Here is a 230,686-nt window from a genome sequence, read left to right as displayed (position 1 = left end):
AATCCATGGTCTCCTTGTTGTCAGTAACATGAGGTTAACAACCTCGCTTTAAATCCATACTGACACCAAAATGGATCGGCATCAACGGAAAATTATCACCAATTTAAACTTCAATGCTTTACCGAGATTGCCCCCTGTATATGACGTTAAGATGACAGTTTTTGACCACTTAATTACAACTGCTCAATTTGTAATCTACTCGTCAAGCAATTAGGCTTTAAAGGTCGTTTAGGGCGGGTTTTGTGTTCGACATCACCGCCTTGATTGGATAACATACGCGCCCTTTCTAGCCCAGTAGTGAGAATTTAGTAATGCCCTTTTCTTTAGGTCAACGTTGGATCAGTGATACCGAATCAGAGCTTGGTTTAGGTACCGTTGTCGGATTAGAAGGCCGCATGGTGACTTTGATGTTTCCTGCCACCGATGAAAACCGTATGTTTTCCCGCGCCGACGCGCCATTGACCCGAGTGATTTATAACCCAGGCGATACTATTGAAAGTCACGAAGGCTGGAGCCTCACCGTCAGCGAGCTAGAAGAAAAAGACGGCCTGGTTATCTACCACGGTATCCACAGTGAAACCGAACAACAGGTTAGCCTCAGAGAAACCCTGCTCAATCACAATATCCGTTTTAACAAACCTCAAGACCGATTGTTTGCGGGACAGATTGACCGTCTCGACCGTTTTGGTGTGCGTTATCAATGTCAGTTATTAAGACATAAACTGGCGACATCAGATCTATTGGGACTACAAGGTCCGAGAGTTGGCTTGATCCCGCATCAACAATGGATCGCCCATGAGGTGGGTCAACGTTTTGCTCCAAGAGTGCTACTTGCCGATGAAGTGGGTTTAGGTAAAACCATCGAAGCGGGCTTAATCATCCACCAACAACTGCTTACCGGACGCGCCGAACGTATCTTGGTGATCGTTCCTGATACCTTGCGTCATCAGTGGTTGGTTGAAATGCTGCGTCGCTTTAATTTGCGTTTTTCGGTATTCGATGAAGACCGCTGTGTCGAAGCCTATGCCGATAACGACAATCCGTTCTATACAGAGCAGCTCGTCATCTGCTCTTTAGAACTGCTACGCAAGAAGAAACGCCTAGAGCAAGCCTTAGATGCCGATTGGGATCTGATGGTTGTCGATGAAGCGCATCATCTTGAGTGGAGTGAAGAGGCACCAAGTCGTGCTTACAGTGTCGTTGAAGCCTTAAGCCAAGTCGTCCCAGGCGTGTTGCTATTAACCGCCACCCCAGATCAGCTAGGACACCAGAGTCACTTTGCCCGTTTGCGCTTACTCGACCCCGATCGTTTCTACGACTATCAAGCCTTCCTGAAAGAGGAAGAAAGCTACAAAGAAGTGGCCAGCGCAGCCGATGCCTTAGCCAAAGGCAGTAAGTTACCCGATAGCGCTGTTGTCAGCCTCACCGAACTGCTTAATGAAAAAGATATCACGCCGGCGCTACGTCTGATTGAAGATGAATCCGTCGATGTGGATTTGCGCAACGAGGCTCGCGATGAACTATTGCAAGAGCTATTAGACCGCCACGGTACGGGTCGCGTGCTGTATCGTAACAGTCGCGCCTCAGTAAAAGGGTTCCCTAAGCGTCTGTTCCATGCTCACCCGCAGACGATGCCCGCCCAATATGTGACCGCCGCCAGAGTGGCAGCCATGATGGACGGCAGTAAAGATATCGATGCCAAGGTAAAACAGGCATTAAGCCCAGAAAAACTCTATCAAGCCTTCGAGAGCGATAGCGCCAGTTGGTGGAAATTCGATCCTCGAGTCGATTGGTTAATCGACTTCTTAAAGACTCATCGCAGCAAGAAGGTGTTGATCATCGCCAGCCGCGCCGAAACCGCGCTGAGTCTAGAAGAAGCCTTGCGTACCCGTGAAGGTATTCAGGCAACGGTATTCCATGAAGGCATGTCGATTATCGAGCGCGATAAGGCCGGGGCTTATTTTGCCCAAGAAACCGGTGGCGCGCAGGCATTGATCTGTAGCGAAATTGGCTCTGAAGGACGTAACTTCCAGTTTGCCAGTCATTTAGTCTTGTTCGATCTGCCGCTTAATCCCGATCTGCTTGAGCAGCGTATCGGTCGTCTCGATCGAATCGGTCAGGCAAACGATGTCGAGATCCATCTGCCTTATCTCGCCGATACGGCGCAAGAACGTTTAATGCAGTGGTATAACCAAGGCCTAAATGCCTTCGAGCAGACCTGCCCTATTGGCCATATTCTGTTTAATGAGTTTTCCCAAGAGCTGCTAACTCAGCTGTTAGAACAAGATGAAACTCATTTCACTCAGCTGCTTAATCACACTCAGACTCGCTATAAAGCATTGAAAAAGGCGATGGAACAAGGCCGCGATAAGCTGCTGGAGATTAACTCTCACGGCGGCGACAAGGCCAATAAACTGGTCGCCAGTCTTGCGGCGCGAGATCAAGATACTCAGCTGATTGGTTCGGTTATCCGCCTGTGGGACATCATAGGTGTCGAGCAGGAAGACAGCGGTGAAAACGCCATCGTGCTTCACCCAAGTGAGCACATGATGTTCCCAACCTATCCAGGGCTGCCGGAAGATGGCTTAACCGTCACCTTCGATCGTGAAATGGCACTGTCTCGTGACGATATTGCGCTGATCACCCAAGAGCATCCTTTGGTACAAACCGGATTGGATTTAATCACCTCGTCAGAAACCGGCACCACCAGCGTAGCCGTATTGAAGAATAAGGCGCTACCTGCAGGAACAATTTTCCTTGAGCTTATTTATATGGCCGATGCATCTGCACCTAAGTCGAGCCAACTGTATCGCTATATGCCACCGACACCTGTGCGGATCTTGCTAGACAAAAATGGCAATAACTTGTCAGATAATGTGAGTTACGAAAGTTTCGATAAGCAGCTCAGCGCGGTTAATCGTCATATCGCCAGCAAATTGGTTAACGCCTCGCAAACCCTGCTGCATCCGCTGTTTGCCAAGGCTGAAACTTATGCACAGGTCGAACTGCAACAACTTACCGAGAGCGCTCGCGCTAAGATGACCAGCCAACTCACCAACGAGCTAGCACGTTTAGAGGCGCTTAAAGCGGTTAACCCCAATATTCGTGACGAAGAGTTAACCCACCTTAAAGAGCAGATGAGCGAACTGAATCAGTACCTTGACGGTTGCCTGTTACAACTCGATGCTGTGCGCCTAGTGCTCGTCAGCCACGCATAATGTGTCTCTGCGATACCTAAAGTCAGCAATGCGGCAGTTTAGACTGCCGCATTGCTGTTTATCACCGCACTGCACTGCACTGCACTATATTGGCAGCAGATCTGAAAACGGGCATACTGTTAGGCTCAACAAGCCAATAGAATGACCTTAGCTTCATGAAACCGCTATTACTCATCACCTTGCTCATCAGCCTTGTCGCCAGCAGCGGTTTTACCCTAGCAAAATATGACTACGTACCGACTGATGAGATTGCCGAGATCCAAATTAACGGCAGTCCAAGTCAAGTCTTAGTCCGCCCTTGGCAAGGCCAACATCAAATGGGCGCCGCCATCTTAATCGGAGATTTAGGCACTCATGCTGATCCTGTCGGTATCATCAGTTATTTACGACGTCATCTGAATCAGCAGGGCTGGGCCACCATTAGCCTACCCGCTCCCGATGCAGCGGCTCAGGTCAATTTTGAAACGAAAGCGGGCGAGATCCCCAAAGCGGGAGAAAAACAGCTAGAGCCACAAACCGATACAGCCCAGTCTATGTATACTCAATCTCAGTGGCGTGAGATCCGAGACAGCCAAAACCAGCAGCTGATCCAAACCATTAATCAGATTGACCCGCTAGGCCAACCCTATGCAGGTAAGCGTATGTTGATTGTAGAGGCTCGTGGAGCAGGCATTGTTATCGACCAACTGTTTCACGGCCGTTTAGCCACGCCGGATATTTTAGTGGTGATAAACCCCTATTCGCCACACAGTGAAGAAAACCGCCAATTGCCACAACAACTGGGAAAACTGAATCTTGCCGTGCTGGATATTCAGTCTCCCGATGCCACAGCAGAAGCCTTGGCGACCGCCGAGCAAAGGCTGCAATTAGCACCGCAAAATAAACCGTTACGCTATGAACAGCAGCGACTGGCACTGAACCTGGATCAGCCGAGTACTTGGCTTGAAGTGTTGAAGATGATTGATGGATTTGCCAGACGGATAGACAAGGCCTATCCGTAGCATTAGTAGACTATTTTTTATCTTTGCTCAGCATTAATGCCAGTGCGACCAACACCACGATAATGCCCATATACAGCAGTTCCAACATGGAAGCGGGTTTCATCTCAGTAAAGTAAGAAAACACCTTAATGATTAACATCATTAAGATCACTTTACCTAGCTTACTTTTGAGCGAATCGATGCTACTGATCACCAAGATTTTACCACCGGCCTCACTGTCTTCTGCCGCCTGTAAGTTGCTAATAAATAGTTCATAAAGCCCAAAAGCGAAGATGAGTAATACCGAGCCCAATAGGAAAGTATCGAGTATCTCAACCACCACCATGACCAGTTCATTACGCACTTGATGGCTCCCCGTCATTAGGTAATCCCAGATCAGCGCCGTCATATGCACCACATCTTTAATTCCCATAATGAACACGACGAAGGCGGCCACGATACAGGCAAACACACCCACCATAACCGAGAGGCGACTACTCCACAGAAAACGTTCAAACAGTTCACGCATGTATTCTTTCCTATTGTTGTTATGACTTAATACTGATTGGCATAAGATCCTAATCGTCTGTTGCACTAAGATCTCAACAATCTAAATAGAGTGTGATTAAGCTCATGTTTATCGACTACCACCACGGCTGACGTTGACCATAACGACGCTGTGGATCTTTCGTCTGTCGTAGCGCGGCGATCGCCCGATTCTTGCCCAACAATAGTCGAATTTGACTCCAGGTCTCGCGGCGCAGCAAGCTGGACTCACAGGCTCGCCAACTTCGATTGATATTATGCTTAATGGCAGCACTGGCATCGGGAGAAGTATTGAGTAACTGTTTAGCTAAGGTCTTAGCATGTGCTAGCGGATGTTCACTTATCTGTGTCACTAGACCATATTGCTGCGCTTGTTGTGCATCGATAATATCCGCACTTAAGGTGAGCAACATGGCAATGTCTTTAGTCACTAGCTCTCTTAAACCTACGAAGCCGGCCATGTCCGGCACTAGCCCCCATTTAGCCTCCATGATCGACAAACGACAATCTGGGCTGGCCACACGGATATCGGCACCTAACGCAATTTGCATCCCGCCACCATAACAAATGCCTTCCAAGGCACAAATAACCGGTACAGGTAAACGTCGCCAACCTATAGAGACTTGCTGGGCCAAATTAGCCTGACCCGGCAACCACTTAAATAACAGCTTTAACGCCTGTAGCGGCGAACTCATAACACTACCAACATCGAGGCCAGAACAGAAATTGCCGCCACTACCAGTTAAGATCACGACACGAATATCTCGATCTTTCGCCAGACGTTTTTGCACCCTGCGTATCTCAGTAAACATCTCATAATTCAGGGCATTGTATTTTTCAGGACGCTGTAACTCGACGATGGCAATTTGTGATTCAAGGGTCAATTTAACACAGGGGTGGAACATGGTTTTTCCCTCCTTCGAAACCAACAAGTCTGTCCATAACCTTGGATGTTAACACATTTGTTAAATCCAGCTAAAACATGTAACATCCGCCCAATTTCTGACAGCCGTCAATAAAATGTCACCCACTATTTTACCTAGCGAGTTTAATTTGATACTTATAATGAAACGAAAGGTTTACTCTCATTTAACTGGCTGTAGATAAATTTACAGAATAAAGCTGGGAGCTTTTGTTAATTTGCAGTGTCTTAGTAAATTAACCACGAATTATCTAGCATAGTTATGAATGTTGGAATTTTAGAAATTACAAAAGTTGGTCGTCAATAGCAGCTTAACAAGCTATTTACAGACCAAATTAGGACCGAATAACAGGATGTCACTCCCAATACTGATCTGCGATGACTCTGCACTAGCAAGAAAGCAGATGGCACGAATACTTCCTAAGGATTGGGATATCGAACTCACCTTCGCCACTAACGGCGCAGAGGGACTCGAAGCCATTAGAAATGGCAAAGGCGAGGTGGTTTTTCTTGATCTCAATATGCCCGTCATGGATGGTTATGATGTGTTGCAAGCCATACATGATGAAGATCTCCCAGCCATGGTGATCGTCGTTTCTGGCGATATTCAGCCTCAAGCTCATGCTAAGGTGAAATCCTTAGGTGCCCTCGACTTTATCCAAAAGCCAATCAGCACTAATGGCATCAGTCATATCTTGCAAGCTTACGGCATTCTTAATACAGGCTCAGATCAAAACAACACGCCAGCAATGATTGAGGTCGATTTTCGCGATGCCTGTCAAGAAGTGGCTAATATCGCCATGGGACGTGCGGCGGATCTGTTGGCTAAATTGCTCAATGTCTATGTGTTACTGCCCATCCCCAGCGTGAATGTGCTCGAAGTCAGCGAACTCACCATGACGCTCAAAGCCACCGAACAATACAGCAGTATTTCGGCGCTATGCCAAGGCTTTATCGGTGCTGGCGTTGCAGGTGAAGCCTTGTTGCTGTTCCATGATTCCTCTTTTAAAGATATGGCCAAATTAATGGGATTTGAAAACCCAGAAGACAGCAATACTGAAATTGAGGTGATGATAGATACAGGTAATGTACTGATTGGTGCCTTCCTCAGCGGAATATCAGAACAACTGCACATGCAATTTAGTCAGAGTCATCCTGTGGTATTGGGCAGACATTGTAGCGTCAACGACTTAGTGCAGGAAAACGCCAGCAAGTGGTCTCGCACCTTAGCGATGGAGATTAACTATCGAATCGAAGGCCACAACATTCAATGCGACTTGTTGCTACTGTTTACTGAAGACTCATTGCCGACGCTCAACAACAAGCTTAACTATATGCTCGATTAATCTGGATATCACATGACACAAAAGCAAAGCCCGATTAATGAATTACACTGGCTTATCGATATGGTGCAAACCATCGAAGTCGGCTTAGTGGTGCTCGATCGTCATTACGATGTGCAGTTATGGAATGGTTTTATGGAAAACCACAGTGGTATATCCCCTAGCAGCATCAGAGGGAAAAACCTATTCGACAAGCTGGACTATCTACCTGCGGCATGGTTAAAGCAGAAAATGGAGTCAGTATTCCTGCTCAAAAATCGAGCCTTTATCAGCTGGGAACAACGTCCTTACATATTTAAATTCGGTAATTATCGTCCCATTACCGGACGAGCCGATTTCATGTATCAAAATGTCACCCTGTTGCCCATTTCATCGCCAACAGGAGAAATTACTCACATCAGCTTGATTATCTATGATGTGACCGACGTGGCCATTAACCGTTTACAGCTCAAGTCGGCAAATGAACGTTTAGAACACCTGAGCCAAACCGATGAACTGACGCAACTACATAATCGGCGCCATTGGCAAGTCAGTATGCAGCACGAGTTTGATCGTTATAATCGCTATGGTGAACCCACCACTTTAGTGATGTTCGATATCGATCATTTCAAAAAAATCAATGACACCTATGGCCATGTGGCTGGTGATAAGGTGATCCAGCATGTGGCGACAATATTAAAGCAATCGCTGCGTGATACCGATTATGCAGGCCGCTATGGTGGGGAAGAGTTTTCAGTATTGCTACCCAGTACGGTGGCAGAACAAGGGTTGCATTTTGCCCAACGATTACGAGAGAAAATTGCCGCCACCGAGATGCATTATGAAGGCTTCAATATGAGTGTCACCATCAGCATTGGTATTTGTGGCCTCGACCCTAGCATCACCAGTAGCGCCCAATGGCTGGCCCAGGCTGATAAGGCTTTATATAGCGCCAAAGATGCTGGACGTAACTGTTGCAAGGTTTACCAGCAGCAATAGCGACGGCTGTAAAATGGCTGGTTATAAAAAAGCTCATCAATCGATGAGCTTTTTTATAATTAATGGAATCGAGCCTGCTGTTCGTCTAGCTCATCTTCTTCATCGGCCTGATCACCAATAAAATAGGTGCCCCAACCGTCATAATCCACTTTCTGTTTGGCCGCTAACTGGATCAAATCTTCACAGGCTTTATCCAACAGAGCCACATCTAGTTTGTGATAAGCAATGGCATCGAAACAATAGATCACCGAACCATCGTCTAGCTCCATCTCTTCGGCATCGTTGACTTCGAATCCCATTTTAAAGGCTTCAACTGCAGCCTTCTCTAAACGATCAAAGTTAGTTGCTGAAAAATGGTGCTCAATAGTGTATTCAGCATCGGGCTCAGAACCATCGGCAAGGATCGCATCGACAATCTCTTGATTCTCTTGTTTCTGTTCCTGTAACTGACGTTGTGTAGACATGGATCACTCCAACTTAAACAAATAAAATAATGAGTTAAACGGCCTTTTGCGCCATTAACACTTTGGCTTCCTGATTTAACTGCGCTAACTTTTCGGCCATCATGGCATGAATGTGCGCCGAAAGCTCTTTAACTTGGTTTTTCGCCAAACCTTTGGTTTCTATCGGTTCCATCATCTCAATGATAACCACACCATTGTTCCAACGATTAAGCTTAATATGCTCTTGGTTAGAAGCCAATACTGGCACCATAGCGACCCCGGCTTCGATCGCAGTATGGAATGCTCCGGCCTTAAAAGGTAACAAGCCCTTACCTCGAGAACGAGTGCCTTCAGGGAAAATCCAAATAGACAAACATTTGTCTTTAATCTTCTTGGCTGTCTGTGCCATGGTTTCAAAGGCGCGATTACGATTCTTACGGTCGATCAGGATATTACCCGATAACCAATAGATCTGCCCAAACACAGGGATCCAAGCCAAACTCTTTTTCCCCAAGCTTACAGTCCCTTTGGGCACCACTGCGGTATGAGTAAACAAATCAAAGTTATTTTGATGATTGGCAAGATAAATACAAGGCTCTTTTAAGTCGACTTTGGCCTTACGCACGACCACTTTCACCCCTAATACAGGCGCAGCCCAAGAGAAGATTCTAGCAAAAAAGTGAACATTATCACGGTGACGAGGTCGCAGTAGACAATAGAGTCCACCAAAAACAAAAGCCAGTAATAACATGGTGGCCAAGATCAATGACCTGAGAATTAACAGCACAATAAACCCTCGTGATTTAAGAGGCGCCATTATATCAGTAAGAAAAATGACTTACACCTGTATGCTGAAGATTTCATCAACCGTTCATTTTCGGGTGAATCCTTATCATCCCATACTTACAAGTCTTTTATTTTAAACAAAAAAATAAGCTGACTTTGCCAAGCCAGCTTACTTATCATTATGTAGAAAGACACACGGTTATCGGTTTTCCAAATGACTTTTAGCCAATTAAATCGTTTTTCCCTTAATTACCAGTGCGCTCAAATAACGAAAAACGACCGCACTCAGGGCCAAGGTCGCCACAATCGCCGCGCCACTGGGCAAGTCGAAGGTCGCCGATAAAATCAACCCCACGGCATAACCCATAATCCCGACCAGGTAAGCCATCGCCCACTTAGATTTGCCCAGATACTTATTTACCGCCAACGCTGGCAAAATCAGCGAACTAAACACCAAGTAGACCCCTACCAGTTCCACTGACAAGGTGATCACTAAGGCAAAAATCAGATAAAAAGCCACGCCATCCAACAGCTGCGGTCTTAAGGCGATGGCCACTAAAACCAGGGCAGACACAATCGCAGGTACCCAAAGTTGAGACCAATTGACCCATAATATTTGACCAGACATCAACTGTTTGAGCATCTCAGCACCATGAGGATCATTGGACAATAACAACATGGCTGCCACTGCCGATAACACATAGAAACAACCAATAATGGCTTCCAACTCATCGGCCATGCGCTTAGATAACCAAGCAATAAATCCGGCTCCCATTAAGGCAAACAGCGCTGGCATCCAAAGATGTGCGTAAGCAATATGCTCAATATCATGATTGGTGTGGGCAATAATCGCCCCCAAGGCCGCCACTTGAGCGATGGCCAAATCGATGAAAATAATACCGCGCTTTAACACTTGGCTACCTAGCAACACGTGGGTTGATAACACGAGTATCCCAGCAGCAAAGGCAGGTAATAAAATAGACAGTAGGTCTAAATCCAACATGATGTGTACCTATCGATTAATCACGATAGCGTCTCATTAACGAGACGCTATCTTGAAACCACTACTTTTGACTAGTTTTCAGCAATAAAGTAATGACACTTTGGTAGAGCGAGAACAAGTCTTGACTATCGTCGTTGCCACCTACTGACATAGGTAACATCTGCACAGGAAGATCGGTACGTTCCCCCAACCAATCGGCACCACGCTCATCTTGATAAGATGCCACGATAATCGCCATGACATCCCCTTGTTTGGCACGACTCTGCAAGCTGGCCAAATGACTTGTGCTCGGCGGTAGTCCAGGCTTAGGCTCTAAGTCACCCACTTGTTCCATACCCAACCAGTTAAACAGGTAACGGAAGCTGGTGTGGTAAGCGATCACTTTCTTGCCTTTAAGCGGCGCCGCGAGCGTTTGCCACTTTACTGTTGCCGCTTGCCAACGAGTAGAGAAATCGGTGAAAGCCGCGTCATACTGCGGCTTTGCATCGGGATCTAATTGAACCAACTTCAGGTTAAGCGCCTGAGCTACTTGCAATAAACGCTCAGGATCGAAATGCAGATGCGGATTACCTTGGGCATGAACATCACCCATGCTGCGATCGACTTTATCGAGCTTATCCAATGTTTGAATATGCTCAGCGGCATAGAACAGACCATTGTCGGTCGAACGCACCTTGGCGTTAGCCGATTTCATCTGCAGCATAGGTAACCAACCCACCTCTAATCCGGCACCAGCACAGATGGCTAAATCCGCCTGGCGCAGCTTAGCGATAAGGCTTGGTCTGGCCTGCACTTGATGCGGATCTTGCATCGCTGTGGTCGCCGAATAAATGTTGGCATCAGGAGCCAACGCTTTTGCCAGCGCAGCATACTCAGGTTCACAGGCAAAAATATTCAGTTCAGCCTGTGCAGTATTAACAAACGAGAGTGCAAGTGCCGCGCAGCTTGCTTTGATAAATTTAGAATTGATGCGCACCGTGAGCCCCCAAAGCCATAACATATTGAAGTGTGATGACATGGTCATCTTCGATACCATCGAAGTTAGTGCCATCCTGATGAGTATATTGCAAACGAACGGTAGAGAAATGACTGTTATGCCAAGCCAAACTCACTTCAGTTTCTTTCAGCTTCTGCGCGTCAAAATGATCGTCATGCAGTTCATGGGTATCAAGCTGGCCATAACGCAATCCCGCTGACCAATTGGGTGTAAATTGATACACAGAGCTGACGTACCAACCCGTGTGATCACCCGGAGCATCATCATGTGCATGGGTAGCGGCATGATCTTCTGCTGGTGCATAATCGGTGACGCGGAAAAACTCACCGCTTAAGGTCAAGTGTTGATACTTATAGTTACCATTGGGCGCCCACTTATAGACAAAGTCAGCGATATAAGTGTTTTCACCTGTGTACATAGCACCGTGGCTATGGTCATGGTCATGGTCATGATCATCGACCGCTGCAGTCCCTGAGGATAAAGGTTCTGACAGACGTCCATTTTCATTGCGCAGGTAACTTAGGCCCATCATCCATGAACTACTAACCCCAATATCACCACCAAATTTAGTGAAGGCGGTATAGACCCCTAAGTTTTTAAACTCACGATCTCCGACTTCATCTTCGGCGCGCATGCTATCGCCTTTAAAGGCTTCAACACCTAAGGTCCAATAGAGATCCGTCGGGGCGACATAAGCCAGACGTAAACCATCATCGAAATAATGGCTGCCTAAGAAAGCACGGTAAGCGGCTGGTCTGTCGGTAAAAGCATCAACATGCACATGTTGATTATTCATGTAACCGACATCAGACAAGAAACGTCCGGCGCGAACCGAGAAGCCTGCAGGCATAGACAAAGTCTGAATAAAGGCTTCTTCCAAACCTATCTCAGTCTCGCCGTCATTCGTTTCTACCACAGTGGTTAACTTGCCATAAAACATATCATCGATATTGGCACTTAACGCTAATTCGGTATGGCCTAAACCAAACCCTTCGCTACGTTCCGCCATCGGTCGCTCGGTGTTTTGATAATAACCATCAAGAATCGCACTGATAGCAGGATTAGTGAGTGTCGCATCTTCGGCTAGCACACTGTTTGAAACTAAGGCACAGGCGACAGCCGCCACAGATGAACGGATAATAAAGCGAGTCATAAAATCTCCAAATATAAGCAAGTTTCTCTCTTGTCAAAGACAATAAGAGATAAAAATTTAAATTTTAAAAAATGGCTTATAGGAGAACGGGAGGGGCACGACTGTGAAAATAGCTAACGTGACGGCTCTGGGTCGAGAACGCGGCCTCGACTTGAGGTGCACAATTTTGCTGGGGAAGAGTAAAACTGAAATCGCCACAAGGGAGTAGCGTATTGAAATGTGCCTTATGAATACACAAGGTACAGTGATTTTGCGCCGCATCATCAAAATGTTCCAGACTATGGGCAGGCGCAGCAACAGACAAGCAGAACAGTATGGCACTGAGCCACATTGCTACGCTTTTTGCTAACCTTGGATGGATAAATGCCATAGTGCTAAACAGTAATAATTAAACAATTGCGACCTTGTCTTGAGCGAGGAGTGTTATAGATCACATCTTTGAAGTCAAGCAACAATCGCGACATCACATGTTAGCTTTGTAACAAAAACTATCGACGAACGAACTGTAAGTCCAATGCTAAAGCATGAGCCAGGTCACCTCAACTAGCGATTAAATTAAGTCTGTCTTAAGTAATAGTGACTAAAATGTAGCTTAAATAATTGATACCAGATATCTACGATTCAGATACTAGGAATAACAGTATGAAAGAATTTTTCCGTGAAAATTTAAAAATGATATTTTGGACAACCATCTTCTTTGTTGCCATATTAGGCGGCATCTATTACGTTGAAGCGGCGCTAGAAGCACAAGTTCAGGTTGTCGACTAACAGCCAACTGAGCCACAAGGTGAGTCATCAAACTCACCTTTTTGTTAAATAGCATACAATGGGCTTGGGGCTCTCAACGATATTTACGTCTGTGTTCACTGTCATCCACTTGCTTAACTTCTGGTGCTTCAGTCACCTTGAGATGATCCATCAAGTGACACACCAACAGGGTCATTACCGCTAAAATCCCCACGGGTATCGTTAAAAAACGCAGTTCTGAGTCAAAATACCCATACACTAACGCCGCAGCGCCAATATAAAACCCCAACATCTTTAATAGGCTCAGCAACGGACTTTTCCCTAACCAAGCCTGACAATGAGGACATTGGATCTGCGCATTAAGCCCTTTTCCTCGTTGCGCCTTTACGCTATCGACACCAAAAGATTTACTACAGTGAGTACACAACACAATACAAGCCCCCATAATTTGGCGCACAGTTTAACAGATGAAGCTAACTTTTCGCAGTTGTCATTTTACAGCTATACAAAGAGGGTTTATGATTCAAATCTCTACATATAAAAGGATCTTAGCTATGTTGCGCGCCCTTACATTTGTGTTGCTGACCCTCTTGGCAACGGGTCTTTCCCCCTCTTACGCCGAAACTTCTACTGCAGACTCTGTGACAACACCGCCAATAGCGGAACTCAGACAGATTCAAGCAACGATTAGTGCCGATGTAGAAAAACTGCCTGGTAGCAGTGGTGAAATGAAGCAGTTTATTGAGTACCGAGTCAAAGAGCATGCAACTCAGTTTCACAATAAAATCAAACTATTAATGACAGACAAAGACAGCGACAAAACCGACTTAGTACCATTAATACAAGAACACTTAACTTTTATTAATCAGGTCGGAAAATATTTTGCCAACGATATTGAATTATTTAAGTCTCAACTTGGCAAAAATAATGACACCCATGTGATGTTCAATTTAGCCACCAGAGAGAGTGAGCGTGACGACTTTTTAAAGGCTAAATTGGAAACCCTAAACTGGCTTGAAAGCTTAAATCAAGATGTTAGCGAACAGAAAACGCAGCTTACGACTCAGTTATTACAGCGCTCAGATATTCTTAACAGCCTAGTGCAATTTACCCAAGCTAAGCTCAAGACTGCCGTCGAAGATGCTGCCACAGCAGGCGCAGATGTCAGTAGCGAACAAACGACCTTGGTGACTAGACTTAAAGAGCGCCTATCTTTAACCAGTGGTAGCCTATCGGTCGCAATCAACTTACTAGATCAACTAGACAAAGACACCTCTAACCTTAAACAGACCCTTTTTAGTATTTCTGGGGATATTACTCAGGATGTACTTAATATCGATGTTGCTGGCGATCTTGTCAGCCAGTGGTGGAATACGGCCAAAAACCAAGCCATGGATAATGGTCCAGGAATCGTCTTTAAAGTATTTATTTTCTTGCTAATTTTATTCCTTGCCAGCCTAGCGGGCAAAGCAACTCAACGCGTGGTAAGAAAAGCGGTTAATACCTCTAAATTTAAATTTAGCCAGTTATTACAAGACTTCTTTGTGTCTTTGTCTGGCAAGGTGGTATTTGCCATAGGTTTGATGATTGCCCTTTCTCAACTTGGCTTTGAATTAGGCCCACTACTGGCCGGTTTCGGTGTCGCGGGTGTGATTATCGGTTTCGCCTTGCAAGATACCTTGTCGAACTTCGCATCAGGAATGATGATCTTAATCTACCGTCCTTATGACGTCGGCGACCTGATCAATGCCGCCGGAGTGACGGGTAAAGTCAGCCAAATGAGCTTAGTATCAACCACCATTAAGACCTTAGATAACCAACGTCTTATCATCCCCAACAACAAAATTTGGGGTGATACCATTAATAACATTACCGCCGAGCATGTTCGCCGCGTTGATATGACTTTTGGGATTGGTTATGGCGATGATATTCCTAAGACTGAGAAAGTGCTGACCGAAATTGTCAGCAGTCATGAGAAAGTCATGAAAACCCCAGAGCCGACGGTCAAGTTGCATCTGCTCAACGAGTCTTCTGTGGACTTTATTGTGCGCCCTTGGGTGAAACCCGAAGATTACTGGGAAGTGTATTGGGATATAACCCGTGCAGTGAAGATGCGTTTCGATCAAGAAAACATCACTATTCCTTTCCCACAGCGCGATCTACATATCTATCAGACCCAAGCGGATTAGGGTTAAACCACAAGGGGCGTTATCGCCCCTTGTCACTTTTAGTTATTACTCATTATAAAATCAGTAACGCTTGGCACTTCTCACACAAACTGCCACCATACTGCATTATTTATCGCCCTTTTCTGGAGCCTAAAATGAGCCCTAAAGCCTTGACGCTTTCACCTTTTATCGCCGGCTTTTGGCGTCTCGCAAGTTGGCAACAAACTGCCCAACAAACCTTAGGCTTGATTGAACATTATCTCGAGTTAGGGGTCACTAGCATGGATCACGCCGATATCTATGGTGAATATCAATGTGAAACGTTGTTCGGTAAGGCATTAAACTTGGCTCCTTCGCTGCGAGAGCAGATGCAAATCGTCACTAAATGTGGCATCAAACCCGCATTTGCCTCGACACCCGCACGCTATGTAAACCATTATGATGCTAGTTATGAGCACATCATTCACAGCGCTGAAAACTCACTTAAAGCATTGAATATCGATTGTATCGATCTGCTACTTATCCATCGCCCGGATCCTTTGATGAATGCCGATGAAGTCGCCCGCGCCTTCGAGCAGTTGTATCAAACCGGTAAGGTGAAGCATTTTGGGGTATCAAACTTCAGTCCCAGCCAGTTCGAGCTATTACAATCTCGTCTGGATCAGCCTCTGGTGACCAATCAACTCGAAATATCTCCTATGCAGTTAGCTAGCCTTAATGATGGCAGCCTAGATCAGTGTCAGCAATATCGCTGCTCACCTATGGCCTGGTCTTGTCTAGGTGGCGGTGACATTTTTAGCGGCAATTCAGACAAACTAGTCCGCCTGCGCCATACGTTAAATGAAATTGCTACGCAGCACGGCATCAAGGATATCAGCCAAGTTATCTACGCTTGGGTGCGAGCCTTGCCCTGTCAGCCCAAACCCATTATCGGCAGTGGCCAGTTAGATAGGATCAGCGCCGCGGTTGCATCGCAACAACTCCAATTAGACCGGCAGCAATGGTTTAGTATTCTACAGGCTGCCAATGGCCACAGTGTTGCCTAATGCATTAAATGAGCAACAGGCATCACCCACAAAAAAGCCAGCATAATTGCTGGCTGTTTTATCGCTGCTTCATCGCTGTTTTATCGACAGAGACTAGTCGTGAAATTTAACGCTGCCAGTTAAATGAGGTCGACGCCCCTTGATATCTCTTAGCTCAAATGCCAAACCCGACTCTTGGGCGGCATCAATACCGAAACTTACTTGCGCTGGCATTAATAACGGCAGTTTAAAGGCCACTTCCACAGTACAAGGTTTGTCGCCAATATTAGGCATCAACTCGGCAATACTGCGTGCTTTTGACCACATTCCATGGGCCAACACTCGATCGAAACCAAAACGCTTAGACAACACGGGATGCAAGTGGATCAGGTTATAATCACCCGAAGCCTTTGCATAACGTCGGCCTAAATCTTCACTAAGTTCCCAAATTGCAGGCTCGTTCCATTCCATGGTACTGGCTTTAGGTGGACGAACACGACGACCAGCACTTTCGATACGATAAAGGTAAGTCGATAGCGATTCCCACACTAACTCATCACCCACAAATGCCTTTGAGACCAATTCAAACTCTAAGCCCGAATCTGTGGTCTGACTGCTGGTTAATTCACATTCAATATTAAAGCTGTCATTCACTGTGACCTGACGATATTGGCTGATGCTGTTCTTTAGATGAATCATCCCAAGCAGCGGAAAAGTGACCGCCTGATGGGTAAAGATGGTAGCGTGCAGGCGAAACGCCAACACATAAAGATAGGTGATAGGTAACACCTTGCCATTGAAATCAAAACCACACACATTGGCATATTGCTGCACATTTTCACCGCTAACACTCACGTTAGGACAAGACACACGAATATGCGGCAATGGTTGTTGATCCCACCCGGGTTTACGACCAAAAAAAATCTTGCGGTAAAGCGATAACAGAGACGGCATCGCCTTCAATTCAACACAAATTTCTTTATTCACGCTAACTAAACCCTTCAATATTTAACGAATCTAAAAAATGGCAAGCGTCCAAGTATACCTCAAAAATCGCTTTTGATACCGAAATCTTACCCTGGCAGATGCGAACCCAACCTCCCTGTGGCAAAATAGCCCATCGAATTTATCTCCGATCCACTGTCATTAGAGCAACATCAGTGCAAGACAAAAACTTTGATCAACTGGCAGGCAAGTTTGCCAAAAACATTTACGGCACCCCTAAGGGTGAAGTGCGCGCCGTCGTGATTTGGCGCGACCTGAGCCAAGTTTTAACTCAATTTGGCGACAGCAAACTACGGATTTTAGATGCTGGCGGTGGCTTTGGTTTTTTCAGCCAAAAGCTAGCTAAGTTGGGGCATAGTGTGACCTTGTGCGATATCTCAAGCGAGATGTTAGCACTGGCAAAACACCAAATTGAAACTTATCAAAACGAACATCAAACCCAACTGGATATTGAGCTACTTCATGCGCCGATCCAGGCTCTGAATCCAACAGAACATGGCCAATACGATATCGTGTTATGTCATGCGGTCGCTGAGTGGCTCACAGATGCTAAAACCACATTGGCGCAGCTAACGCAACTCGTCAAGCCCAATGGGCTGTTTTCTTTAATGTTCTATAACAAAGAAGCGATGCGTTTTCACAGTTTGATCTCGGGAAACTTCGATTATGTGGCCGCCGATTTCAAGGTAAAAAAGAAAGTCGGTCTGACCCCAACTCATCCATTGTATATCGATGAAGTTAGACACTGGCTGAATGAATGGCAGATGGTCTTAGTGAGTCAGTCCGGCGTCAGGGTGATCCATGATTACCTTAAAACCCACCAGCCACCAAACTCAGACTTTCAGCAGTTGATCGCGATGGAACTGCAGTATTCTCAGCATCCAGCCTATATTGGACTCGGGCGATATGTGCATTTTATCTGCCGTTGGTGTGACAGTTAAATATAGAATTGTACTAGTGCAGCCCTCAAAAGTGGCTTAATCAACACACTTTTGCTGCCAACAATTTTGAATGCTGGCTTGGTAGAGGGATTTCATTTTAATCGGGATCCCTTTATCGCCAACCACATGTCCGGCGCCAACCACGATAAATAAGGGCTCGTCAGAGTCTTGCTTAGTCATTAACTTAGCAATCTTATGGCTCATATCGATATTACGTTGCCAGAGTATTTTATCGAGCATCTCAATATCATCACCGTGCTGTAATTGTCCTACCATCAACTGATCGATAGCGACTTCGTCACCACTGCGCCATGCGTTGATTAGCGCCATCATCTCCTCGTCGGAGACTTCAATCGCCTCTAACACCATGTCCCATTGATCTTCACCGCCGAAAGAAGAGAGTAATTGAAATTGAAACTCGGCGTTCTCTAACTCAATTATCGGCCTTGAACGGTTTTTGCCAATCAACACCTGATCGACTCCCCAATGTGGCTGATAACCCAGCAGTCCAAAACGCATCACGCTTAATTGGGTTGCTTGTAGCCAAGGTGAATAACCTGCTAAGGCGTTACAGACGGTAATGTTATTTTGGCAATAGCCTTCCAAGCGTTTGGCCGTGAGCTGATCTTGGGCTTCAGTCTTAGCAATAGGTGTTTTGCCATAGCGGTTGATCAATTTGCCTACATCTGCATTTTCAATATCCGCTTCAATGACCAAGGCCGAGGCATTATCGAAGGCGGTTTCAATTTGTGGTGCCATGGGATAAAAATCTTCGCTGCCCACATGAATTGAGCCCAATAGGTAGGCACTCTTCCCTTGATAACTTATCTTATAAAATGGCGGTTTATCACTTACTGCAGCCATCACCTTGGTGATCGCAAACAGGCTCAGTAAGCCAATCAATACCAGTAAACTGAAATGCCGACTTGTTGCCATCAGCCTAGCCCCTTATAATTTGCCTAAATTTTTATGATCGAGCCAGTTATGCCACATTCGCAACTGACGCAACAATTGAAAGAAACCCTGCAACTTGCTTATCGCCAGGCTATCGATGCCGACAATAAGCTCGACGAACTCAAGAAGGCAGGTCACGGTAAGTTTAGTACTATCTTCACACAAGAAGAGGGTTTCGATGCCCGTAGCAATCGTTTTAGTCCTTATGTACAAGAACTTGCCCAAGAGATGACTCAACTTCCCAGCGAAGGTGAAGCCCTAGCGCCAGCACTAGAAAAGTTAGTGCGTAAGCTTGGCGTATTGCTGCAAACCTTGCAAACCTTCAAGTCACAGACCAAATAATGATTTTGGTCTGAAGACGCCATAATGCTGTCATCTATTGGTCATAAAATCGCTGCCATTGTTCAGCGTAATGAACCAAGATGACAAACTTTGATATTAACCTAGGGTTCAACAGGATAATAGAACAAGTAGCCATTACGGTCTGATCCAACTTAATTTTTAATATTGCCACAATGCAACTCGAGGCATAAAAAACAGGCTAAAACCGCCGTTAACGCTTTTAGCCTGCTTCAACATCTGAGTGACGGGTAACCTCTCGGCTACCCGGCCTATAAAATAACTTAAAGTTGTGGTGCGATTTTCTTCTTCACCCACTCATCTAACATCTTGGCTTCATAACGTAACGGCTGATTACTGGTCACACCGGTTGTTTGTAAAAAGCCCATATCTTTTAGCTTTTCATCGCCAACCATGATCACTTTTTCATCTTCAAGTACCTGATAACTAAAGGTCAAACGCGGTGGATACAGATCGGTGATCAGACGAATATCATGACTTGCGGTTGCACCAAAAGTAGGTCTGACGTCACCGGCTAAATCCACATCGGTGACTTGCATTTTCAGTGTCTGATTAGCCTTAAACACTTTGCTAACCGACTTGTTAAGCTGCTTAGTGATTACATCGAAGACGCGCTGCTCATAACGGGACTGAATCTCGCTAACGGCTTTAATATCTCGATATTTATCTACACCTTGCCAAGTAATGTTAACCATCCCCTCTTGGGTGACTGGATCGGGGGTAACTTCTTCAGCACAAACATTCAAAGACAGCAACACTGCCGCCATCATCAGCACTTTAAGCTTCATATTCGCCTCCGGAATTTGGCTAACAAATTCAGCCATTAGCATGCTAGGGTACAAAAACTAACCTGAATATCGGCTAAATGCAAAACGATAAAAAATGCCGAAATAATCAGTCAAACAGTGTTCCCCCTCTCGCATCATCGCTTCTGCCACTGAATAATATGCAACTAAGGGGGTAAGTCATCAAAAACTATCGCAAAAATCTAAATCAAATCGCGATGATGAGCGACAAAATTAGCGATAAAGTTAATCCATAACTATCAGTATCACTTTGTATCGGTTAGCGATTAATCTAAAGTATAGTGCTATCAAATGGCGCTATATAAGATCACTATGAAAAAGTATCTCCCGCTCGTTTTTACCCTGTTACTGTTTGTCGCCGCAGGGCTTGCACTATTTAGCATTAATCAACAGCAAGCTAGTGATCAGCCAGAAACTTGGTCAGCCTTCGTCTATGCCAATGGCTACGCTTCTGGCGCATATAAGAAAACCGATGATTTTAACGATTACCCCAGCTGCAAAGCGTTCGCCGAGCAGCAAGCTCATGAGCTGGGCGATGTAGTTTGGGAGTGTGGCCTAAGCTGCTGGTTTGATTCCAGCCGCCAGGGCTTCCAATGTGAGACCATGCAAAATAATTAACCCGATGCTGCACTAAAATGCTGAATCTACTATATATTTCATTTTTAAAACGGAAAACGCTGGAATAGCTTCGGGTAAGTCGCCTTTAGCTGTTTCTTCTTATTAGAGAATTGTTTACCTTGTGGCGTAGCTCGACCGGATGGCACAAATGGCAACTCCTCATTGGTTCGCAGTTCAAATATCTGCCCAGCGATCAGATCATATTCATCGACAAAGGGATATGCATAACCATCTTTCTCAGGCCATTGCGGCAACAAGCCCAAAACATCGGGTTCGGCTAACACCTTCTCGAACCATTCCTGACCTAAAGAGATCAAGAAACAACGAAACTCGGCAAATTCATACTCGCTATCACAACCAGTGACAATATATGCCGCCCCCCACAATGACCATTGATAACATAGGCGCATCTTTTGCGAAAACAACTTATCGAAGGCGGCAAGCTCATCATTGGTCAAGGCATCCAGCTTAGACTTCAAATTCTCGGCCAAACTGTGCTGATCTTGTTCCAATGAGCTGCGTGTGACCAATTGCCAAAATTGCTCTTCAGTTAGTGCTTGTATTTGAGTCGGCTTCTCGTGTTGGCTAGGTGTCGATGCTTGTGTCATTGCAGAAAAATCTATTGAGCTAAAATGATGGCTTATATTAACGCAATTCACGCCTAAGGTAATTAACTGACTGGAATATGCACTGGGGAGCTGAAACACTATGGCAAAACGACTCGGTAAACCATTGGACTATTAGAGTGGTTTTTTCTACACTCGCTGACAATTTTTACGACATGTTTGGCACGTATACCGAAACATGCCAGCCAACTAAAACGTCAATTTAAGAAATGAACCAATTTGCATTATGACTCGACCTCAACCAGCACTATTACTGCTTATCTGTTTGTACTTTATTATCGCCATACTGGCTGTATTGCGTACATTAGAGACTCATAACCTCGACCTATTTACTGCAGGGGTTATTCCTGTTTTGATAGGGATTCTCTGGCGTACCCCATGGGCTAATTTGGTGCTTAAAATCTACATCGCCATCCAAACCTTGGGTTTTGTCGCGCTGGGAGCCACTGGCATTATCGCTTATCAAATCACCCCAGAAGACGTCAAAGTGGTACTGTTTGGGCGCAATATTCCTATGTCTGTTATCAGCATCGTCGTTATTGTGTTCATGCTGTTTCAGTGGTGGGTGGCATTTCGACCATCAACTAAGCACTATCTCAGTTCATCTGAAGTTAAACAGGCTTAATCCCTTCAAGATTAGCCTTAGTTAACCTGCTATAGAAACCGAATCAGAGCTTCTTAAACCCAATTGACCGCTAGCCTAGCTAGGGCGCGGTTTTCAGCTTTAGTGCACAAAAACGAAACTATTTACGCTAAAAATTTAACATTTTTGTAAAAATTGGCTAAATCCAGCGTTTATCGGCATAAAACCACTTTCATTATCGAAATGCTTGTGGCATGTTTAGTTCAGCAATTGCAAGTATCTAATGTAATTGGTAATACCTAATCTACGGAAAGAAGAGACTATCCAAATGAATAAAACTGAACTTGTTGCAAAAATGGCGGAAAGCGCTGAACTCACTAAAGCTGAAGCTGCTCGCGCATTAAAATCTTTTGAAGAAACAGTAGCGGAAGCGATGAAGAACGGCGAGAAAATCTCTATTGTAGGTTTTGGTTCTTTTGAAACAACAAGCCGTGCCGCTCGTACTGGCCGTAACCCACAAACAGGTAAAGAGATCCAAATCCCTGCTGCGACAGTACCTAAGTTTAAAGCTGGTAAAACGCTTAAAGACAGCGTTAACTAAGCATTACTCTTAAGCTATTGAAAAACCTCCTATATGGAGGTTTTTTTATGCACCAAATTTGTGCGCCACTGCCTCATTTATAATCAATAGCGTCATCCACTTGCGAGCAAAACTTGTTAAGTGTTTGAAAGAAATAAGTTAAATAATTGGCACGCTCTTCGCTACAAGATTAAGGCAACCTAACAATACTTAAAACAATAACGCTAGGCTGCTCCCATATACCAACAAAAGGAATGAGTATGAAACAAGCACTTCGGAACCTTAGCATCCTAGTGGGAACTATGATGATTGCATTGCCAGCAAGCGCTAGTGTAACCGGCAATGTGGGCGCAACCTCGAACTACTTATGGCGCGGAGTGACCCAAACGGGTGACGCTACCGCAATTCAAGGTGGTATCGATTACGAACATGATAGTGGTTTTTACTTAGGCACATGGGCATCTAATGTCGACTTTGGCGATGATACATCATACGAACTCGATGTTTATGGTGGCTACTCAGGTAGCATCGGTGAAGATTTCGGCTACGACGTTAGCTACCTTTACTACGCCTATCCTGATAGTGACGGCGAAATAGACTTTGGTGAAGTCAGTGTTGGTGTCAGTTGGAAATGGTTGAGCCTTAGCTACTCTACCATACTCAATGCCGGTGATGACGTTGCTAGCTCGCCATTAGATAATGAAGATATGAGCTATATCAATGCAGGCGTAAGCTTCCCATTGTCAGACAGTTTATCAATCTCGGCGCATTATGGTTACTCTACTGGTGATGTGGTTACCTCGTGGTTTGGTGAAGATAATTACGCTGACTATTCAGTATCACTCGATAAAGAAACTGAGTACGGTAGCTTCTCATTTATGGTGAGCGATACCGATTTAGAAGACGACGATCCTAAAGTGATTATTGGCTATAGCTATAGTTTCGATATGTGATCTTTGTCTAAATGAGTTGCCACTAAATTAGAGTGGCAACCCATTTTAAACCTAATATATTCAACAAATTAAAATCTATTTTTATCTAAAATCCGCTTTAAAAAGTTAACGTCAATTATGTTAACTCAGTCTCAAAATCTTTTTTAACTCCCTGCTATTTTTCTTATTAGCGATGACTAATGTGAAACTAATTCCTTGAGCTAATAGTTAAAGCATTATCACGTATCATCACTTTAGCCTTGTCGCATCCAGGGTGATCAAAGCAGAAGTGATCAGCTGCACCATTAAGGTGCTTTCGATTGATGATTTTGAGTTATTAAGGAGTCCACTATGGCTCAATTACTTGATGTTATTCCTAACGATGCCGAAATCGAAGCCATCACCATGCCTAAAAATCCCAAGGCAGCTTGTGAGTTGCAACATCGACGCGAAGTGAAAAAACGCTTAGAGGAGATACTCGAACAGGCAGCCTTGAAACGTGCCATGGGCGGCGATTTTTATTAATCATTGCTACACCATTCGGGGCGAATCATATCGCCCCATCAGTTCTGCAATCATCAATATTGCGCAATAATTATCGCCCGATAACCCGCCGCGATTAATCACAATTTAGCCCAATAAAAAATAGTGCTAAGCTTAACTAACACATTGATTTTTCCTGATGCAAGCGGCAAATATGAGGCTAAAATGAATCGCTCAATCAACAGTGTACTGCTGTTTTTCGTCTGCACTCTGAGTATCAGCGCCTGCCAACCTGAAGTAACTAATCAAGCTTTAGGCACACTGGAACGAGATCGCGTATTGCTGCGGGCTACTGCGGGTGAATTAATCACCCAACTTCCCAAGAAAGAGGGTAGCCATGTGGAACAAGGCGAACTGCTGCTACAACTCGATAACCGTAAACAAAGCAGTAGAGTCGCCATTGCAAAGGCCGATCTGGCTCAAGCTCAAGCCTACTTACTGCGTTTGACCAATGGTGAAAGACCCGAGGACATCGCCAGCGCCCAAGCCAATGTGCAGCGCTCAACGGCAGCCATGGTGCAAGCAGAGAAAGCCTACCAACGTATTAACAGTCTAAAAAAACAAAACCTTGTTAGTCAGTCGGACCTCGATGATGCAATCGCCAATCGCGACCGCACCATTGCAGAGCATAATGCCGCCAACGAGTCTCTAGCTAAACTGATCGTCGGCGTACGGCAAGAAGATATAACTCAAGCCCAAGCATCCCTCGATGCCGCCAAGGCAAAATTAGCACTCGAACAACAAACCCTAGACGACTTAAGCATCATAGCGACTCGCAGCGGTCGGCTCGACAGCCTGCCATTTAACTTGGGAGAGCGTGTTCCCACCAATGCCGTGGTAGTCGTAATTCAGGCCGATAACGCCCCTTATGCTCGGGTCTATATCCCTGAACCCTACGTAGCAAAACTGGCCATAGGTCAACAACTTAAAGTCTATGTCGATGGTGTCGATAAGGCTTTTGTTGGCCAGCTAAGATGGTTAAGCAAAGAGCCTGCATTTACCCCATATTACGCCCTCAATCAGCAAGACAGGTCACGCCTAGTGTATTTAGCCGAGTTCGACCTCGAGAAAGGCGCGGCACAGTTAGCCACAGGCCTCCCCGCCCAAGTGGAGTTGCCCCAGTGACCGCGCCAGAATTGGTTGTCGATGTGCGTGGCATCAGTAAGGTCTTCGATCACCTTACCGCGGTGGCCAACCTCGACTTGCAGATTACTAAGGGGGAAATTTACGGCTTTCTCGGCCCTAATGGCTGCGGTAAATCCACCACTATACGTATGCTTACCGGCTTAATGTTACCCACTCAAGGGACGATTCAGGTTCTCGGACTCTCTATCCCACGTCAGGCGGAAATCCTGCGCAGCCGTATCGGCTATATGACGCAAAAATTCTCCCTCTATGAAGATTTAACCGTAACCGAGAACCTTAAATTTATCGCCGATATTTATGGTTTAAGCGCCAATACCAGCAAGCAAAAGCTCAGTGAACTCTTGTCAACTTATCATCTACAATCTCAAGAAAATCAATTAGCTGGCACATTAAGTGGCGGCCAAAAACAACGACTCGCCTTAGCCTGCGCCTGTGTTAACTCACCCGAGCTGCTGTTTCTCGACGAACCCACTTCGGCGGTAGACCCTCAGAATCGGCGGGACTTTTGGGAACAATTATTCGATCTATCAGAGCAAGGCACCAGCATCTTAGTCACCACTCACTACATGGATGAAGCCGAGCGTTGTCACAAACTGGCAATCATGGAACAAGGCCATATTCGGGCCGATGGGAAGCCTAAGGCACTATTACAACAGATGGGCGTTAATGTGGTTGAGGTCACGGCTAGCAATCTAAGAAACCTAAAAGCACAGCTTATTCAATTGCCGCAAGTGCGGTCAGCGGCGCAATTAGGCGAGCGGCTAAGGGTATTAATCGATAATCAAATCGACCAACCCATTACTTGGCTTAAACAAACGCCTATCGACTTTAGCCAGGCTCAGCTACATCAAGTACCAGCCAGTATCGAAGATCTGTTTGTCACCGTCACAGGGAAAAATCGCCAACGCTTGGAGGCTACAGATGTCACTGGTGGCTAGCCTTAAACGCATCAAGTCGATCACCCTCAAAGAGCTAAGACAGCTAAAGCGCGACCGTATCACCTTTGGCATGGTGGTTATGATCCCGCTGATCCAGTTATTGCTATTTGGTTACGCCATCAATACCGATGTACGTAATGTGCCCATAGTGGTTGTCGATCAGAGCAACTCCGCTGCCGGGCGCTGGATAGTCGAGGCGATAAAAGTGACCCAAGTGGTATCGATTAAGCAGCATTATGCCAGTACCAAAGAGGCACAGGCGGCCATTACACGAGGCGAAGTCCGTGCAGCCTTAGTGTTGCCGCCCAATCTCACCGAAAAATTAGCCCATGGCGAAACCTTAGGCCAATGGATTGTCGATGGCTCAGATACCATGGTCGCCGCTGCCATTAGCCAATTAAGATCTATGCCGCTGGATCAGATAACAGGCCAAGAGCCCAGCCACTCACCCACCTTCGAAGTGGCGCTGTTTTATAATCCTGAGCAGCGTTCAGCAGTCAATATTGTGCCGGGATTGATTGCAGTCATTCTCACCATGACCATGATCCTATTTACCTCGGCAGCCATCGTTCGTGAGCGGGAGAAAGGCAATCTAGAACTGTTGATCACGACCCCCATCAAACCTCTAGAGCTGATGTTAGGCAAAATTGTGCCTTATATCTTGGTGGGACTCATTCAGATGACCATTATCTTAAGCTTAGGGCATTACATTTTCGATGTGCCCATCAACGGTGCTATTGCCCAATTACTTATGGGAACACTGTTGTTTATTGCCGCCAGTCTCACCTTAGGCTTGATCATCTCCACCATTGCGAAGTCTCAACTTCAGGCAATGCAGATGACCATTTTTATCATTCTTCCTACCATCTTATTGTCGGGTTTTATGTTTCCCTTCGAGGCCATGCCCAAACCCGCTCAATGGATTGCCGAACTGCTACCAGCCACTCACTTTATGCGGATTATCCGCGCCATCGTCTTACGAGGTGGTGAGCTGGCCGATATGCGCTTCGATGCACTATGGCTAGTTGGCTTTACCTTATTGGGCATTTTTGTTGCTTCAAAACGATTCACTAAGCGTTTGGATTAGTGGCATATACCAACAAAAAAAGCGCCTACAGGCGCTTTTTCTCCGACAACTTTTTAGCTAATCCATTAGGCTTTAGCTTCTTGCTGACGCTTCTTAATAAAGTAATCACGAGTCAAACCAAATACCACAGGGCTTAGTAAAGCCAGCGCAGTAAGGTTCGGGATTGCCATCATGGCGTTTAGGGTATCGGCCAGTAACCAGATAAAGTCTAATGAACTCACCGCCCCTAATGGCACCACTAAGATCCAGATAAAACGGAACGGTTTTACCGCGCGAACACCAAACAGATACTGCACACATTTTTCACTATAAACACTCCAGCCTAAGATGGTGGTAAATGCGAATACCGACAGTGCGATAGCCACAATATAGTTACCCAGAGGTAGAGCCTGAGAGAAAGCAAAAGAGGTTAATGCCGCACCATTTTCACCGGAAGTCCAAGCACCAGAGACCACAATCGCCAAACCTGTAATTGAACAAACAATTAAAGTATCGATAAAGGTACCCAACATCGCCACTAGGCCTTGAGCAACTGGATTATTGGTTTGCGCCGCCGCATGAGCAATTGGAGCACTACCTAAACCGGCTTCGTTAGAGAACACACCACGGGCTACACCAAAACGAATCGCCGCCCATACCGCTGCACCAGCAAAACCGCCTTGCGCGGCAACTGGATTAAAGGCACTGTGAACAATCAATTCGATAGCTGCCGGAATTTCACTCGCGTTCACCACCAACACAGCTAAACCTGCTGTGATATAAAATACCGTCATTAATGGCACCAGCTTACCAGCAACATCGGCAATACGCTTGATACCACCCACTAATACCGCACCCACTAACAGCATTAAGATCACGCCAGTGACCCAAGTCGGTACTCCAAAGTTGCTGCTCAATGCATCGGCAACTGAGTTTGCCTGCACCGTATTGCCAATACCGAAGCCCGCAAACGATCCAAACAAAGCAAAGGCAGTACCTAACCAAGCCCATTTGCTGCCAAGACCATTTTTGATGTAATACATAGGACCACCAATATGGTTGCCGTTATCATCAACTTCACGATATTTAACCGCTAACACAGCTTCAGAAAACTTAGTCGCCATACCCACTAATGCGGTACACCACATCCAAAACAGGGCGCCAGGGCCACCAATGAAAATAGCCGTGGCAACCCCGGCAATATTACCTGTACCTATGGTGGCTGACAGAGATGTCATTAATGCATTGAAAGGGCTAATCTCCCCTTTCATATTTTTATCTTTATCGGGAATACGGCCAGACCATAGCAACTTAAAGCCTGTACCTAGTTTTAAGATGGGCATCAGTTTCAAACCGAAGGACAGAAATAGCCCTACCCCCAAGATCATCACCAGCATGGGAGTACCCCACACAAAACCGTTGATCATACTGACAAACTCAGTAATTCCTTCCATTAAAACCTCGTCATTTTTATCGTTATTCAGGTGATCTTTGCCACACTTATTGCTTGCTCCTCAGAGTACAACGAAACCGACTACAAATGAAGGTTAGATGTTAATGAATTGCAACATAAATGCTATGACTTAGCTGCCATGAATGCACGTCAACAAATGCTAACAATATCGGGGCTTGAATATTGTTCGCAGATAAAACAAGATTTGATGAACAAACAGTCATCTCCCAATAAAGCTAATAACAATAATGGTGTTGCGATGAACAAAAATGACAAACTTGCCTCTCAGTTGGGCATGAATAAACCCATCACTCGACGCGATTTTATCAATGGCACATTAGCCACCAGCGCTGTGATGTTATGTGGTTTATCGGCACCCTCTTTTGCAGAAAAAGCGGATTCCACTCCAAGCCGTCCACAATGGAACCCATGGACAGGTTATGGCGGTGTGGGGGATTACAGCGAAGCCAATGGCAACACCTATAATGTTGTCTCTTCCGCCCACCGTATTCGAGACAATACCTGGTCACAACTACCCAGTAGTGACGATGTCGAGCATTTTGATTTGGTCATTGTCGGTGGCGGACCGGCAGGTATGTTGGCAGCCTACGAATTTCAAAAACTGACTCAAGGAAGGAAGCGCTGCTTGTTACTAGATAATCATGCCATATTCGGCGGTGCCTCTAAGCAAAATGATTTTATGGTCGATGGTGTGCGTTTAACGGGCCCTCAGGCCGCTAACGATTTTGCGGTTCCCGCACCAGGTTCAGGCACCCAAATGGATAAACTATTCACTGAGCTTGAACTGCCGCGCCAATATGATTTTGTACAGCCTAGCGAACCCTTTCAGCACATTCGTTTATCGACCGATAATTACACCAATATGGATGGTATAGGTGAGAATCTAGTAGATGTGGGCTATTACTTCAGCAAAACTGAAGGCGCGCCTCGCCCCTATTTCAGCAATAACATTTGGGCCGATAAACTCAAAAAGACTCCCTTTAGCGCAACCGCAAAACGTGACTTGTTAGCTTGGCGACAAAACCAAGGCGGCAATGAAGGCTTAACAGACTTTGCCCTAGATAACATGAGCTACAGTCATTTTCTCAGTCAAATCAAAGGCTATGACAAAACCGTACTCGACATGGCTCGCCCTTTAGTCGGCCTACTTACCGGACTGTCACCAGAAAATGCCTCTGCCAAAGAGGCTAGCCACTTTGTGATGAACCTGAAACGCTCAATTCCCTCCTTTCCTGGTGGTAACAGCGCCTTTACCCGTGCCTTAGCACGCAAAATCAACCCTCACGCCATTAGTGGCGATAACAGCTTTAGTAATATGCTATTCGGCTCTGTCAATTTCGCAGCCTTGGACAGCCCTGAACAAGCTACTCGTATGCGCTTATCTGCAACGGCAGTTAAAGTTGAGCACCAACACCAAGATCATCAAAGTGATAAGGTGGAAATAACCTACGAACAAGCTGGCACTCTACACAAGTTAACTGCGGGACAAGTGATCATGGCCAGCGGTGGCTGGGTCAATCGTCATATTCTGACCGATATGCCCAAAGTGACAGCAAATGCCTATGAAGAGTTTATTCACGCACCAGCACTGGTGATCAACGTCGCCCTCAGCAACTGGAAGTTCCTCGCCAAACTCGGCGTTGGCGCTGTACGTTGGTTCGATGATGAGCATCAATTAGGTTTCTGCGGCAATCTGCGTGCACCGATGCAAGTCGATGGCCATACGCCGCCAATGGATCCCAATAAACCTGCGATTTTTACTCTATATATGGGGCTTTACGACACCGCTGAAACCGATGCTAAACGACAAACAATGGCGGGTCGTATTCGTATGTTCAGCACTCAATATGCCGACTACGAACTAATGCTTCGCCGCCAGATGACCCGCATGTTTAGCAAATATGGTTTCGATGCAAAACGCGATATCGCCGGGATTGTACTGAATCGTTGGGGGCATGCTCGCCTAGCCCGGCCAGCCGGTTTTATGATGCGTAGCGATGGTTCTCAAAATCCGCTGGAGATCGTCAAACAAGGATATGGCCGCATCATCATTGCTCACTCAGAGCTCAATGGTGCCCAAAATGCTAATGGCGCGTTCCAACATGGTGCCCGCGCAGCCAAACTCGCCGCCGAGCGAATATAGCGAAAACCTTGTTGAGAATGAGCGCTAATAGCAATCGAAAAAATGAGTGGAGGTATGAGTATTAAAAGAGGGTCACAATTGGCAGACCCCTTTGCTTAGACTAAATCAACCTGAGCTCTGCCTAACCATAGCTCGCTATGGTGTACGACAGAGCGCCTTGATATGCCCAAAAATCTGCGCATTCAGTCAGGAAATAGACTTTCTTTTTCGAACTAATCCTTTATAGCATTGAATTAGCTTGTTAAATTTAGACTTTCCGACACTCGTTTTCCCGAGTTCAGGTTAATCAGAATATAATTAGATTCTGCACTCTTGATCCAGATACTCCCAAGTATCGGCGCCATCCAAATACTTGATGGTCAACTGTGCAATCAACTCTCGGGGAAACATATTGTAGTTCACCGCGAATCGGTCTCCATTATCCAACCCCTGTTCCAAGGCCAGCTTTTTATAGCGTTCGCTACAGGTGTAATGAGTCACGCAGCCACAATGCTTACAACGTTTAACACTGAGAAATTTATCCCCTTGCTCGTAACTGTCGAGGCCCAACTCGCCAACCGTTACGCTAACTTCACTCTCAGAAAAATAACCCCACACGCCGGCATAACGCTGACAGATAGAACAATTGCAACGAGTTGCCGTTTCCGTTAGCCGATTGATACTGAGCTTTACGTTGCCGCAGTGGCATTGTCCTTGATACATAACGGTCCTTTTAAACCTGTTTGCATACAAGTTAACAAGTTTGTTATCGCTCCGCGAGCCTTTGAGCTTAGTGAAACACGCTATTAAATCCTTTCATTGCTGCGTCTGGGTAACCAAATACTGATCACCACAGTCAGTCCCAATAGTGCCGCTGAGATCCACAGACAGGCAATAAGCCCGTAAACTTGATAAACCCAGCCAGATAAGATGGTTCCTAGCAGCCGTCCTAATGCGTTAGCCATGTAATAGAAACCAACATCGAGGGAAACGCCATCATCACTGGCATAACTGACTATCAAATAACTGTGTAGCGAGGAGTTAACCGCAAAAACGACACCAAACAACAATAAACCGATTAACAGTGTCGCCTCGGCACTGGCCGCGCCAGTTGTTGAGTCACCGTTAAAGTATTGCATCATCAGTGCTATCACGGCAGGAATAAGAGTCAGTAATCCGGCCCAAAACAACGCCGAGCGGCCATCGGGCACCTTACCGGCTTTCTTACCGGTGAGCGATGGCGCAATACTCTGCACCGCACCATAACCTATGACCCACAGTGCGAGAAAGCCGCCCACCGCAGTGTGATCCCAGCCAAATTGACTCGCTAGATATACCGGCAATGCCACCACAAACCAAACATCACGAGCCGAAAATAGACACATTCGCGCGGCAGATAGAATATTGATGGCTCGGCTTTTTGAGAACATTTCGCTAAATTTAGGCTTGTTCTTGGCCTTACCTAAATCCTGTTTCAGCTTGATAATACTCAGCAGCCAAACCAAGCATAACAGCCCTGCCATCAAGGCAATCGCGCCTTGAAAACCAAGCAATGCCAACAGCGCACCACCGAGGAAGAAGCCCGCTCCTTTCAGTGCATTTTTCGAGCCTGTCAGCATAGCGATATATTTATAAAGCCGGCCTTCTTCGCCCTTAGCTACCAGCATTTTTACACTGCTTTTGGCACTCATCTTATTGAGATCTTTAGCGATGCCAGACACGGCCTGCGCCGCCATAACCCAAGCCACAGTCAGCCAAGCGCTGGGAAAGAGTAACATTCCCAAGGCCACAACTTGCAGCCCCAGACCGATATTCATGGTGCGATTGAGCCCTAATCGCGCCCCAAGATAACCGCCGACTAAGTTGGTTACCACGCCAAAAAACTCATAGAAGATAAACAGCATGGCAATCGACAGTGGCGAATACCCCAACTGATGAAAATGCAGCACCACCAGCATGCGCAGCGCACCATCGGTCAAGGTAAATGCCCAATAGTTACCCGTCACTATCAGGTATTGTTTTATCTCGGCAGGCAGCGCACGCAAGCTAGCGAACATCCACAATTCCTCTTAATTCAGACTAGGCTTTATCCATACGGCCAACCATACGTGCCAATTCGGCGGTACGGTTTGCATAACCCCATTCATTGTCATACCAGACATATAGCTTGAGCTGGGTTTCATTGATCACCATGGTCGACAGCGCATCTATAATACTTGAGCGCGGATCTGTCTTATAATCTACCGATACCAATGGACGCTCTTCGTAACCTAGAATATCTTTAAGCTCACCCTCTGCCGCCAGCTTAAACAACCCATTAACTTCAGCCTCGGTGACCGGACGTTGCATCTCAAATACACAATCGGTGATCGAAGCATTGGCCAAAGGTACGCGTACCGCATGACCATTTAATTTGCCTTTTAGCTCAGGGAAAATATGGGTGATCGCCGTTGCCGACCCTGTCGTTGTTGGGATCAAAGATTGACCGCAGGCACGAGCACGGCGCAGATCTTTATGGGGGGCGTCTAAAATCGTTTGCGTATTGGTAATATCATGAATGGTAGTCATCGAGCCATGCTTGATACCAATTTGCTCATGTAGCACTTTAACCACAGGCGCCAGACAATTGGTGGTACAAGAGGCTGCGGTCACTATCGGATGCTTGTCTTTATCGTAGAGCTGATGATTCACACCCATCACGATATTCAATACGCCTTCTTCTTTCACTGGAGCGGTGACGACAACACGCTTAACACCTTGATCTAAATAGGCTTGCAGCAGAGTTTTCGACTTCATCACCCCAGATGCCTCAATCACCAGATCGCAGCCCGACCAGTCGGTATCGCCGATATTGCTGTTGCGACTAGTATTGATGCGCTGATCACCAATAACAATTTGAGACGCTTCGGCCACGGCCTGATGCTGCCATTTTCCATGCACAGAATCGAAGCTCAATAGGTGCGCTAAAGTGGTCGCGTCCCCCGCAGGATCGTTAATATGTACAAACTCTACATCGTCCCATGCCCACGCGGCTCTTAACGCGAGTCTCCCCATGCGGCCAAAGCCATTAATACCAATTTTAATCGTCATGTCGTTTTCCTGAAATTACCACTTAAATAAAAACTTAATCACTCACTTAGATGACTTACTCAGTTTGGCTGGTCTCACCGACCGCTGCCGGATATTTCCCTCTACCGTATTTAACAGCAGGACTTAGCTCTTGCAGGACGTTGTCCCATCCGTTGCAAACGCGCTATCGCAGGCTCAACTAGCGCACTATTACCGGCAAAGGTTTGCTCGATAATATTTGCCGACCATTGTGGCAACGCTGGATTGATACGATAAAATACCCATTGTCCCTGACGTCTGTCGCTCAATAGCTCTGCTTTTCGAAGCTGCGCCAGATGGCGTGACACCTTAGGTTGGCTTTCATCGAGTGCGTGCATCAGTTCACAGACGCACAACTCCCCTTGGGAGTGAATCAACAATAGACTCAATAAACGGGTTTCTTCGGAAAGCGCTTTAAACAGAGAAGTCGCCATTTGGCCTCCACAGCATTTGATATATGAAAAATCATATATATGGATTTTCATATATTCAAGTTAAACTTTTATGGCATGATTTTTCGAGTCAAAATATCCTGAAAACAAGCATAAAAAAACGAGCAACCTGTGCTCGTTTTCATCATTAATGGCAGCAGCCATGTTTTTTAGTTACCCGCGATTTTCATCTCGTCGAGTAAGATACCGCCGGTACGTACCGATGAGCGCAGGTCTCTATCTTTACTCACGGCTATAATATTACGGTACATATCTTTAAGGTTTCCGGCGATGGTGATCTCTTCGACGGGATATTGGATCTCACCGTTTTCAACGTAAAAACCAGCCGCACCACGTGAATAATCACCGGTGACACCATTAACGCCTTGTCCCATAACTTCGGTAACAATCAGTCCTGTGCCCATCTGTTTCACTAGCTCGTCGAAGGTTTGACCACTATGAGACAGAGTCCAGTTATAAATACCACCAGCATGGCCTGTATTGGTCAATCCCAGCTTACGCGCCGAATAACTGGTTAACAGATAAGTCGATAAAACCCCACTGTCGATAATATCGCGATCGATTGTCGCTACCCCTTCGCTGTCATACCAAGCACTGGCAAAGGCACCTTTCAGATGAGGCTGTTCGGCGATGCTGAACCACTCAGGGAAAATCTGGGTATCGATAGCATCTTGTAAGAAGCTGGATTGGCGGTACAAACTGCTACCGCTAATCGCACTCACCAGATGGCCAATCAAGCCAGTTGCCACATCGGGAGCAAACAAAATAGGTAACTTAGTCGTGGCAATTTTACGCGCGCCGAGTCGATCTACGGTTTTTTGTGCCGCTTTGTTGCCCACGGTTTCAGGTGTCCACAGGTCGCAAAATTTACGTGCCACTGTGTAATCATAATCACGTTGCATATGGCCATCTTGCTCACCAATCACGACACAGCTCAAGCTGTAACGAGAACTGACATAACCATTTAAGAACCCGTGACTATTACCATAAACCTTTGCTCCAGTATGAGCATTGGCGCTGGCACCGTCGGAGTTTTTAATGCGGCTATCGTAACTCAATGCGGCTTCTTCGGCGCGGGCGGCAAGCTGTTCTAGCTCTGCCGGAGGGGTATCTTGTGGATAATACAGCTCAAGATCGTCAATGTGCTTAGCCATTAGCTCGGCATCAGCCAGGCCATTGAAAGGATCTTCTGAAGTGAATTTAGCGATATCATCCGCCGCTTTCACCGCTCGACGAATCGCCTCTGGACTTAAATCTGAAGTGGATGAACTGCCTTTGCAACCGTCTCTAAACAAGGTGATGCCTAAGGCACCATCTTTATTAAACTCAACGGTTTCAACCTCTTTTAATCGAGTCGATACCGATAACCCTTGCTGTTTACTAATGGCAACTTCAGCACCTGATGTGCCTAAGGTTGCGGCATATTCTAATGCCATAGAAACGGCGTCTTTTAGTGAATCCAGTTCAGTGTCGATGCTAGGTGAAGGCACAAATCTACTCTTTAATTATCTCGGATTTCTGTAGCATAACAAACCCGACTTGGTTTCACATTAAATAACTTCTCCACTAAATAACTGCTTCTCTCAATAGGCGATATAGCAAGGAAATGTTATTATTAACAAAGTTATTATCAGAGTCTGTTTATCTTTCAAAGTGAGATGACTCCTTCGGCCAACGTATTGGGTATCAACCATGATATCCAGACACAAGTTCAGCCTATTGGCACTCTAAAAAGCAGACACAGATACAGAATAGAAAGGGTCAACGGACCCGCGAGATAGTTGATTATGAAAATTGTTGGTGATTCAGAACATTTTAAACAGCCCTTCGACCACGACGATGAGTACGTCAGTCGCGCCGAAGCTAAGCGTGAAATCGCTGTTTATCAAGACCTTGGCATTAAACTGGTGGCATTAAGCAAAAGCCAGTTAGACAAACTTGAACTCGACGAATCTCTGTATGACAACATACTTAAAGCCAAAACGATTCGTATCAATACCGAAGCCTATCGTCGTCACTTACAGTACATAGGTAAGTTGATGCGTCATATCGATATTGAAGAATTACAAGCAGCATTGAAAAATGTACTCAATCAAAACCGCAACGAAAGCTCAAAGCAAAATGTGGCTGAAAAGACCAAAGATCTGTTACTCAGTGGCGGTGATGATGCAATTCAAGCACTGATTGAGCAATATCCAGCGCTGGAAAGACAGAAGCTAAGACAACTTGTACGTCAGGCTAATAAAGAGCTGACTAAGAAGCCGGAAGCCACCTCAAAGTCGGCCACCGAACTGGTGAAATATATCAAAGCCGAAATAACAGAATAATTTCCAAATATCATTACCCTTCACGCCCTCGCCTCGCCATGAAGCGGGGCTTGCACCAATTTGGACATTGATTGCTGAAGAAAATACGCGCATTGGCCTAAACCGTTATAACGCCTTGAAATAAAAAATGTTAATAACTGGCCTAGGCCTTGCTTTACAGAAAGATTCGTTACACAACTTAAGAGTATGACATGCTACCTTTGCATACCTCACTTCGAGGCTTACGTTGTTTTTGTGTCGCCGCTGAATGTTTAAGTTTTAAAGAAACGGCTAAAAAGCTGTTTCTTACTCCTTCTGCTGTTAGTCATCAAATCAAACAGCTAGAAGAGAACCTACAGCAAACGCTGTTTATCCGTCAGACTCGCTCTATCTCGCTCACTGAAACGGGCGCGCGCTTCTACGAGCAGATAGAACCGCTCATGCAGCAGTTAACCACCACAGTGAATGAATTTAGTCATATCGATCAGATGCTGGAAGTGAGCATCTCTATGCCTGAGTTTTTTGCCAGCGAATTGTTTGTACCGCAATTGGTGGGTTGGTCGACACAATACCCCAATATCAACCTTAAGCTAGAAACCGTAAAAACTCGCTCCGAGCAGCAAACCCATACCGATCTTTCTATCGTGCTATCAGGTAACAGACCCCAAACCGATCATAACTTCGATCTGTTTCCGCTGACCTATGTGCCAGCCTGTAATAAAGCCCTCTATAAGCAGATTGCTGCCAAAGGATATGCAGCCCTTACCGATACTCCATTAATCCTGCATCAGGCACGTCCACACGCCTGGCATCAATGGGCTGACAACATAGGTTTCGATGATTTTGAGCCGAAACAGATCATCCAGCTCGACAGTATGTTTAGTGTGGCAAGAGCCGCCGAACAGGGCATAGGCGTCGCTTTGGTTCCCCTGCCAATCAGTCAAGCTTGGTTTGACAGTGGAAATTTGATCCAACTTTTCCCACCCGCACTGACCAGCCATGACCGCTATTTTTTGATCCATCATGGTAAAGAACAACCTAAAAAAGAAGTTAAGTTGTTGATTGATTGGGTTGTGAAACGCTTTACTTACTCAAACGATATCTAGCAATAACATCAGTTTAATTAGGCTGTAACCCTATGAGTGAAAAAAATTAACCCATCGAAGCAGTTTTTCTCGTTTGTCATTCGCCTGCGATCTCTCTAAATTTAGCCCTGTAGCGAGGGGCTACTACTCACAAAGGGATAGACGAAATGAAAACATTAGAATTAATTGCCGCAGGTATTCTACTTACCATTTCTAGCACTGCTTTTGCTGATTTCGAAAAAAGTCAGTACAAAATGGTAGTCATTGAAGATACTCCTGGCGTTGAAGCACTGCAATCTGGCGATGTGGCTCATGGCGTACAAATGACCCAGTCAGCCGAGGCAGATGAATTAGATACTTACACTCGTAACCTAAACCTATGCGTAGGTTACACTAAGTTAGCTCAGTTTAATGAAGCAGAGAAAGCCTGCAGCGCAGCAGTAGACGGCGCACTCCACACCTCACTCGCAGCAAGCAAAGAGATTCGCGCTTATGCCTTCAACAACCGCGGTGTGATGAAACTGATGAAAAACGATAACTTAGGTGCACTAGCTGACTTTAAACGTGCAGTAGAAGCCAAAGAAAACAGCATCTACAAGCACAACCTGACTCGCTTAGAAACAGCACTAAACAGTATCCAAACTGCAGGTCTATAATTTGCAACACGCTCTAAGGTTTCACCTCAAAGCGTCGCTGACAAATAGATTTACCGAGTTACACCGTCAAGGGATTCAAACCCGCCTGAATCGGCAACAGACACGTGACTCGCAGGGATCAGAATCAAAATAATAGGCATTTAAGTTAACTTAAATGCCTATTTTTATATCCACAATTATCTCGATTTCACCCACCACTTAACTCTTAGATAAACGGTATTTCACACCGAAATAAGCCAACAACAGATACAGCGCAACTAATCCCCATAATTGTCCCCACAGAGGAGCGATACTCTGCCAGCTTGCGCCCATTTGATTCAGTTGTAACATCCCTTGAATAGAGAGCACCGCCGGAACCAATTGCGATAGCCAAATTAAGGGGGATGGGATCAATTCAAGCGGCCATATAAAACCTGAGACAAACAAGATTGGCATAGAGACCAGTAAAAACACTTGGGTAGGTTGATCGCGACGGCTAAACAAACAGCTCAAGGCAACACTCGCCAATGCGGTCGATAAAATAAATGGCGTTAAAAATAGCACTACTTGCAATAATTCAGCCTGCACTGAGACTCGATACCAGTAATAGCAAAAGCCAAAATAGAAGCTGGTAAACAAGCTGTATATCAGCCCCAATGTCGCCACTCGCGCCATGATCAGCGGCAACACGCCGACACTATTCCAATAACCCGCTTGCCGCCACTGGCCTGCCCCCAGAATCCCACCACCAATCAATAACGTTTGATGCAACACCAACAGCAGAACGCCCGGCACTACGTAAGAGGTATAACCTAAACTGGGGTTGAACGCGGGAACACTGTTCAAGGTGACTGGATTAAGATCCCGTTGTACCTTTTTCGCCGCCTGACCTTTTGCCAATAAACCTAACTCTTGTATCTGAGTTGTGCTATCGAGCCCCACGGACATCAGCCCTTCGATAATCGCCGAATAGATAAGAAAATAATTAGCATCACCGCCATAGGCTAATGTTACTCCCTGCTGACGAAGTAAATCTCGGCGGAATCCCTCGGGAATCACTAACAAGCCATGAGCATCACCCTTGGCGATCATTTTTTGTGCCTGAGTTATATCTTGCACTTCAGCCACCAGCTGTAACTTGGGGCTGGCATTCGCATGACGGATAAATTCTCGACTTAGACTGGAATGATCCTTGTCAATCACCACAATCTGCTGCTGGGTTGGCACTTCATGCAGATAAGGCAAGGGATACAAAAAAGAGTAAAACACCACCCCACCAAACAAGGTAATGGCAATCGCTTTGTCGCTGATGATTTCCTTAAACTCGGCCAGCATAAGTTGCCAAAAAGTCATCTCAATGCTCCTTGGCCATGTTGTTAGCTTGCGAGTCAGCTGAAGACTCCCCTTTAAGACCACGGTTAATCAACAAGCCAATCAGCGGAATTAATACGGCAAAGCCCCAATAGCTAGTCAATTGCTGGGCAAGGGTCAAATAGTCTTGGCCATAACTCACCACGCCGATATGAGTTTCAATATAATGACTCGATGGCATGATCTGCCGCCACCACTGGGCAATCAATGGCATCTCTTGAGTCGGAAATGTCACTCCCATAAAAGCAAAAGCTGGCGCAAATAACGCGGTGCAGAAGCTGATCACCCGGGCGCTCTCCTGCAGCATAAAGAAGATGGTTAACACGATAAGCCACACCGCCATCAGCATCACAAATTGTGCGATTAGTAACTGCAAAGGATCGCCCGCCAACGGCAAACCAAGCACCCCATATAACAAGCTGAAGATCAACGCCCCGTGAAGTAAAAGCAACAGCGTATTAACCATCAGCTTGGCGACGATGACTCGGTAAATCCCTGCATCGAAACATAATTTGAGGCTGCTGCAGTTCAACTCTCGATTGAGTGAGTTAGCAAACACTAACATTGCCAGAATCTGCACCAATGCCAACAACACTGGCGGTAATAGAAATACCACATAGTTGGTATTGGCGTTATATAACGGGCTGATTTGGGTTTCAATGAGGTGAAGGTTCACCTCTGCTTGTACCTTAGGCACCCCGGCAGCCAGTTGCTTCAACAACGCTTTATCTTTAAGCCCAGCGGCCAGACTCAACTGCAACTGGCTCGATAACAGCTTGCCGACTAACAAGTATTGGCTGTTATAACGAATATCGATACTCGGCTGATGTCCGGTTAACAGATCATGCTGCAATTGATGTGGTAACTGCACCATGGCATAAACCGTGGAACTTTCCATCGCCGCTTTAGCGCTGGCAACGTCTTGATAATGTAACGTTGAGATCACTGAATTAGCTTGCAGGTTACGAGTCAACATGCGACTCATTTGGCTATTATCATGATCGACAATCGCCACGGGCAGTTGCTGCGGATGACCGGCACTGAATAACCACCACAAGCCTAAAATTCCCAAGATGGGAATATAACTCACCAACGCCAGTTGCCATGGGTCATGCCACAACGCAAGCAATTCACGTTTAATCAATCCCCAAATAGAGTCAGGCGTCGACGCTTGTATTGCAATAAGCATCGACTTTGATTGCGACTCTAGTTTCGAATTGGGTTTCGACTTTGATTTAAAATCAGGGCTCGAGCTGAGCATCAGTTTAACCGTTATTGCGCTAACAAAGTGGTCATACCGACTCGCAGATCTGCAATCGGCTGACTAGGACGAAGCTCCATTTCGAAGGTTCGCATATCGAAGTCATGGCCAGTTTCGGTGGCGCGCCAAGTAGCGAAATGTCCCATCACGCTAATATGCGCGATGGTAAAACGATAACTGTTACCCAAAGCAGGGATCTCCACTTGCACTTGTTGGCCAACTTTATAGGCCTTGAGTCTGTCTTCTCGTACTTGAAACAATGCCCATGCGTCGCTCATATCGATAAGGCTGACGACAGGAAAACCGCTAGGAGCAAGCTCACCACCCCGTAATAGCACTTCGCTCACTTCGCCAGATTTTGGCGCGCGCATCTGACTATCGGCCATGATGGCACTGACTTCATTTACCGCACCTTCGGCTCTGCGAGCATTGCCCGCGGCCGCCGCTTTGGTTTCATCACGCGCGCCTTCATCGGCCATCTGGTACATGGCATAAGCCGCCTGCTCTGTGTATTTCGCCGCCTGCCATTGAGTAAAGGCTTCGTCGCGTTTCTGTCTGGCCAACACACCTTCGTTAAATAATACTTCGACTCGTTGATAAGTGGTCTCGGCGAGCGTCGCGGCGGCTTTTGCCTTAAGCCACTGTTCTTTAGCGGCGGTGACTTGCTGTTTACGCGCGCCATTATCTGCCTCAAGTTGCATCGCTTTGGCTGCATCTCGGCCACCCTGTGCCTGCATTAATTTGGCATCCAGCTCAGGGCTATCGATGGCAAACAACAGATCGCCTTCGGCAACTTTATCTCCTCGGCGTACTAGAACCTGAGAGACTCGGCCCGGTACTTTTGACGATACGTTATATTCCCGCGCCTCAATCTGTCCCTGCAAGCGCTCAACTTTTGGGGTGTACGCCAACTTGATGCCATAGGCTAAAATAACCACTAATACTAAGAGTGCGGCAACAGCGAGTATCCGATTAGTGCGCATCTTATCCCTCTCCTTCGCCGCGGGCGCGACCAATAAATTCATCTAACTGACCACTGACAGCCATTAACTTGGCATAAGCTAATACATAACGATACCGAGCCGCCAACTGTTTGGTCTGTACGGCACTCAACTTTAATTCGGCATCCACCTTCTCGATAGAGGTCGACAACCCTTGGCTAAAGGCGAGATCTCGCAGACGTTTATTTTCTTCGGCTAACTCCAGAGACAAGTCGAGTGACTCCACCTCCTCTTGTGCCTGTTGTAATTGGCGATAACTTTGATCGACCAGCAAGCTAAGGTCTTGCTGAGTTTGCGCCTTGGTATAACGAGCCTGTAGTAACGCACTCTTGGCGGCATCCACTTTACCGCTGCGGCCATCACGACTAAGCAGCGGAATTTTCACGCCAACACCCACCATCCAATCAGGCTCGAGCTTGGCTAATAGACTGTCATCCTCATAGAGGGTGTAATTTCCATAGAGAAATACTGTCGGATGATAACTGCCTTGCTCGACTTCGATTAACCCTTGAGCCTGCACTTCTTTAGCTTCAAGCAATTTCAGCGCCGGATGCTGAGCAAGGGTCAACTGATTCAGCTTTGATAGTGATGGGGCATCACGCAAGATAAATAGTGGCGAGTCGGTATCGATCCGCTGTTCATGTAACATGCGCGACAGAGCAATTTGGGTCATTTCTAATTGGCGACGAGCACTAGCAGCATCGACCTTGGCATTTTCCAGTGCAACCTGAGCATTAAGGCGTTCAACCTTAGCGATTTGTCCCTGTTGCTCTAGCTTCATCGCATGCTCGGCATGCTCGGTTAACGAAGCCACTAATTGTAGTTTGGTATCGGCTAAGGAATGGCTCACAGACACGGCATAATAACGCTCCACCAGCTGCACAAATAGGTCGCGCATCGATAGTTGATATTGCTGCTGTTTCTCAACCACTTGGGCTGCATGAATGCCTTGAGCTGCACTTATTCGCCCACCAGTATAGATAGGCCACATCGCTTGTAAGCTGGAGCGGAAAATATCTTGCTCGGTAAAGGGAGTCACAAACATCGAGCTGGGAATGGCACCTAATGCGCCTCCCAATGCGGGGGGAAGTGTGGCTGGATCGATACTGGCTAAGGGATTGAGATCCCGCAAGTCCAGCTCCATCGGCTTATCTAAACGGGTATAACTACCATTCAGCGACAGTGAAGGCAGATTAAGATCGTCTCCCGCTTCCTGCTCGGCTGTCGAGCGGTTGACCTCTTCGGCGCTGGCTTGCAGCTTGTCGCTCACCTTTAGCAGTTGCTGCCAAGCATCGGCAAAAGCGATCTGTTTCGCTTCAGCGCTCGGCAGACTTAATAGGCTGGCCAGCAGTAACACGACATGTGAATATTTCATTAACACCCTCTAGAGTTACAACTCTAATTCCTTGGTGAAGATTAACACCCATTAACCGCGAAAAGAAACTGTGTTGAAAGATAAATATAAAGCAATATCAAAGTAATAACGCTTTATACCAAGGTTTACGCCGTACCACCCACGGTTAAACGATCCAGCTTCAAACTAGGCTGACCGACACCGACAGGTACGCTCTGGCCATCTTTACCACAAACCCCTACACCTTGGTCTAAGGCTAAATCATTACCCACCATGGAGATCTGCCCCATGGCTTCTGGGCCATTACCAATTAAGGTCGCTCCTTTGATCGCTTGGGTGATCTCACCTTTCTCAATCAAATAAGCTTCAGAGGCTGAGAACACAAATTTGCCCGAGGTAATATCCACCTGCCCACCACCGAAGTTAGGCGCATAAATGCCTTTCTCAACCGACTTAATAATATCTGCGGGATCTGACTCACCCGCTTCCATATAGGTGTTGGTCATACGAGGCATCGGCATGTGAGCATAAGACTCACGGCGACCATTACCCGTAGATTGCTGCCCCATTAAACGCGCATTGAGCTTATCTTGCATATAGCCTTTGAGAATGCCGTCCTCGATTAATACCGTCTTCTGACTGACAACGCCTTCATCATCAATACTTAAAGAACCACGGCGATTAGCCATAGTGCCGTCATCGACAACTGTCACTAGGCTCGATGCCACTTGTTGACCGACTAAGCCGCTAAAGGCGCTACTACCTTTACGGTTAAAGTCACCTTCTAAACCATGACCGACCGCCTCATGCAGTAATACACCTGGCCAACCCGCACCCAATACCACAGGCATTTCACCCGCAGGCGCATCGATTGCGGTTAAGTTCACTGAGGCTTGACGTACCGCCTCGCGAGCAAAAGCAAAACAGTACGGCAAACCCGTTTCATCATTATCGAACAATACTTGATAATCATGGCGTCCACCGCCACCACTAGCACCGCGTTCACGCTTGCCATCTTGCTCTAAGATCACGCTGCAGTTAAAACGAACCAGAGGGCGAATATCGGCGGCCAAAGTGCCATCGCTGGCGGCGACTAAGATCTCTTCATGTACACCCGACAGACTGATCACCACTTGGATAATGCGACTGTCTAAACTACGAACATAGGCATCGGCCTGTTTTAACAGGGCGATTTTTTTCACCTCTTCCATGGCAGCGATAGGGTCAGCACTTTGATAAAGCGGATTAACACTCTGTTTTTTCCATGCCTGAACTTTGCCTTGCTCACCCGCAGCCGAGATCCCTCTAGCAGCTTCAACCGCCGCATTTAATGCATTAGGGTTTATTTCATCGGCATAGGCAAAACCGGTTTTCTCACCGGTAATTGCTCGCACCCCCACACCCCGTTCGATATGAAAACTGCCATCTTTAACTATGCCATCTTCTAAAACCCAAGATTCATGGCGGCTAGCTTGAAAATAGAGGTCGGAAAAATCGACCTGATGTTGATGAATACGATTCAGGTAGCCCTGTAATTGATCCAGCGACAAGCCGTCTTGCAGTAAGCTCTGTTCTACTTGGGTTAAAAATGGCATTAATTCTCTCTCTTTGGCTCATCTTCGGTCGGTTGCTTCAGATGAGTAATTTTATCTATTTATTTCATGTAGCTAGGGTTAACGCAGCATAGGTTAACAAAGCTTGAATTAACTTAATTTGGGATCACTAAAACGATTATGTTCTACGACTGGGATCCCTTTGCGTATCTCAACTGTTTCGCTGATATCGATACTACTGGTTAACCAACCACACTGTTCAGGTTTTTGCGCTATCACTTCCCCCCAAGGACCTATGATACTGCTATGTCCCCATGTTTCACGGCGCCCCTCATTGTGTATACCCCACTGTGCGGCCGCTAACACAAAACACTGATTCTCAATAGCTCTGGCCTGTAACAGGGGTTGCCAATGGGCTTTTCCCGTCACTCGGGTAAACGCGGCGGGCAACACAATAATATCGGCGCCTTGTAGCCTCATGGCTCGAAACAGATCAGCAAACCTAAGGTCGTAGCATATCGCCATACCGACTTTACCGAAAGGAGTATCGACAACACTCACCCGTTCGCCGGGACAAAAGGTATCGCTTTCACGATAACTCTTGGTGCTATCTTTAATATCCACATCAAACAGGTGTAGCTTGTCATAATGACCTAAGGTTTGTCCCTGATCGTCAAACAGGTAGCTGCGACTATAGATTCGGCCGTCTCCCGCCAAAATTGGGATGGTGCCCGCCACCAGGTAGATACCGAACGCTGCGGCCATAGCGGCTAACTCTTGTTTTAACTCGCTATGTTCGTCGGTACAGGCATAAGCCAACTGCTGGCTTTCATGGCCGCCAAATAACAGACAACATTCGGGTAAAACCACCAGATGAGGCCGAGTCGTGACCTTTAGCTGATTAAGCTGCTCGTTGATAAAGTTGAGGTTGGCTCTGACATCTTGACCACTCTGACATTGTAATAAGCTTACCTGCATCTCCCTGCTCCTCGTTATCACGACCATTATTACTGCCAGAGTCGTCCTTGTTTAACTCATCCTGATTCTGAGTCGGTTGAGCTTGTTTTTTTACCTGTGTTGCTTGCTGTAACGGTTTCACTGATTCATTAAACTGCATCGGTGTTTCAACTACAGTGTTAGGCAGCTCGACGCCAGCGGCATTCACTTCGCCCAGAGGTTGATCAACCTTGGTTTTCTTCACTTCTGCTTGCTGCACTTCAACTTGGCTAACTTCAGCTTGAACAACAGGCTCAACCTGAGTCGTCGATTTAGCAGCGCCACTGTTTGTTTGTGGCTGATTCTCAGGCATAGGAGTCGCTTCAGGCACCGCTTTGGGCTTACGTAAATGCTCAGGCAAAGCAGACTCAGGGATCTCAATTTCCTTACTCTTACGTTCTAACTCTTCGAGCTTAGGTTCAGACATGGTGCCCGTTAACCTAAAACGGATCTCCGAGATCACTTCGATAACCGGCTCTAATACCTTAGTTAAGGCAAATGCGCCCAAACCTAAGGTCCAACCGCCGGTACTCAATAACACCACAGTCGGCACACTCGAAGCCAACTTAGGCACGAAACGGATATCATAGTTAAGGCTTTCCGTGGTCAAGTCGGTGTATCCTCTGACCTTCATGTTGCCCGCTACAGCTTGCATCTCTGAGTTGGTGGTCTTCATCACACCGTTATCGACATTTAAGGTACCATCAAAAGAGTCGAAATAAAGCCCCTTACCAAACACATCGGAAAAATCTAACGACAACTTACGCAGTAATGAATCTAAACTGAACAGCGAAAAAATCCGCGCACCTTTATCACTCACTTCCGACAGATGACCTTTACCTAACTTGTAGTCAATCTTGCCATTTAACGTGTCGAGGGCAAAATCATAAGGTGCACCGCTCCAAGATAGATTGGCCTGCAGATCCAGCGGCGCTTCTCTTAAGCCTGAGCCTAAACCGAGTCGCTCGGAGATTTCATCGAAGTTTTTGACCTTAAGATCCAATTCTAGCTCGGTGAGATTCTGGCCATCATTGTTGAACCAAGCCCCTTTACCATTTAGGCGTGAATCCTGTGTATCCAGCGATACGGTTTGAATATGATAATCACCATCGACAGGTGTACCTTGCAGCACCAAATGACCCAAGGCTTTACCTTCAACACTAAATTCATCTACATCTACAGCCAAAGGCGGTAAGTTGCTGAGCACAGTATCGCTAGAAAACTTGGCTTCGTCAGAAGCTTTAAACTGAGGCGAAAACGCCAGACGCTTAGCCACGATTTTAATCCCTTGAGTCGACCAGTTTGGGTAAAGATCCACTCGACCATCGAACTCTTGCGCTTGCCCCTCAAACCGCCAACCATGATCTGTAGGATAAGCATGCAGATTCAGCTGATTCATAGGTAAGCCCAAAATCATCAACTGCTGAAACTGACCATCGATAGTAACTAAAGGCGGAAAATATCCCTGCTGTGTCGTCGCTACAGTAGCTTCATCCTCAGAAATAGAAAGCGTAACTGAATCATCACTTTCACTGTTAGCTTGGGCCGATTCCACTGCTGATTCATGTTGCTGCAAGACGGCATCGCTGCTAGGAATATCATCAATAAATCCAGTGATAATCGGCAGCCACTCGGCTAAATCAGTAGCAGGTAGGTCTAACTGTAAATGGCCTTTATCACGTTGCAACTCATCACCAGGCTTAAAAGTTCGCCCAAGCAAGAGATCATAATGGGCTATCTTGCCTTCAGATTGCTCATTAAAGCCGCCCCAAAACTCAAATTGATCGCCCAGTTTGGCACCGAGAGAAGATTGTTTATTATCGCCAATTAACTCTATTGATAAGTCGCGTTTACTGTCGGCGGCCTTAGCAAATGCGCCAGGTAAGGTTAGTGACACCCCAGCCAAATCACTATGAACCTGTGCCTGAATACGATAACCAATGGGATCAAAAATCAGTGACAATGCCCCCTGCCAATCGGCTGTACCTTGATAATAGCCTTTCAAGGGATTATCTAAACTCTCAGGTAATGTGTCCAGTTGCCATTGACCTTCAAGGTCGACATTCAGGCCATAATTTTTATTCAACTTGCCAGTATCGAAGCTCAGCTTAATCGGCTGCTCAAACAATTTGGCTTCAATCGCCTCACCAGTGACCACATCATTAACGAAATAAACTTGGCCATTAACCTTGGTCAGCTGCACTCCCGGTTCGCTAATATACACAGGCGTATCGCTAAATTTAACACTGCCGCGGATCTGCTCCTCTCCCCCCTCATAGAGTGGGATGGTTAAGTCTAATTTTCCATCGACCTCACCTTGAACCTGAACCACCTGCAAAGTTGCTCCAACGCTGTCTTTTAGAGGCGAATCGAGCAATACCGTTTTAGCGGCCGCACCAGCAGTATGTAGATCGGCTTTCACCTCAAGTTCACTGTGTAAACTCATCTCTGGAATGCCCACATAAGCCCCATCGGCAGCGACATCCATCAACTGGCCTTTATCGACCCAAATCCCCATAGAAGCATTTTCAAACAGGGCCTTGAGGCTCAAGTCTGTTACCTCAGGCCAATCGGGTTGAAAACGATAGCGCGCCTGTTTGAGTGAGAATCCCGCCTGAAATACGCCACTGTTATCGGCATAAGGGAAATCGGCCAATGCGCCATTCCACACCACTTTGGCGTCATCACTCTCACCGGCTTTAATCGCGCCAGTTAAGTAGGCGACTAACTCTTCGCTCATGGCGTGTTTAGGAAAATACAGATAGGCATTGGCAGCATTTTTGACATCAACATCGGCGGCTAAGCTGAGATAAGTCTCATCAGCAAACTGCATTTTCATCGCGGCATCGAGTTTAAGGTCGTTATTTTCAAGTCTGACTTTAGGAGCAATTAACTCGGCAGTATCGAGCGCATATTTAACACTAAAAGCCTGCCCAGAAAGATGAATCGGTGCCTCAAAACCAGTATCGAAATCGATGTTATATTGCTGTTCAGGCAAGCTGATATATAGCTTGTTATCACTTAAACCGAGCTGCAGGTCGATTGCAGTACTTCCAGGGATCCCTTCCGCAAACTGCCACGCCAGTTGTTTGCCCTCAGCCGAGAAAAGCACCTTCCCATCGGGTTGATAATCCAGACGCAGATCTTTTATCTGGCCCGTTGGCGACATCGCCTGCCAATGGTTCAAGCCTTCCAAACTCATACCAGGAAATAGTGGCAACAGTGGTAGTAATACACTGGTATCTAATTCATTTAGGCTGGCACGAAGATGCCCATCGGACTGAGTCGCCAATAGATTAAACTCAGGCCAATCATTACCATTGGTCGCGAAGGCTAAATCATGACTCATTAACTGCCAGCCTTTCGCTGTTGGCGATAAATCGATAAGGCCAGATTTAAGCTCGAACTTCTGCTGTGCACCATTAAGCTGCCACTGTAGCCAACTCGGGTGAAAAGCAACATTCGCCGCCGTGATCTGCCGATTTGCAAAGGCAAGCCAAGCCTCTAAATTCACCACACCTTCTAAAGGTAAGGCTTGTTTTTTGTTATAAGGGTTGACCTGTCTAGAAGCCCATTCACCTAAATCCAACGATTTTGCCGCTAAATAGATCTGTCCACTAAGGCTGTCAGGACGATTACCATTACCGCTCACATCAACATGTAACGAAAGGCTTTCGACTTCCGAAGCGGCTTTATCAAGATACAATTGCCCCTGACCTCGATGAGATTCGCCACGATTACGCCAACGCAGATTATTGATATGAATAGGACGATATTGATGCCCCGACTGACTGTTGAGCTGCACTGTCACATCGGTAATAGAGAAGCGTTCCAGTTGTTCTAACAAGAGTCGATATACCCAATCGACATTTGTTGCCTGAGGCGCTGCATCGACGTCGGTATCGCTGTTAGATTCGCTGGTACTTTGATTAAGCTTATCCATGTCGAGCGCCACATTGACACCCTCAAAAATCACATTTTCAATTTGTGGTGAACGCGACAACAAACTTTGCCAGAAATCCAACTTCACATGCACATTGTCGACGATCATCGTAATGGGCAAATTTTCTTGTGGCGGCAACACCAGATGCCTCACCGTTAACGCGGGACCAAAAGCCTGCCACTCAGCGGCCAACTCTTTAACATACACTTTAACTTGATACTGCTGCTCCACATAATCTGCCAGATCATGACGCACCTGGTCGAGCTTCGGCAGCAAACCGCGAAACAAGCTCACGCTTAAAGCAAAAACCACTAAGATGATAGCGACTGACTGCCAACAAAGACGGCCGATATTGCGAAGGCTGAATAGACGTGGCACTACATTATCACCACATCAAATTTATTCTGAGCATACATAGGCTCATTTTGGACACGCACCCGTTTACCGATATAGGCACCTAACTCGGCCAACAGATGGCTCTCTTCGCCGGTGAGACTGCTATGCACCGCGGGGGCGCAATAGACTAAAAACTCATCGGCATCATAACCACGATCGAGGCGAATGATTTCTCTAAAAATCTCATAAGAAACGGTCTCAACCGTTTTTAAAGTCCCTTTTCCTAGACAGACCGGGCACTCGCCGCAGAGCACATGTTCAAGGCTTTCTCGAGTACGCTTGCGCGTCATCTCCACCAAGCCTAAACCAGAGAAACCGCTAACATTGGTTTTCACTCTATCGTTGGCCAGCGCCGCTTCTAATGTCGATAACACCCGCTTTTTATGGTCTTCATTAAGCATATCGATAAAATCGATAATGATAATACCACCCAAATTACGCAACCTGAGCTGACGGGCAATCGCATGTGTCGCCTCAAGATTGGTATTAAAAATAGTTTCTTCGAGATTACGATGGCCCACAAAGGCGCCGGTATTAATATCGACCGTGGTCATGGCTTCGGTCTGATCGATGATCAGATAACCGCCAGATTTAAGTTCAACTTTACGCCCCAATGCCCGCTGGACTTCGTTTTCGACATCATAAAGATCAAAAATGGGCACGCGACCCGAGTAATGCTCAATTTTATCGGCAATCTCAGGCATAAACTCTTGAGTAAATTGCAGTAATTCTTCATAGGTTTGACGTGAATCGACTTGAATTTGATCCAGTTCAGTTCCAACAAAATCACGCACTATGCGCACGGGCAAGGCCAAGTCTTGATAAAGCAAAGCCACGCCAGGGCGCTTACGGCGCTCGCTGACTTTAGCCCAGACTCGACGTAAAAATGCCGCATCTTGTACCAACTCTTGTTCACCCGCATTTTCCGCTGCGGTGCGAATAATAAAGCCGCCATCTTCGTCAACAAAAGGTTCGGTTAACCCTTTTAGTCTGGCGCGAATTTCTTCTGATTCAATACGTTGAGATACGCCGATATGGCTTGATCCCGGCATAAACACCAAGTAACGAGAAGGCAATGTAATATCGGTCGTGAGGCGGGCGCCTTTGGTTCCCAAGGGGTCTTTGACCACTTGCACCATGATATCCTGACCTTGGCGCACCAATTCGCCAATATCACGCACCACGAAATTGCCTTTTTCGACATCGGCAACACATTCGGTATGAGGCACGATATCGGAAGCGTGCAGAAAGGCCGCTTTATCTAAGCCAATATCGACAAATGCCGCCTGCATTCCAGGAAGTACGCGGCTAACTTTACCTTTATAGATATTGCCCACTAAGCCCCGTTTCATGCGACGTTCAATATGCACCTCTTGCAAGATGCCATATTCTACCAGCGCCACCCGCGCTTCGGTCGGCGTCACATTGATCAATAACTCAGACCCAATCTTTCGCTGTACTCTGTTTTTGACTTGGTGACTCATGAATACCTACTCAATATTACTAAGGAGATAACTCAATCAATATTGCGGATCGCCTAAATCACTTATTTAAAATTGATTTTTACGACACAGTGTTGATGAATTTATAAAATCTGCATTTGAGCTAATAACATCTTAGTCTCGACCAAAGGCAAACCAACCACGGCAGAATAGCTACCTTCGATGCGCTGCACAAAACATCCGCCAAGACCCTGAATACCGTAGGCTCCCGCCTTATCCATAGGCTCAGCCGTAGCGATATAGTTGAAGATATCTTGCTCGCTTAATTGGCAAAACTGCACTTGAGTCTCAACCAAAGTCGACAATGTTTGTTGTCCATCGGTCAGCGCGACTGCGGTCATGACACTATGCTGACGATGAGATAATTGCCGCAGCATATGATGTGCATCCGCTTCATCTTTAGGCTTACCTAAAATCTGCCCATCGAGGACCACTATCGTATCTGAGCCTAGCACAACCGCCTCTCGCTTTCCGTAGAGCGTCAAACCAGCTTGTGCCTTTTCTATGGCAAGACGAACAACATAATCAGCAGCTTGCTCACCTTGTTGATGGGTTTCATCAATATCTGCCGATAACACATCAAAACTAAACTGTGTGTTTCCCAAGCCCAATTGCGCCAGTAACTCTTTACGACGCGGCGATGCCGAGGCTAACACTAATGATCTTGATTCTACCTTATCCCGCTGCATCATCTTACCTTGTAAACCCGACGCACTCGTCTGAGGATCAAAAATACCCAAGGCCAAAGCAAGACACTCGACACAACAGGTAAAAACAGGCTGGTATCAAAGCTGGCGACATTAACCACAAACTGCAACCAAAATACCAGTAAATGATGCAAACATACTAAGCCAGCCATCATCAAAGTTTGTTGCCACATGGAGAAATTACGTAGCCGCTGGAAGTGTAGAACCACTACATAGATAACCAAAGACATGGATAATGCACGGATCCCAAGATGCGCTCCCAGCATGATATCCAGCAGCACACCTAACAGCCAGGCAGATAAAATATTGTAGCGATGCGGCAATGCCATAGCCCAATAAAACATCACTAATAGCAGCCAATCGGGACGCCAGTCCTCAACAAGACTGGGTAGCGGCATGATCTGTAGCAGCATGGCCACTAAAAAGCTGAGCCACACCACCCAGCGCCCATGCGGCACGTGCATACTCATTGGCTCACCTCTGTTTCTGCAGGCGGCTCAACATCTGATTCATCGCTTTTAAGTTCATCTTCCGATTTTGGATTGTCTTTTGGCGTTAGGCCATCAGGCCAGATCAATAACAGATAACGAATACGGTCGAGTGCTGCCAGTGGCTGAGCAATGACCTTGGCATAACTTTGGCCATCGTCTTTTTCAACACTTAAAATACGCGCCACAGGGTAACCTTCAGGGAAGCGTTTTCCTAGACCCGATGACACTAATAAGTCGCCCACTCGCAGGTCGGTACTCTTGGCCACATGACGTATCTCTAACTCATCGAGTTCACCTGTACCTTGAGCAATAAGGCGCACATCATTTCGGGTCACACGCACCGGAATGGCATGGGTCACATCAGAGATTAACAACACGCGACTGGTTAAGGCATTTACTTCAACCACTTGGCCAACAACACCACGGGCATCCACCACAGGTTGACCCACATACACGCCACTGCGTTCACCATGATCTAACACCACAAAATGACGGAAAGGATCGCTAGCCACTTCCATCACCTCGGCAACCACTTTCTTGGCATCCATGTGTACCGGTGAACCTAATAAGGCTCTTAAGCGATCATTCTCTTGTCTTAGATGCTCAAAACGCTGTAAACGCTCACTCATCAACAACTGTTGTCTCAACAGTTCTTTATTCTGCTTTTGCAGCATATTACGAGTAGCAATGCTTTCAGCCGACCAGTCCAGAATGGCACCAGGAATGTTAGCCACATACTGTAGAGGGCTTAAAATTGAAGAGATAGAGAGTCGAACAGGCTCAAGCCTGTCATTAGATACCAGTAAGATCACCGACAAAAAAATTGCCAATGTCAGCCTGAATTGATTTGAGATACCGCGCGCAAAAATGGGTTTCATAAAACACTTAAGGCAGCTAGATGTGGCGACCGAATAAACCCATGCACTAGAACAAAGGTTTGATTAAATGGGTAAAGATACATAATACCTCCCATCGAATCTGGTGCCAGCATTTCGCTGCCCGTATTAAGCTGAATTAATTTTCGTCAGAGAATAGATCGCCGCCATGCATATCGATCATCTCTAACGCCTTGCCACCACCACGGGCAACACAGGTTAGCGGATCGTCGGCTACCATCACTGGAATGCCAGTTTCTTGCATTAACAAACGGTCAAGATCACGTAGTAATGCACCACCACCGGTTAACACCATACCGCGCTCTGAAATATCTGATGCCAGTTCTGGAGGAGACTGCTCAAGGGCCACCATCACCGCACTCACGATACCAGATAAAGGCTCTTGCAAAGCTTCTAAGATCTCGTTGCTATTTAGCGTAAAGCTACGAGGTACGCCTTCGGCTAAGTTACGGCCACGTACTTCGATTTCGAGCACTTCATCACCAGGATAAGCAGTACCAATAGTGTGCTTAATGCGTTCAGCCGTGGCTTCACCAATCAAACTACCATAGTTACGACGTACATAATTGATAATGGCATCATCAAATTTGTCACCACCGATACGCACTGATGACGAATAAACCACACCGTTTAGCGAGATGATTGCCACTTCAGTAGTACCACCACCGATATCAACAACCATAGAACCGGTTGCTTCAGAAACTGGCAGACCAGCACCGATTGCCGCCGCCATTGGCTCTTCGATAAGATAAACTTCACGTGCACCCGCCCCCATTGCTGACTCGCGGATTGCACGGCGTTCAACTTGAGTCGCCCCTACTGGCACACATACCAGTACACGTGGGCTTGGACGGAAAACGCTGTTGTTATGCACTTGCTTGATAAAGTGCTGCAACATTTTTTCGGTCACATAAAAGTCTGCAATCACGCCATCTTTCATTGGGCGAATTGCTTGAATATTTCCCGGCGTACGACCGAGCATCTGTTTCGCTTCTGTTCCAACAGCAGCAACAGATTTTTGCCCGTTACTACCGCGCTCGCCTCGAATGGCAACTACTGAAGGCTCGTTTAATACAATGCCCTCTTCGCGAACGTAAATTAAGGTGTTAGCCGTACCCAAATCGATCGAAAGATCGTTAGAAAAAATGCCACGCAGCTTCTTGAACATGTAACTTAGCCTGTCTCAGTGGAGTCGGAAGAATAAAGATCAGGTAACTTTATCAATCACCCCCCGATTCCACAAGGAGATTATGCAGATCCCATGATAAATATATGTTCATCTTCAATGGTTAGTGATCCAAGCAAGTTAGCGGAGTCGCGCGAAGCAATCGAGATCAAAAAATACCGCGATTAATTCACTTCTCGCCAGAAGATCACCTTGTCATGACCACGATAAGTTCCGAAATAAGCGGTCGCTCTTGGATCGTAAAGCGTGCTTGGTGTGGCTGCATCAAAATTCCAAAACCATTTCAACCAAGGTTGTACATGCTGTTTAAGTGGCACTTCTCCGGCGCTATTGGGCACAGAGAAAAACAGATAACCTAGCCCACCCGTTACAATGCCAGATTGAGAAGTCAAACGACTGTCGTTATAGGCTGACAAAGAAGCAATACTCACAGGCAGGCTCATATAAAGCCCGCTAATCGCAGTTTCTCCCGCATCACTCGAACTCGGCGTTTGATACACAGAGCAATAATCTTCAATGTTGGTTTGCCACACCGCCTCACCGCTTGTCGTCAGGCTGGCGACATATTGGGCTTCAATCGGTAAGCGCAAGCTTTCAGACTCAGGCCCATACCCATTATCTAACAGCATTCGGCCATATCGCAGTGGCATACTCTGAGATTCACCAATATTGTCAAACCGATAGCTCAAACAGCTACCCACGGCATCAGCTTGATAGCAGACACCATCTTCATCGCTGACATCATTAACCGATAAAACGAGATCAAATTTAGCGTCAAATGGGGCTAGCGGATCTGTGCTGCGCTGATATTGTACTTCAGCACCAATCAATTCGGCGCTGTTGGGCGAAGCTTGATAAACCACTGTGCCACTGACACCCGTTTCGGCGCCATCGACAATGGTCGCCAAGCTAGTCACATCTTGATATTGGCGCTCAAGCCATTGATTCTGCTCAGCCGCCGTCTGATGTTTATAACGCCACCAATCGCCGATTTGATAATTCTGGGTTTCACTGTTTGCCGCATTAAAGCCCAATACCGTAAGTTGCGGCTCCGCCCCAGCAGTAAAACTAAAAGGCTGATCTAAATAGGTAAAACTACCACAACTTGGCGTGATTTCCGGAACATTGCCAATAACCTTGAGATAAGCAGGCGTAAAGCGTCCGAACCGTTCGCTGCTGCTATTGGCTTTTGAAATCGTCATCCCTTCATAGCTCACATCGTTAGCTAATTGTACCGTCATGGTACCCACTTCATCCCAGCTTTGATTACTGATCTGCTGTGCCATTTCGCCACTGGCTAAACTAAATCCGCTACTGCTCACTCCAAGGCTACCCGAACTGCCTGTACTGGGCTGCGCCACTTGAGACTGCATCGACAAATTGCTGTGTTGGAAGTTTTGTAGCGCCATATTATCGCTAAAGTCGCTATCGCTATCACTTTGCCAACCCGCAGCGATAATCTGCATAGCAAAACCTTCGCCTGCTTTGGCCAGCACCTGACAATTGGCATCAAAAGGATCGCTGCTATCACAACGTGGGTTAGTGCTCACATTGGCAAAATGAAACCCTGCTGGCGCAGCGGTAAAGTTATCGCTATGAGTGAGACTTAAAGTCTCACTACTACCGTCTGGTAGCGCCACGGAATACAAAAATTCGCCACTCACAGAGACCACTCCAGCCTCGGGATAATTCACATTGAGCGTCGCGACTCCGTTTGCATCAAATTGCACATTTAAACTTTGGCTAGTACCAGCATCTATCTGAGTCGACACACTCGGGGCATTAACACTGGTCACGGCTAATGACGCCGCATTGTTCACCACAGATGGGCGTAGATAATCGAAATTGAAGTTAATCGCTTGAGTTTGATTGCTAAACAGCGGCTGGCATTGCTGAGTTTGCGTATCTTTAGTCACCGCAAACAGCGAAAAGTTACTGCTGGTTTTACTTGAGGTCGTATTCGGCACATCGAAATACAACCCTGTATCTTCATAGGTCAATAAACACTGGCTGTTAGCCACTAATACGCCATCAATATAGCAGCGATAAGGCAGCGCAGGAGCAACCCCACCAAGCCCTAATAATACAGTTCCACCACTGGGATGCCAGACAGAGGTTTGCGTATGACCGACAAAGCTGACATCGCTATACTTTACCCCTCCCTTAGTCAGCACAACACTGGCAGCGGTATTCGACTCAGTTGAGCAATCATCATTCGCGCAACTACGTAACTGAATGGTTTTCGCCATGCAGGTCAGCGCGCCCGAGGTCAATTCGAGCCTGAAGTGATCTTCGCCAAGTTGCTCTTTACTACAGATATCATTCAGGTCGGCATTTTCGATCACCGAAAGATCGATATCGATAGAGGTATTACTGTAAATATCGAGTTCACCACCAGCAGCAAAAGCACCATCAATACTGGTTTGGGGTTTAATATCCATGTCGCCTGCAACATAGATGATGCCATTAATATAGTTATGACCAGAAAGGGTAAATGTGCCTCTGACATAAATAAAAAGATCTTCAGCCTTGCCATACTGATTGAGGCTGGAATTATTGAGTTCTAAATTATCGAAATAGAGTCTTGTGGTGGTGCCATTGGTGTCTATAAAACGATTATGACTAAAGCTGCCATCCCTAAAGTTATAGTCACCTGGAGTAAAATAATCGCTTCGATTACACCCTTTATTATTACATGACAAATCACCCAATTTAGGGCCTATATCATCAGGTGGTACCAACTTTTCATCGGGTTTTGGCACATTGCCAGATGGCGGATCGGTAAACACACCCGAACACTGCGGCAAGGCATACAGATAACCAGGAAATAGTATTGCTATCAGCAGCAACAGTCTTAATCCCTTAATCACGCGCCTGTACCTCCACCTTACGATTGACTCGGATACAAGAGTCGCCATCACAATTCGCTGCACCACAAGTGGCTTCGCTGGAGATAGCATACAGCGTCTCTCCAGCAAACGTCGTTGAACTACAAGTTAAATTAACACTACAGCCTCGAAAGCCAACGATGTCGGGAGGAGTCCAACTACTGCTCGCCAAACAAACACTATCGGCAGCTAAACCACTTAGAGGAAACAGTCGTGCTAACGCCACTTCCGCGCCACTATTTGCGGCGGCAAATGCTCTCGTTCCCAACACCTCTAAATTCACTTGCTCATCGGCATCACGCAATATATTCACCAAAGCCGCCGCCATCAGAAACATCACAGTGATAATGAACACGCCGACGACCAAGGCACTGCCTCGTTGATGACGGAGTCTGCGCGGTTGCGCCTGATCAAATTTAAGGAACATTGATCACCTGCACTTGATGCTGATATTGAAATGCTTGGCCGTTAACTTCAAATTTAGGACTCAATTGCACCACGGCATTATTGATTAAGGTACCGGGAGTAAAGCTAATTGGTGGCTGAATTGATAGATCATCGACTAGATTTTCTGCCATTAACACACCTGAGCCCAAGGTCGCAGGCGTCGGTTGTAGCGACTGTAATCCGTAATGGCTATAACGCCTAACCTCACCAGAAGATAAGAAACAGTAACTCAGCGCATCTGACACCACAAAATAACGTTTTTGTGGCGATGCCTGGCTAAACTGCACTTCACGTTCAAATTCAATGGCATTACCAGCGAGGGAGCTGATATTAAACACTCGCCCACTGGTTCCCGCGGGGTTAGTTCCGTAGATCTGACTCGGAGTTAATGGGTAAACTACTATTTTATCAGTACTATTTATCGCAATTGGCACGGGCATCACACTGCCGTTATCGGCTGCAACAGCGGGCGCTATCGGCAAGTCGACGTAGCTTGAGCTGGTTACAATAGGCACAAATTCCAAACATTGATAATTGGTCGCCGAGGTAACCCGTAAACTGTTAGGTAAGGCATTACGTAATTCACGAGTCATACGCTCAACCACAAATCGACTCTGACTCAATACCTGATCGACCGAGGTTGATTCCACAAAAATACGCGTGCCTAAAACCACAAAGCTACTAACGCCGACCACTAAGACACCTAAGATCACGATAACCGTCACCATCTCGACCAAGGTGAAACCTCTGCTTGCTCTCATATTCGAAGGCATTTTAGACTGTACTTGAGAAGAACATCGACCCTTAATCAAAAGTTACTCCTCAAGGCGTGGTAAGTGATAACTTCGCCATTGGGCGTGGTCACATCTATGGCAATCAGCTTGCTATTTTTATTACTGTTTGGATAGGTCACAGTGACTAACAGCTGATAATTAACATACTCTTGAGCATAAGTTTTGCTGGAGTTGAGCATCAGACTATTTTGATTGAGGCCTTGGTAATCGTCGACATCACGATAAGCATTTCGGCTTAAGCCATTTGCACCGAAATCGACTGCATCGGTGCAAGCCTCTCCAGCGGGTAAACCTAATTCGGGCTTAGCGGCCGCACCACAAGCTGGAACCCCGCCATTAGCGTTGGTGTGTTGGTCATAACGCTTACCCCATATTTCATTAAGAATAGAGTGAGCCAACTCGGCCGAGCGCACTCGGTGTAATGTCTCGGCGGCACGATCTGCTTGAGGAAATAACAGGCTGGTTAATAACACTAGGGCGATACCCAGCACGAGCATTCCCACCACCAATTCAATCAGAGTAAACCCCTGACTCAAACAATAACGACGGCCTTGACTATAACGCCAACCGAAACAATTGCTCTGCAAGTGAGGAGAGGAATTAACCTTAGCGCCCATGGATATAGCCCTGACTTTCGATAGTGAGATCTAAACTTTCATCCGCCACAACCTTGATAATACAGCCCGAGCTACAAGTAGGCGCAATCACCCCATGACGATCAAACAATAAGGCAAAATCGTTACTGCCATTGAGGGTTAATGAGCTTTGACTTGGCAGTGTTTGAGGGTTGCCACTGACAATCACACTAGTGCAATCGGTTTGATAAGCCATCATGCGGTAATCATTAGCACTGACCTCGACTCCATAACAGCGATCTTGATTATTCATCGCCATCATCTGTACCCGTCGCAGCTCACTAATAAACTCATCTCTAAGGGTGTAAGCACTGAAACTGGAACTGTTAAAAAAGCGCGGCAATACCACCACAGCAAGAATGGCAATCAAGGTAATGGTGGTGACTAACTCGACAAGGCTAAAACCTTGCTGCTTTTGCATAGATACACTATCCATAATATTGGCCAATAGCTTCTGCTACTCAGGGCAATGGTTCGAGTCCTTATGAGCAAACGCTACAGAAACCCTAAACTATAAACTTTCAGGCTTAAAACTTTTAGTCTTAAAAGCAGTGATAATCAGCTTAACAACAAGAAAAAATAATAAAAAGAGATAAAAAAGGCCTGCATTGCAGGCCTTTAGGAAACACGCTTAATTAGCAGCCAGAGACATCTTTGTCGATAGTGACAACACCAGCAGCATTTGCGTAACTCACGTAGCAAGTGCCTGTAGGTGGAGTAGCTTGTCCTTGAGGATAAAAATATATGGTATCGCTAGCTTCAACATACAACCACTCTGCGGTTGAATCTGTAACAGTAGATTCATCAGCATCGATATCTAACATATTTGCTAGACTAAACTCCCACTGTGGTACTGCATGCCCTACATCAAGTGCTACCTGAGCACCGGCAGAATCAACTGTCACAAATGGTTCGTTATCGACTCCAATAGTTGCTGCGACGGATTGAGTATTATTACCTTTAATCAGCGACTTAGACACGATCAAGCTATCCGCACCTTTAAGCGCTGCTTCTAGGCCACTCACGGTTGACGCACGCGCATCTGTCTGTAGATTGATAAACTTAGGCGCTGCAGTTACCGCTAAAATACCTAAGATAATGATCACGACAACCAATTCGATTAGCGTAAAACCACTTTGTTTATTCATCTTCATTTCCATTTATCCAATTAACTTAATTAAACTTAACATATTAAAATTAAAAATCTTTACAGAAAATCACCGCTTAACGGCCATGATTAATTGATAAAGCTTTCAACACGCCCCGTACCTGGGTTATATAAGATCCCTTTGGCACCTGTTGTTGATAAATCTGGCGCGGGATTAGCCACACCAGTAGTTTGATCTATGGCCAGTGAAGACACTTGGTGATACACGCACAGATCTAAATTAGTCACAGCGGTACCATCTACAGTATTTCCTGAACCACCAGCACCGTCTAACATTCGAACGCTATAACGCGCCGAACGAGCATCTTGGTTAAACAACACGTTACGTGGTGCGCTCTGTAAAATGTTATCGAAAACCTCTTTACAGGCATTATTCGTCATCGCCGTCGCACTGGTTAGCGTTAAGCCGGTAGGAAAGCCAAAACGTGTATCAACATTGATAGTGGTGCCATCTAGCATCACACTGCTATTGTTACGACCCGACACTTCCCACTGAGAACGAACAAAACTTACTGCCGTTGCTAAACCACCCGCTACGCCATCAACACTAGCATCTTCAGCATCGTCGGTAACATTAAGAAAACGCGGAATAGCCGTTGCAGCTAAGATACCCAAGATCACTATCACTATGACTAATTCAATCAGTGAAAATCCTTGTTGCCTACTTTTAGTCATACAATTACCTTAAATTAATGATGAAATTTTTCTGTGTACTTTAGTGTTATCTTATATCTCAGATAGGCTGAATATTCTATCAGCTTCCCCTATTTAAAACGCGATGAACGTCAATAATTTAGTTGTACGTCAATAAAATAACCTCTCCAGAGGACAATTTGTAGCGAATTTGATCACCATTTCGACTGCTATACAGGCATATATCACTGCCGAGCCCTTGTGCCATTATCGATGCTTCAAAACGGCTATCGCTTCCCATTAGCTGCTGCCATAATATTTTGCAACTGTTTTCATCGACATGAGCTAGAGTTGGCCAGCCTAATTCATTGATTAATATACTTGTGTCTTGTTCATTTTCTGGAAGCAGCCAATTTAATTTCATCTGCTGCGGCCGTCCCTGCGCTAGCCATTGGCCACGGATCATAGCCAACACATTGAGTAATCGAGATTGCTCCACGCGTAAATTCTGCGCAGAAGTTTGCTCAATGGCGTTGAAATAGCGAAATCCAAACACCGTTAAAATCACCAATAACACACATAACGCCACTAACCTGCCATAAACCTGCAATAAGTGATTATCACTTTGCTGCTGACTTTGCATGTTTATCACCGTGCTTTCAAAGGCATGGCGTTATCCGCCCTTAACCACATTGAGCATATCCCACATGGGAAGATATATGCCCAGTGCTAAAATCAGTACGATAACCGCTACGATTCCGATCAGAATCGGCTCCAATTTAGCGGTTAGGTTCTTCAAGTCGTAGTCGACCTCACCCTCATAAAAATCGGCAGCGTCATTGAGTAGCTGATCGATCTGACCCGTTTCTTCACCCACGGCCACCATTTGCAATACCAGCGGGGTAAACAACTTGCTTTGGTTCGACACCCTCAACATGGAATCACCAGACTCTATGCCACGGCGCATTCCGACAATGCGATCATGCATAAATGCGTTATCCACCGCATCGGCCACTAGGCTCAACGCCTGAGTCATAGGCACGCCCGCGCTGAGCATCATGGCGAAACTACGGCAATAACGTGACAAGGTTGAACGTTCGATGATACTGCCAACGGCGGGCAGTTTTAACTTCCACTCATCCCACTGTTTTTCGCCTTTGTCGGTATTATGCCAATAGCGAATGCCGATAAATCCCGAGATGGTAGCCACTACCAACAAATACCAGTAGTTGACGAAGAAGTTAGAGGTGTTGATCAGTAACTTAGTCGCCCAAGGGAGATCGGCCCCAAAGCGCGAAAACATATCCGAAAACTTGGGGATCACCATGATATTCAGCACCACTAAGGCTAGCGCTACAGCAATCAACACAAACGTTGGGTAACGCATCGCCGCCTTTATGCGACGTCGGGTTTCCTGCTCGCGTTCGATATAACCCGATAACTGAATAAAGGCATCTTCCAACTTACCTGTGTTTTCACCAACATGGATCATCGACACAAACAACGCATCGAATACATCGGGATGATGGTTCATTGCCGATGACAAGGGACGTCCCGAGGTTAATTGCTCTGAAATATCATGCAGCGCCTGTTTCATTCGCTTCGAATGAGTGCTTTCAGCCAGTCCGGCAATCGCCCGCAAAATGGGAATACCGGCACGGGTTAACGAATACATCTGCCGAGTAAAAATCTGCAGTTCATCTAGGCTGACCTTGCCTTTAAACAGCGTATCTAAAGTAAACGCCCTGCTGAGCTTGGCTTCCATGACAGATAACGGAATCACCGCTCGAGACAATAACTGATCGGCAGCAGCGCTTTCCGAAGCCGCGTCAACGCGTCCCGTCACCACTTTGCCCTGAGCATCCCGTCCTCTGTATTCGTAGATAGGCATAGTTATCGCTCAGTCGCAGCAGATTGCGTCATTTCAGCCGACAATGGCACCTGATTATCAAAGCCATCTTCAATAACCTTGGCCACTTCTTCGATTGTCGTCACCCCTTGCGCTAAATACTCCAGCGCTGACTCTGCCAATGGAGTAAAACTTGGACTCTTGTATGCCGCACTGGCAAAGTCTTGTGGATTGCCCGTGCGCATGGCTTCAATCATGGCTTCATCAAGCTCCAAGATCTCAAACACCCCCACTCGTCCACGATAGCCGCTGCCATTACAGCTTTGACAACCCGTGCCGATTTTAAAAACCGCCTGAGAAAAATCTTTCTTGGATACTGAATTAAGCCAAGCCATATCTTGCGGTGTCACATCATAAGACTGCGCACAGTTTTTACACACGCGTCGAACCAGACGCTGAGCAATAATCACCCTCAGGGCACTGGCAACCAGATAACTTGCCGCGCCCATATCGAGTAATCGCAAGGCACTGGTTATCGCATCATTGGTATGCAGTGTCGATAATACAAAGTGACCGGTTAACGCGCCTCGCAGACCAATCTCCACCGTTTCCTGATCACGCATCTCACCCACCATAATGATGTCTGGATCTTGACGCAAAGTGGTACGCAACACATTAGAGAAGTCGAGGCCAATTTTGTGGTTAACTTGCACTTGGTTGATACGAGGCAGTTGATATTCCACCGGATCTTCGACGGTAATAATTTTTCTATCTGCAGTATTTAACTCACTTAGTACGCCATAAAGGGTGGTCGTTTTACCGCTACCTGTTGGTCCTGTCACCAGTAGCATGCCATGAGGCCGCTTAATGTGTTTGCGCACACGGTTTAACATGGCCGCAGGCATACCGGTTTCGTTCAAGGTCAACAGACCCGCTGACTGATCCAGCAGACGCATTACCACAGATTCACCGTGATAAATCGGCATGGTCGACATACGCACGTCAATCTTGTGTCCTTTGATTTCCATATGAAAACGGCCATCTTGTGGCAGTCGTTTTTCAGAGATATCTAAGCCTGCCATCAACTTGAGCCGCAATACCAAAGCCGAGGCAATATTCACTTCTTGCAGGGTATTTTCCTGCAATTGACCATCGATACGTTGTCTGATCCGCAGGACTTTTTCCCCCGGCTCGATATGAATATCCGAGGCGCGCATCTGTACCGCATCTTCAAAAATCGACTGCAACAATTTAACCACTGTGGTTTCATTATCGCTGTCGGCATCGGTGATGCTGGCTAAATCAAACTGATCATCGGCGGCATATTCTTCTTCCAACTTACCCGCAATTTGGGCAATTTCACCAGTGCGGCGATAGAGGTTATCGAAAGCATCGAGTAGCTGCCTCTCAGTCACAACCGCAATGGTCAGATTCTTTGGCGCTAAAAGCACCTCGATATTATCCATCGCCTGCAAATCAGCGGGGTCGCTCATGGCAACAACAACATAATCGCCTAAATCTTCGACCACTAGCGCACGATAACGACGAGCCTGTACTTCGGGTAATAAGTTCACCACCTCAGGAGAAATTGCTCGGCGACTGATATCTAAAAAAGGAATATTGAGCTGTTGTGCTAAAAAGTGCAGTAGCTGCTCTTCGGTAATACAGGCGAGATCGATAAGGGTTCGCCCCAGTTTTTTACCACTGTTTCGCTGTTCAACTAAGGCCTGAGTCAGTTGCTCTTCGGTGATGATCTGCTCTTGTACTAATAGATCACCTAAACGCATCTTTAACTTAGGTTTCATTCGATATCTCCTAACTGCGTTAATCTTTCTTCGATAAACGCACTGGCTTGGCTAGACAAGCCTTTTTGCATTAATGCCTGCTGATAGGCCTGTTTGGCCGCAGAATATTTACTTTGAGAGTCTAGTGCATAGGCCAATCCCATCCACCATTTAGCCTGTTCTGGTTCGACACGTGCCAACTGGCGATAACTCTGTTCTGCTAAGCTAAACTGCTGAGTTTGCTGAGCAAGATAACTCTCCATGGTCCACTTTTGCACTGCCAACCTGTGAGTGTCGGGGATCAATTTGAGGCTTTGCAGCGCTTTATCATTTAACCCCGCCGACTGGTATACCCGAGCCAGCAGTAAAGCATAATCGTATTCTTGAGGATAAAGTGTCAGTCCTTGGCTCAATAGCGACTCGGCTTGGCTCAACATCTGTTGCCCGTAGTACAAGGCTGCAAGATGCTGCCTCGCCTGATGCAGAGCGGGATTCAACTTAATGGCAGCTGTAAAACTTTGCTGTGCTTGCTGCATTTGACCTTCAGCTTGTAGCGCTTTACCCGCATCGAAGCGCTTTTGCGCCAACGCTTCATTGGACAGCTTCACCTCAGTCACCGCCATCGCCCCCGTGTTCGCCTTGGAGTTCTGCTGATTATTAACATCAGCCTTGCTTGTTAAACTGGAACGGGCGCTCACAGTGCTATGCGAAACTTCACTATCAGGCTGGCTCTGTTTAACTTGCTGTGCAACGGACTCAACTTGATGCTTTTTCTGAGATTGTGGCTGAGACTGTTTTTTTATCAAAGGCTTAGGCGAAATAACTGTCTCATCACTTTTATCCTCAGTGGCGACAGTAAGATGCTCAGCCGAGGCTGCAGTGGCTAGCGTTTGTATTTCTACTTGCTGTGGTGCAGGATCTACTATTGCTTCAGTCGTGGTCGCACTCTGGTTTTCGTCTGATGCTGTCGATTTCAAAGCTCGCTCACTGGCTTGCGACACATCTTGCGCTAAACTCTGGGCAAATTGTTGACTCATCTGTTGATTATCTTGTTGCAGTAAGGTCAATTTTCGCCAACCAAAAAAGCCACCTAACAACAGCACGCCTAAGGCAAATATCAATAATATCCAAGGCAATTTGCTGGCAGACACCTGCTGATATTGCAACTCTGGAACAGGTAATTCATCGGCCACACTCGTCTGCTGACGACGATCGAGATCTTTGAGCATAGTGTTAATGACACTCATATCAGCGCTCCGACGAACCAATGCCATACCATTGCACTCAGCACTGCGACACTCGTTAATGCTGCCAACCACCAGCGCTTCATGGTGACAGGCGTAGCATCTTCGGTATCGGCTATCGCCGCATTGATATGGCCGCGACACACCTGTTGTCGTCCCTCTCCAAAAGCAACTAACAAAGCCTTATGAGCTAAAACATTGATCAATCTAGGGATCCCTCTAGCCGCCTTGGCAATACGCTGACTATCGGAAATAGAGAAAAGCGCCTTGCCCTGACCTCCGGCAATTTGCAGTCGATGAGATAAATACGCCGTGGTTTCCTGGCGCGTTAACGGCCTTAATCGATAACTAAAGGTGATACGCTGTCGCAACTGACGAAACTGTTTCAATTGCAGGCGCTCATCTAATTCGGGTTGAGCAAACAGCACCACTTGCAGCAATTTTCGGCTTTCAGTCTCTAAATTAGTAAACAGACGCAATGCTTCTAAGCTTTCATCAGGCAAGGCCTGCGCCTCGTCGAGCACTAACACGATGGAGTGACCATGAGCCGATAACGCCACCAATTGCTGTTGGATTAAGCTGGTCAGTTGCTGCTGATCAATCTGAGGAGAATATTTAAGACCCAATTCTGCCGCCAGCGCCCAACGTAATTCATCAGGCTTTAAATAAGGATTGGGCAGGTAGGCACAATGAAAACGCTGTGGAATATCGTTAAGCAGTTTTCTGCAGATAAGCGTCTTACCAGTCCCCACTTCACCGGTGACCTTAATAAAACCTTCACCAGTTTGTAACGCCGTTTGTAGCACCTGCAGAGCCTCAACATGAGGCGCTAAACCAAAAAAGAATTCGGTGTTAGGCGTCAGGGAAAATGGCGCTTCCGCTAATCCAAAATGCTGCAGATACAAGCGCGATTACTCCTTGCTTTCTTCTGGGTACCAGCGATCCAATAAGGCCTTCGAACGTTCAAGCTCACTCTTCCAGGTTTCAGCACCGACAACCGTCGGTTTAAGTAAGATCACCAACTCTGTCTTCTTTAATGAATTAGAACGATTGGTAAAGGCTTCACCTAAGAAGGGAATATCCCCCAGTAAAGGCACCTTAGACACTTGCTGAACATTCTCGCTCTTCATCAAACCGCCAATCACCACCACATCGCCATTACGCGCTTTGATGACAGTATCTGACTCACGGATCTCGCTTTGCGCCAGCGGCAGCTCAAGGGTGCTGTCTGCAATCTGAATCGATTTATTTTGCTCTTTAATATCGATGACCGAAGGATGCACATGTAACAGCACATTGCCCTCTTCATCAATTTGAGGCGTCACATCTAAAGCAATACCAGAGAAGAAGGGCGTTAATTCGACTTCGGGTGAGGTCACCGGCGTGGTTCCCGCTACCGTCGTTGAAGATACGTCGGTAACAAAGTACTCATCACGACCCACCTTAATTACCGCTTTTTGGTTATTCGAGGCGGTAACTCTAGGGCTAGATAGCACATCGACATCGCCTTGAGTGTCGAGCAAGTTGATCATGGCACCAAAATCTGAGCCTTGAAGGCTTAAAGAGGTTACGCCCCCCAAAGAGGCTGTAATTTGATCGCCATAGCTGCCCGCAGAGGTACCAAAATTAATTTTAGTATTACCATTACCGAAGGCACTACCAAGCACATTATCCCATTGAATTCCCTGCTGATAACCATCAGAAAGAGTCACCTCTAAAATTTTAGCTTCGAGGATCACTTGACGCTGCAGATGGCTCTCGGCTTTCTGCAGAAAGCGCTTCACCTGACGTAATTCACTCGGATAGGCACGAATCGTTACCAGCCCCGCCTGAGGCGAAACCACCACTTGGCGTCCACCACCGGTATCACCCACTATCGATACCAGCGTGTCTTTTAATTCGCCCCAAAAATCGGTTTTGGTTTTGGAACGGATAAAGGTACCGTTAGTGGTGTCATTGCTACTGTTACTCGAGTTACCGCTGGCATCACTATTGTTACTGTTGCCGTTGTTATTGTTGCCGTTGTTATTGTTGCCGTTGTTATTGTTATTACTGTTATTGTTGTTATTACTGTCTGAAATACGGCCAGAGTTAACTGAGGTCAGCGATAGCCCCTGACGCTCCATATAGAGATAATTTAACGGAAAGGTTTCGGTGCGCATCCCAGCAGGGAATACCCGTAAAATACGCCCATCACGGCTCACTTCATATCCATAAATATCTTCGACCACCTTAAGCGCTTCACTCAAGGTAACCCCTTTCAATGACAGTGAAATAGTGCCAGTCACATTGGGATGCACTGCAACACTCAGCGGCGTACCTTGCACTAAGCTAGGAAAGAATACCCTTGCATCAACATCATTTGCCGACACATCAAAACGACGTTCAGTAGGCTGATTAGCTGGCATATCACTTAATAGTGAAGAGTTTGATAGCTCCTGCTGCACTGAACTTGGCATCTGCGCGGCAGGCGGAACCGTTTTTGGGCTTTGCTGTTGTAGAGAATGTGATAAAGCCTGCTTCGATTCTACTGGCTGAGGACGATCCGTCGTCTGACATGCCGTAAGCAGTAACGCAATCAGTGGCGTAATTGTTTTTATCGATGTCATTATTGTCCCTTAGTCTCAGTCACGGCTTGATATAGAGTGAATTGGCGGCCATCTGCCAGCCAAACGCCGTTGTTATTAATGCGCACTATTTTCACACCTTGGACCTTGTCGCCAACGGTGAACAGTTGATTATTGAAAACTGCTGTCGCACTGCTACCCGATAGCAATACACTGTTTAATTTTAATTTTTGTTGCTGCTGTGGGCTTTTCTCCACCACTGCACCGACTCCAGGACGAGTCGGATCTCTTAGCGGCTGAGCGTTCACAGGCAAGCAGTTACCCACTAGCGTCAATATCAGCAGCGCAAACGCTGTTACTTTAGTTAGCAACACTGATAAAATCCTTATTGATACTTAAGCTGTACAATTCTAAAACCACATTGGCTTTGGGATATTGAGTGACAGCATAATCAAGTTGTTTCCAATAGAGTTTATTGGGCATATTTTCTACCGCTTGAATAAAGCTTAAGGTAGAAAAATAATCGCCTTCTAATGTCAGCTTCATACCGTGGCTGTAGACATTCAGTTTGTCTTGTTCACCGACGCTCAACAGCGGCGTTGGTGCAATAGTGTCAAACCCCAGTAACTTAACCCCTTTAATCCGCCCTAATAACTCACTCAGCATGGCCGGCATATGTTTCGCTGGCACCATATCAACCATTTCGAACGCTAACTGTTTATCTATCGCTGCCATCTGCTGATTCAAACGAGCCTGACGCGAGCGATATTCCTCATCAGGATCTTGTGCCAGCGTCTGCTTGTATAAGGCGATTTGTGCTACTGCGGTGTTGTTCTCATCGGTAATGGATTTCACTTGCTGTTGCAGCTGTTGATGCTCAACCAGTTGAGCTTCCAGCGGTAGGTATAGTAATAACCCCACGACAGCCACGACCGCGATAGAAACCATGCCTCTTTCCCGTGGAGATAACTGATTGAATCGTTCTGCGGCTAAACTCCATCTACGCTTCATTGGGTCGCCTCCTCATCGCTTCTGCTACGCAGCACGAATGACAAAGGCTCACCTTCACCACGACTCATGGTCAAGGTACTAAAATGCTGTCCTTTCAAGGTTTTTACCTGCTGTAAGCGATCAACCCATAGCGGCACACTCAGCGGGTCGCTACTGAATCCTTCAAACTCGAAACGACCATCAACCACATAGATGCGATTTAGCCAAATTTTGTTATCGGCCACCGTCGCTAAATCAGTTAATAACGAGGAGTAACCTAGGCTAGTCATCTTCTGTACATTGCCTAATTCGCCCAATAAACGCCGCTTAAGCTCAAGCTGTTGGGTCAGCAAGTCCACCTCGGCCACTAAGACAGACGAGGCCTTACGATTGATCACTTGCTGTTCCAGTTGGTTCTTAATGCGATTGTGCTCTTTATTTTGAATCGACAATTGGGCTTTTTGCTGTGTTAGATCGCTAACGAAAACATAACTCACTAAGTTGGCAGACAACATCACTATCAGCAATAACAAGGCTCCCTGGCATAATCTAGCAAAAGAGAGTCTTAACTTGGCTGGTAGCAGAGATTCACTAAAAAGGTTAACGCGCAGTTTGGTCGCCATCTATGCTACCTCTTGCTGTGAATAGCTGAATTCGGCATAAGCCAATTCGGCCAATTTATCAGCCACTCGAGTACAAGCGATGCTGGTCACCTGTTGGTCAAAATTATTCGATAACAGCTGAGCTAACTCTTCGCTGGCACCTTCCATCAAAACCTTAATTGAAGTGATGGGCGCCTGACGCAACTGGCTCTCGAAATAATCCATAGAACGCTGTAATTCCAAACTGAGGTTATCGGCCACGCCTAGGCTTAAATCTTGTGCTGAAATGCTATGTAGCTGATTAAACCCTCTGACACTGCGTTGCATAAATAGCTGACCTTGCTTGATCACCGCCAGTTTTAGTTCTTGGTTTGGTTCGTGGCACAACACAAGTTGGGCTTGGCTTGCATCACCCAAGACATGGCTGATCGCCATCTCGGGAATCGTGATCCCTTCAATAACAATGCCGCAGTTCTGGGCAGCGACAGCCATATTACTCAGTAGCTGACGCTCGACCACCACCACAGTTAACTTATTACTGTTGGATTGAGGTGACTCAAAATAGTCAAAATGCACTTCACTCAATGGTTTGGCTAACATATCTTTTATCGACCAAGGCAGAGCTTGGCTGATTTCCGACTCTTCCACCACAGGCTTATCGACAATTAATAGCTGGTAATAAGCCGCATTGAGCACCAGTTGCAGGTGCGCACCGGGAGTCCGTTTAGCGAGGGTTTCGAAAGCCTCATGCCAATTGTGATCGGTCAGAGGAATAGGACGTAACGCAGCATCAGCTTGATAGACAGTCAACGCATCTGGAGTAACGTGCACGCCGAGATCGACTCGTTCATGCTTTTTTTGCCAGAACGCAAATTTGCTCAACAATTTTTCCATCAAAGCTATCCATTATCCTAATTGCGCAATATTAATTTATCTTCCCAATAGATATTCAACTATTGATCTTAAAACCATAAAAACTGAGAGGTGCGTCAAATATTTAAGCCACCTAGCGTCAAAAAAATCTTCGTCATCCTAATGTTGAAGTGGCTAATTTTAAAAATAAACACCACTAAGCAAACCATAAACCAGATTTCATGCTGAAATTAACTTTAAATTAACAAACACCTTTTCACTTATTCAAGCAATAAACGCATTAACCTTGCTCAACCGGTTCGCTAAACAGGCTGCCCTGCCCGGCACTAACACCTAAGATTTTTAGGGTCTGCCACTCCTCAAAGGACTCGATACCTTCGGCAAAAAACTGTACATCGGAGCGATATAAGCCACCAATTAAGCTACGGATAAACAACTGGTTCTCTTGGCGCAGATTGATCTGTCTGACGATAGAGCGATGCAGTTTAATAATTTCTATCTTGCAGTTCTGGATGTAATCCATACTGACAACTTGCTGACCCACTCGGTCAACACACAGGCTTGCCCCCATCTTAGTGATCATATCCAGATGAGGTTTAAGACTCACGATATTGTTCACCAACACATCTTCATTGACCTCGAAGATTAACTGGGGCACCAAATGGCGATATTCCAATAAGGTGGTTTTTAACCAGCGCGTAAATGCCCGACTGCGCAAGGTATCCAAACTCAGGTTAATACTGTACTTCACCTCGGTATTATCCTTGGCACTTAATAAGTCGGAAATCACCGCTTCAATCACTTGTCGCTCAATTTGAGGCGTTAAGCCACATTTGGTCGCCATAGGCAGAAATAGCGTCGCCCTCACTAAACCGCCAGCGTTATCTCTCAGTCGACAAGAGATCTCGCGGTGATGCTCAATACCATCACTGTCGACCACGGGCTGCGAGAATGTCACCACACGTTTATTGGCTAGCGCATATTCTAAGAAGCTACGCCAACGCACCGAACCGCGGGCGAATTCTTCATCCACGGCGCCTTTGTCATACATAAACCAGCCGCTACCACCTTGAAATTGCGCCGCGCGCAATGCCATTTCGGCTTCTTCAAACAACTGGTCTTTGCTCTCACCAACCTTGAAATAGGCAACCCCGATATGGAAGAAATCTGCTCTGTCTTCAAGCCAATCCAACGGCTGGGCCAGACACACTTTTAATAACTTAGCCGCTAACTTCTCCACATCCACCAAGGAGATCTGCGGCACCACAATGGCAAATTGGTTGAAGGAGCGCCTCGAAAAAATACTATTGGCCTGGGTGTCTAATACCTGATCGATACCGCTAACGGTCTGAGTTAAAAACTCGCGCAACACCTCAGGGTCTGACTCTTGCTGCAACAGATCTAAGTCTTCTAACTCGATCAACAACAGGGCACCCGGAGCCATCATCCCCGCATCATTGCTTAAGGCATCGAGACGGTTTTTCAAAAACAGTAAGTTACCGATGCCGGTTTCTGAATCGAGGAAGGTATTAGAACGAATAAATTGGTCGAAGCGGGCCCGCTGCTTTTGCGCATCATCCAGCTCAAGTAACATCTGGGTTAAGGCACGATTGATCAGTCGTGGGCGACCATCGGCACTTTCGGCCAAGGCCTTATCGTAATCGCCAGATAAAATCAGATGACTGCGCTTGGCCAAATCTTCAATCCCTGACATCTGCTGCTTTAACCAACGGTTACCCCAGCGTACCAATAACCATAACGACAAGGCTCCCAACACAAAAATCAATACACTGTGCCAGCTTAAGTTATCTAACACTAAGGGCTGGGGCACCTTGATATGAAATTGTAGATCTAAATTGTCATCAAGTACTCGGTCATAACTCAGAACTGCCACACTTGGATTGGGATGATCATATTGATATAGCACCTCGCCCTTCCTAGTTAACTGAAAGTGCTGCGCTCGGTAAACCGAAAGGATTTGCGGTAACCATAAGTCGAGATTTTGTAGCTGATGTTTTTGCTGCTGAGTCAATATGGTTTCTAGCTCAACCATCTGATGCTGCTGAAACCGGTAGGTTAATTGCACAAAACTGACTAAGGCGGTAAGCAAAAAGATAAATGCCACAGCTGCAAGTGAAAGCAGCCAGAAAGCAGATAATTTTTTGGTAAGAATTTCAGTCAGTTTCATTTCCGCTTCCTGCAGGATTATTATTTTTATTTAACCTGAACTCGGGATAACGAGTGTCGGAAAATCTAAATTTAACAAGCTAATTCAATGTTATAAAGGATTACTTCGAAAAGGAAAGTCTATTTCCTGACTGAATGCGCAGATTTTTGGGCATATCCAGGCGCTCTGTCGTACACCATAGCGAGCTATGGTTAGGCAGAGCAACGCAGAGAGGCACGCAAAGATGCCTATTCAGCGGCTCTGCTTATCCAGAGTTCAGGTTATTTAATGCCACAACATCAGAACGGACTCATAGCCCGAGTAAAGATCATTATATCTGGCTAATCTAAGCTTAATAAATAAGCTTAAAGAATCACCATACAAATAAACCCGATTAGGCACAATAAAAAAGGGCCATAAATGGCCCTTTCTTACTCACCTTTAGGCATTATCTTAAATAATGCTCAGGTAAGCTGTTAATCGCTGCCACACCCGAGTCGATTGCTGCTTGTGCCACCGCTTTGGCCACATTCGACAATAAGCGAGGATCCATTGGCTTAGGGATCACATATTCAGGACCAAACTTGAGTTCAGTAACATCTGGATATGCCGCTAATACTTCAGCAGGTACAGGCTCTTTAGCCAGATCAGCAATGGCGTGTACCGCAGCAATTTTCATTTCATCATTGATCTGTGCGGCACGAACGTCCAATGCACCTCGGAAAATGAACGGGAAGCAAAGCACGTTATTCACTTGGTTAGGGTAATCACTACGGCCTGTTCCCATGATCAAATCTTTACGAGCACTGTGTGCCAATGCCGGTTTAATCTCAGGATCAGGATTAGAACAAGCGAAGATCACTGGGTTTTCAGCCATTAGCTGTACATCTTCCGCTTCCAGCACATCAGCACCAGAAAGCCCTAAGAAAGCATCGGCACCTTTAATCACATCTTGTAGCGTACGCTTGTCGGTGTTGTTGGCAAACAGCGATTTATATTCATTGATATCTTCGCGACGAGTATGAATAACCCCTTTACGGTCAAGCATATATACGTTTTCACGCTGAACTCCACACTTTACCAACATGGTCATACAAGCGATGGCTGCCGCGCCAGCACCCATACAAACAAACACTGATTCTTCTAGCTTTTTACCCTGGATCTCTAATGCGTTGATCATACCTGCTGCAGTCACAATCGCTGTGCCGTGTTGATCATCGTGAAACACAGGGACATTACAACGCTCGATTAAGGCCTTCTCTATTTCAAAACATTCAGGCGCCTTAATATCTTCTAAGTTGATACCACCGAAAGTATCGGCAATCGCCTCTACAGTATTGATAAACTCTTCCGCTGTGCGATGCTTTACTTCAATATCGGTAGCATCAATATTGGCAAAGTGTTTGAATAATAATGCCTTACCTTCCATTACAGGCTTAGAAGCCAGAGGGCCCAAGTTACCTAGACCAAGAATAGCGGTACCATTAGATATCACCGCGACCGTATTCCCCTTTGCGGTATAACGGTAAGCGTCATCAGGATTAGCAGCAATTTCACGTACTGGCTCAGCCACTCCAGGGCTATATGCGAGTGCCAGATCCATGCTGGTCTCTGCGGGCTTTGTTAGGCTAACTGCGGTTTTTCCTGGAATAGGAAATTCATGATAGTCGAGTGCTTGTTGACGGAAATCGGCCATTTTAATAATCCTGCAAAAATGCGACAAAGTAACTGTTCGAGTAAGGTCTTGGTTTTTATTGCTGCTTAACAAAATCTAACAGGTCTTAAGCAGCTGAATATTTTAGACGCTAAGATACTCGAAATAAGTCATTTTTTAAACTAAAGATTATAAAATTTAGACTTATCATTGAAAAAATTATGCTAAGGCTTATTTTGCAAACTTATCTGTGACGGATGATGACTAATTAACTGCCATTTTTTGTAGGAATAATACAACTCACCACGGACAATAACGGGGGTTTCAAGCATGTTCAGGGGCAAAATGTTGCTAAAATTACCAAATTCCTCACTAGGCACATCCACATAAAGCTTTTTGTCGATTATTAACCAGAAATCCTGACCTTTTCTTTCAAAACCCGTGATAACTCCTCTGACCTCCCGCCAATGGTTCAAGTCCTCTCGAGAAAGCTGTTCAACCGTCATAGGTTGATAGGCAGATTCGGCCCATAATCCGATGTGGTTTTCTCTTGCCTGCTGTTCAACTTGCGCTAAGCATCGCCAAAAATAGTCATTTTGATAGACACGCGCCTTAGCATAACCATGGCTTAATAATAGCTCCTGTAGATGAAGTCCGGCTTCGGTATACACATAAGCTAAGGTGCGACCTTGGGGATCGAGACGCTTCATGTCAAAAGCCAGATGCAATGTCTGCCCCGCTTGCACATTGTGAAGCAAAAATTGTCTGACTTGCGCGGCAAACGGCTCTGATAGTTCAGGGTAAGCCTGATCGAACTCTGGCGCATCGATACCAATCAAACGCACCACACGGCCATCATCAAGTTTAATAGTATCGCCATCGATAACTTGACTTAATGTGACAGTTTCATCGAAATGGGTAGGAACACAACGGCTGGGCTCAGCTTGAACTAGCCAAGGATAAAAACTCAAACATAAAACCAGTAATCTGAGCATAAATCGCCTCCTTGCACAGTAACTTGGGATAAGGTTCCCAATGCAAAGCCTAGTTATAACACATTAGATAATGTTGTTCTGTGATGATAATTCGGCGCAATCCTTTGCAACAAGACATCATAAATATCAGGCAACAAAAAAGGCGCCATATAGGCACCTTTTTCTAGGTTCATTGCAGAAGTAATGATTACTTCTTGCCAAGCATACCGAAACGCTTGTTGAACTTGTCGATACGTCCGCCAGTATCCATAACTTTCTGGGTACCAGTGTAGAATGGGTGACATGCACCACATACGTCCAAATGCAGTGGCTTACCTGCAGTTGAGTTTACTTTGATAACGTTACCACAAGTACAAGTTGCAGTGATTTCAGCATATTCAGGATGAATGCCTGGTTTCATTGGGATTACCTCAAGTTTAAGGCCACGTCGCACTCCCGACCCGCAGTCGGACACCACATGTAGTTAATAGAATATTTAGGCGCGAAATAGTACAGGATACGACCAATAGATACAAGTATCAGCCAACAATAATCCCGACTATGATGACATAGCCTCAAAGGTCTGTTTAGCGACCTTGGCATCTTGATATTTATTGATCACCGACTCGGCAGGGCAATTCAATTGAATATCAGCCCTCAACCCATTGATATTAGAGTCATTAAAGGCTTTAGGATTAGCATCAAAAATCGCTAACATGGCGCCATAGGTGTTTAATCCCCACTGAGGTGCATATTGGCTGGCGACACGCCACAAAGTGCGCTTACCTTGGTAATCTAACAGGCATTGAGGCTTGACCTGACCGGTCTGGGCAACACTGTTTAGCTTGCCACTGGTTCGCTTTTGGGCTGTAGCGACCGCTGTTGAAGCAGAACGGTTCGATTGACTCGCACGGGTTCGGCCATACATTATCTCATCCAATTCACTATCGCCTGATAGCCTGACATCCCGACCATCAAACAAACGTAGCCTTTTCACTTCACGCCAGCGGTTAACGTAATGCTCTTTAACTATTAATAGTGCATCTTTATCGGTGACATCTTCAAACCCAGTTAGCTGATAGAGGTAATCATTTAACGGACTCACCATCAAAACTTCATCTCCACTTCGCTGAGACACAATAAACTGCAATTCATCGTAACGACTGTCTTGAGTCACAATATTGACTTTGAGCATCGGCGCCTTACCCAAAGCGAAGAGCTGCTTATTAATGCTGACATGATTAACCTCAGCCAGACTGGACTGACAAAAAAGCAGTAAGCTGGTTAGCACTATAATCAGAACTCTTCTCATATCATCACCTTATGATAGAAAACCTTTACCTATTAAGCACAATAATCTTAGCCTATTCAACTCTCTTTGCTAGATCGTAAAAATCACATTTAGCTCAGCTTAACACCAGATAGTGGTGGCTCTAGTCTGCAACGCTGGTTACACTGGTCACACCTAAAGTTCAATTACTGTGTCTATGCCACTGTTTGTCGAAGTTGCCCTGCCTGTTCCCATGCGCCAAATATTTAGTTATCGAGTCAAAGACAACGATACTCATCTAGCGCAAAAAGGTGTGCGTGTAAAAGTCCCTTTCGGTCGACAGCAACTTATCGGCTTAGTTACTGGCACTAGCCCCGATTGTGATTTAGCGCCCCAACAGATTAAATCTGTCATCAACTTTTTAGATGATGAACCCTTACTGCCTGAATCATTATATAAGTTGACCCAGTGGGCGGCGCGTTACTATTTTTGCAGTGTTGGCCAGATGCTGTCGCAAGCCCTGCCCGTCGCCTTGCGTAAGGGCGCGCAAGTCAGCGCAGAAACCACTCGCTATTGGCAACTGACTCCCGCTGGCCAAGCGGCCGATTTAAACAGCCTAAGTCGCGCTCCCGCACAGCGTAAAGTCATGCAGCAACTTCAAGGTAAAGTGCTCACTCAAGAGGAACTCAGCGCCCTTGAATTGAGTAAAACCGCCATAAAAGCCCTGCAAGAAAGAGATTGGATCGGTTTTCAAGATAGAGACAATCAACTGGATCTGTCATGGCGTGACTCGTTAACCTTAGGCGAAGAGCCCCATCAGCTTAACCCGCAGCAAGCGATCGCCGTCGCGACACTCAATCAACAACAAGGTTATCACTGCACTTTATTAGAGGGGATCACGGGCTCAGGCAAAACAGAGGTCTACCTAGCGCTGCTGGAAACCATACTTAAACAAGGTAAACAAGCACTTATCTTGGTGCCAGAAATAGGCCTAACCCCACAAACTATCAGTCGTTTTAAGCATAGATTTAACGTACAGGTGGCGGTGATCCATTCTGGATTAACCGATAACCAACGACTAAATGCCTGGCGTCAGGCGCGCAGTGGCGAAGCAGCCATCATCATTGGCACCCGCTCGGCATTGTTTACCCCGATGCGCTATCCGGGTCTTATCATCCTAGATGAAGAACATGACAGCAGCTTCAAACAGCAAGAAGGCGTGGGCTATCATGCCAGAGACTTAGCCGTGATGCGGGGGAACCTAGAAAAGATCCCCGTACTGCTTGGCAGTGCGACACCTTCATTGGAAAGCTTACAAAATGCCTTAGCGGGTCGTTATCATCATCTGGAGCTCGGTGAGCGCGCCGGAGCGGCAGAGAAGGTTCGTCAGGGCATAGTAGATATCCGCAATCAGCCACTAAAGAATGGCTTGTCGCACGCATTACTCAACGAAATGCGAATTCATCTCGATGCGGGTAATCAGGTGCTGCTGTTTCTCAATCGCCGCGGGTTTGCACCGGCCCTGCTATGCCACGAATGTGGTCATCTACATGAATGTGATCGCTGCGATGCCTTCTTTACAGTGCATCAGTCCTTAGGTGAGATCCGTTGTCACCACTGTGGTAATCAATATGCCATTCCCCAACAGTGTCATCAATGTGGTAGCACCATGTTGATGGGCCAAGGAGTTGGCACCGAACAGTTAGCCGAGGCGCTGGCCAAAGAGTTTCCTAACTACCCAGTGGTCAGAATCGATCGCGATACCACCAGCCGAAAAGGGGCGCTAGAAAGCCACCTCAATGCGATCCATAAAGGGGAATACAAGATTCTGGTCGGCACCCAAATGCTGGCTAAAGGGCATCATTTTCCGGATGTCACCTTAGTGGGATTGTTAGATGTCGATGGCGCCCTGTTCAGCGCCGACTTTCGTGCTCCAGAGCGCTTTGGTCAGCTATATACTCAAGTGTCAGGACGAGCAGGACGAGCACGCAAAGCCGGTACCGTCTTGCTGCAGACTCACCAGAGTGAAAATCCAATTTTGCGCGAACTGATGCATAAAGGTTATGGCGAATTTGCCAGAGCCCAATTAGAAGAACGTCGACAAGCCTTATTACCACCCGCCTGGTATATGGTACTGCTGCGCGCCGAAGCTCATAAGCCAGAAGATGCCGATGAGTTTCTCAATCAGGTGGCCGCCTTGTTGCCGCAAAACGCCCAATGTGAAGTGATTGGCCCTATGCCGGCGCCTATGGATAAAAAGGCTGGTAAATATCGTCGCCAACTGATGTTTCAAACCAAGGAACGACAACTGCTACAGCAAGGATTTGAAACCGCTTTGCCGCAAATAGAAGCCCTACCGCTGGCGAAAAAGTGTCGCTGGAGTCTGGATCGCGATCCGCAAGATCTGCTGTGATCTAAACTAAGCCCAAAGTTTGCGGCTAAATTTGCAAAAAAGACCATGAATTTCGCCCCTGAGGATAGCAATTAGCCACCACTAACGGCTAGAATACTCGGTTATCCCTGAATCCATTTATCTTAAGAAAGTGTCGATTAAACGCCAATGAAATCACATATCCAATCTTTGCTCGAACAAGCGATCATCACCCTCAAGCAACAGGACGTTATTCCTGCGGATTTTGCCGCGCGTATTCAGGTAGACCGAACCAAAGACAAAACTCATGGTGATTTTGCCACCAACCTTGCCATGATGCTGACCAAAGTGGCACGCAAGAATCCTCTTGAAGTGGCTCAGCTAATTATCGATAGCCTGCCTCAAGATAGCCAAGTCGCTAAAGTAGAGATAGCTGGACCCGGATTCATCAACTTCTTTATCGATGAAAATGCCCTAGCTAATCAGTTAATGACCGCATTAAATGACGAGCATTTGGGTGTTACCTTACCAGCACCACAAACCGTAGTCGTGGATTACTCTTCTCCAAACCTAGCCAAAGAGATGCACGTAGGTCACCTACGTTCAACCATTATTGGCGACAGTGTCGTACGTGCACTGGAGTTTCAAGGTCATAAAGTGATCCGCCAAAACCATGTGGGCGACTGGGGTACTCAATTTGGTATGTTGCTGGCTTATATGGAAGAGCTGCGCGCCCAAAATGGCGAACAAGCACAGATGGAACTGTCAGATTTAGAAAGTTTCTATCGCGCCGCTAAAGTACGTTTCGATGAGTCTGAAGAGTTTGCCACCCGCGCACGTAAACTGGTAGTTGAACTGCAATCTGGTGATGAGTATTGCAACAAATTATGGCGTGAATTCAACGACATTTCCCTTAGTCACTGCCATGAAGTTTATGAGCGTCTGGGGGTAAGTCTGACTCGCGCTGACGTTCGTGGCGAAAGTGCCTATAACGACGACCTTGAACAAGTGGTTCGCGACTTGGATGCACAAGGTTTATTGTCTGAAAGTAATGGCGCCAAGGTGGTATTCCAAGATGAATTCCAAACCAAAGAAGGCGAGCCACTGCCTGTCATTATTCAAAAAGCCGATGGCGGTTATCTTTATGCCACCAGCGACTTAGCAGCAATGCGTTATCGTTCAAACGTATTAAAAGCCGATCGCGCGTTATACTTTGTCGACTTACGCCAAGGCCTGCACTTCCAGCAAGTATTTAGTCTGGCACGCCAAGCAAACTTTGTGGATCCAGCAATGAGCTTAGAACACATGGGCTTTGGCACCATGAACGGTGAAGATGGTCGTCCATTCAAAACGCGTTCTGGTGGTGTAGTTAAGTTAGTAGATCTCTTAAGTGAAGCGGAAACTCGTGCATTAGAGTTGGTTCGCTCTAAAAATCCAGATATGGATGAGCAAGAGTTAGCTCAAATCGCTAAGGTTGTAGGGATCAGCTCGGTTAAATATGCCGACCTGTCGAAAAACCGCGCCAGCGATTACATCTTCAGTTTCGAGCAGATGCTCAGCTTTGAAGGTAATACCGCACCTTATCTGCTATATGCCTATACTCGTGTCGCCGGTATTTTCAAGCGTGCTACAGATATTGACCTCAGCAATGCCACCATTGTGCTTGAGCATGAAAAAGAGAAAGCCTTGGGCACCAAACTGGCTCAGTTTGGCGAAGTACTGAATCGCATGGTCGATAAAGGACAGCCTCATGCTCTTTGTGGTTACCTATTTGAATTGGCTGGCGCATTTTCTAGCTTCTATGAAGCCTGTCCCGTACTGGCGGCCGACTCAGAAGCTGAGAAAACCAGCCGACTGCTATTGGCACAACTTACTGCTAAGACATTGAAACAAGGTTTAGATCTCCTCGGTATCGACACCTTAGAGCGCATGTAACCTAAGGCGGTAAGATGAGCAATCGTGATTACGCAAATAGAAAGCCTGCGAGAAAGTCGCGGGCAACTGGTGGACGACGCAAGACAGCCAAACCGGCACCAAAGCGTTTTCCCTTCCTGCTGTTTTTAATAACTGCAGGTCTATTAGGTGGCTTTGGCTATTTTCTCTGGAGCATCAACAACAGCGCCAGTGATGCTGAGCCAACATTGGTTGAACCGGTAAGTAAGCCTAAGGTAACGAAGAAAGATCCTAACGCTTTACCGCCTAAGCCAAAAGAGGAATGGACCTATCAGCAAGAGCTTGAAAATAAGCAAGTTGAAGTGGATATTCCAGAAAATACAGCACCAACACGTCCTTATCAGATGCAATGTGGCTCGTTCAGAAAGCAATCTCAAGCCGATGAGATGAAGGCAATGATCGCTTTCCAGGGTTTAGAAGCTCAGGTTCGCAGGGTAGAAGGCAATAGCGGCGTATGGTACAAGGTGGTGTTAGGGCCTTACGACCGTAAACGTGTTGCCGAAAAGCAGCGCCATATTCTGCAGCGTGGTGGCTTGAACGGTTGCCAAATTTGGTTCTGGGAAGGCTAACTCTTCATCCCTTAAACGACTAAAATTGCAAATAATAAAGCCAGCATTCGCTGGCTTTTTATTACATCAATTTTGTTACTTCTGTTTCTATCGCATCAATCGGGTTTGATACCAATCAATATAAAAGTAACTTGGCTCTAAAAAATGGGAGAGAGTCATCTTAAAAAGCCAAGTCGTAACCGTTTAATGCATTGTATCAATTACTTTGATTAATCGTCGCTGAATTGCCTGCACCGCCACTTTGGTATATGACAGCCGCATCAGATGTACCATATTGATTGATTGTGGCCTGATTATGCGAACCAACTACACCTAAACCTGATTGAGAAATCATCGCATAGTTGCCGTCACCACTTTGGAACAAGTCAGCGTCATTATAAGCACCCGCGCTCTGATTTACCCAACCTTCGTTGTTATTGCCGCTTTGATCAATATCAGCATCGCCAAACTCACCGAACTGACTGACATTGGCTTTATTACCTGTAGCAAATTGATCGACAGCTGCAACATTGCCTTCGCCACCTTGGTGTACAGTCGCACTCTGATTGGCACCGGTTTGGTAAACTGTGACACTGCCACCAATGGTATCGGTTTGAGTCACATAACTTCTTAAGTCATCACCATTAACTTGATCAATATCGATCGATGAGCCCGAAACACCCGACTGCACAACCGATGAATTTGAATTGGTGGCACTAGACTGATAGACATCAACATCGCCGTTTAAGCTGCCCGCAATTTGTTGAATAGAGACAGACGAGCCATCAGATTCATCAACCTGATCGACATAAGCCTTATTCAAGTTCCCCTCTTGAATAACAGAGGCAACAGCTTCAAAAGAGGTATCCTGATTAATATCTACTAAGTTCGAATCACCTACAGTTTCAACAGTGGCAGAAGCTGGCTCATGATTTCCCCAACCATATTGGCGCACTGTAGTCTGGTTGTTATCACCGGTTACATCGACAGAGGCACTACTAAAATTAACATGCTCCTGATTCACTGTAGCGGTGTTAGAGTTACCGGTTTGAGAAACTACCATACTTGTCTCATACACATGCTCCTGATAAGCATTCACCGTATTGCTACTGCCTTGCTGTGTCACATCTATAGAGGATAACGGACCAGTAGAGTAGGTTTGAGTCGCGGTCGCCATATTGGTTGAACCATTAGACTGAGACACGCTGATTGAACCTTGACTGCTATCGTTTTGCAAAATAGTAATAACTGATTCTGAAGATGCATTCTGGCTCGCATCGGCAGATGCACCATCAGTGATTTGAGTTACCCAAACTTCAGAATTCACAGAACCGTTATATTGTTCAACGTCAGCGAAGTTACCATTACCCGTCTGCACTATGGTCGATAGCGCATTGGTAGAGGTATCTTGGTCAGAGCTGGCTATATTACCGTTACCCATTTGATTGATACTGGCTCCAGCAGGGTTATGCACACCGTAGCCCCACTGTCTGATATCGGCATCATTACCTGAACCTGTTTGCACAGCAGTAGCAGAAGTTTGATCAACATGCTGTTGATCGATATTGGCGTTATTACCAGCACCGACTTGATCCACTGATGCTGTTGTTTGATACATGTGGTTTTGATTAATGCTAGCCGTGTTTGCAGCACCACCCGACTGGATTATTTTTGCACTGGATTCAGTAACAGCTTCTGGACCCTGAGTGATAAGTGCACCCTGACCTACACCGGACTGAGTGATATCCGCGCTGCTATCAACACCCAAAATGGTGTTGATTTCTGCATTATGGCCTGAGCCAGTTTGAGTTGTTGTTGCTGTATTGCCTGAACCATTTTGTGTTGTTGATGCAGTGCTTGAATCTGCATGAGCCGTACCGAAAGCCATAGCAATCGCTGCAGCTAGTGGAAGTAGCTTAGTCATGAGTAATATCCTTTACATTGATTTTCGTCTCACTAGTCCTTTAGCGACCAGACTAGCCGTAGATTAGGTTTCGCCCTGCGTTGCAACTATTCCAATATGGAAAGATCCCAATATAGAAAATCCGCAATATGGAGAATCCCGGCTCTGTTGACACTCATCTGAGCGTGACCGCTAAAAGAGTGCGACACAGAACTGTTAGCCGAAGCCAACAGGCAAGAGTATGGTTCTCACCCCAAGTTTCATCATCCAGCTAAGGTATGAAAGCTTTACACCAACAGGCTAGTTTTCAATTTTCCGCCCCCACTTAAGTATTAATTACGACGTCATACTCTATTACTGACTTGATGACTTAAGCCTTTGGCAAACGGTTAATAATGTGAAAACTAATAAATAAACATCCCGATAAAGTGGCCACTTTGCCTTTGGCCCTTGAATTTTTAAAGCCCCTCCCCCATATCTTAAACATTGTCCACCGATGGGCTTTCTGCTCATCGGCTAGAGAAGAGGAAATATCGTGACCACTATCGTTTCAGTACGCCGCAACAACCAAGTTGTCATCGCCGGAGACGGCCAAGTCTCACTGGGTAATACCGTGATGAAAGGAAACGCCAAGAAGGTTCGTCGTCTCTATCACAACAAAGTGCTAGCAGGTTTTGCCGGCGGTACCGCTGACGCCTTTACCCTATTCGAACGTTTCGAAGCAAAATTAGAAATGCACCAAGGCCACCTGATGCGTGCCGCAGTTGAGATGGCCAAAGATTGGCGCTCAGATAAGGTGCTACGTAAACTTGAAGCCTTACTGGCCGTCGCCGATACCGAGTGTTCATTAATCATTACCGGTAATGGTGATGTGGTGCAGCCAGAAAACGATCTTATTGCTATCGGATCAGGCGGCAACTTTGCCCAAGCTTCGGCAACGGCTTTGCTTGAAAATACCGAACTCAGTGCCCGAGAAATCGCTGAAAAATCGTTAACCATTGCAGGTGATATCTGCGTGTTCACCAACCAATTTAAGACGATTGAAGAACTCAATTACTAACCTATGCTACTGCATTAAGGGAAAACTATGTCTGAGATGACTCCCAGAGAGATTGTTCATGAGTTGGACAGTCATATCATTGGCCAGCAAGCCGCAAAGCGCTCGGTTGCCATCGCATTACGTAACCGCTGGCGCCGCATGCAATTAGAAGCGGATCTGCGCCAAGAGGTCACTCCTAAAAATATTCTGATGATCGGCCCAACCGGTGTCGGTAAAACCGAAATCGCCCGTCGTCTGGCTAAACTAGCCAAAGCGCCATTTATTAAAGTCGAAGCCACCAAGTTCACCGAAGTCGGTTATGTCGGTAAAGAGGTTGAACAGATCATTCGCGATCTAACCGATGCCGCCATAAAACTTACCCGTGAAGAGCAGATGGCAAAGTGCAAGTTCAGAGCAGAAGAAGCCGCCGAAGAGCGTATTCTCGACGCTTTATTGCCAAAGCCGAAAGAAGATTGGGACAGCGAAAATAAAGATGACTCGGCCACTCGCCAGGTATTTCGTAAGAAGCTGCGTGAAGGCCAGTTAGACGATAAAGAAATCGAAATCGATATTGCGGCGCCGCAAGTCGGCATCGAAATCATGTCACCTCCAGGCATGGAAGAGATGACCAATCAGCTACAAAGCATGTTCCAAAACATGGGACCGGGTGCCAGCAAGCGTCGTAAGATGCCAATCAAAGAAGCCTATAAGCTGCTGATTGAAGAGGAAGCGGCCAAGTTAGTTAATGCTGACGATCTGAAAGAACAAGCTATCGAGCTGGTTGAGCAACACGGCATAGTGTTCCTCGATGAGATCGACAAGATTTGTAAGCGTGGTGATACTTCAGGCCCTGACGTTTCTCGTGAAGGGGTACAGCGTGACTTACTACCTTTGGTAGAAGGTTGTACTGTGACCACCAAACACGGCATGGTCAAAACCGATCACATTCTGTTTATTGCTTCTGGCGCATTCCAGATGTCTAAGCCTTCTGATTTGATCCCCGAGCTACAGGGTCGTTTACCTATTCGCGTCGAGCTACAGGCACTGTCAGCAGATGACTTTAAACGTATTCTTACCGAGCCTCATGCTTCACTCACCGAGCAATATGTCGCATTAATGGCGACCGAAGGCGTTAAGGTTGAGTTCAGCGAATCAGGTATCGAACGAATCGCGGAAGCGGCATGGCAGGTTAACGAGCGTACCGAAAACATTGGTGCCCGTCGTCTACATACCGTGATGGAGCGCTTAATGGAAGATCTGTCGTTTGAAGCCTCCGATAAATCAGGTAGCAGCACAGTTATCGACGCCGATTATGTTAATGCGCATCTGGATAACCTAGTACAAGATGAAGACCTAAGCCGCTTCATCTTGTAATAGCGCGCTTAACTCACTGCAGTTGCAATAAGATTTGGGTCTGGCTAGACCCAAATCTTATCCGCTACACTTATTATCTAATTCGATAGTGCACTTGGAGCACCTTGATGAGTTCTCAAAATACCCACCCCAATGTGACCGACCTAAAACTCAAGCGTAAGTCGCGCCTGCTGGAAGTCAGCTTCGATGACGGCAGCACTCATGCCATTAGTTGCGAGTTATTACGAGTTTATTCGCCTTCGGCTGAAGTCCACGGTCACGGTAATCCCGTGCTAGTGACCCACAAAAAGAACGTCAATATCGATGCGATCACCCCTGTTGGTAATTATGCAGTGAAAATTGTCTTCGACGATGGTCATGATACCGGACTGTTTTCATGGAAGGTGTTGTACGACTTGGCCACCAATCAGGTGGAGTTGTGGCAAAACTATCTCGCTCGCATTCGTGCCGCCAAAGCCAGCCGTGAACCCATGATAGATATGGCTGTTAAATACCATAACTAAGCAGCTGAACTTAAAACGAAAGTTATTTAACTACTCATAAGCAATCATTCATCAGGAAAACCGATTTAGCGTGTCCAAACTCAAAGCCGACGTCACCATCTTACAAGCCGGAATCTTTAGTCAATGGGATGAAGAAAGTGCCGATCTCCCCAAGTTTTTAAAATCCACGGTACACATTCCTGCCCAAATCGACATCGAGTTTGGCTTCGTGGCACAGATCAAAAAAGCCAAGAATCAAAAGCTCAGATATTGCATCTATCATCCTGATATTCCAGACGACCAAGGTAATGTTCGTCCGCCCTTTGACGGTGAGTTATTTGTCGAATCAAACGATTGGAAATTTTTTCTCGGTGATACCATCTGGGCTCCCGAGGAAACCAAGGTCGGAAAATGGCGCATGACCATAGAGCTGCGCGGTAAAGTCGTCGCAGAGAAAACCTTTAATGTGCATCTTAATGATGAACAGAGCCAAATCTCCTCATTTTGGAAACGCCGCGGCTTTTAACATTAGCAGTATTAGAGCAATATCGGTCAGGTAATCTGCACCGCTCAGGCGCACAATAGCCTCTCACTTGAAACAGAGATGGATATGAATACACAAGCTAATCAAGACTATAGTAAGCGAATTGAAGCAGTCTGTGATTATATTGCTAAACACTTAGAGCAGCCCCTCAGCGTAGAACAACTCAGCGAAGTGGCACACTTTTCTAAGTACCATTTCCATCGGCAGTTTCAGGTATTTACTGGTATCAATGTGGGCAAGTACATCACCATGTTACGTCTGAAGCGTGCTTCATACCGTTTGGTGTTTCATCCACAGCTGAAAATTACCGATATCGCTTACGATGCCGGCTTTGAAAACAGTGAATCTTTTTCCAGAGCTTTTAAAGCACAATTTCAGCAGACGCCATCTCAGTTTAGGTTAACCCCGAAATGGGAAGCGTGGAATGCACACTATGCCAAGGTTAAAATCACTCGGAGAGACAATGTGAATATCGACATCACCCAAAGAGAAACCGTTAAGGTTGCGGTATTAGAACACCAAGGCAGCCCAGCATCGCTCAACCAATCGATTCAACAATTTATTGCATGGCGTAAACAAACCACTGAATCCCCCGTGGCCAGTAGCCAGACTTTCGGCGTGCCCTTAAACGACCCCAACACGGTCGCGCCCGAGGAGTTTCGCTTCGATATTTGTGGCTCTGTCACCCAAGATGTGGCGGCGAATGACTTTGGCATCATCACCAAAGCGATACCCGGTGGCCGCTGCGCCGTGATCCGCCATCACGGCCCACACGATCAGATGGATGATAAAATTTACCACTTTTATCGAGAATGGTTGCCGCAAAGTGGCGAAGAATTAAGAGATTTTCCCCTTTACTTTGAATACATCAATTTCTTCCCCGAAGTCGCCGAACATGAGCTGATCACCGATATCTATTTCTCGTTGAAATAACCTCATGGGTTACATTCATTAAGCCAATAAAAAGGCGGCACCGCATTTATGCTCGTGTCGCCTTTTGTTATTTGAATAACCTTTTATTTAAACAGAAGTCGGGATAACAAGTGTCGGAAAATCTAAATTTAACAAGCTAATTCAATGCTATAAAGGATTAGTTTGAAAAGAAAAGTCTATTTTCTGACTGAATGCGCAGATTTTTGGGCATATCGAGGCGCTCTGCTTATCCAGAACTCAGGTTATCCAGAACTCAGGTTATCCAGAACTCAGGTTATCCAGAGTTCTGGTTATTTTAGTTCAGCATAACCAATAAGGGAGATTGGGTTACTACCTGAAAGTCCACCGCCATAGTAACGCTGAGCAGAGAGATGGTCAGGATAGAAAACCCAAAAACTTGGCGCGACCAACGCAGCAGATTTACATCGCTACGATAGCCCTTTAACGCCATAGCTAACCACCAAAAACTGGTTACGCAGGCCACCGCCATAAAGCCAATACCTGTATAGCCCGCTAAAGACAACATGGTGCTGACAATCGCAAATACGGCAATATAAAACACAATATGCAGCTTAGCTTTATCAATCCCCTGCGCCACGGGCAGTACGGGAATATTCGCGGCTTCATAATCTTTGAAACGATAGATTGCGATGGCGTAAGAATGTGGCATCTGCCATAGGCTAAACATCAGCAATAAAATCAATGCCGCACCATCAAGCTGACCTGTCACGGCGCAGTAACCCACAACAGGTGGAACCGCACCAGAAAGGCTACCAACCAGAGTGCCATAAACAGAATTGCGCTTCATATACAGGCTGTATAAGCCCACATAAACCAGATAACCGAAAGCGGCGAATAACAAGGCCACCACATTGGTAAACCAGGCTAATAAGCCAAAACCAGCAATGCCTAACAGCACGCCAAAAGACAACACACGCTCAAGATCGATTTCACCTGTGACGGTTGCCCGTTTACAGGTTCGTTGCATCTTGCCGTCGATATCACGGTCAATATAGTTATTGATGGCACAGCCTGAGGCTACCACTAAGGATAAACCGATTAAGGTGGCGAACATCAAAACCAAATCGACTTCACCCTTAGACGCCAATAAAAATCCGCCCACAACCGCGATCAAATTGCCGAAGATAATCCCCGGCTTGGTGACTTGTACATAACGACGAATAAGCGCACCAAGGTCTGTTGTTGTATTAGCTGAAACTGATCTGTTTTTCATATTCAACCTCTCAACCATTACATCATCAAGTCGTTAGCGGCATAGATAATCCATACCGATAGCCCAACCACCATGACAATCACCAAAGCGGTAAACATAAAGGAGAAGGTATTAATCTTACCCTCTTTAGAAAAATCTAAGTGCAAAAAGTACTTCAGATGCACGATGATTTGCACAATCGCTAACACCAAGACAACCGCTAAGGTTGTTGATCTCTCTAAGCTATGAGTCATCACTGCCCAAAAAGGAATACCGGTTAAAACCACTGACAATACAAAGCCTGTGACATAAGACTTAATGCTGGCGGCCAGATCAGCATGACCATGAGTATTAGCTTGGCTCATTATAAGACCCCCATTAGATAGACTACGGTAAACACGCAGATCCATACGATATCGAGGAAATGCCAGAACAAGCTGAGGCAGCTCAGACGAGTAATACTGCGCCCACCTAAACCGGTTTTAGCGACTTCAATCATCATGATCGCCATCCAGATCAAACCCGCAGTAACGTGCAAACCATGCATGCCCACTAAGGCAAAAAAGGATGACAGGAACGCACTACGCTGCGGACCATTGCCTTCAAGGATCAGGTGATGGAACTCATACACTTCCATACCAATAAACACACAACCTAAGGCAAAGGTCACCGCCAACCATGTCAGAGTGGCTGACTTGTTGTGGCGCTTGGCAAATATCAAGGCTAAACCGTAGGTAATACTACTGAGCAGTAACGCAGCGGTTTCGATCAACACGAAATCAAGTTCGAAGATATCTTTGCCCGATACCCCGCCGTCGGTGTTCATATACAGTACGGCGTAGGTGGCGAAAGCCGATGCAAACAAGATGCAGTCGGTCATCAGATAGATCCAGAAACCCAGCAAGGTATTTGACCCGCTATCATGATGCTCGTGGTGTAGATCTTCTACTTGAGCGACTTTTAAGTCCGACGGGATTGCAATACTCATATCAGCCCCTTAGATAAGTTATTTAAGTGCGCATTTTCAACACGTTCAACCTCATCAGGCTGCACGTAGTAATCGACATCTGTGTCGTAGGCACGAACTAAGAACACAATAAATGCGCCCACAAAACCAACAATGGCCAACCACAAAATGTGCCAAATAGCGGCAAAACCAGCAGCGGTAATACCCAGCGCCATCAATACACCATGACCGGTATTCTTTGGCATGTGGATGGGTTGATACTTCTGCTGCACTTGATATGCCTGTCCTTTCTCTTTGGCATCGGTAAAAGCATCGATATCGTTAACTTCAGGTAATTTCGCGAAGTTGTAGAACTGTGGAGGTGAGGCTGTTGACCACTCTAGGGTGTGACCATTCCAAGGATCACCAGTCAGATCTTTATTGTGCTCACGGTCACGAATACTCACGTACAGCTGCACGAACTGCAGAATAATACCCACTAAAATAATACAGGCACCGACTGCGGCGAAGTAGATCCAGAAGTTCCAATCAGGATTATCCGTCTGATTCAAACGACGAGTCATACCCAGGAATCCCAATACGTATAGCGGCATAAAGGCAACATAGAAACCGACCTGCCAGCACCAAAACGCCGCCTTTCCTAAACGCTCATTTAAATGGAAACCTGTCGCTTTAGGAAACCAGTAAGCAAAGCCGGCTAAGTAGCCAAATACCGCACCACCAATGATGGTGTTATGGAAATGGGCAATCAAAAATAAGCTGTTATGCAATACATAGTCCGCGCCAGGCACCGCCAATAACACTCCAGTCATCCCACCAATGGTAAAGGTGACCATGAAACCTAAAGTCCATAAAACTGGCACGGTTAAGCGTAGGCGTCCACGATAGATAGTGAACAACCAGTTGAATAATTTAACCCCTGTCGGCACAGCAATAACCATGGTCATTACCCCAAAGAAGGCATTAACATTGGCGCTCGAACCCATAGTAAAGAAGTGATGCAGCCAAACAATAAAACCTAAGATAGAGATGGCACCACTGGCCCATACCATCGACTTATAGCCGAACAAACGCTTAGAGGTAAAGGTTGAAATCACCTCAGAGAAAATACCAAATGCGGGTAAGATCAAAATGTAAACTTCTGGATGTCCCCAAGCCCAAAACAGGTTGATATACATCATGGCATTACCACCACCTTCGTTAGTGAAGAAGTGGAACCCCATATATCTGTCTAAGGTGAGTAAGGCTAAAACTGCTGTTAAAATTGGGAATGAGGCCACAATTAAGATATTGGCCCAAGTGCAAGTCCAAGTGAAAATGGGCATTTGCATCAACTTCATACCCGGAGCGCGCATCTTAAGCACTGTCACTAAGAAATTGACCCCGGTTAAGGTCGTCCCTATACCGGATATCTGCAGCGCCCAAATATAATAATCGACCCCGACTCCTGGACTATACGCCAGCTCAGACAATGGTGGATACGCCACCCAACCTGTCTTAGCAAACTCCCCGACCCCTAGCGATATATTGATCAACACCGCACCAGAAACCGTTAGCCAGAAGCTAAGATTATTTAAGAAAGGAAACGCTACATCGCGTGCCCCCACCTGCAACGGCAGCACTAAGTTCATCAGACCAATCATAAATGGCATTGCCATAAAGATGATCATGATGACCCCATGAGCAGTAAAGATCTGGTCATAATGCTCGGGCGGCAGATATCCCGCTGCGCCATTGGTGGCCAATGCCTGCTGGGTTCGCATCATGATGGCATCGGAGAAACCACGAATAAGCATCACAAATGCCAAAATGATATACATGATGCCGAGTTTTTTATGATCAACCGAGGTCAACCAATCGCGCCACAAAACGCCCCATTTATTATGCTTGGTGACCAGCGCAGCGATGACAACACCCATCACGGCAACGACCGCCAGTGTCACCATAATGATGGGTTCATGGTAAGGAACCGCATCCAGTGTTAATTTTCCGAGAAAAGACGACATTATTGCGCGCCTCCCTTTGTGGTAGATGACTCAAAATCATGAGTCTGTTCAGTAGATGAAGCGCTTGGCATCGCCATTTCTTGGCCTGATTCAGCAATAGAATGCTCACTTGAGTGCATCGCATGCATCTCCATGCCTTGATGATGTTGCATATCGTTTTTATGCATGTACTGCATAACGATTTGATTGAATAGGCCATCGCTCACAGTGCTGTAATAAGCCACAGGATTATTGATGCTCTCTTCAGCCAGTGCCTGATAACTTTTGCTATCTAGTGTCTGGCCTTGGTGTTTCACTTTCGCCACCCAAGCATCAAAACTGGCTTGATCAGCAGTAGCAATCGCATCGAATTTCATTCCCGTAAAGCCTGCACCACTGTAATTGGCCGAAATCCCTTTGTAGGTTCCAGGCTCGTTAGCGATAAGGTGCAGTTTGGTGGTCATGCCAGCCATCGAATAGATCTGGCTACCAAGCTGTGGAATAAAGAAAGAGTTCATCGCCGTATCCGAACTAATTTTAAAGTTCACCGGCACATTGACAGGGAATGCCAACTCATTGACCGAAGCAATACCTTGATCTGGATAAATAAATAACCATTTCCAGTTCAGTGAAACCACCTCAACAGTAATAGGTTTTGCCTCATGATCTAATGGCTTATAAGGATCAAGTTTATGAGTTGAACCCCATGTTATGACACCCAAAATAACCACAATCACAATAGGCACTAACCAAACGACTAACTCAATGGTTTTTGAATGTGCCCATTTAGGCGCATAGATTTCGTGATCACGACCATCACGATATTTCCAAGCAAAGAAAAGGGTCATAAATATGACGGGAATGACCACAATCAACATCAATAATGTCGAGATGATGATCAACTGTTTCTCATCGATACCCACTTGTCCCTTGGGATCCAGTACGCCGCCTTCACACCCTGCAAGCATCAACGGCATCAGGGCAAACAACACTTTGCTAAATTTTCGAATTAACACAAGGAATAACCTCTAACCCTAGTTTACCAAGCCACTAAATCGACCATTAGCGGCGGTATCTAAGCCAAATAGACATGAGAAAGTTAAAGGTTAACTAATTAGAACAATCAGTTACCGCAATAGCTCAAGCTATAAAACCAGATACTAAAAATTAAATTAAACGTCTAGGGTTAGACGTGGAGGGGCGCGACAGCTATGGGCGTCATAATCGATGCCGTGTAGCTGGCTAGTAACAGAGAAGTGCTCGGCGCGCTCTGACGCCAAATGATAAAACAGCAGATAAATAATGAAGCATAAACAGAATAATTGCTGCATGTAGAATGGTGAAACCAACAAGGCTCCCATTAAAGTAACATCGGCAGATTCGACTAAAAACCAATTAGTCAGTAACTGCATCAATTCGGGCCCATCGACAAAATTAGACATCATTACCGACAAACAACAGCAAACCATCAGTAAACTCAGAAACTGAGCAAACTGTTTACTGTTACTGCTACCTTGCTGGGCTAAATTCGCCTGAGCCTGTAGCAAAAAATGTCGATAAGAATAATTCAATGAATAGAATCCGAATGGAACAACAACTAAACAAGGGTTGAAAAACGTGTTTACCAACCTGTATTTTTATTCGTGGTGAGAATAACAAACAACCACAAGAGAAAGGAAGTTAACGACAAAACTAACGCTCAAAAAATAGACAAAACAGCGATAAAAAAGCCAAATTTAACAATGATACAACCAAGTTTATACCGAAAAAGATCACAAAAACAGACCAATCAGTGACCAGGCTCACGGTGATGAAGGACTGAAATTGATCAAAATCTCATTATCGCCACCCATATACTAACCGACTAGATAATCACATCTTATGACTATTTATTCACTTCGTCAGAAAGAAGAACTACAACCAACGACGAAATTCTAAGTTTGAGAACAACTGAGAATCGGCTTCCCCCGGAATAACAAACCTGTTCCATCTCAACAGATAAATAACCATCAAAACTGCTGCCAGTTTCCATCTACGGACAAAAACTCCAATAGAGAAATGTGCGATCTACTTTGAGATATCCAGATCTAAATATAGGAAGCCTAGGTTCAAATCATTCCTATGCTCAGACTTTAGATAATGGCCAGCCAAAACGAAAAAAGGCTTCCATTCCTGGAAGCCTTTTTCTTAATGTAGCGCAGAGATAGCCAGCGCTCTCTAAAAAAGAGCAAATATTAGGAACCCGACTATTGCTCATTTCCTATATGCTAGATAGCACAAAGCCCACTAAAAAGCGGGCTTTGTTAATGTGGCGGAGAGATAGCCAGATCTAAATATTAGGAACCCTAGGTTCAAATCATCCCTCTGATCAGACTTTAGATAATGGCCAGCCAAAACGAAAAAAGGCTTCCATTCCTGGAAGCCTTTTCTCTTAATGTGGCGCAGAGATAGCCAGATTTAAATATTAGGAACCCTAGGTTCAAATCATCCCTCTGATCAGCCTTTAGATAATGGCCAACCAAAACGAAAAAAGGCTTCCATTCCTGGAAGCCTTTTCTCTTAATGTGGCGGAGAGATAGGGATTTGAACCCTAGACGGGCTATAAACCCGTGCCGGTTTTCAAGACCGGTGCATTCGACCACTCTGCCATCTCTCCGAACGCCGAGAATAATAAGGATACCATTGCTAAATGTAAAGCCTAAATTTAACTAACTGAGCAACAAATATCCATTTAATCCCATTTTAGCGACAAATGCCTTAAAAATAGCCTTTTAACCGCCTCATCGCAGTCAACACCTTGGTTTCTATTCTGCTTTTAATAAGGTTTGCAGCTCAAATAACGAGCCAACCTGATAGTGCGGCGCAATATCGGCAGGTAAAACTTGATTGCTATGATTCAACCAGCAAGTATCAAACCCCGCATTTAAACCACCAAGGATATCAGAGTGAAGGTTATCGCCAACCATCAACACATGCTCTCTTGGTGGATGATTCATCAAGCTCAACGCATGTTCAAAAATCGCCACATTGGGTTTTGCGACACCTATCTGCTCAGAAATAATCACCGGAGAAAAGACCTCCAACAGCCCTGTTCGCTGTAAACGTATGCGCTGCAGTGCGGTAAAACCATTAGTGATAATCCCCATGTTCACCTTGCCATGTAGGGCATCGATAAGTTCTTTAGCCCCTGGCAGCAAGGTACAGATATCGGCCATCGCAGTTAAAAATGCACTATTAAGCTGATGGGCGGTGACTTTGAGTTTTTCCGCCCAGGCTTCAAAGCGCGTCACTTGTAGCTGCGCCGCAGTTATTTGGCCATTTTGATATTCGGTCCACAGTGGCAGATTGACGCTTTGATATTGTTCAAAGTCCTCTGCTGTAAAGTCGACACCAAAGCGTGAAAACATTAACCGCAACCCTTTAAAGGCATCGAAATGAAACAGGGTTTCATCGGCATCAAACAATATCCATTGGTACTTCATTAATTTCTCCAACCACCCGCTATAACACTGGCATATTTACTACTTAACCTGAACTCGGGATAACGAGTGTCGGAAAATCTAAATTTAACAAGCTAATTCAATGCTATAAAGGATTAGTATGAAAAGGAAAGTCTATTTCCTGGCTGAATGCGCAGATTTTTGGGCATATCAAGGCGCTCTGCTTATCCAGAGTTCAGGTTACTTATTTTGTGGCGATAGTATTTGATAGCTATCGCTTTGCCAATCGTAGATATATTCCACTCCTTGCCACTCATACACTGTACGGCCATCTTGTTGTTTTACTCTGGCATTGGCAGGCAAACTCTTGATGGCATGACTCACTTCAATATGCGTGGTCACTTGCTGTGGCGAACTCGACAGCGGCGATGTCCTGAATGTTCCTGTGAAGCTGCTTTCGGTATAGGTGGGCTTAGGCCTCACGTAACGATAAGGCATATAAACCGATGACCCCCAATAGGGTCGATAGATATTCCAATAAGGCTGCCCTATTCCCAACGCCAAACCAGTGCCCAAACTAGCGCCAAAACCTAGGCCCCATCGCCATCGGTCATATCCTTGATGATGATTTGAATGCCGCTTAGCGGATCTGTCGCCATGGTGCTCATGATGACCGGAACCACGAGTCTTCCCCCTAGGTTCTTTTGCCTGGCTAATGGCTGGCGAAATCAAGTAAAAGCCCATAATAATCAGTATTAAAGCGGGCAGCATTTTGACTCGATTAATCGATTTCATCTGCAGCACCTCAGTAAAATGCGTTAGCCACATCTTACGCCTAATATTTTCCACTTCAAATAACCCATTCCTCTTAGTTAAACCACAACGAACGCATTTGGGAATGACGCCTAAAAATGGTATAGTGCGCGCCATATCACATTTTCATTGCGAGTATTTCCAAATGAGTTTTAAGGATTTACGCAGTTTCATCGAACACCTAGAACAAAATGGTGAACTCAAGCGTATTAGCCATGCTGTCGATCCTCATCTTGAAATGACAGAAATTGCCGACCGCGTTCTGCGAGCGAAAGGCCCTGCGCTGTTATTTGAAAACCCGGTTGGTAAAACTATGCCGGTACTCGCAAACCTATTTGGCACACCTAAGCGTGTGGCCATGGCACTCGGAAAAGAAGATCCCCTAGCCCTGCGAGATGTGGGTGAATTGCTGGCGTTCCTTAAAGAGCCTGAGCCACCACGTGGCTTTAAAGATGCCATCGCCAAGATCCCCATGTTCAAACAAGCGCTGAATATGCCTCCGAAAACGGTGCGTAATGCGCCTTGTCAGGAAGTGGTGATCACAGGTGATGATGTCGACTTAACCCAACTGCCAATCCAGCATTGCTGGCCGGGCGATGTCGCACCATTAGTCACCTGGGGATTGACCATCACCAAAGGTCCAAGGCAGAAACGACAAAATCTTGGGATCTATCGCCAGCAACTCTTAGGTAAAGATAAGCTGATTATGCGCTGGCTTGACCATCGTGGTGGCGCGCTAGACTTTAAAGATTTTAAAGAAAAACACCCTGGCGAGCGTTATCCAGTTGTGGTCGCCTTAGGTTCAGATCCTGTGACTATTTTAGGCGCGGTTACTCCAGTTCCTGACTCTATGAGCGAATATGCCTTTGCCGGTCTTTTACGCGGTGAGCGTACCGAAGTCTGTAAAGCACTTAGCTGCGATTTAGAAGTTCCAGCCACCAGCGAGATCATCCTTGAAGGCTATATCGATCCTGATGAGATGGCAGAAGAAGGCCCTTATGGGGATCACACTGGTTACTACAACGAAACCGACCAGTTTCCGGTATTTACCGTTACCCATATCAGCCACAGAAAAGATGCCATTTATCACAGCACCTACACAGGCCGTCCACCCGATGAGCCAGCAATGTTAGGTGTGGCACTTAACGAAGTATTTGTGCCGATATTACGTAAACAGTACCCCGAAATAGTCGATTTCTATCTGCCACCCGAAGGATGCTCCTATCGCATGGCGGTGATCTCTATGCGTAAACAATATCCAGGACACGCCAAGCGGGTAATGATGGGCGCATGGTCTTTCTTGCGTCAGTTTATGTACACCAAATTTATCATCATCGTCGATGAAGACGTGAACTGTCGCGACTGGAACGATGTGATCTGGGCTATCACCACTCGCATGGATCCTAAACGCGATACTGTGATGATAGACAACACTCCTATCGACTATCTCGACTTTGCTTCTCCTGTGGCAGGTCTTGGCTCCAAAATGGGCATGGATGCAACCAACAAGTGGCCAGGCGAAACCGATCGCGAATGGGGAACCCCCATCGTCATGGATGAAACGGTAAAACAGAAAGTCGATGAGATGTGGGACGAACTGGGCATCGATGATGCACCAACCTTATAAGCCTTAGGATGATGAAATAGACCAATTTGTCCTAGTCCGCCGGCTTGAATACTTGATATAATCACTCAACTATTCATGGGAATAGTAAGCCTCCCAAGAGAGGTCAAGAAGGAAACTTAATGAACACCATTCGCTGTAAAGTAGAACATGTCACGGCCTTTAATGATGCCGTTTATCAGGTCGGATTAACGCCTGAAACCCCATTCGATTTCCAGGCCGGACAGTACCTTTGCATCGTTATGGGTGAAAAAGATAAACGCCCTTTCTCTATCGCATCGGCCCCTGGCGCACAGCAGCTTGAACTGCATATCGGCGCCGCGGTTAGCGAAAGTTATCCAATGCAAGTTGTTGAACGCTTAAAGCAAAATGACTTTATCGATATCGAAGCCCCCGGCGGTGAAGCCCATCTTCGACAAGACAGTAAACGTCCTCGTTTGATGATTGCCGGCGGTACGGGTTTCTCTTATATCAAGAGTATTATCGAGCAACAAATTGCCTTAGAACAGAAGGTGGAAACCACCTTATATTGGGGCTGTCGCAATCAAGACGCCATGTATTATGAGTCGATCGCCAGACAATGGCAGCAACAATATCCTTGGCTGCATTTTGTTCCGGTTGTCGAAGAAGCCGCAAGTGACTGGGATGGCAAACAAGCCAATCTACTCGAACAAATCAAGCAAGACTTCATCAGCCTTAACGGCTACGACATCTATATTGCAGGTCGATTCGATATGGTTGGCGCCGCGCGTGAACTATTCCGCACTATCGGCGTAGAAGAGGCGCACCTTTTCGGTGACGCTTTTGCCTTTATCAAGTAATACCTGTTTCTAAGCCCTAGTCAGCGGCTAGGGCTTAACTTCCCCACAGCCTAAACGCTTTAAATTAACCAAACCGTCAATTAGTATAGTTACATCACCTTTTACAGGCTTTAGCTAAATCATGAAACTTACCGCGCTAGAACAACCTTTATACGACCATCTTTATCGTGATATCTATCAGTTTCGCTCTACCTTCGACTTACCGATTGAAGATGCCAGCACACTCGATCACCAAGCCGATACGCTACATACATCACTTGCTATCGAAGAGCTCACCGAATTGGCCGAAGCCGATTGCCGCGTCGAGCAAGCCGATGCGATTGTCGATTCTGTCTATGTATTAATGGGACGCTTAGTACACTTAGGCGCCAAACAAGTGCAAGATAATATTGAGATCAGCTATGTGATCGATCTGCTGCTGCATGTGGCTAACAATCGCAATATCGACTTTATCCGTTGCTGGGATGAAGTACACTCAAGCAATATGAGCAAAGTGTGCCGCAACGAGCAAGAGCTGCAGGAAACCATTAGCTATTATGCTAAGCAAGGTGTCGAAATCGTTGGCAGTCAAAAGGGCGACTTTATCATCGCCAAGTGTGCCAAAGATGTCGAAATGGCAGGTAAAGTGGTTCGCCAAGGCAAGGTACTCAAGTCGGTTTATTATCGTCCGGCTGATTTAACACCTCTGGTTGAAGCCTAAATTAAAGCCCCAATAACAAGGCTCCTAACTAACTTAAGCACTCCAAGAGAGTGCTTTTTTGTGCTCGGAAGCTTAGGCTAATTTTGTGACTAATTAAGCAAAATACAATAGATGACGTGATCAAGTTAACAGCTCTTTTGTCCCAAGCTATTCTCAACACGCTTTAGGTGATTGAATGGAAAATCATTCAGAGTTATTTTCCTATTTCCGCCAGAGGTATTACCATGATCAAAAACATCGCAGCATTACTGGCCACTACCGCGCTCTTTTTCAGCACTCAAGTACTGGCTAACAGCGGCTGTGGCTTCGAAGAAAAACAAGAAGGCTTTATCGCCACTTGTAGTGAGGAGAAACAGGAAGTGATTCTAACTGGGAACGTGACAACACAAACCTTAACCGAACTTGATTGGTTTGACGAAAGTTACAATGCCTATGAGGTAGATACCGCAGCGATTGAACCGCTTAAGTCGGTTACCGAAGCGACAGAAATTGTGGTGATCATTGGGACTTGGTGTCCTGACTGCCACCGCGAAACACCACGCTTTATTCGCATCATGGAAGCGGTCAATAATCCCAATATCAAGATCACCTATATCGGGGTCGATCGTAAGAAGCAAGATCCCGAAGGTTTAGCGGCGAAATATGATTTCACTCGTATTCCAACCTTTATCGTGATGCAAAAAGGCGAAGAGATAGGCCGTATCGTCGAGCGTCCGCAGACGTCATTAGAAGTCGATTTAGTGAAAATTTTAAAATAGGCTCAATCAAAAAAGGCGCTCAATGAGCGCCTTTTTTATATCTATATCTGAAGAATATCAGCTAGTTAATTCGCCATCACCCCATCCGCTAACTGCTGTAATACACCCTCTCGTAACGCACCGCCAGACAAGTGTAATGCCTCAATTTCCAGCAGATTAAACAGCGCCAATAAAATCGCTACGCCTGCGGCAAAGGTCGGTGCTCGCTCGGTATGCAAACCTGATATATCACGCAGACTGACATCGCTTTGGCGCAGAATTTCATCTCTTAACTGACGTAACACATCAAGGGTGATCGTTTGCGACAGACCACGAGCGTTAAGTAACTCAACCACAGATTGCACCGCACCTGAAGCGCCGACGACACCATGCCACCCCAAGTTCAGCAACTGATGACGATAATCCCCAAGCTCAGTTTCAACCTGAGTTTGCGCCGCCTCGAAATCGAGTAATTGGAAAGGGAAGCTATTAAAAAATTGCTCGTTAAAGGTCACGCTGCCCATAGCCAGACTGGTCTTAAGCAACACCTTATGGCCGTCACCAATAATGAATTCGGTACTGGCGCCACCTATATCAATCACTAATCGGCGACCTTCACCTTGGGTTGTCGCCGCCATGCCTTGGTAAATCAATTCCGCTTCACGTAAACCGGAAATGATCTCTATCGGCTGACCTAAAATGGGAAGTGCTGCTGCGCAAAACGCATCGGCATTAGTAATACAACGTAGAGTAGCCGTCGCTATAACGGCAATATGGTTGCGGCTGACTTGCTCTTTATCAAGCATGTCAGCGAACATCTCCAGACAATCGATACCACGATCAAATACGGCGTCACTCAGCATGCCATCGGCACCAATGCCTTCGGCCAAACGCACCTTACGTTTGTATTTGGCCAACACCTTAGGTTTACCGGCAACACTTGTGGCCACCAGCATATTGAAACTATTTGAACCTAAAGTAATGGCCGCATAACGCGGCCCTTGAGCGGGTCGCGTCATTTAGCTGTGTCTGCGAGTCCTGTCGTGACGTCTTGGACGCGCGCCTGGACGACCACCTTGTGGCTTACCACTTCCAGAACGACCGCCGGGACGAGTGGTGTGTTTGCGATGAATGCGCACTGGTGGCGGAATATCATCGAGTAGTGCATCGCTATCATAGTTAGTGACTGGAATCGTATGCTGAATATAACCTTCAATCGCAGGTAGGTTCAGTGCATATTCTTCACAAGCAAAACTGATTGATATGCCTTTCTGACCAGCACGGCCAGTACGACCGATACGATGAACGTAATCTTCACAATCATCAGGCAGGTCGTAATTATACACATGAGACACATCAGAAATATGTAGACCACGCGCCGCAACATCGGTTGCCACTAGGATATCTAACTCGCCAGAGGTAAACTGCTCAAGAATGCGGATACGCTTTTTCTGCGGTACATCGCCGGTAAGTAGACCCACACGGTGACCATCACCTTCAAGATGTGCCCACAGGTTTTCACAGCTGTGCTTAGTGTTTGAAAATACAATCGCTTTTTCTGGCCAATCTTCTTCAATCAAGGTCAGCAGCAAGCGCATCTTCTCTTCCTGCGAAGGATAGAAAATCTCTTCGGTAATATTTTTGGAAGTCTTTTCGCTAGGCGCAATTTCCACTTTTTCAGGATCATTCATATGATCATAAGCCAGCTCTTGCACCTTCATCGACAAGGTTGCCGAGAACAACATATTCAGACGCGATTTCGCATCGGGCATACGTCTAAATAGGAAACGAATATCTTTAATAAAGCCCAAATCAAACATGCGGTCGGCTTCATCAAGCACTACGGCCTGAATCGCACTCACATTGATCACCCCTTGGCGAACGTAATCGATAATTCGCCCTGTGGTACCAATCACAATATCAACGCCGTTGTCGAGCACCTTACGCTGGACTTCATAGCTTTCACCGCCGTAAACAATGCCGACTTTCAATCCGGTATGTTTCGCAAGCAAATTAGCATCTTTGGCGATTTGAATAGCCAATTCACGGGTAGGTGCCATCACGATTGCACGTGGCTGATTGAGTTGGCGTCCTTCGGGAATAGGAGTAGAAAGCAGATGGTTAAAAGTCGCAACAAGAAAGGCTAAGGTTTTACCCGTACCAGTTTGCGCTTGGCCTGCGATATCTTTCTGCTGAAGTAAAATCGGTAATGATAATGCTTGGATTGGCGTGCAATATTCAAAGCCGCTTTCGGTTAGTGCCTGTTGGATCTCTGGATGCAGAGAAAAGTCGGCAAACTTTTGATTTGATAAATGTGTTTCGCTCATAGCGCAAGCATACCAGTTAGGGTTGCAATAAGGAACTCGATCGTTTGAAATAACGGCTATAGAAAAAACATTGCTGAAAGCCGCTACAATGTCTTGAAAAGCTAATTTCAGACCCAATATACAGGTTAAGCCATCAACAAACCAGCAATGGCACCTCAACTGGAGAACATCATGAGCGATAAAATTATTACCTTAACTGACGATAGCTTTGAGAGCGACGTAATTAAATCTGACATTCCTGTACTAGTGGATTTCTGGGCAGAATGGTGTGGTCCTTGTAAGATGATTGCCCCAATCTTAGATGATGTCGCTGACGAGTATGCTGGCAAGGTAACTATCGCTAAGCTAAACGTTGACCAAAACAATGCATCACCTGCTAAATATGGCGTACGTGGCATTCCAACACTGCTTCTTTTCAAGAACGGTGAACTGGCTGACACTAAAGTTGGCGCACTGTCTAAAACTCAACTTAAAGAGTTCATCGACGCGCAGCTGTAATGTGCTTCGATTTAGGATAAATAAGGCTGATAACCAGCTTCATTTATCCTAATAAGCTATGACATTTGTTCATAGAAGGTGACTCTCGGCACAGCTTTTCAAGTATTTGCCCCGAGAGTCGCTAAATTTCTAGACGCTTAGCACCGATAGTGCTACTTTAATAACCAGACTCTTTCTAACTAACCCACTTCTTGCTATCCGCTCGATACTCTGAAAAGCTACACATTCGTTGATCAGTGATGGCATTGTCACGTGAAAACAAGACCCACCAAGATGAATTTATCAGAATTAAAAGACACATCGATTTCAGATTTAGTACAACTCGCCCAAGATATGAAACTGGAAAATATGGCCCGTGCTCGCAAGCAGGACATTATTTTCTCAATCCTTAAAGCCCATGCAAAAAGTGGCGAAGATATCTTCGGTGGTGGTGTCTTAGAGATTTTACAAGACGGCTTTGGCTTCCTACGAAGTGCCGATGGTTCTTACCTTGCTGGCCCAGATGACATCTACGTCTCGCCAAGCCAAATCCGCCGCTTCAATATGCGCACCGGTGATACCATCTTCGGCAAGATTCGTCCCCCAAAAGAAGGCGAACGCTACTTCGCCCTACTGAAAGTCACCGAAGTTAACTTCGATAAGCCAGAAAACTCCCGCAACAAGATCCTATTTGAAAACTTAACCCCGCTACATGCTGAAGAACGTATCCGTATGGAACGCGGTAATGGTTCAACTGAAGACATTACTTCACGTATTCTGGATCTTTGTTCTCCTATCGGTAAAGGTCAACGCGGTTTGATTGTTGCACCGCCAAAAGCCGGTAAAACCCTATTGCTACAAAACATGGCGCAGAGCATCACCTACAACAATCCTGAAGTGGTGTTGATGGTACTGCTTATCGACGAACGTCCTGAAGAAGTGACCGAAATGCAGCGCATGGTTAAAGGTGAAGTGATTGCTTCCACCTTCGATGAACCCGCTAGCCGTCACGTTCAAGTTGCTGAAATGGTAATTGAAAAAGCCAAGCGTCTAGTTGAACACAAGAAAGATGTGGTCATTTTACTCGACTCTATCACTCGTCTAGCGCGCGCATACAACACTGTTATCCCATCATCGGGTAAAGTACTGACTGGTGGTGTCGATGCGAACGCCTTACACCGTCCTAAGCGTTTCTTCGGTGCTGCACGTAACATCGAAAATGGCGGTAGCTTAACCATTATCGCGACAGCACTTGTCGATACCGGCTCTAAGATGGATGAAGTGATTTACGAAGAATTTAAAGGTACGGGTAACCAAGAACTGCACCTTTCACGTAAAGCTGCAGAGAAGCGTGTTTTCCCAGCAATTGACTTCAACCGTTCTGGTACTCGTCGCGAAGAAAAACTCACTACGCCAGATGAACTCCAGAAGATGTGGATCCTACGTAAGATACTTAATCCAATGGACGAAGTCAGCGGTATGGAGTTCCTTATCGACAAACTGGCAATGACTAAGACCAATGAAGAGTTCTTCACTGCGATGAAGCGCGCTAAGAGCTAATCTCGCCATATAGACACTTATCAAAATGCCGCTATTGATAGCGGCATTTTTGTATCTGTATTGCGCCACATTGATTCGGTATTAGAGTTGCAAGTCTCACATCCGTTGTTGGCAGAGTTGACGTAGGTGTTCTCGCAGCAATATAACTAACGGTGTGACATGCTGTCGTCCTGGACATACTAAATACAGATCTGCAGCTTCACCAGTGTACTGGGTCAACATAGGCGTTAAACTTCCCGTGGCAAGATCGTCGGCTAAATCGATGGCCGACTTATAAACCACGCCCTTACCCGCTAAAGCCCATTTACGTGCCACTTCCGCATCATTACACATTCGATTTCCCGAAACCCTCACCTTATGAGGCTGGCCATCAAGATAAAATTGCCACTGATCATGGGTGCGATCATCTAACTTAAAAAACAAACAATTATGCTGACTCAATTCACTAAGCTGAGTCACTTTCCCATGTTTAGCAATATAGTCGGGCGAGGCGCAGAGTACTCGTGGTGCCGAGCAAATTTTAAAAGCCACTAAGTTCGAATCTTTCGGCGTACCAGTGCGCAGTGCGACATCAATTTTATCGTGATAGAAATCGGTAATGCTGTCAGCCAGATGTAACCTCAGTTGCAGTTGCGGATGCTCATCCATCAATAAATCCAGCCAAGACAACACAAAATTACGTCCTGCATCGGATGGTAAAGCAATACTCAACTTACCTGAGATTTGCGCCTTGGCACTGGCCAGAGCCTGCTCTCCTAAACGCAGATCGTCTAAGGCGCTACGACAATAACTAAGATAATGCTCTCCAGGCTGTGACAAGCGTAAACTTCGGGTACTGCGGATAAACAACACAGTATCGAGTTGTTTCTCCAAACGCTTTAATCCTGCACTGGCTACTGCAGTGGATATTTCCAACTCGGCAGCCGCCGCGGTTAGGCTGCCGCAATCGGCTACACGCACAAAGAGGATTAAATCATTCAACTGCATCAAAAGTGTCCCAAAGTGTTCCTATAATATGCATCATATTCTGACATCCATTATTATCAAAATATTTTTGACAAACTAACAAGCATTACCTGGTTTTTATTTTACTCAATCTAGACCACAATCGAGCTATAGCATCATTTATTTCACATAGACTTGTTGAGAGGTAACGAATCATGAAAGCAATTGGATACACCATTCCCGGCTCTATCGATGCACCGCAGGCATTAGTCGATATCGACTTGCCCATGCCAAAAGCCGCTGGCCATGATCTTCTCGTTGAAGTTAAAGCTATTGCTGCAAACCCTGTCGATACTAAGGTCAGAAAATCAAGCGCACCAACTGAAGGTGAATACAAAGTCTTAGGTTATGATGCCGTTGGAGTTGTCACCGCTGTTGGTGATCAAGTCAGTCTGTTTCAAGTAGGAGATGAAGTCTGGTATGCCGGCGATATTACCCGCAGTGGTAGCAATGCCGAATATCAATTAGTGGATGAACGTATCGTTGGGCACAAACCCAAATCGCTCTCATTTGCTGATGCCGCCGCCCTGCCTTTAACTGGTATCACCGCTTGGGAACTGCTGTTTGATCGCTTGCAATTACCTCAAGATGGCTCGGCAACCGATGCTCGTGTCTTGATCATCGGCGCCGCTGGCGGTGTTGGCTCTATCATTACCCAACTGGCTAGCAAACTCACTGGCGCCACCGTTATTGGAACCGCCTCAAGAGCACAAACCGCCGATTGGGTAAAAGAGTTGGGTGCCGATGTCGTGATTAATCACCACCAGCCTTTAAGCCAAGAACTAGCTAAGCAACAGATTGCCGATGTCACCCATGTGATCAGTCTGACTCATACTGATCAACACTTCGATGAAATCGTCGAAATTTTACGTCCTCAAGGCAAGATAGCCCTGATTGATGATCCTAAAGAGCCGCTGGATATCATGAAACTCAAACGTAAGAGCCTCTCACTACATTGGGAGTTGATGTTCACTCGCTCTATGTTCCAAACCCAAGATATGATTAAGCAACATCAACTGCTCGACACCTTAGCCGAACTGGTCGATGCCGGTAAAATTAAAACCACGGTTGGAGAACATTACGGCCAAATTAACGCAGCCAATTTGATCCGCGCCCACAAAACCAGTGAGACTAATACCACCATAGGTAAGATGGTGCTAGAAGGCTTCTAAACACCATATAACACAAAAGATAGCCACTGGTTTATCATGCTTTAGTTATTGGGGGCTCCTCAAACAAAAAGCCTGCAATTGCAGGCTTTTTATGTTCAACATGGATAACGGTTTATAGCAAGGTCACGTCTTATAGCAAGGTAACGGCCATCTTACGGCGCAGATAAGCGATCTGCTGCATATGTGGTAAATCTTTCGGACAATTATCCTGACAACCCAATAGCGTCATACAACCAAATACGCCATCTTGATTACCAATCACATGATAGAAGTCCTCGGCGCTACGGGCATCACGACTATCGAGCTCGAAGCGAGCAATTTTCATCATGCCTACCGCACCAACGAAAGTATCGCGCATCTGCTTGGTAGCACATGCAGAGACACACACACCACATTCAACACAGCGCTCTAGTTCATATAAACGCGCCGCCTCTTCCGGTGCCATTGGCGCCTCAATACGGTGAATATCCACCTCATCGGTTTTAGGATGAAGCCACAGCTTTAAACGCTCGGCAAGTTCACGCATAAACTTACCTGTATTGACCGACAGATCACCAATTAACTCAAAACCCGGTAGCGGCATTAAGGTTATTTCAGCGTCAGGGTATTTACTGGTTAAGGTTCGGCAAGCCAATGTTGGCATACCATTGATCACCATGGCGCAACTGCCGCAGATACCTGCACGACAGACAAAATCAAACTGCAATGAAGGATCTTGTTGTTCCCGCAGCATATTCAGCGCGATAAATACCGTCATCCCAGGGGCTTCTTCAAGTTGGTATTTAACCATCTTGGGCTTATCGCCAGGCTCTTGCGGGTCATAGCGGAAAATATTAAAGGTTAAAGTACGACCCTGACTCATTTGGTTTCATCTCCACAACACTGACTATTGCTAAGCGGTTTATCATGCAAACGCTCATTACGCGCTTGCAGTGAAGGTGGCACCTCGAAAGGCATCAGCGCATGCTGACGTTCATGGCGGTCGGCATCGTCAGCTAACCCAGCCAAAATGTCGGTGATCTGCTGTTGGCGCTTCTCGGTATCAGGATGCTCAATCGCATTATTGATCCCGTAACCACGATACCCCGGCGGCAATTCCATCTTCATAACATCTAACTGTTCATAATCCAATTCTGGCAAAGTGGCATCTTCACTTGGCCAGCTTGATAACGTTCGGTTTAACCAGTCTTTATCGTTACGCTGCGGATAATCTTCACGCGCATGAGCGCCGCGACTCTCGGTTCGCGCTTCTGCGCCGCACGCTACTGTGAGTGCCACTTTAAGCATCCGCTTAACTCGCAGCGCTTCAACTAACTCAGGATTGGCATGACGCTTCTTACAGCGCAAGCCCAGGTTACGAGAGCGTACAAGCAGGGCTTCTAGTTCACTGATGGCCTTTTTCAGTTCAGGGCCATTACGGAAAATCCCCACGTAATCCATCATGATGCGTTGCATCTCAAGTTTGATGGTAAACGCAGACTCTTTGCCGTCACCCTCAATCAATTGATCGATTTCACTGCCAACTTTGGCAACAAACTTCTCAACCAGTTGTGTGTCGATCTCTAAACTGGCTTGCTCACAGAAATCGGCCACATATTTACCGATGATCATGCCGCCCACAACTGTTTCAGCCAGCGAGTTGCCACCAAGACGGTTAAAGCCGTGCATGTCCCAACAGGCCGCCTCACCGACACTAAACAGACCTTTAAGCTGAGGGCTTTGCCCTTTAGCATCGGTACGAATCCCGCCCATAGAATAATGTTGAGTGGGACGCACAGGGATCCAATCTGTAGCCGGATCGATACCTAAGAAGTTCTCACAGATCTCTTTAACTTCACGCAAGTTAGTTTCGACGTGTTTACGCCCAAGTAACGTGATATCCAGCCACAGGTGTGGCCCATAAGGACTATCGACCCCTTTGCCTTTACGAATATGCTCTGTCATACGACGTGACACCACATCTCGCGAAGCTAATTCTTTCTTTTCAGGCTCATAATCGGGCATGAAACGATGACCATCTTTATCTCGCAGCAAGCCACCATCACCACGACAACCTTCTGTGGTAAGAATACCGACAGGCACTATGGCAGTGGGGTGGAACTGTACCGCTTCCATATTACCTAGCTTAGCCACGCCGGTTTCCAGCGCCAGAGCTTGACCTATGCCTTCACAAATAATGGCATTGGTTGATACTTCATACAGACGACCATAACCGCCAGTGGCAATGGTGGTCGATTTACCAATATAGGCACGCAGCTCACCGGTAATTAGGCAGCGAGCCACCACACCATGACAACGCTCACCATCGTGGATCAATGCCAAGGCTTCAACACGTTCATGCACCGGAATGTCCAACGATATGGCTTTGTTGTCCACCGCATATAGCAGTGAATGACCGGTACCATCTGCGGTATAACAGGTGCGCCATTTCTTAGTGCCACCAAAATCACGGGCATTAATCAAACCATGAGCCGCTTCGGCTTCTTCAATGGTAACTTTCTCGGCATTCACCACCACTTCACGCTGACCTTTAGTCACTCGCGTCCAAGGCACGCCCCAGTTAGCTAATTCTCGTACCGCCTTGGGTGCACAATGGGCAAACATCCGGGCTACTTCTTGATCGCAGCCCCAATCGGAGCCTTTTACCGTATCTTGAAAATGGATATCTTCATCATCACCCATCCCCTTGACGGTATTGCCCAGACTGGCTTGCATCCCCCCTTGTGCCGCAGCAGAGTGCGAACGTTTCGCCGGAATAAGCGACAATACAACTGTATCTAAACCACGCTCTTTTGAGGCGATGGCAACCCTTAAGCCCGCAAGCCCAGCGCCAACCACGAGAGAATCGGTATATATCAGTTTCACACTTGCTCCTTAACGAACAGATAGACTTGCCTGAGTGAATGAGTCCAAGCTCACTGGGACTCCACCCACAGAATCATTTAATTAGATTGATTTATATCTAACACACAGATTAATTTGGTGAATATGGCGTAATAGGCAGAGGTAACTCACTACCGATGATTAAATAAGCACTAAGGCTCAATAGGCCTATCACCAGCAAATAGACAATCAGCACCTTAGCCACTTTACGTAAACCATTACGATTAGCTATGAAACCCCATTTCACCGCCACACGATAAAGTCCAAACATGGCATGAACCACCACAGCCGGTAATAACAAGGCATACAATAACCAAGCATTGGCGTGATACACACGCTCGGCAGATAAATGAGGACCAATTTCTGGATTAGTGATCATGGTAAAGATATGCACTGGCGCTAAGAAGAACAGAATGAAGCCTGTCACCATCTGCCAGAACCAAAGATTGGTGTCTTTATGATTAATCACTTGCATATTACGACGCAGTGCACGCCACTGACCGAGCTGAGCCGGAAAACGGCGAAGTGCCATCGCCGCATGCAGTACAACCACAAATAAAATAAAAGCTGAAAAGAGCTGAGTAAGAATTGGCATACCATGGCCAGAACTCGTAAACATGCCGCCTTCGAGAAATTGCGCTACACGATAAAAGGCCTCTTTGCCTAATAGTATGCTCGACTCGAAATGTAGGTGTGCTAGTAGAAAAAAGCCAAGTAAAACTCCGGTAGCACTCTGCACTGTATCAGCCCTTGCTGACCACGGACTACTGAGTGGAGCATAATGAATTGCTTGTTGCTGACTGCGTTTATCGTTCATCTTTTCTTTAGCGCCTAATATCGGGATCTACACCATAGCAGTATGTACTGCTCTTCAAATCCTGCCACAATCAAAGCGTGATCCAGCTCACCCAGAAGTCCGTCAACCTTTGATAAGCGTCACAAACAAACCTAAAAAAAGAAACAAAGGTAATACCAGTTAACCAATATTAATCATACATTTAAACGATCATTTCAAACAAGATGGTTAAATTAGCTTTATCAATATAAGCTATTGAATCGATAATTTAATTTGTCGATTTTATGATCTCCATTTCAGAACATTGTGCCTTTAAGCCACACCATGGTTTACAATAACGCCATTATTGACTTGAGAGAGAAGATCCCATGGCTTGGATCCAGTTAAAACTTGATACCGACAATCAACACGCAGAAACATTAAGCGACCTGCTTATGGAGTTTGGCGCCCTATCGATCACCTACGAAGATGGTAAAGACACCCCTATCTACGAACCTAACTTAGGTGAAACACCGCTGTGGAATCACACGGTACTGACAGCACTATTTGAAGCCGATTATGACCTTGCGCCTATTGTCGAAATGCTCAAACTACAACCTTATTTAGGTGCAGACTTCAGCCATAAAATTGAGCAGGTCGAAGACAAAGATTGGGAGCGGGAATGGATGGATAACTTCCACCCGATTCAGTTTGGTAATCGTCTATGGATCTGCCCAAGCTGGCGTGAAGTCCCTGACCCACAAGCGGTCAATGTCATGCTAGACCCTGGCCTTGCTTTCGGTACCGGAACCCACCCAACAACCGCATTGTGTCTCGAGTGGCTCGACGGGCTCGATCTGAGCGACAAAGAAGTGATCGACTTTGGCTGTGGTTCAGGCATTCTTGCCATTGCCGCGATTAAGCTTGGTGCAGGTAAAGTCACAGGGATCGACATCGACTATCAAGCCATTGATGCCTCTAAAGCCAACGCAGAACGCAACGGCGTTGCCGATAAGCTGGCATTATATCTTCCAGAAGAACAGCCTGCTGACCTAATGGCCGAAGTCTTAGTGGCCAATATCCTCGCAGGCCCACTACGCGAACTAGCCCCACTGATCGCTGAAAAAGTGCAACCCGGTGGCTTACTGGCACTATCTGGCCTGTTAAAAGAACAAGCCGACGAAATTTGCCAACATTACAACCAATGGTTTGACATGGACGCACCTGCTCACAAAGAGGAATGGAGCCGCTTGACAGGGGTACGTAAATCACGTTAATAGCCAGCGGCTCTAGGCCGCTGTTGACTTCTCACCTTTCAAAAGTCAAGTAAAAAAGTTTCATTCTGGTCATTTATTGGCCTTTTCAGCGGCGTGAAAAAGGCGTACTATAGCGCCCCTTTGAAGCGCAAGGTGTGATTGATAAATGCAGATTGGACCCTATCAACTGAAAAATCAGCTGATCGTGGCACCCATGGCAGGCGTCACCGACCAGCCCTTTAGAAATCTCTGCCTACGCTATGGCGCAGCCCTAGCCGTTTCGGAGATGCTTTCATCAAATCCTGAAGTCTGGGATAGCGATAAAAGCCGCCAGCGGATGACACACGCAGGTGAAAATGGGATTCGCTCAGTACAAATTGCAGGAGCCGACCCAGATATGATGGCTCACGCCGCCGTTGTCAACGTACAACAAGGGGCGCAGATCATCGATATCAATATGGGTTGTCCAGCAAAGAAAGTGAATAAGAAGCTAGCAGGGTCTGCGTTACTACAGCATCCAGAGCAGGTAAAAGCGATTTTACAAGCTGTGGTTGCCGCAGTTGAAGTCCCGGTTACACTGAAAATTCGCACAGGATGGGCACCTGAACATCGTAATGGTGTTGAAATAGCTCAAATAGCACAAGATTGTGGCATCGCCTCATTAGCCGTTCATGGACGGACGAGACAATGCATGTACAAAGGCGAAGCCGAGTACGACACGATTGCCGCTATTAAACAAAATGTCTCTATTCCTGTCGTGGCAAACGGAGACATCTGCACCCCAGAGAAAGCACGTTTCGTGCTGGATCAAACCGGCGCAGATGCCATCATGATTGGAAGAGGCGCTCAAGGAAGACCTTGGGTATTTCGAGAGATCCAACATTACTTGGAAACAGGTAATAAGCTAGCGCCCATTGAAGTGGACGAAAAGCGTCAAGTGATGCTGGAACACCTCAAAGACTTATATGCATTGTATGGCGAATACAAAGGTTTACGTATCGCCAGAAAGCATGTTGGATGGTATCTCGACCAAGACGCGCAGAGACCATTTAGAGCCGACTTCAATCGGCTAGAAACTGTTGAAGAACAATGTTCCATGTTGGAACGTTATTTTGATGAATTAGTAAAGAATTAATAAAGAGCAGAATACGAATGTTTGATCAGACAACTCAACCAGAAGCTCATCAGCTTACCGTAGGCAAAATCGAAACCGCTAACGGCACAATCAAGCCTCAATTACTTCGTGACGCTGTAAAGCGCGCCGTAACTAACTTTTTCGCTCAAATGGACGGCCAAGAAGCTGAAGAAGTGTATGAAATGGTGTTAAGTGAAGTGGAAGCACCTCTACTAGATATCATCATGCAGCACACTCGTGGCAACCAAACTCGCGCTGCCAACATGCTAGGTATCAACCGTGGTACACTACGCAAGAAATTGAAAAAGTATGGCATGAACTAAGAATCAATTTTAGTCTGTTGTATTAAAACGGGTTTTCCAGAAATGGGAACCCGTTTTTTGTTAAAATGTCCCCCCATATGTCCCCCGTTGTTTTGTTGCACACCTTCACAGCACCGTAAATCCCCCCATTTGCCTTAGCAATAGCACAGAACCTTTAGCTAATTGCTAGAGACGATATTCAAACCTTGGCCAAAATCAAACAGACATCCAAGCCAGATGCAGTAATTCATCGATGCTGGTTAATTGAATATGAGGCAATAAACCTGCGCCATGAGCTTCAGGAGCTCTAGCTACGGCAGGATTTAACCACGCCGCCTGACAACCGGCTCGACGGGCACCTTGGACATCGGCGCGATAACTGTCACCCACATGTAATAGCTGCTCGCGGCTTATCTGTAATCGAGATATGGCTTGTTCAAATAGATCGGCATAAGGCTTCATTCGCAGTCCATTTCCCGGATGCAATACAAATTCTAAAGCATCACCTAAACCAATCCGAGCGGCATCGACATTACCATTGGTGATCCCAATAAGTCTAAAATGCTGTGACAACTGTTTCAGTGTGGCTAACACTTGCGGCGGCACGCTAAAGTCGGAGCGATAATGCAGAAAATGTTGTAGCCCTTGCTCTGCACCCGATGTAGCCTCATCGGTTGAATATCCTAATTGGCTTAAGCCCTGAATTAACGTCGCCTTGCGAGCAGCACTGGTATCATGGCCTAGACTAGGTGTGTGTTTTATCAATTGCTGCTTCAGGGCTAACCAATCTTGTGTTTGCCACATAGCGCTCTTAGGAAACTGTTTAGCCAGCCAGAGCTGTAGCTGACGTTCGGCATTAATGATATTGCCACGGTTGTCATACAGAGTGTCGTCAAGATCGAAACTAATCACCGTGATTGGCTTTGGCTTAATCGCAATTCTAACCATTGCCACCTCGCTTCTTGGCTCTGGGATGGGCGCCGTCATACACCTTAGCTAAATGTTGGAAATCTAAACTGGTATAGACTTGAGTGGTGGATAAATTGGCATGACCTAAGAGCTCTTGCACCGCGCGCAAATCGCTACTGGACTCAAGCATATGAGTCGCAAAAGAGTGACGTAATTTATGCGGATGCACATGCATACTCAGCCCTTGTTCCTGGCCCCATTTATTAAGCCTGGCTTGAATAGAACGGTGTGCCAAACGCTTGCCTTTTGCCGTGACAAACAGGGCATCATCTTCACAACTAAAACCACGACGAATATCCAACCAGCGCTTAATCGCGTCGATAGCCAGAGTGCCAATGGGAACAATACGCTCTTTACTGCCCTTCCCCATCACCTTCACTTGATGTTCACCAAATTGAATATCTGAGATGTTAAGGGCGGCTAATTCAGCCAAACGTAAACCAGAAGAGTAAAACAGCTCCATGATTGCCATATCACGCATCGCCAGAGGCGAATCATCATCGATAGATAACAGATGAGTAACTGAATCGAGATCCATATTTTTCGGCAACGGCTTAGCACGTTTCGGCGCACTTAAACCGATAGTGGGATCGAGGGTGATCAAACGTTCTTGCAGTAGATATTGGCAAAATTGCTTTAATGCCGACAAACACAAAGCGATAGAACGAGCACCTAATCCTCGCCGATGGAGCTTGCTCAGCACGGCTTGAAGATAATCGCTATTGACCTTGTGCCAACCTAAATTGTCGGGTAAAAGCTCACTAACTCTCTGTAGCTCAAACCGGTAATTACGTACAGTATGGGGAGACAACTGGCGCTCTGAAGCCAGATAATGTTCAAAGCGCTTGAGCCAGTCTGCACTCTTCATTGGGTTATAGCTTAGGTAGAAGGTGGTCGAGTAACTGCTTGAGTTGATCTAATAACAAGTTGTCCATATCAGGATGAAAGTGGATAGGATCATCACTGGCAATCGCGAAGATCACTTGGCCACATTCATTTGATAATCGTGATAACGCTACTGAGCCGACTTCGCTACCAAAAAGGCGTTTCGACTCCTTCTGAGTTAAACGGCCAAAATAGTAACCCGGCTTTAAGCGCTCACTCCATATATGAGATAGATCGCTATCGATATCATGTACTGTGATTAAGCGAACATGTGAAAACTGAAACTGTTGTTTCAACTCGGTAGACAGGGTTTGACGCAGTTCGCCAAGATCTTCGGCTTGCAATAACTTCAGTGATAACGCCGAGTTAAACATGAAGATTTTTTCGTTACGTGAAGCCATGCCTAGTAAGGAGGTGATCTCCTCTTCTAACTGAGCCACACGACCACGCAGCATCTCTTGCTTACGTTCAACCAAAGACACCACGCCACGTTCTGCATGAGGAATACGCATGGCTAACAACAACTCTGGATAACGACTAAAAAAGTCTGGGTTATCCAGCAGATACTCTCGAATTAATATCTCGTCAAATGGCAGGGGTGTTTTTTTATTTATGGCATCATTCATTGCTGTATCTGTCCATCATATACATGTTCTGCCGGCCCGGTCATCCAGAGGGGCTTGCCTTCGCCTTCCCAGTTAATGGTCAAAGTACCACCGGGAAGATCGACTCTAACTTGTTGATCTAATTTACCTTGCAATAGGCCTACAGCCATCGCCGCACATGCACCACTACCACAGGCTAAGGTTTCGGCCGCACCACGTTCATAGACCCGCAGTTTAATGTGGCCACGATTAATCACCTGCATAAAGCCAACATTCACCCCTTTAGGAAAACGTTCATGGTTAGTTAATAACGCACCGACGTTTTCTACATCAGCCGTCTCGACATCTTCGACATCGAGTACGCAATGAGGATTACCCATAGAGACCGCTCCGCATAAGTAGGTACTTACACCGGCGATATCTTGGGCTTGCAGTAAATAGGTTTTTTCCGCTTTTTTAGCAGCAAAAGGAATACGGTTAGGCTCTAAAATGGGTACGCCCATGTTCACCGTCACATTGCCATCACGCTCTAAACGTAAAGTCATTTTACCTGACGAGGTACTGACCTTAATTTTTTGTTTGTTAGTCAATCCTTTATTACGGACAAAACGAGCAAAACAGCGCGCACCATTTCCGCACTGCTCAACTTCGCTGCCGTCGGCATTGAAAATACGATAATGGAAATCCAACTCAGGATCGTATGGCGCTTCAACCAATAATAATTGATCAAAGCCTATCCCAAAGTTTCGATCGGCTAATCGCTTTATCTGCTCAGGCGAAAAGTACACATTTTGTGTCACGCCATCGACCACCATAAAGTCGTTGCCTAGACCATGCATCTTGGTGAATTGGATCAAAAACGTCTTCCTTAAAATAACTAACTAAACACAGGTTACGGCAGTAACTGCTCGCCTTGCCATAGTTGCGCTACAGTTTCTCGCGCTCTCACCAAATAGTGCTTGTCTTTATCTACCATGACTTCTGCCACTCGAGGACGAGAATTGTAGTTAGATGACATAGTAAAACCATAGGCACCAGAAGAACGAACCGCAAGCAAATCATTAGCTTGCAGGTTTAACATTCTGTCTTTACCTAAGAAATCACCGGTTTCGCAGACAGGACCGACAATATCGTAGTTCAGCGTCGAACCTTCTCGTGGCTGCACAGGAATAATATTTTGCCAAGCGCTATACAGTGATGGGCGGATCAGATCATTCATCGCACCGTCAACGAGAGCAAAGTTCTTATCGCTATTTTGCTTGAGATACAAAACCTGAGTCACGAAAATACCCGCATTCGCGGCAATCGCTCGACCCGGTTCAAAAATCAGTTTTAAATCACGGCCAGCTAACTTTTCAACCAAAGCCGCGGCGTAAACACTTGGTTGGGGAGGCTGTTCATCATCATAAGTCACACCTAAACCCCCACCAACGTCGAGATGAGAAATCGTCACCCCTTGCTCAGCTAAGCGGTCAATCAAACCTAGCATACGCTCCATGGCATCGAGGAAAGGTTGAATTTCAGTTAACTGCGAGCCGATATGACAATCTGCTCCTTTTACGCTCAATCCTGGTAACTCATCAGCTCGCAGGAAGATGCGCTCAGCTTCTTCCATGGCGATACCAAATTTATTCTCTTTCAAGCCTGTTGAAATATATGGATGAGTGCCTGCATCTACATCGGGATTTACACGCAGTGAAACGGGTGCCACTTTCCCCATGCGCGAAGCCACTAGATTCAGTTGTTCAAGCTCAGCTTCCGATTCAACATTAAAGCAGTAAATACCAATCTCAAGCGCCATTTCCATTTCTTGGACTGTTTTACCCACACCAGAGAAGACTACTTTACTAGGATCACCTCCCGCTTCGATAACGCGCGCTAATTCGCCACCAGAAACAATATCGAAACCGCTGCCGAGTCGAGCCAAAACATTTAATACCGCAAGGTTTGAGTTGGCTTTAACTGCATAACAGATCAGATGTGGGTGCTCACCAACAGCATTGTCAAACGCATGCCAATGTCGCTCTAAAGTTGCACGAGAGTAGATATAGAGAGGAGTACCATAAGTCTCAGCTAAATCAGCAACTTTGCACTGCTCAGCATGTAATTCATCATTTTGGTATAAAAAATAATCCACTCTATTGTTCCTTTTTGTTTGTTGTTGTCGACTGTTGAACTGGCGCTTCTGCGGGTTGCTGTGATTGATTATTTTCTATTTCGGGAGACTTGTATAGCGGCCCTTTTTGGCCGCAAGCCGCCATGGATAGGCACCCTAGCAGCACAAGCGAAATCAGCTTCATCTTTTTCAACATCAGACATTCCGGAATTTTAAATTAATCGAGGCTGCACTTGGCAGCCATCTGTGTGCTATTTATCACAGGGATAACCTTGATATAACTGTCATTAATAACGGTTGGGCTATCGAGATATGCGCGCAGCTGTTAACAACAAAAATCGTTTTTTTATCAAAACAGCATAAAAATTGGCATAACAGGCTAAAAGATTAAGTTTAGTCGATTAATAATCGCCTGTTCATCACCCTTTAGCAAAATATCCATATCAGCTGGTATCAGCTCGCGCACCTATGAATTAAGCATAAATCTTGATTCGTACGATGGTTGCAGAGATAGACACAAAACGTCAAGTAGATATCATGCTAATTCATGCCATTTTAGCTATTTTTATCAGTTGATAAAAATCGATGGAGCATCGGCAGCCCCATTGTTACTATATTCATTATCAACTCTTTGCAATTTAAGGATAGCTGTCATGGCAATGACCGACTCTGAATACCATAAGCTCGCTGATGAAATGTTTTCGGCAATTGAAGATGCCATCGAGAGCGCTATCGATGATCAAGATGCCGATATCGATATCGATGCCTCTGGTAATGTTTTACAACTTGAGTTTCAAGACCGTTCAAAGATCGTGATCAATAAACAGGAGCCACTACATCAAATTTGGGTAGCAACTCAATTTGGTGGCTATCATTTTGCTTATGTTGATAGTAAATGGATTGATGAGCGCGGTAATGCCGGTGAGTTTATGCCCTTCGTGATCGATTCGATTAAACGCCAAAGTGGTGTGGTTCTAAGTTTATAAATCAGCCATCACTGTCGATGCGGTAACTAAAACTCAGTTGCCGCTTCATCGACATTCACACCAAATGGCTGCGCCTGCAACTTGCCTTCAACGCGAATTAATCTAAAAAATTGTGGCAAATTAAAACGCTGCTTTTCAAGATAAGATTCAGAAAATGCATGGTGATGACTCACCTGACTCACCAACTCTTCAAGATTATTCCCCGGCTGAACATAATGATTTACCTCGTTGTGCTCGTCTAATACAAACACATCTATACCTTCAGGGCGTTGACGCAAAAAATATTGCACCGCACCAATAGCAGCATATTCTTGGATCACTTGAGGAATTTTACTAAAGGGATCATTACCTAAATCAGGCCTTGGTAGCTCCAATACTTGCTTCTTAGATAGCTTTTGATAAAAAGCGTTGGCATCGCTCAAGTCTTGATAAATCATCCCTTTTGAGTTGAAAAACAACCCATACCTCACCTTTCCAACTTGAAGTGGATGCACCATGGTCGATGAACTTTGTGCCTTAATACTCAGCACATTCGCTCTGTCTATCAGTTGCTTCACCGCGCGTTCAAATTGTGTGCTTAAACGCGTGGAACAACTCACGACATCGACCTGAACTTTATCTTGCGCCCTTTGCATCCCCGGAGTGATATACACCAAGGCATTTAAAATCGCTTCCTCACCATCGAAATGATGACAATGCCATTCACCCCAACTGTTTTGACAGATCACATCTAAAGACTGCAGCATGTTTTTTTTCTGACTTCCCAGAGAAAACACATTGGCATTGATGTAATCAATCATAATCTCTTGGCCTTGCCAGGCATCGGTAGGATCGCTATTAAAGTTAATCAGCACCACTAGCTTCTTAAAATGCCAAGGCTGACATAAATTCAGTTTCGATGGACACCAATCATTGTGTTGTAATAGGTATGGCAGACGGCGGGCAGCCTTGGTTAATTGTTTGGTGCGCGCGGTTTTTCCACCAAAGTCGTACCACTGAGTGGTCGCGGTGGAGACACCATTAAGTGTTGCCCATACCAGTAATTTTGCTTTGCTGCGTGAATGAAATACAGCCCGATTACCTATAAAATTTTTCGGTTCCGGCTGACAACGATAAAGATAAAACTCCTCAGTATTATGGCTGTAAATCACCGTTAAATAGGCCTCGGCAATTGAATGACTCCAGAGTCGATTTAGACTAATGATCTGATTATCATCGTCACTAAAATAGGTGTGCAGTTTTCGAGTTAGTAAACCCAGTTCGGAAATCTTAAGCTTTTCACTCAGTTTATTTTCCGCCGCAAAATGCAGTAATGTTTGATAACTACCAAGCATCAATTCGTTAAGTTGCTCGTTGAACCATTGCAATTGACCACAATGCCAGTCGGCACATTTATCTAAGGTACTTAATAAGTTATCTGACCACCCCCAGCGTTCCACTAAGTGGCGTAATTTAAAGTATCGCCAATCTTGGGGATGATCGGTAGCGGTAAGCCGAATACCACATTTCAGATAAAAACAGCGACGAATAATCTCTAAACGGCGGAGATCATTTTTTTGCTCAAGATAGCGCTCAATTGACTGATACAACAAATAATAAGCATCATTAAACGCAGAGAAATCCCCTTCGAGGGTGCATTGCCAAACCTGACTACTCACAAGCTCGGTGTTAGGATAACTACTGGCATAAGCTTCCAGTAACAATACCTTAAGTAACGCTTTATGAGGTTTATCGAGCCCTTTATAGAGCTGCCACAGCGAGGCGCCAAAATATTCACTGGCAGCTAGATTACGCACATCACCTAAAAACAGATGGGTTGCAGGTGTCGCCGCTTCGGGCCACCAAGCAATCGGCTTACCCGCGAGGCAAATATGGCTACGATAAAACTCTTCAAGCAATAGCCAATGCTGCGCGCTACCACTGTTTTCACAGCCCATGCTAGAACCCAAATCATCACAATCGCCGTCGGCAGCAAGAAATTGCTTCGGATGAACTAGATAGATATTGACCTCAAGATCATGCTGTTCAAACCATGAGGTTAGCAAGTTGGATTTTTGCTGTAAGGCGATGACTTCACCGCGAGTTAACTCTGCATCGTAGATCACCCAAACATCGATATCACTTCTGGGATTTTGACCAAATGTGGCCGTACTACCCATAGAGTAAACGCCTAAAATGGCTTGCTGTTGCGAATTTGTCGCAGATGGCGGATCGAGTCGAAGGATATTGCAGGCTTCTGTGGCTTTGCTGTCGGCAACATAATCCACCACTCCAGAGGGCGTCATTGGGCTGTTATAGCCGGGATAACCAGAGCGGTGATAATGAAATAATAGTGGAATCAACGTAAAAAGATGGCGTTGCAGCGGCGTTAATATCGCCTGAGCCCGCGCTAAACGGATCCGGTTTAAGCGCTCAGCAGTTTCGATAAAATGCTCTTGCTCACTCAATGTAATCATGCCTAATCACAAACCATCTTGTTTAAACATGCTAACATCAAAATCACAAACAGCAAGCAAATGGGATGTAGATCACACTTTTTAATGAGTAATGACGCTGTGATAAATGGGTACACTTCAAAGAATCGGAAGCGCTTTCTTACATAAGATGAAAACCAATGTTAGCATTAGCGCAACTATGGCCTCTGATGGAATATCGAGCATGTCTCAAAACGTCATTCGTATCGCAACACGTAAAAGTCCACTCGCAATGTGGCAAGCTGAATTTGTTAAAGCTGAACTAGAAAATGCCCATCCAGGATTAGTCGTCGAATTGCTACCTATGAGCACGAAAGGCGATGTCATCTTAGACACGCCATTAGCTAAAGTCGGCGGTAAAGGTTTGTTTGTTAAAGAGCTTGAAGTTGCCATGCTTGAAAACCAAGCAGACATCGCAGTGCATTCAATGAAAGATGTTCCAGTAGATTTTCCTGAAGGTTTAGGCCTGCAAGTGATCTGTGAGCGTGAAGACCCTCGCGATGCATTTGTCTCTAACACCTACAAAACTATCGACGAACTTCCTCATGGTGCGATTGTAGGAACCTCAAGTTTACGTCGCCAATGCCAAATCCGTGCGGCTCGTCCTGACTTAGAAATTCGCGATCTTCGCGGCAACGTCGGCACACGTTTAGGTAAACTCGATGCCGGAATCTACGATGCCATTATTCTTGCAGCTGCAGGTCTAAAACGCCTTAAGCTTGAAGAGCGTATCGCCAGCTTTATTTCAGCCGAAGACTCTTTACCAGCCAATGGTCAAGGTGCTGTAGGTATTGAATGTCGTACCGATGATGAGCGTGTTAAAACATTATTGGCTCCACTTGAGCATACTGAAACACGTTATCGCGTGATCGCCGAGCGCGCCATGAATACTCGCCTCGAAGGCGGTTGTCAGGTGCCAATTGGTGCTTATGCTGAAATCACAGGTGACACCCTGACACTTCGCGGTCTAGTGGGTAACCCAGATGGTAGCCAAATTATCGAAGGCACCACTACTGGTGCAAAAACGGATGCCGAAGCCTTAGGAATTGCCTTAGCCGAAGAGTTATTGTCTAAAGGCGCTAAGGAAATCTTAGATGCAGTTTACGCTAAGTAAATAGCATGAAAGTGTTACTGACGCGTCCTCAAGGACGCAATCAGTCAATGATCGAAGCACTGAGCGAACGGCAAATTCCTTTTGTTGTTTCGCCTTTGCTCGAAGTTGTCGCCACCGACGACATCAAGAACCCTGCTGCAATCGCCGCATTTAATCACGCCGATATGGTTATCTTCATCAGCACCAACGCCGTTGAATATGCCGCTAAAGCACTCAATAATCAATTTCCGCACTCTGTCAGTTATTTCGCTGTAGGTAAAGCAACCTTTGAGGCACTAGCATCTCTAGGGGTTAAAGCGACTGAAGCTCCGCAAGATTGTCAACAAACTGAAGGCTTGTTAACCTTAAGCGAATTACAACGACTCGATGGAAAACAGATCACCATAGTTCGAGGTGTTGGCGGCAGAGAAGCATTAGCAGATCAGCTTCAAACCCGTGGAGCAAATGTCAGTTATTGGCAAGTGTATCAGCGTGCAGCCCCCACAATAGATCCTCTACTACCACAAAGCTGGCAACAGCAAGATATTGATACTATTGTGGTGACCAGTGGTGAAATTCTCTCCAACCTAGTTACACTTGTGCCTAAAGAACTATTTGATTGGCTGCTCGCTTGTCATATTATAGTGCCTAGCGAACGTGTATATAATCAGGCTCAACAAGCAGGATTTACACGAATCACCAATGCACAAGCGGCAAATAGCCATGCTGTATTATCAGCTTTGGGCTTAGCTAACTAAATCAGCTAACCTGCTGCACAAATATATCGTCTTTCATCTTCAAGGATCTGTTGAATGGACAAGAATACGCAACAAAGCAACGCCGTCACGCCTGCGCCAGACAAAACTCAGGCCGAAGATGCGACCTTTGCAGACACTTCGCCCTCTTCTCCTTCAACCGAATATCCCAACGACAAAACTATTTCAAAAGGGGTTACGTGGGGATTTTTGTTTAACTTGGTGTTTATCCTACTATTACTGTTCGCCACTTCCGCAGGTGGATTCTACCTGTACCAAGAACTTACCATTCAAAAGCAAAAATCGGCGCAACTCGCAGCACAAGTTCAACAGGGGTTAGACGATCCTCTCACGCGTATTACTCATTTAGAACAGCAACAACGTAATAGCGAACGCGATGTCAGTAATAAATTCTCTCAATTGAGCGGTGCACAAAACCAGCTACAAGATCAAATAGATAAACTCGCACAACAAAATCCTAATCATTGGATGGCAGAAGAAGCCAAGTATCTAGTCAGAATGGCTGGCAGCAAATTGTGGCTAGAGAAGGATCCTCAAACCGCACTGTCATTGCTACAAACTGCGGACGACCGGATCGAAACCATGAAAGATCCGTCATTAACGCCATTGCGTAAGGCCATCGCAGAAGATATGGCAACCGTCGCAGCCGTTAAAACAACCGATGTCGCCGGAACAGTGTTAAGACTAGATAGCATGATAGATAATATTAACAAGCTGAAATTAAACCGTGCTCAGGCAGAAATTAAGCCCACAGAAGATACAGTAATGACCGACTCGCTTGAGGATTGGCAAACTAATTTAGCGAAATCATGGCAAGCCTTAGTCGAGCAATTTGTGGTTATCCGTAAACGCACAACCGATCATGCGCCGCTACTGGCACCTGATCAACAGTGGTATCTGGTCGAAAATATAAGAAATAAGCTGTTGCAGGCTCAACTAGCCTTGTTCCGTCAAGATCAGGTCAATTATCGCAATTCCATCAGCCTGGCACGCAAGTGGATTTATCAATATTTCGACCTTAAAGATAACAAGACAGAACAAACCTTATCGGCACTGGATGCCTTAATCACCTTAGAGTTACAGTCACCCAATATTAGTCAATTTGCCTCGACTCCTCTCTTACAACAGCTGGTAACTCACGGCAGTTTAGTCACTGAAAGAGGGGCGAGACAATGATAAAACTACTGATATATCTTGCGATAATTCTTATTGGGTTAATCATTAGTCCTTATTTGTCTGGATTTAACGGTTATCTCTATTTAGCCATCGGTGATTATGAACTAGAAACCAGCCTGATCTTCGCCGTATTTGCTGCCATCTTATTTTATGCAGTACTTGTTTGCATCGAATCGATTATCGTTTGGATGCTAAATATCATTTTAAATAGTCGCTTATTACCTGAGAAATGGCGTCGTAAAAAAGCCCGAAAGCACACCTTACAAGGTGCACTGGCATTGGCAGAGGAAGATTGGGCTGGCGCAGAACAAGCTATGGCTAGAGGTGCTGATAAAGGTGAAATTCCTGCACTTAATTTGTTAGCCGCAGCGAGAGCCGCACAACATCAAAACAATAATCAGGCTCGGGACAACTATTTACTAGAAGCGGAAAAAGATCCCCAGGCGAGTAAAGCGGTTCAAACTACACGTTTACGCTATTTACTTCAGCAAGGTGAACTAGATCAAGCCAGAGCCATATTGGATAAATTAAATCCAACGAGTAAGAGTAAGCATCCTGTGTTATTACTCGCTTTAGAGCTTTATCAAGTTCAACAAGATTGGAATGCACTCAAGCTGATTTTACCCATCATTAAAAAGAGAAACCTACTTTCACAAGAAGAATTTGAGCAACTCAATACACAAACTAACCTAGCATTATTATCATCTGCAGCAGGTAAAAATGAGCAAGAACTGGAGAAAGCCTGGCATTGGTTAAGTAGATCTGAAAGAAAGCAAGCTTGCTTTATCGCCCAGTACGCGCTAGGGATCGCGCAATTTGACCGTAAAAAAGAAGCAATAAAGACCCTACTTAAGTCATTGAAAAGTGAGCCGAATAAAGAGGTATTAAAGGCTATTGTTAACCTATTAACTCCTGCAGATCTCGATGCCAGAAAGCAGATATTTGAACTGGAAAAACAATACGCTGAAAATCCTGACTATCAAGCCTGTATCGCCAGCCTATATGATCAAAGTAAAGAGTTCCGAGAGTCACAAAAATGGTGGCGAAAAGCCTGTGATCTTGCGCCTTCAAAACACTATTGGCTAGCACTAGCGGAAGCACAAGAACACCTCGGAGAACAGAATGCTGCTTTATACAGTTACCGTCAGGCGGCATTTTTTTGACGCTTTTTTTATAACGTTTTGGAATATGGAGCCATAATAATCAGCGAATATTGCTTAAGACTTTACTTATTTACCAAGCCGAGTAAAACTATCTCTTCAAAAACAACACGTTAACAAAAAGTTATAAACAACTATTTGATTGCTTATTTTTTGTACGATTTAACAGCCTATTGACACTATTTCAAAGCCATCCACAATTACATAGATAAATTTTAAACAACATATTACTAGTTAGAGTTATGCATCACTTATGATGCGGTTTTTGTCTGCTCTAATTTATTATTCTGTGGTATTGCGAGAAATCATTATGGGCGCATCAATTACAACTCAAGACGCAGTCGTTATTAACCTTGTTGGCCAACTAAAAGTTAAAGATGAGCAAGGTAATATCAGAAATGTCACTATCGGCGATATCATTCACGCTGGTGAACAACTCATATTTACTCCAAAAGTGCAGTTTAACTTGGAATATGAAGACGGCTCCTCAGCGACTCAAGCGAGTTTATCGCCGTCTGAAATAGAACAGCATGCCGCAAATGGTAATGGTGATATGCCATCGATGCCAACTCCTGAAAGTGCTGCAACACCACAAGCCGAAGTCGATGCCGAAATCGCAGCACTACAAGCACAAATTCTTGCCGGTGAAGATCCGACTGAAGGCCTACCAGAAACCGCCGCAGGCATTGGCCTTGCAAACCAAGGAGACTCCTATTTTGTCGCTCTTGGTCGTGTAGGTGATGAAACCTTAGCAGGCTCAGGTTGGGATACATCTGGTGTTAGCCCGCTTGCAGCGGCCACTCCAGACACTACTTTACCTGTTGAACCTTTACCCGTATTTGCAGCGCCCAGCGTATCGTCAGCCAGTTTCTCAATATTCGAGGCCAACCTGCCTCAGGGTAGTGATCCATCTGCACTACTAACGCAACTAGCCTCAAACATTCAAGCCAATGCCGAAGCAGGAATTGCAACTCTGACCATTAATGGCACAGATATCATCTCCAATGGCCAGTTCAATGGCCCTATCGTTGTTAACACACCAAATGGCGTGTTAACTATTAATGGTTTTGATAGTACAACGGGTCAATTTATTTATGACTATGCCTTAGGATCGAGTGTCGATCATAGTGCCAATGATCAGCTGCAATTAGTATTTAATATTGAACTAACCGACAACGAAGGTAATACTGCTTCAGGCTCAATTACCGTTAACATTATTGATGATCAACCTACAGGCGTAGCCGATGCCAATAGCCTAGGTGAAGATCAAACAGCACAAGTTGCAGGAAACCTATTAGATAATGACACGTTAGGCGCCGATAATGCGTCAATTGCAAGTGTCACTAACAACCAAGGTGATGCATCAACCATCAACGGTACAACAAGCATACAAGGTGAATTCGGCGTACTTACCTTAACCAGCGATGGAAATTATACCTATCAGCTAAATAGTACCTCAACTGCCGTACAAGCTCTTGCTGAAGGCGATCAGATTACCGAAACCTTCAACTACCTTCTTACCGATACAGATGGTGATTCTGTTTTAGTACCATTAACAATCACTATCACAGGCTCAAATGATGCACCGGTTATTACGCCTCCAACTAGCGGTGAACCTACTGATGGCTATGATGCTGGTACAGTTATCGAAGCCGGTAATTTAGATGATGGCACCCTAGTTCCCGGCACTCCTCAAATTAGTGGAACGCTTGTAGCAACTGATATTGATACCGCTGCTGCGCTGACTTGGAGTGTCAATGGTGCAAGTAATTTTGGTAGTTTCTCTATCGATCCAGCGACTGGCGAGTGGACTTATAACTTAGATAACAGCTTGGCCGATAGCTTGGCTGAAGGCACTTCTGTTACCGAAACCTTCTTAGTCACCGTCTCCGATGAGTTTGGTGCTACAGATACCCGTGAGGTAGTGATCACCATTGAAGGCACTAACGACAGCCCAATTATCACCTCATCTCAAGCAGACGCCACGGGCGCAGTTACCGAATATCAAGAAGATAGTGATACTCAATCGGGCCCACAAACAGCAAGCGGCACATTAACTGCAACCGATGTCGATACGGGTGCTGTACTGACTTGGAGTGGCGATGCTGAGGGTACCTACGGCGACTTCGCTATCGATCCCACAACTGGTGAGTGGACTTACAACCTTGATAATGCCGCCAGCAACAGTCTGGCTGAGGGCGAACAGGTCGTAGAACAATTCCTAGTCACGGTCACCGACGAGTTTGGTGCTATCGACACCCAGATGGTCACTATCACCATCACTGGTACCAATGATGGTCCAGTGATCACTCCGCCACCTGGAGATACACCTACCGATGGTTATGATGCCGGTACCGTTGTCGAGGCAGGTAATTTAGATGATGGTACTGTAGTTCAGGGTACACCTCAGGTCAGCGGTACACTTGCAGCCACTGATATAGATAATGGTGCAGTACTCACCTGGAGCGGTAATGCTGCGGGTATTTATGGTAGCTTCTCTATCGATCCAGCGACTGGCGAGTGGACTTATAACTTAGATAACAGCTTGGCCGATAGCTTAGCCGAAGGTACTTCTGTCACAGAAACCTTCTTAGTCACCGTCACCGATGAGTTTGGTGGCACTGATACCCGTGAAGTCATTATCACCATTGAAGGCACCAACGACAGCCCAATTATCACCTCATCTCAAGCAGACGCCACGGGCGCAGTAACTGAATACCAAGAAGACAGTGAGATTCAATCGGGCCCACAAACCACAGGCGGCACTTTAACTGCTGGAGATGTTGATACCGGTGCAATACTGACTTGGAGTGGCGATGCTGAGGGTACCTACGGCGACTTCGCTATCGACCCTTCCACAGGTGAGTGGACTTACAACCTTGATAATGCCGCCAGCAACAGTCTGGCTGAGGGCGAACAGGTCGTAGAACAATTCTTGGTTACCGTTACTGATGAATTTGGTGCTACCGATACCCAAATGGTCACGGTAACCATTACGGGTACTAACGATGCTCCAGTGATCACTCCACCACCAGGAGATACACCTACCGATGGTTATGATGCCGGTACCGTTGTCGAGGCCGGTAATTTAGATGACGGTACAGTCGTTCCAGGGACACCGCAGGTCAGCGGCACACTGGCAGCCACCGATGTCGATAACGGCGCAGTACTGACTTGGAGTGGCGATGATGAGGGTACCTACGGCGGCTTCGCTATCGACCCCACCACAGGTGGGTGGACCTACGACTTAAATAATGGCACTGCGGACTCCCTCGCTGAAGGTCAATCGGCCACCGAGAAGTTTGTYGTCACYGTYACCGATGAATTCGGCGCCACCGACACCATTGTTGTCACCATTAATATTCAAGGCACCAACGACAGCCCTATTATCTCGCTGGAAAATGGCGACAGTAACTCAGGCAATGTCGTTGAAGCGGGTAACCTAGATGACGGCACAGTGGTTCCTGGCACGCCTCAGGTCAGTGGCACGCTCACCGTCAGCGATGTTGATACCATCATCGCCAACAACCCAGTTTGGTCATTCGCCGACGACCTAAGCAATACCACGAATTACGGTAGCTTCGATATTGACCCTGCAACAGGCGCGTGGACCTACGACTTAAATAATGGCACTGCGGACTCCCTCGCTGAAGGTCAATCGGCCACCGAGAAGTTTGTCGTCACCGTCACCGATGAATTCGGCGCCACCGACACCATTGTTGTCACCATTAATATTCAAGGCACCAACGACAGCCCTATTATCTCGCTGGAAAATGGCGATAGTGCTTCGGGTTCAGTGACAGAAGACATTGATGTTAACGATGGTAAAATTAGTGATAGTGGTACGTTGACCGTCAATGATGTCGATAATATAGTCAACAATCAACCAACACTCAGTGCTGCACACGATGGCAACGATATAACTTGGCATCAGAGTGATAACACGGATGTTGTAGTTGATGGTTTCAGTGACTTAGCTACCACCTTGAAAGCTGGTTTCAGTGTCGATAATAATGGTAATTGGCTATACGAAATTGACAATGACTTAATTCAATTTTTGGATGTTAACGAAACCATCACGCTAAGTTTTGATGTGACTGTCACTGATGAATTTGGTGCCACCGATACAGAAACCGTTACCATAACAATCAATGGTCAAGAAGACCTTATTCAAGGTGAATTCTCTAAAGAAATTTGGGTTCCTGCAGATCCTGCTCAATTAGCCGATCCATATGCTCTGGGTTACCCACTTAATATCCCTATTCCTATTGATGTGGATGCCACTGATGAGATGACCATTACAGCATTAATCCTTGAAAATACAAATGCTGCTAGCTCTCCCAATGACGTTGAGCTCGGTCAAATTTGGTATATGCCAGATGGTAGTAACAGTGCATTAGAATATGACTTTTTTAACCCAGTTGAGCTTTCTGCTTCAGAGTTAAGTACCTTGGTTTATGTACCGGGTGATAATACCGATGCTATTGATCAAGTGGATGTATCATTGACCTTTACCATTAACTCTGGCGGTCAATCAGTTGATGGAGTGTTTATTATTCATAGCGTTCCAGCAAACAGTTCTGACATTAACACCGTAATTATTGGAGGAGGAAAGTCGCCACTAACGTCTGGCAATGATCAAGATGCTCTTCTCACGGTTAGTGATACTCTTGCTGAAGCTATAAACACTAACGCCTCAGCTGGAACACTTGATATTTTCACCGACTTTCAAGAAACACCTTTTGATAAACCAATTCCTATCGATGAAAGAGAAGATGCTATCGCAGATTATTACGACACAGTTAATCCAACCGTTGGCGATAGACGAGAAACAGAGGTATCTGTATCACTTACTATCAATGGCATAATTTTTATCGTTCTTGCTGCAGATAATGGTGTCGATGATTGGCACTACGATAGTGATTCTGAATTAATGAAAGCCAGTATTGACTACAGTAATATCTGGAGTGCAGATCCGAATGATTCCTCGGTGATAGATCCTAATAACCCAATTAATTTAGCCCAATATCTAAGCGATCATTCTGTTGATGCTGGCGATCAATGGACTATCACTTACTATGATAATAATGGTGGTAACTGGCAGGCACGCTTTGTTCAAGCCGAATTCACCCACGAACTCTTGCCAGATAATGCCATTACAGTTACGGGAACAGATGACATCAACAACCTAATATTTGGTACCACAGAGGGAGACTCTCTTACGGGTGCTAACTTAAATGATGACATCTATGGTCGTGAAGGCGACGATATGATTTTCGGCCTTGATGGTGATGATGTACTACTTGGCGGCTCAGGTAATGACACTATCGATGGCGGTGCCGGAAACGATACCATTCTTGGCGGAATCGGAGACGACACAATTGATGGTGGCACAGGGAATGATATCCTATACGGTGGCCAAGGTTCTGATTTGATAGACGCTGGTATCGATAACGATGCTGACACCATAGTATGGGAAGCGGGTTCAGCTGATGGCAGCACTGATCTCGTTTATAACTTCGAAGATGGCGTTGATTCACTTAATATCTCTGAAATCTTAACCGGAGTAGGTGCAGGCAGTACTGACGCGACAACGCTAGATGCTTACCTTGACTTCGAATTCACAGATTATGATAACGATGGCAACACAGACACAGTAATCACCATACATGCGAATGGTGGCTTGGAAGAGTCTCTAACTATCGTTTTAAGTGATGTTGACTTATCAGGCCAGGGGAGTGATAGCACTGTAATTCAACATCTGCTTGATAATCATACCCTGATAACAGAGAACATTCCCTAGACTATTGAACGCCTATTTTGGTTGTTCATGACAAAGAGCTAAGCACATTAAACATGCTTAGCTCTTTTAATTATCGATTTGAAATTTATATCTCAATTTATGGCTACTAATTCGCGCTAATCAAGTATCATAAACATTAAATTAACAACTAATGATTAATTTGAATAAACTATTGTGTTATAAATACTTTTGGTAAGTTTCTGTATTACTTCTATACTTTAATTCAAACTAATAATTTTAATAAAATCTTAAGGATAAGTTTTTAAGATGCAATCAACAGCGTCTCCAAAAACTGAACAGTGGACCGTTTCAGCCTCACAAAAAGTGACTGTTGATCCATTATTAGACAGTTTAATTTTACTCACCGAATATTTCGGTTCTCCCTGCTCAAGCGAATCATTAGCCGCAGGTTTACCACTGGCTGGTAATATTTTAACGCCTGAATTATTACCTCAAGCGGCAGGCAGAGCCGGACTCACTGCAAAACTTATTCGCAAAGGTTTAGACCAAGTCTCACCGATTTTTTTACCTTGTATCTTATTACTTAAAGATCAGAAAGCCTGCTTGTTACGAGAAATTGATTTCGATAAACAACATGCCATCATCCAACTGCCTGAAACAGGTGGCGAACAAAAACTGTCTCTTGAAGAACTCGAAGCGATGTATGTTGGCTATCTCTTCATGGTCAAACAGCAATATCGTGGTGATGTTGGCTCAAATCTTCACCTGCACGAAAGTAAAACTCATTGGTTATTACAAACCCTGAAAGACTCCGCCCCCATTTATCGTGATGCGCTAATCGCTTCTGTATTAGTCAACATTTTTGCACTGGTTTCCCCCCTGTTTATCATGAATGTTTATGACAAAGTGGTGCCTAATCTCGCGTTCGAATCTTTGTGGGTTTTAGCTATTGGTGCAGGTATCGCCTATATTTTTGACCTTATCATGCGCCAACTAAGGGCTTACTTAATCGATGTCGCAGGCAAAAAAGTCGATATTATTGTCTCCTCCAAGCTATTTGCTAAAGTCATTGGCGTCCCGCTGGAAAAGCGTTCTTCTAGTATTGGAGGTATGGCGAGACAGATGGGAGAGTTTGACAATATTCGAGAGCTCCTAACATCAGCAACTATTACCACTTTGGTTGATCTGCCCTTTGCCGTATTTTTCTTAATTATCATTTATATCGTATCGGGTGATTTAGCAGTTATTCCACTGCTCGGTGGCCTCATCATTCTTGCCTATACGCTTATCATGCAACCGAGGCTCAAGGCTGCGATAGAAGAAAGCAGTAAGTTTGCCAGTGTAAAGCATGGTCACTTAATTGAATCTCTCGCTGCATTAGAGTCTATTAAATCCAGCGGTGCCGAAGGTTTGGTACAAAAAAGTTGGCAGCAAATGATTGGTCATACTGCGAACTGGCAGCTTAAAGCCAAAAAAATATCAACTTCAGTTACCAATTTAGCCAATTTTACAGTACAGCTTACCGTTGTCTGCGTAGTGATTCTTGGGGTATACCGAGTATCAGATAATGCGATATCAATGGGGGGTATCATCGCCGCGGTAATCTTGTCTAGCCGAGCAATATCGCCTATGGCACAACTTGCCGGATTGATGACCCGCGGTAATCACACTGCCAGTGCCCTGCGTCAATTGAATCAAATAATGGAGCAAGAAAGCGAGTTTGAGAATAAGGGACACTTGGTTAGTAAACAACGCCTTCAAGGCCAGATAAATGCCGATCACATCAGCTTCAACTACCCTGGTTCTGAACGCCCAGTACTCCACCCAATGTCATTATCCATTGATCCGGGTGAACGAGTAGCCATTATCGGTCGTAATGGTTCAGGAAAAAGCACCCTAGCTAAACTGCTTGTCGGTTTATATCAACCCTCTAAGGGCAGTCTAAGATATGACGGCTTAGATTCAGCACAAATTCATCCGACCGATCTACGTCGTAACTTCGGTTATTTGCCTCAAGATATCACCCTGTTTCACGGCACCATTCGTGACAACATATTATTTGGTACTCGACAAGTGACTGAGCATCAACTCATCCGCGCCGTTCAGCTTTCAGGGGTTAACCAGTTTACCGATATCGAAACAGAAGGCTTAGATCAACAGGTAGGTGAAGGGGGGCAGGCGCTATCTCGTGGGCAGAGACAAACCATTGCTCTAGCCAGAGCAACCCTGAACGATCCTCCAGTATTATTGATGGATGAACCTACCGCGAGTTTAGATGCCCGAGCGGAAAAGCAATTTGTCCGAGCTATGGGTAATGTCGCTAAAGAGCGCACATTGCTGCTGATTACTCACAAAATGCATCTACTTAACCTCGTCGATCGCATCATAGTACTCGATAGAGGTCACCTGGTTGCCGACGGTCCAAAAGAAACCGTACTCAACCAACTTGCCAATGGATTGATCTCCGGAGGGCCAAAGCAATGAGTAAACATATCACCAGTCAAGATTTAGAGATGGTCGATGATGTTTATGGTGCCATGCTCACTGATGCTCCAACCAGTCATCGATTGATCATTTGGTCACTTACCGCATTTGCTGTGTGCTTTCTGATATGGGCAGGTTTCTCAAAATTGGATCAAGTGACGACAGGCACTGGTAAGGTGATCCCTTCTTCTCAAATTCAAGTTATTCAGAGTTTAGATGGTGGGATCATGAAAGAATTATATGTCCAAGAAGGGATGACGGTTACTAAAGGACAACCTTTGGTGCGTATCGATGATACCCGCTTTAAATCTGATTTTGCCCAGCAAGAACAGGAAGTCTATAGCTTACAAGCCAACGTTTTGCGTCTACGCACTGAACTTAACAGTATTACTATTTCTACCGTTGCCACCGACTGGCGTCAACAAGTACAAATTGTTAAACGTCCACTGCAGTTTAGCCAATCATTAATCGACAACGAACCCGACCTAGTTCGTAGACAGAATGAGGAATATGAAGGGCGGCTAGATAATCTCAGCAACCAGCTTGAAATTCTTGCACGACAAATTCAGCAGAAACAGCAAGAAACTCAAGAACTCGCATCTAAAATCGACACTTTAACCACTAGTTTTCGTCTAGCCAGTAGAGAGTTAGATCTGACGAAACCTTTAGCAGATAAAGGGGTAGTACCCGAAGTTGAGCTGCTAAAACTCGAACGTATGGTGAATGACATTCAAGGTGAATTATCGTCATTACGCCTACTACGCCCTAAATTAAAAGCCTCACAAGATGAAGCTATTTTAAAGCGCCGCGAAGCCTTGTTAGTATTTGCTGCCGATACTCGTAAGCAACTCAATGAGATGCAAACCCGTTTATCTCGAATTAATGAAGCTCAAGTCGGAGCTAGAGATAAAGTCAGTAAAGCTGAGATTGTGTCACCGGTTAATGGCACCATTAAAACAGTTCATATAAACACCTTGGGCGGTGTGGTTCAGCCTGGGATAGATATTATCGAAATCGTCCCATCGGAAGACCAACTCCTCATCGAAACCAAAATTCTGCCAAAAGATATCGCATTTTTACATCCTGGCTTACCCGCCGTTGTCAAAGTGACGGCCTATGACTTTACCCGTTATGGCGGTCTAAACGGCGTTGTAGAGCACATTAGTGCCGATACAACACAGGACGAAGAGGGAAACAGTTTCTATCTTGTAAGGGTTAGAACTGAACTATCAAGTTTGACCAAAAACGATGGAACTTTAATGCCCATTATTCCAGGGATGCTAACGTCCGTGGATGTAATTACTGGGCAAAGATCCGTTTTAGAGTACATACTTAATCCAATTTTGAGGGCAAGAGATACTGCCCTACGTGAACATTAAGTTCACAACAAATAACCAGGGGGGTTAACAATGAAAAATCTAGCTAAGCATCCACTAAAACTCAGTGCTATGGCGTTGGCGATTAGTACGATGTTGTTGCCTGGAGTGTGTTCTAGCCAAACATTAGAGCAAGCTGTCGCTCATACGCTAGACACCAATCCAGAAATTCGCATCGCGTTTAATCGCTTTAAAGCCAGCGAAGAAAAAGTGAACCAAGCAGTATCAGGTTATATGCCTAACGTCGAAATTAGTGGTGGCTATGGTTGGGAACAAACCAATAGCACATCAACTAGAAGACGAGCGGGTCAAGGTGACGTAGATGATGATGGTGTCATTGAGCTAATGCGTGGTGAAGCTGGTTTTAGCATCAAGCAAATGCTGTTTGATGGTTTTTACGTTTCCAGTGAGGTCGATCGCTACAGCTTTGAAGCCAGTGCTGACCAATGGGCATTATTTGCTGCAGCCGAAGATATGGCACTTGAAGTCGCAAAAGTTTATGTCAACTATCTGCGTAAAGAGCAAATTTTAACGCTGGCAGATAAAAACTTACAAACGCATAAAGATATCTACGACCAGATTAAACAGCGTACCGATTCGGGTTTAGGCTCGACCGCTGATCTATCACAAATCACCGGCCGTTTAGCCCGTGCGAACGCCAATGTCATCTCAGCTAGAAATAACCTATATGATGCCAAGGCGCAGTTTATTCGTGTCGTTCATAATGACCCCGAAAACCTTATTGTTCCGGTACCTGATGATGATATGTTACCAACCGATCTTGATAATAGCGTCAAGCTTGCTGAAGAAAATCACCCAGTATTGAAATCAGCAGCCAGTGATATTGAGGCAGCAGTCAATGAGCGTGATACTACGCAGTCTAACTACTACCCCAAAATTTCATTAGAACTCGCGGGCAATTGGAATAACAACATTGATGGTGAAGATGGTTATTCTGCTTTTGCCTCACAAGACGTTGGTGGACATAACAACGACCTCATTGCCATGGTAAGAGTGAGATACAACCTGTTCGCAGGGGGTAAAGATCATTACCGCGAAAAAGAAGCGGCCTACAAAGTGGGTGAAGCGAAAGAGATCCGTCAACGTGCTTATCGCCAAGTCGTTGAAGGTGTCAATCTAGCTTGGAATGCCTATGAAATGCTTGAGCCACAAAAAATGTTCATCCGTGAGCATGTGGTAGCAGCTAAAGATACTCAGGTTGCTTACAGCCAACAATTCAACCTTGGTCAACGCACTCTACTCGATTTACTCGATACCGAAAATGAACTTTTCGAAGCCCGTAAAGAGTATTTAGAGGCTGAATATGACGAAGTTATCGCCGAATACCGCATTCTTAATGCAACAGGAAGACTCTTGGAATCACTCCGAGTCACCCGCCCAGATATCTGGAAAGGTGAACGTGAGTATGAGGGAGGGGTAAAATAATGAAATATTTATTAATTATATTAAGTTTTGTATTACTGAGTGGCTGCGCATCCGATGATAACATCGTTACCATGGATCAGCCGACAGAACAGAAACATGACTTAACCGATGGCGATACCGATGGCGTTATCGTGGCCCGTGAGCTTTGTGATGGCACCGTTGGCGGCGCTTCAATTAACAACTATGGTTGCGGTAAAGTGAAGCCCGTCAATGAACGATTAGAACTCAAAATATTGTTTGCTAATGATTCCTACTATATCGAACCAGATTATTATAATCAGGTAGAGAAAGTAGCGACATTCATGAAAAAATTCCCTAATACCATAGTTACTATTGAAGGTCATTGTAGTAAAACAGGGAGTTACGAACACAACCTTGAACTTTCACAAAATCGTGCCAATGCGGTTGGTTCATTGTTATCTGAGCAGTTTGGGATAGATGCAGGACGAGTTACGGCAATCGGCTACAGCTATGATAGGCCTATCGCCGAGGGCAATTCTAGCTTAGCCAATACCCGAAATCGTCGTGTTATTGCCGAACTAACCGGTGATGATACGACCACAGATATGAAGTGGCACATCTATACCGTAGATGAACCCAAAAAATAACCATTAAAATGTAGTCGGAGAAGATGACAGTAAAACCAGGCAGGCACAAACGTTACCTGAAGGTCTGCCAATTTAGCATGATGGCACTGACCCTAGGATTTTCATGCCTTTACGCTTCTCCGACGCAACAGCTTGATGTAAACCATATTACTCACACTATTGAGTCCAGATATGGCACGCAAGCCGGAAAACGCATTAGAGCTTGGTTTAACGTATTAAATGAATCGCAAGGATTAAGCGAAAGAGAAAAAATAGAAAAGGTGAATCACTTTTTTAATCTGTTTCGCTTTATCGATGATATTAAATTGTGGGGAGACAGTAATTACTGGGCTAGCCCAATGGAGTTTATTGGCGTAAATGGAGGAGATTGTGAAGACTTCTCGATCGCAAAATATTTTACTCTATTACAGCTAGGCATTCCCGATGACAAATTACGTATCACCATGGTTAAAGCAACCACTGTCAATCAATATCATATGGTGTTGGCATACTATGAAACACCCGGTTCGATTCCTTTAGTATTAGATAACTTAGATCGCGTGATCAAACCCGCGACCCAAAGAACAGATTTACTGCCAGTATACAGTTTCAATGGTCGTCAGTTATGGCTAAACAAAGAGAAAGGACGTGGTGTGCTCGCCGGCTCATCTTCACGTCTAGATAAATGGACTGACCTCAAACACAGGCTAGGTGTTGAACGCTTAAGAATGCCTAAAATAAGATTGGAGTAGCTAGCATAATGACACTGTTTCGACAAATTTACTCACTACTATTCGGGCTTTTTCTGGTTGTCGTCATCAGCCTTGCCTATGTGCAGTTTACTCAAACCCAAAGCTTCCTCACCGAGCAGATGAAATCTGACCTTAATAATACTAGCAATAGTTTGGGCATTATGTTGGTTCCCGACCTTGAAGCTGGAGATATTGTCAGTGCAGAAACCCTCATAAATGTCATTTTTGAAGGCGGTTACTATCAACAAATTAAACTGACTTGGTTAGTAGATGGTAAGCAACAGGTTTGGGAAAACCCCATTACTATTCAAGATGTGCCTCAATGGTTTATCGATTTAGGCCTTTTTCAAACTATACGTAAAGAAAGTACGATTACTTCTGGCTGGCTACAGTTGGCCACACTAGAAATTACCGCTCACCCTGGTTTTGGCTATAACGAGCTATGGCATACCCTAACCAATGCCATCATCGTTATCTCTATCTTATTCTTATTAGCCATTTTATTAGCGCGCTTTGGATTAACTTGGATCCTTAAGCCCCTGCATGATATTGCCGAACATGCTAAAGAGATTGCCCAACGTAAATTTGGGCCAGATATGGCGCTACCTAAAACCTCTGAATTGAAGTCTGTTGTTGAAGCGTTCAACAGCATGTCTCACCAACTCAAGAGTATTTTTAGTTCATTAGATGAAGAAGTCACAGAACTCAGAAAGAAAAACCTTGTAGATCAAGTCTCAGGGCTTCCCAACCGCCAGTATATGATGGGACGACTCAATAGCTGGTTGAGCGAGCCAAGCAATGGTGCACTCATGATGGCCAAGTTTGATTGGTTGGAAGAAGTTCACAGTAAATATGGCTACCAGGTCCGTGACGAAACCATTCACCTACTTGCTGAAAAAATGCAGCAGCAACTAAATGATATTGCCCCTTCGGTTATTGCCCGCATTGCGGCATACGAGTTTGCCTTCCTCATTACCAGTGCTGAAAAAGAGCAATGCAGCAAATACTTACAAACACTTATCCGAACCGTCAATCAAGAGATATCTAAAGCGGGCTGTAAGCCTAATGAGCAGTTTGCCATAGGGATTGCCCACCGCAGTGACCAAATCACAGTATCGGATATGTTGGCGCAAACCGATAATGCATTACAAAAAGCTGCTGCAGAAAATAAAGTATTCCACTGGTTTGAAAGTGATGAAAAACAACTTTATACCCGCGAGCAATGGCGTAGTCATTTAAGCACTGCCATCACTAACAAAGACTTCAAATTTAAATGGCAGCCGGTTTACCTTAGCGATAGAGATGAGGTGTCACAGAGAGAACTGTATTGTCAGTTAAATATCGGTGATAAGGAGATCCATGCAGGACAGTTCATGCCTTATGTGGAACTACTGTCATTGGGCTCATTACTCGACCGCTGCCTCATCGAAACCATTACTGAAACTGGATTAGTAGAACGTAATCATGAACCCATTGCGATTAACTTAACATTCCACAGTCTCAGCGACAGAGAGTTCCATCGCTGGTTAAACAAGTTTTTACGCAATACTCATTATACCCAACGCTTAGTTTTTGACATCCCCGAAGCAGGCGTTTATAGCGACCCTGAAGCCTGTCAGGAGCTGTGTACCATTATTCGTGATAATGGAGCCCACTTTGGCATTGATCATTTTGGCCGTCAATTTGGCTCTATGGCGTATTTACACGACTTACGACCCAGCTATGTAAAACTGGATCAATCTTTTGCCTACTATGATGAACATGAACACAGTAGTGAGCTTTGTCGAGCACTGGTTAACGTTGCTCGCGGCTTAGATATTCAGGTCATCGTCACAGGTATCCAAGAGCAAGTTCAACTTGAACGCTTTGAACCGCTAAATACCCATGCCTACATGGGCTATATCTATCCTCCAGAAAAGATACAGCTCTAAGCCTAGAGCTATTCAAAACAAAAGCCTTTCGATAACCGAAAGGCTTTTTTAATATGGTCAGCTAGGTTTTATAAAAAATAAGGACTCGAGCTTCTGACGCTTTAGCTTCGCTAGATTTTATAAAAAGTGAGGATTCGAATCTCTGAAACTCAACTTCAAAATCAGCCGTTACCCCCAGATTTCAACGCATAGAAACATACAAGCCAATTCAGCTAATCACCGAAACCGTAAAATGAAAAAAGCCTTTCGATTACTCGAAAGGCTTTTAAAGTGGTCGGTGATAGAGGATTCGAACCTCTGACCCTCTGGTCCCAAACCAGATGCGCTACCGGGCTGCGCTAATCACCGTATTCTGTGTAGATACCGAAATAAACTCGCTATCTTAAAATGTGGTCGGTGATAGAGGATTCGAACCTCTGACCCTCTGGTCCCAAACCAGATGCGCTACCGGGCTGCGCTAATCACCGAGAAATTTATTTAATAAGGGATGTTTATAGAGGGTCCCCCTCTGCTCCGCTCTTATCACAATCAGGATGTGTTACCTAAATTGCATTAATCAGCGAGTCTTAAATTTAACAAGAAGTGGGGTGACTGATGGGACTTGAACCCACGACAACCGGAATCACAATCCGGGGCTCTACCAACTGAGCTACAATCACCACTGATATCTTCTTTGCTAACACTGCTTCAAACCCAACTGGTGCACCCAGAAGGATTCGAACCCTCGGCCTCACCCTCCGGAGGGGTGCGCTCTATCCAGCTGAGCTATGGGTGCCTGCCTTGTTAGCGCCGCATATAGTATGGATTATTTTACTGCTCGTCTATAGCAAACACAGATTTTTTTATGCGTTTGCTCAACTTTTAACAGATTAAATTTTCATTAGCGTATTTTAGCGTCAACAAACAGGCTGGGGAGTCAAAATAATGACTTGGTGGTGGTGGTTTTTTATGCTATTTATAGATGTTATCCAACATCCTGATAAAGAAAGTAAATACTGTGATTGGCGGGACTATGTCTAGGGAAGATACAGATCAGCTTTCGTCTTGTGATGTTAAGCGATTATACAAAAGGATTAACCGCTTAAAGCACTTGGCGCTAAAATATAAGCGTTCTGAAGTTATCCAAAATACGCTACTTGAGATCTCTAATCTCGCAGCGACGGTTAAATGTGCAGAGGATTTTTATTCTGGCATTCAAAATAACCTCAACAAACTTATCCCTGCCGACAATTTTTTTATCACTCTGGTAAACCCAATTACGCAAGAGTTACATATTCCTTTTTTTGTCGATGAAAAAGATCCACATCCGCAGGAACTTTATCCCTCAGAAAATCTGTCGAACACGCTTTATAGTGGTCTGACAGGTTATGTGCTCAAAAAGAAGCAACCGCTACTTTGTGATGATGCAACTTTCCAACAACTACTTGCCGACAAACAAATCCTCAGTCGAGGAGCCGCTTGCCATCAATGGCTAGGCGTCCCAATTGCCAGTGGTGAACAAGTTCTAGGGGTTATCGTTGTTCAAAGCTATAAGCCTCAAATCAGCTATGGCGATATGGAAGTAGAGCTGATGACTTTTATCAGTCAGCATATTTCAGGGGTTATCGAACGCGTTCAACACCAGCATCACCTCGAAGCGGCGATTGAACATAGAACAAAAGAGCTCAGTGTTGCCTATGATAAGCTAAAACAAGAGGTCAATGAGAGGCGCAAGGCGGAGAACTTACAAAAGTCGTTATTTGAGATCACTCAGCTTTCCAATGCCAATTTAGATGACAGCACTTTCTATGCAGAGCTGCACCGAGTTATTAGCCATCTTCTGCCCGCTAATAACTGTTACATTGGCTTATTAGATCATGATAACCAACTAGACTTTCCATTTTATGTGTCACAGTTAAATGTCGGCTTACCCACAAAACGTGCTTTGTCCGATGGTTTAACTGAATTTATTTTAAACCACAAGCGCCCTGTTCTACTGGATAACACTGACATACAAGCCTTAATTCAAGCGAAAAAACTCTACGCAAAAGCGCCGCAAATTAATCATGCCGACACCATACATCAATGGATAGGCGTGCCGCTGTTTATTCAAGGCGAGATCAAAGGCGCATTAACGATTTACAGCTTTAGCCCTTCTCAAACCTACCATGAAAAAGACTTGGATTTATTGACCTTCGTTTCGCAACATATTGCCACCGCCATTGAGCGCAAACAGTCTGCACAATCCCTTAAACAGAGTTATGAGCAGTTAGAGGTCAAAGTCGCAGAACGGACTAACGCCCTAGCGAGTCTCAATAAGGACTTAGCAAAAGAAATCGAACAACGACGTAAGGTTGAGCAACAGCTAGTCCATGATGCGAGCCATGACAGTCTCACAGGTCTACCCAATCGCGCTAAATTTATGGAATGTTTATCCCAGGCTGTAAAGCATGTACGTCGTCACGCCTTAGATAGGTTTGCCTTACTCTTTATCGACTTAGATCGTTTTAAACTGATTAACGATACCTTAGGACACTTCCAAGGCGATAAGTTTTTAGTAGAAACTGCACGTCGCTTAAAATCTTGTATCCGTGACAACGACACTTTAGGGCGAATTGGCGGCGATGAATTTGTTATCCTGCTCGACAGTATTAAAGATACCAACGATGCCATAGAAGTCACCGAGCGCATACTCGGCGAATTGGCTAAACCTTATGAACTAGCCAAGCAATATTTCACCTCTGGCGCCAGTATCGGTATTGCTTTCAGTGGCCAAAGCAGTAACGACTCCAGCGAACTATTATTAAGAAGCGCTGACACGGCCATGTATCAGGCTAAATCGAACGGTAAAGGCTGCTATGTCATTTTTGATGATAAGACTCGCCAGCAACAAAATCACGATTTTTTGCTTGAGACGGAGTTACGTCAAGCCATCAACCAAAAACAACTGGCACTGCAATATTTTCCTATTATGCAGCTCGAATCAGAGCAAGTAGTCGCTTACGAACCTAGGTTATATTGGCAACATGACAAGCTGGGAAAAATTAAACAGCAGCAGCTGAATAACATTGCTGAACATTGTAATTTAATCAAAGAATTAGATTTATACTTGCTGGAACAGCTCAATGTTGACCATGCAAATCTGTCAAACTTATTAAATAATGACACTCAGCTACACCTGCATATTTCCAGTGCTCATTTCAAACACAAACAAGCGGTAAGTAAGCTTAAGAGTCATATTAAACACTGTTATTTCGATACTAAACAGCTATGGATCTTCTTCGATGAAAAATCCTTCGTACGGGAAAGTGAAAATCACCGAAATGCTTTCAACGTATTAAATAGTACCAATATTCATTTCGGTCTTAGAGCCTATGGTAGCGCTCATAGCTCGCTTAGCAGTTTAAGTTTTCTGCCTATCAGCGGGCTTAAACTCGACCAAAGCTACATCAACCACTTAAATGATCCACAGCATCTAAAATTGCTTAAAGCCCACAAACTAGCGGCAGAGGCCTTAGATCTCACACTTTATCTGCAAGGGGTAAAAACAGATCAGCAACTGCAGCAACTTATCGCATTAGGCTTTACCACAGGACAAGGCCAACGACTGGGGAAATCGGTTAAGCTCGATGATGTCGATTCGCCAGTAAACAAAAACACCCTATCGGCATAACGCTTACATCAGGCTACTTTTTAAACATGTCTCTCAGATTGGCAATATTGGCTTTACCCGACTGAACACGCTGCTGTTCAGTTTGAGCGGGCTTTCGATTTTCCCAAACAAGATCATCTTGCGGTAACTCCATCAAGAAACGACTCGGTTCACAGCGCATCACCTCGCCAAACTGACGACGTTCACGGCAGATAATAAACCACAACTCTTTTTGCGCACGCGTAATGCCCACATAAGCTAAACGACGCTCTTCCTCGACGTTGTCTTCATCGATACTGGTTTGGTGGGGTAGGATACGCTCCTCTACGCCGACCATGAATACGTAAGGGAACTCCAGACCTTTAGAAGCATGTAAAGTCATCAACTGTACCTGATCGCCCGCCTCATCTTCACTATTGCGCTCCATCATGTCTCGCAAAGTAAGACGTGTAACAACTTCGGGCAAGGTCATAGGCTCATCGAGTTCATCACCCTGTAGCATCTCGGTCACCCAGCGATACAGCTCGGAGATGTTCTTCATTCGCATCTCCGCTGCTTTAGCACTGGTGCTGGTTTCATAAAGATAATCTTCGTAATTGATATTACGGATCAGGTGTTTCACCGCCTCAACAGGTTCTCCCCGGGTGGCTTCTTCGCCAGTATCGACGATAAATTTACCAAACTTATACAATGAAGCCATTGCCGAAGGCGACAGGTAATGATTTAGTTCAGACTGGAAAATAGCCTCAAACAGCGAGATTTGCTTCTCGTTAGCATAACTTCCTAACCGTTCAAGCGTTGCAGGACCAATGCCACGTTTAGGTAAATTAACCACACGCAAAAAAGCATTATCATCATCAGGATTCACCACTAAACGCAGATAAGCCATGATATCTTTGATCTCAGCGCGACCAAAAAATGAAGTGCCACCGCTGAGTTTATAAGGGATACGGTTGGTCATTAAGGCTCGTTCAAGTAGGCGAGACTGATGATTTCCGCGATACAAAATCGCGTAGTCTCCAAATTGCGTCTTGCCCATAAACTTATGGCGGATCATCTCAGCAACGACTCGCTCCGCCTCTTGTTCTTCATTGGCGGCCATCAATACTCGCAGGGGCTCGCCATAGCCAAGTTCACTAAACAGTGCCTTATCATACACATGGGGATTATTGGCGATTAAGATATTCGCCGCTCGCAAAATTCGCTGACTAGAGCGATAGTTTTGCTCGAGTTTAATCAGTCTCAAGGCTGGAAAATCTTGCCCCAGTAACACCAAGTTTTGTGGCTTTGCCCCACGCCAAGAGTAAATTGATTGGTCATCATCACCGACCACGGTAAAACGTGCACGCTCACCCACTAGCAGCTTAACCAATTCATATTGGCTGGTATTGGTGTCTTGATATTCGTCCACCAGCAGGTATTGAATACGCTTTTGCCAGCGCTCACGAACCTCTTGATTATGGCGCAACAACAGCGTGGGAATCAGGATCAAATCATCAAAATCGAGGGCATTATAAGCCTTCATATGCTGAGCATAACGCTGATAAAGCAAGGCAAATAATTGTGACTGCTCATCTTTAGCGCGTTTGCGTGCCTGCTCGGGTACGACTAAATCCCCTTTCCAATTAGAAATCGCCGTCATCAACATACGCAGCAAATCTTTATCGCCGTCGAGCTCGTTTTCCGTCAGCTCTTTGAGTAAGGCTAAAGTGTCTTGATCATCAAACAGCGAAAAACCCGGCTTTAAACCAACGACTTTATATTCACGCTTAACGATCTCTAACCCTAATGTATGAAAAGTTGAGATCCATAATCCGCGCGCTTCTTTACGTCCCATAGACTGAGCGACACGTTCTTTCATCTCCCGCGCCGCTTTATTGGTAAAAGTCACCGCCGCGATATTACGTGCCTGATAACCACACTTTTGAACCAGATAAGCAATTTTATTAATGATAACGCGCGTCTTTCCACTGCCTGCTCCCGCCAATACCAAGCAGGGACCAGAAACATAGTGAACAGCATCATTTTGACCGGGATTGAGCTTCATTAAAAATCGTTACCAAACTAAAAAGAAATAGGGAGCGGAGCCAGATGATACCAGAATCTCCTCCCTGTCATGGACAAAAAATCCCGATATAATCTTCCCTTTGTTGATGCTTAGGCTTACCGAGCATGCTCACAAAGCTGTCGCTTGTATTTGCTAACGCATGAGCCTCAGGTACAATCGAAACAATATTTTTTGGCCAAGCGGACCTAATACATGATCAATCCAAAGAAAATCGAAGAAGTTGCTAAGCAGCTTAGCGACAACTTACCTAGCGGCCTTAAGCAATTTGCTGGCGAATTTGAAGAAAAATCCAAGCAAGTATTACAAAACCAATTAATGAAGTTGGATGTGGTGTCTCGAGAAGAATTCGATGTTCAGCAACATGTGCTATTGAAAACCCGTGAAAAATTAGAAGCATTACAAGCACAAGTTGACGCCCTAGAAGCCAAGTTAAACAGCCAAGATAAGTAGCTGTTCATAGCGGCAAACAATTAGTCGTCAACGCCATAAATACTGCGTTAAAGCATCCAATAAACAAAGGCACCTCTCGGTGCCTTTGTCTTTTCTCAACAACTTACCATTACTCTTTAAAATCCACTTTTACCTTCTGAGCATCTTGTTGCAATTCCGCAGGCTTAGGCACATGAATAGCCAATACCCCTTTGTTGTATTGCGCCGTGATCAATTCGGCGTTGATATTAAAACCAAGTGGGATCTGCCGCTGGAAAGAACCAAATGATCGTTCTCTTAAATGATAGCCTTTATCGTCTTTATCCTGATCATGATGCTTCTCACCACTAATAGTGAGATAGTTACCACGAACATCGACATCAATATCTTTCTCATTCATGTCGGGTAATTCGGCCTTAATTTCGACATATTCGGCACACTCTTTCACATCGATAGCCGGTATAACCCCTAATTCGGCACGAGTATTTGGCCAAGTGGTTAGCCAGTCTTTAGCAAAATCATCAAATACGTTATCTAGCCGCGAATGCAGTGCAGTTCGCGGATCATCTTTATGAAAGATGGAAGGGAAGAAAGATCGCATAACAAACTCCTTTGTTGACTGAATCTCCCTAAATAAGAGCGATTCAGAGGATTTACAAACAGCCTAAAGCGCAAGCCCTCTAGGCTCTCATACTCCAATTTTAGTAGTTATGTCGCACTTAAAAAGAGAATTACCCTTAGGGTTAATCCAGATCAAACCTAAGATAAATATCAGTCTCGGCCTCTTCGAATAGGCACAGAATATGCCGAAATTTCGCGCTATTTTGAGGCGCTAAACAGGTGAAGAATAAATAGATTTCTGGGTCATTTTTATCGTCAAAAGTTAAGTAAAAGCATAAAAAAAACGGGCAGTCTAAGCTGCCCGTTTTTTAATCAACATTACAATTTAAATGACTAGTTCAGCACTTCTTCCAGCGCCTTAAGACATAAAGCAACGTTCTCGCGGCGAGCACCGAATCCCATCAGGCCGATACGCCAAGCTTTACCCGCTAAAGCGCCTAGTCCGGCACCGATTTCCAGGTTATAGTTTTCTAAAAGCTGCTTACGCACTAGGGCATCATCGACACCATCAGGGATATAAACCGTATTCAGCTGTGGTAAGCGAGATTGCGCCTCAACCACAAAGTTCAGTCCTAAAGACACCAGGCCATCACGCAATATTTGATGCATGTTTTGATGACGAGCCCAGGCGTTTTCTAATCCTTCCTCAGCCAATAAACGTAACGACTCGTGCAAGGAATACAGCGCATTTACTGGCGCGGTATGATGATAGCTTCGCTTGCCACCCGCTGCTTGATCGCCACTCCAGTAGCCCATGACTAAACTCTGATCTAAAAACCAGCTCTGCACAGGCGTCTTGCGCGCTTTCAGTTTGTCGACCGCTGCAGGAGAAAACGACACTGGTGAAAGACCAGGTACACAGGAGAGACATTTTTGACTACCAGAATAGATGGCATCAATACCCCACTCATCGACACGCAATTCTACGCCACCAAGCGAAGTCACCGCATCGACAATGGATAAACAACCATGTTGTTTCGCCAAGGCACATAAAGCTTGGGCATCAGATAATGCCCCCGTTGAGGTTTCTGCATGTACGAAAGCTAAAAATTTAGCGTCTGGATTAGCAATCAAGGCCGCCTCAACATCGCTTACGGATACAGGGGCTCCCCATTCATTATCGACAACGACTGCTGTAGCACCGACACGTTCGACATTTTGGCGCATACGCTCGCCGAAAACACCATTACGGCACACTATCACCTTTTCGCCTGGCTCAACCAAGTTAACAAAACAGGTTTCCATGCCCGCACTTCCTGGTGCTGATACCGCTAATGTCATGGGATTACTGGTTTGAAATGCATATTGGATCAGCGATTTAAGTTCATCCATCATGCCCACAAATAAAGGGTCGAGGTGGCCAATGGTCGGTCGAGCTTGAGCCGCTAAAACTTCGGGATAAACATCGGAAGGACCGGGCCCCATTAACACGCGACGTGGTGGATTAAATGCTTGTACTTTTGGTGCTGCTAACATCTTATTTCCTCAAGAAGCCCCAGCTTCAGAAATTCAGGTTTAGGGTAACTGTCCGTCTTATTTAGTGAACACAATGCGTTGCACTCCCCTACGTGTAAAGACATCAGTTGTTTTTTGTGCCCTACAGGCATCTTATAATCTTTGAAAGATAACATAAAAAAAGACGCCTAAGCGTCCTTTTCAAGGTTAAAAGTTTTACATCGCTTAAGCTCTATTATCTAAAAACAACTTATAGGCCGGACTATGGGTTTCCTCTTGATAAACAAACCCCACCTCAGTTAAAAACTGTTGAAATGCCAAGCTATCACTTTCGGGCACTTCAAACCCAGCCAGTACCCTGCCGTAAGCAGCGCCATGATTACGATAGTGGAATAGACTAATATTCCACTTGCTCTGTAAAGTAGTTAAAAACTTAAACAAGGCGCCCGGATGCTCAGGAAACTCAAAGCTAAATAAGCGCTCTTCTAGCACCTCTGGCGGATGCCCGCCCACCATATAGCGCACATGCAGTTTTGCGGTCTCATCGCTAGATAGATCCTGCACCTCGAATCCATCGCTTTCCAATCGAGCAATAATCTCATCGAGCTCGGCTTGCCCATTAGCAAGGCGGATACCGGCAAAAACCACCGCCTTATCACGGCTAGAAAAACGATAATTGAACTCGGTCATGGCTCGTTTTTCGAGTAGTTCACAAAAGCGGAGGAATATCCCCGGACGCTCGGGCACTTTAACGGCCAAAATCGCTTCTTTCTGTTCGCCTAATTCGCAGCGCTCAGAAACATAGCGCAGACTATGAAAATTGACATTCGCGCCACTGAGGATCGCCGCGACTTTCTGACCTTTGCCTTCATCAGCCACATATTTTTTTAGTCCCGCTAAAGATAGGGCTCCAGCAGGTTCGGCAATGGCACGAGTATCTTCAAAAATATCTTTCACCGCCGCGCAGATCTCATCTGAGCTGACAGTAACCACATCATCAACATACTCGCGAGCCAATCTAAATGGCTCGGCGCCAATCTGTTTCACTGCCACGCCATCGGCGAATAATCCCACCTGAGGTAATACTACGCGCTCATCGGCATCCAGCGCCGCTTTTAGACAGGCTGAATCTTCAGGCTCGACACCGATAATTTTCACTTGTGGCATCACGGCTTTGTAATAAGCAGCAATACCGGCAATTAAGCCTCCACCACCCACTGGCACAAAGACCACTTCAAGATCACGCTGCTGCTGCAACATCTCCTGAGCGACGGTGCCTTGGCCTGCAATCACTGCTTCGTCATCAAACGGAGCGACATAAACTCGGCCTTCCTCCTGCGCTAGCATCTGTGCATGAGCATTGGCCATATCGAAAGACTGACCATGTAACACCACTGTGCCACCGAGACGACGTACGGCATCGACCTTGATATCCGGCGTCGTTTCCGGCATCACGATAACGGCGCTAATGCCTCGTGCCGAGGCTGACATAGCAACACCTTGAGCATGATTACCGGCAGACGCACACACCACGCCACGCTGACACTCGTCATTATCGAGCGCAGCGATTCGATTGTAAGCACCACGCAGCTTAAACGAATGCACCGGCTGCATATCTTCACGCTTAAGAAACACCTGACACCCCAGGCGCGCCGATAATTTATTCAGGCTAGACAGCGGCGTCACCTTGGCGACATCGTACACCGAAGAAAGCAGTATCTTCTGTAGATAATAGTGAGCCAAATCGAGCTGAGTTTGCGAGGCTAATGCCAACATGTTAATCCTCCAGCTTACTGACATCGCGCACCGCACCTTTGTCGGCACTGGTGGCGAGCATAGCGTAGGCTTTAAGTGCAAGCGATACTGCACGTTCACGATGTTGCGGTTTCCAAGCCTGTTTACCGCGAGCTTCCATTTGGGAGCGACGCTTGGCAAGTTCGCTATCACTGACCGCTAATGTTATCGAGCGAGCCGGAATATCGATTTCAATACGGTCACCGGTTTCCACTAGGGCGATAACCCCACCCGCAGCCGCTTCTGGTGACACATGACCAATGGATAAGCCCGAAGTACCACCAGAGAAACGCCCATCGGTGATCAAAGCACAAGCGGCACCTAAACCTTTAGATTTCAAATAACTGGTGGGATACAGCATCTCCTGCATACCCGGGCCACCTTTAGGGCCTTCATAACGGATCACAACTACATCACCAGCGACAACTTCTCCACCTAAAATTCCTGCAACGGCATCATCTTGGCTCTCATAAACTCGCGCACTACCCACAAAGGTATGATTTGACTCATCAACCCCTGCGGTTTTTACAATACAGCCATCGACCGCGATATTACCCGACAGTACCGCTAAACCACCTTCTTGGCTAAAGGCGAATTCACGGGTACGAATGCATCCCTCTTTGCGATCAATGTCGACACTGGGCCAACGGCAATCTTGGCTGAAGGCTTTAGTCGTTGGAATACCCGCTGGGCCTGCAGAATAAAATCGATGCACCGCTTCATCTTGGCTCTGAGCAATATCATATTTAGCCAATACCGCTTTAAGGTTGTCGCCAGCCACATGGCTTACATCGGTATGTAGCAGTCCCGCTCGATCTAATTCACCTAAAATCCCCATAACCCCACCAGCACGATGTACATCTTCCATATGATATTTAGGGGTTGAAGGCGCAACTTTACAAAGATGGGGCACTTTACGCGACATTCGATCGATATCGCTCATGGTGAAATCGACCTGACCTTCTTGAGCTGCCGCTAACAGGTGCAACACGGTATTGCTCGAACCACCCATTGCAATATCCAACGCCATGGCGTTCTCGAATGCTTTAAAACTGGCAATATTGCGCGGTAGTGCCGACTCATCATCATCACGATAATATCGCGTTGCCAGCTCCATTACTCGACGACCCGCTTCTAAAAACAGCTCGCGACGATCCGCGTGAGTCGCGAGCATGGAACCGTTTCCTGGTAGAGATAAACCTAAGGCTTCGGTTAAACAGTTCATCGAGTTTGCAGTAAACATACCCGAACAAGAACCACAAGTAGGACAAGCACTACGCTCAATTTTTTCGCTGTCTTCATCGGAAACTCGGTCATCGGCGGCAGCTACCATGGCATCGACCAAATCGAGTTTAATCAACTTGTCAGAAAGCTTGGTCTTACCCGCTTCCATCGGTCCACCTGAAACAAATACCACAGGAATATTCAATCGCAGCGCGGCCATTAACATGCCGGGTGTGATCTTGTCACAGTTAGAGATACACACCAGCGCATCGGCGCAATGGGCGTTAACCATATACTCGACGCTATCGGCAATTAGCTCGCGAGAAGGCAGACTATAGAGCATGCCACCATGCCCCATGGCAATCCCGTCATCGACAGCAATCGTATTGAACTCTTTAGCAATACCCCCTGCCTCTTCAATCGCGCCCGCAACTAACGAGCCCATATCCTTTAAATGCACATGGCCAGGAACAAACTGAGTAAAGGAGTTGGCAATAGCAATGATCGGCTTACCAAAATCGTTATCTTTCACCCCTGTTGCTCGCCAGAGTGCACGAGCACCGGCCATGTTGCGACCTTCGGTACTGGTAGCTGAACGTAATTTTGCCATAACACTGCTTTCCTTAATTTGTCATTAGGCGACATAAGCGCCTTGCTTGTTCTGTTTGCTCAAAAATGTACAGGCATTATGAGCTTGAAATAATTCGTTTTAAGCACTGACGATGTGCGCCAAAGGCTTATGCGCTAGCTCTTTGCATTCGGTCACATCGATTAATTTATTTAATTGATGGCTGAGTAGCTCCAAAGCCCTCTCGCTTTCCACCACCATACCAAGTTGGGTCGTACCATTGGCAGCCAATTGCATATCCAGCGTATTCACTTTAAAACCACGGTGACGAGTCACACGTAAAACACGCTCTACTACTTCAGGCTGCGATGCTAAGGTTAAGGCTAGGTTATAAATCATGTTTGCTTCTCCATCTCATCCATCATATCGCGGTTACTCGCCCCCGGCGGAACCAGTGGCCATACGTTGTGGGCTTCATCTATTCTGACGTGCAATAGAAACGCTCCCTTGGCGTTTAGCATCTCGTCTAATGCTTCATCGACTTCACTACTGTGGGTGATCGTACGTCCGGGAATATCAAACGCCGATGCCATGGTGACAAAATCAGGATTATCAGACAGATCGGTTTCGCTAAAACGTTCTTCAAAAAATAGCTGCTGCCACTGCTTAACCATGCCTAATTTTTGATTGTCGATAAGTAAAATTTTCAGCGGGATTTGGCGACGCTTCACCGTCGTCAACTCCTGTACATTCATCATGAATGAGCCATCTCCCGATATCGCAACCACGCAAGCGTCAGGACGAGCCACTTTAGCGCCTATCGCCGCTGGCAGACCAAACCCCATAGTGCCAAGACCGGCGCTAGATAGATGATCTTCTGGACGGCGAAACCACATATGCTGAGCGACCCACATCTGATGTTGGCCCACATCGCAAGCAATCACGCTATCTTGCGGTAATTTATTGGCCAAACTATTGAGCATTTTCGGCGCAAAAATCAGCTCACCGGGGCGGTTATAACTCCATTGATGCAGGGCTTTTAATTGCGCAACTTCGGCTCGCCAAGGCGCAATGTCTAACGGTTGAGCAATCGCGGGCAAAACTTGACGTAAATCCCCGGCAATTGCCACATCGGCGCGACGCAACTTACCTAATTCGGCAATGTCGATATCTAAGTGTAGTACTTTCGCGTGCTCGGCAAAGCTAGCGAGTCGGCCTGTAACACGATCATCGAAACGGGCTCCAACCACCACTAGCAGGTCGCACTCTTGCACCGCTAGATTCGCAGCCTTACCTCCATGCATACCTAACATGCCCAAGTAGCCTTCACTGTCATGAGCTATGCTGCCAAGGCCTTTTAGTGTCGCTACCGATGGCATGGCGGTGACTTCGATAAAGTCTCTTAGCTGATCAACAGCGCCCGCCATCCCAACGCCACCACCGACATACAGCATGGGCTTTTTAGCTGCGGCCAACAATTGACGCGCCTGTGCCAAATCATCTTCTTGAGCCTGAGGCTCTGGGCTTATCCCCAGCAAGGGAGTTTTATAATGCAATGCGGCAATTTGAATATCTTTTGGAATATCGACAAGTACTGGGCCAGGTCTCCCTGAAGCGGCGATTTCAAAGGCGCGGTACAAGGTCGGTACCAACTCATCAATATCTGTCACCATAAAACTGTGCTTAGTGCATGACAGCGACATGCCCAAGACATCGATCTCTTGAAATGCATCAGTGCCAATCACTGCGGTCGATACCTGACCGGTTATCGCCACTAAAGGTACTGAATCGAGTAGCGCATCGGCCAATGCGGTGACTAAGTTAGTTGCACCAGGACCTGAGGTTGCAAAGCACACCCCGGTTTTACCACTGGCACGAGCATAACCTACGGCAGCAAACGCAGCACCTTGCTCATGGCGACTGAGCAGATGCTCAACAGGCGCACCAACGAGGGCATCATAAATCGGCATAATTGCCCCACCGGGATACCCAAATACTGTGGTAACGCCATGTGCAGCTAGCACTTTTATGACGGCATCTGCGCCTCTTATCTTCTGCCCTGGTTCCATTTGCTGTTCCTGCATTCAAATTTGTCTGGGGTAAGCTACTCAAGCTGCTAAAAACAAAAAACCCCCGGTCCTTTCGGAGCGGGGGTTTTTGTTGCAATCTTGACCTAATTAGGTTTGTCGATGCGCCATGCGTTGCCCCCGCTGTGATCTAATAATCACTACGGTAATAATCTCGAGAATGAGTAGGGCAACGTTGTTAAACATGGTTATTGGCAATTCCTAATCGGTATCTTTGCTTAAATTCGGTATCTACACTTATCAATTTTAGTAGACCTTTTAATCAATACCATAAAGCCAACGAATAACACAACCAAAAACCTGCGATACCTGTAAAAATGACTAAAATATCATAAAAAATGTCTTTCTAGCCCCAGAATATCGGGTTTCTTTTCCTACTCACTTGTTCGAATTATTCGCTATGTTTTCTTTCCGCTGATAAACATAGATCACTTCTCTGTATTGATTAGCCCACACAATGACTAATTAACTGTGCGGGCTCTACTTTGTTGATTAATAAACGTTATGCTTCTTCTACAATACGCTTCATCTCTGTCATATAACCACGCAACTCGGCGCCGATATATTCCACAGAAGTATGGCGAATCGCATCGTTAACCTCGATTAAACGTAGGTTATCGACGCCGTTACCACTATCTTTTAATCCGCCACCTAAATATTCAGCAGACATAGCATTCACATAATCACGTAGTAGAGGTACTGCGGCGTGGTTGAACAGATAACAGCCATATTCAGCCGTATCAGAAATCACCACGTTCATCTCATATAAACGCTTACGTGCAATGGTATTGGCAATCAGCGGAGTTTCATGTAGCGACTCGTAATATGCCGACTCTTCAACAATACCTGCCGACACCATGGTATCGAACGCTAATTCAACACCAGCTTTGATCATGGCAACAAGGAAGATGCCTTTATCAAAATAGGTTTGTTCATCGATAACTTCATCGCTCTGGGGAGCATTCTCAAAACCAGTTTCATTGGTTTCGTTACGCCATTTCAGCAAGTTAGCATCATCATTGGCCCAATCTTGCATCATGGTTTTAGAGAACTCACCACTGATGATGTCATCCATGTGTTTTTCAAACAGTGGCGTTAGGATCTCTTTAAGCTCTTCGGCCATCTCAAATGCTTTGATTTTCGCAGGATTAGACAAACGGTCCATCATGTGGGTAATACCGCCATGTTTGAGCGCTTCAGTGGTGGTTTCCCAACCTTGCTGGATCAATTTAGCGGCATAACCAGGCTCGACACCATCTGCGACCATCTTCTCATAACCGAGAATAGCCCCTGTTTGTAGCATGCCACATAAGATGGTTTGCTCACCCATCAAGTCAGACTTTACTTCGGCAATAAATGATGAGTGCAATACGCCAGCTCTATCGCCACCAGTGGCACTGGCATAAGCTTTCGCCACTTCAAAACCATCGCCTTTAGGATCGTTTTCAGGATGAACGGCGATCAGTGTCGGCACACCAAACCCACGCTTATATTCTTCACGTACCTCAGTACCCGGACACTTAGGCGCCACCATGATCACTGTGATATCGGGACGAACCTGCATTCCCTCTTCAACGATATTAAAGCCATGAGAATACGACAGTACAGCACCTTGCTTCATCAGAGGCATGACGCTGTTAACCGCATCGGTATGCTGTTTGTCAGGCGTAAGATTAAGAACAAGATCGGCATCAGGGATCAACTCTTCGAAAGTGCCAACACGGAATCCGTTACCCGTCGCTTTTTGGTAAGAGGCGCGCTTTTCAGCAATCGCTTGTGGACGAAGCGCAAAAGAAATATTCAGTCCGGAGTCGCGCATATTCAAACCTTGATTTAGGCCTTGAGCACCACAACCTAAGATCACGATATTCCAACCTTTAATGTAGTCACAACCTTGGCTAAATTCGCTGCGGTCCATGAAACGACATTGGCCAAGCTGTTCTAACTGCTGGCGTAAATTCAAAGAGTTAAAGTAATTAGCCATCGGAGATTCCACCTTTAATTGCCGACTTAAATAAGAGCTTAACCATAAGAGTTAAGTTTTTGATTGAATTTACTATAGCCCACAGCAGGCATTGCTTAAAATGATATATTCGGGATACTGTATTGCATTTTATGCAATATTGCGGTTAAAGTTTGTCCATCAAATTTGGTGGCAGATAAAACATGGATATTCGGACGATCAAGCTCTACCTTCATCTCTCTAATAGTTTGCACTTTGCTAAAACTGCACAACAAATGCATGTCAGTCCGTCGACATTAAGTCGTGCCATGCAACGTTTAGAAGAGGAAGTGGGCGCCAAACTGTTTGAGCGTGATAATCGCAGTGTCACCCTAACTAATGCCGGTATCGAATACCGCCATTTTGCCGAACAAACCTTAGATAGCTGGAGCAAGCTCAAACATAGGCTCGATCCTCAACAAGATATGCTGCGGGGCCGCCTAAACCTTTACTGCTCAGTGACCGCAGCCTACAGCCACTTACCCGCATTACTCGATAGATTTAGAAATGAACACCCACTGGTAGAAATAGCGCTAATCACGGGTGATCCGGCCAATGCCGTTGACATGGTGCGTCAAAATACCGCAGACATAAGTATTGCTGCCAAACCCGAAAACCTACATGAATCGCTGGGTTTCTTTAAAATTGATGATATCCCTCTGGTCATCATCGCCCCGACATTTAAGTGTGCAGTGCAGGAGCTACTGACAGATACTTATATTCCTTGGGACAGGTTACCTTTCATCATTCCAGAACATGGTCCCGGGCGGCGCCGTATTGAAAACTGGTTTAAACAATTAGGACTCAACGCTAATGTGTATGCTCAAGTCTCTGGACAGGAAGCGATCGCTTCTATGGTGGCATTAGGCTGCGGTGTCAGTATTACGCCTGAAGTGGTGATTAATAACAGTCCGGTTAAAGACAGGATTCAGCAAATCCCCTCTCCAGTCGCTATTCCGCCTTTCGAGCTGGGCTGTTGCAGCAAAAATAGCCGCCAAGATGAACCTATTATTGCCGCATTTTTACGCGAACTGAATCAACTCCATTAACCAAAATGCCTTAACAGATATCCGCAAATTTGTTACAAGTATTCAGTTCGCCTGGCAGTTACTTTATAGCTCCTTTAGTTAAGGGTATTTGGGAAACCACGATGTTCAAGCTGCTAATCATATGCTTAATACTATTCATTTCACCGCAATTAACTGCAGCAGATAGCACTGTTAAAACTCAGACGCTGCATTTTTGTAAAGGCAACTCCGATTATCCACCCTATAACTATTTTCAGAATAATCCCAATCATGCCCAACAAAACATGGGCTACGATATCGATCTGCTAAAGATGACTTTTGAGGGAACACCATATAATTTTCAAGTGCATGCCCTGCCGTGGAAACGCTGCTTGCTAGAGGTCAAAAAAGGTAATATCGATGCGTTGATGAGTGCTTCATCGAATGAGCAACGCCGACAAGATTTCGATTTTTCAGAGCCCTATTATTACCTGACGCCCGCTATCTTTTATCTAAAATCAGACTATCCCAACGGCTTACCAACTCGAGATATTAATGAGTTAAAAGGCCATGGCAGCATTTGTGGTATACAAAGCTTCAACTACAAAAACTTTGGTGTCGATGACGATAGATTTATTTTTAGGATCCACCATATTCCGCAACTGCCATACTTGCTAATTAAAGAACGTTGTCGTTTTTTTCTTGCCCGGCAAGAGATCCTCTTTAGCACCTTGGCTCTCAATAAAATCACCTATTTATCCGATCTTATTCAAGGCGAAATGCTCACCAGCGTCGAACAGGAACCCTTTTATATGTTGATCAGTAAATCGTCACCCAACCGTAAACACATCAAACAGCTATTCGATGCTAAAGTAACCGAACTGTCAGCCCAAGGGGAATTACACTCAATGATAGACAAACATATTCAGACGCTGATACATACTTCAAATTTCTAATATAAACATAAAATTAATAAAAAATACGTATGATATGACTAAACCATTTTAATCCGTTATCTTTCACGCCAATAGCGAGTAGTCGCCTCTGTTCAACTATAATTTACCCTACAAATTACCTTTGTCTAATATCCAATCTAATATCAGCGATGAGTAGTCTCTACAGTAAAAAAGTTAGGAGAACATATGGCCAAGCGACTGATTATTTTGATATTACTTGAATGTGTCTCCTTGTTATCTTCGGCGGCCGAAGTAACAAAAACTCAATCAATCAGTATTTGCATCGCAAATGCCGAATATCCGCCCTATAACTATGTTCCGCGTAACAGCAACACAGTAAAGCAAAATGCTGGCTACGATATTGACCTTTTACGCATGACTTTCGAGGGTACCCAATTTGTTTATACCGTGCAGCCTCTCCCTTGGAAACGTTGCCAGGAAGAAGTTAAAAAAGGAAATATCGACGCGCTAATGAGTGCTTCATCTAACCAACAACGCAGACAAGATTTTTATTTTTCCGAACCTTACTATTATCTCACCCCTAGTTTTTTCTATCTCAAAGCCGATTTTCCTGACGGATTAACCATCAACAATGCTAGTGAATTAGAAAGGTACGGCAATATTTGTGGCATTAAAGGATTTAACTATCACAATTTTGGTATGAACGATGACCATCATATTTTTAAAATAGGCGAAATTTCACAGTTGCCTTATATGTTACTCAAGGGCCGCTGCAAGTTTTTTCTCGCCCGTCAGGAGATACTAGTTGGTACATTGGCACTGAATCAGACCACTTATCTAGCAGATCTTATCGAAGGTAAAATGCTCACCAGTGTCGAACAAGAGCCTTTTTATATGCTGATAGGCAAGTCCTCACCCTACCATAAAGAAATCAAGCAGTTATTTGATCGTAAGGTTAAACAGCTTACCGATAATGGCAAATTACGAGTCATCATCGAGCATCATTTGCAGAGACTAAACCATCATGTTTTTCTTAATTAAATCCAGTAAAAACAGCAGTCTGATGACTAGCTGCTACACTTAAACCACTCACTAGCTGCATGTAAAAGTAATAAAAAAACAAAAGGATTTGTTTATGGCGATCGCCTGCGTTACGACCCGAGCCAGCCTTGGAGTCGAAGCCCCTGAAGTCACAGTTGAAGTCCACCTTAGTAATGGGCTACCGGCTTTCAACTTGGTCGGGTTACCAGAGACCTCGGTTAAAGAAGCAAAAGAACGCGTCAGAAGTGCGCTCATTAATGCGGGATTTGAGTTTCCACAGCGGCGTATTACTGTCAACCTTGCACCAGCAGATCTGCCTAAACAAGGGGGACGTTATGATTTACCCATCGCAATGGGTATTCTGGCTGCATCAAAACAGATACCCGACATTAATTTAAAAGAACATGAATTTGTCGGTGAATTAGCCCTATCAGGCGAGATCCGCCCCTGCCAAGGGTTATTACCTGTGATTGTTGCCGCTCGTAAACAGAATAAAACCTTAGTCATGCCACTGGGTAATCGCACTGATGCAGAGTTGGTTGGTTATCAACACAGTATTTTTGCCAGTCATTTACAAGGGCTCAGTGCCTACTTACATGGGCAACAATCATTACCAAGCATTAATCAAGGGCTGGAATGGCTAGCGCCAGAAGCGGAAACTCAGGATAAATGCCTCAGTGATGTCATAGGCCAATATCAGGCTAAACGAGCCTTAGAGATCGCGGCTGCAGGTAATCATAATTTGTTATTTCTTGGACCTCCCGGTACGGGGAAAACCATGTTAGCAAGCCGTATGATGCAGCTGTTACCGCCATTAAGCTATGACGAAGCATTGGAGGTCGCTGCGATTCATTCAGTAGCAGGTCATTCTATTCCTGTCAGTCAGTTTTACCAAAGACCGTTTCGTAGTCCACACCATACTAGCTCCTCGATTTCACTCGTTGGCGGTGGCGGTCAGCCCAAACCTGGTGAGATTTCTCTCGCCCATCGTGGAGTACTGTTTCTCGATGAGGTGGCGGAATTTCCGCGCAAAGTACTCGACTGTCTTCGAGAGCCAATGGAAACCGGAGAAGTAGTGATCTCTCGCGCCGCCGCCAAACTCACCTTTGCCTCGCGTTTTCAATTGATCGCCGCAATGAATCCCAGCCCCTGTGGTGATACGGCTAATGCCCGAGCCACACCAGATCAAATTCAGCGCTATTTATCCCGCTTATCAGGCCCGTTTATCGATAGGTTTGATCTTACTATCGATGTTCCACGATTGGCCGATGGCACCTTAACGCAAACACAACCCACCTCTGAAACCAGTACCATGGTAGCGAAACGGGTACACTCGGCTCGAGAGCGACAACTCAGTCGTGCAGGTGTATTGAATGCCGAGCTGACGGGCAAGCAACTGTCGCAAACTGGTGGGTTTTCACAATCTGATTTGGAATTTTTAGAGCAGAGCGTCAACAAACTCGACTTATCCGTTCGCAGCTACCATCGCCTGCAACGTGTAGCGCGCACCATTGCCGATTTAGCAGAATCACCTAATGTCGAACGCAGCCATATTGCCCAAGCACTGGGTTATCGAGCGATGGACAGACTGCTCAGCAGTCTAAAAAGTCCTTACTAACACGATAGTTAGGAAGATAAGGCTTTAATCGAAATGAGCCTGACAATCATCAAAAATAGCCATGTTTGTCGCAACATAGCCTCTAGAACATTGAGCTAAGTGCATTAGGCGAGTAACATAGGTTTCCAAAAATTTTATGGGGAAATAAATGGGCTCAGTGATTTCACTACTAAGAGGCTGCCTAGCGTTTAGCTGTTATGTTATCAATACACTGTTTTGGGTTATTCCCATCCTCTTAGTCAGTCTAATAAAATTACTTCCCATAACGCCACTGCGTACGGTTTGTAGTTATCTTCTAGATCACTGTGCTAGCGCATGGATTAGCGTTAATACGGTTATTGAGCGCATCTTTCATCGCGTCAATATTAGTATCGATGGCGACACAAATTTATCAACTAAAGAGTGGTATATGGTGGTCGCAAACCATCAGTCTTGGGTTGATATTTTAGTATTGCAGCGAGTGTTAAATCATAAGATTCCATTTTTAAAATTCTTCTTAAAACAAGAGCTCATCTATGTCCCCGTTTTAGGTTTAGCTTGGTGGGCGTTAGACTTTCCCTTTATGCGCCGCTACAGCAGCGCCCAATTACGTAAAAACCCCAAGCTTAAAGGCAAAGATATTGAGATCACCCGTAAGGCTTGCGCCAAGTTTAAAACTAAGCCAGTGAGCGTGATGAATTTTGTCGAAGGCACCCGCTTTACACAGCAAAAACATGACAAACAAAATTCCGAATTCAAGCATCTGCTTAAGCCCAAAGCGGGTGGTATGGCATTTGCGCTATCAGCCATGGATGGACAAATCCATAAGCTGATCGATGTCTCCATCTATTACACCGGAAAAACACCCACCTTCTGGGAATATATTTCTGGCCAAGTGAAACAGATTAAAGTGAACATCAAGGTCTCAGATATCTCTCCCGCAATGCGTGGGGATTACATGAATGATCGAGAATTTAAAATTGGTTTCCAAAATGAACTCAACCGCATCTGGAAGCAAAAAGATGCCACTCTAGAAGAGATGTCTAAGTAATAATCTATTGCAAAAAGGTGCGTTAGAACCATGCTAAATTTTTTACCAGGTCCAATTTTATTTGCTTTAAGTACGCTGCTACTGATAGTCAACACTGTGCTTTGGAGCAGCCTTATTTGCGTTGGTGGTCTAATAAAATTACTGGTACCCATTACAGGCTTTAGAAACTTACTCACCAAAATCATGAACCGATTCATGTGGGGCTGGGCCAGTGTCAATGGTGGCATATTATTTCTCATCGCCAAAATAGAATGGGACATTGAAGGCTTAGAAGGGCTTAAAAAAGATGGCTGGTACTTACTGATCAGTAACCATTTAAGTGGTTTTGATATTGCAGCATTGACTTATGTTCTACGCAACAATATTCCTATGTTGAAGTTCTTTTTAAAAAAAGAACTGCTCTACGTTCCCTTTATGGGGCTGGGCTGCTGGGCATTAGACATGCCATTTATGAATCGCACCAGCGCCAAACAATTAAAGAAAAATCCTAAATTACGTGGTAAAGATCTTGAAACCACTCGTCGTTCTTGTGAGAAGTTTAAAACCATTCCAACATCGATAATAAATTATGTCGAAGGCAGTCGATTTACGCCTGAGAAACACGATCGTCAACGCTCCCCTTACCGTTATCTTTTACGTCCTAAAGCCGGCGGGATAGCCTTTACCATTTCGGCCATGGGTGAACAGTTTACCAGCCTGCTTAATGTCACCTTGGTTTATCCTGACTCAGCAGGCAACACACTGTCAGAAGTAATGCATGGCAAGGTCAAACGCATCGTCGTTCGTATTGAGACCCTGCCTGTACCTGAAGTGGATGATATTAAATATTTTAATGATGCAGAAAGCCGAGCTCAGTTCCAACGCTGGCTAAATGGTATCTGGTATCAAAAAGATGAACAGATCCATCAAGTCTTACAGAAATACAATTCAGACCAGCTTGTTGCGCCACAAGACAGCTAAAAGTCCATTGTTAGTTTATGACTGTTAACTTGCGATCGATCGGCGTCTAACGATGATTACGCTGATGTCTAACGCCGAGGCGACGGTAACTTGTTAGCCCTGTTAAGCCAACAAACCTTCCTATTCGTTCAGTGCAGGAACAATTAAAGGAATTGTCTCAGGAGCACTAAATTATCGCTGAGCGATCATATCTTTAACTGATTGGTATTAAATCAAAAAACCAATAAAAAAGCGCCTAATTCGGCGCTTTTTTATTCAGGCAATGTATTGCATTAATACGCTTAAGGAGCAACCCGCTCTACACGCTTAATCCAGCCTTCAGGGCCTTGGCGCTTACCTTTTTGAATATCGGTTAGTACCTGGTAAATACGACGTGTATGTTCACCAACATCGCCATTGCCCACAGTTACCACTCGATGATCTTCAAAAATATAGGAGCCCACTGGCGAGACGACAGCGGCAGTTCCCAAGCCTCCTGCTTCGATAATTTCACCCGACTCAATATCGGCAATAAATTTATCTAACATCACAGTTTCTTGGCGAACTTCACAGCCCAACTGTTCACCCAGATCCAAGATAGATTGCGAGGTGATCGATTTTAGAATGGTGTCAGTAAATTTAGGAATAATAATGGTGCCATCTTTGAGTACGTGAAAATGGTTCATCGCACCCACTTCTTCAATCTGGGTATTTGTCGAATCGAGGTACAACACCTGCGCTGCACCATATTCCGCAGCCGCTTTGCCCGCTCGCAAAGATGCAGCGTAGTTACCCGCCGCTTTCGAAGCACCTGTTCCGCCCGTCACTGCGCGATGGAAACGCTCGGTGATGAGCAAACGAATCGCACTGTCAAAACCATTGCTATAATAAGCTCCGCTAGGACTCAACATGACACAAAAAGTGTATTCCTGACTTGGACTCACTGATAATCTGTCTTCGGTAGCAAATACAAATGGACGAATGTACAGACAAGCACCCTCTTGCATTGGGAACCATAAACGCTCGACATCGATCAGTGCCTTAATTCCCTCTTCAACCACATCTTCTGGCAGCTCAGGAATACAAACAATTTCAGCACTACGATTAAGACGCTTAGCATTTTGGTCGAGACGGAAAGTGTAAATCTCACCATCTTCATGCATGAAAGCCTTGGCACCTTCAAAGATTGATTGCCCATAATGCAGCGACATTGCCCCTGGGGCGATTTCAAATGGACCATAAGGCACGATACGTGGATCAGCCCACTGTCCATCTCGATAATCCATCAAAAACATATGGTCGGTTCGTAGCCGCCCAAAACCAACGTTGGTTTCCGGCTTAAACTGTTCAGTACGGCGCTCTGACGCAGGTTTTAAATTGTATTTTATGTGCATTGTTTACCACCTTGATTACTGAATATGCAGACTATGGATGCACTGCTTTAAAGTCAAGCACAATGGGGGGTTGCTGCGGCCGTTATACAAACTTCTTCAGCAAACTGTAGTACAGATTTCTGAACAGGTGATAAGCCTCATCGATTCAATTTAACCTGAAACTGAATCGATACTGATAAAATAATTAATCTTTAATCATTTTTCGTCTTATTTTTGTGCAATTGAGATAAATTGACTATTCAGTGGGAGGTCGGCGCTGATAGAATCGAAGCCCCATCCAGAAACTATTAGGACTCCCGATGAGCCTTGAACTACTGTCCAAGCTGGAAACAAAAATCCAAGCTGCACTCGAAACTATTGAGCTACTAAAAATGGAGCTTGAAGAAGAGAAGCAGTTAAACCAAAGCCTAACTGAGAAAAACCAACAGCTAAGCCAAGATCTTAACTCATGGAATGAGAAAGTCACCGGACTCGTTGGCTTACTTAACGACGAAGTTAGCGAATAATAGCGTCAATGATAAGCGAAGACTTAAGCTGTCTTCGCTTCATTTGCATGTTGGCTCTGAATAAGTTGATTCAACTCTAAAATCGCCTGCTTAACCTGAGGCAAACACTGCTCTCGAGGCAGTAAAAAACGCCCTTTGTCGAACTCTAGTCGACCTAAATCCTTTACCCAAATCACCCCAGATACAAATATGCGTACATGTTTGATGATCAGCTTTGGCGCATAAACGGGAAAGACTCTCATTCCGCCCTCCAAATCAAATGAACCGAGTAGGTTCTTTATTATTATTGTTAGATTGGACATAACTTTTAGCATGATAGTTTCATAAATCGAATGCTTTTTTTGTAAGCAATTACTCAGATTTATATGCAAATAAAAAAATTTTTATGCCAATCAAACGAATAGAGATCTTTATACCGATTAATATAAATGACCTCAAACTTAAAATTAAGGCAATAAAAAATCCGATGAAAGTGTCATCGGATTTTTATCACGCGAAGAATAAACCCCGCTTAAGGCTAATAATTACTTAAGCTGAATCAAGTAGTCAGTTAACTGCATCAATTCATTCATCGACTTTAATGAGCCCATCTCAATACGGTATTTACCATTAACGACTAACGAAGGCACACCCGATAATTTAGCATTTTCAGTCGCACGTTTCATTTGTGCCATTTGTGCGCTGACCATGAAAGAGTCTGCTGCTGCATCAAAATCTTTACCTGCCACGCCGTTAGCAATAAACAATTGGCGAATATCGTTACGACTTACGAAACGTTGCTTCTTATCATGAATAGCGGCAAACAATGCCGGTTCAATTTTATCTTCAACGTTTAACTGATGAGCAACGGCAAAAGCACGTGACATTTCAACACCCATTTCACGACCAATAAAGTCGACATGGTTTTGTTTAAAGGCGACGCCTTCTGGCAGTTTGGCTTTAATTTCAGGAATTTGCTGTTTAGCAAAATTATAACAATGAGGACAGAAGAAAGAGAAGAACTCTGTTACTTCAGGTTTAGCCGTCGCAGGACCTTGATTAATCACGGTGTAATTAACACCTTCTTCAAAATTTGCGGCTAAGGTGGCCATAGGTGCCACTAATAAAGCCAATGCAACCAGTAACGCTTTTTTCATGATGATTCCTTGTTGGTGTACTACACCTATTACTATTAGAATTTTGACAATACCTTAATGCCCTTTGGAGTCAGGCTCAAGCGCATTAGTTCATTTTTCTGTTACAAATTAAGCCAAGCCGTCTTCTCGCAATTGCATTGTACAAAAATTTAAATGTACAAAAACCGAAATGAACATCAGATGAACAAGCGATGAAAATGACAGTTGTCAATATTGTGGGGTGAGGCTCAATGGCGGCTCATCTAGCATTGCCAATTGTTCTTTAAATGCCAGTATCTGTTGTTCCCAATATTTCTCCTCGCCATACCAAGGGAAGTTCATTGGAAAAGCAGGATCTTGCCAGCGACGGCTAAGCCAAGCGTTATAATGCAACATCCGCATCGCTCGCAGCGGCTCAATTAGGGTTAACTCGCGATTATCGAAATCACAAAACTCTTGATAGGCTTCTAGTAACACTTCGAGTTGTAGGGTTTGCTGCTGACGGTCGCCGGCTAACATCATCCAAATATCTTGTATGGCAGGCCCCATCTTTGCGTCATCGAGATCGACAAAACCTGGGCCATCTGGGGTCCATAAAATATTGCTTGGATGCAGATCGCCATGTAATCGAATCGAACGCGCATCGACCTCGGCCCACATCTGTTTAGCCTTAGCCAATACCTGCTCCACTATGGTGAAATAGGCTGTCTGCAAACTTGCAGGAACATGTCCCGACGCTTTCAGCCATGCGAGCGATTCATCGCCTAATAATTGCGGGGTTAAGCTATCGCGATAAACAAAGGCTTTAGTCTGACTATATTGATGAATACGACCAATAAAGCGTCCCACTTCTTCTAATTGATCTAAGTTATCGACTTCGAAGGCTCGACCTCCCATTGAGGGAAAGAGCGCAAAACGATAACCTTGATACTCATGCAGCGAATGACCGTCAATAATAATGGGGGTAGCAATGGGGATCTCTTGCTCCGCTAACTCGGCAGAAAACTGGTGCTCTTCCAATATCTGCTCGTTGCTCCAACGCTCTGGGCGATAAAACTTGACCACATAACGAACTTTATCGTCGCTGCGAAATTGATATACGCGATTTTCATAGCTGTTAAGTGCTAATAATCCCGTTTCGGGATAGATAGCCAAAGACTCAATCGCATCCAGAATAAGGTCCGGTGTTAGCGCTTGATAATGAAAACACGCTCCTTGCTGCTCACTACTCATGAATGTGATTCCAATAGTGTCACCAAATATTCAAGCACTTCGACATCTTGCTCTCGCTCAACCGACAGCCAACAAATATCGCCATAGAACTCATAGTTAAGCTGTAATAGCGTACCTTCAAACTCCAATAACCATTGATGGCGGTCGGCGCCCCAATGTCGTTCTATCACTCGACAATCTAGAGATTGAGCCAATGGCTCGGCAAAATGTTCAAATTGATCAAACTGAATATCGGCAATAATCAACAGGCTTTTCGCTTGAGTATCTAGCGTGACTTTCATAACGCTGTAGCCTGTTCAAAACGTTGGCATTGCACACTGCCGGTACCATCGTCCTGGCACTCAAATCCACATTGATAAACCCCTTTACCCGACTCACTCAATTTCACCATGCCAGCTCCTTTGGCTAAGCATTGATCTAGCTGTTGATAATAGCCAGCAATATGATGAGCTTTAGCATCTTTCGGAATCGTATCTTGCTCTGCAAAATAAAACAGTGTCCAAGTTGGCACTTGGGTACACGCCGTCAGGCCTAATAAACTCAGGGCGATAAAACTCAGGGCGATAAAACTCAGGCTTAGTACCCTAATAAAACGACCCTTCATAACTTCTCCTTTAGAACCTTATTTGGTCATAACGCTTGCATCAATTAGCATATTATCGAATCTAGGCCGTGAGGCATAAAAAAGGCGAAACTAAATTCGCCTTTTAATTCAATTTGCCATTAACACGCACTATGACACATTAATCGCGCCGCAAGTTTACACCGCGAATAAGCATGATGCAGCAGATTACTTGCTCGCTTTTGCTTTGGCTTTTTCTATTCGGGTAATACGACCTTCAAATCCGGTAACGGTACCATCGGTTAAACCATGGTTTAGTGCAGCCTGACACACTTGCAAAGCACCATCGAAATCACCACTGTCATTAAGCAGGGTGGCTAAGTGCATAAAACCTGTCCCTTTCTCGCTGCTTGGAGAAGCAAGTTGATTAAATATGGCTTGATAATCACCTGATAAGCCTGCGCCATATTCACAATATTGACTGTCTTTACGCTGCTTATAACATTCGCCGATAGCTTGCAGTAAGGCACTATGCTTAGCCTCGATCTCTGAAGCGCTAGTGTAATCAGCTAATGCCTTGGACAATTTATCATTCGCCCACGCCGCTTCAGTGGTAACCGTTACAGCTGGCTCTGGCTCTGGCTCTGGCTCTGGCTCTGGCTCTGGCTCTGGCTCTGGCTCTGGCTCTGCAATAGCTTCGACGCTCTCAGCCGTTTGTTCGACAACTTCAGTGGCTTGCTCCTCCTCCGTTGACGTGGGAGCTACAGGCTCCTCTGTAACGATCTTCTCAACAGGCTGCTGCGCGTCCTGCTGCTCTTCTTGTGCTAGTCGCTGCGCTCGTTTGTATAAATATACTCCGACAGCTACAAGTAAAATAATGGCTATATATTTCATTATCATCCACCGTTGATTGATCGCCTCTTAGCTAGGCTTATTGCATGTTATAAATCTACAGAAATATGTGTCTGTTACTATAAATCAATTATTTATACCTCTTTTTCAGCCAGCTATCAAAAATTGTGTTAAAAATGACCATTTTATTGTTAAGAATATGATGTTAAGCAAGCACATTGTGCTGATTTAGCCACCACAACGGCTGATTAAAAGCTTCATTTTGTGCGCATCTTCATAAAACAGCGTGCCGTTTTTGTATTCACAAAATCGCCGAGGTAATCTGGAAAGACCTAGTAAATGACTCAGGCATACCTATGGTTTCTCCAGTACTGAATGGCAAACTGCAACAAGAGTTTCAAACCATTACCGCAATGGTACAGATATACTGTAAAGATCATTGTGCAGCAAAAGGTAAACTAGATCAGTGTCAGCAATGCCAAGCTTTTCTAGAATATGCCCACACCCGACTGGATCGCTGCCCATACGGCCAACAAAAACCGACATGCAATAAATGTCCGGTTCACTGTTATAAACCCGAATTAAAAGCAAAGGCTCGTGAAATCATGATTTATGCGGGGCCACGCATGCTATTGCCTCATCCAATAATGGCGATACGTCACCTGATCGCTGAACGCTTTGGAGAAGTTCCAGGAAAACCACCCGCTGGCGCATCAAATAGACATGTTCGATTAGAAAAAGACAAAGGCGGACGATAATTTAAGCCCAAAAGCATAATTAATCGCCTAAATGGTGTAATTTTATACATTTAGCTTGCTTAATTGACTTAATTTCCATCACAATGCCGTTATATGGATATAACGTACAACAACTTCTTGTATGAAGGGTATTGGTGGATCTCATTACTCGGTGGACTGCATTGCATCGGGCTGGGTACTTATATCCGTTATCTTTACCGCGATCGTCATGGAAACCATAAACTTTTAGGCACGCTCTTCACTCTGGTTGCCGTTTATTTTTTAACGGGTTTAGTTAATCCGCAAAACTCCCCTTTTCCACTACAGTTATTTTTTATTCTACTGGTCCCCACATACTTTTTGTTAACGCCGTTGTTATATCTGTACTGCTATCAAACCTTGCACAATACCAAACGCAGCACACGACGATCTTGGCATTTTTTCCCGGCAGGCTCGTTGGCGTTTATTATCTCGATTGCTTTTATGTTCGATAGTGATTTTAGACTCTATACCTATCCTGAAAGCCGCCACGCTTTCAATCATGTCACCTTACTTGCATCGATACTGCCAGTTTTACTCAGTTTACATGCCTGTATCTATTTTTATTGTATTCTCAAGCTGCTGAAACGCTTCAAAAATGAAACACCTAAAGCACACCACAATACAATTAAAGCGATCAAACTAAAATGGTTACTGGTATTAACTTTGGCCATGCTGATCAACTGGCTTATCCGAACATTCATGGTGATTTTTCCGGTGTATTTTGGCGATCAGGTCAACATTACAAGTCAAGCATTTACCAATATATTCCTACTGTTGACCGTTTATGGGTTAGCGATTTACGGTCTAAAACAGATCACGATCACCGCCTATTTACGCGGCAGCCAATCTCATCATCAGCGTCCTAGCCCTCAACGCCCTGCCTATCACAAACTCCTTTCAAACGAAGAAATTAATTTCTTACAGCAAATCCTCAACGACGAGAAAAAAGCGTAACTAAATTCACCCCATGAGCATTTTGAGTTAAGGTATCCCTAGCCTTAAGGCTGCTAAAAATAATGATAATTTGAAATGTAAGGGAATCTGATGGGAAGGGTAAATACACTCACCATACTGGCAGCCATCTCTGCTGGATTATTCGGCCTCAACGGCCAAGCCAATACCATAGAGCGTACTCACAAGATCACCAATGATGACTTTTTTACTATTGCCAACATGAGCAAGGTGCAACTGAGCCCTGATGGCAAACAAGCAGTCTGGTTAGAATCCCGTTGGGATAAAGAGCTAGATAAGTCTCAACGCGACCTTTGGCTAGTCAACACTAAGAGTCGCCAGACTCAACGCCTAACCTTTACCAATGAAAGTGAATCCAGCCCGCAATGGAGCCCTGACGGCCAATATATTTACTATATCAGTAAGCAGAGCCATGAAGATAAAAAAGCTCCCTATAACGGAAAACCTCAAGTCTTCAGACTCGCAGTCACTGGTGGTGAAGCGGTACCCATCACCAAAGAGAGCGAAGGAGTAAAATCTTTCCAACTCGCTAGCGATGGCAATAATCTTTACTTTCTATCCAACAAAGCCACCACAGACAAAGATATCTGGGCTGATATGCGTGCCAAACACAACACGCCCAAATACGCTCATGGTAAAGTCACTACTAACCCATTGTATAAAATAGACTTACAACATTATCAACAGTCACTCATCCTAGATGACGACAAGGTGGTATGGGAATTTAGCGTCAATGCTGATGCCAGCCAGATAGCCCGCATTACCACCAGCGATAACGAATTAGTAAATTTAGAAGGCTGGTCAAACATCGAAGTCTTCGACACTAAAACCACTAACAATAAGGTATTAACCGATACCGCTTGGCGTGCTAACGCTCCTTCCCCTTATGGTTGGCTCCTTGGATTGGACTGGAATGACAACAACCAGCAACTGGCCTTTAGAATCGATTTCGATGGTTATCCAGGTAAGCTGTTTGTCGCCACACCTCAAACAGATAAAGCCATTGAGCTTACCCACAGTGGAGATATGACACTCAATGCTGGCGATATTCATTGGCGCCCTAATAGCAATGAGATTTGCTTTCGCGGCTTCGATCACGCCCGCGTCAAACTGTATTGCACTGAAATTGACGGCAACCAACAAGGCGATACTCGCACTGTCGTTGCTGGAGACTTAGTCATAGGTAGCTACAGCTTCAGTCATGATGGCAAAAAACTAGCCTTCAGCCACAATGGACAAGATCATTTTAGCGATTTATTTATAGCCGATGGTGCCAGTAGAAAAGCCAAATATAAACGCATCACCAATATCAACCCGCAAGTCGATAGCTGGATATTGCCACAAGTGTCAGTGGTGAAATGGCAAGCAAGCGACGGCAGCCAAGTCGAAGGTATTCTCGAACTGCCTGCAGGCTATAAAAAAGGCGATGGCGCATTACCGCTCGTGGTGCAAATTCACGGCGGGCCAACCTCAGCAACACCTTATGCCTTGCAACATAGATCTTACGGTCGTTCGACCTTCAGCGCTAATGGTTGGGCTCTGTTATCGCCAAACTATCGCGGCTCAACCGGTTATGGTGACCAGTTCCTAACCCAACTGGTTGGACACGAGCATGATATCGAAGTGAAAGACATCATGGCTGGAGTCGATCACCTCATCGCTCAGGGTATTGCCGACGGTGACAAGATGGCAGTGATGGGCTGGAGTAATGGTGGTTACCTAACTAACGCCTTAATCAGCACTACTACGCGTTTCAAGGCTGCCAGTTCAGGCGCGGGGGTATTCGATCAGCGTCTGCAATGGATGCTCGAAGATACCCCTGGTCATGTGGTCAATTTTATGCAAGGCCTTCCTTGGGAAAAACCCGATGCTTATACCCACGGTTCATCGCTCACCCATGCGGATAAGATCAAGACGCCAACCTTGATCCATATTGGCGAAAATGATCAACGTGTTCCATTGGGTCATGCTCAAGGGCTCTATCGCGCCCTAAAACATTACCTCAATGTACCCGTTGAGTTAGCCATCTATCCCGGCGAAGGTCATGGCCTAAGCACATACCAACATAAAAAAGCGAAGATGGATTGGGATCAGAAATGGTTTGAATATTATGTGCTTGGTAAGGCGATAAATTAGAGCCAAACGCTAAACTCAAATCAACGTAAAAAAGCGCCATTATTGGCGCTTTTTTATTAACTCAAACTCTGCAGAACCTTCATAAAAACTATTTATGACCCCAAGGCACTGGTGGAAGTGCAACGGGTTTAGTCAGGTCAAAGTCCACCTTAAAGTCGCGATTCTCGCGCGTCAGACGGTATACATAAGTATCGTTATTAATACCTACATGCCAAACATTGGTCACCGATTGGCTTAAACCATTTTGGTTAAAATTATCGATAGAAAATTGATCGACAGGGAAAGATTGTAACTCGGCAGTTCCACTAGCCACAGTATCACCACCATACATGGTGACCTTATCTTCACTGCCATCTTGATGACGATGATCGTGCTTTAAACGCAGGCCATTATCGGTTTTGGTAATAATCCAAGTACGAGAATGATCATCTCCCACATGAAACGGAATTTTCAGCTCAGTATCGCTACATTCGCGCACATGCATCACTAACTTTTTACCACTAAAAGCCGAATCTGCGCTATCTCCTGCGGTGATCTTACCTTCAAAAGCCTGACCACAGTGGGCTGCAATACGATCAAAGAATACATCTTGCTCACTCACGCTCGCATAACTAGGAAGGGCTACAAACGATGCGAACAACGCAACTAAGGAATAAGCTTTATTCATATTTTTCCATCTCCAATAAAGTGACGAACCTTAGCACAAGCAGATAAATTCAAACTGAAATGAGCACCGCAAAACAATAGCGCCTTCGAACGAAGACGCTAAGTGGATAACAATAATGACAAGAATTAAAAGTTAAGCTCTTGCCTTAAGGCTAAACGCCAATCGCTGCCATCGGTCGAAATCCAGACTTGATGGGTTGGTGTCCCCGATGTGTTAGCCCCGCCCATGACAATCAATTTATTGTCATGGACAATAACCCGGTAGCCTTGCGTATCTGCAAATGGCAACTCGTCTATGACTTTCACCCAAGTGGTGCCATCTTCCGAGCTCCAGAGATCCTTGAGTGGCTGGCTATCATCATAACCACCAAACGCCCAAAGTTTATTATCAAAAACGAGCAACTGATTAACCGCTCTTGCCCCCAACGCCGAACTATCGACGGCTTTACTCCAATCAATACCGTCAGCTGATGACCAGATCTCACTCAATTTATTACCGCTTTTGTTACCAGCCACAGCCCAAAGTTTATCTTGAAAACTCACCAGCGCAGCATCATTACCTTGAGGATAATTATTAGTGCTCTCTTCCGTCCAATTCACCCCATCCACCGAGGAATAAATATCTCCAGTCAGAGGATTAACTGTCCATAACTCTCCCTTGAGTTGATGTACAGCAAACGGCGAGTATTGATTCCAGGTATATGGCGTCGCCGTCGTCTCTAGGGACCAGGTTTTACCGTCAAGAGAAGAGTAAATGCCCGACACATGGAAAGCCCATAACTTGCCAGCAAACATGATAATGTCGCTACCGTTAGCAAAGGGAAGTGCCACACTCTGATCCAGTGACCAGCTAGAACCGCCTTTAGAGTGCCACAACGAGTGGACTTCAATACCATCCTGGTTATTACCCGAGAAGAGTTGCAGCTGCTGATTGTTGCTGACAGCCTTAACGAAGGATAATCCAGGGAACTGCGAGGTTAATGGTTGCCAATCTGCAGCATCACGGGTCTGCCAGCCATCGTTAAGCACTGAGCCGAGATCTTCACTGCGACCACCAAACACGATAAGTGTTCCTTGGTGCACACTAGTGGCGAAGAATTTTCGCGCCTTGTAGCCTACCGTAGTCTTTACCCCAAATGGCGCATCGGCGTTTGCCTGTGTCCAGTTGATACCATCTGATGACAGCCAGACATCATTTGGAAAACTGGAGCGATTCGGATCGACATTGGAGATCATTCCACCCAGCAGGACCAGTTGATTGTCCAGCACCCGCACATCATGCCGTTCACGCCCCTCAAATCCAGCATCGCCAATCTCCTGAGTCCAAATAACGCCATCGCTGGAGCTCCAAACATCGCTCAGCTGACCGCTATCGTCACGACCACCTATTTGCCACAGCTTGCCGTTAAATTCGACAAACGCCGCACTCACTCTTTGAGTAGCTGTTGCGTCCGCGGCTTCCTCAGTCCAGCTAACCCCATCGGTTGATGACCAGATCTCTTTAACATAGGCACTGTCGGTAAAGTCGTACCCCCCGAAAACCCACATCTTGCCCTCAAAAGGCACAACATTGTAGTTGTTGCGATCGCCAAACCCCATGTCACGATTAACCAAGGTCCAATTCACGCCATCCGATGAACGCCAAAGATCATTAATGGTGCGATCACTCCTTGTCCCCATCACCCACAACTGATCATTAAAAACAAAGGCTGCAACGGCAGAGCGATCGTCAAAAGGCACATCATCGGTGACACTTTGCCAAACATTTCCATCGCGCGAGCGCCATACACTCTTATTGTTATATGGAATCGATAACCCACCGACTAACCAAAGGTAACCGTCGAAGGAAACCAGTTTAGTGGAACTTAATCCCGGTGCGACCTGACTGGACACAAAATTGGTTTGTCCATGGTGCTCGCCATGCTGCAGGCTTAAATAGGCACCTTGAGTCGTGGTTAGCACGCTATCGGTCAGCGACGTAGTAGCCAACTCATCGACCTGCCCATCAACACAACTGGTTAAATTGGTATAATCGCAATCGGCCTGCGTGGTACGCACTAACTGCAGCGGAGTGTCTGCATCGGTCGTCACGCTGGTATCAGCCTCGCCAATCAACAGATTAATGGCCATCGACTCAGGCGCTACCGACACCATAAAACTGCTGCTGGACGCCAAATAATTTTCGGTTTCAGCCATATCGGCAAAGATCTCAGACTCGCCAGAAGCATGGGCCGTCACCAAACCACTGACATCAACCGATGCAACCGTTTGATCTTGACTGCTAAAAGTTACCTCATCTACAGCGAGATTAATGGCGTTTAAATAAGTTTGATCGACAAACAATGCCACTGTACCGGTATTATCAAACGCCAGCTGCCGGTCACCTTTGGCGACTTCGAGCTGATAAGTCGCGAGGCCACTTAAGAAATTAGCATCTTCGGTAATATCCACCGAGATGCTACTCGTTCCCGCAGCCATAATGGTCACCAGACCTTCACTGGAAATGGTTGCCACATCTGGATTCGAACTGGAATAGCTGACAGTTCCGCTGCCTAAGCGTCCCAGCAATACATTGCTAAAATCGGCATCACCATAGGTTTTCGTCATGATGCCCGTTGCAAAGCTAAGATCTCTTTCGGCCTTGGCCACATTTAATTGATATGACACCGAAGCACTGAGGTAATTGGCATCCTCAGCCACATTGGCAGAAATTTGGCTACTACCGGCACTGATCAGGGTAACTACGCCTTCAGTGGAAACGGTCGCCACATCTGGATTTGAACTGCTATAACTTATGGCACCCGAGCCTACAACACCTTGTAGTGTATTAGTAAAATCGGCATCGCCAAAGGTTTTATCGACACTGGTTGGCTGGGTGAAACTCAAATTCTGGCTCAGCTTAACAATCGGTTTCACTTCATCCGAACCATCACCACCACAGGCAGTGATTATCCCCAAAACAACAGATAAAACACCTATCCGCTTCAATCTCTTCAGCATGTTTAATGCCCTTATTATTGTGTTTATTGGCGTCTAGGTAATGTCAAACACCTACATCAGACTTAACTTAAGCATTGATTTTTATTATTTTTTAACGTGAAAAATCATGAAACAAATGTTAATCACTTGTTTCATTTTGAGCAACATAAAATATCGGGAAAGACGATCTTAATTCGGAAATTAGCGGAAATAAGTTGGGGAAGTGAATAACACTTTAGCAATGGGGCAAAGTCTCTCAACTAAGCTTAATTGACACAAAACAACCAAGGAGACCTAATGTTTCAAGGTGTGATTTCTAATCGCTTTAGTTGATCTTTACATGGCAAAATTTGATCGACTCTCCCATAAATGGGAGCGATTCCAAAATGCCTTCACACGAGCAAAGTTCGGTTAAGACTCAAACCACTGGGCGGTTTTGGCGGCAGCTTGTTGCTCTACATCATCATTAATGTAGACACTCACCATAGCTAACGCAGCGGCAATCGCCCCCAAGTCATCGGTGAAGCCTACAAAAGGAGTTAAATCAGGAACCGCATCGAGCGGGGCAATGAAATAGGCCAAAGCCCCATAAATGACGGTTTTAGCCCACTTTGGGGTATCGGAGCGCTGCGCCGCATAATATAAACACAGCGCCTTATAGATCACCTCGCGTCCGGCCTGCTTGGCAAACTGTTTCACCTTTTGCCAGAAACTTTCTTCGCTATAGTCTTGGCTATTTTCACCGCTGGATTTGGAAGCCATTACTGCTCCTAATTGCTACTCGTTCTAATTTAACGCTTAGGTTTACTGCTTTGATGTTTGGGCGTGGTCCCCCAAGCATTTTTTACAGGACGTTTTGCCGTCGTCTTGTTGCTATTTTGGCTATGGTTAGATTTATTCTGACCTTTAGCCTGCGGCTTAGCTTTCTCCTGACGCTCATCGAACTGATTAGCAGAAAAACGTGTAACTGCTTTTTTGCCAGCAGCCGCTTTACTTGAGCCTTTAGGTCTATGCCCTTGACGCTCCTGACGGGTTTCTGCTGGCACTAAACAGTTAATACCACCACCAATCAGATGCGCCTTACCCATATTAATTAAGGCTTCACGGATTATTGGCCAACCCGCAGGATCATGATAACGCAGCAAGGCCTTGTGTAATTTGCGCTGACGCCCACCTTTCGGCACAGACACGGTTTCACTACTGTGTTTCACATTTTTAAGTGAATTCAGTTCGGTATGATAAATAGTCGTCGCATTAGCCATCGGTGATGGATAAAAATTCTGCACCTGATCCAGCTTAAACTTCTCACCTTTAAGCCATAATGCCAGGTTCACCATATCTTCATCTGTGGTGCCGGGATGCGCCGAGATGAAATATGGGATCAGATATTGTTTCTTACCCGCTTCTTTAGAGTATTTATCAAATAACTCTTTAAACTTGTCGTATGTGCCCATGCCCGGCTTCATCATCTTATTCAGCGGGCCCTCTTCGGTGTGCTCTGGAGCAATTTTCAGATAGCCGCCCACATGATGACTCGCCAGTTCTTTAACATAGCGTGGATCTTCCGTCGCCAAGTCATAACGCACACCCGAAGCAATCAATACCTTCTTAATACCAGGCACGTCACGGGCAGCACGATAAAGATCGATTGTTGCCTGATGGTCAGTATCTAGATGGCCACAGATCGATGGGAATACACACGAGAGTCGACGACAGGTTTTCTCGGCTTTTTCACTCTTACAACCTAAGCGATACATGTTGGCGGTAGGACCACCAAGATCGGAGATCACACCAGTAAAGCCGGGGACTTTATCCTGAATGTCTTTGATCTCTTTGATAATAGAGTCTTGTGAACGACTTTGGATGATACGGCCTTCATGCTCGGTGATCGAGCAGAAAGAGCAACCACCGAAGCAGCCTCGCATAATGTTAATCGAGGTCTTAATCATGTCGTATGCCGGAATTTTCTCCTTACCATAAGTAGGATGAGGCACACGCTGATAAGGCAAGTCGAACACGCCATCCATCTCATCGGTATTAAGCGGCCATGCAGGTGGATTCACCCATATAGCCCGTTCGGCATGAGGTTGGAACAGTGCGCGGGCACAACCCGGATTTTGCTCTTGATGCAAGATACGCGACGCATGAGCATAAAGGTATTTATCGCCAGCGACTTTCTCGTAACTGGGTAATAAAACGTAGGTATTCTCCCAAGGCTTAGGTCTTGGAGGCTGCACCGAGATAGGCTTGGGTACATCATTATCAAATACCTTTGCTTCGCTGGGACCAGACAGATTCTGACAACCGACATCGTCGGCACCATAAGGGTTAGGAATTGGATCGATCTTATGTAGCTGATCGATTTTACGCGAGTCCATGCCTTTCCAACCAGCCAATGGCTGTTTACGAATCACAGTAGTGCCGCGCACATCATGGATTTCGCTTATCGGTTCGCCCGAAGCAATACGGTGTGACAACTCCACCAGTGGACGCTCGGCATTGCCATAAACCAAAATGTCGGCCTTGGCATCGAGGATCACCGAGCGGCGCACCTTATCAGACCAATAGTCATAATGTGCGATACGGCGAAGACTGGCTTCAATACCACCAATCACAACAGGCACTTGTTTAAAGGCTTCTTTACAGCGCTGAGTATACACAGTGACGGCGCGATCAGGTCGCTTACCACCAACATTACCCGCAGTATAAGCATCATCATGACGTAGACGGCGCTCGGCTGTATAACGGTTGATCATCGAATCCATGTTGCCAGCCGTTACACCAAAATACAGATTAGGTTTACCCAGCTTCATAAAGTCGTTTTTATTCGACCAGTCTGGCTGTGAAATAATACCGACCCGAAAACCTTGCGCCTCAAGCATACGGCCAATCACTGCCATACCAAAGCTAGGATGATCAACGTAGGCATCGCCGGTTACAATAATGATGTCACAACTATCCCAACCTAGTTTATCCATCTCTTTCCGAGACATAGGTAAAAACGGCGCAGCCTTTTCAGTGCGACCTAGATACTTTGGATGGGTAAATAATGTGGATTCAACCTGCATGAATAATACTGCCTAACGTCCAACGAATAACCTATGACTAACGGGCAAAAGCGTTTTTGCTTTCCTACCTGTTAGTAAGTGTAGTTAATGGGATTTTATCTATGAAAAAACATGATCCCAATGCGCTTTCGTCACTATCGGCAAAACAAGCCAAATCGCGACATCAAAAGGACGCGGAGTATAACAGCCAATGGCTAATATATGCGAACAAAAAAGCAGCAACAACTCAAATTACTGCAGAATAAAAAAAGCAATATTGACCACGGCTAACTTAATCAGCACCGCCCAGGTAATTAACACGCCCCAAAAGCGTCCAAAGTGGTAGCCACCTTTACCTTGAATCAAGCCGATGGCATGTAATGTTCGTCCCAGCAGCCAACTCAAGCCAAACAGATGTAAATACAAAGGCGCCAAACCATTTAACTCAGCCATTAACAGTAATCCCATGGCGATGGGTGCATTTTCCATTAGATTGCCATGCACCCGATTGGCCAAGGTAATATCAGCATGTCCGCCGCTACCCAGCCCCACTTTGAGTTTTCGTCTTAATAACACCACTCGCAAGCTAAAATACACCACCATAATGGCAGTTAATGCCATATAAAACCCTGAAATTGCTACTGACATGTGTTATCTCTATCCTTAATAGTTTTTGATACTCTATGCTTTAGTCAAAAAATTTCCAAGCCATTAACTTATTTGGTAAAAGATAGGTTAATATGCGCGCATTCGAGCCCCCTGGGCTTTAGCACTCATGGACTGCAACATTGGATAACGAAGAATTTATAGAGAAGCGTCGCTTTATTATTAAGCTAGGTAAGGCGCTACATAAGTTTGGTACTCCAGCTTATCGACTCGAATCTCACCTACAAACGGTTTCCAAATCATTGGGAATCGAGGGCTACTTTCTAATTTCGCCCACCACCATGACCTTCGTGTTGCAACATGATACCGACCAAGAGTATAACCACCTTGCCCGAGTTCGCCCCGGTGACTTAGATCTTGGTTCGTTGGCTCGTACCGATGAATTAGTCGGTGAACTGGTTTCCGGCCAACGTACCCTGCAAGAAGCCCTAGATCGTTTAGAAGAGATTGCCAATAAACCTAGCCCATATGGCTCGCTGCTGACTTTACTGGCTTTTGGCTGCTCAGCAGGGGCTTTTGCCATGTTAATGGGCACCAGCTGGCATGATGTTTTTTGGTCTGCCATGTTGGGTTTGCTGGTTTATGGCTTAGTGTTTCGCGCCGAGCGTTCTAAACGCGTGGCTGAATCTCTAGAACCATTAGCCTCAATTCTGTGTGCTATTGCAGCCTGCGGTATTGCTTATTTTGATCCTTATATCAACATTCCGGTGGTGATCCTCTCAGGTGTCATCATTTTCGTACCCGGGCTCGCCCTCACCTTAGGCTTAGCCGAATTAGCCGCCCGAGATTTAATCTCAGGCACAGCGCGAATAATGGATGCTTGTATGTTGCTGTTTAAGCTCTATTTTGGAGCTATATTTGGCATGGTACTTGGCAACGCAATTTTCGGTGAAGCAATCTATTTTGAACCCGAGCCGCTTCCGCGCTGGGCAATATGGTCGGCTGTACCTATCCTTTCAACTGCCTTGGTGATCATCTTTAAAGCCCGTTTAAAAGATTCACCTTGGGGGATTTTTGCTGGGATCATCGCCTTCTTTTCCGCCATGCTAGCAGGCATTTATCTCGGTGAATCTATTGGTATTTTTTTCGGCGCCTTAGCTGTCGGCATTTATTCCAACTTATACGCACGCTGGATGAAGGCACCCGCTTCAATCGCTCTACTGCAAGGCATAGTGATTTTGGTTCCTGGCAGCAAAACCTATATCGGTCTCAATACCCTTATCCTAGGTGAGACCATGCTGAACCAGTCTCATATCGGCTCACAAATATTCCTGATTTTCATGTCATTGATTGCAGGGCTGATCTTCGCCAACGTTGCAGTACCTCCACGCGGCACCCTATAGCCCCACAAACATGCTGATGTCACCGGCTTGGTTACATCAGCGTTTACACAATTATAATCGTTACTTTTTCAGCCTTTATTCCCTTGACTAATCCCTACTAACAGTGTGTTATAACACACTGTTACATGTGTAAAAGCAGCACCTAAAAAATAACAAAAATATAAACTTGGATTGCTTTATGTCTTATGTTTCACGCGCAACTTTGGCCATATTGAGTTTGCTATTTTGTAAACTTGTTATTGCTCAAGAGCTTAAAGCGGAAGACGATGTTAGAGCTGGTAAGCAAGATACTGAAGTAAAAACTCAACCCGCCAGTAACATTGTCGTCGTTAGTCATGCCATTTTTGATGAATCGGATCCCGATGCATTTTTCATCCATCGTTGGGCGAACTATTTACATATCAACACCCGCGAATCAACCACCCTCAATCATCTGAGCTTTGAAAAAAACCAAGCGGTTACTCAAAAAGATCTCGATGAAGCCCAGCGTATCTTACGTAAAGAACCTTATATTCGAGATGCTAAAGTCAGCTTTGCAGAAGCCGACCCTGAAGCGGAAAGTGCCCCCGATGGCTCACAGAGCATCTTGGTCGAAACTTGGGATAATTGGTCGTTATTACCGACATTCAGTGCTGGTCGTAGCGGTGGAGAAAACACATTTTCTGCAGGTCTAAAAGAAGATAACCTCTTAGGTTATGGTATTCGCACCCGGCTTAAATACCAATCGGATGCCAATCGAACGGGTTATAAGCTGGCATTCAGGGTGCCAATGGACAGCTTGGCAAGGCACTCCACCCTATCGGTTAACTTTTATGATAACAGCGATGGCGAAGCCGCCATGGTGGACTTTACTAAGCCGTTTTACACCCTCGACGATACCAATATGTATTCAACGACTTATGTCAATGACTTACGCGTCGATACCATACGTCAGAACGGCATGGATATTAATGAGTTCGAACATAAAATTGATTACGCCAACCTACAATATGGTTGGCGTATTAATAAACAGGATGATTGGCGTACTCGACTATCTGTGGGGATAACCCAAGATAAAAACCAATTTGACAACATCGTTAGCTTTCCTAACTCACCATTACCCCAAGACCGTGACTTCCTTTATCCCTGGGTCAGCTTTCAATATCTACAAGATGACTTTCGGGTGCTAAACAACGTACACCTGATTAATAAAAACGAAGACTTTAATTTAGGCTGGCAACATTATATTAAATTAGGGTTTGAAACCTTAGACACAGGCGACAGCTCCCCTGTAGGTTATCACCTTAATCTGTTTTCATCTCGTGGATTTCAACAAGACGACCACCTGCTTATGTTGGCTCTCAAAGGCGAAGGTACCTTTGCCACCACCCAAGCCGATTATTTTAAGGCAACAGCCCTAGCAGAATATTTTTATCAAATCGCCCCCAAATGGACGGCTTACTCCAAAGTGCGCTTAAGTACCTCAAAAAACAACTATCTCGACCGCACATTTGCCATGGGAGATGAAACTGGAGTCAGAGGCTATCCCAACGATTATCAACATGGTGACAATCAATGGTTAGTGACAGCTGAGCTGCGTAATTACCCCAACCTGAATCTGTATCAAATAGCTGAACTGGGCTGGGCACTGTTTACCGATTATGGTCAAGCTAGTGGCGGTCCAGATCAAAATAACGAAACCACTAAACCTATTGGCAGCATTGGTATCGGCGCCAGAATCTATTCGTCACGATCCAGCTACGGTAATGTCGCCCATATCGATTTTTCAATGCCCTACAACTCAGGCGAACACGTCAACAGTTGGGAGTGGCGCTTTCAGGTGAAAAACCATTTTTAGCGGAGCAGAATAATGATGAGAGTCGTTTTAAGCTTAATCATACTGATCATGACCAGTTGGGTTCAACCCGCCAACGCTGCACCTTCGCTGTCACAATCGTTACAAAATGCTCAAGGTGAAAACGTCACCTTAGAACAATACCAAGGCAAGGTGGTTTATGTGGATTTTTGGGCATCCTGGTGCGGCCCTTGCCGTAAATCATTTCCTTGGATGAATGCCATGCACGCGAAATATGCCGCTCAAGGCTTAGTCATAGTAGCGATTAACCTTGATACCGATAAAGCATTAGCCGAGGAGTTTCTAACTAAACTTCCCGCCGAATTTAAAATTTATTTTGATCCCGAAACCAAAGCCGCCGAAGCATTTGACCTACAAGGTATGCCAAGTAGCTATCTATTTAATAAAAAAGGTGAATTGGTTCAAAACCATGTTGGCTTCTTCGAAGAGTATGCAGCGCAGTATGAGCAAGAGCTCGTAAGTCTGCTTAAGGAGTAACCCGTGAAGAAAACCCTACTTGCCATCCTCATTACCTGCAGCCTGTCTGGCTGCTCAAGCCTAGGTGTTCAGCCCTGGGAAAAAGATCAACTCGCGAGAGCCGATATGGCGCTTGATGCGGAAAAACTGGATTTGGCCCTCGATGATCATATCTACTTCAGCAAAGAGGGAACCAGTGGGGGTCGCGCGCTTGCCGGCGGGGGCTGTGGATGCAACTAACATCACATAAAAATATCGCCAAAGCCCTAGCAGTAGCCAGTTATGCCTTGGTGGGACAATCGGCGCAGGCGGTGACCCAAGACCCCAGCCAGGATGATTTAAAAGTCGATGCCGCAATTATGTATTACGGCGAGCAAGATAGAGTGCAAGCAGTCGAAGCCATAGGTAATGTACAAAAGTCCTTTGGTGATAAATCCCTACTGAATGCCAAAATCGTAGTAGATAGCCTAACTGGTGCCTCAGCTTCGGGAGCCGTAGCACAAAACAACAGCCAGACGTTTACCCGTCCATCAGGTAAAGGGGAATATCAAGTTACTGCAGGCGACACTCCACTGGATGACACCTTTCAAGATACCCGTTTACAACTCAGCGCAAACTGGAGTGAGATTCTAGCTCCGCGCTGGAAAGTGAACACTGGAGTATATGGTTCTAGGGAATTTGACTATACCTCTCTTGGCCTTAACGGTGGTGTCGAGCACAATTTTAATAAGAACAACACAACCTTAGCGCTTTCAGGTGGTTACACCTATGATATTGTCGACCCAGTAGGTGGACGCCCAGTAGCCTTATCCGCTATGGCACATCGAAGTGATTACCTCACCGAAGCCGCCTATCAGGCCGCATTCGACAATACTCGTATCGATAGCTCAGACAATAAAAATACCTTCGATGCCATGGTCAGCCTGACCCAAGTATTGAGTCGGCACTGGTTATTCCAGGCAAACTACAGCTTGTCCTCGGTATCAGGCTATTTGACTGACCCTTATAAAGTATTAAGCCAAGTCGATAATAGCGGCACAACATTAAATTATCTGTATGAAAATCGCCCCGACTCTCGACTCAAGCAAAGTGTATTTATGATGGCTAAAGGAGCTTTGCAAAAAGGCGTTATCGATTTTTCGTATCGATTTAGTAGTGATGATTGGGATATTCAGTCACATACCTTAGAAACCCATTATCGATACTATTTCTCTGGTAACTTCTATGGTCAATTACACCTGCGCTACTATCAGCAGCAGGCGGCCGAATTTTATACTCCGTTTTTGCTCGATAATAATCCACTACCTAAATATGCCAGTGCCGACTACCGCATAGGAGATATGAGCGCCTATACTTTAGGGGTAAAGTTCGGCCAACGTTTGACGGGCGGCAATGAACTGAGTTATCGCTTGGAGTATTACCAACAAACCCCCGACAATAATGGCACCGAGCTTTTTGGTCAGTTACAGCAACAGCAACTGTTCCCAGAGGTAAAAGCCATCGTGGCGCAATTTAGCTATTCGTTCTAGCTATTAGTTTTTAGAACAAGGCAGCAGTAACATGTCTCGTCAGCAAGATAGCGTACAAGAGTGTCAACTTGAGCCCCGTCCCTGGGGCTTTATCGGTCACTTTTACTCAATGGCAAACCATTGCGAAATCCTGATCGATAGCCATAACGAGGCAATGGCTGAGGCGATATTGATAACAGCCATGAATGAGGCTAAACGAATTGAGGTCAAATATAGCCGCTTTCTGCAACATAATTACCTCTGGCAGCTGAATCACAGCGATAACCCATCGGTCACCATCGATGCCGAAACTCACCGCCTTTTGTGTTTTGCCCAGCAATGCTACCAACTCAGCGACGGCCAATTCGACATCACCGCCGGCCCCTTGATGCAGCTGTGGCGCTTCGAGAAGGGAGCTAAAACCCCACTTCCCTCAGATAAAGCGATCCAAGCCGCTAAAGCCTTTATCGGTTTTTCCGCGCTGCAGTTTGACGCCAGCAGCTTAACCCTGCCGAAAGGAATGAGTTTAGACTTTGGCGGCATAGCCAAAGAGTACGCGGTCGACAGCGCTGCAAGCCTAATCGCTCAGCGCTGGCCACAGGTTTCGGTACTGGTCAATTTTGGTGGTGATATTGCCTGCCCCGTTGCTAAAACGCTTCCAAGCCAGCCGTGGCAAGTCGGCATTGAAAACCCCTATGCCCTAGATCAAGCGGCTGCACTGCTAGAAATTCGCCAGGGTGCTCTCGCCACCAGCGGTGATACTCGCCGCTATATCAAACACAACGGCAAACTTTACGGCCACATTATCAATCCCTTTACTGGCTATCCAGTTGAAGCTGCGCCGCGCTCAGTTACCGTACTCGCACCAAACTGCTTAATGGCCGGAATGTTATCGACCATGGCCATGTTACAAGGACCCGACGCTGAAATATTCTTATCGAATCAAGGAGTGGACTTTAAAGTATTCAGATAATAATGAACGAACAGCAACTAGCCTTACTCCCTATTCACAGCAAATAATACTTCAGCGACTCCCCTGATCTCATTTGAGGAGACATCCTCAGAATTTGTTAACAAAAAGTGACTTCGATCACCAAAGTTCTCCTTTTTCAGTACATCCTCTAATTTAGTTTAACCATAATACAAATACCTATTGAAATAATATTGATTCTCATTTACATTTCGGTTCATAAAAATATAGCTGTAAATTAGATTTTTAGGTGAATGTATGAACTTCAATCTGTCAAAACTTACCCTTGCCATTTTGGCTGGACAATTCATGGCCGGACAAGCCTTTGCAGAGGAGACAGAAACCACTCCAAGTGCAGAAAGTTACGAAAGAATCGTGGTCACCGCCTCTCGTGTTGCAAAACCACTTAGCCAAATTCCCAATACCATCACCATCATCGACCAAGCCGAATTAGCGCAACAACTGTCGCTGAATAATGATCTATCGACCGTGCTCGGCAATCTGGTTCCTAGTTTTTCCCCTAGTCGCCAAAAGATGACCAGTGCAGGTGAGAGTTTACGTGGCAGAAAACCGCTATACCTAATTGATGGTGTGCCTCAATCAAATCCATTACGTAGCGGCGGTCGTGACGGACACACCATAGACCCATTCTTAATCGAGCGAGTTGAAGTGATTCATGGTGCAAATGCCATTCATGGTCTAGGTGCTGCTGGCGGTATCATCAACTTAATCACCAAAAAGCCTAAACAAGGCTTAAATCAGCAGATCAAAATTGACACAGGATTTCAAACTGAAGACCTCGCTGAGAGTGGGGATTATGGCGTCAGCTACAGCTTATCGAACAGCTGGGATAATGCTGACATACTAGCGGCGCTCTCTTACCGCCATAGTGGTATGGCTTATGACGCTAATGGCAATCTGATTGGCGTGGATAATACTCAGGGCGATACCATGGACTCGGAAACCTTCGATGGTTTCCTCAAAACGGGCTATAACTGGGATCAACAACGTATAGAGCTAATGGTTAACCGCTATCAAATCGAAGGTAACAACAATTGGCTTTCGGTTGCTGGTGATGTTGATGCCGATATTCCAAGTTCGGCAATCGAAGGAAGCGCCGATGGTGAAGCGGCACAAAATGCGGTAACCACAGTCAGCCTAGGCTACAACAACGAAGATTTCTTCAGCCAAAAACTCTCTGTACAGCTTTTCCGTCAAGAATTCGAAGCAACTTATGGTGCAGAAGGCACTCCGCTTAAAACCTTCCAAGATCCGGCTTACGGTAGTGACTTAATTGACCAGTCTCAAAATAATTCAGAAAAAACCGGGATGAAAATTACTTTGGTCAATAGCCAGATGTTTGAGCTGCCTGTCGACCTGATTTATGGCTTGGACATGTTAAAAGACAAAACCTGGCAAGCATTGATTCAAACCGGACGTAGCTGGGTGCCACCAACAGAATATACCAACTATGCCCCCTATGCTCAGTTAGAGTTTGCACCTGACGCTCCTTATACAATTACCGCAGGTGTTCGTTATGAAAAGTCAAAACTTGAAGTAGATGATTTTACCACCCTAGCCTCATACGGCAGCCAATTTGTAAAAGGCGGTAACCCTGATTTTTCACAAACCTTATATAACTTAGGCGGAACCTATAAAGTTACCGAACAATGGCGCGTCTTTGCTAATTACTCTGAAGCCTTCTCTATGCCTGATGTCGGTCGTGTTTTACGAGGCATCAACACGCCTGGCCAAAGTGTAGAAACCTTCCTCGATTTGAAACCAATTTTGACTGAAAACACCGAACTGGGTATCGAATATAATGGAACAAACCTACAAGCGCAGATGGCTTACTACACCTCTGACTCTGATTTCGGCCAACGCTTACAACGTGGCGTTGATGGGATCTACACAGTAAAAAGAGAAAAAACTGAAGTCGATGGTGTTGAATTTCGCGTAAACTGGACCGTCAGTGATGCAGACCTTCTAGGGTTAAGGTTGGCTATTGCTGAAGGTCGATATGATTCAGACCAAGATGGTAAAGTCGATAGTGATCTTGGTGGCTCGAATATTGCGCCAAACCGAATCAATGCAAGCTGGGATAGATACTGGACCGATAGTTTGTCGACTCGCTTACAAGTAAATCATCTGCTTGATAGAGACCGTGAAGATAGTAATGGTGATGTAGTAAACCAGTTTGATGGCTACACCACCCTTGATTTAAGTGCCACTCTGGATGTTGTCGCTGGCGCGGTAACATTAGGCGTACAAAACCTAACCAACACGGATTACTACACCTATTACTCACAATCTAACCCAAATGATTTGCGTAACTTCAAAGGTTTAGGGCGTAGCTTTACCCTTTCTTACCAGTTAAACTTTTAATCAATTAGGCTGATTATCTAGCAGAGCTTCAGTTATAGTGAGGCTCTGTTAGATACAAAATATATAACAATGAAATCTGCAGTTTTTCGCTTACGCTTTTGGCATCGCTGGATAGGGATTTGCGCCTTATTACCACTCCTTATCGTGTCGCTAACTGGCACTATTCTGGTGTATAAAAAACCAATCATTCACTTTTTTGTCGCTCAGCAGGCGGCACTGCCTCAAGATTATTCGCCACAAAAAATTGCAACACAGTTAGATAACATCGCGCAGCTCGCTAGTCTGCAAAACGCTGTAAGAGCAAAAGCCCCCAACCAACAGGAGCCTTATTGGACTCTCACCGATCAACATGGGCAACATCAATTATATGCAATAGGCACCTTAAAACCTTACCAGCAAAATCTATGGCTGCTCGATGGCCTCAGTGTGGTGCACCATCTGCATACCGAGCTGCTATTAGATAAGACAGGTAAAACGCTATTACTATTGTCATCGCTATTGTCATTATTTTTATTGTTCAGTGGCGTGTGGTTGTGGTGGCCGGGGAAAAAAGGATTTCGTTGGCGCTTTGTAAAACCTTGGCCGATGAAAATGAAGATGATGCTGCAGTTTCATCGTCATACAGGTATCGTTGTCACTCCAGTCTTGGCCATCATCGTATTTACTGCAGCGATTATGATGTGGCAAAAAGTGGTTACGCCATTATTACCCGCCTTGCCACTGCGTTCCATCACTCCTGAGCAAGCTTTATCGCAGGACGGTTTATCTGCCACGCAAGCAATGCGGCTCGCGCAGTCACAATTACCTGCAAGTTGGCCGACTTATATTCGTTTTCCTCAAGACGAGGTCAGCCATTATCGCTTCCGCTATCGATTAAGCAATGAATGGCACTCCAATGGCAGAACCTACATCAATGTCGATCAAAGCTCGGGCAATATGGAAGCCACGGAGGTAGCCGATCAGCTACCGTGGCAATATCGCCTGATTAATCAGACATATCCTCTGCATTCAGGATATGGGATAAATGGCATATATCAGCTGCTAATTCTCTTAGCCGGACTCGGGTTAGCCTGGGTGTCAGCAACAGGTTTACTGAGTTATTTACGGCAAAGCTTACCAAGCAGAAGGAAATAAAACGCTATTAAAGCAATGAAAGGGATCCCCTTCTAAACAGAATCAGTATTTAAGTATCCGCTCGGCAGCCGAATTAAAATAGATGTACCCCGCTATGGCTGCTCGGTTTCCCATGCGCAATCAGCTCGCTTATCCCGTGTTAACTGGATGACTCTTATTACCCTTTCTATTCAATCTCACTTTTATCATGTACAACTCACGCTTACTTTCATGTCTGAAATCAAACTAAACCTGCAATGGCGTCATTCGATGCTGTCGCCTCAAGTTCAATAGCGGCAATAACCCTTTTTTTGCGAAAAATATTGAAAAAAGACACACATTGAACTCAAACATAATCAAAAAGCTGACATAAATCACACTTCACCATACCGAGTATCACTACAAGCAACACACATTTAGGCTGTCACGAGATCCTGATCACACTAACGATTGCCTGATAAGCAATAAGCCATTGCCCTCAGATCATTAATTCACCGCGTCAATTTCAATAAAATCTTTCCGAACCCAATTAATTTATCTAGTCCATCACAGAAGACATTAATCGTTTCGCTTAAGAGCAAACCAACTTCAAGGATATTTATCATGTTAAAAAAATTACTTACTGTAAGCACATTATTTCTATCTTTAGCCGCAACGGCTGGAGATTATAAAGAAGGCACTCACTACATTGATTTAGCTGATAAATCATTCAAAGCCGATAATCAAGTCGTCAAGATTTACTCGGCAAACTGCCCTTTCTGCTACAAGTATGAAAAAGCCGTTATGCCAAATATGATTAAAAATCTGCCCAGCGGCATGAGCTACGATGCTTACCATATTTCAACCAAACCTCCATTTGGCGAAGAAAAAGCCACTGTCATTGCTGTAGCAAAAGTATTAGGTGATACCGAATACAAAAAAACGAAAATGGCACTCTACGCCCGCTACCACGACAAGCATGAAAAATTCACTAACACCGAAGAAGTTTATGATTTTGGTGCAAAAGAGCTAAATCTGAGTAAAGCAGATTTCATGCAGAAAGCGGGCTCTCCTGAAGTAAAAGCGCTACTCAAAAAATGGGATGATGCTGGTGTTGAAATCGCAAAAATTCAAGGCATTCCTGCAATTGTAGTCAATGGTAAATATCTCATCAAAACCTCTTCAATTCGTTCAATGACCATGCTTGATGAACTCATTGCTGACCTTTCAAAGAAGTAATAGAGGCCCATCATGATTAATTTATCAAAAGCTTTCAGCGACTTAAAAACTTCACCAACTCAAACATTAAGTGAATGGCAAAACCAGCGCAGGGTTTGGTTCCTTATGAGTGGTGCAGCAGCATTTCTAATCTTATCTGCTATGGGCTACTTCCAGCTTTTCTTAGCAATGGATCCTTGTGAAATCTGCGTTTATATCCGATACAGCCAGTTCTGTATTTTATTTGCAGGCCTAATTATCGCCATAAAACCAACCAATTTATGGTTGAAAGTCATAGGTATGTATATCGCTTGGTATGGCGTACTTCAAGGTATGGCTTGGTCGATTGAACTAGCCGAGTTACACCACACCGCACACGCATTAGACGATGCCATGGCAATGGGTGGTGACCTATTTGCCGCTGGTGGTGGTGGAGCTGCTTGTTCAACAGAACCTTCATTCCCACTTGGTTTACCACTACATGAGTGGTTCCCATTTGAGTTCCAACCATCAGGTATTTGTGGTGAAGATGATTGGTCACTACTTGGTTTAAACATGGCTGAATACTGCATCATCGCTTACACCGTTTTCACTATCGGATTAGGCGCAGCAACTATCGGCTGGATCAAAAGTTGGTTCAATAGAAAGTAATTATTAAATAAGCACTCAATTTAAATTTTTTAAATCTTGGAGTTACTATGAAATTTACAAATATTGCTTTATTGGTCGCTGCTGTAAGCTGCGCAGGCATGGCCACAGTAGCAGAAGCGAGTTCATTAAAATCTGCACGAGGCATGGCAGTATATTCAACAGGTACCGAAGTCATTGGTACTATTTTTATGAACAAATATGGTTATGCACCTCTCACTGCGGTTATTGATATCCCAAGCAACCGTAGCCTATCCAATGTAAAAGTAACCGTACTGGGCAAAGGCGATAAAGGCGTTGATATCAGCTATGATGTCGCAAGTAATGAGCTATTACAGCATTCAGGCATTCCTGTATTCGGTCTTTATGCTGATTACCAAAATAAAGTTAAAGTTGACTGGAAAGAAGACGGTAAAACTCAGACTCATACATTCAATATGAGAACGGGTGGCATTAAATTTACTCCACAAGCAAATGCAAAAAGCTCATCTTTAGTGGGTGAAGTTAAAGTTGCAGCCTCTAAGAAGTTTAAAGATCGTCTCTATCTAGTTGATGGTTTTGGTGATGGTGCACAACGCTCAATCGTGACACATAACAACCCCCAAGCTGCTGGTGCTGGTCTATGGGATCGCTCTCCAACCCTAAGCATGTACGATACCAATGGTGATTTACGTTGGTATATGGATTACCAGGCTTTCCGTGATGCTAACCATTATCGTAAAACGGGTTATGTCATGGGTATTAAGCAAGTCGGCAAAGATCTCGTTTGGGGTGCTGGTCAGGCTTATCACAGAATGAGTCTGATGGGTGAGCATGTATATTCTCGCGACCTTCCAGGACAATATGCTGACTTCTCACATGATATTCATCATCGTCCTAACGGAAATATGATCATCCGTGTAGCGAAAAAAGACTATATCAACGAAGTGGGTGATCATGTAACGACGATTCGTGACCATATCATTGAAGTCGATCCGCAAGGAAAAGTCGTACATGAGTGGGATTTGAATAAAATCTTAGATAACACTCGTGACGTGACCTTACTAGGCTTAGATATGGGTGCAGTTTGTTTAAACGTTGATGCCGACCATGCAGGCCAAACTGCGTCTTTAGATCAGCTTAAGAATGCACCATATGGCGATATCCCAGGTGTTGGCGCTGGTCGTAACTGGGCACACGTAAACTCTGTTGCGTACGATGAAAATGATGATTCTATTATTCTTTCATTACGTCACCAATCTGCCAACATCAAGATTGGTAAAGATAATGAAGTTAAATGGATCTTAGGTGCTAGAGAAGGCTGGAAAGGCGAATTAGCCAAAAAAGTACTACAACCTGTCGATAGCAAAGGTCGTAAGATTGAGTGTACAGCGAAAGGTAAATGTCCTGATACAGACGTTTTCGATTTCACTTGGACTCAACACACAGCTTATATCGGTAAAGATTCTGGAAAACGTAATTTCAACCTATTTGTACTAGATAACGGTGATGGTCGCTTCAACGAACAACCTATTATGCCTGAAGATAAGTACACTCGTGCTGTTGAATACGTTATCGATCAGAAAAAAATGACGGTTAAGCAAGTATGGGAATACGGTAAAGATCGCGGTTATGAGTTCTATTCGCCCGTGACGTCTATTACTGAATACTACCCAGATAAAGATTCAAACCTTGTTGCATCAATGAGTACCGGTCTTTATGCAGGTAAAACGATTGGTAAGATCCTTGAATTTGAGCACGGTGAAGACAAGCCTGCAGTCGAAATTTGGGTTCATGGCATGGCTCCTGGTGCACCAGGATACCGAGCGACAATCATTACTCCTCCATTTAACAAGTAACTCCTCGGATGTAAAAGCCATCGGACAGTTGTCCGATGGCTTTTTCAAGGAATATTCACATGAAAACATTAGTTTTATCAGCGTTAATGGCTGTTCCATTTATTTCTCATGCAACTAGCTTTGAACCACAATTTTATGCCGATGGCCAAGGGCAGCTCATTTCTCAATCAGAAAAAGATTTTCAAGCGGAAACCCAGCTCGTTCGCCTAGGCTCATATGGCTTCTATACGGCTGATGACTTTAAGGTTAAATATGAACTTGAAGCTCAATATTCAGATAACTTCAGTCAACGTGGTCAAGATGACATTCAAGTTACTCTTGGGCGAGCAATATTAATTACAGATTATGGCTCACTTGTACTTGGACGTTCTTACTCTGGTATTTATACAGATATGTACCAACGTGTAGATATCCACCCATCAAATAACGGAGAGTTAGCCAGTAGCAATAACATGCTCTGGGAGCAAGCCACATACGGAACCAATGTATTTGCCTACGGTACACCGAGATTTGATGTAGGCAGTGGTAAATTGCGCTTTGTTACGTCAATCACCACTCCGAAAGAAGATAACGGTGCAGACAACGACGTAACAACCGGACGTATCGTTTATACATCAAAACCATTCAATCTCAGTGCAGGCCTTGTTATCGTCGACAAAGAGATGGCACCAGGAAGTGCCAACGCTGCAGAAAATTACAATAGATATTCTATTGGTGCAGACACTCAATTCGGCAATCTAACGGTCGCAGCGCTAGCAGAGCTTACAGATAATGCCTTTAGCGTCAAAAATGGCTTTCAAAGTGCAGCAAAAAACACTTATGTTGGTGCTATCAAGTATCAATTTGACAAGTTAACATTCGGTGCTTCTTACCAACATAAAACCTATGAAGGTAACTGGGAAGATGAGTCTCAGTCGCTCATCATAGCGAGTATTAATTACAAATACAGTGACGCGGTTTCTTTCTTCGTTGAGGGCGCTTTATATGATAAGGCTCCTGAAAAATTTAACGACGATTATTCAGGTGATGCACTTAATATCGGCATCAAGGTTCACTTGTAACGCTTAATACCAATCAGTAAAACATCATCAATCTCTGTGTAGGCCCCTATCTTGTTGCCAATGCCTAACCAAATGACGACAAGATAAATTGCCACCCGCCTCTAGTTAATTTATAGCCAGTTAAAACTAAAGGCGGCTTTTTTCCCCAAGTAATAGAACCATCTATTCTTAACAAAAAGTCATCCCCTAACTAAACGTAATGAATACTGAAATTATTGACGATTTTATCCATTAATCCCTTTGCAGCCGGACTTAAATGGGTATTTTGCTTAACCGCTACTTGCACTAAGCTTTTACTCTGTATCGTGCCATTAAACAGGGTTTTCACATTTTTATATTTCCCTGCCGCCAAGCTGATAGATGGGATCAAACCAATACCATCACCACTTAATACAAATTCATCAGAAACAAACTTCGAATCGACACTAATACTGCTCACTAATTTAAATTGGCATTTTAGACCATCAAAGGTTTCACAAAAAAAATAGCCATCATTAACCGTTTCAATGGGGGTCACAATCACATTATGCTGACTTAAATCTTCAATAGTTTGGGGTTCACCATGCTTGTCTAGATAGTCGAGACTGGCCACAAAATAGCATGTCATATCATCGATAACGTGATAGATAAAATTAGGGTTATTCATACTCGTTGTGGTAATCGCAAAATCACCACGAAAATTTTCAATACTCTGAGGAGAAGCTATCGTCGAAATTTTTAATGACAAGTGACTATGTTCCTTAAAATAATCAGAGATAATCTCCCTAACCAAACGGACTGCGACACCTTGATTCATAGCAATATGAACTTGATTGCTATGAAACTGTTCATGATTTATCAACGAGGCATTGATCTCATCTATCTGCTTAATGCGATCAAGCAACACTTCACCATCGCTGGTAAGAACCAACTTGCCATTAGCTTTTTCAAAAATAATGATTTGGTAATATGTCTCTACTTTTTTCAAGCGCTTATGAATAGTCGAAGATGAAACGTCCATCAGTTCTGCTGTACGAGTCAGGCAGCCCGTAGATGCTATGAGAGGAATGGTAGATAAAAAATCGATATGCACCTTAAAGGCCCCTAACCATCAGATAATATACTGCAGTATAGCGAGAAAACTTCTTGAAAAATGTTACAAAAATCGCAACTGACAGTCTAAAGAGCTGCAAATTTCATTGCCGGCACTACAAAAGCAACTCTGATGATTTAAACATCACATTTTTATCATTCCATTCATACAAGATCAAAATATGTGTCCCCCATCGCCTAAGGCCGCTCTCGGACACGATATAATAAACGTATTATATTTAAGCTTGTTGTTTAATTTTGAGCTATAGACAGCGATTAAAACCGAACATTAAATTACTACAAATATCCTTCATGATGCTGGTCGTGACGATATTTGCTATCACCAATACACCCCTAGATGGTTTTACACCAAATCTGCGTATTACTCAGCAATTTTTAAGTGACATCGCTCCCAGGGCCATGTTGATTTGCGCTTTTATTGGCGTGATCCATTATTGGGTTAATCAAAAGCTGGATTACTCCTTTAACAAATCTAAACTCAACTTAAATCAAAAGATATTTGGTCTGACTTTTTTCCTTGGCTGTTCAAACTTGTTGCTTTTTCTTAAAACAGAACGCATCAAATTAAGCCTGCGTGATCGCTATATGGTACTGCTGATTAGCCTTAGCTCTGCCGGTGGGATCAGCTGTATTTCAATATCAGCCTTAGGTATTCCGGTATACCAAATTCTCATCGCCAGTTTGGCACTTCCCTTGTTGATCGTAATCTTAGCCCTGCCATTTAACACAGGGAAATCCACTCCTATGATGAGCGGCCCAGAAATGGATGCCGAATCCAAAAGTGCCAATAAAACCCTAGCTGGCTATATTGTCAAATATCTGGTGGGTGCGAGTAAATTGATCGCCAATAAAGCCATCACCATTATGTTCTTTGAACTAATAAGAAATTCGATAAACAAATTTAATATCGATTGGAGCCATGTCGTCTACTATCCACATTTGTTGCTAAACGATCTTGGCTTTAATGCTCAAGCAGCCGAAGTCATCACCCAAGCGTGGATTGCAAAAACCGTAGCCAACCGAGAAGCAGCACTGATTGATATAGCCAACTCTGGTATTTACGATGAACTTTCACTGATACATCAAATGCTAACCATTTCTTTACTGATCAACATTGCCAGCATTGGTGCCTTAATTGTCATTGGTTTAAATATTTTGGCGCTGTTTGGCAAACAAGGTATGCAATTCTTAAGCATACTGCCTATAGCCTTCGTTATCGTTAATGTCGTGCCTATTCTACCTGTGGTTTTATATGCGCTTGTCATGCACTAAAGCGTGATTTTACTGCACGATGTCAAGCCTAAGTTTGCACAATATGGATAACTAACCCGATAAAAATTTAATTAAATTAAGCAAATTGGATTAATTCACCCACTTCAACTAATTTAAACTTTTCGGTGATTATCAAAGGCGCATTATGAAAAACTTCATCGCAGGTATTAACAATTTTTGGGTGGGACTATTTACCGGTCTCCTGTTGCCGATCATTGTGATTGCGTTTCTCCTTTACGCCACGGTACATCAGTTTACTGACCTGCTCCAAGAAAGTGCCATCAGCCCCATCGTCGAGCGAAGTGAACTCACCTTCGACAAAGTCGACCATCTACTCACAACATTGGATAACAAGGTCGAACACGCAACTGCAGAAGACTTACAAGTCGTTGCTTCTCTAAAAGATACTCATGTCATTGAAGAGCTGCAAACATTCGCCAGCAGCGTTAAACAATTAAAACAAGCCGTCACTGAAGCGGATAAACAAGCGATTGTCAGTAATGTACAAGAGAAATTGCAGCAATCATTGGCGAACAAATTTCCTCCAGAAAAAGCCAAGAAAATTAGCCAGAACCTATTAAGCATCGCTCAAATACTGGCAAGCCAGCCGCACAACGATCAACAAGGGGAATCGATTCCATTCTCTCGGGCATTAGAGTAACCAACACACTTATAGAAATGGCGCATAAATAATAATGGAGATTAAATAGCCGCTTAAACACTCAATAGGCTATCTGAAATGGGACGAGTTGGCCGATAAAACCACTGGCAAGATTGGATGTTAAAAAGTTTAAAATCATAAGGAAGTTGCTATTTGTTTTAGCTTTTTCTCTATAAAATTGCTCAATGCAACCACCGGTTGACAAAATACCAAGCCAGCTTGCTGGCCTGCAACTGGCGTAATTTATAATCTGATGGCGGTTTCAAAAAACATGAGAGCACACCATGATTCTATCAGAGAAAATCATCAAATTAAGAAAGCAGCTTGGCTGGTCACAAGAAGAACTAGCGGACAAGGTGAACGTTTCCAGACAATCGGTATCCAAATGGGAGAGCACCAATAGCATTCCCGACCTGAATAAAATTATCAGACTGGCCGGATTATTTAATGTATCAACAGACTTTTTACTTAAAGATGATATAGACACCGCTGAATACCTGAGTGAAAATTCTGAGGCCGATGTCATTCAGGTAAACCTTGAACAGGCGCTGAGCTATATTGACAATATAACAGCACAGGCTCAGTTAACCGCGAAAGGGGTCGCATGCTTTGTTTGTTCGGCTGTCCCGTTGTTTTTCTTACTGGCCTTGTCAAAAAATGAAAATGTTGCTCTTGATGCGGATATTGCAGTTGCCTTGGGGCTAATATCCATTTTTATAATGGTTGCAGCCGGGATCAGACAGGTGATTTCAACCAATCAATATAGCAGCGCCTTGGCCCCTATAGATAAAGCACCGTTTGAACTCGCGTATGGCGTGCACAGTGCATGCGGCGAAAAGCAGGAAGCCTTTACCCCAACCTATAACAACAAATTATCACTCGCGATTACCTTGTTTATTACCAGCACTATCCCCTTGTTGCTAGTTGTTATATTTATCGGTCAAGACTATTTGGTATTATTAATGTTGCCCGTCCTGCTGTTTATCGTAACGGCAGGACTATGGATTATTATTCCGGCTTCAGCCCAACATGAAGCCTATAAGCACATACTGAATGAAGGTGACAAAAACAGGGATTTAACACACAGTGAGCGACACGCTATCAAACTCGCGCCATTTTACTGGCCATTAACGGTTGCTATCTATCTGGGCTGGAGCTTATGGACGATGAATTGGGGAGTCACCTGGATTATCTGGCCAGTGGCGGGCGTTTTATTTGCCGCCCTGGTCGGACTAATGGGTTTACTTGAAAAAGATAGGAGTTAAGTTCAACTGAAAACCGAGCGACTCAACTTAAGATCGATCCCCCTGTAGCAATAACATATAGCGTGCGTAGATTTAGGAAAGTAAGCTTTAACCGGTAACCATACCTCAAAAATCTACTTGGGACTTTGTAGCGAAAATAATAGATATGATTTCTTTGGAAGATATAGCGCATTGTGTACCAACTTTTGTCTCAAGTTGTGTACCAATTGAATAATTTGAGGTAAGAGAATTGGGTAACCGCCTGAAAACAGACGATTACCACATATTCAATGAGCTAGCCGATAAGCCGGGTCCTGTCGTGGACAGTTATTCATCTAGGCCTGCAATCGCTCACAGGCTCAAGCGACCTACCCGGTTCCAACGCGAGCAGCGCCATACGGAACCCTATTTGGTCTTGCTTCGGGTAGAGTTTACCTTGCTACGGACTGTTACCAGCCGCACGGTGCGCTCTTACCGCACCCTTTCACCCTTACCAATCCGAAGATTGGCGGTCTTCTCTCTGCTGCACTTGTCGTCGGTTCACACCGCCCAGGCGTTACCTGGTACCCTGCTCTATGAAGCCCGGACTTTCCTCCCCGTTCTATTGAACGCGGCAACTGTCTAGCCAACTCGGCGCGGATTATAGCCTAATGATAAACGCCGCACCACCTTATATTGCGCCCAGATGATGCATCTGACATAACAACTTAAATTTGCATCGTAGAGATTACAAACCAATATCAAGACCATGTTTGTATAAGGCGTTCTTTTTTAAACCATGAATTTGTGCCGCAATGGCCGCCGCCTTTTTCAACGGTAACTCATCACTAAGGAGTTTTAGGGTATTAACTGCCACTGTTGGCACGGTTTCTTCTTCAATACTACGGTGACCGTGGCACATGAGTACGATTTCCCCTTTCTGCTGATTGGGGTCGCTTTTTACCTTTTCTAGTACTTCGGCGGCGGTGCCAGATAGGAAGGTCTCAAACGTTTTAGTCACTTCACGAGCCATCACGACATGGCGTTCATCGCCTAAAGCCGTCACGATCGACTCCAGACTGTGGACGATTCGATGAGGTGATTCATAAAAAATCAGTGTGCGGGGGTCTTCGCTAAGCGAAGCGAGTTTATCCAGTCGCCCCTTCTCTTTCGCAGGTAAAAAACCTTCGAATGAAAATCGATCTGAAGGTAAACCCGATGCACATAAAGCCGTAATGGCCGCACAGGGTCCCGGCAACGGCACCACATTAAATCCCGCTTCCCGCACCTGGGACACTAAATGATAGCCAGGGTCTGAAATCAATGGCGTACCTGCGTCAGAGATCAAGGCAATAGCTTCTCCAGCCGACAGTTTTTGAATAATCCACTGGGCACGATCTCTCTCATTATGATCATGCAAGGCCGTCTTACGGGTCTCGATGCCAAAGTGACTCAATAATTTTCCACTATGACGGGTGTCCTCGCAGGCGATCAGTGACACCTGATTTAGCACGTCAATAGCACGAGGGCTGATGTCTCCAAGATTGCCAATGGGCGTAGGAACAATGTAAAGCGCGACCGACAGGTCCATATCTACCTCTGCAATGATTATCACAAGACTTTCGTCTGGCGTAAGAGAAGGTTAAACTACAGCGAGCATCTTACCAGAGTGAAGACCTGTGTTAAAAAGACTGAATACAACTAAATTCATTATTGTTACGCTTTTAACGACCACTTTATTCGGCTGTGCCACCAGCACAAAGCCGGTCAAACAAGAAACGCGTTCAGTTTCCTTAGTCAGCGCACCACTAAATGCCAGCCAATATTTGGCTGATGCCGCCAATGCAAAATCGCCAGAACAGCGTGACCGCTATATGCTTCTTGCTGCACACGCTTTTATTAATCAAGGTGATACAGGCAATGCGGCACAAACATTAGCATCGATTAAAACCAGCTTAGTCCAAAAGCCAGAGTTGTTAGCAGAACACAAATATCTAACGGCACGCGTTTTAGAACTCACTTCGACTTATGATGAAGCCCTTAAAGAGCTCGAGTATCCAAGCAACTGGCAATTAGCCAATTGGCAGATGGTCTCTTACTACCAACTAAGGGCGCAACTGTACAAGCTAACCAAACAGCCTATCGAACAAGCCAGACAATTGAGTTGGTTAAGTACTTACCTACCAAGCGAACAAGCCAACGAAGTCAATGATGAGATATGGGCTATTTTACAACCTTTGCATGAGCAGACCTTATTGTCATTTAGCCAAGATAACAGCAACCCCATTTTTGCAGGTTGGTTACAACTGGCCTATATCGCTAAACATTACGCCGCCGACCCACAAGTGCTTGTACAACGCTTAGGCGATTGGCAGCATGAAAACCCAAGCCATCCAGGCGCCTTAAAGCTGCCGACAGATCTTGAGCGAGCATTAAATACTAAACCCTATAAACCAAAGCACATTGCGGTTTTACTGCCCTTAACAGGTCAAAGAGCCGCACTGGCAAATCCGGTTAAACAAGGCATTATCTCAAGTTATCTTGCCAACCCTGACGATTCGGTAGCAGTGAATTTTTACGATACAGCCTTAGGCGTGCAAGTGGCCTATCAACAGGCTGTGACTGCAGGTGCTGAGTTTATTATTGGCCCGCTCTTACCGTCAGAGGTAGACACGCTGCTACAAATTGAGCACAACAGCACCACAGCGGAAACACCTGCGCTCACTATTCCGCAGTTGTACCTCAACAACGCCGATAATCTCAGCCATAACAACGACCAATTCTTCTTCGCACTTTCGCCAACAGATGAAGCTATCGATGCCGCGCAAAAGCTTTTCGATGATGGCATTAATACACCATTATTGCTCGCCAGTAATGACAGCATAGGCAAACGCATGGCCGCGGCTTTCAATGAGAAATGGCAGAAACTGACCGGACTAGACGCTGAAGTTCACTTCTATAACGGCGGTGATGAGATGAAGGTGACAGTGCAAAAGTCACTTGGTGTTATCGACAGTAAAGAGCGCATCGCCCGTATCAAAGCCATACTTGGTAATAACATTGAGGCCGATTTTAGATCACGTCGTGATATTGATGCCATTTACATGATATCCAGCAACCAAGATTTACCACTGCTAAAGCCCTTTATCGATGTTAATTTCAGTGTCTTCGCCCAACCCGTGCCTCTGTATACCACCAGCCGTAGTCGTATTGAGAGTAACTCCCGTGATGCGGCACAAGAGCTCAACAACTTAACCATCAGTGATATTCCTATGCTGTTGCAGCCTAATCCTGAATCGGCATCCGTTTCTGCGCTGTGGCCAACTTGGAATAATGGTCAAAAACGACTGTATGGTATGGGTTATGATGCACTGGCGCTTGTTAGTAAACTAGCTCAAATGCGTGCGCTACCCGGGTATCAATATTCAGGTTTTAGCGGACTGCTTTCAGCCTCACCCGATGGTACAATCAACCGTCAGTTGAACTGGGGACGTTATCAGCGTGGCAATTTGACACCACTATGAGCCAAGCCGAGCATCTAACCCAAGGCCAACGTGGAGAAGATGCGGCGTTACGTTATTTGGAACAACAAGGGCTGAAATTGGTCGAACGTAATGTTCGCTATCCCTTCGGTGAAATTGACCTGATCATGAAACAGGGTCAAAAATGGGTTTTTATTGAGGTAAAATACCGCCAATCGAAACAATTCGGCGGTGCGTTACAAGCCATTAGTCAGGGCAAGATTAACCGGTTACGCCGTGCGGCGAGCCATTATATGCAATGCAACCAACTCGATGTTGAATGTCGCTTCGACGTGGTTGCCATCGATGCCAGCGAGATCAATTGGATCACCAATGCATTTTAGTGATCGATAAGCCTCATCACGACCTAAAGAGGCGAGTTGAACCGTTTTATTTTTTTAAGGATACAATCCATGTTAGAACGCATTAAAGACAGCTTTACTCATTCGATTCAAACTAAAATCGATGCAGCTGAAGCGCTACCTGAGTCGATAGAAAAAGCGGCTGAGATGATGGTGCAGTGTTTATTAGGTGGTAACAAAATCCTAGCCTGTGGTAACGGAGGCAGCGCTGGCGACGCACAGCATTTCTCTGCTGAACTACTAAACCGTTATGAGATTGAGCGTCCACCATTGCCTGCAATTGCGCTAACAACCGATACTTCAACCATTACCGCTATCGGTAATGATTACAGCTATGACGAGATTTTCTCTAAGCAGATTTTAGCCTTAGGCCAGCCGGGCGATATTTTATTAGCAATCTCAACCAGCGGTAACTCGGGCAACGTTATTAAAGCGATGGAAGCCGCATTAAGCCGTGATATGACTATCGTCGCGCTAACGGGTAAAGATGGCGGTGCCATGGCCGGCTTAATGGGAGTCAATGATGTTGAGGTGCGCGTACCGTCTAATGTCACGGCGCGTATTCAAGAAGTTCACCTACTGGTGATCCACTGCTTATGTGACAATATCGACCGCACCCTATTCCCACAGGACGAGCAAGCATGAGAGCTCTGCTCCCATTAATTGCAATTGTATTGATGCTCCAAGGCTGTGCTGGCGCGGTACTGGTCGGTACAGTCGGTGGTGCCATGATGATTAACGACGAGCGGAGTTTCTCTACTCAGCTCGACGATACCAATGCCGATTTTCAAATCTCCAGCGAATTAGCCAAACATGATGATTTAAGAAATCAGACCAACATTACTGGCGTAGCCATGAATGGTAACGTGCTGATGATAGGTCAGGCGCCCAATTCAATGCTCAGAGATAAGGCTATTAACCTTGTTAAAGCCCTTAATCTTGGCGGCAAGATCCATAACCAAATCCGTATTGGTAACCCAACCTCATTTACTACACGCAGTAATGACACTTGGATCACCACCAAAGTAAAGACTCGTATGATCAACGATAAAGAGCTGGATACGACTCGGATTAAAGTGGTAACTGAAAATGGAGAAGTGTTCTTGCTCGGCGTAGTGCCGCGGGATCAGGCTGACTTAGCCGTCGATATTACCCGCAATACCGCTGGCGTGCGTAAAGTGATCAAGGTATTTGATACACCAAACAGTTAAGCCAAGGGTTTAAAATAAACTCCGAAGATAAGTACTTCCTGATACAAAAAAGCCAGCTATTAGCTGGCTTTGTTAGTTAAGGCTAGATGTTAAACCAATAAACCGATTTTCTCGTAAACCTTTTTCAGAGTCACTTCTGCACGAGCTTGCGCCTTTTCTGCACCTTCATGCATCACTTGATTAAGGAAGCTTTGATCCGCTCTAAACTCTTTATAACGAGCTTGTAGTGGCTCTAACATCCCCACTACCGCTTCACCCGCAGCCACTTTAAGGTGGCCATACATCTTACCTTCAAACTCGGCTTCGATGCTGGCGATGCTCTGACCGCTGACACCCGACATTAAGCTTAATAAGTTAGATACACCCGGTTTATTTTCAACATCAAAACGTACCACTGGTGGCTCATCACTGTCGGTCATCGCTTTCTTAAGCTTCTTCATAACCGCTTTAGGATCTTCAAGCAAACCGATAACATTGTTACGGTTATCATCTGATTTAGACATCTTCTTCAGCGGATCTTGCAGTGACATCACCTTTGCGCCTAATTCAGGAATAAACGGCTCCGGTATAGTAAAGGTTTCACCATAAGCGTTATTAAAGCGAGTGGCGATATCACGAGTCAGCTCAAGATGTTGCTTCTGATCTTGACCAACAGGGATTTCGTTTGCTTGATAAAGCAAAATATCGGCCGCCATCAATACTGGGTAACCAAATAAACCCACGTTGATGTTATTAGCATGCTTTTGCGACTTATCTTTAAACTGCGTCATGCGATTTAACTCACCCATCTGGGTGTAACAGTTCAGCGCCCAACCCAGTTGAGTATGCTGTGGCACTTGTGACTGAATAAATACCGTGCTCTTTTTCGGATCGACACCGCAAGCAAGATACAGCGCCAAGGTATCTAAACAGGCTTCACGTAGCTTAGCGGGGTCTTGGCGAACCGTGATCGCATGAAGATCAACCACACAATAGAGGCAATCATGACTATCTTGCATCGCAACCCATTGACGTAACGCGCCCATGTAGTTACCAATGGTTAATTCACCAGACGGCTGGGCACCGCTAAGAACGATAGGTTTAGTCATAGGTTTTATTGCTCCAATACTTGTGGGCGATCAATTATGTGCGCCACTACTTCACTAAAATGTTCACAAACGGCGCTTGGGCCGCTAAGGCCAATATCTTCACCGTAGTTATAGCCATAGGTCAAGCCGATCGAGCAAATACCCGCAGCTTGAGCGGCAAAAATATCGTTTTTAGAATCTCCCACCATCAAAAGTTGTTCGGCAGATAACTGCCACTTATCCAACAAATGCGTCAACGGCAAGGGATCGGGTTTCATTTTCTCAAGAGAGTCACCACCCAATATTTCACTAAAATGATGGTCGATACCGAAAGCTTTTAATAGCGGGATGGTAAAACGATAAGGCTTATTGGTGACGACAGCTAATTGATAGCCCGCTTGAGAAAGCTGCTCTAAGGCTAGTTTTACACCTTCATATAACTGACTATGCTGCTGCAAATTTGCTTGATAATGCTTCATAAACAGCGGCATCGCTGCTTGCAATTCGTCGCCATCAACAGCGCGTTCTTTAGCAAAAGTGAGCGCACGCTCGATCAGTTTTTGCGCACCGTTACCCACCCAAGCGCGCACCTGAGTTTCATTACATTGGCCCAAACCTAGCTCATCCAAGGTCGCTTGAGTGGCGACATAAAGATCAGGCACGCTATCGATCAAAGTACCATCTAAATCAAAGGCAATTGCCTTAATCTGTTTGCCATCAATCATGCTTATTGGTCAACCTTAGCCAATTCTGCACGCATCTCGTCAATCACCGCTTTATAATCTGGCTTATTGAAGATGGCAGAACCGGCCACAAACATATCGGCACCGGCTGCTGCAATTTCAGCAATATTATCGACTTTCACACCACCATCAACTTCGAGACGAATATCATAGCCACTGGCATCGATACGCTCGCGTACTTGGCGAAGTTTGTCTAACGTCGAAGGAATAAATGATTGACCACCAAAACCTGGGTTAACCGACATCAACAAGATCACATCGAGCTTATCCATGACATAGTCGAGGTAATGCAGCGGCGTACCGGGGTTGAACACTAACCCAGCCTTACAGCCCGCTTCTTTAATGAGTTGCAGCGTACGGTCAATATGCTCTGATGCTTCTGGGTGGAAGGTAATAATCGAAGCACCAGCGTCAACAAAATCAGGAATAATACGATCGACCGGTTTAACCATGAGATGCACGTCAATATCGGCTGTGACGCCATAATCACGAAGCGCCTTACACACCATAGGGCCTATGGTTAAATTAGGCACATAATGATTGTCCATCACATCAAAGTGCACCACATCGGCACCGGCATTCAGCACAGCGTCGACATCTTCACCTAAACGGGCAAAATCGGCAGATAAAATTGAAGGAGCAATTAAAAATGGGCGCATAACAACACTCGTTAATCTGGGTAAGAATTACGCTATTCTACCTTATTGGCTTGTTGCCTCTCTAGGCTTTATCGAGGAATAAGACGACATTATCAATAAAATGAATTATTTTATTGTCCCAGTTTCATCCCGAACAAAATTTGTGTTCAAAATATAACCTTATTTGCTATAATGCGGCCAAACGTTGTGTTTGCGTATTATTCAACAGGAAGTAGTAATGCAGAGTAAAGTCAAACTTTCAGTTAACCTAAAATCGATAGCAGCGGTTGCCGCTATGACGTTTGCTGTAGGGCTGCTAGCTGTAAACATGACTCGCTCCACCAATGATACTGCTCAATCTGAGGCTTGTGAGTGCCAATATAACTCGGCATTGCCTGCCAGCCATCCTAACAATCGCTGTGCCCAAACAACTGACGATGTCAGCTGGAAAAACTGGTTAGTGGGTAATAGCCGTTCGAGCCAATTCCATTTTCTCGATCTGTTAGAATTACTTCACGGCCATAACAATCGTCCTATCGATGATGTTAATCCTACGACCCAACAAAACAGCTTCTAAACGCCCATCTATAATACAACTGCTACTGAGCACCTTAGCGGCATTTTTTGGTGTGCAGAGTCAAAACAATCGACATAAAGACTTCCAATCGACATCACCTCTCCCCTTTATCATCATGGGAATAGCGCTGGCAATACTGCTTATTATCTCATTGATTATGATTGTAAATCTTGTCTTGAGTTAGCTTAACGATACGAAGGTAATGCTTTAATCATTCTCGTTATGATAGCGATCATCATAGAGCGCCATTAGCTCATCCACTTTTTTACGTCCGTTACCATTTTGACTGATATTACGTTGTACCTGAATGGTACTAAAACGGGCACCATGATAGAGCTCACGAGTCAGCGGAATATCATGGTTACTGATCAGTACAGGAATACCTCGTTCAATCGCAGTATGACGAGCGTGTCTCGCCAGTAAGGCTTGATCGTCCAAGCTAAAACCTGAACCAACGTAGGTAGTAAAGCTCGAAGTGGTCGACAGCGGAGCATATGGTGGATCGCAATATACAACATCGCCGGCTTGAGTCAGCTCAAAGGCTTTTTCATAGCCAATACAACGAAACTCTGCCGCCTGAGCTTTCTCGGCGAATGCCATTATTTCATCGTGGGGAAAGTAAGGCTTTTTATATGAACCAAAGGGCACATTAAAACCGCCTTTCTTATTGTATCGACACAGGCCATTAAAGCCATGGCGATTCATATACAGGAAGTAAACTGAGCGCAGGAAAGGATCTTGAGTCTGATTAAACTCATTACGGACCTGATAATAAACTTCTTTATCATTTTTAGCGTCGGCAAACATCGCCTTAGCCGCCGTAATGTATTTCTCAGGTGTCGATTGGACAATTTTATAAAGGTTAATCAGATCATGATTAATATCGCACAACAGATAGCTTTCATAATCAGTATTGAGAAACACCGAACCCGCGCCAACAAATGGCTCTACCAATCTCTCGCCTTGAGGCAGATGTTGGGTAAGAGATTCAACCAGTTTAAATTTTCCACCGGCCCATTTAAGAAAGGCTCTTTGTTTTTTTCTCATCTAAATTGATTGAATACGCTATGAAAACAAGTCATCGATTGTACTCTGTTTATTTTTAAATTTCACGAGCTAGGAAGCGCATGTTGTAATTGATATTCAGATAACTCAGTCCAGTTTCTTAACCAAGGTGTGGGTAGAGATAACTCTTGCTGTAAACGTTTTGCCTCTTGCCGAGCCTGTGCGGCGGTTTCATAAAAACCAAAGAGCAAGATCCATCGCTGCCGATACTTGGCAATTTGTATCCCATCACTCGACGCTAATTTATCTATCAGTGGCTCTAATGACTCGGGGCGCTTAACACTCGCAAGCTGCAACACATAGCCAGATGTGGGTCTAACTGGTGAAGGCTGGCTCGATAATTCACTATTGGAGGGTTCAGTTTTAACTGGAGAAACTGATTTCTCAATCGTCGGACTTGGCTCTGCGGCAAACAGCTCGACGGCCTCATTGGCTGATGTATCTTGAAATTGCTCGCTTTGCTGCATCTCATTCACACTGGCTTCTTCAGCAACAAGTTCTGTCAGCTCAGGTTGGATGACGGTTTCATTCTCAGTGGTGGATGGCGAATCTAACTCGTCTGCCATATGTTCATCTAAACTTGCTTCTTGTACAACTGACAGTTGCGCATCTTGGTTTATTTTTGATACGAGTGGCAGTACATGCGCTTGTCTCTGTTCAAAATAAGGCGCCAATAATAATTCAGCATAAGCATCATTGGCTTTAGTGGCGTTCACCGAAGCCACTGTAGGTTGCGGCGTTATCTGCGCCGTTTTAGGCTCAGGGAATATCATCGAGTATCCCAAAACCATTATCGCCAACACCACTACACTGACCAAAGTAGGTAATAGCCAAGATCTAGCGACCGCGTGACTGTCGTCCCCCTCCAAAGCTAGCGCGAGTAATTTAACCACCTCACCAGGCAAGCCTTGTTGCTGTTGCAATTGCTGATGCACTATCTCTCTTGGCGTAAACGGGGTTTGCTCACTACGTTGCAACAAGGTGTAATATAAACCCTCCCTTTCAACTTGAGACAAGGCTTCAATCGTCATAGGCAACAACAGTTGATGTTGTGATTCGGGTAGCTCAGTCAATAATTGCGACAGAAAATGAAACGGCGTAGTTAATGTCAGAGAGATACTTTTCCCGGCTAGCGCCAACTGGCTTAAAACAATGCATTCAGCCCAAATCTCTAGCGGCAAGTGGTGTGCATCATCAAGTACGATATGACACTGTGTCGGCAATGAATCGGCAAGATCGAGCAAAGTTTCAGGCAATGGAAGTTCATCGTCAAATAGCGGCTCAGATAACAGTTGTACTAAAATTTTACGCCTGATTTCAGCGCTATCGGCATGCTGTGGACAAGTTACTAAGGCCGAACTGACGCCCTCCAATTCATCCACAAGTGCGGTAACTATGGTGGTTTTTCCAGAGCCGAAATCACCCGTCAGAACCGTGAGTTGCTGACCATACAAAGCGACATGCTGCAGTCGATGCAGTAAAGATTCTTGGCTAGGTAAAAGAATAGCAGTTTGAATAGTCACAGCGTCACCTGAGCAGTTAAGTGCGGCTGATAACCTCTTCGAGTAGTGATTCTGGCACCTCACTATAGATGCCAGCCTTGCCGATACTCTCAGGCAACACTAATCGAAGTTTACCCTGAAGTACTTTTTTATCGCGGCGCATATGCTTGATGAATTGTTCAAAACCCATCGTTTCTGGCGCTGTAATTGGCAAGTCAAATGCCTTAATTAACTGAGTAATGCGCGTTACGCTTGCTTGATCAATCAGCTTCATTGCCGCAGCAGTTTGCGCCGCTAACACTGTTCCTGCAGCAACGGCTTCGCCATGTAACCATACGCCGTAACCCATTTCAGCCTCAATCGCATGGCCAAAAGTGTGTCCTAAATTCAGCAGTGCGCGTACACCTTGTTCCGTTTCATCTTGTGCGACAACGTCGGCCTTTATCTGACAGCAGCGGGCAATAGCATATTTTAATGCCTGCTCATCCAAAGATTTTAATGCTGCTACGTTATTTTCTAGCCAAGAGAAAAAGTCACGATCCCAAATAATCCCGTACTTGATGACTTCCGCCATACCTGCGGCAAATTCTCTTACAGGTAAGCTTGAAAGACAGTGAGTATCTATCACCACTAATTGAGGTTGATAAAAAGCCCCAATCATATTCTTACCCATGGGATGATTAACTGCGGTTTTGCCACCCACAGATGAATCAACTTGCGATAAGAGTGTCGTTGGTACTTGGATAAAGTCGACACCACGTTGATAACAGGCAGCGGCGAAACCGGCCATATCACCAATCACCCCACCACCAAGCGCTAAAATAATGGTATCTCGCCCCAAATTCTGCTGTAGTAGTGAGGTAAAAATAGCATCCATTTGAGTGAGGGTTTTGTACTGTTCACCATCGGGAAGAATGACAGGTTCAGCACAGAAAGAATGGGTCAGTAGCGCCTGTACTTTCGCTAAATACAAAGGCGCTACTGTATCATTAGTTACGATCAACACTTTTTTATTCTGAATCGCCGCTAAAAATAGCTCGGGCTTCTCCAGCAGATTCGGGCCAATATAGATAGGGTAACTACGTACTCCAAGCTCAACCTGAATCTGTTCCATGTGACCGCCTAAATGATTAAAAACCTAACTGTTCGATGATTTGATTAGCAACCACCTTTGCACTCTGTTCATCGGTTTTAACGATGACATCGGCAATCTCTTCGTAAAGTGGATTACGAATAGCAGCAAGGTTCTCTAACACCTCGCGAGGATCATCAACTTGTAATAATGGGCGACGCTTATCACGTTGAGTACGCGCAACTTGCTTATCAATAGTTGTTTCTAAATAAACCACAATACCGCGAGCTGACAGGTTGTTTCTAATATCTTTGCTCTGGATTGATCCGCCGCCGGTAGCTAAAACAATACCTTGTTTTTCAGTTAAATCAGCGACAACTTGTGTTTCGCGACGACGAAATCCTTCTTCGCCTTCAACGTCAAATACCCACGCGATATCCGCACCTGTACGGCTTTCAATTTCTTGATCGGAATCGTGGAATTCTAAATGGAGCATCTGCGCCAGATGACGACCTATAGTGCTTTTACCAGCCCCCATAGGACCTACTAGGAAAATATTACGTTTTTCAGCCATTGCTTTTACGTCTGAATCTTATATGAAGTTTGCCTACGTCAACCAGAAAATCAGGCCGACCTTAAATGTTACCTTGCTCTAATGAGACTTGACCATGGATTATCTCAGTTAACTCACCTTAAAGGCAAGAGATGGGAGTAAATTCTGTGAAATTATACTATTCGACTAAAAAGCCAGCGCAAATGCGCTGGCTTTTTCAACTATCTTTTCTCTGAGCGAGAATTAACCCATAGATTAAAGTTTTTCAGAGATGATTTTAGGCGTCACGAAAATCAATAGCTCTTGACGTTCGTTCGAGTCAGAAGTATTTCTAAATAGATAACCCAAGAATGGAATATCACCTAATACAGGTACCTTGCTCACACTACTGATCAATTGTTGCTGATAAATACCACCTAAAACAATTGTCTCACCATGATCCACCAGCACTTGAGTTCCGATACGCTGAGTATCGATAGAAACCGCTTGCCCTAATGGAGTATCTACGGTTTTACCTTGTGCATCTTGAGTGATTTCAAGATCTAAGATAACGCGATTATCTGGCGTAATTTGTGGCGTCACACGTAACGACAATACAGCCTTCTTAAATTGTACTGTCGCAGCACCGCTTGAAGCAGACTCAACATAAGGGATTTCAACACCCTGCTCGATATAAGCCGCTTTTTGGTTCGAAGTAGTGATACGTGGACTGGCAATAATTTCACCCTTACTCTCTTGCTCTAGCGCGCTCAATTCAAGGTCGAGTAAGGTACCATCGGCAAGTTTAGCAACGTGGAATGCGATACTTGCTGGGTTAGATGCTGCAGCGGGTAAATTAACGTTCAATCTATCATTGACACTAGGCACAATACCATTCGCGATATCTGCCGCACCGGCGATAGTTCCCGATGTACCTTTAGAGCCTTGCTGATCGGTAACACCCCATTTGATCCCAAGATCTTCAGCAACACTGTCTTTAACTGTCACCATGCGTGATTCGATCAACACCTGACGGATCGGAATATCTAACACCTCAATCAGACGGTGAATATTCTCTAAACTTTCTTCAGTGTCTTTAACTAACAGGGTGTTAGTTCGATCATCAACGGCTACGGAACCTCTACCCGATAGCAAACTTGAATCATCACCTTTTAACAACGCAGCAATGTCTGTCGCCTTGGCATAGTTAATTTGCAAATACTCAGAATAGAGTGGTGCTAGTTCTTGTACTTCTTGTTTATTCTTTAGTTCTTGGCTTTCACGAATAGCAATTTCTTCGGCGGGTGCCACCATTAAAATATTGCCTTCAATTCGCTTATCTAAGCCCTTGGTTTGTAGAATCAGATCCAGTGCTTGATCCCAAGGTACATCGTCTAAGCGAAGTGTAATATCACCTTCGACACTGTCACTGGTCACTAAGTTAAAGTTGTTATAATCGGCGATGATCTGTAATACGGTACGAACTGAGATACTTTGGAAGTTCAACGACAATGAGCGACCATTATATTTTTTCTCTTCCTTTTCCACTGTCGCCTTTTCGGCCTTAGCGATGCTCAGACGGAAAAGATTACCCTCTTGTTTATAGCTGTAATCATATTGACCTGAAATATCCACCAATACTCGTGTCGTTAAATCTTCTTTGAAGGTCTCAAAACTTTTCACTGGAGTGGCAAAATCACGCACATCCATAACGTAAAGCAAATCGGAATTAATGTCAGTGTTATAGAGTTTGACCTCTAATTTAGCGCCCACTTGCTCGACGTTGGCCGCTACCGAGGCATTATTCAGATTAACCAGTAATTCACCACCGCCATTAGCACCACGACGAAAATCAATGGTTTTTACCGCATTAACGAAAGGATTAGAAGCAGTATTACTACCACTGGCAATTTCATCATTAATAGTAAGTCGATATGTATTGCCTACCACTCTTCCTTGATAAGCTTTTACCTTAGCTAAATTAACCTGCACTTTTAATTGTGCGCTATCCTGAGTGATTGCAACCGATTTCACATCAACGTTATTAATCGGTAGCGTATCTTTCTCCAAGTTAGAAGTACTATCATCGAAACCCAAAACGATTTGGGCCGGTGATGCATTCAAGTTAATTTGAGGCTCTGTAACACTCTCTTCAAATACCAACTGTAATTCCAGTTGATGATCAACAACCGAGTGATACTTTACATCTACCAAACGGTTTGCAGCAGAAGAATACGGCGCCACACCTAAAGCTAAAGCCAAAATTAATGCTGCTTTAAAAAAAGGTGACATATTTAATAATGCGTTTTTTGCGGCAGAAGATTCCATTATTCCCTCATCCTTCGCTCGTTATCCACCAGTAAGTTCCATGTTGCTCATCCTTTCAGCCCAGCAACCAGTTCCATCCGGAATTAATTCAATTATTTCGATTGTTTGTGGTGTTACTTTAGCAATTTTGCCGTGATAAAGCCCCAAATATTCACCGATCCCTAAACGATAAACACTACCATCATTAGTTTCGATTAATGCCCAAATTTGTTTATCTTCGCTTAAGGTACCACGCATCTTAAGATTATCTAGTGCATATGTTTCCAATCGCCCTTTTCTTCTTTTCAAATCAGGCTGTAAACAATCTTTTGTGGTATCGACAACTTCTTCCGTCAATTCACGCGAAGGGGGTACAAACGGACTACGCATTAAACTTGCTTGATAACTAAAATGCTCAAACTTAGGTGGTTCTTTTAACGGTGGAATACGCGCAACATGTTCAGCTTTCGTCGTAGTGACGAACTGTTCTAAATCGCTACGGTCTCCCATACAGCCAGTAACTAGCACACTCAGGATCAATAGGGAAAGCTTCTTCATTTCTTAGCCCCCTTTTTTGCATCCTTTTCTTTAGGCAACTCGGCACCCTCTTTGAAACGATAGGTTTTAGCTAAAATTTCCATCGCTAAGTTACCAGAATCATTTCGTTTAATCACAAAATCATGCAAGCTGACGATACGTGGAAGTTTCGCTACATCACTAACAAATTGCCCCATCTCATGATAATTACCACTCACAGACATGCTAATTGGGAATTCAATATAAAAATCGCGTTGAACTTCTTCTTTCCATTCTAAACTTTGAATGCCTAATGCTGAATCAGTCGCCACAAAGGTTAAGTCATCTAATAAACCGGGCATCTCATTCTGCGATGGCAGCATCTTCAACAATTCAGCAAATTGTACTTCCATAACGGCAAGCTGCTCTCGATATAGCTTAAGATTAGCTGCTAATTGATATTTCGCTTTAAAATCATCTCGCAAGGTGACTTCTTTATCTTGTTCGCGCTGCAAAATATCGATGGAATCTGAAACAAAAAGGTAATAACCCGCAATAAAAATAATTATTGCGAGGAAAGCAGCAAAAACCACTTTAACTTGTTTCGGCCAACCGCCAATGTTCTCGAAGTCGATATCATTAAATTCACTCAAATCGAGTTTCATTTGCTGGCTCCTTCAGCTGGCTTTTCACTGTTGGCATCTTCCTCACCAATTGAAACGCGTAGGCTAAATCGCTGCAATTGACGCATCTCTTCGTTTTGGGAAACGATAGAGCGCATATTTGGATCGTGTAACCATTGTGACGTTTTCACCTTTCGCATCATATTTGCGACATTGTTATTCGATTCACTACGTCCCTCAATCCAAAGTAGGCTACCTTTTTTCTCAATACTAGAGAGGTATATTCCTGGCGGTACAATACGCACCAACTCATCCAATACATGGGTTGGTAAGTTTCGAGCCTGCTGTAGATTTAGAATAATATCTGTTCGGCGCTCAATATCTTTTTTGCGCTCTTTAATCTTTTTAATTTCGGCAATCTGTTTTTCTAATAATTGAATTTCTGATTGAAGATAAGCATTTCTGCCTTTTTGCTCTTCGGTCATCATATCAACCACCGTTAACGCTAAATAGACAACCAAAGATGCGCAAATAAAAACGGCCGCTAATATTCCTAAATAATCACGCTTTTGTTTTTCTCTTGCCTCTTCACGCCAAGGTAATAAATTTATGTTCGCCATTCAGAATAACTCCTCAGCGCCAATCCACAAGCGACCATATATTTATTAATATTGGGCTGCAAAGCGGTTTTTAACTCATCATCGGCATAAAGACAACCTTGGAATGGATCAGCAATTATCGTGTGCACACCCAATTCATTAGTGAGCAAATTTGCCATGCCTTCCAATTTAGAAGTACCACCACATAACACAATATGGTCGACTTTATCTTTACCGCTAGAAGTGCAATAGATTTGAATTGTTCTTTTAATTTGCTGTAAGAGTTGAGTTTGAAACGGAGATAAAACTTCAAACATATAGTTGCGTGGTAAATCGCCTTCCACTTTGGCCTTTTCAGCTTGCTCATGATCCATACCATAAAAAGAAAGGATAGATTGAGTAAACTGCTCACCGCCAAAGGCTTGCTCACGAATGAAGGTTGTTTCGCCACCTTCAATCACAGCGACTGTAGTCATATTGGCACCAATGTCGACCAATGCAACCACTTTGTTTTCAGCATTTTCGGGTAATTGTGATGCGATTAACTCAAACGAACGGCCTAAAGCATAACCTTCAATATCAACCACTTTGGTTTCTAGGTTAATGCCATCAAGGCTCTCAACGCGCGCATCGATATTTTCTGTTCGGCAAGCACTGAGTAGCACATCCACTCGAGACGGGTCGGTAGCATTCACGTTCAGAGTTTCGAAGTCGATACTTACTTCATCGAGTGAATACGGAATAAGGTTATCCGCCTCAATCTCAATCTGAGTTTCCATCTCTTCTTCGCTCAATGCGGCATCCATATAGATAACTTTGGTCATTACCGCCGATCCCGAAACCGCAACGGCTGCATATTTCACCGTTTTGGGAAGCGATCGCTTAATGACTTTTAGTGATTCTAAAACAGCATCTGTATCCCGAATTTCATGATCATTAACCGCACCTTTTTTAACTGGCACAGCCGTGTGACTCAATATTTTATAGCCATCAGCAGTCTTACTCAGCAGTATTGCTTTTATTTCGTGCGAACCGATATCGATCCCCACCATCTGCGGAGCCTGACGCTTCCATAAGTTTGAAAGCATAGTCCATTGTCACTTTTGTTATAGTTTCAGAATTAGATTAGCACAAAATCAACCCGTTATAGATATTAATATAAAATGTTTGCAACATTTGCAATGGCCATTTTTTTGACCATTATTTTTACTTCACCATTAGCGACTCGCCTTATATACTGTTGTGCCTGCATTACAATATTGGAATCGTCTGGTGAAGTGGTTTAAACGAATTATAATTGCGCTATTTAGCCTCACCCTTTTAGGGATAGCTGCCATCGCCGCCGCTTACTTTTATGTACTTCCTGAACTACCAGATGTTACTACCTTAAAAACGGTAAAGTTGCAGACGCCACTGCGTATATATAGTCATGATGGCAAATTAATTTCACAATTTGGTGAAAAACGCCGGATTCCTATTGAATATGAACAAGTCCCTGAACAATTGATCAATGCGGTACTCGATACCGAAGATGCACGTTTCTTCGAACATAAAGGGATCGATCCTATCGGTATTTTGCGTGCTGCGGTCATATTAGCGACCACAGGCAAAAAAAGCCAAGGTGCCAGTACCATTACTCAGCAGGTTGCTCGTGGCTTTTTCTTATCAAGAGAAAAAACCTATATCCGAAAGATTAAAGAGATCTTCTTAGCCTTAAAAATTGAACAAGCACTGAGTAAGCAAGAAATCTTAACTCTCTATCTCAATCGCTCGTTTTTAGGTAACCGAGCCTATGGCGTTGGTGCGGCTGCGCAAGTGTATTATGGTAAAGAGCTTGATCAACTAACCCTGCCTGAAATGGCCATGATTGCCGGTTTACCTCAAGCACCGTCTGCAGCTAACCCGATTAGAAACCCTGAGCGAGCCAAAAATCGCCGCAACTGGGTACTCAGCCGAATGCTGGAAAAAGAAAATATAACTCAGGCACAATATCAAGCTGCTATCACTGCACCTGTGACCGCCAGATATCACGGCGCGGAAGTTGAGTTGTATGCTCCCTATATTTCTGAAATGGCGCGTGATTATTTAGTTGAAAAGTATGGCGAAGAAGAAGCCTATACTGGTGGATATAACGTTTATACCACTATCGACTCAACGCTACAGCTCTATGCTCAGCAGGCACTTAGAGACAATGTGTATTCCTACGATGAACGTCATGGTTATCGCGGTGCCACTAAGGTGCTGTGGCAAGGTGATGTCCCAGCCACTGAGCAGATCATCGATAAACTTGATGAAACACAAGCCTTCCAAGGATTGATTCCAGCAGCAGTATTAAGTCTTGCAGAGCAAAGCGCGCAAGTACTGACTCCTGATGGACAAACGCATACTCTGACCTGGGCAGGGCTTCAGTGGGCGCGTAAATTCATCAGCAATAAACGTCAAAGCAAAGCCCCTAAGCAGGCTTCAGATGTGCTTACCGTGGGCGAACAAATTTGGATAAGACACAATAATGATATCTGGCAATTGTCTCAAATCCCCGAAGTAGCCAGCGCTATTGTGTCTGTTGACCCCCATAATGGTTCGATCAAAACCTTGGTCGGTGGCTATAGTTTCTATACCAGCCAATATAACCGTGTGACCCAAGCCAAACGTCAGTTAGGCTCAAATATCAAACCCTTTATCTATACCGCAGCCCTTGAAAAAGGTTACACCTTAGCAACCCTGATCAATAATGCGCCGATCAATAATGCCGATATTCGTCAGGGCACCGCATGGCGTCCGAAGAACTCTCCAGACAAATATACTGGGCCAACTCGATTACGCGTAGGCTTAGCGCAATCGATTAACGTCATGTCAGTGAGAGCCATGCGCTATACAGGCCTAAATACGGCTATAGACACTTTGGTTAAGTTTGGTTTCGACCGCGACGATTTACCCAAAAATGAATCATTAGCACTCGGTTCGGCATCAGTAACGCCACTTCAAGTGGTCACAGCTTTTTCTGTGTTTGCTAATGGCGGTTATAAAGTCGAGCCCTATTTTATCGATCACATTAATAATGCTTACGATCAAGTCGTGGAAGAGTCTAATCCCACCTTAGCCTGTACTCCACCAGCAACAGAAGCGCCCGTAGCGGACGATCCTTTTGCGGCTATGGCTAAAGAGTTAGCCACAAGCGATGAAAATACTGCGAAAGTTGCCGATAACGGTTGTGCTATCGATGCTCGACATGCACCAAGGATTATTTCGGAACAAACCGCCTTCCTTATCACCGAAGCCTTGAAGAGTGTAATTTGGGGCGGTGGTGACTGGAATAAAGGCACAGGCTGGAACGGTACCGCTTGGCGGGCCGCACGAGTAGTCAACCGACATGATATCGCGGGTAAAACGGGTACGACTAACGAATCCAGAGACACCTGGTTCAGTGGGTTTAATCCTAATTTAGCAACCACAATTTGGGTTGGTTTCGATGATCACAGCATTGAACTTGGCCGTACCACTTGGGATGCTAATGGCGCTAAAGACCAAATATCTGGAGCAGAAGCCGGTGCAAAAACCGCGGGCCCAGGCTGGAACGAATTCATGAAAAATGCCTTGGCAGGCACCCCTGAAGTTCCTTCTCAACCTCCAGAAGGTATCGTCTCGGCGCGTATCGATCTTGCCACGGGTAAACTCAGTAGAAAAACCGACTACACCACCGCATTTGAATACTTCATTCGCGGTACCGAGCCAACCGAATTTGCGACCGAACCGGAAGAACAAGAAAATATCTTCAATGAAGATCCTGTTGAGGAATTATTTCAATAATAATCAGTAAAAATGGGTTACCAAAATCGATTTATTTTTCAGCATAAAATGCGGATAAATAAGAGATAACCAGTGAATTTATAGCGCCAATTTTTTGATGCTATAAATTTAAAAACGAAAAAAAACCTGCATCTGCAGGTTTTTTTGTTCAACTGATACGACTATTTTTGCTGTTTTGCACTCAATGCTGCTTTTACTTGTAGCAATGAGGTACCGCCTAGTGCTTCACGTTTTGCTAAACAAGAATCAATTGTTAAACAATCATATACATCTTGTTCAATGCTTTCAGCGAAGGTTTGTAACGCTGCAAGTTCAAAATCTTCAATCGGCTTCTTCTCGGCAATGGCGGCAACAACAACCTCCCCCACGACATGGTGTGCCTCTCTGAACGGCATTCCTTTCGCCACCAGATAATCGGCTAATTCAGTTGCATTGGCGTAACCTTGCTGCGCCGCGCTATAGGTATTTTCACGGTTAACCTTTAAGCCAGATAACACTAAGGCTGCCATCTCTAAGCAAATAGCCCAGCTATCCATCACATCAAATAGGCCTTCTTTGTCCTCTTGCATATCTTTGTTATATGCCAAAGGTAAGGCTTTCATTGTCGTTAAAATGCCCACTAATGCACCGTAGACGCGACCTGTCTTACCACGAATAAGTTCTAACGCATCGGGGTTTTTCTTCTGTGGCATCAATGAAGAACCTGAAGTCACATCATCGGCAAGATCGATAAAGCCTGCTTCACCACTGTTAAAGAAGATAAGGTCTTCCGCCATACGGCTTAAGTGCATCATGCTAATCGAAGCGTCACTACATAACTCCATCACATGATCACGATCCGATACTGCATCTAAACTGTTTAATGCTGGTGAAGCAAAATCTAACGACTTAGCCAACACATAGCGATCCATAGGATAAGCGGTTCCTGCCAAGGCGCCACAACCAAGAGGACAGGTATCGGCGCGCTTGAGGGCATCTTGCAGGCGGCTAATGTCTCGCTCGAACATTTCAACATAGGCTAAACACCAATGACCAAACGCCACAGGTTGAGCACGCTGAAGGTGGGTATAACCCGGCATTACGGCATCCAGTTCGCGCTCGGCTAAATCCAATAAGGCAGTCTTTAACTTAATCAGCAGCTCAAGCAGAGCATTGCCCTCTTTCTTACACCATAACTTAAGATCCGTCGCCACCTGATCATTACGCGAACGACCTGTATGTAGCTTCTTACCTAAATCGCCTACTTTAGCGATTAATGACTGCTCTACAAAGCTGTGAATATCTTCCGCGCCTGACGCTAAAATTAACTCTGGCTTATCTTTAACTTCATCAAGCAATTGATTCAAAGCTTGTTTAAGCTCAACACACTCAACATCAGTTAAGATGCCCACTGCCGTGATCGCATCGGCCCATGCTATCGAACCGACAATATCTTCTTCGATCAAACGGTAATCGACGGGTAATGAATCATTAAAAAGTTTGAACAGTGCACTGCTCTCTTGACTAAACCTTCCACCCCATAACGCCATCTCGACATCCTCTTTGATTTAATAAAATTAAGGGGCGTATTACGCCCCTTTGAAAACGATAATACAGTTCGCTTATTGCGCTTTTAGTGCGCGAATACGACTCGCAAGCGAGTACAAACGAATAAAGCCTTCGGCATCTTTTTGGTTATACACATCATCGGCCCCAAAAGTAGCAAACTCTTCTGAGTACAAGCTATTAGGCGAACGCTTCTTAACGGCTTGTGCTTGGCCTTTATATAACTTAATGACCACTTCACCGTTAACCAGTTTAGCTAATGGCTCAGACGCACCAATCAAGGACTCACATAATGGAGTGAACCAACGACCGTCATAGACAAGATGCGCCATCTTAGCGCCAATCTCTTCACGCCATTCACGACTAGTCTTATCTAACACTAATTCTTCGATGGCACGTAGTGCGGCAAACATCACGGTTCCGCCAGGAGTTTCATAACAACCACGTGATTTCATACCAACAAGACGGTTTTCGGTGATATCAATACGGCCTACACCATGTGCACCGGCTATCTCATTGAGTTTCATTAATGCGGTATATGGCGATAATGCTTCACCATTTACTTTCGTCACACGACCCGCTTCAAGTTCAAGTGAAACATACTCTGGCTCATTTGGCGCGTCTTCTGGCGCCACTGTCATGGTCCAAACACCTTTGCTTGGCTCGTTCCATGGATCTTCTAGCTCACCACCTTCATGAGAAATATGCCACGCATTAGCATCACGACTGTAGATCTTAGTTGCTGAAGCCGTGGTCTTAATGTTTCTTTCGGCAAGGTAGTCGAGCAGGTCTTCACGACTGACCATTTCCCACTCACGCCAAGGAGCGATCACGGTTAAGTCTGGAGCCAATGCCGCAAAGCAGCCTTCGAAACGCACTTGGTCATTACCCTTACCAGTACAACCATGACATACCGCATCAGCACCCACTTTACGGGCAACCTCAACCTGAGCCTTAGCAATAATAGGACGAGCCATTGAGGTACCTAGCAGGTAAGTGCCCTCATAAATCGCTCCGGTTGCGATAGTCGGATAGATATAGTCCGCAACTAACTCTTCTTTTAAATCGACGATATAACATTCAGAAGCGCCCGAAGCTATCGCTTTCTCATGTAAGCCTTCTAGCTCAGCGTCGCCTTGTCCAACATCGGCACAAAAAGCAACGATCTCACAATCATCATAGGTTTCTTTTAACCAAGGAATGATCGCCGATGTATCCAAGCCACCAGAGTAGGCCAGTACCACTTTTTTAACGGATTTCTTTTCAATAGACATTACTTAATTTCCTAATCAATTTGATTGAACGCCAACGCCTTCAACAACATATTTGGACTAACTGTTAACTCAATAATGTAACTAATACTGCGTTTTGTGCATGCATTCTGTTTTCAGCTTGCTGCAGAATCAACGAGCCTTCGCCATCAATCACCTCAGCAGTGACTTCGATACCACGATAAGCCGGTAGACAGTGCATAAAGTATTTGGCTCCCGCCTTATCCATTAACGCCTTGTTCACTTGATAAGGTTCAAACTTGGCTTTAATTTCATCTAGACTGACATTGTCTCCCATAGAGATCCAAGTATCTGAATAGATTGCATCTTGTGCTTGGATCTGCTCGATATCAGAAGTCAGAATTAACTCACCACCATGCTGTGCAGCTATCTGCTGAACTTCTAGCACCACCTCACCATCAGGGAAATGACCGGGTGGGCAGATAACTGTCATGGTTGCACCTAATAAGGCCGCACCATACATCAATGAATGGGTCACGTTATTGCCATCACCCACATACGCCAGCTTTACTTTACTCAGGTCATCAAACTGTTCTGCTAAGGTTAGGAAGTCGGCTAAACCTTGGCATGGATGATATAGATCTGACAGTGCATTAATTACCGGCACGGTGCCATGTTCGGCTAACTCTTCAATTGTCGAGTGAGCAAACGTTCTCGCCACAATCGCATCGGCCCAGCAAGAAATATTACCGGCGAAGTCGGACACAGGTTCACGCTTACCTAAAGCACCATTTTGTTGATCAAGATAGAGACAATGGCCACCCAATTTATTGATACCAATGTCAAAACTTACACGAGTTCTTAATGAAGGCTTCTCGAATAACATCACTACGCTTTTGCCATCCAAAGCTTTACGATAATCGTTTGGATTAGCTTTAATCTGTTTCGCTAGCGCAAGTAGGTCAAGCAGTTGCTTTTGGCTTAACTGATTGATCGATAAAAAATGCTCCATTCATGACTCCTGTAAATATCTTTCTATTAAATAGTTCGCTTTAATGTGGTTGCACTTGTGTTCCTACAGCCTCACCTTTCTCTAATGCCGCCAATTGCTCGGCATCGCGCCAGGATGCAACTTGCACCGCTTGGCCTAACCACTGCGCTACTTCTAATGCCGCCTCAACTTTGACCTTCATGCCTTTCTCGATAACACCGAGTTTAGTCAGCTCATCTGCGTGCGCTTTTGTTAATGAAGGGATTAATTGCCCCTTACCATCGAGCACGCCACTCACATCAGATAGCAACACCAATTTACCGTTTACCAGTTTGGCTAAAACCGTTGCCGCCTGATCTGCATTCACATTCAATAGTTGGCCTAAATCATCCACAGCAATCGAACTGACAATCGGCATCCATCCTTGCGCCAAAATAAACTCTAAATAGGTGGCGTCTTTAGGGCTAACTTCACCGACAAAACCTAGTTTTTCATCTTTAACCTGTGCCGTAACAATTCCGCCATCGGCTAAACTCATACCCACACAAGTAATACCTGCTTTTAGTGCCGCCGCTTGCAATACTTTATTTGATGTCCCCGCCAAGGCCCCGACGACCACGGGTACTTGCTCGGCCGGAGTGACTCGAAGTCCATCCAACTTTACGGTTTCCATGCCGTTCGCTTTTAGTTGTTCATCAACTAGATAGCCACCACCATGCACCATAATGACCGACTGCCCCGATTTAATAATATTGGCAGCTGTGGCCATTAGTCTCGCCATACCCATTTCGCACTGCATCAGGGCACCACCAACTTTTAAGACTAAGGTATTTTTTTCAGCAGACATCATGACAACTCTCTTTAAAAACGATACGAATTAATAATTAAAATGAATTTTGATACATTGATGGGCTTGGCTTGCTGCACCTTTCATCAAGTTATCTATCGCACTGGCGACCACTAAATAACCCGTCTGAGGATCAAACTTCCATCCCAGCAAGCAGTTCGGTGTGTTTACCACGTCATCCACTTTCGGAAATTGATTTTGATAAACATTCACGAGTGCAGACTCATTATAGACACTGTAAGCCTGTGCAATATCAGCCTCTGTCACATCCGCTTTTAACTGCACGGTTATCGTTGCCAAGATACCACGTTTGAAGTTACCAAGATGAGGAGTAAAGATCACCTCTTTGCCTAATTGTGTAGCAATTTCAGGTTGATGCCTATGACCTAGTACACCATAAGGTGTCAGGCTGACTTCACAAAAGCTAGTGTGTAACTGTGCTTTTCTGCCTGCACCAGTCACACCACTCACGGCATTAATAACAGGTAAGCCATCACCTAATAGATCACTCAATGGTTTCAGTGCCGTCAACGATGCTGTTGGATAACAACCCGGTACTGCAATCATTTTAGTCTTAGCGATCGCATCAAAATTCCATTCAGCCAAACCATATATAGCTTGCGATAAAACCTCAGGATAGACATGTTCAAAACCGTACCATTTCGGATATTGCGCCGCATCGGCAAAACGGTATGCACCGCTTAAATCAAATACGCTTAAACCTTTGTCATAAAACCAAGCCGCCAAATGTAAACTCACGCCATGATCGGTTGCCAAAACCACCGCATCCGCTTCGGCTGCAATCGTTTGTTTTGCATCATCAGAAAGGGGCTCAAGAGGCAATTTGATATGACTATATACCGGATAAAGTTCGGCTAAGGCTTTACCTTTATCTAGACTATTTTCAGATACATACAAACCTTGAACGCTCAAGTTAGGATCGGCCTGAATTAACGATGTGATCTGCGCACCTGTGTAACCACTGGCGCCAATGATAGCTATACTTTTCATGCTTTTTGACTTCTATAAATTAACGGTAAAGAAAAAAGAGGGGGCACAACTTTAGCCCTGGTAGAGATACCAATATGACAAGTTTATCGTCGCAGGAAGTTTTTACAGATCACCTTATCATCAATTTTTAAGTATGAAATATTCATTTTTCTTCTCAATCATGAACCTTAAATAATGGCGCTTACTTAGCTGATTGATAGACTATCACGATAAATTATTTATGCAATATGATTGAATATATATTTAATTAAAAATATGATGATCTCACAAAACTAATACGAACTTGTTACGATTGATGCCTTTACCAATCAAATTAGGCTAGCACATAGCAACATATTTTGATTGATCCGGCGCAATTATTAACCAAAACAAAACAAATATCTCATGCAAGCAGATGGAGCAGCATCACACATTATCACTGTGCGCGTTATTGACCTTGTTTCGATAGACGCCTATTGTGACCAATCAATAAAAGAAGTATGGAGCATTTATGGCAGATATGTACGCATCGCTAAGGTCTAACGTAGGAACTTTAGGTCAGATCTTAGGCGATACTATTCGCACTCATCTAGATGAACCTTTTCTAGAAAAAATTGAACAGATTAGGCATTTAGCCAAGAGTTCACGTCGTGGCGATGACGCCGCTCGAGAAGAGATGTTAACCCTATTAAATGCACTCCCCGACGATGAGCTTGTTCCCTTCGCCAAAGCGTTTAACCAATTTCTGAACCTTGCCAATATTGCCGAACAGTTCCATACCATTAGCCGTAACTGCGACGAGCTCGTTTGTGTACCCGACCCCGTCGACCAACTCTTAGGCCGTATGCTAAATGGTCGTGTCGATCAAAGTAATATGCTCGAATGCCTGCAAACCCTAGATATCGATTTAGTCTTAACCGCACACCCTACCGAAATATCCCGTCGGACCTTAATTCAAAAATACTCTGCGGTAGTCGATAGCCTAGCGACACTGGAAAACCCACAACTGACAGATCGCGAAAGAAAACAGCATCATCTCAGATTACGTCAACTGATCGCTCAAATCTGGCATACCAACGAAATTCGTAATGAACGTCCGACACCGGTCGACGAAGCCCGATGGGGATTAAGCACAATTGAGGCTTCACTTTGGCAAGCCATTCCAGACTTCTTACGTCAACTGAATGAACAAGTTGAGGAGCGAACTGGTAAACAGATCCCCACCGATATTGCTCCGGTTAGATTTTCAAGTTGGATGGGTGGAGACCGCGACGGCAATCCATTCGTCACCGCAAAAGTAACCCAAGAAGTGCTCGATCGTAACCGCCACACAGCAGCAAGATTGTTCCTTAAAGATGTGGTGTTACTGGTCAACGAGCTGTCGATGAAAGAAGCCAATGCTGAATTACTGGCGCTAACCAACAACAGTTACGAACCTTACCGAGATGTATTACGCGATTTAAGACAAAAGTTGCGAGATACCATTGATTATCTCAACTTGCGTATAGAGGGACATTCACCCGAGGTCGATTTCAGTCAAATTATCTGGCACGAAGACGACCTTAAACAGCCTCTGACCTTACTTTATAACAGCCTCTGCGATTGTGGTATGAGCTTGATCGCTAACGGTTTGCTGTTAGATATGTTACGTCGTCTGGCCTGTTTTGGCATTCACATGCTGCGCTTAGATATCAGACAGGATGCCCAACGCCACAGCGATGTTGTCGCTGAACTGACCCGTTACTTAGGTTTAGGCGATTACAATCATTGGGATGAAAAAGAAAAACAAGCCTTTTTGTTACGAGAGCTTACCGGTAAGCGTCCACTGATCCCAAACAACTGGCAACCTAGTGATGATGTCGCTGAAGTACTCAACACCGTAAGATTAGTTGCCCAGCAATCATCTAAGGCGCTTGGCTCTTATGTTATCTCAATGGCCAGCCAGCCATCAGATGTATTAGCGGTGCTGTTACTGCTAAAAGAAGCCGGTTGCCCGCACCCGATGCGAGTCGTGCCTCTCTTTGAAACCTTAGATGACTTAAATAATGCCGCAAGCTGTATGACAGCACTGTTCCAAATCGACTGGTATCGTGGCTATTGTAAAGGCATCCAAGAAGTTATGATCGGCTACTCTGACTCGGCAAAAGACGCCGGTGTGATGGCTGCGGCATGGGCACAATATCGTGCTCAAGAGCAATTGGTACAAGTATGCCAACGTGCCGATATCAAACTTACGCTGTTCCATGGTCGCGGTGGCACTATCGGTCGTGGCGGCGGACCAGCACATAAAGCCATCCTTTCTCAGCCTCCGGGTTCAGTCGATGGTCGTATACGTGTCACCGAGCAAGGTGAGATGATCCGCTTCAAATTTGGCCTGCCAAAACTTGCAGTACAAAGCTTAGCGCTATACACCTCAGCGGTGATGGAGGCCACATTGCTACCACCACCGGAGCCCAAAGCCGAGTGGCGAGATGTCATGGAGCGTCTGGCTGCGGATTCGGTTCAAGCCTATCGTGGCATAGTCAGAGAGGAGCCTGACTTCGTTGCTTACTTCCGTGCCGCCACTCCTGAAGTCGAGCTTGGAAAACTGCCTTTAGGCAGTCGTCCAGCCAAACGTCGCGTCGATGGCGGAATTGAGAGTTTACGTGCTATTCCTTGGATTTTTGCTTGGTCACAAAACCGCCTAATGCTACCCGCATGGTTGGGCGCTGGTGAAGCATTGCAAGCCGCGAGCGATCGCGGCGAGTTACCCATATTGCAAGAGATGGAACAAAATTGGCCCTTCTTCGAAACCCGTATCTCTATGCTGGAGATGGTTTACGCTAAAGCCGAGCCTAATCTCGCTAAATACTACGAAGCTTGTCTGGTACCCAAAGAGCTACATCATCTAGGCGATGCCTTACGGGAGCGATTAGCTACAGGGGTTAAAGCAGTCTTAGCCCTCACCCAATCTGAAGCCTTAATGTCTCATACACCTTGGAATAGAGAATCTATCGAACTGCGTAATCCGTACATCGATCCGCTCAACTTCCTGCAAGCAGAACTGTTGGCAAGAACACGTAAGAATGAAACCTCATCCAGCAATGTTGAATTAGCATTGATGCTTACCATTGCAGGCGTTGCCGCAGGTATGAGAAATACCGGCTAATGACAACCTTGAAGTTATTTATGTTCGTCTCTGTGCTGTTGTTGACTGGCTGTGTCAGTCAATACAGCATCAGTGAGAAACAGCTGGCTGAATATCTTAACGATGAGATGCACTTCGAAGTTAAACAGGGTAATCGACTGTTTGGTATTGAGCTCAAGGTAAATGATGTCGATGTCATTCTGGGTCAAAAGCCTAACACTATGGCTATCTTAGCCCATAGTCACATCAAGGTGCGCAACCCATTAATGCCCATCGATGCCAAACTAACGACCCAGTTTGAAGCTCAACCCTGGTATGACTCAGAGAACCACAGCGTATACCTTCGTCAGCTGAGCCTAACCAAAGTGGAATCAACACCTAAAGATATAGAAAAAGCCATTAAACCTGTAGCACCACAGATCATGGCATTCCTGACTCACTTTTTAGAAACCCAACCGGTTTATGTGTTAAACACTAAGGAGAGCAATCAAGCCTTAATTGCTGAAATGACCAAACGTATCGAAGTAGTCCCGGGCGAATTAAAGCTGATTTTTACCGAATAAGTGTTATCAGCCAGATAAAATAAGCCATCAAACTCGATGGCTTATTTTCTATTTATCGATTATTTCTGTATATGAGTGCGACTCTGTTATTTGGTAAAACGCTGATAGGAGCCATAATCGACAATCACCGCTTGCTGTAACAGTTCACGTCTAAGCATATCTAATGCTACTGCAGTACTGAGTGCCCGTACTAATTCTCTTGAGCGAGCAGAAAACTTCAACATTTGACTATATATACCCTGTCGCGTTGCTAATGCTATCGCCACTGTACCTACAGGTTTCTGTTCACTTCCACCATCAGGCCCTGCAATACCACTAGTCGCTAGCGCATAATCACTATCTAATAATTGACGTGCGCCCGCTGCCATCTCTTCTACCGTAGCAATAGATACCGCACCATGATCATCTAATGTTACAGGACTCACTCCCAGCACTTTAACTTTAGATTCATTACTGTATGTCACCAAGCCTTGATGTAAATAAGCTGAGCTTCCCGCAAATGCCACTAATTGACTGGCGATCATGCCGCCGGTACAGGACTCCGCAATACTCAAACTTGCGCCAGATTCAATCAACAATGTGTGTATTACCTTTGCTAAAGAATCGACACCTTCAGCAACAACGCAATGTCCTATATGTTGCTTAATGGTCTCTGTGACCACTGGTAATTGCCCTATTGCATTATCACCACGAGCAAACAACTTGATCTCGATATAAGGCATAAAAGAACGATAGCCCATAGTGATGCCTTCGGGCAAAGGAAGACTCGATAACTTATCGGCTAACACAGATTCACCATGGCCTAGAGTCAACAACTTTCGAACGGATACGGCAGCGTGCTCATCGACTTGAGACAAGACAAAAGGAATAAACTGCTCATGAACCATTTGTTTAAATTCAAACGGCACACCGGGAGTAAAAAATAACCAAGCTCTATTTAACTTAACTCTAAAGCCGCAAGCAGTACCAACAGGATTATCCACCATAACCGCAGATTCAGGTAACATTGCCTGCTTCAAGTTACTATCTGTCATCACTCGACCATTACGGCTAAACCACTGTTCCAGCCTTTGGCGCCACTCGGTAAACTCAACCAGTTTTTCCTCCTTAGCCATCGCCATAGCTAAAGAAGACAGATCATCCGATGTTGGTCCAAGACCACCATTAACCAAGATAATATCAGCATGTTGACTACGCTCTTCAAAGGTAGCCACCAAATCTTCTAATCGATCACCCACTGTGACCCGACGTTGCATCTCAATACCATGATCCATTAGCACATTAGCGACCCAAGCCGCATTAGTATCGACTATTTGCCCAGCCAATACTTCTTCGCCGGTACATATCATCTCAATCTTCATAGTTATCCTTTACATCATTCCTAGCTATAAATTTAAAAATCAGCTAGGGCAAGCATCCGACCACTGGCAATTTTCCAGCCAAACCACAGCTGCAGACTAAACTAATTAAACCACCTTGGTAAGTCATACCATATTTAGAGGCCAACAAAATGATGAATAAATTAATCTTGTCGATAGCCCTTAGCATATGCACATTTACGACGTATGCCGCTGTCGATATGTTTCTTAAAATCGGTGATATTGAAGGTGAAAGCCAAGATATTGACCATAAAAATGAAATTGATGTCCTAGCATGGTCATGGGGCACCAGTGCTGACTCACGACGAATCTGCATCCAAGATCTGTCTGTCACCAAATGGGCTGACAAGTCGTCACCAGCACTGTTAATGAACCAAATAACTCATGTGAGCTATCCTAAAGCAACATTAACAGTAAGAAAGGCGGGAGCAAATCCACTAGAATATATCATCATCGAAATGACTGATGTCTATGTGTCTTCGTTGTCAAATGGTGGTTCAGGAGGAGAAGACAGATTAACTGAAAATATCTCTCTAAACTTCGATCAATTAAAATACACCTATTTCCCACAAAGTATAGATGGCTCACCAGCAGAAAAAGTTGAGGCAACCATTAGCAGTGAAAAATGTAACTAAGCGCCAAACTGCTTTCTCCCAAATACAAAAAAGCCTCGTCATTTCTGACGAGGCTTCGATGTAATTGGCGGAGCGGACATGATTTTGCAAGAATGAACCCGCGTCTCCGGCGTGAGAGGCCATCGTGTCTAAATTAATTTCTAAAGAGAAGCTCAATCCACTGAACCACCACTCTTCCTATGCTCCAAATACAAAAAAGCCTCGTCATTTCTGACGAGGCTTCGATGTAATTGGCGGAGCGGACGGGACTCGAACCCGCGACCCCCGGCGTGACAGGCCGGTATTCTAACCAACTGAACTACCGCTCCTTTAGTAAAACGCTTACGCGGGATACTAAATTAGGCGCCTGGAAATGACCTACTCTCACATGGGGAGACCCCACACTACCATCGGCGCGATTGCGTTTCACTTCTGAGTTCGGRATGGGATCAGGTGGGGCCACAATGCTATGGTTTCCAGACAAAAAAGGAAATTTGAAAAGCTGCTCTCGTCTCTATTTCAAAAACAAGAGATATAAAATGGGTTCACACTCAATCAAGTGCCTGTATTCTTTTGTTCAAGTATCACCATC

General features: G+C 45.2%; 203 protein-coding genes, 6 tRNA genes, 1 rRNA gene and 1 other RNA gene. 88 read left to right on the top strand and 123 right to left on the bottom strand.

Annotated features, from left to right (window positions below):
- Positions 1 to 311 precede the first annotated feature (311 nt).
- Positions 312 to 3,218, top strand: coding sequence for an RNA polymerase-associated protein RapA (gene rapA, locus L1D21_RS01055; protein ID WP_239843380.1), 2,907 nt, complete (start codon positions 312 to 314; stop codon positions 3,216 to 3,218).
- Between the two features lie 155 nt (positions 3,219 to 3,373).
- On the top strand, positions 3,374 to 4,219 hold the full coding sequence (locus L1D21_RS01050; protein ID WP_239843379.1) for a DUF3530 family protein: 846 nt from the start codon (positions 3,374 to 3,376) through the stop codon (positions 4,217 to 4,219).
- A 10-nt stretch (positions 4,220 to 4,229) separates the two neighbouring features.
- Here the strand turns inward: L1D21_RS01050 and L1D21_RS01045 are convergent, their stop codons facing one another.
- Positions 4,230 to 4,727 carry a YqhA family protein gene (locus L1D21_RS01045; protein ID WP_239843378.1) on the bottom strand — a complete coding sequence of 166 codons (498 nt, stop codon included), beginning with the start codon at positions 4,725 to 4,727 and terminating at the stop codon, positions 4,230 to 4,232.
- 115 nt (positions 4,728 to 4,842) lie between these two features.
- Positions 4,843 to 5,649 (bottom strand): crotonase/enoyl-CoA hydratase family protein, encoded by an 807-nt coding sequence (locus tag L1D21_RS01040; protein ID WP_239843377.1) that lies wholly within the window; start codon positions 5,647 to 5,649, stop codon positions 4,843 to 4,845.
- Between the two features lie 370 nt (positions 5,650 to 6,019).
- Here L1D21_RS01040 and L1D21_RS01035 point away from each other — a divergent pair, with 370 nt between their 5' ends.
- Both L1D21_RS01035 and L1D21_RS01030 read left to right on the top strand, forming a co-directional pair.
- Positions 6,020 to 7,012 carry a response regulator gene (locus tag L1D21_RS01035; protein WP_239843376.1) on the top strand — a complete coding sequence of 331 codons (993 nt, stop codon included), beginning with the start codon at positions 6,020 to 6,022 and terminating at the stop codon, positions 7,010 to 7,012.
- Between the two features lie 12 nt (positions 7,013 to 7,024).
- Positions 7,025 to 7,987 (top strand): diguanylate cyclase, encoded by a 963-nt coding sequence (locus L1D21_RS01030; RefSeq protein ID WP_239843374.1) that lies wholly within the window; start codon positions 7,025 to 7,027, stop codon positions 7,985 to 7,987.
- 59 nt (positions 7,988 to 8,046) lie between these two features.
- Here the strand turns inward: L1D21_RS01030 and rraB are convergent, their stop codons facing one another.
- The 6 genes from rraB to L1D21_RS01000 all read right to left on the bottom strand — a co-directional run bounded on the left by rraB (position 8,047) and on the right by L1D21_RS01000 (position 12,700).
- Positions 8,047 to 8,451: a ribonuclease E inhibitor RraB gene (gene rraB / locus L1D21_RS01025; protein ID WP_239843372.1), complete on the bottom strand. Its 405-nt coding sequence runs from the start codon at positions 8,449 to 8,451 to the stop codon at positions 8,047 to 8,049.
- A 34-nt stretch (positions 8,452 to 8,485) separates the two neighbouring features.
- Positions 8,486 to 9,217, bottom strand: coding sequence for a 1-acylglycerol-3-phosphate O-acyltransferase (locus L1D21_RS01020; protein ID WP_239843370.1), 732 nt, complete (start codon positions 9,215 to 9,217; stop codon positions 8,486 to 8,488).
- Positions 9,218 to 9,445: 228 nt separating this feature from the next.
- Positions 9,446 to 10,219 (bottom strand): metal ABC transporter permease, encoded by a 774-nt coding sequence (locus tag L1D21_RS01015; protein ID WP_239843369.1) that lies wholly within the window; start codon positions 10,217 to 10,219, stop codon positions 9,446 to 9,448.
- 61 nt (positions 10,220 to 10,280) lie between these two features.
- Positions 10,281 to 11,195, bottom strand: a complete 915-nt coding sequence (locus L1D21_RS01010) for a zinc ABC transporter substrate-binding protein (protein ID WP_239843367.1) — start codon at positions 11,193 to 11,195, stop codon at positions 10,281 to 10,283.
- Positions 11,179 to 12,369, bottom strand: coding sequence for an OprO/OprP family phosphate-selective porin (locus tag L1D21_RS01005; RefSeq protein WP_239843366.1), 1,191 nt, complete (start codon positions 12,367 to 12,369; stop codon positions 11,179 to 11,181). Before L1D21_RS01005 ends, L1D21_RS01010 begins: the two co-directional genes overlap by 17 nt.
- A 76-nt stretch (positions 12,370 to 12,445) precedes the next feature.
- A complete protein-coding gene (locus tag L1D21_RS01000; RefSeq protein WP_239843365.1) occupies positions 12,446 to 12,700 on the bottom strand; it encodes an ABC-type zinc uptake system zinc chaperone in 255 nt (84 codons plus the stop codon).
- Between the two features lie 311 nt (positions 12,701 to 13,011).
- On the opposite strand from L1D21_RS01000, the gene L1D21_RS16495 reads away from it, so the two are divergent.
- A complete protein-coding gene (locus L1D21_RS16495; protein ID WP_275658874.1) occupies positions 13,012 to 13,137 on the top strand; it encodes a hypothetical protein in 126 nt (41 codons plus the stop codon).
- 73 nt (positions 13,138 to 13,210) lie between these two features.
- Here the strand turns inward: L1D21_RS16495 and L1D21_RS00995 are convergent, their stop codons facing one another.
- Positions 13,211 to 13,546 (bottom strand): hypothetical protein, encoded by a 336-nt coding sequence (locus L1D21_RS00995; RefSeq protein WP_239844157.1) that lies wholly within the window; start codon positions 13,544 to 13,546, stop codon positions 13,211 to 13,213.
- Between the two features lie 124 nt (positions 13,547 to 13,670).
- Here L1D21_RS00995 and L1D21_RS00990 point away from each other — a divergent pair, with 124 nt between their 5' ends.
- Both L1D21_RS00990 and L1D21_RS00985 read left to right on the top strand, forming a co-directional pair.
- Positions 13,671 to 15,305, top strand: a complete 1,635-nt coding sequence (locus L1D21_RS00990; RefSeq protein WP_239843364.1) for a mechanosensitive ion channel family protein — start codon at positions 13,671 to 13,673, stop codon at positions 15,303 to 15,305.
- 134 nt (positions 15,306 to 15,439) lie between these two features.
- A complete protein-coding gene (locus L1D21_RS00985; RefSeq protein WP_239843363.1) occupies positions 15,440 to 16,330 on the top strand; it encodes an aldo/keto reductase in 891 nt (296 codons plus the stop codon).
- Positions 16,331 to 16,423: 93 nt separating this feature from the next.
- Here the strand turns inward: L1D21_RS00985 and L1D21_RS00980 are convergent, their stop codons facing one another.
- A complete protein-coding gene (locus L1D21_RS00980) occupies positions 16,424 to 17,263 on the bottom strand; it encodes a MaoC/PaaZ C-terminal domain-containing protein (protein ID WP_239844156.1) in 840 nt (279 codons plus the stop codon).
- A 206-nt stretch (positions 17,264 to 17,469) separates the two neighbouring features.
- Between L1D21_RS00980 and L1D21_RS00975 the strand changes: the two genes are divergently transcribed.
- Positions 17,470 to 18,255, top strand: a complete 786-nt coding sequence (locus L1D21_RS00975; RefSeq protein ID WP_239843362.1) for a methyltransferase domain-containing protein — start codon at positions 17,470 to 17,472, stop codon at positions 18,253 to 18,255.
- 36 nt (positions 18,256 to 18,291) lie between these two features.
- Here L1D21_RS00975 and L1D21_RS00970 read toward each other — a convergent pair whose 3' ends face one another.
- Positions 18,292 to 19,191, bottom strand: a complete 900-nt coding sequence (locus L1D21_RS00970; RefSeq protein ID WP_239843361.1) for a TraB/GumN family protein — start codon at positions 19,189 to 19,191, stop codon at positions 18,292 to 18,294.
- Between the two features lie 48 nt (positions 19,192 to 19,239).
- On the opposite strand from L1D21_RS00970, the gene L1D21_RS00965 reads away from it, so the two are divergent.
- Positions 19,240 to 19,551, top strand: a complete 312-nt coding sequence (locus L1D21_RS00965) for a prephenate dehydrogenase (RefSeq protein ID WP_239843360.1) — start codon at positions 19,240 to 19,242, stop codon at positions 19,549 to 19,551.
- A gap of 281 nt (positions 19,552 to 19,832) precedes the next feature.
- Here the strand turns inward: L1D21_RS00965 and L1D21_RS00960 are convergent, their stop codons facing one another.
- Positions 19,833 to 20,357, bottom strand: a complete 525-nt coding sequence (locus L1D21_RS00960; protein ID WP_239843359.1) for a DUF3016 domain-containing protein — start codon at positions 20,355 to 20,357, stop codon at positions 19,833 to 19,835.
- 330 nt (positions 20,358 to 20,687) lie between these two features.
- Between L1D21_RS00960 and L1D21_RS00955 the strand changes: the two genes are divergently transcribed.
- Positions 20,688 to 20,993, top strand: a complete 306-nt coding sequence (locus tag L1D21_RS00955) for a hypothetical protein (protein WP_239843357.1) — start codon at positions 20,688 to 20,690, stop codon at positions 20,991 to 20,993.
- Between the two features lie 44 nt (positions 20,994 to 21,037).
- Here L1D21_RS00955 and L1D21_RS00950 read toward each other — a convergent pair whose 3' ends face one another.
- A complete protein-coding gene (locus L1D21_RS00950; RefSeq protein ID WP_239843356.1) occupies positions 21,038 to 21,601 on the bottom strand; it encodes a DUF4240 domain-containing protein in 564 nt (187 codons plus the stop codon).
- Between the two features lie 244 nt (positions 21,602 to 21,845).
- On the opposite strand from L1D21_RS00950, the gene L1D21_RS00945 reads away from it, so the two are divergent.
- From L1D21_RS00945 to L1D21_RS00915, 7 genes are all read left to right on the top strand, one after another.
- On the top strand, positions 21,846 to 22,244 hold the full coding sequence (locus tag L1D21_RS00945; protein ID WP_239843355.1) for a hypothetical protein: 399 nt from the start codon (positions 21,846 to 21,848) through the stop codon (positions 22,242 to 22,244).
- 286 nt (positions 22,245 to 22,530) lie between these two features.
- Positions 22,531 to 22,803: an HU family DNA-binding protein gene (locus L1D21_RS00940; RefSeq protein ID WP_239843354.1), complete on the top strand. Its 273-nt coding sequence runs from the start codon at positions 22,531 to 22,533 to the stop codon at positions 22,801 to 22,803.
- A gap of 239 nt (positions 22,804 to 23,042) precedes the next feature.
- Positions 23,043 to 23,735, top strand: coding sequence for a TorF family putative porin (locus tag L1D21_RS00935; protein ID WP_239843353.1), 693 nt, complete (start codon positions 23,043 to 23,045; stop codon positions 23,733 to 23,735).
- Between the two features lie 330 nt (positions 23,736 to 24,065).
- Positions 24,066 to 24,239, top strand: coding sequence for a hypothetical protein (locus tag L1D21_RS00930; protein WP_239843352.1), 174 nt, complete (start codon positions 24,066 to 24,068; stop codon positions 24,237 to 24,239).
- A gap of 183 nt (positions 24,240 to 24,422) precedes the next feature.
- The gene (locus L1D21_RS00925; protein WP_239843351.1) at positions 24,423 to 25,382 is read left to right on the top strand and encodes an HlyD family efflux transporter periplasmic adaptor subunit; all 960 of its coding nucleotides are present in this window, start codon (positions 24,423 to 24,425) and stop codon (positions 25,380 to 25,382) included.
- Positions 25,379 to 26,341, top strand: a complete 963-nt coding sequence (locus tag L1D21_RS00920) for an ABC transporter ATP-binding protein (protein ID WP_239843350.1) — start codon at positions 25,379 to 25,381, stop codon at positions 26,339 to 26,341. Before L1D21_RS00925 ends, L1D21_RS00920 begins: the two co-directional genes overlap by 4 nt.
- Positions 26,325 to 27,428, top strand: coding sequence for an ABC transporter permease (locus L1D21_RS00915; protein ID WP_239843349.1), 1,104 nt, complete (start codon positions 26,325 to 26,327; stop codon positions 27,426 to 27,428). Before L1D21_RS00920 ends, L1D21_RS00915 begins: the two co-directional genes overlap by 17 nt.
- Positions 27,429 to 27,493: 65 nt before the next feature.
- Here the strand turns inward: L1D21_RS00915 and L1D21_RS00910 are convergent, their stop codons facing one another.
- On the bottom strand, positions 27,494 to 28,861 hold the full coding sequence (locus L1D21_RS00910) for a sodium:alanine symporter family protein (protein ID WP_239843348.1): 1,368 nt from the start codon (positions 28,859 to 28,861) through the stop codon (positions 27,494 to 27,496).
- 138 nt (positions 28,862 to 28,999) lie between these two features.
- On the opposite strand from L1D21_RS00910, the gene L1D21_RS00905 reads away from it, so the two are divergent.
- Positions 29,000 to 31,024 (top strand): FAD/NAD(P)-binding protein, encoded by a 2,025-nt coding sequence (locus L1D21_RS00905; RefSeq protein ID WP_239843347.1) that lies wholly within the window; start codon positions 29,000 to 29,002, stop codon positions 31,022 to 31,024.
- 297 nt (positions 31,025 to 31,321) lie between these two features.
- Here L1D21_RS00905 and L1D21_RS00900 read toward each other — a convergent pair whose 3' ends face one another.
- The 5 genes from L1D21_RS00900 to pmbA all read right to left on the bottom strand — a co-directional run bounded on the left by L1D21_RS00900 (position 31,322) and on the right by pmbA (position 36,053).
- Positions 31,322 to 31,726, bottom strand: coding sequence for an aldehyde-activating protein (locus L1D21_RS00900; protein WP_239843346.1), 405 nt, complete (start codon positions 31,724 to 31,726; stop codon positions 31,322 to 31,324).
- Positions 31,727 to 31,809: 83 nt separating this feature from the next.
- The gene (arsJ, locus tag L1D21_RS00895) at positions 31,810 to 33,060 is read right to left on the bottom strand and encodes an organoarsenical effux MFS transporter ArsJ (protein ID WP_239843345.1); all 1,251 of its coding nucleotides are present in this window, start codon (positions 33,058 to 33,060) and stop codon (positions 31,810 to 31,812) included.
- Between the two features lie 22 nt (positions 33,061 to 33,082).
- Entirely contained in the window at positions 33,083 to 34,093 is a 1,011-nt protein-coding gene (locus L1D21_RS00890) for an ArsJ-associated glyceraldehyde-3-phosphate dehydrogenase (RefSeq protein WP_239843344.1), read from the bottom strand.
- Between the two features lie 110 nt (positions 34,094 to 34,203).
- On the bottom strand, positions 34,204 to 34,545 hold the full coding sequence (locus L1D21_RS00885; RefSeq protein ID WP_239843343.1) for a metalloregulator ArsR/SmtB family transcription factor: 342 nt from the start codon (positions 34,543 to 34,545) through the stop codon (positions 34,204 to 34,206).
- A 167-nt stretch (positions 34,546 to 34,712) separates the two neighbouring features.
- On the bottom strand, positions 34,713 to 36,053 hold the full coding sequence (gene pmbA, locus L1D21_RS00880) for a metalloprotease PmbA (RefSeq protein ID WP_345773498.1): 1,341 nt from the start codon (positions 36,051 to 36,053) through the stop codon (positions 34,713 to 34,715).
- A gap of 297 nt (positions 36,054 to 36,350) precedes the next feature.
- Between pmbA and yjgA the strand changes: the two genes are divergently transcribed.
- The 3 genes from yjgA (at position 36,351) to L1D21_RS00865 (ending at position 38,610) form a co-directional block, all read left to right on the top strand.
- Positions 36,351 to 36,890, top strand: coding sequence for a ribosome biogenesis factor YjgA (yjgA, locus tag L1D21_RS00875; protein ID WP_239843341.1), 540 nt, complete (start codon positions 36,351 to 36,353; stop codon positions 36,888 to 36,890).
- A 191-nt stretch (positions 36,891 to 37,081) separates the two neighbouring features.
- The gene (locus L1D21_RS00870) at positions 37,082 to 37,975 is read left to right on the top strand and encodes a LysR family transcriptional regulator (protein WP_239843340.1); all 894 of its coding nucleotides are present in this window, start codon (positions 37,082 to 37,084) and stop codon (positions 37,973 to 37,975) included.
- 146 nt (positions 37,976 to 38,121) lie between these two features.
- Positions 38,122 to 38,610: a hypothetical protein gene (locus L1D21_RS00865; protein ID WP_239843339.1), complete on the top strand. Its 489-nt coding sequence runs from the start codon at positions 38,122 to 38,124 to the stop codon at positions 38,608 to 38,610.
- Between the two features lie 198 nt (positions 38,611 to 38,808).
- Here L1D21_RS00865 and L1D21_RS00860 read toward each other — a convergent pair whose 3' ends face one another.
- From L1D21_RS00860 to L1D21_RS00695, 34 genes are all read right to left on the bottom strand, one after another.
- On the bottom strand, positions 38,809 to 39,942 hold the full coding sequence (locus L1D21_RS00860) for an ABC transporter permease (protein WP_239843338.1): 1,134 nt from the start codon (positions 39,940 to 39,942) through the stop codon (positions 38,809 to 38,811).
- A 1-nt stretch (position 39,943) separates the two neighbouring features.
- Positions 39,944 to 41,149 (bottom strand): ABC transporter permease, encoded by a 1,206-nt coding sequence (locus tag L1D21_RS00855; RefSeq protein WP_239843337.1) that lies wholly within the window; start codon positions 41,147 to 41,149, stop codon positions 39,944 to 39,946.
- Positions 41,150 to 41,232: 83 nt separating this feature from the next.
- Complete coding sequence (locus tag L1D21_RS00850; RefSeq protein ID WP_239843336.1) at positions 41,233 to 42,204, bottom strand: efflux RND transporter periplasmic adaptor subunit; 972 nt, start codon at positions 42,202 to 42,204, stop codon at positions 41,233 to 41,235.
- A 1-nt stretch (position 42,205) separates the two neighbouring features.
- Positions 42,206 to 43,597: a TolC family protein gene (locus tag L1D21_RS00845; protein ID WP_239843335.1), complete on the bottom strand. Its 1,392-nt coding sequence runs from the start codon at positions 43,595 to 43,597 to the stop codon at positions 42,206 to 42,208.
- A 125-nt stretch (positions 43,598 to 43,722) separates the two neighbouring features.
- Positions 43,723 to 45,171 (bottom strand): metalloprotease TldD, encoded by a 1,449-nt coding sequence (gene tldD, locus L1D21_RS00840; protein ID WP_239843334.1) that lies wholly within the window; start codon positions 45,169 to 45,171, stop codon positions 43,723 to 43,725.
- 108 nt (positions 45,172 to 45,279) lie between these two features.
- Complete coding sequence (locus tag L1D21_RS00835; protein ID WP_239843332.1) at positions 45,280 to 46,107, bottom strand: carbon-nitrogen hydrolase family protein; 828 nt, start codon at positions 46,105 to 46,107, stop codon at positions 45,280 to 45,282.
- Positions 46,031 to 50,446 (bottom strand): YhdP family protein, encoded by a 4,416-nt coding sequence (locus tag L1D21_RS00830; RefSeq protein ID WP_239843330.1) that lies wholly within the window; start codon positions 50,444 to 50,446, stop codon positions 46,031 to 46,033. The genes L1D21_RS00835 and L1D21_RS00830 overlap by 77 nt, the downstream gene beginning before the upstream one ends.
- On the bottom strand, positions 50,446 to 51,948 hold the full coding sequence (rng, locus tag L1D21_RS00825) for a ribonuclease G (protein WP_239843328.1): 1,503 nt from the start codon (positions 51,946 to 51,948) through the stop codon (positions 50,446 to 50,448). Before rng ends, L1D21_RS00830 begins: the two co-directional genes overlap by 1 nt.
- Positions 51,949 to 52,049: 101 nt before the next feature.
- Positions 52,050 to 52,655, bottom strand: a complete 606-nt coding sequence (locus tag L1D21_RS00820) for a Maf family protein (protein WP_239843327.1) — start codon at positions 52,653 to 52,655, stop codon at positions 52,050 to 52,052.
- A complete protein-coding gene (mreD, locus tag L1D21_RS00815) occupies positions 52,655 to 53,143 on the bottom strand; it encodes a rod shape-determining protein MreD (protein WP_239843326.1) in 489 nt (162 codons plus the stop codon). The genes L1D21_RS00820 and mreD overlap by 1 nt, the downstream gene beginning before the upstream one ends.
- Positions 53,140 to 54,042, bottom strand: a complete 903-nt coding sequence (mreC, locus tag L1D21_RS00810; RefSeq protein WP_239843325.1) for a rod shape-determining protein MreC — start codon at positions 54,040 to 54,042, stop codon at positions 53,140 to 53,142. Before mreC ends, mreD begins: the two co-directional genes overlap by 4 nt.
- A 136-nt stretch (positions 54,043 to 54,178) precedes the next feature.
- Positions 54,179 to 55,228 (bottom strand): rod shape-determining protein, encoded by a 1,050-nt coding sequence (locus L1D21_RS00805; RefSeq protein WP_239843324.1) that lies wholly within the window; start codon positions 55,226 to 55,228, stop codon positions 54,179 to 54,181.
- A gap of 182 nt (positions 55,229 to 55,410) precedes the next feature.
- On the bottom strand, positions 55,411 to 58,095 hold the full coding sequence (locus L1D21_RS00800) for a DUF6701 domain-containing protein (protein WP_239843323.1): 2,685 nt from the start codon (positions 58,093 to 58,095) through the stop codon (positions 55,411 to 55,413).
- A gap of 13 nt (positions 58,096 to 58,108) precedes the next feature.
- A complete protein-coding gene (locus L1D21_RS00795) occupies positions 58,109 to 58,561 on the bottom strand; it encodes an MSHA biogenesis protein MshP (protein WP_239843322.1) in 453 nt (150 codons plus the stop codon).
- A complete protein-coding gene (locus L1D21_RS00790) occupies positions 58,551 to 59,342 on the bottom strand; it encodes a prepilin-type N-terminal cleavage/methylation domain-containing protein (RefSeq protein ID WP_239843321.1) in 792 nt (263 codons plus the stop codon). Before L1D21_RS00790 ends, L1D21_RS00795 begins: the two co-directional genes overlap by 11 nt.
- A 47-nt stretch (positions 59,343 to 59,389) precedes the next feature.
- Positions 59,390 to 59,992: a type II secretion system protein gene (locus L1D21_RS00785; protein WP_239843320.1), complete on the bottom strand. Its 603-nt coding sequence runs from the start codon at positions 59,990 to 59,992 to the stop codon at positions 59,390 to 59,392.
- Positions 59,982 to 60,446, bottom strand: coding sequence for a type II secretion system protein (locus L1D21_RS00780; RefSeq protein ID WP_239843319.1), 465 nt, complete (start codon positions 60,444 to 60,446; stop codon positions 59,982 to 59,984). The genes L1D21_RS00785 and L1D21_RS00780 overlap by 11 nt, the downstream gene beginning before the upstream one ends.
- Before the next feature lie 199 nt (positions 60,447 to 60,645).
- The gene (locus tag L1D21_RS00775; protein ID WP_275658871.1) at positions 60,646 to 61,158 is read right to left on the bottom strand and encodes a prepilin-type N-terminal cleavage/methylation domain-containing protein; all 513 of its coding nucleotides are present in this window, start codon (positions 61,156 to 61,158) and stop codon (positions 60,646 to 60,648) included.
- 89 nt (positions 61,159 to 61,247) lie between these two features.
- The gene (locus L1D21_RS00770; RefSeq protein WP_239843316.1) at positions 61,248 to 61,853 is read right to left on the bottom strand and encodes a type II secretion system protein; all 606 of its coding nucleotides are present in this window, start codon (positions 61,851 to 61,853) and stop codon (positions 61,248 to 61,250) included.
- 118 nt (positions 61,854 to 61,971) lie between these two features.
- The gene (locus L1D21_RS00765; protein WP_239843315.1) at positions 61,972 to 62,454 is read right to left on the bottom strand and encodes an MSHA biogenesis protein MshF; all 483 of its coding nucleotides are present in this window, start codon (positions 62,452 to 62,454) and stop codon (positions 61,972 to 61,974) included.
- Positions 62,455 to 62,484: 30 nt separating this feature from the next.
- Positions 62,485 to 63,702, bottom strand: a complete 1,218-nt coding sequence (locus L1D21_RS00760) for a type II secretion system F family protein (RefSeq protein ID WP_239843314.1) — start codon at positions 63,700 to 63,702, stop codon at positions 62,485 to 62,487.
- Between the two features lie 2 nt (positions 63,703 to 63,704).
- A complete protein-coding gene (locus L1D21_RS00755) occupies positions 63,705 to 65,465 on the bottom strand; it encodes a type II/IV secretion system protein (protein WP_239843313.1) in 1,761 nt (586 codons plus the stop codon).
- On the bottom strand, positions 65,462 to 66,691 hold the full coding sequence (locus L1D21_RS00750; RefSeq protein WP_239843312.1) for a tetratricopeptide repeat protein: 1,230 nt from the start codon (positions 66,689 to 66,691) through the stop codon (positions 65,462 to 65,464). The genes L1D21_RS00755 and L1D21_RS00750 overlap by 4 nt, the downstream gene beginning before the upstream one ends.
- On the bottom strand, positions 66,688 to 67,593 hold the full coding sequence (locus L1D21_RS00745; RefSeq protein ID WP_239843311.1) for an AAA family ATPase: 906 nt from the start codon (positions 67,591 to 67,593) through the stop codon (positions 66,688 to 66,690). Before L1D21_RS00745 ends, L1D21_RS00750 begins: the two co-directional genes overlap by 4 nt.
- 6 nt (positions 67,594 to 67,599) lie before the next feature.
- On the bottom strand, positions 67,600 to 69,297 hold the full coding sequence (mshL, locus tag L1D21_RS00740) for a pilus (MSHA type) biogenesis protein MshL (protein WP_239843310.1): 1,698 nt from the start codon (positions 69,295 to 69,297) through the stop codon (positions 67,600 to 67,602).
- Positions 69,297 to 69,629, bottom strand: a complete 333-nt coding sequence (locus tag L1D21_RS00735; protein WP_239843309.1) for an MSHA biogenesis protein MshK — start codon at positions 69,627 to 69,629, stop codon at positions 69,297 to 69,299. The genes mshL and L1D21_RS00735 overlap by 1 nt, the downstream gene beginning before the upstream one ends.
- Positions 69,616 to 70,266 carry a type II secretion system protein M gene (locus L1D21_RS00730; protein WP_239843308.1) on the bottom strand — a complete coding sequence of 217 codons (651 nt, stop codon included), beginning with the start codon at positions 70,264 to 70,266 and terminating at the stop codon, positions 69,616 to 69,618. Before L1D21_RS00730 ends, L1D21_RS00735 begins: the two co-directional genes overlap by 14 nt.
- A complete protein-coding gene (locus tag L1D21_RS00725; RefSeq protein ID WP_239843307.1) occupies positions 70,263 to 70,868 on the bottom strand; it encodes a PilN domain-containing protein in 606 nt (201 codons plus the stop codon). The genes L1D21_RS00730 and L1D21_RS00725 overlap by 4 nt, the downstream gene beginning before the upstream one ends.
- On the bottom strand, positions 70,869 to 71,741 hold the full coding sequence (locus L1D21_RS00720) for an MSHA biogenesis protein MshI (RefSeq protein WP_239843305.1): 873 nt from the start codon (positions 71,739 to 71,741) through the stop codon (positions 70,869 to 70,871). It abuts the gene before it with no gap.
- A 259-nt stretch (positions 71,742 to 72,000) separates the two neighbouring features.
- A complete protein-coding gene (csrD, locus tag L1D21_RS00715; RefSeq protein WP_239843304.1) occupies positions 72,001 to 73,908 on the bottom strand; it encodes an RNase E specificity factor CsrD in 1,908 nt (635 codons plus the stop codon).
- Between the two features lie 427 nt (positions 73,909 to 74,335).
- A complete protein-coding gene (locus tag L1D21_RS00710) occupies positions 74,336 to 75,583 on the bottom strand; it encodes a malic enzyme-like NAD(P)-binding protein (protein WP_239843303.1) in 1,248 nt (415 codons plus the stop codon).
- Positions 75,584 to 75,765: 182 nt separating this feature from the next.
- On the bottom strand, positions 75,766 to 76,536 hold the full coding sequence (locus L1D21_RS00705; protein WP_239843301.1) for a thermonuclease family protein: 771 nt from the start codon (positions 76,534 to 76,536) through the stop codon (positions 75,766 to 75,768).
- A 187-nt stretch (positions 76,537 to 76,723) separates the two neighbouring features.
- Positions 76,724 to 76,936, bottom strand: a complete 213-nt coding sequence (gene rpmE / locus L1D21_RS00700; RefSeq protein WP_011864187.1) for a 50S ribosomal protein L31 — start codon at positions 76,934 to 76,936, stop codon at positions 76,724 to 76,726.
- Between the two features lie 138 nt (positions 76,937 to 77,074).
- The gene (locus tag L1D21_RS00695; RefSeq protein ID WP_239843299.1) at positions 77,075 to 77,827 is read right to left on the bottom strand and encodes a FimV/HubP family polar landmark protein; all 753 of its coding nucleotides are present in this window, start codon (positions 77,825 to 77,827) and stop codon (positions 77,075 to 77,077) included.
- A gap of 175 nt (positions 77,828 to 78,002) precedes the next feature.
- Between L1D21_RS00695 and priA the strand changes: the two genes are divergently transcribed.
- The 3 genes from priA to L1D21_RS00680 all read left to right on the top strand — a co-directional run bounded on the left by priA (position 78,003) and on the right by L1D21_RS00680 (position 82,678).
- A complete protein-coding gene (gene priA / locus L1D21_RS00690; protein WP_239844154.1) occupies positions 78,003 to 80,198 on the top strand; it encodes a primosomal protein N' in 2,196 nt (731 codons plus the stop codon).
- Between the two features lie 147 nt (positions 80,199 to 80,345).
- Complete coding sequence (gene argS, locus L1D21_RS00685; protein ID WP_239843298.1) at positions 80,346 to 82,091, top strand: arginine--tRNA ligase; 1,746 nt, start codon at positions 80,346 to 80,348, stop codon at positions 82,089 to 82,091.
- A 14-nt stretch (positions 82,092 to 82,105) separates the two neighbouring features.
- Positions 82,106 to 82,678: an SPOR domain-containing protein gene (locus L1D21_RS00680; RefSeq protein WP_239843297.1), complete on the top strand. Its 573-nt coding sequence runs from the start codon at positions 82,106 to 82,108 to the stop codon at positions 82,676 to 82,678.
- A 196-nt stretch (positions 82,679 to 82,874) separates the two neighbouring features.
- On the opposite strand, the gene L1D21_RS00675 is transcribed toward L1D21_RS00680, so the two are convergent.
- Positions 82,875 to 84,581 (bottom strand): hypothetical protein, encoded by a 1,707-nt coding sequence (locus L1D21_RS00675; protein WP_239843296.1) that lies wholly within the window; start codon positions 84,579 to 84,581, stop codon positions 82,875 to 82,877.
- A gap of 514 nt (positions 84,582 to 85,095) precedes the next feature.
- On the opposite strand from L1D21_RS00675, the gene hslV reads away from it, so the two are divergent.
- The 5 genes from hslV (at position 85,096) to L1D21_RS00650 (ending at position 88,932) form a co-directional block, all read left to right on the top strand.
- On the top strand, positions 85,096 to 85,620 hold the full coding sequence (hslV, locus tag L1D21_RS00670; protein WP_239843295.1) for an ATP-dependent protease subunit HslV: 525 nt from the start codon (positions 85,096 to 85,098) through the stop codon (positions 85,618 to 85,620).
- Between the two features lie 27 nt (positions 85,621 to 85,647).
- On the top strand, positions 85,648 to 86,973 hold the full coding sequence (hslU, locus tag L1D21_RS00665; RefSeq protein ID WP_239843293.1) for an HslU--HslV peptidase ATPase subunit: 1,326 nt from the start codon (positions 85,648 to 85,650) through the stop codon (positions 86,971 to 86,973).
- A gap of 107 nt (positions 86,974 to 87,080) precedes the next feature.
- Complete coding sequence (locus tag L1D21_RS00660; RefSeq protein ID WP_239843292.1) at positions 87,081 to 87,476, top strand: DUF971 domain-containing protein; 396 nt, start codon at positions 87,081 to 87,083, stop codon at positions 87,474 to 87,476.
- A 70-nt stretch (positions 87,477 to 87,546) separates the two neighbouring features.
- Positions 87,547 to 87,981: a DUF3859 domain-containing protein gene (locus L1D21_RS00655; protein ID WP_239843291.1), complete on the top strand. Its 435-nt coding sequence runs from the start codon at positions 87,547 to 87,549 to the stop codon at positions 87,979 to 87,981.
- Positions 87,982 to 88,065: 84 nt separating this feature from the next.
- Entirely contained in the window at positions 88,066 to 88,932 is an 867-nt protein-coding gene (locus L1D21_RS00650; RefSeq protein ID WP_239843290.1) for an AraC family transcriptional regulator, read from the top strand.
- A gap of 295 nt (positions 88,933 to 89,227) precedes the next feature.
- Here L1D21_RS00650 and cyoE read toward each other — a convergent pair whose 3' ends face one another.
- The 9 genes from cyoE to L1D21_RS00605 form a co-directional block, all read right to left on the bottom strand.
- Positions 89,228 to 90,166, bottom strand: a complete 939-nt coding sequence (gene cyoE / locus L1D21_RS00645; protein WP_239843288.1) for a heme o synthase — start codon at positions 90,164 to 90,166, stop codon at positions 89,228 to 89,230.
- Positions 90,167 to 90,183: 17 nt separating this feature from the next.
- Positions 90,184 to 90,510, bottom strand: a complete 327-nt coding sequence (gene cyoD, locus L1D21_RS00640; RefSeq protein ID WP_239843286.1) for a cytochrome o ubiquinol oxidase subunit IV — start codon at positions 90,508 to 90,510, stop codon at positions 90,184 to 90,186.
- Positions 90,510 to 91,133 (bottom strand): cytochrome o ubiquinol oxidase subunit III, encoded by a 624-nt coding sequence (gene cyoC, locus L1D21_RS00635; RefSeq protein WP_239843285.1) that lies wholly within the window; start codon positions 91,131 to 91,133, stop codon positions 90,510 to 90,512. Before cyoC ends, cyoD begins: the two co-directional genes overlap by 1 nt.
- A complete protein-coding gene (gene cyoB, locus L1D21_RS00630; protein ID WP_239843283.1) occupies positions 91,130 to 93,118 on the bottom strand; it encodes a cytochrome o ubiquinol oxidase subunit I in 1,989 nt (662 codons plus the stop codon). The genes cyoC and cyoB overlap by 4 nt, the downstream gene beginning before the upstream one ends.
- Positions 93,118 to 94,113, bottom strand: a complete 996-nt coding sequence (gene cyoA / locus L1D21_RS00625) for a ubiquinol oxidase subunit II (RefSeq protein WP_239843281.1) — start codon at positions 94,111 to 94,113, stop codon at positions 93,118 to 93,120. Before cyoA ends, cyoB begins: the two co-directional genes overlap by 1 nt.
- A 156-nt stretch (positions 94,114 to 94,269) precedes the next feature.
- Complete coding sequence (locus L1D21_RS00620) at positions 94,270 to 94,668, bottom strand: hypothetical protein (protein WP_239843280.1); 399 nt, start codon at positions 94,666 to 94,668, stop codon at positions 94,270 to 94,272.
- Positions 94,669 to 95,662: 994 nt separating this feature from the next.
- A tRNA-Ser gene (locus L1D21_RS00615) sits at positions 95,663 to 95,753 on the bottom strand.
- A 148-nt stretch (positions 95,754 to 95,901) separates the two neighbouring features.
- Entirely contained in the window at positions 95,902 to 96,579 is a 678-nt protein-coding gene (yjjG, locus tag L1D21_RS00610; protein ID WP_239843279.1) for a pyrimidine 5'-nucleotidase, read from the bottom strand.
- 198 nt (positions 96,580 to 96,777) lie between these two features.
- Entirely contained in the window at positions 96,778 to 97,332 is a 555-nt protein-coding gene (locus L1D21_RS00605; RefSeq protein ID WP_239843278.1) for a hypothetical protein, read from the bottom strand.
- Between the two features lie 163 nt (positions 97,333 to 97,495).
- Between L1D21_RS00605 and ubiD the strand changes: the two genes are divergently transcribed.
- The 4 genes from ubiD to L1D21_RS00585 all read left to right on the top strand — a co-directional run bounded on the left by ubiD (position 97,496) and on the right by L1D21_RS00585 (position 101,253).
- Positions 97,496 to 98,977: a 4-hydroxy-3-polyprenylbenzoate decarboxylase gene (gene ubiD / locus L1D21_RS00600; RefSeq protein ID WP_239843277.1), complete on the top strand. Its 1,482-nt coding sequence runs from the start codon at positions 97,496 to 97,498 to the stop codon at positions 98,975 to 98,977.
- A 119-nt stretch (positions 98,978 to 99,096) separates the two neighbouring features.
- The gene (gene fre / locus L1D21_RS00595) at positions 99,097 to 99,795 is read left to right on the top strand and encodes an NAD(P)H-flavin reductase (protein WP_239843276.1); all 699 of its coding nucleotides are present in this window, start codon (positions 99,097 to 99,099) and stop codon (positions 99,793 to 99,795) included.
- A 121-nt stretch (positions 99,796 to 99,916) separates the two neighbouring features.
- Positions 99,917 to 100,495, top strand: a complete 579-nt coding sequence (locus tag L1D21_RS00590) for a nucleoside triphosphate pyrophosphohydrolase family protein (protein ID WP_239843275.1) — start codon at positions 99,917 to 99,919, stop codon at positions 100,493 to 100,495.
- Between the two features lie 224 nt (positions 100,496 to 100,719).
- Positions 100,720 to 101,253, top strand: coding sequence for a thioredoxin family protein (locus L1D21_RS00585; protein WP_239843274.1), 534 nt, complete (start codon positions 100,720 to 100,722; stop codon positions 101,251 to 101,253).
- 65 nt (positions 101,254 to 101,318) lie between these two features.
- Here the strand turns inward: L1D21_RS00585 and L1D21_RS00580 are convergent, their stop codons facing one another.
- Complete coding sequence (locus tag L1D21_RS00580) at positions 101,319 to 102,251, bottom strand: exopolyphosphatase (RefSeq protein WP_239843273.1); 933 nt, start codon at positions 102,249 to 102,251, stop codon at positions 101,319 to 101,321.
- Complete coding sequence (gene rhlB, locus L1D21_RS00575) at positions 102,252 to 103,559, bottom strand: ATP-dependent RNA helicase RhlB (protein ID WP_239843272.1); 1,308 nt, start codon at positions 103,557 to 103,559, stop codon at positions 102,252 to 102,254. It lies immediately after the preceding gene.
- A 171-nt stretch (positions 103,560 to 103,730) separates the two neighbouring features.
- Here rhlB and trxA point away from each other — a divergent pair, with 171 nt between their 5' ends.
- Together trxA and rho are read left to right on the top strand one after the other, a co-directional pair.
- A complete protein-coding gene (gene trxA / locus L1D21_RS00570) occupies positions 103,731 to 104,057 on the top strand; it encodes a thioredoxin TrxA (protein WP_239843270.1) in 327 nt (108 codons plus the stop codon).
- 273 nt (positions 104,058 to 104,330) lie between these two features.
- Positions 104,331 to 105,596 (top strand): transcription termination factor Rho, encoded by a 1,266-nt coding sequence (rho, locus tag L1D21_RS00565; RefSeq protein WP_239844153.1) that lies wholly within the window; start codon positions 104,331 to 104,333, stop codon positions 105,594 to 105,596.
- Positions 105,597 to 105,692: 96 nt separating this feature from the next.
- Here the strand turns inward: rho and L1D21_RS00560 are convergent, their stop codons facing one another.
- Complete coding sequence (locus tag L1D21_RS00560) at positions 105,693 to 106,583, bottom strand: LysR family transcriptional regulator (protein WP_239843269.1); 891 nt, start codon at positions 106,581 to 106,583, stop codon at positions 105,693 to 105,695.
- A 173-nt stretch (positions 106,584 to 106,756) separates the two neighbouring features.
- On the opposite strand from L1D21_RS00560, the gene L1D21_RS00555 reads away from it, so the two are divergent.
- A complete protein-coding gene (locus tag L1D21_RS00555) occupies positions 106,757 to 107,773 on the top strand; it encodes a zinc-binding alcohol dehydrogenase family protein (protein ID WP_239843268.1) in 1,017 nt (338 codons plus the stop codon).
- Positions 107,774 to 107,903: 130 nt separating this feature from the next.
- On the opposite strand, the gene L1D21_RS00550 is transcribed toward L1D21_RS00555, so the two are convergent.
- The 3 genes from L1D21_RS00550 to L1D21_RS00540 all read right to left on the bottom strand — a co-directional run bounded on the left by L1D21_RS00550 (position 107,904) and on the right by L1D21_RS00540 (position 111,473).
- A complete protein-coding gene (locus L1D21_RS00550; protein WP_239843267.1) occupies positions 107,904 to 108,635 on the bottom strand; it encodes a fumarate reductase iron-sulfur subunit in 732 nt (243 codons plus the stop codon).
- Positions 108,632 to 110,638, bottom strand: a complete 2,007-nt coding sequence (locus L1D21_RS00545; RefSeq protein ID WP_239843266.1) for a fumarate reductase flavoprotein subunit — start codon at positions 110,636 to 110,638, stop codon at positions 108,632 to 108,634. Before L1D21_RS00545 ends, L1D21_RS00550 begins: the two co-directional genes overlap by 4 nt.
- Positions 110,639 to 110,747: 109 nt before the next feature.
- On the bottom strand, positions 110,748 to 111,473 hold the full coding sequence (locus tag L1D21_RS00540; RefSeq protein ID WP_239843265.1) for a fumarate reductase cytochrome b subunit: 726 nt from the start codon (positions 111,471 to 111,473) through the stop codon (positions 110,748 to 110,750).
- Between the two features lie 347 nt (positions 111,474 to 111,820).
- Between L1D21_RS00540 and prmA the strand changes: the two genes are divergently transcribed.
- The 3 genes from prmA to fis all read left to right on the top strand — a co-directional run bounded on the left by prmA (position 111,821) and on the right by fis (position 114,145).
- Entirely contained in the window at positions 111,821 to 112,708 is an 888-nt protein-coding gene (gene prmA, locus L1D21_RS00535) for a 50S ribosomal protein L11 methyltransferase (RefSeq protein ID WP_239843264.1), read from the top strand.
- A 145-nt stretch (positions 112,709 to 112,853) separates the two neighbouring features.
- Positions 112,854 to 113,822 carry a tRNA dihydrouridine synthase DusB gene (gene dusB, locus L1D21_RS00530; RefSeq protein WP_239843263.1) on the top strand — a complete coding sequence of 323 codons (969 nt, stop codon included), beginning with the start codon at positions 112,854 to 112,856 and terminating at the stop codon, positions 113,820 to 113,822.
- A 17-nt stretch (positions 113,823 to 113,839) separates the two neighbouring features.
- Complete coding sequence (fis, locus tag L1D21_RS00525) at positions 113,840 to 114,145, top strand: DNA-binding transcriptional regulator Fis (protein WP_028774417.1); 306 nt, start codon at positions 113,840 to 113,842, stop codon at positions 114,143 to 114,145.
- A gap of 195 nt (positions 114,146 to 114,340) precedes the next feature.
- Here the strand turns inward: fis and L1D21_RS00520 are convergent, their stop codons facing one another.
- Genes L1D21_RS00520 through L1D21_RS00495 form a run of 6 tightly spaced genes read right to left on the bottom strand, consistent with a single transcriptional unit; the run spans position 114,341 to position 118,883 of the window.
- Positions 114,341 to 115,072 (bottom strand): HAD-IA family hydrolase, encoded by a 732-nt coding sequence (locus L1D21_RS00520; protein WP_239843262.1) that lies wholly within the window; start codon positions 115,070 to 115,072, stop codon positions 114,341 to 114,343.
- A complete protein-coding gene (xerC, locus tag L1D21_RS00515; protein WP_239843261.1) occupies positions 115,065 to 115,961 on the bottom strand; it encodes a tyrosine recombinase XerC in 897 nt (298 codons plus the stop codon). Before xerC ends, L1D21_RS00520 begins: the two co-directional genes overlap by 8 nt.
- A 4-nt stretch (positions 115,962 to 115,965) precedes the next feature.
- Entirely contained in the window at positions 115,966 to 116,604 is a 639-nt protein-coding gene (locus L1D21_RS00510; protein WP_239843260.1) for a DUF484 family protein, read from the bottom strand.
- Positions 116,601 to 117,440, bottom strand: a complete 840-nt coding sequence (dapF, locus tag L1D21_RS00505; RefSeq protein ID WP_239843259.1) for a diaminopimelate epimerase — start codon at positions 117,438 to 117,440, stop codon at positions 116,601 to 116,603. The genes L1D21_RS00510 and dapF overlap by 4 nt, the downstream gene beginning before the upstream one ends.
- 35 nt (positions 117,441 to 117,475) lie before the next feature.
- Positions 117,476 to 118,720 carry a diaminopimelate decarboxylase gene (lysA, locus tag L1D21_RS00500; RefSeq protein WP_239843258.1) on the bottom strand — a complete coding sequence of 415 codons (1,245 nt, stop codon included), beginning with the start codon at positions 118,718 to 118,720 and terminating at the stop codon, positions 117,476 to 117,478.
- A 1-nt stretch (position 118,721) separates the two neighbouring features.
- A complete protein-coding gene (locus tag L1D21_RS00495; RefSeq protein ID WP_275658893.1) occupies positions 118,722 to 118,883 on the bottom strand; it encodes a lipoprotein in 162 nt (53 codons plus the stop codon).
- A 469-nt stretch (positions 118,884 to 119,352) separates the two neighbouring features.
- On the opposite strand from L1D21_RS00495, the gene cyaY reads away from it, so the two are divergent.
- Positions 119,353 to 119,685 (top strand): iron donor protein CyaY, encoded by a 333-nt coding sequence (gene cyaY / locus L1D21_RS00490; protein ID WP_239843257.1) that lies wholly within the window; start codon positions 119,353 to 119,355, stop codon positions 119,683 to 119,685.
- 26 nt (positions 119,686 to 119,711) lie between these two features.
- Here cyaY and L1D21_RS00485 read toward each other — a convergent pair whose 3' ends face one another.
- Positions 119,712 to 122,141, bottom strand: a complete 2,430-nt coding sequence (locus L1D21_RS00485) for a class I adenylate cyclase (RefSeq protein ID WP_239843256.1) — start codon at positions 122,139 to 122,141, stop codon at positions 119,712 to 119,714.
- A 202-nt stretch (positions 122,142 to 122,343) separates the two neighbouring features.
- Between L1D21_RS00485 and hemC the strand changes: the two genes are divergently transcribed.
- From hemC to L1D21_RS00430, 11 genes are all read left to right on the top strand, one after another.
- Positions 122,344 to 123,273 carry a hydroxymethylbilane synthase gene (hemC, locus tag L1D21_RS00480; RefSeq protein ID WP_239843255.1) on the top strand — a complete coding sequence of 310 codons (930 nt, stop codon included), beginning with the start codon at positions 122,344 to 122,346 and terminating at the stop codon, positions 123,271 to 123,273.
- Between the two features lie 5 nt (positions 123,274 to 123,278).
- Positions 123,279 to 124,010 (top strand): uroporphyrinogen-III synthase, encoded by a 732-nt coding sequence (locus tag L1D21_RS00475; protein ID WP_239843254.1) that lies wholly within the window; start codon positions 123,279 to 123,281, stop codon positions 124,008 to 124,010.
- A 54-nt stretch (positions 124,011 to 124,064) separates the two neighbouring features.
- The gene (locus tag L1D21_RS00470) at positions 124,065 to 125,204 is read left to right on the top strand and encodes a uroporphyrinogen-III C-methyltransferase (protein WP_239843252.1); all 1,140 of its coding nucleotides are present in this window, start codon (positions 124,065 to 124,067) and stop codon (positions 125,202 to 125,204) included.
- Positions 125,201 to 126,367, top strand: coding sequence for a heme biosynthesis HemY N-terminal domain-containing protein (locus L1D21_RS00465; protein ID WP_239843251.1), 1,167 nt, complete (start codon positions 125,201 to 125,203; stop codon positions 126,365 to 126,367). The genes L1D21_RS00470 and L1D21_RS00465 overlap by 4 nt, the downstream gene beginning before the upstream one ends.
- Before the next feature lie 307 nt (positions 126,368 to 126,674).
- Positions 126,675 to 132,167 carry a retention module-containing protein gene (locus L1D21_RS00460; RefSeq protein WP_239843250.1) on the top strand — a complete coding sequence of 1,831 codons (5,493 nt, stop codon included), beginning with the start codon at positions 126,675 to 126,677 and terminating at the stop codon, positions 132,165 to 132,167.
- 267 nt (positions 132,168 to 132,434) lie between these two features.
- Positions 132,435 to 134,612, top strand: a complete 2,178-nt coding sequence (locus L1D21_RS00455; RefSeq protein ID WP_239843249.1) for a type I secretion system permease/ATPase — start codon at positions 132,435 to 132,437, stop codon at positions 134,610 to 134,612.
- Entirely contained in the window at positions 134,609 to 135,991 is a 1,383-nt protein-coding gene (locus L1D21_RS00450; RefSeq protein ID WP_239843248.1) for an HlyD family type I secretion periplasmic adaptor subunit, read from the top strand. The genes L1D21_RS00455 and L1D21_RS00450 overlap by 4 nt, the downstream gene beginning before the upstream one ends.
- Positions 135,992 to 136,021: 30 nt before the next feature.
- Positions 136,022 to 137,434: a TolC family outer membrane protein gene (locus tag L1D21_RS00445; protein ID WP_239843247.1), complete on the top strand. Its 1,413-nt coding sequence runs from the start codon at positions 136,022 to 136,024 to the stop codon at positions 137,432 to 137,434.
- Complete coding sequence (locus L1D21_RS00440; RefSeq protein WP_239843246.1) at positions 137,434 to 138,042, top strand: OmpA family protein; 609 nt, start codon at positions 137,434 to 137,436, stop codon at positions 138,040 to 138,042. The genes L1D21_RS00445 and L1D21_RS00440 overlap by 1 nt, the downstream gene beginning before the upstream one ends.
- 23 nt (positions 138,043 to 138,065) lie before the next feature.
- Positions 138,066 to 138,773, top strand: a complete 708-nt coding sequence (locus tag L1D21_RS00435) for a transglutaminase-like cysteine peptidase (protein WP_239843245.1) — start codon at positions 138,066 to 138,068, stop codon at positions 138,771 to 138,773.
- Positions 138,774 to 138,781: 8 nt separating this feature from the next.
- Positions 138,782 to 140,704 carry an EAL domain-containing protein gene (locus L1D21_RS00430; protein WP_239843244.1) on the top strand — a complete coding sequence of 641 codons (1,923 nt, stop codon included), beginning with the start codon at positions 138,782 to 138,784 and terminating at the stop codon, positions 140,702 to 140,704.
- A 271-nt stretch (positions 140,705 to 140,975) separates the two neighbouring features.
- Here L1D21_RS00430 and L1D21_RS00425 read toward each other — a convergent pair.
- The 4 genes from L1D21_RS00425 to L1D21_RS00410 all read right to left on the bottom strand — a co-directional run bounded on the left by L1D21_RS00425 (position 140,976) and on the right by L1D21_RS00410 (position 141,479).
- Positions 140,976 to 141,052, bottom strand: a tRNA-Pro gene (locus L1D21_RS00425).
- A 42-nt stretch (positions 141,053 to 141,094) separates the two neighbouring features.
- Positions 141,095 to 141,171, bottom strand: a tRNA-Pro gene (locus L1D21_RS00420).
- 116 nt (positions 141,172 to 141,287) lie between these two features.
- Positions 141,288 to 141,363, bottom strand: a tRNA-His gene (locus tag L1D21_RS00415).
- A gap of 39 nt (positions 141,364 to 141,402) precedes the next feature.
- Positions 141,403 to 141,479 (bottom strand) — tRNA-Arg (locus tag L1D21_RS00410).
- A 237-nt stretch (positions 141,480 to 141,716) separates the two neighbouring features.
- Between L1D21_RS00410 and L1D21_RS00405 the strand changes: the two genes are divergently transcribed.
- On the top strand, positions 141,717 to 144,356 hold the full coding sequence (locus L1D21_RS00405; protein WP_239843243.1) for a diguanylate cyclase: 2,640 nt from the start codon (positions 141,717 to 141,719) through the stop codon (positions 144,354 to 144,356).
- 13 nt (positions 144,357 to 144,369) lie between these two features.
- Here L1D21_RS00405 and rep read toward each other — a convergent pair whose 3' ends face one another.
- Positions 144,370 to 146,382: a DNA helicase Rep gene (gene rep / locus L1D21_RS00400; RefSeq protein WP_239843242.1), complete on the bottom strand. Its 2,013-nt coding sequence runs from the start codon at positions 146,380 to 146,382 to the stop codon at positions 144,370 to 144,372.
- Positions 146,383 to 146,595: 213 nt separating this feature from the next.
- On the opposite strand from rep, the gene L1D21_RS00395 reads away from it, so the two are divergent.
- Positions 146,596 to 146,853, top strand: a complete 258-nt coding sequence (locus L1D21_RS00395; RefSeq protein WP_239843240.1) for an accessory factor UbiK family protein — start codon at positions 146,596 to 146,598, stop codon at positions 146,851 to 146,853.
- 109 nt (positions 146,854 to 146,962) lie between these two features.
- On the opposite strand, the gene L1D21_RS00390 is transcribed toward L1D21_RS00395, so the two are convergent.
- From L1D21_RS00390 to ilvC, 7 genes are all read right to left on the bottom strand, one after another.
- Positions 146,963 to 147,433, bottom strand: a complete 471-nt coding sequence (locus L1D21_RS00390) for an Hsp20/alpha crystallin family protein (protein WP_239843238.1) — start codon at positions 147,431 to 147,433, stop codon at positions 146,963 to 146,965.
- 353 nt (positions 147,434 to 147,786) lie between these two features.
- Positions 147,787 to 148,929 carry an alanine--glyoxylate aminotransferase family protein gene (locus tag L1D21_RS00385; RefSeq protein WP_239843237.1) on the bottom strand — a complete coding sequence of 381 codons (1,143 nt, stop codon included), beginning with the start codon at positions 148,927 to 148,929 and terminating at the stop codon, positions 147,787 to 147,789.
- A gap of 204 nt (positions 148,930 to 149,133) precedes the next feature.
- Positions 149,134 to 150,684, bottom strand: a complete 1,551-nt coding sequence (gene ilvA, locus L1D21_RS00380; protein ID WP_239843235.1) for a threonine ammonia-lyase, biosynthetic — start codon at positions 150,682 to 150,684, stop codon at positions 149,134 to 149,136.
- A 1-nt stretch (position 150,685) separates the two neighbouring features.
- Positions 150,686 to 152,536, bottom strand: coding sequence for a dihydroxy-acid dehydratase (ilvD, locus tag L1D21_RS00375; RefSeq protein ID WP_239843234.1), 1,851 nt, complete (start codon positions 152,534 to 152,536; stop codon positions 150,686 to 150,688).
- Between the two features lie 99 nt (positions 152,537 to 152,635).
- Complete coding sequence (gene ilvM, locus L1D21_RS00370) at positions 152,636 to 152,893, bottom strand: acetolactate synthase 2 small subunit (protein WP_239843233.1); 258 nt, start codon at positions 152,891 to 152,893, stop codon at positions 152,636 to 152,638.
- Entirely contained in the window at positions 152,890 to 154,563 is a 1,674-nt protein-coding gene (ilvG, locus tag L1D21_RS00365) for an acetolactate synthase 2 catalytic subunit (protein ID WP_239843232.1), read from the bottom strand. Before ilvG ends, ilvM begins: the two co-directional genes overlap by 4 nt.
- 520 nt (positions 154,564 to 155,083) lie before the next feature.
- On the bottom strand, positions 155,084 to 156,565 hold the full coding sequence (gene ilvC, locus L1D21_RS00360; RefSeq protein WP_239843231.1) for a ketol-acid reductoisomerase: 1,482 nt from the start codon (positions 156,563 to 156,565) through the stop codon (positions 155,084 to 155,086).
- Positions 156,566 to 156,747: 182 nt separating this feature from the next.
- Between ilvC and ilvY the strand changes: the two genes are divergently transcribed.
- The 6 genes from ilvY to L1D21_RS00330 all read left to right on the top strand — a co-directional run bounded on the left by ilvY (position 156,748) and on the right by L1D21_RS00330 (position 163,156).
- On the top strand, positions 156,748 to 157,632 hold the full coding sequence (gene ilvY / locus L1D21_RS00355) for an HTH-type transcriptional activator IlvY (RefSeq protein ID WP_239843230.1): 885 nt from the start codon (positions 156,748 to 156,750) through the stop codon (positions 157,630 to 157,632).
- A 101-nt stretch (positions 157,633 to 157,733) separates the two neighbouring features.
- Complete coding sequence (locus tag L1D21_RS00350; RefSeq protein ID WP_239843229.1) at positions 157,734 to 158,546, top strand: transporter substrate-binding domain-containing protein; 813 nt, start codon at positions 157,734 to 157,736, stop codon at positions 158,544 to 158,546.
- A gap of 186 nt (positions 158,547 to 158,732) precedes the next feature.
- Complete coding sequence (locus L1D21_RS00345; RefSeq protein ID WP_239843228.1) at positions 158,733 to 159,548, top strand: transporter substrate-binding domain-containing protein; 816 nt, start codon at positions 158,733 to 158,735, stop codon at positions 159,546 to 159,548.
- A gap of 94 nt (positions 159,549 to 159,642) precedes the next feature.
- Positions 159,643 to 161,166 (top strand): YifB family Mg chelatase-like AAA ATPase, encoded by a 1,524-nt coding sequence (locus L1D21_RS00340; RefSeq protein WP_239843227.1) that lies wholly within the window; start codon positions 159,643 to 159,645, stop codon positions 161,164 to 161,166.
- Between the two features lie 148 nt (positions 161,167 to 161,314).
- A complete protein-coding gene (locus L1D21_RS00335) occupies positions 161,315 to 162,196 on the top strand; it encodes an acyltransferase (RefSeq protein WP_239843226.1) in 882 nt (293 codons plus the stop codon).
- Positions 162,197 to 162,226: 30 nt separating this feature from the next.
- Positions 162,227 to 163,156 carry an acyltransferase gene (locus L1D21_RS00330; protein ID WP_239843225.1) on the top strand — a complete coding sequence of 310 codons (930 nt, stop codon included), beginning with the start codon at positions 162,227 to 162,229 and terminating at the stop codon, positions 163,154 to 163,156.
- A 281-nt stretch (positions 163,157 to 163,437) separates the two neighbouring features.
- Here the strand turns inward: L1D21_RS00330 and L1D21_RS00325 are convergent, their stop codons facing one another.
- A complete protein-coding gene (locus tag L1D21_RS00325) occupies positions 163,438 to 164,529 on the bottom strand; it encodes a branched-chain amino acid aminotransferase (protein WP_239843224.1) in 1,092 nt (363 codons plus the stop codon).
- 299 nt (positions 164,530 to 164,828) lie between these two features.
- On the opposite strand from L1D21_RS00325, the gene L1D21_RS00320 reads away from it, so the two are divergent.
- Positions 164,829 to 165,035 (top strand): cell division protein ZapB, encoded by a 207-nt coding sequence (locus L1D21_RS00320; protein ID WP_239843223.1) that lies wholly within the window; start codon positions 164,829 to 164,831, stop codon positions 165,033 to 165,035.
- Positions 165,036 to 165,058: 23 nt separating this feature from the next.
- Here L1D21_RS00320 and L1D21_RS00315 read toward each other — a convergent pair whose 3' ends face one another.
- The 6 genes from L1D21_RS00315 to L1D21_RS00290 form a co-directional block, all read right to left on the bottom strand.
- Positions 165,059 to 165,277 (bottom strand): DUF1107 domain-containing protein, encoded by a 219-nt coding sequence (locus L1D21_RS00315; protein WP_239843222.1) that lies wholly within the window; start codon positions 165,275 to 165,277, stop codon positions 165,059 to 165,061.
- Positions 165,278 to 165,559: 282 nt separating this feature from the next.
- Entirely contained in the window at positions 165,560 to 166,171 is a 612-nt protein-coding gene (locus L1D21_RS00310) for a thiol:disulfide interchange protein DsbA/DsbL (protein ID WP_239843221.1), read from the bottom strand.
- Between the two features lie 207 nt (positions 166,172 to 166,378).
- Positions 166,379 to 167,383, bottom strand: coding sequence for a serine/threonine protein kinase (locus L1D21_RS00305; protein WP_239843220.1), 1,005 nt, complete (start codon positions 167,381 to 167,383; stop codon positions 166,379 to 166,381).
- On the bottom strand, positions 167,380 to 167,664 hold the full coding sequence (locus L1D21_RS00300; protein WP_239843219.1) for a DUF3630 family protein: 285 nt from the start codon (positions 167,662 to 167,664) through the stop codon (positions 167,380 to 167,382). The genes L1D21_RS00305 and L1D21_RS00300 overlap by 4 nt, the downstream gene beginning before the upstream one ends.
- Positions 167,661 to 167,987 carry a hypothetical protein gene (locus tag L1D21_RS00295; RefSeq protein WP_239843218.1) on the bottom strand — a complete coding sequence of 109 codons (327 nt, stop codon included), beginning with the start codon at positions 167,985 to 167,987 and terminating at the stop codon, positions 167,661 to 167,663. Before L1D21_RS00295 ends, L1D21_RS00300 begins: the two co-directional genes overlap by 4 nt.
- A gap of 186 nt (positions 167,988 to 168,173) precedes the next feature.
- Entirely contained in the window at positions 168,174 to 168,839 is a 666-nt protein-coding gene (locus L1D21_RS00290) for a hypothetical protein (RefSeq protein WP_239843217.1), read from the bottom strand.
- A gap of 314 nt (positions 168,840 to 169,153) precedes the next feature.
- Between L1D21_RS00290 and L1D21_RS00285 the strand changes: the two genes are divergently transcribed.
- The 3 genes from L1D21_RS00285 (at position 169,154) to L1D21_RS00275 (ending at position 172,684) form a co-directional block, all read left to right on the top strand.
- Complete coding sequence (locus tag L1D21_RS00285; protein ID WP_239843216.1) at positions 169,154 to 169,555, top strand: nitrous oxide-stimulated promoter family protein; 402 nt, start codon at positions 169,154 to 169,156, stop codon at positions 169,553 to 169,555.
- 93 nt (positions 169,556 to 169,648) lie between these two features.
- Positions 169,649 to 170,530, top strand: coding sequence for a hypothetical protein (locus tag L1D21_RS00280; protein WP_239843215.1), 882 nt, complete (start codon positions 169,649 to 169,651; stop codon positions 170,528 to 170,530).
- 90 nt (positions 170,531 to 170,620) lie between these two features.
- Complete coding sequence (locus tag L1D21_RS00275; RefSeq protein WP_239843214.1) at positions 170,621 to 172,684, top strand: S9 family peptidase; 2,064 nt, start codon at positions 170,621 to 170,623, stop codon at positions 172,682 to 172,684.
- An 88-nt stretch (positions 172,685 to 172,772) separates the two neighbouring features.
- On the opposite strand, the gene L1D21_RS00270 is transcribed toward L1D21_RS00275, so the two are convergent.
- The 5 genes from L1D21_RS00270 to L1D21_RS00250 all read right to left on the bottom strand — a co-directional run bounded on the left by L1D21_RS00270 (position 172,773) and on the right by L1D21_RS00250 (position 180,024).
- On the bottom strand, positions 172,773 to 173,351 hold the full coding sequence (locus L1D21_RS00270; RefSeq protein WP_239843213.1) for a hypothetical protein: 579 nt from the start codon (positions 173,349 to 173,351) through the stop codon (positions 172,773 to 172,775).
- Between the two features lie 125 nt (positions 173,352 to 173,476).
- Positions 173,477 to 176,350 carry an Ig-like domain-containing protein gene (locus L1D21_RS00265; protein ID WP_239843212.1) on the bottom strand — a complete coding sequence of 958 codons (2,874 nt, stop codon included), beginning with the start codon at positions 176,348 to 176,350 and terminating at the stop codon, positions 173,477 to 173,479.
- Positions 176,351 to 176,740: 390 nt separating this feature from the next.
- Complete coding sequence (locus L1D21_RS00260; RefSeq protein ID WP_239843211.1) at positions 176,741 to 177,091, bottom strand: YkvA family protein; 351 nt, start codon at positions 177,089 to 177,091, stop codon at positions 176,741 to 176,743.
- A gap of 29 nt (positions 177,092 to 177,120) precedes the next feature.
- Positions 177,121 to 179,397, bottom strand: coding sequence for a YgiQ family radical SAM protein (locus tag L1D21_RS00255; RefSeq protein ID WP_239843210.1), 2,277 nt, complete (start codon positions 179,395 to 179,397; stop codon positions 177,121 to 177,123).
- Between the two features lie 231 nt (positions 179,398 to 179,628).
- Entirely contained in the window at positions 179,629 to 180,024 is a 396-nt protein-coding gene (locus tag L1D21_RS00250) for an MAPEG family protein (RefSeq protein ID WP_239843209.1), read from the bottom strand.
- Positions 180,025 to 180,164: 140 nt separating this feature from the next.
- Here L1D21_RS00250 and L1D21_RS00245 point away from each other — a divergent pair, with 140 nt between their 5' ends.
- From L1D21_RS00245 to L1D21_RS00185, 12 genes are all read left to right on the top strand, one after another.
- On the top strand, positions 180,165 to 181,385 hold the full coding sequence (locus L1D21_RS00245) for a threonine/serine exporter family protein (RefSeq protein ID WP_239843208.1): 1,221 nt from the start codon (positions 180,165 to 180,167) through the stop codon (positions 181,383 to 181,385).
- A gap of 178 nt (positions 181,386 to 181,563) precedes the next feature.
- Positions 181,564 to 183,222, top strand: coding sequence for a ShlB/FhaC/HecB family hemolysin secretion/activation protein (locus tag L1D21_RS00240; RefSeq protein WP_239843207.1), 1,659 nt, complete (start codon positions 181,564 to 181,566; stop codon positions 183,220 to 183,222).
- Between the two features lie 15 nt (positions 183,223 to 183,237).
- On the top strand, positions 183,238 to 183,717 hold the full coding sequence (locus L1D21_RS00235; protein ID WP_239844151.1) for a TlpA disulfide reductase family protein: 480 nt from the start codon (positions 183,238 to 183,240) through the stop codon (positions 183,715 to 183,717).
- Between the two features lie 3 nt (positions 183,718 to 183,720).
- Positions 183,721 to 183,936, top strand: a complete 216-nt coding sequence (locus tag L1D21_RS00230) for a DUF4266 domain-containing protein (RefSeq protein ID WP_239843206.1) — start codon at positions 183,721 to 183,723, stop codon at positions 183,934 to 183,936.
- Entirely contained in the window at positions 183,927 to 185,225 is a 1,299-nt protein-coding gene (locus L1D21_RS00225) for a DUF3570 domain-containing protein (protein WP_239843205.1), read from the top strand. Before L1D21_RS00230 ends, L1D21_RS00225 begins: the two co-directional genes overlap by 10 nt.
- 31 nt (positions 185,226 to 185,256) lie before the next feature.
- The gene (locus tag L1D21_RS00220; RefSeq protein ID WP_239843204.1) at positions 185,257 to 186,177 is read left to right on the top strand and encodes an FAD:protein FMN transferase; all 921 of its coding nucleotides are present in this window, start codon (positions 185,257 to 185,259) and stop codon (positions 186,175 to 186,177) included.
- Between the two features lie 255 nt (positions 186,178 to 186,432).
- Positions 186,433 to 188,559: a TonB-dependent receptor gene (locus L1D21_RS00210; protein WP_275658870.1), complete on the top strand. Its 2,127-nt coding sequence runs from the start codon at positions 186,433 to 186,435 to the stop codon at positions 188,557 to 188,559.
- A gap of 69 nt (positions 188,560 to 188,628) precedes the next feature.
- Positions 188,629 to 189,693, top strand: a complete 1,065-nt coding sequence (locus L1D21_RS00205) for a PepSY-associated TM helix domain-containing protein (protein WP_239843203.1) — start codon at positions 188,629 to 188,631, stop codon at positions 189,691 to 189,693.
- 582 nt (positions 189,694 to 190,275) lie between these two features.
- Positions 190,276 to 190,890: a thiol:disulfide interchange protein DsbA/DsbL gene (locus L1D21_RS00200; protein ID WP_239843202.1), complete on the top strand. Its 615-nt coding sequence runs from the start codon at positions 190,276 to 190,278 to the stop codon at positions 190,888 to 190,890.
- 12 nt (positions 190,891 to 190,902) lie between these two features.
- Positions 190,903 to 191,520: a disulfide bond formation protein B gene (locus L1D21_RS00195; protein WP_239843201.1), complete on the top strand. Its 618-nt coding sequence runs from the start codon at positions 190,903 to 190,905 to the stop codon at positions 191,518 to 191,520.
- 47 nt (positions 191,521 to 191,567) lie between these two features.
- Positions 191,568 to 193,355 carry an aryl-sulfate sulfotransferase gene (locus L1D21_RS00190; RefSeq protein ID WP_239843200.1) on the top strand — a complete coding sequence of 596 codons (1,788 nt, stop codon included), beginning with the start codon at positions 191,568 to 191,570 and terminating at the stop codon, positions 193,353 to 193,355.
- 59 nt (positions 193,356 to 193,414) lie between these two features.
- On the top strand, positions 193,415 to 194,416 hold the full coding sequence (locus L1D21_RS00185; protein WP_239843199.1) for a hypothetical protein: 1,002 nt from the start codon (positions 193,415 to 193,417) through the stop codon (positions 194,414 to 194,416).
- Between the two features lie 190 nt (positions 194,417 to 194,606).
- On the opposite strand, the gene L1D21_RS00180 is transcribed toward L1D21_RS00185, so the two are convergent.
- Positions 194,607 to 195,488, bottom strand: coding sequence for a LysR family transcriptional regulator (locus L1D21_RS00180; protein WP_239843198.1), 882 nt, complete (start codon positions 195,486 to 195,488; stop codon positions 194,607 to 194,609).
- A gap of 323 nt (positions 195,489 to 195,811) precedes the next feature.
- On the opposite strand from L1D21_RS00180, the gene L1D21_RS00175 reads away from it, so the two are divergent.
- From L1D21_RS00175 to L1D21_RS00165, 3 genes are all read left to right on the top strand, one after another.
- Positions 195,812 to 196,780, top strand: coding sequence for a hypothetical protein (locus tag L1D21_RS00175; RefSeq protein ID WP_239843197.1), 969 nt, complete (start codon positions 195,812 to 195,814; stop codon positions 196,778 to 196,780).
- A gap of 145 nt (positions 196,781 to 196,925) precedes the next feature.
- A complete protein-coding gene (locus L1D21_RS00170; RefSeq protein WP_239843196.1) occupies positions 196,926 to 197,441 on the top strand; it encodes a hypothetical protein in 516 nt (171 codons plus the stop codon).
- Positions 197,442 to 197,725: 284 nt separating this feature from the next.
- Positions 197,726 to 198,706: a helix-turn-helix transcriptional regulator gene (locus L1D21_RS00165; protein WP_239843195.1), complete on the top strand. Its 981-nt coding sequence runs from the start codon at positions 197,726 to 197,728 to the stop codon at positions 198,704 to 198,706.
- A 266-nt stretch (positions 198,707 to 198,972) separates the two neighbouring features.
- Here L1D21_RS00165 and rnpB read toward each other — a convergent pair.
- An RNA gene (gene rnpB / locus L1D21_RS00160) (RNase P RNA component class A) lies at positions 198,973 to 199,318 on the bottom strand.
- 94 nt (positions 199,319 to 199,412) lie between these two features.
- Positions 199,413 to 200,255 (bottom strand): 16S rRNA (cytidine(1402)-2'-O)-methyltransferase, encoded by an 843-nt coding sequence (gene rsmI / locus L1D21_RS00155; protein WP_239844149.1) that lies wholly within the window; start codon positions 200,253 to 200,255, stop codon positions 199,413 to 199,415.
- 88 nt (positions 200,256 to 200,343) lie between these two features.
- Between rsmI and L1D21_RS00150 the strand changes: the two genes are divergently transcribed.
- The 4 genes from L1D21_RS00150 (at position 200,344) to L1D21_RS00135 (ending at position 203,758) form a co-directional block, all read left to right on the top strand.
- Complete coding sequence (locus L1D21_RS00150) at positions 200,344 to 202,188, top strand: penicillin-binding protein activator (RefSeq protein WP_239843194.1); 1,845 nt, start codon at positions 200,344 to 200,346, stop codon at positions 202,186 to 202,188.
- Positions 202,185 to 202,529, top strand: a complete 345-nt coding sequence (locus tag L1D21_RS00145; RefSeq protein ID WP_239843193.1) for a YraN family protein — start codon at positions 202,185 to 202,187, stop codon at positions 202,527 to 202,529. Before L1D21_RS00150 ends, L1D21_RS00145 begins: the two co-directional genes overlap by 4 nt.
- Before the next feature lie 69 nt (positions 202,530 to 202,598).
- Positions 202,599 to 203,192 carry a phosphoheptose isomerase gene (locus tag L1D21_RS00140; RefSeq protein WP_028764625.1) on the top strand — a complete coding sequence of 198 codons (594 nt, stop codon included), beginning with the start codon at positions 202,599 to 202,601 and terminating at the stop codon, positions 203,190 to 203,192.
- Positions 203,189 to 203,758: a BON domain-containing protein gene (locus tag L1D21_RS00135; RefSeq protein WP_239843192.1), complete on the top strand. Its 570-nt coding sequence runs from the start codon at positions 203,189 to 203,191 to the stop codon at positions 203,756 to 203,758. Before L1D21_RS00140 ends, L1D21_RS00135 begins: the two co-directional genes overlap by 4 nt.
- Positions 203,759 to 203,847: 89 nt before the next feature.
- Here the strand turns inward: L1D21_RS00135 and trpS are convergent, their stop codons facing one another.
- From trpS to rpe, 3 genes are read right to left on the bottom strand one after another with little or no spacing between them, the layout of a single operon-like run.
- Entirely contained in the window at positions 203,848 to 204,846 is a 999-nt protein-coding gene (gene trpS, locus L1D21_RS00130; protein WP_239843191.1) for a tryptophan--tRNA ligase, read from the bottom strand.
- 5 nt (positions 204,847 to 204,851) lie between these two features.
- Positions 204,852 to 205,550 (bottom strand): phosphoglycolate phosphatase, encoded by a 699-nt coding sequence (locus L1D21_RS00125; RefSeq protein WP_239843190.1) that lies wholly within the window; start codon positions 205,548 to 205,550, stop codon positions 204,852 to 204,854.
- Positions 205,551 to 205,552: 2 nt separating this feature from the next.
- On the bottom strand, positions 205,553 to 206,227 hold the full coding sequence (rpe, locus tag L1D21_RS00120; protein ID WP_239843189.1) for a ribulose-phosphate 3-epimerase: 675 nt from the start codon (positions 206,225 to 206,227) through the stop codon (positions 205,553 to 205,555).
- Between the two features lie 217 nt (positions 206,228 to 206,444).
- Here rpe and L1D21_RS00115 point away from each other — a divergent pair, with 217 nt between their 5' ends.
- Positions 206,445 to 206,783, top strand: a complete 339-nt coding sequence (locus tag L1D21_RS00115) for a hypothetical protein (RefSeq protein ID WP_239843188.1) — start codon at positions 206,445 to 206,447, stop codon at positions 206,781 to 206,783.
- Positions 206,746 to 206,967, top strand: a complete 222-nt coding sequence (locus L1D21_RS00110; RefSeq protein ID WP_345773461.1) for a DUF2970 domain-containing protein — start codon at positions 206,746 to 206,748, stop codon at positions 206,965 to 206,967. The genes L1D21_RS00115 and L1D21_RS00110 overlap by 38 nt, the downstream gene beginning before the upstream one ends.
- A gap of 23 nt (positions 206,968 to 206,990) precedes the next feature.
- Here L1D21_RS00110 and L1D21_RS00105 read toward each other — a convergent pair whose 3' ends face one another.
- From L1D21_RS00105 to L1D21_RS00065, 9 genes are all read right to left on the bottom strand, one after another.
- The gene (locus tag L1D21_RS00105; RefSeq protein WP_239843187.1) at positions 206,991 to 207,830 is read right to left on the bottom strand and encodes a Dam family site-specific DNA-(adenine-N6)-methyltransferase; all 840 of its coding nucleotides are present in this window, start codon (positions 207,828 to 207,830) and stop codon (positions 206,991 to 206,993) included.
- Between the two features lie 62 nt (positions 207,831 to 207,892).
- Entirely contained in the window at positions 207,893 to 209,371 is a 1,479-nt protein-coding gene (locus L1D21_RS00100; protein WP_239843186.1) for an AAA family ATPase, read from the bottom strand.
- Positions 209,372 to 209,387: 16 nt separating this feature from the next.
- On the bottom strand, positions 209,388 to 210,464 hold the full coding sequence (gene aroB / locus L1D21_RS00095) for a 3-dehydroquinate synthase (protein WP_239843185.1): 1,077 nt from the start codon (positions 210,462 to 210,464) through the stop codon (positions 209,388 to 209,390).
- A 16-nt stretch (positions 210,465 to 210,480) separates the two neighbouring features.
- The gene (aroK, locus tag L1D21_RS00090) at positions 210,481 to 210,996 is read right to left on the bottom strand and encodes a shikimate kinase AroK (protein WP_239843184.1); all 516 of its coding nucleotides are present in this window, start codon (positions 210,994 to 210,996) and stop codon (positions 210,481 to 210,483) included.
- Between the two features lie 234 nt (positions 210,997 to 211,230).
- Positions 211,231 to 213,282 carry a type IV pilus secretin PilQ family protein gene (locus tag L1D21_RS00085; RefSeq protein WP_239843183.1) on the bottom strand — a complete coding sequence of 684 codons (2,052 nt, stop codon included), beginning with the start codon at positions 213,280 to 213,282 and terminating at the stop codon, positions 211,231 to 211,233.
- A gap of 21 nt (positions 213,283 to 213,303) precedes the next feature.
- Entirely contained in the window at positions 213,304 to 213,819 is a 516-nt protein-coding gene (locus tag L1D21_RS00080) for a pilus assembly protein PilP (RefSeq protein ID WP_239843182.1), read from the bottom strand.
- Complete coding sequence (locus tag L1D21_RS00075) at positions 213,816 to 214,442, bottom strand: type 4a pilus biogenesis protein PilO (protein ID WP_239843181.1); 627 nt, start codon at positions 214,440 to 214,442, stop codon at positions 213,816 to 213,818. Before L1D21_RS00075 ends, L1D21_RS00080 begins: the two co-directional genes overlap by 4 nt.
- Complete coding sequence (locus L1D21_RS00070) at positions 214,439 to 215,020, bottom strand: PilN domain-containing protein (protein WP_239843180.1); 582 nt, start codon at positions 215,018 to 215,020, stop codon at positions 214,439 to 214,441. Before L1D21_RS00070 ends, L1D21_RS00075 begins: the two co-directional genes overlap by 4 nt.
- Positions 215,008 to 216,087, bottom strand: coding sequence for a pilus assembly protein PilM (locus L1D21_RS00065; RefSeq protein ID WP_239843179.1), 1,080 nt, complete (start codon positions 216,085 to 216,087; stop codon positions 215,008 to 215,010). The genes L1D21_RS00070 and L1D21_RS00065 overlap by 13 nt, the downstream gene beginning before the upstream one ends.
- 184 nt (positions 216,088 to 216,271) lie before the next feature.
- Here L1D21_RS00065 and L1D21_RS00060 point away from each other — a divergent pair, with 184 nt between their 5' ends.
- Positions 216,272 to 218,806, top strand: a complete 2,535-nt coding sequence (locus L1D21_RS00060) for a PBP1A family penicillin-binding protein (protein ID WP_239843178.1) — start codon at positions 216,272 to 216,274, stop codon at positions 218,804 to 218,806.
- Between the two features lie 161 nt (positions 218,807 to 218,967).
- Here the strand turns inward: L1D21_RS00060 and argH are convergent, their stop codons facing one another.
- The 5 genes from argH to argC all read right to left on the bottom strand — a co-directional run bounded on the left by argH (position 218,968) and on the right by argC (position 224,432).
- Positions 218,968 to 220,335, bottom strand: coding sequence for an argininosuccinate lyase (argH, locus tag L1D21_RS00055; RefSeq protein ID WP_239843177.1), 1,368 nt, complete (start codon positions 220,333 to 220,335; stop codon positions 218,968 to 218,970).
- 72 nt (positions 220,336 to 220,407) lie between these two features.
- On the bottom strand, positions 220,408 to 221,625 hold the full coding sequence (locus L1D21_RS00050; RefSeq protein WP_239843176.1) for an argininosuccinate synthase: 1,218 nt from the start codon (positions 221,623 to 221,625) through the stop codon (positions 220,408 to 220,410).
- 64 nt (positions 221,626 to 221,689) lie between these two features.
- Positions 221,690 to 222,595: an ornithine carbamoyltransferase gene (locus tag L1D21_RS00045; RefSeq protein ID WP_239843175.1), complete on the bottom strand. Its 906-nt coding sequence runs from the start codon at positions 222,593 to 222,595 to the stop codon at positions 221,690 to 221,692.
- 40 nt (positions 222,596 to 222,635) lie between these two features.
- Positions 222,636 to 223,421 (bottom strand): acetylglutamate kinase, encoded by a 786-nt coding sequence (gene argB / locus L1D21_RS00040; RefSeq protein WP_239844147.1) that lies wholly within the window; start codon positions 223,419 to 223,421, stop codon positions 222,636 to 222,638.
- 30 nt (positions 223,422 to 223,451) lie between these two features.
- Positions 223,452 to 224,432 (bottom strand): N-acetyl-gamma-glutamyl-phosphate reductase, encoded by a 981-nt coding sequence (gene argC, locus L1D21_RS00035; protein ID WP_239843174.1) that lies wholly within the window; start codon positions 224,430 to 224,432, stop codon positions 223,452 to 223,454.
- 490 nt (positions 224,433 to 224,922) lie between these two features.
- Between argC and ppc the strand changes: the two genes are divergently transcribed.
- Both ppc and L1D21_RS00025 read left to right on the top strand, forming a co-directional pair.
- Positions 224,923 to 227,559 carry a phosphoenolpyruvate carboxylase gene (ppc, locus tag L1D21_RS00030; RefSeq protein WP_239843173.1) on the top strand — a complete coding sequence of 879 codons (2,637 nt, stop codon included), beginning with the start codon at positions 224,923 to 224,925 and terminating at the stop codon, positions 227,557 to 227,559.
- Positions 227,559 to 228,101 (top strand): DUF1439 domain-containing protein, encoded by a 543-nt coding sequence (locus tag L1D21_RS00025; RefSeq protein WP_239843172.1) that lies wholly within the window; start codon positions 227,559 to 227,561, stop codon positions 228,099 to 228,101. The genes ppc and L1D21_RS00025 overlap by 1 nt, the downstream gene beginning before the upstream one ends.
- An 86-nt stretch (positions 228,102 to 228,187) precedes the next feature.
- On the opposite strand, the gene L1D21_RS00020 is transcribed toward L1D21_RS00025, so the two are convergent.
- Positions 228,188 to 229,462: a CinA family nicotinamide mononucleotide deamidase-related protein gene (locus L1D21_RS00020; protein WP_239843171.1), complete on the bottom strand. Its 1,275-nt coding sequence runs from the start codon at positions 229,460 to 229,462 to the stop codon at positions 228,188 to 228,190.
- A 149-nt stretch (positions 229,463 to 229,611) separates the two neighbouring features.
- Between L1D21_RS00020 and L1D21_RS00015 the strand changes: the two genes are divergently transcribed.
- Positions 229,612 to 230,115, top strand: a complete 504-nt coding sequence (locus L1D21_RS00015; protein ID WP_275658869.1) for a type VI secretion system tube protein Hcp — start codon at positions 229,612 to 229,614, stop codon at positions 230,113 to 230,115.
- 231 nt (positions 230,116 to 230,346) lie between these two features.
- On the opposite strand, the gene L1D21_RS00010 is transcribed toward L1D21_RS00015, so the two are convergent.
- Together L1D21_RS00010 and rrf are read right to left on the bottom strand one after the other, a co-directional pair.
- Positions 230,347 to 230,423: transfer RNA gene (locus L1D21_RS00010), tRNA-Asp, on the bottom strand.
- A gap of 36 nt (positions 230,424 to 230,459) precedes the next feature.
- A 5S ribosomal RNA gene (gene rrf, locus L1D21_RS00005) occupies positions 230,460 to 230,575 on the bottom strand.
- Positions 230,576 to 230,686: the final 111 nt, after the last annotated feature.

This window comes from Shewanella sp. Isolate11 (assembly GCF_022398315.1).
Lineage (GTDB): Bacteria > Pseudomonadota > Gammaproteobacteria > Enterobacterales > Shewanellaceae > Shewanella.
This window is presented reverse-complemented; position numbering and strand designations above follow the sequence as displayed.

Bases quoted from the DNA above. Each gene is read 5' to 3' on its own strand.
- rapA (WP_239843380.1), top strand. From the start codon at position 312: ATGCCCTTTTCTTTAGGTCAACGTTGGATCAGTGATACCGAATCAGAG.
- L1D21_RS01050 (WP_239843379.1), top strand. From the start codon at position 3,374: ATGAAACCGCTATTACTCATCACCTTGCTCATCAGCCTTGTCGCCAGC.
- L1D21_RS01045 (WP_239843378.1), bottom strand. From the start codon at position 4,727: ATGCGTGAACTGTTTGAACGTTTTCTGTGGAGTAGTCGCCTCTCGGTT.
- L1D21_RS01040 (WP_239843377.1), bottom strand. From the start codon at position 5,649: ATGTTCCACCCCTGTGTTAAATTGACCCTTGAATCACAAATTGCCATC.
- L1D21_RS01035 (WP_239843376.1), top strand. From the start codon at position 6,020: ATGTCACTCCCAATACTGATCTGCGATGACTCTGCACTAGCAAGAAAG.
- L1D21_RS01030 (WP_239843374.1), top strand. From the start codon at position 7,025: ATGACACAAAAGCAAAGCCCGATTAATGAATTACACTGGCTTATCGAT.
- rraB (WP_239843372.1), bottom strand. From the start codon at position 8,451: ATGTCTACACAACGTCAGTTACAGGAACAGAAACAAGAGAATCAAGAG.
- L1D21_RS01015 (WP_239843369.1), bottom strand. From the start codon at position 10,219: ATGTTGGATTTAGACCTACTGTCTATTTTATTACCTGCCTTTGCTGCT.
- L1D21_RS01005 (WP_239843366.1), bottom strand. From the start codon at position 12,369: ATGACTCGCTTTATTATCCGTTCATCTGTGGCGGCTGTCGCCTGTGCC.
- L1D21_RS01000 (WP_239843365.1), bottom strand. From the start codon at position 12,700: ATGTGGCTCAGTGCCATACTGTTCTGCTTGTCTGTTGCTGCGCCTGCC.
- L1D21_RS16495 (WP_275658874.1), top strand. From the start codon at position 13,012: ATGAAAGAATTTTTCCGTGAAAATTTAAAAATGATATTTTGGACAACC.
- L1D21_RS00990 (WP_239843364.1), top strand. From the start codon at position 13,671: ATGTTGCGCGCCCTTACATTTGTGTTGCTGACCCTCTTGGCAACGGGT.
- L1D21_RS00985 (WP_239843363.1), top strand. From the start codon at position 15,440: ATGAGCCCTAAAGCCTTGACGCTTTCACCTTTTATCGCCGGCTTTTGG.
- L1D21_RS00980 (WP_239844156.1), bottom strand. From the start codon at position 17,263: ATGCCGTCTCTGTTATCGCTTTACCGCAAGATTTTTTTTGGTCGTAAA.
- L1D21_RS00970 (WP_239843361.1), bottom strand. From the start codon at position 19,191: ATGGCAACAAGTCGGCATTTCAGTTTACTGGTATTGATTGGCTTACTG.
- L1D21_RS00965 (WP_239843360.1), top strand. From the start codon at position 19,240: ATGCCACATTCGCAACTGACGCAACAATTGAAAGAAACCCTGCAACTT.
- L1D21_RS00960 (WP_239843359.1), bottom strand. From the start codon at position 20,357: ATGAAGCTTAAAGTGCTGATGATGGCGGCAGTGTTGCTGTCTTTGAAT.
- L1D21_RS00955 (WP_239843357.1), top strand. From the start codon at position 20,688: ATGAAAAAGTATCTCCCGCTCGTTTTTACCCTGTTACTGTTTGTCGCC.
- L1D21_RS00950 (WP_239843356.1), bottom strand. From the start codon at position 21,601: ATGACACAAGCATCGACACCTAGCCAACACGAGAAGCCGACTCAAATA.
- L1D21_RS00945 (WP_239843355.1), top strand. From the start codon at position 21,846: ATGACTCGACCTCAACCAGCACTATTACTGCTTATCTGTTTGTACTTT.
- L1D21_RS00940 (WP_239843354.1), top strand. From the start codon at position 22,531: ATGAATAAAACTGAACTTGTTGCAAAAATGGCGGAAAGCGCTGAACTC.
- L1D21_RS00935 (WP_239843353.1), top strand. From the start codon at position 23,043: ATGAAACAAGCACTTCGGAACCTTAGCATCCTAGTGGGAACTATGATG.
- L1D21_RS00930 (WP_239843352.1), top strand. From the start codon at position 24,066: ATGGCTCAATTACTTGATGTTATTCCTAACGATGCCGAAATCGAAGCC.
- L1D21_RS00925 (WP_239843351.1), top strand. From the start codon at position 24,423: ATGAATCGCTCAATCAACAGTGTACTGCTGTTTTTCGTCTGCACTCTG.
- L1D21_RS00915 (WP_239843349.1), top strand. From the start codon at position 26,325: ATGTCACTGGTGGCTAGCCTTAAACGCATCAAGTCGATCACCCTCAAA.
- L1D21_RS00910 (WP_239843348.1), bottom strand. From the start codon at position 28,861: ATGGAAGGAATTACTGAGTTTGTCAGTATGATCAACGGTTTTGTGTGG.
- L1D21_RS00905 (WP_239843347.1), top strand. From the start codon at position 29,000: ATGAATGCACGTCAACAAATGCTAACAATATCGGGGCTTGAATATTGT.
- L1D21_RS00900 (WP_239843346.1), bottom strand. From the start codon at position 31,726: ATGTATCAAGGACAATGCCACTGCGGCAACGTAAAGCTCAGTATCAAT.
- arsJ (WP_239843345.1), bottom strand. From the start codon at position 33,060: ATGTTCGCTAGCTTGCGTGCGCTGCCTGCCGAGATAAAACAATACCTG.
- L1D21_RS00890 (WP_239843344.1), bottom strand. From the start codon at position 34,093: ATGACGATTAAAATTGGTATTAATGGCTTTGGCCGCATGGGGAGACTC.
- L1D21_RS00885 (WP_239843343.1), bottom strand. From the start codon at position 34,545: ATGGCGACTTCTCTGTTTAAAGCGCTTTCCGAAGAAACCCGTTTATTG.
- yjgA (WP_239843341.1), top strand. From the start codon at position 36,351: ATGAAAATTGTTGGTGATTCAGAACATTTTAAACAGCCCTTCGACCAC.
- L1D21_RS00870 (WP_239843340.1), top strand. From the start codon at position 37,082: ATGCTACCTTTGCATACCTCACTTCGAGGCTTACGTTGTTTTTGTGTC.
- L1D21_RS00865 (WP_239843339.1), top strand. From the start codon at position 38,122: ATGAAAACATTAGAATTAATTGCCGCAGGTATTCTACTTACCATTTCT.
- L1D21_RS00860 (WP_239843338.1), bottom strand. From the start codon at position 39,942: ATGACTTTTTGGCAACTTATGCTGGCCGAGTTTAAGGAAATCATCAGC.
- L1D21_RS00855 (WP_239843337.1), bottom strand. From the start codon at position 41,149: ATGCTTATTGCAATACAAGCGTCGACGCCTGACTCTATTTGGGGATTG.
- L1D21_RS00850 (WP_239843336.1), bottom strand. From the start codon at position 42,204: ATGCGCACTAATCGGATACTCGCTGTTGCCGCACTCTTAGTATTAGTG.
- L1D21_RS00845 (WP_239843335.1), bottom strand. From the start codon at position 43,597: ATGAAATATTCACATGTCGTGTTACTGCTGGCCAGCCTATTAAGTCTG.
- tldD (WP_239843334.1), bottom strand. From the start codon at position 45,171: ATGCCATTTTTAACCCAAGTAGAACAGAGCTTACTGCAAGACGGCTTG.
- L1D21_RS00835 (WP_239843332.1), bottom strand. From the start codon at position 46,107: ATGCAGGTAAGCTTATTACAATGTCAGAGTGGTCAAGATGTCAGAGCC.
- rng (WP_239843328.1), bottom strand. From the start codon at position 51,948: ATGAGTCACCAAGTCAAAAACAGAGTACAGCGAAAGATTGGGTCTGAG.
- L1D21_RS00820 (WP_239843327.1), bottom strand. From the start codon at position 52,655: ATGCAGCGGGATAAGGTAGAATCAAGATCATTAGTGTTAGCCTCGGCA.
- mreD (WP_239843326.1), bottom strand. From the start codon at position 53,143: ATGAGTATGCACGTGCCGCATGGGCGCTGGGTGGTGTGGCTCAGCTTT.
- mreC (WP_239843325.1), bottom strand. From the start codon at position 54,042: ATGAAACCCATTTTTGCGCGCGGTATCTCAAATCAATTCAGGCTGACA.
- L1D21_RS00805 (WP_239843324.1), bottom strand. From the start codon at position 55,228: ATGTTCAAGAAGCTGCGTGGCATTTTTTCTAACGATCTTTCGATCGAT.
- L1D21_RS00795 (WP_239843322.1), bottom strand. From the start codon at position 58,561: ATGTTCCTTAAATTTGATCAGGCGCAACCGCGCAGACTCCGTCATCAA.
- L1D21_RS00790 (WP_239843321.1), bottom strand. From the start codon at position 59,342: ATGAGAGCAAGCAGAGGTTTCACCTTGGTCGAGATGGTGACGGTTATC.
- L1D21_RS00785 (WP_239843320.1), bottom strand. From the start codon at position 59,992: ATGGGCGCTAAGGTTAATTCCTCTCCTCACTTGCAGAGCAATTGTTTC.
- L1D21_RS00780 (WP_239843319.1), bottom strand. From the start codon at position 60,446: ATGGATAGTGTATCTATGCAAAAGCAGCAAGGTTTTAGCCTTGTCGAG.
- L1D21_RS00775 (WP_275658871.1), bottom strand. From the start codon at position 61,158: ATGAATAAACAAAGTGGTTTTACGCTAATCGAATTGGTTGTCGTGATC.
- L1D21_RS00770 (WP_239843316.1), bottom strand. From the start codon at position 61,853: ATGACTAAAAGTAGGCAACAAGGATTTTCACTGATTGAATTAGTCATA.
- L1D21_RS00765 (WP_239843315.1), bottom strand. From the start codon at position 62,454: ATGCAAAGTCAGCAGCAAAGTGATAATCACTTATTGCAGGTTTATGGC.
- L1D21_RS00760 (WP_239843314.1), bottom strand. From the start codon at position 63,702: ATGCCTATCTACGAATACAGAGGACGGGATGCTCAGGGCAAAGTGGTG.
- L1D21_RS00755 (WP_239843313.1), bottom strand. From the start codon at position 65,465: ATGAAACCTAAGTTAAAGATGCGTTTAGGTGATCTATTAGTACAAGAG.
- L1D21_RS00750 (WP_239843312.1), bottom strand. From the start codon at position 66,691: ATGAGTGTCATTAACACTATGCTCAAAGATCTCGATCGTCGTCAGCAG.
- mshL (WP_239843310.1), bottom strand. From the start codon at position 69,297: ATGACATCGATAAAAACAATTACGCCACTGATTGCGTTACTGCTTACG.
- L1D21_RS00730 (WP_239843308.1), bottom strand. From the start codon at position 70,266: ATGAAGCGTAGATGGAGTTTAGCCGCAGAACGATTCAATCAGTTATCT.
- L1D21_RS00725 (WP_239843307.1), bottom strand. From the start codon at position 70,868: ATGGCGACCAAACTGCGCGTTAACCTTTTTAGTGAATCTCTGCTACCA.
- L1D21_RS00720 (WP_239843305.1), bottom strand. From the start codon at position 71,741: ATGGAAAAATTGTTGAGCAAATTTGCGTTCTGGCAAAAAAAGCATGAA.
- csrD (WP_239843304.1), bottom strand. From the start codon at position 73,908: ATGAAACTGACTGAAATTCTTACCAAAAAATTATCTGCTTTCTGGCTG.
- L1D21_RS00710 (WP_239843303.1), bottom strand. From the start codon at position 75,583: ATGGCCGATTTCCGTCAACAAGCACTCGACTATCATGAATTTCCTATT.
- L1D21_RS00705 (WP_239843301.1), bottom strand. From the start codon at position 76,536: ATGCTCAGATTACTGGTTTTATGTTTGAGTTTTTATCCTTGGCTAGTT.
- rpmE (WP_011864187.1), bottom strand. From the start codon at position 76,936: ATGAAACCAGGCATTCATCCTGAATATGCTGAAATCACTGCAACTTGT.
- L1D21_RS00695 (WP_239843299.1), bottom strand. From the start codon at position 77,827: ATGAGAAGAGTTCTGATTATAGTGCTAACCAGCTTACTGCTTTTTTGT.
- priA (WP_239844154.1), top strand. From the start codon at position 78,003: ATGCCACTGTTTGTCGAAGTTGCCCTGCCTGTTCCCATGCGCCAAATA.
- argS (WP_239843298.1), top strand. From the start codon at position 80,346: ATGAAATCACATATCCAATCTTTGCTCGAACAAGCGATCATCACCCTC.
- L1D21_RS00680 (WP_239843297.1), top strand. From the start codon at position 82,106: ATGAGCAATCGTGATTACGCAAATAGAAAGCCTGCGAGAAAGTCGCGG.
- L1D21_RS00675 (WP_239843296.1), bottom strand. From the start codon at position 84,581: ATGACTAAGCTACTTCCACTAGCTGCAGCGATTGCTATGGCTTTCGGT.
- hslU (WP_239843293.1), top strand. From the start codon at position 85,648: ATGTCTGAGATGACTCCCAGAGAGATTGTTCATGAGTTGGACAGTCAT.
- L1D21_RS00660 (WP_239843292.1), top strand. From the start codon at position 87,081: ATGAGTTCTCAAAATACCCACCCCAATGTGACCGACCTAAAACTCAAG.
- L1D21_RS00650 (WP_239843290.1), top strand. From the start codon at position 88,066: ATGAATACACAAGCTAATCAAGACTATAGTAAGCGAATTGAAGCAGTC.
- cyoE (WP_239843288.1), bottom strand. From the start codon at position 90,166: ATGAAAAACAGATCAGTTTCAGCTAATACAACAACAGACCTTGGTGCG.
- cyoD (WP_239843286.1), bottom strand. From the start codon at position 90,510: ATGAGCCAAGCTAATACTCATGGTCATGCTGATCTGGCCGCCAGCATT.
- cyoC (WP_239843285.1), bottom strand. From the start codon at position 91,133: ATGAGTATTGCAATCCCGTCGGACTTAAAAGTCGCTCAAGTAGAAGAT.
- cyoB (WP_239843283.1), bottom strand. From the start codon at position 93,118: ATGTCGTCTTTTCTCGGAAAATTAACACTGGATGCGGTTCCTTACCAT.
- yjjG (WP_239843279.1), bottom strand. From the start codon at position 96,579: ATGAAGTACCAATGGATATTGTTTGATGCCGATGAAACCCTGTTTCAT.
- L1D21_RS00605 (WP_239843278.1), bottom strand. From the start codon at position 97,332: ATGAAATCGATTAATCGAGTCAAAATGCTGCCCGCTTTAATACTGATT.
- ubiD (WP_239843277.1), top strand. From the start codon at position 97,496: ATGAGTTTTAAGGATTTACGCAGTTTCATCGAACACCTAGAACAAAAT.
- fre (WP_239843276.1), top strand. From the start codon at position 99,097: ATGAACACCATTCGCTGTAAAGTAGAACATGTCACGGCCTTTAATGAT.
- L1D21_RS00590 (WP_239843275.1), top strand. From the start codon at position 99,917: ATGAAACTTACCGCGCTAGAACAACCTTTATACGACCATCTTTATCGT.
- L1D21_RS00585 (WP_239843274.1), top strand. From the start codon at position 100,720: ATGATCAAAAACATCGCAGCATTACTGGCCACTACCGCGCTCTTTTTC.
- L1D21_RS00580 (WP_239843273.1), bottom strand. From the start codon at position 102,251: ATGACGCGACCCGCTCAAGGGCCGCGTTATGCGGCCATTACTTTAGGT.
- rhlB (WP_239843272.1), bottom strand. From the start codon at position 103,559: ATGAGCGAAACACATTTATCAAATCAAAAGTTTGCCGACTTTTCTCTG.
- trxA (WP_239843270.1), top strand. From the start codon at position 103,731: ATGAGCGATAAAATTATTACCTTAACTGACGATAGCTTTGAGAGCGAC.
- rho (WP_239844153.1), top strand. From the start codon at position 104,331: ATGAATTTATCAGAATTAAAAGACACATCGATTTCAGATTTAGTACAA.
- L1D21_RS00560 (WP_239843269.1), bottom strand. From the start codon at position 106,583: ATGCAGTTGAATGATTTAATCCTCTTTGTGCGTGTAGCCGATTGCGGC.
- L1D21_RS00555 (WP_239843268.1), top strand. From the start codon at position 106,757: ATGAAAGCAATTGGATACACCATTCCCGGCTCTATCGATGCACCGCAG.
- L1D21_RS00550 (WP_239843267.1), bottom strand. From the start codon at position 108,635: ATGAGTCAGGGTCGTACTTTAACCTTTAATATTTTCCGCTATGACCCG.
- L1D21_RS00540 (WP_239843265.1), bottom strand. From the start codon at position 111,473: ATGAACGATAAACGCAGTCAGCAACAAGCAATTCATTATGCTCCACTC.
- prmA (WP_239843264.1), top strand. From the start codon at position 111,821: ATGGCTTGGATCCAGTTAAAACTTGATACCGACAATCAACACGCAGAA.
- dusB (WP_239843263.1), top strand. From the start codon at position 112,854: ATGCAGATTGGACCCTATCAACTGAAAAATCAGCTGATCGTGGCACCC.
- fis (WP_028774417.1), top strand. From the start codon at position 113,840: ATGTTTGATCAGACAACTCAACCAGAAGCTCATCAGCTTACCGTAGGC.
- L1D21_RS00520 (WP_239843262.1), bottom strand. From the start codon at position 115,072: ATGGTTAGAATTGCGATTAAGCCAAAGCCAATCACGGTGATTAGTTTC.
- xerC (WP_239843261.1), bottom strand. From the start codon at position 115,961: ATGAAGAGTGCAGACTGGCTCAAGCGCTTTGAACATTATCTGGCTTCA.
- L1D21_RS00510 (WP_239843260.1), bottom strand. From the start codon at position 116,604: ATGAATGATGCCATAAATAAAAAAACACCCCTGCCATTTGACGAGATA.
- L1D21_RS00495 (WP_275658893.1), bottom strand. From the start codon at position 118,883: ATGAAGCTGATTTCGCTTGTGCTGCTAGGGTGCCTATCCATGGCGGCT.
- cyaY (WP_239843257.1), top strand. From the start codon at position 119,353: ATGGCAATGACCGACTCTGAATACCATAAGCTCGCTGATGAAATGTTT.
- L1D21_RS00485 (WP_239843256.1), bottom strand. From the start codon at position 122,141: ATGATTACATTGAGTGAGCAAGAGCATTTTATCGAAACTGCTGAGCGC.
- hemC (WP_239843255.1), top strand. From the start codon at position 122,344: ATGTCTCAAAACGTCATTCGTATCGCAACACGTAAAAGTCCACTCGCA.
- L1D21_RS00475 (WP_239843254.1), top strand. From the start codon at position 123,279: ATGAAAGTGTTACTGACGCGTCCTCAAGGACGCAATCAGTCAATGATC.
- L1D21_RS00470 (WP_239843252.1), top strand. From the start codon at position 124,065: ATGGACAAGAATACGCAACAAAGCAACGCCGTCACGCCTGCGCCAGAC.
- L1D21_RS00465 (WP_239843251.1), top strand. From the start codon at position 125,201: ATGATAAAACTACTGATATATCTTGCGATAATTCTTATTGGGTTAATC.
- L1D21_RS00455 (WP_239843249.1), top strand. From the start codon at position 132,435: ATGCAATCAACAGCGTCTCCAAAAACTGAACAGTGGACCGTTTCAGCC.
- L1D21_RS00450 (WP_239843248.1), top strand. From the start codon at position 134,609: ATGAGTAAACATATCACCAGTCAAGATTTAGAGATGGTCGATGATGTT.
- L1D21_RS00445 (WP_239843247.1), top strand. From the start codon at position 136,022: ATGAAAAATCTAGCTAAGCATCCACTAAAACTCAGTGCTATGGCGTTG.
- L1D21_RS00440 (WP_239843246.1), top strand. From the start codon at position 137,434: ATGAAATATTTATTAATTATATTAAGTTTTGTATTACTGAGTGGCTGC.
- L1D21_RS00435 (WP_239843245.1), top strand. From the start codon at position 138,066: ATGACAGTAAAACCAGGCAGGCACAAACGTTACCTGAAGGTCTGCCAA.
- L1D21_RS00430 (WP_239843244.1), top strand. From the start codon at position 138,782: ATGACACTGTTTCGACAAATTTACTCACTACTATTCGGGCTTTTTCTG.
- L1D21_RS00405 (WP_239843243.1), top strand. From the start codon at position 141,717: ATGTCTAGGGAAGATACAGATCAGCTTTCGTCTTGTGATGTTAAGCGA.
- rep (WP_239843242.1), bottom strand. From the start codon at position 146,382: ATGAAGCTCAATCCCGGTCAAAATGATGCTGTTCACTATGTTTCTGGT.
- L1D21_RS00395 (WP_239843240.1), top strand. From the start codon at position 146,596: ATGATCAATCCAAAGAAAATCGAAGAAGTTGCTAAGCAGCTTAGCGAC.
- L1D21_RS00390 (WP_239843238.1), bottom strand. From the start codon at position 147,433: ATGCGATCTTTCTTCCCTTCCATCTTTCATAAAGATGATCCGCGAACT.
- L1D21_RS00385 (WP_239843237.1), bottom strand. From the start codon at position 148,929: ATGTTAGCAGCACCAAAAGTACAAGCATTTAATCCACCACGTCGCGTG.
- ilvA (WP_239843235.1), bottom strand. From the start codon at position 150,684: ATGTTGGCATTAGCCTCGCAAACTCAGCTCGATTTGGCTCACTATTAT.
- ilvD (WP_239843234.1), bottom strand. From the start codon at position 152,536: ATGGCAAAATTACGTTCAGCTACCAGTACCGAAGGTCGCAACATGGCC.
- ilvM (WP_239843233.1), bottom strand. From the start codon at position 152,893: ATGATTTATAACCTAGCCTTAACCTTAGCATCGCAGCCTGAAGTAGTA.
- ilvG (WP_239843232.1), bottom strand. From the start codon at position 154,563: ATGGAACCAGGGCAGAAGATAAGAGGCGCAGATGCCGTCATAAAAGTG.
- ilvC (WP_239843231.1), bottom strand. From the start codon at position 156,565: ATGGCTAATTACTTTAACTCTTTGAATTTACGCCAGCAGTTAGAACAG.
- ilvY (WP_239843230.1), top strand. From the start codon at position 156,748: ATGGATATTCGGACGATCAAGCTCTACCTTCATCTCTCTAATAGTTTG.
- L1D21_RS00350 (WP_239843229.1), top strand. From the start codon at position 157,734: ATGTTCAAGCTGCTAATCATATGCTTAATACTATTCATTTCACCGCAA.
- L1D21_RS00345 (WP_239843228.1), top strand. From the start codon at position 158,733: ATGGCCAAGCGACTGATTATTTTGATATTACTTGAATGTGTCTCCTTG.
- L1D21_RS00340 (WP_239843227.1), top strand. From the start codon at position 159,643: ATGGCGATCGCCTGCGTTACGACCCGAGCCAGCCTTGGAGTCGAAGCC.
- L1D21_RS00335 (WP_239843226.1), top strand. From the start codon at position 161,315: ATGGGCTCAGTGATTTCACTACTAAGAGGCTGCCTAGCGTTTAGCTGT.
- L1D21_RS00330 (WP_239843225.1), top strand. From the start codon at position 162,227: ATGCTAAATTTTTTACCAGGTCCAATTTTATTTGCTTTAAGTACGCTG.
- L1D21_RS00325 (WP_239843224.1), bottom strand. From the start codon at position 164,529: ATGCACATAAAATACAATTTAAAACCTGCGTCAGAGCGCCGTACTGAA.
- L1D21_RS00320 (WP_239843223.1), top strand. From the start codon at position 164,829: ATGAGCCTTGAACTACTGTCCAAGCTGGAAACAAAAATCCAAGCTGCA.
- L1D21_RS00315 (WP_239843222.1), bottom strand. From the start codon at position 165,277: ATGAGAGTCTTTCCCGTTTATGCGCCAAAGCTGATCATCAAACATGTA.
- L1D21_RS00310 (WP_239843221.1), bottom strand. From the start codon at position 166,171: ATGAAAAAAGCGTTACTGGTTGCATTGGCTTTATTAGTGGCACCTATG.
- L1D21_RS00305 (WP_239843220.1), bottom strand. From the start codon at position 167,383: ATGAGTAGTGAGCAGCAAGGAGCGTGTTTTCATTATCAAGCGCTAACA.
- L1D21_RS00300 (WP_239843219.1), bottom strand. From the start codon at position 167,664: ATGAAAGTCACGCTAGATACTCAAGCGAAAAGCCTGTTGATTATTGCC.
- L1D21_RS00295 (WP_239843218.1), bottom strand. From the start codon at position 167,987: ATGAAGGGTCGTTTTATTAGGGTACTAAGCCTGAGTTTTATCGCCCTG.
- L1D21_RS00290 (WP_239843217.1), bottom strand. From the start codon at position 168,839: ATGAAATATATAGCCATTATTTTACTTGTAGCTGTCGGAGTATATTTA.
- L1D21_RS00285 (WP_239843216.1), top strand. From the start codon at position 169,154: ATGGTTTCTCCAGTACTGAATGGCAAACTGCAACAAGAGTTTCAAACC.
- L1D21_RS00280 (WP_239843215.1), top strand. From the start codon at position 169,649: ATGGATATAACGTACAACAACTTCTTGTATGAAGGGTATTGGTGGATC.
- L1D21_RS00275 (WP_239843214.1), top strand. From the start codon at position 170,621: ATGGGAAGGGTAAATACACTCACCATACTGGCAGCCATCTCTGCTGGA.
- L1D21_RS00270 (WP_239843213.1), bottom strand. From the start codon at position 173,351: ATGAATAAAGCTTATTCCTTAGTTGCGTTGTTCGCATCGTTTGTAGCC.
- L1D21_RS00265 (WP_239843212.1), bottom strand. From the start codon at position 176,350: ATGCTGAAGAGATTGAAGCGGATAGGTGTTTTATCTGTTGTTTTGGGG.
- L1D21_RS00260 (WP_239843211.1), bottom strand. From the start codon at position 177,091: ATGGCTTCCAAATCCAGCGGTGAAAATAGCCAAGACTATAGCGAAGAA.
- L1D21_RS00255 (WP_239843210.1), bottom strand. From the start codon at position 179,397: ATGCAGGTTGAATCCACATTATTTACCCATCCAAAGTATCTAGGTCGC.
- L1D21_RS00250 (WP_239843209.1), bottom strand. From the start codon at position 180,024: ATGTCAGTAGCAATTTCAGGGTTTTATATGGCATTAACTGCCATTATG.
- L1D21_RS00240 (WP_239843207.1), top strand. From the start codon at position 181,564: ATGTCTTATGTTTCACGCGCAACTTTGGCCATATTGAGTTTGCTATTT.
- L1D21_RS00235 (WP_239844151.1), top strand. From the start codon at position 183,238: ATGAGAGTCGTTTTAAGCTTAATCATACTGATCATGACCAGTTGGGTT.
- L1D21_RS00225 (WP_239843205.1), top strand. From the start codon at position 183,927: ATGCAACTAACATCACATAAAAATATCGCCAAAGCCCTAGCAGTAGCC.
- L1D21_RS00220 (WP_239843204.1), top strand. From the start codon at position 185,257: ATGTCTCGTCAGCAAGATAGCGTACAAGAGTGTCAACTTGAGCCCCGT.
- L1D21_RS00210 (WP_275658870.1), top strand. From the start codon at position 186,433: ATGAACTTCAATCTGTCAAAACTTACCCTTGCCATTTTGGCTGGACAA.
- L1D21_RS00205 (WP_239843203.1), top strand. From the start codon at position 188,629: ATGAAATCTGCAGTTTTTCGCTTACGCTTTTGGCATCGCTGGATAGGG.
- L1D21_RS00200 (WP_239843202.1), top strand. From the start codon at position 190,276: ATGTTAAAAAAATTACTTACTGTAAGCACATTATTTCTATCTTTAGCC.
- L1D21_RS00195 (WP_239843201.1), top strand. From the start codon at position 190,903: ATGATTAATTTATCAAAAGCTTTCAGCGACTTAAAAACTTCACCAACT.
- L1D21_RS00190 (WP_239843200.1), top strand. From the start codon at position 191,568: ATGAAATTTACAAATATTGCTTTATTGGTCGCTGCTGTAAGCTGCGCA.
- L1D21_RS00185 (WP_239843199.1), top strand. From the start codon at position 193,415: ATGAAAACATTAGTTTTATCAGCGTTAATGGCTGTTCCATTTATTTCT.
- L1D21_RS00170 (WP_239843196.1), top strand. From the start codon at position 196,926: ATGAAAAACTTCATCGCAGGTATTAACAATTTTTGGGTGGGACTATTT.
- L1D21_RS00165 (WP_239843195.1), top strand. From the start codon at position 197,726: ATGATTCTATCAGAGAAAATCATCAAATTAAGAAAGCAGCTTGGCTGG.
- rsmI (WP_239844149.1), bottom strand. From the start codon at position 200,255: ATGGACCTGTCGGTCGCGCTTTACATTGTTCCTACGCCCATTGGCAAT.
- L1D21_RS00145 (WP_239843193.1), top strand. From the start codon at position 202,185: ATGAGCCAAGCCGAGCATCTAACCCAAGGCCAACGTGGAGAAGATGCG.
- L1D21_RS00140 (WP_028764625.1), top strand. From the start codon at position 202,599: ATGTTAGAACGCATTAAAGACAGCTTTACTCATTCGATTCAAACTAAA.
- L1D21_RS00135 (WP_239843192.1), top strand. From the start codon at position 203,189: ATGAGAGCTCTGCTCCCATTAATTGCAATTGTATTGATGCTCCAAGGC.
- trpS (WP_239843191.1), bottom strand. From the start codon at position 204,846: ATGACTAAACCTATCGTTCTTAGCGGTGCCCAGCCGTCTGGTGAATTA.
- L1D21_RS00125 (WP_239843190.1), bottom strand. From the start codon at position 205,550: ATGATTGATGGCAAACAGATTAAGGCAATTGCCTTTGATTTAGATGGT.
- rpe (WP_239843189.1), bottom strand. From the start codon at position 206,227: ATGCGCCCATTTTTAATTGCTCCTTCAATTTTATCTGCCGATTTTGCC.
- L1D21_RS00115 (WP_239843188.1), top strand. From the start codon at position 206,445: ATGCAGAGTAAAGTCAAACTTTCAGTTAACCTAAAATCGATAGCAGCG.
- L1D21_RS00110 (WP_345773461.1), top strand. From the start codon at position 206,746: ATGATGTTAATCCTACGACCCAACAAAACAGCTTCTAAACGCCCATCT.
- L1D21_RS00105 (WP_239843187.1), bottom strand. From the start codon at position 207,830: ATGAGAAAAAAACAAAGAGCCTTTCTTAAATGGGCCGGTGGAAAATTT.
- aroB (WP_239843185.1), bottom strand. From the start codon at position 210,464: ATGGAACAGATTCAGGTTGAGCTTGGAGTACGTAGTTACCCTATCTAT.
- aroK (WP_239843184.1), bottom strand. From the start codon at position 210,996: ATGGCTGAAAAACGTAATATTTTCCTAGTAGGTCCTATGGGGGCTGGT.
- L1D21_RS00085 (WP_239843183.1), bottom strand. From the start codon at position 213,282: ATGGAATCTTCTGCCGCAAAAAACGCATTATTAAATATGTCACCTTTT.
- L1D21_RS00080 (WP_239843182.1), bottom strand. From the start codon at position 213,819: ATGAAGAAGCTTTCCCTATTGATCCTGAGTGTGCTAGTTACTGGCTGT.
- L1D21_RS00075 (WP_239843181.1), bottom strand. From the start codon at position 214,442: ATGAAACTCGATTTGAGTGAATTTAATGATATCGACTTCGAGAACATT.
- L1D21_RS00070 (WP_239843180.1), bottom strand. From the start codon at position 215,020: ATGGCGAACATAAATTTATTACCTTGGCGTGAAGAGGCAAGAGAAAAA.
- L1D21_RS00065 (WP_239843179.1), bottom strand. From the start codon at position 216,087: ATGCTTTCAAACTTATGGAAGCGTCAGGCTCCGCAGATGGTGGGGATC.
- argH (WP_239843177.1), bottom strand. From the start codon at position 220,335: ATGGCGTTATGGGGTGGAAGGTTTAGTCAAGAGAGCAGTGCACTGTTC.
- L1D21_RS00050 (WP_239843176.1), bottom strand. From the start codon at position 221,625: ATGTCTATTGAAAAGAAATCCGTTAAAAAAGTGGTACTGGCCTACTCT.
- L1D21_RS00045 (WP_239843175.1), bottom strand. From the start codon at position 222,595: ATGGAGCATTTTTTATCGATCAATCAGTTAAGCCAAAAGCAACTGCTT.
- argB (WP_239844147.1), bottom strand. From the start codon at position 223,421: ATGTCTGCTGAAAAAAATACCTTAGTCTTAAAAGTTGGTGGTGCCCTG.
- argC (WP_239843174.1), bottom strand. From the start codon at position 224,432: ATGAAAAGTATAGCTATCATTGGCGCCAGTGGTTACACAGGTGCGCAG.
- ppc (WP_239843173.1), top strand. From the start codon at position 224,923: ATGGCAGATATGTACGCATCGCTAAGGTCTAACGTAGGAACTTTAGGT.
- L1D21_RS00025 (WP_239843172.1), top strand. From the start codon at position 227,559: ATGACAACCTTGAAGTTATTTATGTTCGTCTCTGTGCTGTTGTTGACT.
- L1D21_RS00020 (WP_239843171.1), bottom strand. From the start codon at position 229,462: ATGAAGATTGAGATGATATGTACCGGCGAAGAAGTATTGGCTGGGCAA.
- L1D21_RS00015 (WP_275658869.1), top strand. From the start codon at position 229,612: ATGATGAATAAATTAATCTTGTCGATAGCCCTTAGCATATGCACATTT.